At 72.1% G+C, this 225,050-nt stretch carries 209 protein-coding genes and 2 pseudogenes (1 of these 211 only partly in view); 114 read left to right on the forward strand and 97 right to left on the reverse strand.

All coding sequences use genetic code 11. The features are described from left to right. Positions 1-156: 156 nt before the first annotated feature. From ACH4K4_RS11275 to afsQ1, 5 genes are all read right to left on the reverse strand, one after another. Complete coding sequence (locus ACH4K4_RS11275; RefSeq protein ID WP_398166505.1) at positions 157-363, reverse strand: PspC domain-containing protein; 207 nt, start codon at positions 361-363, stop codon at positions 157-159. A 50-nt stretch (positions 364-413) separates the two neighbouring features. After that, positions 414-926, reverse strand: coding sequence for a VanZ family protein (locus ACH4K4_RS11280; protein ID WP_398166507.1), 513 nt, complete (start codon positions 924-926; stop codon positions 414-416). Between the two features lie 103 nt (positions 927-1,029). Further along, positions 1,030-1,683 (reverse strand): hypothetical protein, encoded by a 654-nt coding sequence (locus tag ACH4K4_RS11285; protein WP_398166509.1) that lies wholly within the window; start codon positions 1,681-1,683, stop codon positions 1,030-1,032. Next, entirely contained in the window at positions 1,680-3,338 is a 1,659-nt protein-coding gene (locus tag ACH4K4_RS11290; protein WP_398166511.1) for an ATP-binding protein, read from the reverse strand. Before ACH4K4_RS11290 ends, ACH4K4_RS11285 begins: the two co-directional genes overlap by 4 nt. Next, positions 3,335-4,012: a two-component system response regulator AfsQ1 gene (afsQ1, locus tag ACH4K4_RS11295; RefSeq protein WP_398166513.1), complete on the reverse strand. Its 678-nt coding sequence runs from the start codon at positions 4,010-4,012 to the stop codon at positions 3,335-3,337. Before afsQ1 ends, ACH4K4_RS11290 begins: the two co-directional genes overlap by 4 nt. A 186-nt stretch (positions 4,013-4,198) precedes the next feature. Here afsQ1 and ACH4K4_RS11300 point away from each other — a divergent pair, with 186 nt between their 5' ends. After that, positions 4,199-4,996, forward strand: a complete 798-nt coding sequence (locus ACH4K4_RS11300; RefSeq protein WP_398166515.1) for a SigE family RNA polymerase sigma factor — start codon at positions 4,199-4,201, stop codon at positions 4,994-4,996. Positions 4,997-5,110: 114 nt separating this feature from the next. On the opposite strand, the gene ACH4K4_RS11305 is transcribed toward ACH4K4_RS11300, so the two are convergent. Further along, a complete protein-coding gene (locus tag ACH4K4_RS11305; RefSeq protein ID WP_398166517.1) occupies positions 5,111-5,794 on the reverse strand; it encodes a uridine kinase in 684 nt (227 codons plus the stop codon). Positions 5,795-5,982: 188 nt separating this feature from the next. Between ACH4K4_RS11305 and ACH4K4_RS11310 the strand changes: the two genes are divergently transcribed. Beyond that, a complete protein-coding gene (locus tag ACH4K4_RS11310; RefSeq protein ID WP_398166519.1) occupies positions 5,983-6,327 on the forward strand; it encodes a hypothetical protein in 345 nt (114 codons plus the stop codon). Between the two features lie 115 nt (positions 6,328-6,442). On the opposite strand, the gene ACH4K4_RS11315 is transcribed toward ACH4K4_RS11310, so the two are convergent. Genes ACH4K4_RS11315 through deoC form a run of 3 tightly spaced genes read right to left on the reverse strand, consistent with a single transcriptional unit; the run spans position 6,443 to position 9,750 of the window. Beyond that, positions 6,443-7,321, reverse strand: a complete 879-nt coding sequence (locus ACH4K4_RS11315; RefSeq protein ID WP_398166521.1) for an aldehyde dehydrogenase family protein — start codon at positions 7,319-7,321, stop codon at positions 6,443-6,445. After that, positions 7,314-8,750, reverse strand: coding sequence for an aldehyde dehydrogenase family protein (locus ACH4K4_RS11320; RefSeq protein WP_398166523.1), 1,437 nt, complete (start codon positions 8,748-8,750; stop codon positions 7,314-7,316). Before ACH4K4_RS11320 ends, ACH4K4_RS11315 begins: the two co-directional genes overlap by 8 nt. A gap of 4 nt (positions 8,751-8,754) precedes the next feature. Continuing rightward, on the reverse strand, positions 8,755-9,750 hold the full coding sequence (deoC, locus tag ACH4K4_RS11325; RefSeq protein WP_398167174.1) for a deoxyribose-phosphate aldolase: 996 nt from the start codon (positions 9,748-9,750) through the stop codon (positions 8,755-8,757). A gap of 451 nt (positions 9,751-10,201) precedes the next feature. Between deoC and ACH4K4_RS11330 the strand changes: the two genes are divergently transcribed. The 3 genes from ACH4K4_RS11330 to ACH4K4_RS11340 all read left to right on the forward strand — a co-directional run bounded on the left by ACH4K4_RS11330 (position 10,202) and on the right by ACH4K4_RS11340 (position 12,658). Further along, positions 10,202-11,302 carry a hypothetical protein gene (locus ACH4K4_RS11330; protein ID WP_398166525.1) on the forward strand — a complete coding sequence of 367 codons (1,101 nt, stop codon included), beginning with the start codon at positions 10,202-10,204 and terminating at the stop codon, positions 11,300-11,302. Then, on the forward strand, positions 11,299-11,946 hold the full coding sequence (locus tag ACH4K4_RS11335; protein WP_398166526.1) for a class F sortase: 648 nt from the start codon (positions 11,299-11,301) through the stop codon (positions 11,944-11,946). Before ACH4K4_RS11330 ends, ACH4K4_RS11335 begins: the two co-directional genes overlap by 4 nt. Before the next feature lie 79 nt (positions 11,947-12,025). Beyond that, positions 12,026-12,658 carry a PH domain-containing protein gene (locus ACH4K4_RS11340; protein WP_398166528.1) on the forward strand — a complete coding sequence of 211 codons (633 nt, stop codon included), beginning with the start codon at positions 12,026-12,028 and terminating at the stop codon, positions 12,656-12,658. A 24-nt stretch (positions 12,659-12,682) separates the two neighbouring features. Here the strand turns inward: ACH4K4_RS11340 and ACH4K4_RS11345 are convergent, their stop codons facing one another. The 4 genes from ACH4K4_RS11345 to ACH4K4_RS11360 all read right to left on the reverse strand — a co-directional run bounded on the left by ACH4K4_RS11345 (position 12,683) and on the right by ACH4K4_RS11360 (position 17,440). Continuing rightward, on the reverse strand, positions 12,683-13,912 hold the full coding sequence (locus ACH4K4_RS11345) for a hypothetical protein (RefSeq protein ID WP_398166530.1): 1,230 nt from the start codon (positions 13,910-13,912) through the stop codon (positions 12,683-12,685). A gap of 197 nt (positions 13,913-14,109) precedes the next feature. Next, complete coding sequence (locus ACH4K4_RS11350; RefSeq protein ID WP_398166531.1) at positions 14,110-15,783, reverse strand: phospho-sugar mutase; 1,674 nt, start codon at positions 15,781-15,783, stop codon at positions 14,110-14,112. Positions 15,784-16,011: 228 nt separating this feature from the next. Beyond that, positions 16,012-16,833: a purine-nucleoside phosphorylase gene (locus ACH4K4_RS11355; protein WP_360136723.1), complete on the reverse strand. Its 822-nt coding sequence runs from the start codon at positions 16,831-16,833 to the stop codon at positions 16,012-16,014. 169 nt (positions 16,834-17,002) lie between these two features. After that, complete coding sequence (locus ACH4K4_RS11360; protein ID WP_360136724.1) at positions 17,003-17,440, reverse strand: gamma-glutamylcyclotransferase; 438 nt, start codon at positions 17,438-17,440, stop codon at positions 17,003-17,005. Between the two features lie 96 nt (positions 17,441-17,536). Here ACH4K4_RS11360 and ACH4K4_RS11365 point away from each other — a divergent pair, with 96 nt between their 5' ends. Together ACH4K4_RS11365 and ACH4K4_RS11370 are read left to right on the forward strand one after the other, a co-directional pair. Further along, positions 17,537-18,982 (forward strand): NAD(P)H-quinone dehydrogenase, encoded by a 1,446-nt coding sequence (locus ACH4K4_RS11365; protein WP_360136725.1) that lies wholly within the window; start codon positions 17,537-17,539, stop codon positions 18,980-18,982. Between the two features lie 223 nt (positions 18,983-19,205). After that, complete coding sequence (locus tag ACH4K4_RS11370) at positions 19,206-20,186, forward strand: DeoR/GlpR family DNA-binding transcription regulator (protein WP_360136726.1); 981 nt, start codon at positions 19,206-19,208, stop codon at positions 20,184-20,186. A gap of 53 nt (positions 20,187-20,239) precedes the next feature. Here the strand turns inward: ACH4K4_RS11370 and ACH4K4_RS11375 are convergent, their stop codons facing one another. After that, the gene (locus ACH4K4_RS11375) at positions 20,240-20,797 is read right to left on the reverse strand and encodes a TetR/AcrR family transcriptional regulator (RefSeq protein WP_398166532.1); all 558 of its coding nucleotides are present in this window, start codon (positions 20,795-20,797) and stop codon (positions 20,240-20,242) included. 334 nt (positions 20,798-21,131) lie between these two features. On the opposite strand from ACH4K4_RS11375, the gene ACH4K4_RS11380 reads away from it, so the two are divergent. Beyond that, a complete protein-coding gene (locus ACH4K4_RS11380) occupies positions 21,132-22,313 on the forward strand; it encodes an alpha/beta hydrolase (RefSeq protein WP_398166534.1) in 1,182 nt (393 codons plus the stop codon). A 48-nt stretch (positions 22,314-22,361) separates the two neighbouring features. On the opposite strand, the gene ACH4K4_RS11385 is transcribed toward ACH4K4_RS11380, so the two are convergent. Further along, positions 22,362-24,131 carry an acetyl/propionyl/methylcrotonyl-CoA carboxylase subunit alpha gene (locus ACH4K4_RS11385; RefSeq protein WP_398166535.1) on the reverse strand — a complete coding sequence of 590 codons (1,770 nt, stop codon included), beginning with the start codon at positions 24,129-24,131 and terminating at the stop codon, positions 22,362-22,364. Positions 24,132-24,533: 402 nt separating this feature from the next. On the opposite strand from ACH4K4_RS11385, the gene ACH4K4_RS11390 reads away from it, so the two are divergent. Then, on the forward strand, positions 24,534-24,998 hold the full coding sequence (locus ACH4K4_RS11390; protein ID WP_398166537.1) for a hypothetical protein: 465 nt from the start codon (positions 24,534-24,536) through the stop codon (positions 24,996-24,998). A gap of 49 nt (positions 24,999-25,047) precedes the next feature. On the opposite strand, the gene ACH4K4_RS11395 is transcribed toward ACH4K4_RS11390, so the two are convergent. Continuing rightward, positions 25,048-25,779 (reverse strand): IclR family transcriptional regulator, encoded by a 732-nt coding sequence (locus ACH4K4_RS11395; RefSeq protein ID WP_398166539.1) that lies wholly within the window; start codon positions 25,777-25,779, stop codon positions 25,048-25,050. Between the two features lie 235 nt (positions 25,780-26,014). Between ACH4K4_RS11395 and ACH4K4_RS11400 the strand changes: the two genes are divergently transcribed. Together ACH4K4_RS11400 and ACH4K4_RS11405 are read left to right on the forward strand one after the other, a co-directional pair. Further along, complete coding sequence (locus ACH4K4_RS11400) at positions 26,015-26,857, forward strand: helix-turn-helix domain-containing protein (protein WP_398166540.1); 843 nt, start codon at positions 26,015-26,017, stop codon at positions 26,855-26,857. A 224-nt stretch (positions 26,858-27,081) separates the two neighbouring features. Beyond that, the gene (locus tag ACH4K4_RS11405) at positions 27,082-27,291 is read left to right on the forward strand and encodes a DUF2180 family protein (RefSeq protein WP_398166542.1); all 210 of its coding nucleotides are present in this window, start codon (positions 27,082-27,084) and stop codon (positions 27,289-27,291) included. Positions 27,292-27,296: 5 nt separating this feature from the next. Here ACH4K4_RS11405 and ACH4K4_RS11410 read toward each other — a convergent pair whose 3' ends face one another. The 4 genes from ACH4K4_RS11410 to ACH4K4_RS11425 form a co-directional block, all read right to left on the reverse strand. Next, a complete protein-coding gene (locus ACH4K4_RS11410; RefSeq protein WP_398166544.1) occupies positions 27,297-27,581 on the reverse strand; it encodes an antibiotic biosynthesis monooxygenase in 285 nt (94 codons plus the stop codon). Then, positions 27,578-28,111 (reverse strand): TetR/AcrR family transcriptional regulator, encoded by a 534-nt coding sequence (locus tag ACH4K4_RS11415; protein WP_398166546.1) that lies wholly within the window; start codon positions 28,109-28,111, stop codon positions 27,578-27,580. The genes ACH4K4_RS11410 and ACH4K4_RS11415 overlap by 4 nt, the downstream gene beginning before the upstream one ends. After that, positions 28,102-28,722 (reverse strand): Maf family protein, encoded by a 621-nt coding sequence (locus ACH4K4_RS11420; protein ID WP_398166548.1) that lies wholly within the window; start codon positions 28,720-28,722, stop codon positions 28,102-28,104. The genes ACH4K4_RS11415 and ACH4K4_RS11420 overlap by 10 nt, the downstream gene beginning before the upstream one ends. 64 nt (positions 28,723-28,786) lie before the next feature. Next, positions 28,787-30,256, reverse strand: a complete 1,470-nt coding sequence (locus tag ACH4K4_RS11425; RefSeq protein ID WP_398166549.1) for a peptidoglycan D,D-transpeptidase FtsI family protein — start codon at positions 30,254-30,256, stop codon at positions 28,787-28,789. A 323-nt stretch (positions 30,257-30,579) separates the two neighbouring features. Between ACH4K4_RS11425 and ACH4K4_RS11430 the strand changes: the two genes are divergently transcribed. After that, positions 30,580-30,999 carry a DUF3995 domain-containing protein gene (locus ACH4K4_RS11430; RefSeq protein WP_398166550.1) on the forward strand — a complete coding sequence of 140 codons (420 nt, stop codon included), beginning with the start codon at positions 30,580-30,582 and terminating at the stop codon, positions 30,997-30,999. Between the two features lie 42 nt (positions 31,000-31,041). Here ACH4K4_RS11430 and mmpB read toward each other — a convergent pair whose 3' ends face one another. From mmpB to ACH4K4_RS11445, 3 genes are all read right to left on the reverse strand, one after another. After that, positions 31,042-31,173: a morphogenic membrane protein MmpB gene (gene mmpB / locus ACH4K4_RS11435; RefSeq protein WP_003981923.1), complete on the reverse strand. Its 132-nt coding sequence runs from the start codon at positions 31,171-31,173 to the stop codon at positions 31,042-31,044. Positions 31,174-31,259: 86 nt separating this feature from the next. Continuing rightward, entirely contained in the window at positions 31,260-31,478 is a 219-nt protein-coding gene (locus ACH4K4_RS11440) for an acyl-CoA carboxylase subunit epsilon (protein WP_398166552.1), read from the reverse strand. 18 nt (positions 31,479-31,496) lie between these two features. Further along, positions 31,497-33,086 carry an acyl-CoA carboxylase subunit beta gene (locus ACH4K4_RS11445; protein WP_398166553.1) on the reverse strand — a complete coding sequence of 530 codons (1,590 nt, stop codon included), beginning with the start codon at positions 33,084-33,086 and terminating at the stop codon, positions 31,497-31,499. A gap of 130 nt (positions 33,087-33,216) precedes the next feature. On the opposite strand from ACH4K4_RS11445, the gene ACH4K4_RS11450 reads away from it, so the two are divergent. The 5 genes from ACH4K4_RS11450 (at position 33,217) to hutH (ending at position 39,637) form a co-directional block, all read left to right on the forward strand. After that, on the forward strand, positions 33,217-34,164 hold the full coding sequence (locus ACH4K4_RS11450; protein ID WP_398166555.1) for a biotin--[acetyl-CoA-carboxylase] ligase: 948 nt from the start codon (positions 33,217-33,219) through the stop codon (positions 34,162-34,164). A 375-nt stretch (positions 34,165-34,539) separates the two neighbouring features. Continuing rightward, complete coding sequence (locus tag ACH4K4_RS11455; protein WP_398166556.1) at positions 34,540-35,748, forward strand: adenylate/guanylate cyclase domain-containing protein; 1,209 nt, start codon at positions 34,540-34,542, stop codon at positions 35,746-35,748. Positions 35,749-35,831: 83 nt separating this feature from the next. After that, entirely contained in the window at positions 35,832-36,626 is a 795-nt protein-coding gene (locus ACH4K4_RS11460) for an enoyl-CoA hydratase/isomerase family protein (RefSeq protein WP_398166557.1), read from the forward strand. A 265-nt stretch (positions 36,627-36,891) separates the two neighbouring features. Next, entirely contained in the window at positions 36,892-38,031 is a 1,140-nt protein-coding gene (locus ACH4K4_RS11465; RefSeq protein WP_398166559.1) for a GGDEF domain-containing protein, read from the forward strand. A gap of 61 nt (positions 38,032-38,092) precedes the next feature. Further along, a complete protein-coding gene (gene hutH, locus ACH4K4_RS11470; protein WP_398166561.1) occupies positions 38,093-39,637 on the forward strand; it encodes a histidine ammonia-lyase in 1,545 nt (514 codons plus the stop codon). Positions 39,638-39,732: 95 nt separating this feature from the next. Here the strand turns inward: hutH and ACH4K4_RS11475 are convergent, their stop codons facing one another. Then, entirely contained in the window at positions 39,733-40,053 is a 321-nt protein-coding gene (locus ACH4K4_RS11475; RefSeq protein ID WP_398167176.1) for a hypothetical protein, read from the reverse strand. Positions 40,054-40,168: 115 nt separating this feature from the next. Between ACH4K4_RS11475 and ACH4K4_RS11480 the strand changes: the two genes are divergently transcribed. The 3 genes from ACH4K4_RS11480 (at position 40,169) to ACH4K4_RS11490 (ending at position 43,367) form a co-directional block, all read left to right on the forward strand. Continuing rightward, entirely contained in the window at positions 40,169-40,570 is a 402-nt protein-coding gene (locus tag ACH4K4_RS11480; RefSeq protein ID WP_398166562.1) for a hypothetical protein, read from the forward strand. Positions 40,571-40,765: 195 nt separating this feature from the next. Next, complete coding sequence (locus ACH4K4_RS11485; protein WP_398166563.1) at positions 40,766-42,025, forward strand: Ig-like domain-containing protein; 1,260 nt, start codon at positions 40,766-40,768, stop codon at positions 42,023-42,025. A 73-nt stretch (positions 42,026-42,098) separates the two neighbouring features. Next, on the forward strand, positions 42,099-43,367 hold the full coding sequence (locus tag ACH4K4_RS11490) for a DUF2786 domain-containing protein (RefSeq protein WP_398166565.1): 1,269 nt from the start codon (positions 42,099-42,101) through the stop codon (positions 43,365-43,367). A gap of 18 nt (positions 43,368-43,385) precedes the next feature. Here ACH4K4_RS11490 and msrA read toward each other — a convergent pair whose 3' ends face one another. After that, entirely contained in the window at positions 43,386-44,045 is a 660-nt protein-coding gene (msrA, locus tag ACH4K4_RS11495) for a peptide-methionine (S)-S-oxide reductase MsrA (RefSeq protein WP_398166566.1), read from the reverse strand. A 124-nt stretch (positions 44,046-44,169) separates the two neighbouring features. Beyond that, on the reverse strand, positions 44,170-45,276 hold the full coding sequence (locus ACH4K4_RS11500; RefSeq protein WP_398166567.1) for a hypothetical protein: 1,107 nt from the start codon (positions 45,274-45,276) through the stop codon (positions 44,170-44,172). Between the two features lie 138 nt (positions 45,277-45,414). Between ACH4K4_RS11500 and ACH4K4_RS11505 the strand changes: the two genes are divergently transcribed. After that, on the forward strand, positions 45,415-46,575 hold the full coding sequence (locus ACH4K4_RS11505; RefSeq protein WP_398166569.1) for a cystathionine gamma-synthase: 1,161 nt from the start codon (positions 45,415-45,417) through the stop codon (positions 46,573-46,575). 24 nt (positions 46,576-46,599) lie between these two features. On the opposite strand, the gene ACH4K4_RS11510 is transcribed toward ACH4K4_RS11505, so the two are convergent. The 3 genes from ACH4K4_RS11510 to ACH4K4_RS11520 form a co-directional block, all read right to left on the reverse strand. After that, positions 46,600-46,851, reverse strand: a complete 252-nt coding sequence (locus tag ACH4K4_RS11510; RefSeq protein ID WP_398166570.1) for a hypothetical protein — start codon at positions 46,849-46,851, stop codon at positions 46,600-46,602. Next, the gene (locus tag ACH4K4_RS11515) at positions 46,848-47,357 is read right to left on the reverse strand and encodes a sigma factor-like helix-turn-helix DNA-binding protein (protein ID WP_398166572.1); all 510 of its coding nucleotides are present in this window, start codon (positions 47,355-47,357) and stop codon (positions 46,848-46,850) included. The genes ACH4K4_RS11510 and ACH4K4_RS11515 overlap by 4 nt, the downstream gene beginning before the upstream one ends. Before the next feature lie 148 nt (positions 47,358-47,505). Beyond that, positions 47,506-48,006, reverse strand: a complete 501-nt coding sequence (locus ACH4K4_RS11520) for a MarR family winged helix-turn-helix transcriptional regulator (RefSeq protein WP_398166574.1) — start codon at positions 48,004-48,006, stop codon at positions 47,506-47,508. A 156-nt stretch (positions 48,007-48,162) separates the two neighbouring features. On the opposite strand from ACH4K4_RS11520, the gene ilvA reads away from it, so the two are divergent. From ilvA to ACH4K4_RS11535, 3 genes are all read left to right on the forward strand, one after another. Next, positions 48,163-49,569 carry a threonine ammonia-lyase gene (gene ilvA / locus ACH4K4_RS11525; protein ID WP_398166576.1) on the forward strand — a complete coding sequence of 469 codons (1,407 nt, stop codon included), beginning with the start codon at positions 48,163-48,165 and terminating at the stop codon, positions 49,567-49,569. A gap of 214 nt (positions 49,570-49,783) precedes the next feature. Then, positions 49,784-50,848 (forward strand): ATP-binding cassette domain-containing protein, encoded by a 1,065-nt coding sequence (locus ACH4K4_RS11530; RefSeq protein ID WP_398166578.1) that lies wholly within the window; start codon positions 49,784-49,786, stop codon positions 50,846-50,848. After that, the gene (locus ACH4K4_RS11535) at positions 50,845-51,705 is read left to right on the forward strand and encodes an ABC transporter permease (protein WP_398166579.1); all 861 of its coding nucleotides are present in this window, start codon (positions 50,845-50,847) and stop codon (positions 51,703-51,705) included. The genes ACH4K4_RS11530 and ACH4K4_RS11535 overlap by 4 nt, the downstream gene beginning before the upstream one ends. Positions 51,706-51,811: 106 nt before the next feature. Here the strand turns inward: ACH4K4_RS11535 and greA are convergent, their stop codons facing one another. Further along, on the reverse strand, positions 51,812-52,309 hold the full coding sequence (greA, locus tag ACH4K4_RS11540; RefSeq protein ID WP_398166580.1) for a transcription elongation factor GreA: 498 nt from the start codon (positions 52,307-52,309) through the stop codon (positions 51,812-51,814). A 222-nt stretch (positions 52,310-52,531) separates the two neighbouring features. Then, positions 52,532-52,939 carry a DUF4307 domain-containing protein gene (locus ACH4K4_RS11545; protein ID WP_398166582.1) on the reverse strand — a complete coding sequence of 136 codons (408 nt, stop codon included), beginning with the start codon at positions 52,937-52,939 and terminating at the stop codon, positions 52,532-52,534. Positions 52,940-53,033: 94 nt separating this feature from the next. On the opposite strand from ACH4K4_RS11545, the gene mca reads away from it, so the two are divergent. Together mca and ACH4K4_RS11555 are read left to right on the forward strand one after the other, a co-directional pair. Further along, the gene (mca, locus tag ACH4K4_RS11550) at positions 53,034-53,906 is read left to right on the forward strand and encodes a mycothiol conjugate amidase Mca (RefSeq protein WP_398166584.1); all 873 of its coding nucleotides are present in this window, start codon (positions 53,034-53,036) and stop codon (positions 53,904-53,906) included. Between the two features lie 4 nt (positions 53,907-53,910). Further along, positions 53,911-54,195 (forward strand): hypothetical protein, encoded by a 285-nt coding sequence (locus ACH4K4_RS11555; RefSeq protein WP_398166585.1) that lies wholly within the window; start codon positions 53,911-53,913, stop codon positions 54,193-54,195. 59 nt (positions 54,196-54,254) lie between these two features. Here the strand turns inward: ACH4K4_RS11555 and ACH4K4_RS11560 are convergent, their stop codons facing one another. Beyond that, positions 54,255-57,542 carry a tetratricopeptide repeat protein gene (locus ACH4K4_RS11560; RefSeq protein WP_398166587.1) on the reverse strand — a complete coding sequence of 1,096 codons (3,288 nt, stop codon included), beginning with the start codon at positions 57,540-57,542 and terminating at the stop codon, positions 54,255-54,257. 233 nt (positions 57,543-57,775) lie between these two features. Between ACH4K4_RS11560 and ACH4K4_RS11565 the strand changes: the two genes are divergently transcribed. The 3 genes from ACH4K4_RS11565 (at position 57,776) to ACH4K4_RS11575 (ending at position 61,550) form a co-directional block, all read left to right on the forward strand. Next, a complete protein-coding gene (locus ACH4K4_RS11565; RefSeq protein ID WP_398166588.1) occupies positions 57,776-59,815 on the forward strand; it encodes a thioredoxin domain-containing protein in 2,040 nt (679 codons plus the stop codon). Positions 59,816-59,906: 91 nt separating this feature from the next. Further along, positions 59,907-60,932, forward strand: coding sequence for an MDR family NADP-dependent oxidoreductase (locus tag ACH4K4_RS11570; RefSeq protein ID WP_398166589.1), 1,026 nt, complete (start codon positions 59,907-59,909; stop codon positions 60,930-60,932). Between the two features lie 150 nt (positions 60,933-61,082). Further along, positions 61,083-61,550 (forward strand): MerR family transcriptional regulator, encoded by a 468-nt coding sequence (locus ACH4K4_RS11575; RefSeq protein ID WP_398166591.1) that lies wholly within the window; start codon positions 61,083-61,085, stop codon positions 61,548-61,550. 33 nt (positions 61,551-61,583) lie between these two features. On the opposite strand, the gene ACH4K4_RS11580 is transcribed toward ACH4K4_RS11575, so the two are convergent. Both ACH4K4_RS11580 and ACH4K4_RS11585 read right to left on the reverse strand, forming a co-directional pair. Continuing rightward, positions 61,584-62,216, reverse strand: coding sequence for a TetR family transcriptional regulator (locus tag ACH4K4_RS11580; protein ID WP_398166593.1), 633 nt, complete (start codon positions 62,214-62,216; stop codon positions 61,584-61,586). Between the two features lie 467 nt (positions 62,217-62,683). Further along, positions 62,684-63,412 (reverse strand): hemolysin III family protein, encoded by a 729-nt coding sequence (locus ACH4K4_RS11585; RefSeq protein WP_398166594.1) that lies wholly within the window; start codon positions 63,410-63,412, stop codon positions 62,684-62,686. A 238-nt stretch (positions 63,413-63,650) separates the two neighbouring features. Here ACH4K4_RS11585 and ACH4K4_RS11590 point away from each other — a divergent pair, with 238 nt between their 5' ends. Further along, positions 63,651-65,474 (forward strand): phosphoenolpyruvate carboxykinase (GTP), encoded by a 1,824-nt coding sequence (locus ACH4K4_RS11590; RefSeq protein ID WP_398166595.1) that lies wholly within the window; start codon positions 63,651-63,653, stop codon positions 65,472-65,474. Positions 65,475-65,624: 150 nt separating this feature from the next. Here the strand turns inward: ACH4K4_RS11590 and ACH4K4_RS11595 are convergent, their stop codons facing one another. Together ACH4K4_RS11595 and ACH4K4_RS11600 are read right to left on the reverse strand one after the other, a co-directional pair. Next, positions 65,625-66,032: a hypothetical protein gene (locus tag ACH4K4_RS11595; RefSeq protein ID WP_398166597.1), complete on the reverse strand. Its 408-nt coding sequence runs from the start codon at positions 66,030-66,032 to the stop codon at positions 65,625-65,627. Between the two features lie 104 nt (positions 66,033-66,136). Beyond that, positions 66,137-67,348 (reverse strand): pyridoxal phosphate-dependent aminotransferase, encoded by a 1,212-nt coding sequence (locus tag ACH4K4_RS11600; protein ID WP_398166598.1) that lies wholly within the window; start codon positions 67,346-67,348, stop codon positions 66,137-66,139. A gap of 203 nt (positions 67,349-67,551) precedes the next feature. On the opposite strand from ACH4K4_RS11600, the gene ACH4K4_RS11605 reads away from it, so the two are divergent. Beyond that, entirely contained in the window at positions 67,552-69,369 is a 1,818-nt protein-coding gene (locus ACH4K4_RS11605) for a P-loop NTPase fold protein (protein WP_398166599.1), read from the forward strand. On the opposite strand, the gene ACH4K4_RS11610 is transcribed toward ACH4K4_RS11605, so the two are convergent. Both ACH4K4_RS11610 and ACH4K4_RS11615 read right to left on the reverse strand, forming a co-directional pair. Then, positions 69,305-70,921 carry an amidohydrolase family protein gene (locus tag ACH4K4_RS11610; protein ID WP_398166601.1) on the reverse strand — a complete coding sequence of 539 codons (1,617 nt, stop codon included), beginning with the start codon at positions 70,919-70,921 and terminating at the stop codon, positions 69,305-69,307. The two genes, ACH4K4_RS11605 and ACH4K4_RS11610, sit on opposite strands and share 65 nt — an antisense overlap. Before the next feature lie 105 nt (positions 70,922-71,026). Next, on the reverse strand, positions 71,027-72,307 hold the full coding sequence (locus ACH4K4_RS11615; RefSeq protein ID WP_398166602.1) for an amino acid deaminase: 1,281 nt from the start codon (positions 72,305-72,307) through the stop codon (positions 71,027-71,029). A gap of 155 nt (positions 72,308-72,462) precedes the next feature. Here ACH4K4_RS11615 and ACH4K4_RS11620 point away from each other — a divergent pair, with 155 nt between their 5' ends. The 4 genes from ACH4K4_RS11620 to ACH4K4_RS11635 all read left to right on the forward strand — a co-directional run bounded on the left by ACH4K4_RS11620 (position 72,463) and on the right by ACH4K4_RS11635 (position 76,458). Continuing rightward, positions 72,463-73,626, forward strand: a complete 1,164-nt coding sequence (locus ACH4K4_RS11620; RefSeq protein WP_398166603.1) for a sugar kinase — start codon at positions 72,463-72,465, stop codon at positions 73,624-73,626. Beyond that, positions 73,623-74,390, forward strand: coding sequence for an IclR family transcriptional regulator (locus ACH4K4_RS11625; RefSeq protein WP_398166604.1), 768 nt, complete (start codon positions 73,623-73,625; stop codon positions 74,388-74,390). Before ACH4K4_RS11620 ends, ACH4K4_RS11625 begins: the two co-directional genes overlap by 4 nt. 2 nt (positions 74,391-74,392) lie before the next feature. After that, positions 74,393-74,803, forward strand: a complete 411-nt coding sequence (locus tag ACH4K4_RS11630; protein WP_398166606.1) for a RidA family protein — start codon at positions 74,393-74,395, stop codon at positions 74,801-74,803. A 125-nt stretch (positions 74,804-74,928) separates the two neighbouring features. Next, on the forward strand, positions 74,929-76,458 hold the full coding sequence (locus ACH4K4_RS11635) for a GntP family permease (protein ID WP_398166607.1): 1,530 nt from the start codon (positions 74,929-74,931) through the stop codon (positions 76,456-76,458). 7 nt (positions 76,459-76,465) lie between these two features. On the opposite strand, the gene ACH4K4_RS11640 is transcribed toward ACH4K4_RS11635, so the two are convergent. After that, positions 76,466-77,212, reverse strand: coding sequence for an aminoglycoside phosphotransferase family protein (locus ACH4K4_RS11640; RefSeq protein ID WP_398166609.1), 747 nt, complete (start codon positions 77,210-77,212; stop codon positions 76,466-76,468). A gap of 186 nt (positions 77,213-77,398) precedes the next feature. Beyond that, positions 77,399-78,748 (reverse strand): M14 family metallopeptidase, encoded by a 1,350-nt coding sequence (locus ACH4K4_RS11645; protein WP_398166611.1) that lies wholly within the window; start codon positions 78,746-78,748, stop codon positions 77,399-77,401. 202 nt (positions 78,749-78,950) lie between these two features. On the opposite strand from ACH4K4_RS11645, the gene ACH4K4_RS11650 reads away from it, so the two are divergent. From ACH4K4_RS11650 to ACH4K4_RS11720, 15 genes are all read left to right on the forward strand, one after another. Continuing rightward, positions 78,951-79,865 carry a serine protease gene (locus tag ACH4K4_RS11650; RefSeq protein WP_398166613.1) on the forward strand — a complete coding sequence of 305 codons (915 nt, stop codon included), beginning with the start codon at positions 78,951-78,953 and terminating at the stop codon, positions 79,863-79,865. A 272-nt stretch (positions 79,866-80,137) separates the two neighbouring features. Next, positions 80,138-81,172 (forward strand): hypothetical protein, encoded by a 1,035-nt coding sequence (locus ACH4K4_RS11655; RefSeq protein ID WP_398166614.1) that lies wholly within the window; start codon positions 80,138-80,140, stop codon positions 81,170-81,172. A gap of 94 nt (positions 81,173-81,266) precedes the next feature. Continuing rightward, on the forward strand, positions 81,267-81,989 hold the full coding sequence (cpaB, locus tag ACH4K4_RS11660) for a Flp pilus assembly protein CpaB (RefSeq protein ID WP_398166616.1): 723 nt from the start codon (positions 81,267-81,269) through the stop codon (positions 81,987-81,989). A gap of 13 nt (positions 81,990-82,002) precedes the next feature. After that, a complete protein-coding gene (locus ACH4K4_RS11665) occupies positions 82,003-83,349 on the forward strand; it encodes a CpaE family protein (RefSeq protein WP_398166617.1) in 1,347 nt (448 codons plus the stop codon). A gap of 3 nt (positions 83,350-83,352) precedes the next feature. Beyond that, positions 83,353-83,745, forward strand: a complete 393-nt coding sequence (locus ACH4K4_RS11670; protein ID WP_398166618.1) for a TadE/TadG family type IV pilus assembly protein — start codon at positions 83,353-83,355, stop codon at positions 83,743-83,745. Further along, on the forward strand, positions 83,742-84,173 hold the full coding sequence (locus ACH4K4_RS11675) for a TadE/TadG family type IV pilus assembly protein (RefSeq protein WP_398166620.1): 432 nt from the start codon (positions 83,742-83,744) through the stop codon (positions 84,171-84,173). Before ACH4K4_RS11670 ends, ACH4K4_RS11675 begins: the two co-directional genes overlap by 4 nt. Then, entirely contained in the window at positions 84,170-85,507 is a 1,338-nt protein-coding gene (locus tag ACH4K4_RS11680) for a CpaF family protein (RefSeq protein ID WP_398166621.1), read from the forward strand. The genes ACH4K4_RS11675 and ACH4K4_RS11680 overlap by 4 nt, the downstream gene beginning before the upstream one ends. A 21-nt stretch (positions 85,508-85,528) precedes the next feature. Continuing rightward, positions 85,529-86,473, forward strand: a complete 945-nt coding sequence (locus tag ACH4K4_RS11685) for a type II secretion system F family protein (protein ID WP_398166623.1) — start codon at positions 85,529-85,531, stop codon at positions 86,471-86,473. Positions 86,474-86,518: 45 nt separating this feature from the next. After that, positions 86,519-87,421: a DUF5936 domain-containing protein gene (locus ACH4K4_RS11690; RefSeq protein WP_398166625.1), complete on the forward strand. Its 903-nt coding sequence runs from the start codon at positions 86,519-86,521 to the stop codon at positions 87,419-87,421. A gap of 492 nt (positions 87,422-87,913) precedes the next feature. After that, positions 87,914-88,078: a hypothetical protein gene (locus ACH4K4_RS11695; RefSeq protein WP_398166627.1), complete on the forward strand. Its 165-nt coding sequence runs from the start codon at positions 87,914-87,916 to the stop codon at positions 88,076-88,078. A gap of 5 nt (positions 88,079-88,083) precedes the next feature. Next, entirely contained in the window at positions 88,084-88,746 is a 663-nt protein-coding gene (locus ACH4K4_RS11700) for a pilus assembly protein TadG-related protein (RefSeq protein WP_398166629.1), read from the forward strand. Positions 88,747-88,778: 32 nt separating this feature from the next. After that, on the forward strand, positions 88,779-89,360 hold the full coding sequence (locus ACH4K4_RS11705) for a hypothetical protein (RefSeq protein WP_398166630.1): 582 nt from the start codon (positions 88,779-88,781) through the stop codon (positions 89,358-89,360). A gap of 4 nt (positions 89,361-89,364) precedes the next feature. Further along, positions 89,365-89,997: an OmpA family protein gene (locus ACH4K4_RS11710; protein WP_398166631.1), complete on the forward strand. Its 633-nt coding sequence runs from the start codon at positions 89,365-89,367 to the stop codon at positions 89,995-89,997. A gap of 64 nt (positions 89,998-90,061) precedes the next feature. After that, positions 90,062-90,643: a TetR/AcrR family transcriptional regulator gene (locus ACH4K4_RS11715; RefSeq protein WP_398166633.1), complete on the forward strand. Its 582-nt coding sequence runs from the start codon at positions 90,062-90,064 to the stop codon at positions 90,641-90,643. A 111-nt stretch (positions 90,644-90,754) separates the two neighbouring features. Beyond that, positions 90,755-92,050, forward strand: a complete 1,296-nt coding sequence (locus tag ACH4K4_RS11720; protein WP_398166635.1) for a Cmx/CmrA family chloramphenicol efflux MFS transporter — start codon at positions 90,755-90,757, stop codon at positions 92,048-92,050. Positions 92,051-92,402: 352 nt separating this feature from the next. On the opposite strand, the gene ACH4K4_RS11725 is transcribed toward ACH4K4_RS11720, so the two are convergent. Next, positions 92,403-92,810 (reverse strand): DUF192 domain-containing protein, encoded by a 408-nt coding sequence (locus ACH4K4_RS11725; RefSeq protein WP_398166637.1) that lies wholly within the window; start codon positions 92,808-92,810, stop codon positions 92,403-92,405. Positions 92,811-92,842: 32 nt separating this feature from the next. Here ACH4K4_RS11725 and ACH4K4_RS11730 point away from each other — a divergent pair, with 32 nt between their 5' ends. After that, positions 92,843-93,598: a prepilin peptidase gene (locus ACH4K4_RS11730; protein WP_398166639.1), complete on the forward strand. Its 756-nt coding sequence runs from the start codon at positions 92,843-92,845 to the stop codon at positions 93,596-93,598. A 151-nt stretch (positions 93,599-93,749) separates the two neighbouring features. Here the strand turns inward: ACH4K4_RS11730 and ACH4K4_RS11735 are convergent, their stop codons facing one another. Beyond that, positions 93,750-93,962, reverse strand: a complete 213-nt coding sequence (locus tag ACH4K4_RS11735; protein ID WP_398167211.1) for a hypothetical protein — start codon at positions 93,960-93,962, stop codon at positions 93,750-93,752. A gap of 86 nt (positions 93,963-94,048) precedes the next feature. After that, positions 94,049-94,553: pseudogene (locus ACH4K4_RS11740) on the reverse strand (aldo/keto reductase); the annotation flags it as partial. A gap of 123 nt (positions 94,554-94,676) precedes the next feature. Between ACH4K4_RS11740 and ACH4K4_RS11745 the strand changes: the two are divergent. The 4 genes from ACH4K4_RS11745 (at position 94,677) to ACH4K4_RS11760 (ending at position 99,890) form a co-directional block, all read left to right on the forward strand. Further along, entirely contained in the window at positions 94,677-95,474 is a 798-nt protein-coding gene (locus tag ACH4K4_RS11745) for an isoprenyl transferase (protein WP_360127542.1), read from the forward strand. Positions 95,475-95,844: 370 nt separating this feature from the next. After that, a complete protein-coding gene (locus tag ACH4K4_RS11750; protein WP_398166641.1) occupies positions 95,845-97,167 on the forward strand; it encodes a PhoH family protein in 1,323 nt (440 codons plus the stop codon). 405 nt (positions 97,168-97,572) lie between these two features. Continuing rightward, positions 97,573-98,274, forward strand: coding sequence for a transglycosylase SLT domain-containing protein (locus tag ACH4K4_RS11755; protein WP_398166642.1), 702 nt, complete (start codon positions 97,573-97,575; stop codon positions 98,272-98,274). Positions 98,275-98,423: 149 nt separating this feature from the next. Next, complete coding sequence (locus ACH4K4_RS11760) at positions 98,424-99,890, forward strand: AI-2E family transporter (protein ID WP_398166643.1); 1,467 nt, start codon at positions 98,424-98,426, stop codon at positions 99,888-99,890. Positions 99,891-99,938: 48 nt separating this feature from the next. Here ACH4K4_RS11760 and ACH4K4_RS11765 read toward each other — a convergent pair whose 3' ends face one another. The 3 genes from ACH4K4_RS11765 to ACH4K4_RS11775 form a co-directional block, all read right to left on the reverse strand. After that, positions 99,939-101,654, reverse strand: a complete 1,716-nt coding sequence (locus ACH4K4_RS11765) for an alpha/beta hydrolase (protein WP_398166645.1) — start codon at positions 101,652-101,654, stop codon at positions 99,939-99,941. Positions 101,655-101,743: 89 nt separating this feature from the next. Then, complete coding sequence (locus ACH4K4_RS11770; RefSeq protein ID WP_398166647.1) at positions 101,744-102,277, reverse strand: alkyl hydroperoxide reductase; 534 nt, start codon at positions 102,275-102,277, stop codon at positions 101,744-101,746. 35 nt (positions 102,278-102,312) lie between these two features. Beyond that, the gene (locus ACH4K4_RS11775; RefSeq protein WP_398166648.1) at positions 102,313-102,867 is read right to left on the reverse strand and encodes a peroxiredoxin; all 555 of its coding nucleotides are present in this window, start codon (positions 102,865-102,867) and stop codon (positions 102,313-102,315) included. A 325-nt stretch (positions 102,868-103,192) separates the two neighbouring features. Here ACH4K4_RS11775 and ACH4K4_RS11780 point away from each other — a divergent pair, with 325 nt between their 5' ends. Both ACH4K4_RS11780 and ACH4K4_RS11785 read left to right on the forward strand, forming a co-directional pair. After that, on the forward strand, positions 103,193-103,540 hold the full coding sequence (locus tag ACH4K4_RS11780; protein WP_398166650.1) for an Lsr2 family protein: 348 nt from the start codon (positions 103,193-103,195) through the stop codon (positions 103,538-103,540). Positions 103,541-104,094: 554 nt separating this feature from the next. Next, positions 104,095-105,051 (forward strand): LysR substrate-binding domain-containing protein, encoded by a 957-nt coding sequence (locus ACH4K4_RS11785; RefSeq protein ID WP_398166652.1) that lies wholly within the window; start codon positions 104,095-104,097, stop codon positions 105,049-105,051. 26 nt (positions 105,052-105,077) lie between these two features. Here ACH4K4_RS11785 and ACH4K4_RS11790 read toward each other — a convergent pair whose 3' ends face one another. The 8 genes from ACH4K4_RS11790 to ACH4K4_RS11825 form a co-directional block, all read right to left on the reverse strand. Continuing rightward, positions 105,078-107,450: an FtsX-like permease family protein gene (locus ACH4K4_RS11790; protein ID WP_398166654.1), complete on the reverse strand. Its 2,373-nt coding sequence runs from the start codon at positions 107,448-107,450 to the stop codon at positions 105,078-105,080. Positions 107,451-107,458: 8 nt separating this feature from the next. After that, positions 107,459-109,903: an FtsX-like permease family protein gene (locus ACH4K4_RS11795; protein ID WP_398166656.1), complete on the reverse strand. Its 2,445-nt coding sequence runs from the start codon at positions 109,901-109,903 to the stop codon at positions 107,459-107,461. Between the two features lie 55 nt (positions 109,904-109,958). Then, positions 109,959-110,648: an ABC transporter ATP-binding protein gene (locus tag ACH4K4_RS11800; protein ID WP_398166657.1), complete on the reverse strand. Its 690-nt coding sequence runs from the start codon at positions 110,646-110,648 to the stop codon at positions 109,959-109,961. Then, positions 110,645-111,169: a PadR family transcriptional regulator gene (locus tag ACH4K4_RS11805; RefSeq protein ID WP_398166659.1), complete on the reverse strand. Its 525-nt coding sequence runs from the start codon at positions 111,167-111,169 to the stop codon at positions 110,645-110,647. Before ACH4K4_RS11805 ends, ACH4K4_RS11800 begins: the two co-directional genes overlap by 4 nt. Before the next feature lie 107 nt (positions 111,170-111,276). Then, on the reverse strand, positions 111,277-113,691 hold the full coding sequence (locus ACH4K4_RS11810; RefSeq protein ID WP_398166661.1) for an ABC transporter permease: 2,415 nt from the start codon (positions 113,689-113,691) through the stop codon (positions 111,277-111,279). Further along, on the reverse strand, positions 113,688-114,374 hold the full coding sequence (locus tag ACH4K4_RS11815) for an ABC transporter ATP-binding protein (RefSeq protein WP_398166663.1): 687 nt from the start codon (positions 114,372-114,374) through the stop codon (positions 113,688-113,690). Before ACH4K4_RS11815 ends, ACH4K4_RS11810 begins: the two co-directional genes overlap by 4 nt. 227 nt (positions 114,375-114,601) lie before the next feature. Then, complete coding sequence (locus ACH4K4_RS11820) at positions 114,602-114,910, reverse strand: hypothetical protein (protein WP_398029611.1); 309 nt, start codon at positions 114,908-114,910, stop codon at positions 114,602-114,604. Continuing rightward, positions 114,907-115,884: an SPFH domain-containing protein gene (locus ACH4K4_RS11825; protein ID WP_398166665.1), complete on the reverse strand. Its 978-nt coding sequence runs from the start codon at positions 115,882-115,884 to the stop codon at positions 114,907-114,909. The genes ACH4K4_RS11820 and ACH4K4_RS11825 overlap by 4 nt, the downstream gene beginning before the upstream one ends. Positions 115,885-116,152: 268 nt before the next feature. Between ACH4K4_RS11825 and ACH4K4_RS11830 the strand changes: the two genes are divergently transcribed. Next, positions 116,153-118,399, forward strand: coding sequence for a transglycosylase domain-containing protein (locus ACH4K4_RS11830; RefSeq protein WP_398166666.1), 2,247 nt, complete (start codon positions 116,153-116,155; stop codon positions 118,397-118,399). 107 nt (positions 118,400-118,506) lie between these two features. On the opposite strand, the gene ACH4K4_RS11835 is transcribed toward ACH4K4_RS11830, so the two are convergent. From ACH4K4_RS11835 to ACH4K4_RS11860, 6 genes are all read right to left on the reverse strand, one after another. Continuing rightward, positions 118,507-119,970, reverse strand: a complete 1,464-nt coding sequence (locus ACH4K4_RS11835; protein WP_398166668.1) for a catalase — start codon at positions 119,968-119,970, stop codon at positions 118,507-118,509. A gap of 180 nt (positions 119,971-120,150) precedes the next feature. Then, complete coding sequence (locus ACH4K4_RS11840) at positions 120,151-122,391, reverse strand: SpoIIE family protein phosphatase (RefSeq protein ID WP_398166670.1); 2,241 nt, start codon at positions 122,389-122,391, stop codon at positions 120,151-120,153. 47 nt (positions 122,392-122,438) lie between these two features. Beyond that, positions 122,439-123,122, reverse strand: coding sequence for a class I SAM-dependent DNA methyltransferase (locus ACH4K4_RS11845; RefSeq protein WP_398166671.1), 684 nt, complete (start codon positions 123,120-123,122; stop codon positions 122,439-122,441). 237 nt (positions 123,123-123,359) lie between these two features. Then, entirely contained in the window at positions 123,360-124,073 is a 714-nt protein-coding gene (locus ACH4K4_RS11850) for a DUF402 domain-containing protein (protein WP_398166672.1), read from the reverse strand. A 56-nt stretch (positions 124,074-124,129) separates the two neighbouring features. Beyond that, complete coding sequence (locus ACH4K4_RS11855; protein ID WP_398166674.1) at positions 124,130-125,542, reverse strand: class II fumarate hydratase; 1,413 nt, start codon at positions 125,540-125,542, stop codon at positions 124,130-124,132. A 59-nt stretch (positions 125,543-125,601) separates the two neighbouring features. Beyond that, positions 125,602-127,296 (reverse strand): fumarate hydratase, encoded by a 1,695-nt coding sequence (locus ACH4K4_RS11860; RefSeq protein WP_398166676.1) that lies wholly within the window; start codon positions 127,294-127,296, stop codon positions 125,602-125,604. 170 nt (positions 127,297-127,466) lie between these two features. On the opposite strand from ACH4K4_RS11860, the gene ACH4K4_RS11865 reads away from it, so the two are divergent. Beyond that, on the forward strand, positions 127,467-128,210 hold the full coding sequence (locus ACH4K4_RS11865) for a DUF1707 domain-containing protein (RefSeq protein ID WP_398166677.1): 744 nt from the start codon (positions 127,467-127,469) through the stop codon (positions 128,208-128,210). A 202-nt stretch (positions 128,211-128,412) separates the two neighbouring features. Beyond that, positions 128,413-128,772 (forward strand): WhiB family transcriptional regulator, encoded by a 360-nt coding sequence (locus tag ACH4K4_RS11870; protein WP_398166679.1) that lies wholly within the window; start codon positions 128,413-128,415, stop codon positions 128,770-128,772. Between the two features lie 126 nt (positions 128,773-128,898). Here ACH4K4_RS11870 and glpX read toward each other — a convergent pair whose 3' ends face one another. Next, entirely contained in the window at positions 128,899-129,930 is a 1,032-nt protein-coding gene (gene glpX, locus ACH4K4_RS11875; protein ID WP_398166681.1) for a class II fructose-bisphosphatase, read from the reverse strand. Positions 129,931-130,141: 211 nt separating this feature from the next. Between glpX and ACH4K4_RS11880 the strand changes: the two genes are divergently transcribed. Beyond that, a complete protein-coding gene (locus tag ACH4K4_RS11880; protein ID WP_398167177.1) occupies positions 130,142-130,678 on the forward strand; it encodes a DUF4245 domain-containing protein in 537 nt (178 codons plus the stop codon). Between the two features lie 165 nt (positions 130,679-130,843). Here the strand turns inward: ACH4K4_RS11880 and ACH4K4_RS11885 are convergent, their stop codons facing one another. The 4 genes from ACH4K4_RS11885 to ACH4K4_RS11900 form a co-directional block, all read right to left on the reverse strand. Beyond that, positions 130,844-131,437, reverse strand: a complete 594-nt coding sequence (locus ACH4K4_RS11885) for a malonic semialdehyde reductase (protein WP_398166682.1) — start codon at positions 131,435-131,437, stop codon at positions 130,844-130,846. A 144-nt stretch (positions 131,438-131,581) separates the two neighbouring features. After that, a complete protein-coding gene (locus ACH4K4_RS11890; RefSeq protein WP_398166683.1) occupies positions 131,582-131,860 on the reverse strand; it encodes an exodeoxyribonuclease VII small subunit in 279 nt (92 codons plus the stop codon). Positions 131,861-131,870: 10 nt separating this feature from the next. Continuing rightward, entirely contained in the window at positions 131,871-133,106 is a 1,236-nt protein-coding gene (xseA, locus tag ACH4K4_RS11895) for an exodeoxyribonuclease VII large subunit (protein WP_398166685.1), read from the reverse strand. A 72-nt stretch (positions 133,107-133,178) separates the two neighbouring features. Further along, positions 133,179-134,603: an APC family permease gene (locus tag ACH4K4_RS11900; protein ID WP_398166686.1), complete on the reverse strand. Its 1,425-nt coding sequence runs from the start codon at positions 134,601-134,603 to the stop codon at positions 133,179-133,181. Between the two features lie 221 nt (positions 134,604-134,824). Between ACH4K4_RS11900 and ACH4K4_RS11905 the strand changes: the two genes are divergently transcribed. Further along, the gene (locus ACH4K4_RS11905) at positions 134,825-135,868 is read left to right on the forward strand and encodes a 4-hydroxy-3-methylbut-2-enyl diphosphate reductase (protein WP_398166688.1); all 1,044 of its coding nucleotides are present in this window, start codon (positions 134,825-134,827) and stop codon (positions 135,866-135,868) included. Between the two features lie 89 nt (positions 135,869-135,957). Then, a complete protein-coding gene (ppgK, locus tag ACH4K4_RS11910) occupies positions 135,958-136,821 on the forward strand; it encodes a polyphosphate--glucose phosphotransferase (RefSeq protein ID WP_398166690.1) in 864 nt (287 codons plus the stop codon). Here ppgK and ACH4K4_RS11915 read toward each other — a convergent pair. Continuing rightward, complete coding sequence (locus ACH4K4_RS11915; RefSeq protein ID WP_398166692.1) at positions 136,787-137,455, reverse strand: DUF6542 domain-containing protein; 669 nt, start codon at positions 137,453-137,455, stop codon at positions 136,787-136,789. The genes ppgK and ACH4K4_RS11915 overlap by 35 nt on opposite strands. Positions 137,456-138,012: 557 nt before the next feature. On the opposite strand from ACH4K4_RS11915, the gene ychF reads away from it, so the two are divergent. After that, complete coding sequence (gene ychF, locus ACH4K4_RS11920; protein WP_398166694.1) at positions 138,013-139,101, forward strand: redox-regulated ATPase YchF; 1,089 nt, start codon at positions 138,013-138,015, stop codon at positions 139,099-139,101. Positions 139,102-139,235: 134 nt separating this feature from the next. On the opposite strand, the gene ACH4K4_RS11925 is transcribed toward ychF, so the two are convergent. From ACH4K4_RS11925 to ACH4K4_RS11935, 3 genes and pseudogenes are all read right to left on the reverse strand, one after another. Then, positions 139,236-139,499 (reverse strand): type II toxin-antitoxin system RelE/ParE family toxin, encoded by a 264-nt coding sequence (locus ACH4K4_RS11925; protein WP_398166695.1) that lies wholly within the window; start codon positions 139,497-139,499, stop codon positions 139,236-139,238. Continuing rightward, positions 139,492-139,761 carry a type II toxin-antitoxin system Phd/YefM family antitoxin gene (locus tag ACH4K4_RS11930; protein WP_398166696.1) on the reverse strand — a complete coding sequence of 90 codons (270 nt, stop codon included), beginning with the start codon at positions 139,759-139,761 and terminating at the stop codon, positions 139,492-139,494. The genes ACH4K4_RS11925 and ACH4K4_RS11930 overlap by 8 nt, the downstream gene beginning before the upstream one ends. A 126-nt stretch (positions 139,762-139,887) precedes the next feature. Further along, positions 139,888-140,338 (reverse strand): annotated as a pseudogene (locus ACH4K4_RS11935) (Uma2 family endonuclease). Positions 140,339-140,448: 110 nt separating this feature from the next. Here ACH4K4_RS11935 and ACH4K4_RS11940 point away from each other — a divergent pair. Then, positions 140,449-141,429 carry an alpha/beta fold hydrolase gene (locus tag ACH4K4_RS11940; RefSeq protein ID WP_398166697.1) on the forward strand — a complete coding sequence of 327 codons (981 nt, stop codon included), beginning with the start codon at positions 140,449-140,451 and terminating at the stop codon, positions 141,427-141,429. Here ACH4K4_RS11940 and ACH4K4_RS11945 read toward each other — a convergent pair. Continuing rightward, complete coding sequence (locus ACH4K4_RS11945; protein WP_398167179.1) at positions 141,417-142,139, reverse strand: PIG-L deacetylase family protein; 723 nt, start codon at positions 142,137-142,139, stop codon at positions 141,417-141,419. The genes ACH4K4_RS11940 and ACH4K4_RS11945 overlap by 13 nt on opposite strands. Positions 142,140-142,454: 315 nt before the next feature. On the opposite strand from ACH4K4_RS11945, the gene ACH4K4_RS11950 reads away from it, so the two are divergent. From ACH4K4_RS11950 to ACH4K4_RS11975, 6 genes are all read left to right on the forward strand, one after another. Beyond that, the gene (locus tag ACH4K4_RS11950) at positions 142,455-143,207 is read left to right on the forward strand and encodes a GntR family transcriptional regulator (protein WP_360127658.1); all 753 of its coding nucleotides are present in this window, start codon (positions 142,455-142,457) and stop codon (positions 143,205-143,207) included. A gap of 325 nt (positions 143,208-143,532) precedes the next feature. Beyond that, positions 143,533-145,215, forward strand: coding sequence for an APC family permease (locus tag ACH4K4_RS11955; RefSeq protein WP_398166699.1), 1,683 nt, complete (start codon positions 143,533-143,535; stop codon positions 145,213-145,215). Between the two features lie 261 nt (positions 145,216-145,476). Continuing rightward, positions 145,477-145,656, forward strand: a complete 180-nt coding sequence (locus ACH4K4_RS11960; RefSeq protein ID WP_398166700.1) for an SPOR domain-containing protein — start codon at positions 145,477-145,479, stop codon at positions 145,654-145,656. A gap of 40 nt (positions 145,657-145,696) precedes the next feature. Further along, on the forward strand, positions 145,697-146,113 hold the full coding sequence (locus tag ACH4K4_RS11965; protein ID WP_398166702.1) for a (deoxy)nucleoside triphosphate pyrophosphohydrolase: 417 nt from the start codon (positions 145,697-145,699) through the stop codon (positions 146,111-146,113). A 359-nt stretch (positions 146,114-146,472) separates the two neighbouring features. Next, complete coding sequence (locus ACH4K4_RS11970) at positions 146,473-146,862, forward strand: ATP-binding protein (RefSeq protein WP_398167180.1); 390 nt, start codon at positions 146,473-146,475, stop codon at positions 146,860-146,862. A gap of 161 nt (positions 146,863-147,023) precedes the next feature. Beyond that, the gene (locus ACH4K4_RS11975) at positions 147,024-149,807 is read left to right on the forward strand and encodes a SpoIIE family protein phosphatase (protein ID WP_398167181.1); all 2,784 of its coding nucleotides are present in this window, start codon (positions 147,024-147,026) and stop codon (positions 149,805-149,807) included. 62 nt (positions 149,808-149,869) lie between these two features. Here the strand turns inward: ACH4K4_RS11975 and ACH4K4_RS11980 are convergent, their stop codons facing one another. From ACH4K4_RS11980 to ACH4K4_RS11995, 4 genes are all read right to left on the reverse strand, one after another. After that, positions 149,870-150,658 carry a succinate dehydrogenase/fumarate reductase iron-sulfur subunit gene (locus tag ACH4K4_RS11980; RefSeq protein ID WP_398166703.1) on the reverse strand — a complete coding sequence of 263 codons (789 nt, stop codon included), beginning with the start codon at positions 150,656-150,658 and terminating at the stop codon, positions 149,870-149,872. Then, complete coding sequence (locus ACH4K4_RS11985; protein ID WP_398166705.1) at positions 150,655-152,637, reverse strand: fumarate reductase/succinate dehydrogenase flavoprotein subunit; 1,983 nt, start codon at positions 152,635-152,637, stop codon at positions 150,655-150,657. Before ACH4K4_RS11985 ends, ACH4K4_RS11980 begins: the two co-directional genes overlap by 4 nt. A gap of 15 nt (positions 152,638-152,652) precedes the next feature. Further along, positions 152,653-153,513: a hypothetical protein gene (locus ACH4K4_RS11990; RefSeq protein WP_398166707.1), complete on the reverse strand. Its 861-nt coding sequence runs from the start codon at positions 153,511-153,513 to the stop codon at positions 152,653-152,655. 61 nt (positions 153,514-153,574) lie between these two features. Further along, positions 153,575-153,919 carry a hypothetical protein gene (locus tag ACH4K4_RS11995; protein WP_398166708.1) on the reverse strand — a complete coding sequence of 115 codons (345 nt, stop codon included), beginning with the start codon at positions 153,917-153,919 and terminating at the stop codon, positions 153,575-153,577. 480 nt (positions 153,920-154,399) lie between these two features. Between ACH4K4_RS11995 and ACH4K4_RS12000 the strand changes: the two genes are divergently transcribed. From ACH4K4_RS12000 to ACH4K4_RS12065, 14 genes are all read left to right on the forward strand, one after another. Then, entirely contained in the window at positions 154,400-156,805 is a 2,406-nt protein-coding gene (locus ACH4K4_RS12000; RefSeq protein WP_398166710.1) for an ABC transporter substrate-binding protein, read from the forward strand. Between the two features lie 292 nt (positions 156,806-157,097). After that, positions 157,098-159,002 carry a translational GTPase TypA gene (gene typA, locus ACH4K4_RS12005; protein WP_398166712.1) on the forward strand — a complete coding sequence of 635 codons (1,905 nt, stop codon included), beginning with the start codon at positions 157,098-157,100 and terminating at the stop codon, positions 159,000-159,002. Between the two features lie 353 nt (positions 159,003-159,355). Then, on the forward strand, positions 159,356-159,919 hold the full coding sequence (locus ACH4K4_RS12010; RefSeq protein ID WP_398166714.1) for a hypothetical protein: 564 nt from the start codon (positions 159,356-159,358) through the stop codon (positions 159,917-159,919). Between the two features lie 427 nt (positions 159,920-160,346). Further along, positions 160,347-161,975, forward strand: coding sequence for an ABC transporter substrate-binding protein (locus ACH4K4_RS12015; RefSeq protein ID WP_398166716.1), 1,629 nt, complete (start codon positions 160,347-160,349; stop codon positions 161,973-161,975). A 122-nt stretch (positions 161,976-162,097) separates the two neighbouring features. Beyond that, positions 162,098-163,021 (forward strand): ABC transporter permease, encoded by a 924-nt coding sequence (locus tag ACH4K4_RS12020; RefSeq protein WP_398166717.1) that lies wholly within the window; start codon positions 162,098-162,100, stop codon positions 163,019-163,021. Beyond that, positions 163,014-163,940: an ABC transporter permease gene (locus tag ACH4K4_RS12025; protein WP_398166718.1), complete on the forward strand. Its 927-nt coding sequence runs from the start codon at positions 163,014-163,016 to the stop codon at positions 163,938-163,940. The genes ACH4K4_RS12020 and ACH4K4_RS12025 overlap by 8 nt, the downstream gene beginning before the upstream one ends. A gap of 11 nt (positions 163,941-163,951) precedes the next feature. Continuing rightward, positions 163,952-164,989, forward strand: coding sequence for an ABC transporter ATP-binding protein (locus ACH4K4_RS12030; RefSeq protein WP_398166720.1), 1,038 nt, complete (start codon positions 163,952-163,954; stop codon positions 164,987-164,989). Next, positions 164,982-166,034: an ABC transporter ATP-binding protein gene (locus tag ACH4K4_RS12035; RefSeq protein WP_398166721.1), complete on the forward strand. Its 1,053-nt coding sequence runs from the start codon at positions 164,982-164,984 to the stop codon at positions 166,032-166,034. Before ACH4K4_RS12030 ends, ACH4K4_RS12035 begins: the two co-directional genes overlap by 8 nt. Positions 166,035-166,223: 189 nt before the next feature. Beyond that, positions 166,224-166,889, forward strand: coding sequence for a hypothetical protein (locus ACH4K4_RS12040; RefSeq protein WP_398166723.1), 666 nt, complete (start codon positions 166,224-166,226; stop codon positions 166,887-166,889). Positions 166,890-167,067: 178 nt separating this feature from the next. Next, positions 167,068-168,690, forward strand: coding sequence for an ABC transporter substrate-binding protein (locus ACH4K4_RS12045; protein WP_398166724.1), 1,623 nt, complete (start codon positions 167,068-167,070; stop codon positions 168,688-168,690). 16 nt (positions 168,691-168,706) lie between these two features. After that, a complete protein-coding gene (locus tag ACH4K4_RS12050; RefSeq protein ID WP_398166725.1) occupies positions 168,707-169,630 on the forward strand; it encodes an ABC transporter permease in 924 nt (307 codons plus the stop codon). Beyond that, positions 169,623-170,564, forward strand: coding sequence for an ABC transporter permease (locus ACH4K4_RS12055; protein WP_398166726.1), 942 nt, complete (start codon positions 169,623-169,625; stop codon positions 170,562-170,564). The genes ACH4K4_RS12050 and ACH4K4_RS12055 overlap by 8 nt, the downstream gene beginning before the upstream one ends. An 11-nt stretch (positions 170,565-170,575) precedes the next feature. Continuing rightward, on the forward strand, positions 170,576-171,622 hold the full coding sequence (locus ACH4K4_RS12060; RefSeq protein WP_398166728.1) for an ABC transporter ATP-binding protein: 1,047 nt from the start codon (positions 170,576-170,578) through the stop codon (positions 171,620-171,622). After that, positions 171,612-172,664, forward strand: a complete 1,053-nt coding sequence (locus tag ACH4K4_RS12065; protein ID WP_398166729.1) for an ABC transporter ATP-binding protein — start codon at positions 171,612-171,614, stop codon at positions 172,662-172,664. The genes ACH4K4_RS12060 and ACH4K4_RS12065 overlap by 11 nt, the downstream gene beginning before the upstream one ends. A 2-nt stretch (positions 172,665-172,666) precedes the next feature. Here the strand turns inward: ACH4K4_RS12065 and ACH4K4_RS12070 are convergent, their stop codons facing one another. The 6 genes from ACH4K4_RS12070 to ACH4K4_RS12095 all read right to left on the reverse strand — a co-directional run bounded on the left by ACH4K4_RS12070 (position 172,667) and on the right by ACH4K4_RS12095 (position 180,149). After that, positions 172,667-173,671: a phospholipase gene (locus tag ACH4K4_RS12070; protein WP_398166731.1), complete on the reverse strand. Its 1,005-nt coding sequence runs from the start codon at positions 173,669-173,671 to the stop codon at positions 172,667-172,669. A 213-nt stretch (positions 173,672-173,884) separates the two neighbouring features. Further along, positions 173,885-175,039 carry an ABC transporter ATP-binding protein gene (locus ACH4K4_RS12075; RefSeq protein WP_398166733.1) on the reverse strand — a complete coding sequence of 385 codons (1,155 nt, stop codon included), beginning with the start codon at positions 175,037-175,039 and terminating at the stop codon, positions 173,885-173,887. A gap of 10 nt (positions 175,040-175,049) precedes the next feature. After that, positions 175,050-176,111 (reverse strand): ABC transporter ATP-binding protein, encoded by a 1,062-nt coding sequence (locus ACH4K4_RS12080; protein WP_398166734.1) that lies wholly within the window; start codon positions 176,109-176,111, stop codon positions 175,050-175,052. 9 nt (positions 176,112-176,120) lie between these two features. Then, positions 176,121-177,098: an ABC transporter permease gene (locus tag ACH4K4_RS12085; RefSeq protein WP_398166736.1), complete on the reverse strand. Its 978-nt coding sequence runs from the start codon at positions 177,096-177,098 to the stop codon at positions 176,121-176,123. Between the two features lie 127 nt (positions 177,099-177,225). Beyond that, on the reverse strand, positions 177,226-179,028 hold the full coding sequence (locus ACH4K4_RS12090; RefSeq protein ID WP_398166737.1) for an ABC transporter substrate-binding protein: 1,803 nt from the start codon (positions 179,026-179,028) through the stop codon (positions 177,226-177,228). A gap of 89 nt (positions 179,029-179,117) precedes the next feature. Further along, positions 179,118-180,149 carry an ABC transporter permease gene (locus ACH4K4_RS12095; RefSeq protein WP_398166739.1) on the reverse strand — a complete coding sequence of 344 codons (1,032 nt, stop codon included), beginning with the start codon at positions 180,147-180,149 and terminating at the stop codon, positions 179,118-179,120. Positions 180,150-180,595: 446 nt separating this feature from the next. On the opposite strand from ACH4K4_RS12095, the gene ACH4K4_RS12100 reads away from it, so the two are divergent. Continuing rightward, positions 180,596-181,582, forward strand: coding sequence for a hypothetical protein (locus ACH4K4_RS12100; protein WP_398166741.1), 987 nt, complete (start codon positions 180,596-180,598; stop codon positions 181,580-181,582). 4 nt (positions 181,583-181,586) lie between these two features. Here the strand turns inward: ACH4K4_RS12100 and ACH4K4_RS12105 are convergent, their stop codons facing one another. Beyond that, the gene (locus tag ACH4K4_RS12105; protein ID WP_398166743.1) at positions 181,587-183,752 is read right to left on the reverse strand and encodes a prolyl oligopeptidase family serine peptidase; all 2,166 of its coding nucleotides are present in this window, start codon (positions 183,750-183,752) and stop codon (positions 181,587-181,589) included. A gap of 232 nt (positions 183,753-183,984) precedes the next feature. Between ACH4K4_RS12105 and ACH4K4_RS12110 the strand changes: the two genes are divergently transcribed. The 10 genes from ACH4K4_RS12110 to ACH4K4_RS12155 all read left to right on the forward strand — a co-directional run bounded on the left by ACH4K4_RS12110 (position 183,985) and on the right by ACH4K4_RS12155 (position 193,372). Next, entirely contained in the window at positions 183,985-184,179 is a 195-nt protein-coding gene (locus tag ACH4K4_RS12110) for a hypothetical protein (RefSeq protein ID WP_398166744.1), read from the forward strand. A gap of 128 nt (positions 184,180-184,307) precedes the next feature. Continuing rightward, positions 184,308-185,246 (forward strand): N-acetyl-1-D-myo-inositol-2-amino-2-deoxy-alpha-D-glucopyranoside deacetylase, encoded by a 939-nt coding sequence (gene mshB / locus ACH4K4_RS12115; RefSeq protein WP_398166746.1) that lies wholly within the window; start codon positions 184,308-184,310, stop codon positions 185,244-185,246. Then, entirely contained in the window at positions 185,243-185,755 is a 513-nt protein-coding gene (locus tag ACH4K4_RS12120) for a DUF6113 family protein (RefSeq protein WP_398166748.1), read from the forward strand. Before mshB ends, ACH4K4_RS12120 begins: the two co-directional genes overlap by 4 nt. 164 nt (positions 185,756-185,919) lie before the next feature. Continuing rightward, the gene (locus ACH4K4_RS12125) at positions 185,920-188,013 is read left to right on the forward strand and encodes a hypothetical protein (RefSeq protein WP_398166749.1); all 2,094 of its coding nucleotides are present in this window, start codon (positions 185,920-185,922) and stop codon (positions 188,011-188,013) included. Between the two features lie 185 nt (positions 188,014-188,198). Continuing rightward, the gene (locus ACH4K4_RS12130) at positions 188,199-189,158 is read left to right on the forward strand and encodes an ABC transporter ATP-binding protein (protein ID WP_398166750.1); all 960 of its coding nucleotides are present in this window, start codon (positions 188,199-188,201) and stop codon (positions 189,156-189,158) included. Next, complete coding sequence (locus ACH4K4_RS12135; protein ID WP_398166752.1) at positions 189,155-189,892, forward strand: ABC transporter permease; 738 nt, start codon at positions 189,155-189,157, stop codon at positions 189,890-189,892. Before ACH4K4_RS12130 ends, ACH4K4_RS12135 begins: the two co-directional genes overlap by 4 nt. Next, positions 189,889-191,109, forward strand: a complete 1,221-nt coding sequence (locus ACH4K4_RS12140) for a sensor histidine kinase (RefSeq protein ID WP_398166753.1) — start codon at positions 189,889-189,891, stop codon at positions 191,107-191,109. The genes ACH4K4_RS12135 and ACH4K4_RS12140 overlap by 4 nt, the downstream gene beginning before the upstream one ends. Before the next feature lie 112 nt (positions 191,110-191,221). Continuing rightward, complete coding sequence (locus ACH4K4_RS12145) at positions 191,222-191,413, forward strand: hypothetical protein (RefSeq protein WP_398166754.1); 192 nt, start codon at positions 191,222-191,224, stop codon at positions 191,411-191,413. Positions 191,414-191,473: 60 nt separating this feature from the next. Beyond that, on the forward strand, positions 191,474-192,112 hold the full coding sequence (locus ACH4K4_RS12150) for a response regulator (RefSeq protein ID WP_398166755.1): 639 nt from the start codon (positions 191,474-191,476) through the stop codon (positions 192,110-192,112). Positions 192,113-192,220: 108 nt separating this feature from the next. Further along, positions 192,221-193,372 carry a PP2C family protein-serine/threonine phosphatase gene (locus ACH4K4_RS12155; RefSeq protein WP_398166756.1) on the forward strand — a complete coding sequence of 384 codons (1,152 nt, stop codon included), beginning with the start codon at positions 192,221-192,223 and terminating at the stop codon, positions 193,370-193,372. Here ACH4K4_RS12155 and ACH4K4_RS12160 read toward each other — a convergent pair. After that, the gene (locus ACH4K4_RS12160; RefSeq protein ID WP_398166757.1) at positions 193,339-194,199 is read right to left on the reverse strand and encodes a tetratricopeptide repeat protein; all 861 of its coding nucleotides are present in this window, start codon (positions 194,197-194,199) and stop codon (positions 193,339-193,341) included. The genes ACH4K4_RS12155 and ACH4K4_RS12160 overlap by 34 nt on opposite strands. Positions 194,200-194,216: 17 nt before the next feature. After that, on the reverse strand, positions 194,217-195,227 hold the full coding sequence (locus ACH4K4_RS12165) for a GNAT family N-acetyltransferase (protein ID WP_398166758.1): 1,011 nt from the start codon (positions 195,225-195,227) through the stop codon (positions 194,217-194,219). Positions 195,228-195,366: 139 nt separating this feature from the next. Here ACH4K4_RS12165 and fdxA point away from each other — a divergent pair, with 139 nt between their 5' ends. Beyond that, the gene (gene fdxA, locus ACH4K4_RS12170; RefSeq protein WP_018089397.1) at positions 195,367-195,687 is read left to right on the forward strand and encodes a ferredoxin; all 321 of its coding nucleotides are present in this window, start codon (positions 195,367-195,369) and stop codon (positions 195,685-195,687) included. Between the two features lie 132 nt (positions 195,688-195,819). Then, positions 195,820-196,917 carry a succinyldiaminopimelate transaminase gene (gene dapC, locus ACH4K4_RS12175; protein WP_398166759.1) on the forward strand — a complete coding sequence of 366 codons (1,098 nt, stop codon included), beginning with the start codon at positions 195,820-195,822 and terminating at the stop codon, positions 196,915-196,917. 98 nt (positions 196,918-197,015) lie between these two features. Here the strand turns inward: dapC and ACH4K4_RS12180 are convergent, their stop codons facing one another. Both ACH4K4_RS12180 and ACH4K4_RS12185 read right to left on the reverse strand, forming a co-directional pair. After that, on the reverse strand, positions 197,016-197,585 hold the full coding sequence (locus tag ACH4K4_RS12180; RefSeq protein WP_398166760.1) for an ATP-binding protein: 570 nt from the start codon (positions 197,583-197,585) through the stop codon (positions 197,016-197,018). 430 nt (positions 197,586-198,015) lie between these two features. Further along, positions 198,016-199,026, reverse strand: coding sequence for a heavy metal transporter (locus tag ACH4K4_RS12185; RefSeq protein ID WP_398166761.1), 1,011 nt, complete (start codon positions 199,024-199,026; stop codon positions 198,016-198,018). Positions 199,027-199,067: 41 nt separating this feature from the next. On the opposite strand from ACH4K4_RS12185, the gene dapE reads away from it, so the two are divergent. Then, positions 199,068-200,159, forward strand: a complete 1,092-nt coding sequence (gene dapE / locus ACH4K4_RS12190; protein ID WP_398166762.1) for a succinyl-diaminopimelate desuccinylase — start codon at positions 199,068-199,070, stop codon at positions 200,157-200,159. A gap of 110 nt (positions 200,160-200,269) precedes the next feature. Next, positions 200,270-201,022 (forward strand): TIGR00730 family Rossman fold protein, encoded by a 753-nt coding sequence (locus ACH4K4_RS12195; protein WP_360127791.1) that lies wholly within the window; start codon positions 200,270-200,272, stop codon positions 201,020-201,022. A gap of 6 nt (positions 201,023-201,028) precedes the next feature. Here ACH4K4_RS12195 and folP read toward each other — a convergent pair whose 3' ends face one another. After that, entirely contained in the window at positions 201,029-201,889 is an 861-nt protein-coding gene (folP, locus tag ACH4K4_RS12200; RefSeq protein WP_398166763.1) for a dihydropteroate synthase, read from the reverse strand. Between the two features lie 90 nt (positions 201,890-201,979). Between folP and ACH4K4_RS12205 the strand changes: the two genes are divergently transcribed. Both ACH4K4_RS12205 and ACH4K4_RS12210 read left to right on the forward strand, forming a co-directional pair. Then, the gene (locus ACH4K4_RS12205; protein WP_398166764.1) at positions 201,980-202,465 is read left to right on the forward strand and encodes a DivIVA domain-containing protein; all 486 of its coding nucleotides are present in this window, start codon (positions 201,980-201,982) and stop codon (positions 202,463-202,465) included. Further along, complete coding sequence (locus ACH4K4_RS12210; RefSeq protein WP_398166765.1) at positions 202,462-203,070, forward strand: DNA-3-methyladenine glycosylase I; 609 nt, start codon at positions 202,462-202,464, stop codon at positions 203,068-203,070. Before ACH4K4_RS12205 ends, ACH4K4_RS12210 begins: the two co-directional genes overlap by 4 nt. Positions 203,071-203,135: 65 nt before the next feature. Here the strand turns inward: ACH4K4_RS12210 and ACH4K4_RS12215 are convergent, their stop codons facing one another. Beyond that, positions 203,136-203,936, reverse strand: a complete 801-nt coding sequence (locus ACH4K4_RS12215) for an enoyl-CoA hydratase/isomerase family protein (protein WP_398166767.1) — start codon at positions 203,934-203,936, stop codon at positions 203,136-203,138. A 315-nt stretch (positions 203,937-204,251) separates the two neighbouring features. On the opposite strand from ACH4K4_RS12215, the gene ACH4K4_RS12220 reads away from it, so the two are divergent. After that, the gene (locus ACH4K4_RS12220) at positions 204,252-204,419 is read left to right on the forward strand and encodes a DUF3117 domain-containing protein (protein ID WP_003985072.1); all 168 of its coding nucleotides are present in this window, start codon (positions 204,252-204,254) and stop codon (positions 204,417-204,419) included. A gap of 173 nt (positions 204,420-204,592) precedes the next feature. Here ACH4K4_RS12220 and ACH4K4_RS12225 read toward each other — a convergent pair whose 3' ends face one another. Further along, positions 204,593-205,276, reverse strand: coding sequence for an O-methyltransferase (locus tag ACH4K4_RS12225; protein WP_360127807.1), 684 nt, complete (start codon positions 205,274-205,276; stop codon positions 204,593-204,595). A gap of 165 nt (positions 205,277-205,441) precedes the next feature. Between ACH4K4_RS12225 and sigE the strand changes: the two genes are divergently transcribed. From sigE to ACH4K4_RS12250, 5 genes are all read left to right on the forward strand, one after another. Next, positions 205,442-206,242, forward strand: coding sequence for an RNA polymerase sigma factor SigE (gene sigE / locus ACH4K4_RS12230; protein WP_398167183.1), 801 nt, complete (start codon positions 205,442-205,444; stop codon positions 206,240-206,242). After that, the gene (locus ACH4K4_RS12235) at positions 206,239-207,228 is read left to right on the forward strand and encodes a zf-HC2 domain-containing protein (protein WP_398166768.1); all 990 of its coding nucleotides are present in this window, start codon (positions 206,239-206,241) and stop codon (positions 207,226-207,228) included. The genes sigE and ACH4K4_RS12235 overlap by 4 nt, the downstream gene beginning before the upstream one ends. Positions 207,229-207,355: 127 nt before the next feature. Continuing rightward, positions 207,356-209,287 carry a trypsin-like peptidase domain-containing protein gene (locus ACH4K4_RS12240; protein WP_398166769.1) on the forward strand — a complete coding sequence of 644 codons (1,932 nt, stop codon included), beginning with the start codon at positions 207,356-207,358 and terminating at the stop codon, positions 209,285-209,287. 155 nt (positions 209,288-209,442) lie between these two features. Continuing rightward, complete coding sequence (locus ACH4K4_RS12245) at positions 209,443-209,928, forward strand: sec-independent translocase (RefSeq protein WP_398166770.1); 486 nt, start codon at positions 209,443-209,445, stop codon at positions 209,926-209,928. A gap of 127 nt (positions 209,929-210,055) precedes the next feature. Further along, positions 210,056-210,757, forward strand: a complete 702-nt coding sequence (locus ACH4K4_RS12250) for a hypothetical protein (RefSeq protein ID WP_398166771.1) — start codon at positions 210,056-210,058, stop codon at positions 210,755-210,757. Positions 210,758-210,879: 122 nt separating this feature from the next. Here the strand turns inward: ACH4K4_RS12250 and ACH4K4_RS12255 are convergent, their stop codons facing one another. The 3 genes from ACH4K4_RS12255 to ACH4K4_RS12265 form a co-directional block, all read right to left on the reverse strand. Continuing rightward, a complete protein-coding gene (locus ACH4K4_RS12255) occupies positions 210,880-212,040 on the reverse strand; it encodes an Mrp/NBP35 family ATP-binding protein (RefSeq protein WP_398166772.1) in 1,161 nt (386 codons plus the stop codon). Positions 212,041-212,296: 256 nt separating this feature from the next. After that, positions 212,297-212,887, reverse strand: coding sequence for a DUF1003 domain-containing protein (locus ACH4K4_RS12260; protein WP_398166773.1), 591 nt, complete (start codon positions 212,885-212,887; stop codon positions 212,297-212,299). Beyond that, positions 212,877-214,175, reverse strand: coding sequence for a magnesium transporter MgtE N-terminal domain-containing protein (locus ACH4K4_RS12265; RefSeq protein ID WP_398166774.1), 1,299 nt, complete (start codon positions 214,173-214,175; stop codon positions 212,877-212,879). The genes ACH4K4_RS12260 and ACH4K4_RS12265 overlap by 11 nt, the downstream gene beginning before the upstream one ends. Positions 214,176-214,558: 383 nt before the next feature. Here ACH4K4_RS12265 and ACH4K4_RS12270 point away from each other — a divergent pair, with 383 nt between their 5' ends. After that, complete coding sequence (locus ACH4K4_RS12270; RefSeq protein WP_398167185.1) at positions 214,559-215,251, forward strand: hypothetical protein; 693 nt, start codon at positions 214,559-214,561, stop codon at positions 215,249-215,251. Between the two features lie 48 nt (positions 215,252-215,299). On the opposite strand, the gene ACH4K4_RS12275 is transcribed toward ACH4K4_RS12270, so the two are convergent. Both ACH4K4_RS12275 and ACH4K4_RS12280 read right to left on the reverse strand, forming a co-directional pair. Next, positions 215,300-215,863, reverse strand: coding sequence for a hypothetical protein (locus ACH4K4_RS12275; protein ID WP_398166775.1), 564 nt, complete (start codon positions 215,861-215,863; stop codon positions 215,300-215,302). 47 nt (positions 215,864-215,910) lie between these two features. After that, positions 215,911-217,047, reverse strand: a complete 1,137-nt coding sequence (locus ACH4K4_RS12280; RefSeq protein ID WP_398166776.1) for a magnesium and cobalt transport protein CorA — start codon at positions 217,045-217,047, stop codon at positions 215,911-215,913. A gap of 509 nt (positions 217,048-217,556) precedes the next feature. Between ACH4K4_RS12280 and ACH4K4_RS12285 the strand changes: the two genes are divergently transcribed. Continuing rightward, positions 217,557-218,153, forward strand: a complete 597-nt coding sequence (locus tag ACH4K4_RS12285) for a suppressor of fused domain protein (RefSeq protein WP_398166777.1) — start codon at positions 217,557-217,559, stop codon at positions 218,151-218,153. 32 nt (positions 218,154-218,185) lie between these two features. Here the strand turns inward: ACH4K4_RS12285 and ACH4K4_RS12290 are convergent, their stop codons facing one another. Then, complete coding sequence (locus tag ACH4K4_RS12290) at positions 218,186-219,496, reverse strand: MFS transporter (protein ID WP_398166779.1); 1,311 nt, start codon at positions 219,494-219,496, stop codon at positions 218,186-218,188. A 211-nt stretch (positions 219,497-219,707) separates the two neighbouring features. On the opposite strand from ACH4K4_RS12290, the gene ACH4K4_RS12295 reads away from it, so the two are divergent. The 3 genes from ACH4K4_RS12295 to ACH4K4_RS12305 all read left to right on the forward strand — a co-directional run bounded on the left by ACH4K4_RS12295 (position 219,708) and on the right by ACH4K4_RS12305 (position 222,150). Beyond that, a complete protein-coding gene (locus tag ACH4K4_RS12295; protein ID WP_360127845.1) occupies positions 219,708-220,346 on the forward strand; it encodes a DUF6758 family protein in 639 nt (212 codons plus the stop codon). A 112-nt stretch (positions 220,347-220,458) separates the two neighbouring features. After that, positions 220,459-221,313: a PHP domain-containing protein gene (locus tag ACH4K4_RS12300; protein WP_398166780.1), complete on the forward strand. Its 855-nt coding sequence runs from the start codon at positions 220,459-220,461 to the stop codon at positions 221,311-221,313. Between the two features lie 231 nt (positions 221,314-221,544). Then, positions 221,545-222,150 carry a MarC family protein gene (locus ACH4K4_RS12305; RefSeq protein WP_360127848.1) on the forward strand — a complete coding sequence of 202 codons (606 nt, stop codon included), beginning with the start codon at positions 221,545-221,547 and terminating at the stop codon, positions 222,148-222,150. 126 nt (positions 222,151-222,276) lie between these two features. Here ACH4K4_RS12305 and ACH4K4_RS12310 read toward each other — a convergent pair whose 3' ends face one another. Then, positions 222,277-222,429, reverse strand: a complete 153-nt coding sequence (locus ACH4K4_RS12310) for a hypothetical protein (protein WP_199810363.1) — start codon at positions 222,427-222,429, stop codon at positions 222,277-222,279. Positions 222,430-222,642: 213 nt separating this feature from the next. On the opposite strand from ACH4K4_RS12310, the gene ACH4K4_RS12315 reads away from it, so the two are divergent. Then, positions 222,643-223,587, forward strand: a complete 945-nt coding sequence (locus tag ACH4K4_RS12315; RefSeq protein ID WP_398166782.1) for an NYN domain-containing protein — start codon at positions 222,643-222,645, stop codon at positions 223,585-223,587. A 79-nt stretch (positions 223,588-223,666) separates the two neighbouring features. Here ACH4K4_RS12315 and ACH4K4_RS12320 read toward each other — a convergent pair whose 3' ends face one another. After that, on the reverse strand, positions 223,667-224,524 hold the full coding sequence (locus ACH4K4_RS12320) for an alpha/beta fold hydrolase (protein ID WP_398166784.1): 858 nt from the start codon (positions 224,522-224,524) through the stop codon (positions 223,667-223,669). Positions 224,525-224,627: 103 nt separating this feature from the next. Further along, positions 224,628-225,050, reverse strand: the 3' end of a protein-coding gene (locus tag ACH4K4_RS12325; protein WP_398166785.1) for a DEAD/DEAH box helicase. It continues 1,965 nt past the right edge of the window; only the last 423 of its 2,388 coding nucleotides appear in the window; the start codon falls outside the window, past its right edge — the gene reads right to left on this strand; it ends in the stop codon at positions 224,628-224,630.

The following is a 225,050-nucleotide window of genomic DNA, read 5'->3' on the forward strand; positions in this document are numbered from 1 at the left end:
GGGCGCCCTCCCCCCGGCGCCGCCCCGCGGCAGAGCCGGGGCGGCGGGGCGGGGGCCCGGGCGGGCCCCGGGCCCGCCCCCCGCGTCCGGGCGGGGCCACGGCCATGTGCGCGGGCACGGGCGTCGGCGTGGACGCCCGCGCGCGGCGGTCGGTGGTTACCAGGCGTTGCGGCTCGCGTTGTCCTCCGACGGGAGGAAGATCCACAGGCCCAGGTAGATCAGGAACTGCGGGCCGGGAAGCAGGCAGGAGAGAAGGAAGATCACGCGCATCGTGGCGGGCGTGGTGCCGAAGCGCCGCGCCAGACCCGCGCACACTCCGGCGATCATCCTGTTGTTGCGGGGACGGACCAGTGCGGCGGCCATGGCTCTCGACTCCTTGTCGACTGTGGTGCGGGGCTGTCTGCCCCGATGTCTCAAAGGTAGGTCCGGGAGCCCGACAGGGCGTCGGCCTGCGGTGCGATACCGACCCTGGTGATCGTGGGGGTCGGCCGGGCGGGGGCGTCCTCCTTGCGGCGGAGCCGGGACCGGACCCCGGGTACGACCAGCAGGTGCGCGAGTGCGACTCCGGCGGTGTTCAGTATCGCCATGTCCACATCGGGCACCCGGCCGGGCACCGCGGTCTGCAGCAGCTCGATGGCCAGCGCGACCATCGCGCCGGCGAAGACCGTACGGGCCATGGAGCCCAGCGGAGAAACGTTCAGGCGCCCGGCTGCCATGGGCAGCAGGAAGCCCAGCGGCGCCAGCAGCAGTACCGCGCCCCCGAGGCTCTGCACGGCCTCCCACGGCCCGTGCGCCAGCTCGGCACGGATCGTCGCCAGCGGCCGGAAGTTGGCGGCGGGCACCCAGGGAACCGTACGGGGGCGCAGCATCAGCCAGCCGACGATCAGCAGATGCGCCACGAGGAGGACGGCTCCCGCGGCGCGCATACGGAGGGCGGCGTTTCCGCCGCGGCCATGACGCTGCACACTGCCCAGGACGCGCCGGGCGGCAGCCGCGGTTCCGCCGGCGGTACACCGCCCTGCCGACCGGCTACTCCCGCGGTACGGGACTGCCCCACCCCGTGCTCTGCGCGCTCTCCGGATGGGCGCGTACCTCCGCCGTGCAGGCGTACCGCAGCGGGTGGCTGTCACCGGGGCCGCCCAGCACCGCGGCGTCCGTGCCGCCCAGCGCCGCGCTCCCGCCGAACGTGCACACGATCTGGGCGAGCGCGAAGGACGGCAGGTCCTCAGGCCGCGTGCTCAGCCGCAGCGTCCCCTCGGGGTCGCCCGCGCGCGGCGCGGACACCTCCAGGTCCTCGGGCACCGACGTACTGAATCCGGCCTCCTCCTCGGCGGTACCCGGCTGCTCCTGGAGCTCGTCCAGCAGGTCGCCGGCCACCTGGAGGCGGTCGGCGGGACGCTGCTTGGGCACCGTCACGGTCCGGTCCACCGTCGCCAGCGCCGAACTGCACACCAGATACACCTTGACCGGGGCACCGTCGGGCACGGCCGGGGCCGCGGGGCCCGGGACCTTGCAGCTCACCCTGGAGGGCGCGCTCCCGGCGTCGACCGGCACGGACGTGCCGCGGATGCCGCAGCCCGCGAGGGCCGGCGCGAGGGCGGCCAGGGCCGCGGCCGCCAGCGCGGCGGCCCGGCGCCGGAGCCGGACCCGGGAGCCGAGGGGGGTACGGGCGCGCCGGGTCACCGGCCGTCACCGCCTTCCGTGCCGCGGGGCTCCGCGCCCCCTTCGGGACCGGCGTCCTCGTCCGCGTCCCCGTTCCCGCTGCCGGTGCGGGCCGGGTCCGAGGTGCCCACCGGCAGACGCAGGGTGAAGACCGCGCCGCCCTCGGGCGAGTTCGCGGCCGTGATCTCACCGCCGTGGATGTGCGCGTTCTCCAGCGCGATCGACAGGCCCAGGCCGCTGCCCTCGGACCGCGGCCGGGACGCGCTCGCCTTGTAGAAACGGTCGAACACGTGCGGCAGGACCTCCTGGGGGATGCCGGGGCCGTGGTCCCGCACCCGGATCAGCAGGTCCTCGCCGTCCGCCGTGGTCTCGGTGTGCACCGACACCCGTACCGGCGAGCCGCCGTGCTTGAGCGCGTTGCCGATGAGGTTGGCCAGGATGACGTCCAGGCGGCGCGGGTCCAGCCGGGCCACGATGCCGCGCTCGGCGTCCAGTTCGACCGCGTCCAGCCAGGCCCGCGCGTCGATGCACGCGGTCACCTGGTCCGCGACGTCCACGTCGTCCTGGACCAGCCGCGCCGTCCCCGCGTCGAAGCGGGTGACCTCCATCAGGTTCTCCACCAGGTCGTTCAGCCGCCGGGTCTCGCTGACCACCAGCTTCACCGCGGGCGCGATCATCGGGTCGAGGGAGTCCTCCTCTTCCTCCAGCACCTCGGTGACGGCCGTGATCGCCGTCAGCGGCGTCCGCAGCTCGTGCGACATGTCGGCCACGAAGCGCCGGGAGGACGCCTCGCGGCCGCTCAGCTCCTCGACCCGCTGCTCCAGGCGTTCGGCGGTGCGGTTGAAGGTGCGCGACAGGTCGGCGAGTTCGTCGGTGCCGGTCACCCGCAGCCGGGTGTCCAGCCGCCCTTCGCCCAGCTGCCGGGCCGCGTGCCCCAGCCGCTGTACGGGCCGCAGCACCGTGGTCGCGGCGGCCTGCGCCAGCAGCGCGGAGCCGACCAGCGCCAGTGCGGTGGCGATACCCAGCGACCAGGCCAGCGAGTTGAGGTCCTGCCGCTCGGTGGCCAGCGACTTGAGCATGTAGCCGGTCGGGCCGCCGCCGTTCATGCGGGCTCCGGCGACGAGGTACGGGGTGTCCTGTAGCTCCTTGCGCTGCCAGTACATGTGGTACGGGACGCGGTTGCCGTCGTCGACGGCACGCTTCTCGTTGACCGCCTTCTGCAGGGCCTTGGGCACGGTGCCCAGCGTGAACAGCTCCGTGTCGGTGGACGCCACGCACTGCTTGCCGTCGCTGCCCTGCGCGACCAGCAGCACCGCGTAGTTCTGCGGGCCGCCCGCCATCTGGCGCGCGGCGTCCTGCAGCTCCGCGCACCGCGGGCGCAGCGGCAGGGAACGGGTGCTGTCCTCCAGCGATTTGCGGAAGTCGTTGAGCGCGGAGTTCTGGGTGCGGTCCAGCACGGTGTTGCGGTTGAGCCAGTACGCGATGCCGGAGGCGGAGACCGCGGCGGTCAGCGCGACCAGCGCGAAGACCACGACGAGCCGCAGCCGCAGGCTGGTCCAGCGCAGCAGCCCGAGGGCCCGCACGCACCGCCGGAGGAAGGACGGCCGCTCCGGCGCGCCCTCGCCGCCGCCGGCCGCTTCGGCATCCGTACGGCTCTCGGGAGAACGCTCCGTCACTGCGGCGTGTCCAGCCGGTAGCCGACACCGCGGACCGTACGGATCAGGGTCGGCGAGGACGGGACGTCCTCCACCTTCGCGCGCAGCCGCTGCACGCACGCGTCCACCAGCCGCGAGTCGCCGAGGTAGTCGTGCTCCCACACCAGGCGCAGCAGCTGCTGGCGGGAGAGGGCCTGCCCGGGGCGGCGGCTCAGCTCCAGCAGCAAGCGCAGCTCGGTGGGTGTCAGTTGCAGGTCCTCACCGTTCTTCGTGACCGTCATCGCCGAGCGGTCGATCACCAGCGAACCGAAGGTCGCCGCATCGTTGGACTCGCGCTCCCCGCGCCGCAGCACGGCCCGGATACGGGCGTCCAGGACCCGGCCCTGCACCGGCTTGACCACGTAGTCGTCGGCGCCGGACTCCAGCCCGACCACCACGTCGATGTCGTCGTTGCGCGCGGTCAGCAGGATGATGGGCAGTTGGTCCGTACGCCTGATCCGCCGGCACACCTCGAAACCGTCGATGCCCGGCAGCATCACGTCCAGCACGATCAGGTCCGGGCGCTGCTCGCGCAGCAGCTTCAGGCCGTCCTCGCCCGTCGCCGCGGCCACCACACGGTGACCCTGGCGCGACAGGGAGAGTTCGAGGGCCGTGCGGATGGCGTCGTCGTCCTCGATCAGCAACAGGAAAGGCACACCGGCCATTCTGGCCCATGGCGGACCGCGACTTCGACTCGCGCGGTGTCCGCGCGGTGCCCGCACCCCGGCCCGCCCGCTGTGACAGGGCTGTGACAGACGGCAGACAGCGTCATGAAACTGCTTCGGCAGAGTTTCCCCCATCACGAACCGAAGCCAGCAGGGTCTACCGACGGGGGGCGCGCGATGAACACACTGCACAGCACCACTACCAGCGCAGTCATCACGCGTCTGCACGATGTCGGCCGGGCCGCCGAGAAGTCCGGTGCCGTGGGCGGGCGGGGGTGCGCTCGCGGCACCGGGCGTCATCGCATTCCTTACATGATCGCGATCGACGCGATGACGCAGCGCGACGGGGGACGCGGAACCAACGGGGGAAACGGTGGTTCCGACGGGGGAGCGGCGTACAGGGAAGGCACGGGGGAACGGCACTCCACGTCGAAGGCGGAGGGTACGGGGGACGCCGCCGCGGCGTTCACCGCCTACGTCCAGGAGCGCCGCGCTTCCCTGTACGCCACCGCCTACCACCTGACCGGTGACCGCTTCGAGGCCGAGGACCTGCTGCAGAGCGCGCTGTTCTCGACCTACCGGGCGTGGGACCGGATCAGTGACAAGGCGGCGCTGGGCGGCTACCTGCGCCGCACGATGACCAACCTGCACATCAGCGCGTGGCGCCGCCGCAAGCTGAACGAGTACCCGACCGAGGAGCTGCCGGAGACGGCCGGCGACGCGGACGCGATGCGCGGTACGGAGCTGCGCGCCGTGCTGTGGCAGGCGCTGGCCCGGCTGCCCGAGACGCAGCGCACGATGCTCGTGCTGCGCTACTACGAGGGCCGCACGGACCCGGAGATCGCGGACATTCTCAACATCAGTGTCGGCACGGTGAAGTCCAGCATCTGGCGCTCCCTGCGCCGGCTGCGCGAGGACGAGGTCCTCAGCTTCGGCCGTGACGAGCAGGAGTCCTTCGGCGAGCTGGTGGCCTGAGGGGCGGGGAAGACGGGGGCCGAGGGGGGACCCGGGGGGAACGGGGAACACGGGGGGAACGAGGAGCGGATTCGGCCGGCCGGGGGGTGCGGCGCGAATCCGCTCCTTCGCCGTTCAGGAGCGGAGTTCCGCGGGGCCGGCGGTGGCCGCGGCGGGCCGCGGGGGCCGGGCGGCCGCGTCGGCCGGGGTCCGTGCGGCGGCTATCCGCGCCAGCGCCTCCGGTTTGGCGCACGGGAACGCGCCCAGGGCGGTGTGCCGCTCGACGAGCGCTCGCTCGGCACGCAGCAGCCGCAGGCCGCGGCGCAGCAGATACAGGGCCGGCTTGCGGCCCTCGCGCAGGTCGCGGGCGAGCCTGCGCCGGAACGTCGTGGTGGGACGGCCGCGCAGGCACAGCGCGTCGGCCAGCAGGCCCGCGGCCCGGCAGCGCGCGACGATGTCCGCCGCGAAGATGCCCTCGGCGATGAACAGCCCGGTGTCGCCCCGGTCCAGCACCGTTTCGCCGGTCCGCGCGCTGGTGGCGATGTCGTACACCGGCACGGCGGTGCGCCCCGTACGGCACAGCGCCTCGATCGCGGCGACGGCGGCACCCGCGTCCCACGACAGCGGTGAGTCCCAGTCGGCGCCGCCGCCGTCGGGCAGCTGTGGCAGCGTCGGGTCCGTGCCCTCCTTGTAGAAGTCGTCGAGGTTGAGGACGGGCAGGCCGGTGCGGGCGGCGAGGGACGACTTGCCGGAGCCGGAGGGACCGGTCAGCAGGACGACCCGGGCGGCGGGCGGCCGGGCGGGGGAGTGCGGGCTCACGGGGAGCCATTGTCGCGCATTGGGCCGTGCGGGTTACCCGGAGCGCGCTCGCTGGAACGCCCGAGCCGCCTCAACTACGCTTCGTAATCGTTCGATTACACAATGATTAGCCTTGCGATGCAACAGGTAGGTGGCACATGGCCTTTCACGCACGACCCAGGCGCCGGCGCCGCGTACCCCGCGGTCTGGTGCGCGCCGGGCTGGCGTTCACGGCGGCCGGTGCGGCGTTCGCGGTGTCCGGTGCGGCGCCGGCGGGCGCGGCGTCCGCCCACGAACTCGACATCAAGGCGGCCGGCAAGGCACTGGGCGGTGCGCTGCTGCACTCCATGGCGGGCGGCGTCGGGCCGGTCAAGAGCCTCAAGCTGGACCCGCTGGCCGGCACCACCGCCGATCCGCTGACCAACAAGGTCGGTACGCAGATCGCCGACTTCAAGCCGCTGACCACAGGCGTGGTGACGGACCCGATCGCGGGCGGGGGCGCGTTGGGGGACATGCCGGTCACGGAGAAGGTCATGGGCCTGCTGCCCGGTTGAGGGCGCCGGCGGGTACGCGGCGGAACGCGGTCCGCCCGCCCTCGTGGACGGACGAGGGCGGGCGGCGGCGGGTACGCGCGGGCGCGGACGCTCGCGGACCGGGGTTCCGGGGGGATCAGACCCCCATCGGGTGCCAGACCGTCTTGGTCTCCAGGAAGGCCAGCAGCCGTTCCGTGCCGGGGTCGGCGGCCCAGTCGGCGGCGCCGTCCACAGCCTGTGGGCGCAGTACGCGCTTGAGGTTGTCGGCCGCGGCCGTCTCCAGCGCCTTGACCAGCTCCGCGTCGGCCGCGGCGCCCGCCAGGTCGATGGCGTTGACGTCCTGGTGCGCGGCCAGCGGCCCGCCCAGCTCGTTGACGCGCCCGGACAGGATGTTGACCACACCGCCGGGCAGGTCGGAGGTGGCCAGCACCTCGCCCAGCGACAGCGCCGGCAGCGGGGACTTCTCGCTCGTGACGACCACGACCGTGTTGCCGGTGACGATCGCCGGGGCGATCACCGACACCAGGCCGAGGAACGACGACTCCTGCGGCGCCAGCACGGCCACCACGCCGGTCGGCTCCGGCGAGGACAGGTTGAAGTACGGCCCGGCGACCGGGTTCGCGGAGCCCGCGATCTGGGCGACCTTGTCGGACCAGCCCGCGTACCAGACCCAGCGGTCGATCGCCGCGTCCACCTGCGCAGCGGACTTGGCCTTCGACAGACCCTCGGCGTCGGCGACCTCCGCGGCGAACTGCTCGCGGCGGCCCTCCAGCATCTCCGCGACGCGGTAGAGGATCTGGCCGCGGTTGTACGCGGTCGCGCCGGACCAGCCGCCGAACGCCTTGCGGGCCGCGACGACCGCGTCCCGGGCGTCCTTGCGGGACGACAGGGGCGCGTTGGCGAGCCACTTGCCCTTTGCGTCGGTCACCTCGTACACCCGCCCGCTCTCGGACCGGGGGAACTTGCCCCCGACGTACAGCTTGTAGGTCTTGAGCACGCTCAAACGATCAGACATTGAGGTACGCCTCCAGACCGTGCCGGCCGCCCTCGCGGCCGAAGCCCGACTCCTTGTAACCGCCGAACGGCGAGGCCGGGTCGAACTTGTTGAACGTGTTGGACCAGACGATGCCCGCCCGGAGCTTGCTCGCCATCCACAGGATGCGCGAGCCCTTCTCCGTCCAGACGCCCGCCGACAGGCCGTAGGGGGTGTTGTTGGCCTTGGCGACCGCCTCTTCCGGCGTACGGAAGGTGAGCACCGACAGTACCGGCCCGAAGATCTCCTCCTGGGCGATGCGGTGGGCCTGGGTGACGCCGGTGAACAGCGTCGGCGCGAACCAGTAGCCCGCGTCGGGCAGCTCGCAGGCCGGGGCCCAGCGCTCGGCGCCCTCGGACTCGCCCGCGTCGGCCAGCGCCTTGATACGGGCCAGCTGCTCGGCGGAGTTGATGGCGCCGATGTCGGTGTTCTTGTCCAGCGGGTCGCCGACGCGCAGCGTGCTCATCCGCCGCTTGAGCGCGTCCAGCAGCTCGTCCTGCACGGACTCCTGCACCAGCAGGCGAGAGCCCGCGCAGCACACGTGGCCCTGGTTGAAGAAGATGCCGTTGACGATGCCCTCGACGGCCTGGTCGATCGGCGCGTCGTCGAAGACGATGTTCGCGGCCTTGCCGCCCAGCTCCAGGGTGAGCTTCTTGTCCGTACCGGCGACGGTACGGGCGATGGCCTTGCCGACCTCGGTCGAGCCGGTGAAGGCGACCTTGTTCACGTCCGGGTGCGCGACCAGCTCGGCGCCGGTCGAGCCGTCACCGGTCAGGATGTTGACGACGCCCTTCGGCAGGCCCGCCTGGCGGCAGATGTCCGCGAAGAACAGCGCGGACAGCGGCGTGGTCTCGGCGGGCTTGAGGACGACGGTGTTGCCGCAGGCCAGCGCCGGGGCGATCTTCCACGCCAGCATCAGCAGCGGGAAGTTCCACGGGATGACCTGGCCGGCCACGCCCAGCGGCTTCGGGTCGGCGCCGTAGCCCGCGTGGCCCAGCTTGTCGGCCCAGCCCGCGTAGTAGAAGAAGTGCGCGGCGACCAGCGGCAGGTCCGAGTCGCGGGACTCGCGGATCGGCTTGCCGTTGTCCAGCGACTCCAGCACGGCCAGCTCGCGGGAGCGCTCCTGGATGATCCGCGCGATGCGGAAGAGGTACTTGGCGCGCTCGGCGCCGGGCAGCGCCGACCACTTCTCGAACGCCTTGCGGGCGGCCTTGACGGCGCGGTCCACGTCGTCGGAGCCGGCCTGCGCGACCTCGGAGAGGACCTCCTCGTTCGCGGGCGAGACGGTCTTGAAGACCTTGCCGTCGGCGGCCTCGGTGAACTCGCCGTCGACGAACAGGCCGTAGGACGGCGCGATGTCGACGACGGCGCGCGACTCGGGCGCCGGTGCGTATTCGAATGCTGAGCTCATCGGTTCAGTCCACCGTGACGTAGTCGGGGCCGGAGTAGCGGCCGGTGCTGAGCTTCTGGCGCTGCATCAGCAGGTCGTTGAGGAGGCTGGAGGCGCCGAAGCGGAACCAGTCCGCGGTCAGCCACTGATCGCCCAGCGTCTCGTTGACCATGACCAGGTACTTCAGCGCGTCCTTGGTCGTACGGATGCCGCCGGCCGGCTTCACACCGACCTGTACCCCGGTCGCCGCGTGGAAGTCGCGGACGGCCTCCAGCATCAGCAGGGTCACCGGCGGGGTGGCGTTGACCGCGACCTTGCCGGTCGAGGTCTTGATGAAGTCGGCGCCCGCGAGCATCGCGAGCCAGGAGACCCGGCGCACGTTGTCGTACGTCTGGAGCTCGCCGGTCTCGAAGATCACCTTCAGGTGCGCGTACGAGCCGTCCTCGCGGCGGCACGCCTCCTTGACCTGCTTGATCTCCTCGAAGACGGACATGTACCGGCCGGACAGGAACGCGCCCCGGTCGATCACCATGTCGATCTCGTCGGCGCCGGCCGCGACCGCGTCACGGGTGTCGGCCAGCTTGACCGGCAGCGCGGCCCGCCCCGCCGGGAAGGCGGTGGCGACGGAGGCGACGTGGATGCCGGAACCGGCCAGCGCTTCCTTGGCCGTCGCCACCATGTCGGGGTAGACGCAGATCGCGGCGACCTTGGGGGTGGTGCCGTCGGTGGGGTCCGGGTGGATCCCCTTGGCGCACAGGGCCCGGACCTTGCCCGGGGTGTCCGCTCCTTCGAGCGTCGTCAGGTCGATCATCGTGATGGCGAGATCGATGGCGTACGCCTTCGCCGTGGTCTTGATCGAGCGGGTGCCGAGGGTCGCGGCGCGGGCCTGGAGGCCGACCGCGTCGACACCCGGGAGGCCGTGCAGGAAGCGGCGCAGCGCACCGTCGGAAGCGGTCACGTCCGCCATCGACGCCAGACGCCCCGCGGCTTCCTTGCCGTATGCGGGAACAGTGGTGGGCATGGTCACGAGGGGAGCATATCTACGCGCGTAGCTGCATGTCACCCCCCTGTGCCGAGGGGATGGCGCGGCGGCGCGGACAATTCCGCTTTTTGTGACGATGTCCGCTGATGCCGGGCGTACGCCTTCCCGCGTCGCGGCCGTTACGCAACGGGGGGCCAAGCAGTCAAAAGCCGTCCGTACGCCGAAGTCACCTGGGTCATCAGGCAGTTCAAGCGGCCCGCCGGCCCCCGGCGGGCCGCTTTCCGCAGGCGCGGGCGGGACTCTGTAACAGGCGCCTCCGGGAGTGATGGACTTCTGTGAGGTGGCCGTTACACAACCACGGACGGCCTGTCACGGTCGTCACCTACCTTTTTAAATGCCGCACCGCACCGCAGCACCTTCTGGCCCCACCCGTAGAGGACGGCGGATGTGGTCTCGTCGCCGAACGGCCGACCATCAACAGGGGTTTCCCATGACCGTACTGACCGCACGCCGCCGCACGCTGCGCACCGCCGTCGCGTCCGCCGCGCTGGGCGCCGCCCTCCTCGGCTCCGCCTCCGGTGCCTTCGCCGCCACACCCGCCACCGCGGCGACGGCCGCCGCGAAGCCCGCCTCCGCCGGCGCCGACCGCTACGCGGGACAGCCGGTCTACATCGGCAACGGCATGGTGGCCGTGCTGCGCAACGTGCGTTCGGCGGGCGGCCCCGAGGCGTGGATCCGCTACGTCGGGCCGCAGTGGAAGCCCGGCAGCTGGTACCTGGTCCGGGTGCTCGACGTCCTCGACCGCGGCCACCCGTCCGCGCAGGTCAAGGGCCTGTCCCTGCGCCTGTCCGGCGCCTGGGGCACGTCGCCGAAGCTGCACGTCAACGGGGGCAAGGGCGGGGCGAAGACCTATGCGCTGCCGAAGTCCGGCGCGCCGGCCACCGGCGGCAAGGAGGCCGGCAAGAGCGGCCAGGGCGGCAAGGGCGGCACCGGACAGGCCGCCCGCAAGCCCGGCGGCACCGGCTCCGACGGCCGCAAGAGCTGCGCCGTCTCCCGCCGCGTGGCCATCGGCGGCGGCACCCTGGCGGTCATGACCAACAGCTCCAAGGGGCCCAAGGTGACGTTCGAGGACGGTCCGGGCAACGCGGTGCCGGGCGTCTCCCTCGACCGTACGCACCCGACCCTGGCCCGCTTCGGTGCGAAGATCGTCGATCCGTACAGCGCCCGCCCCACCTTCCGCTTCACGATGCAGGGCGGCAGCTACCCGGCCGGTCACGCCAATTTCCCCACGATGCCCAAGGGCTGCGCCCTGGTCGCGAAGCCCGGCAAGTCTGCCGGTGTCCCGGGCGGCACGCGCACCGCCAAGGCGGCCGACAGCAAGGGCGCGGCCGCCGCAGGCTCGCAGGCCGCGCCGACCGCCACCCAGACCAAGGTGCTGCCCAAGGGCGCGGTGGCCGCCGGCTACGACGGCGCCGAGGCGCCGGACAACACCCCGCTGTTCGCCGCGGGCGGCGCGCTCGCCGCCGCCGGTGCCGCGGGCGTCGCCTTCGCGGTGCGCCGCCGCCGTCAGTCCGAGGGAGCGCGGGCTTGAGCCGTCCCACGGGGGGACACCGGGCGGGCGGCCCGCTGACGGCGGCCTGTCTGCTCCTGCTCGCGATGGGCGGCGCCCTGGTCACCTGGGGCCTCCTGCGCGGCGGTGCGTCCTTTGACGCGGCGCCGCCCGTCCACGTGGCGGACACGAGCGCCCCCACCGAGAGCCCGCGCGCCACGACGGCCGCACTGCCCGCGGCCGAGCCCGTACGCGTCCGCATACCGGCCGCCGGGGTGAACACCGGGCCCGTCCTGGGCCTGGGGCTGGCCGCCGACGGCACGGTCGAGGTGCCGTCCGTGGCCCAGGCGGGCCGGATCGGCTGGTACGACAAGGGCGTCACCCCGGGCGAGACCGGCCCCGCCGTCCTGATCGGCCACTACGACACCGCCGAGGGACCGGCCGTACTGAAGGACGTCGGCCGCATCGGGGTCGGCGACAAGATCTACGTCGACCGGGCGGACGGCCGGACCGCGGTCTTCGCCGTGCGGGAGCTCCAGCAGGTGGACAAGAAGGCGTTCCCCACCCAGCGGGTCTACGGGGACACCGACCGGCCCGAACTGCGCCTGGTGACCTGCGGCGGCGACCTGGTCGGCGGCCACCGGCCGGACAACATCGTGGTCTACGCCGATCTGGTGGCGGCCTGAGGCACGGCCGGGCGGCGGGCGTACGAATGATGCCGTAACGCAATGTCCGGCATCCGGACGCTCAGGCACAATCGGCAGCATGACGAGCCCGGAACAGTCCTCCCCGCAGCAGCAGTACGCGGACCGCAGCTACCGCTCGCCCGCCGCCCTCGTCGGCGGGGTGCTGCTGCTCGTGCTCGCCGCCTGGCTGGGCGGCGACGCGCTGGTGCGCGGCGCGGCGCACACCAAGCTGCTGGCGGTGGCCGGGCTGCTGTTCGCGGTGCCGCTGGTGACCGCCTTCACGCTGCGCCCGCTGGTGCGCGCGGGCGCGGACCGGCTGGTGGTGCGCAACCCGTTCCGTACGATCACGCTGCCGTGGGCGGCGGTCGAGGACCTGCGGGCGTCGTTCTCCAGCGAGGTCTTCACGACGGACGGCACGAAGTACCAGCTCTGGTCGATCCCCGTGTCGCTGCGGCAGCGCAAGAAGGCCAACCGGCAGGCGGCCCGCGCCGCCGGACGCCCGGACCACCACGACCCGCACCAGGGTCCGGCCCCGGCGGCGCCACCGCCGCGCGCCACCGCCGACCGGGCCCTCGACGAACTGCGGGAGCTGCGCGAGCGCGGCGCCAAGCGGGACGGCGCGCAGGGCACGCCGGTGGTGAAGTGGGCGTACGAGGTGGTCGTGCCGTGCGTGGTGGGCGCGGTGGCGCTGGCGGTGCTCGTCGCGGTGTAGCCGGGACGCCGGCACCGGCGTGCGTCACGGCGGCCCGCGGTACACCAGCGTCATGTACGCGCCGAAGTACGCCGAGCCCAGTGCGGCGGCCGACAGCGACAGCACGGCGACGCGGCGGTGCGCGCGGGCGATGGCCAGGGCCAGGGGGAGCAGCAGCGGGAAGCCGGGGAGCAGGAAGCGCGCGCGGGGGAAGTAGACACCGCCGCTGCCCAGGACGATCAGCAGCAGGGCCCCGCTGAAGACCAGGAGCGGCAGCGGCTGACGGTCGAACAGGCACAGCAGGAAGAGCGCGGCCGACGCGATCAGCACCAGCGACACCACCACCAGGAAGAGCTGCGGGTGCGACGGGTACATCAGAGTGTCGCGCATCGTGCGCAGCGTCTGCTTGCCACCGTCCCACTGGTTGTCCCACTGCCGCTGGACCGCGAAGTAGCCGTCGGCGCGCCCCAGCCGCAGGCCCACCCAGCCGACGTACACGAGCCAGCCCAGCGGCGCGAGCACCGCGCCGAGGACGATCCGGCGCACCCGGCCGCGGTCCGGGGCCGTGGGTATGGGGACGGGCGCGGTACGGCTCAGGCGCCACAAGGCCACGACGGAGCTGGCGCAGACCGCTGCGACGAGGGCCAGGCCGGTGGGCCGGGTGAGCCCGGCGAGCAGGCAGAGCGCGCCGGCCGTGACCCAGCGGTCGGTCAGTACGGCGTACAGCGACCAGGCCACCAGCGCGGTGAACAGCGACTCCGTGTAGCCCATCCACTGGATGGCGGCGACCGGCGTGGCGCCCCACAGGACGGCCAGTACGGTGCCCACCCGCCGCCCGTACAGCCGCTCGCCCACCGCGAAGATCCCCCAGGCGGCCAGCAGCGAGCAGCCGGCCGCGACGACCAGCCCGACCGACGCGCGGGAGCCGGGCGTCACCCCCGCGACGGCCTTGACCAGGACCGGGAACAGCGGGAAGAAGGCCAGGTTGCTCTCGTTGAAGCCGCTCTCGTCGAACGTGTCCGCGTAGCCGTGGTCGGCGATGCCCAGGTACCAGCGGGAATCCCACCGGTTGGCCAGCAGCGGCCACAGGCCGCGGTGCTGGAGGTGCGCCCATTTCAGCAGGACGAGGGTGCCCAGCAGCCGTACGGCGGTGTAGCCGAGCAGGGCCGGTCCGGCGCGGCGCAGCAGGCTCGGGGCCGGCCGCGCGGCGGGGCCCGGGGGAGCGGAGACCGCCGGTGCGGTGGTGGCGGCCGTACGGGACGCGCTCGGGAACACTGCGGCAACTCCCGGGCAGGCTGGGCAGCTTGTCGGACCAGACCAGGGTGTCCCGGAGCGCGCGTGCGCGCGGGGGCGTGCTGCGACAGGTGCAGTACGACTGTCACCCGTACGTGAAGGTCACCCGTACGAGAAGCGGGCCCCGGCACCCTCAGGTCCCGGGGCCCGCTCCGCGCGGGCGGCTCACGCCGGGCGCATCAGATGCCGGCCGCCGCCGACAGGTCCGCCTTGATCGCGCCGAGCACCGCGTCGGCCTTGGCGCGCGCGGCGGCCGGCCCGCCGGCGTCCGCGACCGGCACCACGACCTCCAGATAGCACTTCAGCTTGGGCTCGGTACCGCTGGGCCTGACCACCACCCGGCCGCCCTCGACGCCGTCCCGCTCCGAACCCGCGAGGTAGTAGCGCAGGCCGTCGGTGGGCGGCAGCGTGTCCGTCCCCCGGGAGAGGTCGTCGGAGGACGACACGGCCAGGCCCGCCAGGGCGGCCGGCGGCTGCTCGCGGAGCCGCCGCATGGCCGAGGCGATCAGCGAGAGGTCCTCGACGCGGACCGACAGCTGGTCGGTGGCGTGCAGGCCGAACTCCAGGGCCAGGTCGTCCAGCAGGTCCGTCAGCGTGCGGCCGGACTGCTTCAGCTCGGCGGCCAGCTCGGTGATCAGCAGGGCCGCGGTGATGCCGTCCTTGTCCCGCACGCCCTCGGGGTCGACGCAGTAGCCCAGCGCCTCTTCGTACGCGTACCGCAGGCCGTCCACGCGGGCCAGCCACTTGAAGCCGGTCAGCGTCTCCTCGTACGGGAGCGAGGCCCCGGCGGCGATCCGCGACATCAGCGAGGACGACACGATCGTGGTCGCGAAGGTGCCGGACGCCTGCTTGCCGACCAGGTGCGCGGCCAGCAGCGCGCCGACCTCGTCACCGCGCAGCATGCGCCAGCCTGCCTCGGTACCGGGGGCCGGTACGGCGACGGCGCAGCGGTCCGCGTCCGGGTCGTTGGCGATGACGATGTCCGGTCCGACGGTGCGCGCCGTCGCGAAGGACAGGTCCATCGCGCCCGGCTCCTCCGGGTTGGGGAAGGCCACGGTCGGGAAGTCCGGGTCCGGCTCCGCCTGCTCGGCGACCACGGTCGGCGCCGGGAAGCCGGCCCGCGCGAAGGCGGCGACCAGCACGTCGCGGCCGACGCCGTGCATCGGCGTGTAGACCACCTGCGTGTCGCGCGGCGAGCCGGGCGTGAGCACCGCGTCCGTACGCTCCAGGTACGCCTGGAGCACGTCCTCGCCCAGCACCTCCCAGCCGTCCTCCGGCCGCGGCACGTCGTCCAGCGACGCCACCGCCGCGATCCGCTCCGCGATCAGCCCGTCGGCGGGCGGCACGATCTGCGAACCGTCCCCCAAGTAGACCTTGTAGCCGTTGTCGCGCGGCGGGTTGTGGCTCGCGGTGACCTCGACGCCGGCGACGGCGCCCAGGTGGCGTATGGCGAAGGCCAGGACCGGGGTGGGCAGCGGGCGCGGCAGCACCGCGGCGCGCAGCCCCGCGCCCACCATCACGGCCGCGGTGTCCCGCGCGAAGTCGGCGCTCTTGTACCGCGCGTCGTACCCGATGACGACCAGGCCCCCGGCCTGGCCCTGGTCCTTGAGGTACGCCGTGAGCCCGGCCGCCGCCCGGATGACGACGGCACGGTTCATCCGCATCGGGCCCGCGCCCAGCTCACCGCGCAGCCCGGCGGTGCCGAACTGCAGCGTGCCCGCGAACCGGGCCGCCAACTCGTCGGCGTCCTCGGCGTCGATGAGCTTGGCCAGCTCTTCGCGGGTCTCCGGGTCGGGGTCCTCGGCCAGCCATGCCTTCGCCCGGCTGATCAGCTCCGCGGAATCGGTTGCCACGTGATGCTCCTGCCTGTGGTTGCGGTGGTGGGGGGGGAAGCGCCCGGCGCTCTCAACGCTTACCCACTCCGCGCGATGGTTCGACCGGCGTACGCGCGGGCGCCGGCCACGCACGCCGCGCCGGGCCGCCGGGGGACTGCCCCGGCCGGCCCGGCCCGTTCCGCAGGGGACGCACCGGCGCGCCCCGTACGGCTCCCTACAGCTACAGCTACGGTGCTACGGCCGCGCTCAGAGCTTGCCGAGCACCTGGGCGAGCAGGCTGCCCATGCGGGTCGCGGAGTCGCGCCCGGCCTGGAGCACCTCTTCGTGGTTGAGCGGCTCGCCGGTCATGCCCGCGGCCAGGTTGGTCACCAGCGAGAGCCCGAGCACCTCGGCGCCGGCCTCGCGGGCGGCGATCGCCTCCAGCACGGTGGACATGCCGACCAGGTCCGCGCCCATGGTGCGCAGCATCTTGATCTCGGCGGGGGTCTCGTAGTGCGGGCCGGGGAGCTGGGCGTACACGCCCTCCTCCAGCGTCGCGTCGACCTCCTTGCACAGCGCGCGCAGCCGCTGCGAGTACAGGTCGGTCAGGTCGACGAAGCGGGCGCCGACGATCGGGGAGGTGGCGGTCAGGTTCAGGTGGTCGCTGATGAGGACCGGCTGGCCGGGGCTCATGCCGTCGCGCAGACCGCCGCACCCGTTGGTGAGCACCACGGTCTTGCAGCCGGCGGCGACGGCGGTCCGCACGCCGTGCGCCACGGGGGCGACACCGCGGCCCTCGTAGTAGTGCGTACGGCCCAGGAAGACCAGGGCCCGCTTCTCGCCGATCTTGTACGAGCGGATCTTGCCGCCGTGGCCCTCGACGGCGGGGGCCGGGAAGCCGGGCAGCTCGGTGACCGGGAATTCGTGCTCGGGCGCGCCCAGGGCCTCGGCGGCCGGAGCCCAGCCGGAGCCCATCACCAGGGCGACGTCGTGGGTCTCGGCGCCGGTCAGCTCGCGCAGGCGGGCGGCGGCGTCAGCGGCGGCACCCTGCGGGTCGCGCGCGATGTCCGGGGTAACAGATGCGTTCACGCGGACGAGGGTAGCCGGTAATTGCCTACGCGCGTAGATGTCGCAGCCGACGGGGCCGCCGGGATCTTTTCGTACGAATGACCGAGGCGGGGGCCCGCCGCCGGGACGCGGGCCCGTGGCGGCCCTTCGGCCCACGGGGCCGACGGGCGCGGAACCGGGCGCCGGCCGGTCAGCAAGGCCGCTTGCGGAGCTCCATCACATAGTCGTGCGGCGCGCCCGCCGACTCGGCCGCGTCGGCGATCTCGCCCAGGTAGCGGGCGGCGGGCAGGCCGCCCTCGTAGCCGTTGAGGACGTACAGCCAGGCCGCCTCGTCGCCTTCGAGGGTGTGGACGCGTACCCGCATCCGGCGGTAGATGTCCATGCCGACGCCCTCCCAGCGGTCCATGGACTCCTCGTCCATGGGCGCGATGTCGTAGAGGGCGACGAAGACCTGGGAGCGGGGGGCCTCGACGATCGTCGGCAGCGCTCCCTCCCAGCCCATCTGTTCTCCGCCGAAGGTGAGCCGCCAGCCGTTGAGCCAGCCGGTGCCGCGCAGCGGCGAGTGCGGAGCGCGGCGGGTCATCAGCCGCGCGTCGAGGTTGCCGGCGTACGCGGCGTAGAGCGACATGGTTCCGAGGGTACGGGAGGTCAGGGTGTGTGCTCGTGGTACGCGAGGTTCGAACGGCGGCCCCCGGGGGGTAACCCGGCGCGGGCGTGCGGGACAATGGAGTACGTGACTCGGATCGTGATCATCGGTGGCGGACCCGGCGGATACGAGGCGGCCCTGGTGGGCGCCTCTCTCGGCGCGGAGGTGACCGTCGTCGACTGCGACGGACTGGGCGGGGCGTCGGTGCTGACCGACTGCGTCCCGTCCAAGACCCTCATCGCGACGGCCGAGGTGATGACCACCTTCGACTCCTCGTACGACGAACTCGGCATCATCGTCGAGGACGACACCCCGCCGGTCGACCGGCCCGCGCGGGTCGTCGGGGTGGACCTCGGCAAGGTCAACCGCCGGGTCAAGCGCCTCGCGCTCGCCCAGTCGCATGACATCACCGCCTCCGTCACCCGTGCGGGTGGCCGGGTGCTGCGCGGCCGCGGCCGCCTGGAGCCGGGGCAGTCGCCGGACGGTTCTCGCACGGTGACGGTCACCGCGGCGGACGGCACCGAGGAGACGCTGACCGCGGACGCGGTGCTCGTCGCGACCGGCGCGCACCCGCGCGAGATCCCGGACGCGCAGCCGGACGGCGAGCGCATCCTGAACTGGACGCAGGTCTACGACCTCGACGAGCTGCCGGAAGAGCTGATCGTGGTCGGCTCCGGCGTCACCGGCGCCGAGTTCGCGGGCGCCTACCAGGCGCTCGGCTCCCGCGTCACCCTCGTCTCCTCCCGTGACCGCGTGCTCCCGGGCGAGGACCCGGACGCCGCCGCCGTCCTGGAGGACGTCTTCCGCCGCCGCGGCATGAACGTGATGGCGCGCTCGCGGGCCGCCTCCGCCAAGCGAGTGGGGGACCGCGTCGAGGTCACCCTGTCGGACGGCCGTACGATCACCGGTTCGCACTGCCTGATGGCGGTGGGCTCCATTCCGAACACCGCGGGCATCGGGCTCGAAGAGGCCGGCGTACGGCTGAAGGAGTCCGGCCACATCTGGACGGACAAGGTCTCGCGCACCTCGGCCCCCGGCGTGTACGCGGCCGGCGACTGCACCGGCGTCTTCGCGCTGGCCTCGGTCGCCGCGATGCAGGGCCGCATCGCGATGTACCACTTCCTGGGCGACGCGGTGACGCCGCTCAACCTCAAGACCGTCTCCGCGAACGTCTTCACGGACCCGGAGATCGCGACCGTCGGCTACAGCCAGGCGGACGTGGACGCGGGCCGCATAGACGCCCGGGTCGTCAAGCTGCCGCTGCTGCGCAACCCGCGCGCGAAGATGCAGGGCATCCGCGACGGCTTCGTGAAGCTGTTCTGCCGGCCCGGCACGGGCATCGTGGTCGGCGGTGTGGTGGTCTCGCCGCGCGCCAGCGAGCTGATCCACCCGATCTCGATCGCGGTGGACAACAACCTGACGGTGGAGCAGATCGCCAGCGCGTTCACGGTCTACCCGTCGCTGTCGGGCTCGATCGCCGAGGTGGCGCGGCAGCTGCACACGCGGAAGGGCGCCGGCGAGTAGGCCGGACGGCTGAATCGCCGGGGAGCGGGCGGTCCGCTTCGCGTACCGCTTGTCCGATCGTCCGACGGTGCGGGGCGCCCGGGGCCGCCGTTTCCTGGCGGTCCTGTGCCGCTGAGTGACCGGCCACCGGCATATACCACGTGCGAGGGTCGGGAACGAACAACTTCCGTTATTTGGTGCAACCTGCTGAAAGCAGACGGTCGTTGGCGTTACTGTCAGTTTCGTGTTCGCTGCAGAACGTCGCCAACTGATCCTCGAAATGGTGCGCGCTAACGGAGCGGTGTCGCTCCGTGAGCTCGCCCGCGTCGTCCAGACCTCCGAAGTAACCGTACGGCGGGACGTGCGGGCGCTGGAGGCAGAAGGACTGCTCGACCGCCGGCACGGCGGTGCGGTTCTGCCGGGCGGGTTCGCCCGGGAGTCCGGCTTCCCACAGAAATCCCATCTAGCGACCGCGGAGAAGACGGCCATCGCCGATCTCGCCGCCGGCTTCGTCGAAGAAGGCGAGGCCATCGTGGTCGGCGCCGGTACCACCACGCAGGAGCTGGCCCGCCGGCTCGCTCGGGTGCCCGGTCTGACCGTGGTCACCAACTCCCTCCTGGTCGCCCAGGCGTTGGCCCACGCCAACCGTGTCGAGGTCGTGATGACCGGCGGCACCCTGCGCGGCTCGAACTACGCGCTGGTCGGCAGCGGTGCCGAGCAGTCCCTCCAGGGGCTGCGGGTCTCCCGCGCCTTCCTGTCGGGCAGCGGCCTGACCGCCGAGCGCGGCCTGTCCACGTCCAACATGCTCTCCGCGAGCGTGGACCGGGCGCTGGTGCAGGCGGCGGCGGAGGTCGTGGTGCTGGCCGACCACACCAAGCTCGGTACGGACACCATGTTCCAGACCGTGCCCACCGACGTCATCACCCGCCTGGTGACCGACGAGCCGCCGGGCCACGACGACCGGGCCGCCACCGAGCTGCAGGCCCTGGCCGACCAGGGCGTGCAGATCGCGGTGGCGGGCGGGTCGGGCGCCGGATCGGGACCGCCCGGGGCGGAGGTGATGGCGGCCGACCGCCGGGGCCCACGCAGGGACGTGCCGCTGCCGGGACAGCGGCGCAACCTGGCACCGGGCGGCGGCGGTTCGGGACCGCAGCTGCGGACGGCGACGCCGCTGGCGGAGCCGCCGGGCGGCCGGGTCGCCGACCTGGCGCCGCGCCGCCGCTGAGCGGAGGCCGGCGCTCCTGCCAGGGCGCGCCGGCACCGCGAGTCCGGACGGGCTCAGGCCCGCTGCTCGGCCCGCAGTCCCGTCAGCGTCAGCGTGAGCAGCCGGTCGGCCAGGTGCGGATCGTCCGGTGACTCCTCCACGGCCAGGGCGATGCCGTTGGTCAGCTGCATCAGATCGTTGATGTTCACATCGGGGCGTACGGCGCCGGCTTCCTGCGCGCGGGCGAGCAGTTCGCCGCCCGCCTCGCGCATCGGGACGCTGCACCGCGACAGCCCCGAACTGGCGTCGCCGGGCGCGGCCATCAGCGCCCGCGACAGCCCGCGGTAGGTGCTCGCGTGCGCGATGATCGCCCGCAGCCACTCCACCAGCGCCGCGCACGGCTGCGGAGCGTCCCCCAGCTCCCTGGCGTGCGCCAGCAGCGCGTCCACCTCCCCCTGGAACACGGCGCCCATCAGAGCCGTCCGGTTCGGGAAGTGCCGGTAGAGCGTGCCGATCCCCACGCCCGCGCGCCGCGCGATGTCCTCCAGCGAGGTGTCGGTGCCGTGGTCCGTGAAGGCCGTGCGGGCCACCGCGAGCAGCCGCTCGTAGTTGCGGCGCGCGTCGGCACGCATGGGTCGTACGGATTCCTGCCCTGCCGTCTCGGTCACCATCGCCGTCCTCGCCGTCCTCCCTGAGCGCGGCCCCTGGACCGGACCGGTGTCCCCAGGATGCCACTGCCCCCACCGCACAAGCCTTCGGACGGCTGCCGCGCCCTGCCCCGGTGCGCGGCGCCGGGCGCCGGGTGGACGCGAGGCGGCCCGCAGGTGTCGGGGAGGGAAGGGAGCGTGGGCGCCTTGGGGAACAAGTGCGCAAGGTGGCAACGGGACGCGGCCGGGGGGCATCAAACCTGGCGCAATGAGGTCTTTAGGGGCCGTCGGAACGTGTGCCGGAACACCTGGGGAAGCAATGGAACTGACCAGCAGACCGCTGCTGTACACGACGATCGCGGTCGCCGTGGTGTGTGTGGGGCTCACGCTCTGGCAGTGGCCGCGCTTCGCCAAGCGCGGACCGCTGGCCTGGCTGGGCCGTATCGGGTCCATCGTCGCCACGCAGCTGTCGATCGTCGCCGCGCTGGGCCTCGTCGTGAACGCCAACTTCCAGTTCTACGGTTCCTGGCACGAACTGCTCGGCCTGTACGACGACGCCCCCGGCGCGGTCGCCAAGTGGGGCGACGGGGGAGCGGGCCCGGCCGGCGACCCGTCGAAGGGTCTCGTGCAGCCCGCCGGCCCCGAAGGGCTGGACAAGGTGCACGGCATTCCGCAGGGCCCGCCGGAGAAGGCGGGCCGGGTGGAGTCCGTACGGATCGTCGGCAAGCGCACCAAGGCCGTGGACCCGGCGTACGTCTACCTGCCGCCGCAGTACTTCCAGAAGCAGTACCAGCGCCAGCGCTTCCCCGTCGTCGTCGCGATCAGCGGCTACCCCGGCGGCCACTTCCTGCTGGGGCAGCACCTGCGGCTGCCGCAGACGGCCGGCGAGCTGATCGCGCAGCAGAAGATGCAGCCCACCGTCATCGTCATGCTGCGGCCGACCATCGCGCCGCCGCGCGACACCCAGTGCGTGGACGTGCCGGGCGGCCCCCAGGCCGAGACGTTCTTCGCGGCCGACCTGCCCGACGCGCTGAAGTCGCACTACCGGGTCGGGCACGACCCGGGCGGCTGGGGTGTGCTCGGCTACTCGTCGGGCGGCAGCTGCGCCCTCCAGCTGACCATGCGCCACCCTCGTACGTACACGTCGGCGGCGGCCCTCTCGCCGGACTACAAGGTCACCAGCGACCCCACCACCGGCAACCTCTTCGGCGACGACAAGGACCGCGGCAAGCGCAAGCAGGAGCACGACCTGATGTGGCGCCTGGCGCACCTGCCGGCCCCGCAGGTGTCGGTGTTGATCGGCACCAGCCGGGAGGGCGAGAAGAACTACCCGGCGGCGAAGGAGTTCCTGAGTGCCGTCAAGCCGCCGATGAAGGCCGAGTCGATCATCCTGGACCAGGGCAGCCACAACTTCGCGACCTGGCGGCGCGAACTGCCCGCCGCACTCCAGTGGATGAGCAGGCAGCTGACGTTCCCGCAGGACGTGGTGGGCAACTCCTGATACGAGCGGCGGGGCCGGGCACACCGCCCGGCCCCGCCCTTGCCCGTCTCAGTCCTTGATTTCGCAGATGGCGGCGCCGGAGGAGAGGGAGGCGCCGAGTTCGGCGGTCAGGTTTTTGATGGTGCCGGAGCGGTGGGCGTTGAGCGGTTGTTCCATTTTCATGGCTTCCAGGACGACGACGAGGTCGCCTTCGGCGACCTGCTGGCCTTCCTCGACGGCGATCTTGACGATGGTGCCCTGCATGGGGGAGGCGAGGGTGTCGCCGGAGGCGGCGGAGCCGGACTTCTTGGCGGCCTTGCGCTTGGGCTTGGCGCCGCCGGCGACCGCGGCGCGGGCCAGCGGCATGCCGAGCGAGGCGGGCAGGGAGACTTCCAGGCGTTTGCCGCCGACCTCGACGACGACCGTCTCGCGGGTGTCGGCTTGGGCTTCGTCGGTGCCGGGTGCGGTGAACGGCTGGATGTCGTTGGCGAACTCCGTCTCGATCCAGCGGGTGTGCACGGTGAACGGGTCGGTGGAGCCGGTCAGTTCGGGGGCGAAGGCGGGGTCTTGGACGACGGTGCGGTGGAAGGGCAGGGCGGTGGCCATGCCGTCGACGGTGAATTCGCCCAGGGCGCGGGCGGCGCGCTGGAGGGCCTGTTGGCGGGTGGCGCCGGTGACGATGAGCTTGGCCAGCAGCGAGTCCCAGGCGGGGCCGATGACGCTGCCGGCTTCCACGCCGGCGTCCAGGCGCACGCCGGGGCCGGTGGGGGCGTCGAAGGTGGTGACGGTGCCGGGGGCGGGCAGGAAGTTGCGGCCGGGGTCTTCGCCGTTGATGCGGAATTCGAAGGAGTGGCCGCGGACCGGCGGGTCGTCGTAGCCGAGTGCTTCGCCGTCGGCGATGCGGAACATCTCGCGGACCAGGTCCAGGCCGGTGACCTCTTCGGTGACCGGGTGTTCGACCTGCAGGCGGGTGTTGACTTCCAGGAAGGAGATGGTGCCGTCCTGGCCGACCAGGAATTCGCAGGTGCCGGCGCCCTGGTAGCCGGCCTCCTTGAGGATGGCCTTGGAGGCGCGGTAGAGCTCGGCGTTCTGCTCTTCGGTCAGGAACGGGGCGGGGGCCTCCTCCACCAGCTTTTGGTGGCGGCGCTGGAGCGAGCAGTCGCGGGTGGAGACGACGACGACGTTGCCGTGCTGGTCGGCCAGGCACTGGGTTTCCACGTGCCGGGGGCGATCCAGGTAGCGCTCGACGAAGCATTCGCCGCGGCCGAAGGCGGCGACGGCCTCGCGGACGGCGGAGTCGTAGAGCTCGGGGACCTCCTCGAGGGTGCGGGCGACCTTCAGGCCGCGGCCGCCGCCGCCGAAGGCGGCCTTGATGGCGATGGGCAGGCCGTGCTCCCGGGCGAAGGCGACGACCTCCTCGGCGCCGGAGACCGGGTCGGGGGTGCCGGCGACCAGGGGGGCGCCGGCGCGTTGGGCGATGTGGCGGGCGGCGACCTTGTCCCCGAGGTCGCGGATGGCCTGGGGCGGGGGGCCGATCCAGGTCAGCCCGGCGTCGATGACGGCCTGGGCGAACTCGGCGTTTTCGGAGAGGAAGCCGTAGCCGGGGTGGACGGCGTCGGCGCCCGCGTCGGCGGCGGCGGCCAGGACCTTGGCGATGTCCAGGTAGCTGGTGGCCGGGGTGTCACCGCCCAGCGCGTAGGCCTCGTCCGCCGCGCGCACGTGCAGGGCGTCCCGGTCGGGATCGGCGTAGACGGCTACGCTCCCGATTCCGGCATCCCGGCAAGCACGGGCCACGCGGACAGCGATTTCGCCTCGGTTGGCGATGAGCACCTTGCGCACGATCGGTTCCTCCTTGGCGCTTCGCCGCATCAAAATTTTGGACGTCGCGAGTTTAGGGACTGGCGACACCGCGTGCCGACCCGTTCCCGGTAGTGAGCTTGCCCACACGGAGCGTGTGCCCGGTGCGGTCGCGGGACCGAAGTCCCCCGGTATCCCAGGGTAGGCCCGTATTCCCGGGCCTGGGCAGTGATCAAGATGTGGGCAAGGTCTCGCCCGGCGGACGATCATCGTTCCCCGGTTTCTTTGTGGAGTCCCTACGAATGGGCGAAGGAATCTTTGCCCGTGCGTGCGGCTCCCGCTCCGGTTGTTACCCGGCGCTGGGCCCTTGAAGAGCGGGGGGTACTCCGGGGTAACGTGCGCGATGTCTTCTGTACTCGCGGTAACAGCGGCACGGGGAAGTGGGTGGGCGAGGTGGCTGCGCGCAGACCGGTGGCGTGGACGGCGGCGGTGGTGCTGGTCGCGGAGGCGCTCGGCGTCCTCTTCCTCAACTGGGTGCTGAGCATCGTCGTGGACAAGCAGCAGATGTCCATGGCGGGGATCGACCCCGGCGCGATGTCCGCCGGCGCCTGGATCCTCGGCGCGGTCTTCGCCCTCTACCTGCTGTGCTGCGCCGTGCTCCTGGCCCGCACCGGCCTGCGCGACCGCGCGCCGGGCACGTTCGGGCGCGTCCTGCTCGTCACCTGCGCGGTGGTGCACGCCGTCCTCGGCGCCTTCGCCGTCGGGCTGGTCGGCTGGGGGGCGTTCGCCGCGGCGATGGCCGTCCTCGCGCTGCTGGTGCTGACGCTGCTGGCGTACGGGACGGCGTACGGCGGGAACGGTGCCGGTGCCGGGACGCCGGCTACAGCTCCGGCTCGCCCCACGACCTGACGGCCACCGCCGGGTTGGCGTATCCCAACCCGGTCACGACCGCCCGCCCTCAGGCCAGCGCCGCCACCTCGCGCCGCAGCGCCTCGGTGAGCGGGGCGCGCAGCCGCGCGAAGTCCTCCAGGGGCAGCGCGGCCGACACGGCGGTCAGGGCGGTGGCCGGGGTACCGGGCCCGCCGGGCCGTACCGGCACCGGAATGGCGACGCAGGCCATCCCGGACGCCGCCTCCTCCTTCTCCACGGCGATCCCGTCCCGGCGGACCCGGCGCAGTTCGCGCTCCAGCCGTTCGGGCGTGGTGATGGTGCGCGCGGTCCGCGCCCGCAGGTCGCCGGCGGCCAGGTACCGGCGCCGGGCGGCGGCCGGGAGGGCGGCCAGCAGGGCGCGGCCGTGCGCCGTGGCGTGCGCGGCGGTGTCCTGGCCGACGGAGAAGGCGGAGCCGGGGCCGGCGGCGCCGTCCACCACGGCGATCTCGCCGTCCCGGTACGTGCTGAAGAAGACGTCGGCGCCGGACGACCGGCGCAGCCGCACCAGCGCCTCGTGCACCCGCTCGTCGATCCGCAACTGCCGCTGGAAGGCGTGGTGCAGGGCCGGGACGCGGTAGCCGAGGGTGTAGCCGGCCGCCGTACGGGCCAGGTGGCCGCGTTCGGTCAGGGTGCCGAGCAGGTCGTAGACCGTGGACAGCCCGCAGTCCAGCTGCCGGGCCAGCGCCTTGGCCGTCACCGGGCCCGCCGCCCCGGCGACCGCGTCGAGCAGGTCCAGGGCACGGTCGACGGACTGCGGCATGGCGGTCTCCCTCCGGGGCGGGTGCGGGGCGTGGGTACGCGGGCGGGCGGCGTGCGCGTACGGCCTTCCAGCCTCGCACAGCCGGAGCGGGGCCTTCCGCGGAAGTACGCTGTTGCGGGGCCCGGCGGAATGCCGGCCCGGCGCCGGCGGCGGAAGAAAAGCAAAAGCGGAAATGCAAGGAAGTACGGGTTCCGTGGCGAACACGCCGCGGCCCGCGGTATCGAAGGTGAGAGCGATGGACCGGCGGGCCGAACTACGGGAATTCCTCCGTTCGCGGCGGGCACGCGTACGCCCCGAGGACGCGGGCATCGCGTCCGGCACCGGATTCAGCGGCCGCCGCCGCGTCCCGGGCCTGCGCCGCGAGGAGCTCGCCCAGCTCTCCGGAGTCAGCGTCGACTACTACGTACGCCTCGAACAGGGCCGCGGGGGCAACGCCTCCGCCGAGGTGCTGGACGCCATCGCGCACGTCCTGCGGCTGGACGCGCACGAGCGAGCGCACTTGTACGCGCTCGTGCGCGGCGACGAGCACCGGCACGAGGAAGCGGGCGGGCGGGACCAGGAGGTGCGGCCCGGCGTGCGCCGCCTCCTGGAGACCTTCGAGTGCGCGCCCGCCTACGTGGTCGGCCGCCGCCAGGAGGTGCTGGCCTGGAACGAGCCGGCCCGCGTCCTGATCGCCGACTTCCCCGCCCTCGCGCCCGAGGAGCGCAACCTAGCCCGGCTCACCTTCCTGGACCGGTCGGCCCGCCGGCGGTACGTCCACTGGCAGCAGAAGGCCGACGACACGGTGGCGTTCCTGCGGCTGGACACCGGGCGGCACCCGGACGACCCGAAGCTGGCCGCGCTGATCGCCGAACTCACCGAGCACAGCGAGGACTTCCGGCGCCTGTGGTCGGACCACAACGTCCGCGACAAGACGTACGGGAGGAAGCCGCTCCACCACCCGCTGGCCGGCGCCCTCGACCTGTCCTTCGAGACGCTGCGGCTGCCCGACGAACCGGACCAGGCGGTGGTGGTCTACCTGGCCGAGCCCGGCTCGGAAACGGACCGGAAACTGCGCCGGCTGGCCGCCGGGGACTGAGGGCCCGCGCCCGTTCCCCGTCCGGGAATCCCCGGGTGGTAACGCCATTCCCAGGAATGCGGTTCCCGGGAGAAAGCGGGCCTGGCCGGCTCCGGAATTCCGCGGCACGGTGAAGGCCGCGCCCGTACGTGGAAATCCCGGGAATGTACGGAGGGCGAACACGGTTGACCTGAGACGACCATCCATTGCCCCCTACGGGAACAAGTTCACCAGGAGTAGTTGAAATGCAGTGCTTCGACTGTGCGGAACTCGGCAGCGAGACCGCCGCACTGGCCGTCTGCGCGGACTGCGGAGCGGCGGCGTGCGGCGCGCACGCCGCCGCCGTACCGCGCACGGTCCACCGCACGGCGGGCCTGGGCCGCAGCACGGCCCACTCGGCGGGCCGCCGCCTGCTGTGCACGCACTGCCGCCACGCCGCGACGGCGGCCGCCTGACCTTCTCAGGGCGCCACCAGGCGCACGACCTCGCGCGGGCGCGCTTCCCGCTCGTCGTAGCCGGTGTCCAGCCCGGCCGCCTGCACGGCGGCGAGCGACGCGGCCTGCGCGTCCTCGGACTCCCACTGCACGACCGACACCACCGCGTCGCCGTCCGGCGCCAGCCAGCAGTCCGCCGACAGGCACCCCGGCGAGCGCCGGAACTCCTCGGCGACGCGGTGGACGCGCGCGACGAACTCCTCGCGGTGCGCGGCGTGCGGGTAGTGGTGTGCCACCATGCCGACCTTCATGACGTACTCCTTCGCGTGGTCCGGTGGTGTGCCATGCGGTTCGCGGGGCCGTCGGGCGCGGCGGTGAGCCCGAGGGCGCCGGCGGCGGCCGCGGCCACCAGCGACTCGTCGTGCGGTGCCTGGCCGGCCAGCGCGATCGACGTGCCCTCGATCGCGCCGACGAAGGCGAGCGCGACGGCGCCGACGGGCGGCCCCTCGGGGTTCGAGCCCGCCGCGCGCCCGGCTGCGACGAGGCCGGCGCAGCGCTCGACGAGCATCCGGTAGCCCTTCTCGACCTCGCGGCCCACCGGGTGGTCCTGCCCGGCGAACTCCAGCCGCAGGGCCATCGCCACCCGGGCGAAGTCGCGCCGGCAGTAGACGGCGTGGCCGCGCGCCAGGGTGAGCAGCGCCGCGAGCGGGTCCGGCTCCTGTTCGACGAGCCGCCCGACCTCCTGCCGCCAGGTGTCCAGGATCCACGCGCTGACGGCCAGGGCCAGGTCCTGCTTGCCCGTGAACTGGTGGTAGAGCGCCCCGCGGGCCCTCACGTCCACAGATCGGTGATCGCCACGTCCAGGTCGGCCAGCAGACGGCGCAGCAGCGGCAGGGACAGGCCGATGACGTTGCCGGGGTCGCCGTCGATGCCGTCGATGAACGGCGCGGAACGGCCGTCGAGAGTGAAGGCGCCCGCGACGTACAGCGGCTCGCCCGAGGCGACGTACGCGGCGATCTCCGCGTCGCTGGGCTCGCCGAAGCGCACGGTGGTGGAGGCGGTGGCCGACACCCGGCGGCCCCCGTGCGCCGTGTCGATCACGCAGTGGCCGGTCCGCAGGACGCCGGAGCGGCCGCGCATCGACTTCCAGCGGGCGGCGGCGTCCTCCGCGTCGGCGGGCTTGCCCAGGGCCCGGCCGTCCAGCTCCAGCACCGAGTCGCAGCCGATGACGAGGGCGCCGGCGGCCTCGGGGCGCGCGGCCACCACGTCCGCCTTCGCCTCGGCGAGCACCCGGGCCAGCTCGCCGGGGGAATCCGCGGTGATCGCGTCCTCGTCCACGCCGCTGACGACGACCTCGGGCGCGAGCCCGGCCTGGCGCAGCAGGCCGAGCCGGGCGGGGGACTGGGAGGCGAGGACGAGACGGCGGGCGGCGGTGCCGGGCTGAACGGTCATGCCCGTCATCGTACGGAGCGGGGCGGGCGCCGTCCGACGCCCGCCCCGCTCCGCTCGCGACCGCTCACTTGCTGAGCACGGCCTCCATGACCTTCTTCGCGATCGGGCCGCCCAGCTTGCCGCCGGCGATCTCCTTGCGCGGGATGTCCATGTCGGAGGGGTCGACGAAGACCGCGACCGCGACCGGCGAGCCGTCGCCCTGCTTGGCGTACGAGACGAACCAGGCGTACGGGCGCTCGTCGTCGACGTTCACGCCGTGCTGGGCGGTGCCGGTCTTGGCGCCGACCTTCACGCCGTCGATCAGCGCCTTCTTCGCGGTGCCGTTCTCCGCGGTGTTCTCCATCATCTCCTGCACCTTCTTCGCGGTGCTCTCGGAGACGGCCTGGCTCAGCTCCTTGGGCTCGAACTTCTCCAGCGTCGACAGGTCGGGCCCGCGCGTCTCCTCGACCATGTACGGCTGCATGACCTTGCCGTTGTTGGCGAGCCCGGCGACGACCATGGCCATCTGGAGCGGCGTGGCGGTCAGGCTGCCCTGGCCCATGCCGGTCAGCGCGGTCTGCGGCTTGTCCAGCTTCTTCGGGTAGCCGCTGGGGGCGGTGCGCACGGGGGTGAAGATCTTCTGGTTGAAGCCGAACTTCTCCGCCGTCTCGCGCATCTTGTCCGTGCCGAGCCGGTTCGCCGCCTCCAGGTAGGTGTTGTTGCAGGACCACTGCATGCCGACCTTGAGGGACGCGTTCTCGCAGGGCGCGGTGGGGATGTCGTTACGTACCTTGGTGGCCGTGTTCGGGAGGGTGTACGGGACCTTGGCCTGCACCGGGGTGTCGATGTCCGGAACCATGCCGTGCTCCAGGGCCGCGGCGGCGGTGAGGATCTTGAACGTGGAGCCGGGCGGGTAGATCTCCAGGGACGCCCGGTTGTTCATCGGCTTGGACTTGTCCTTGCTCAGGGCGACGAACCTGTCGCCCTCCTTGATGGAGTTGCCCGCGAAGACCGACGGGTCGTAGGACGGCGTGCTCGCCATCGCGAGGATCTTGCCGCTGCGCGGGTCGAGAGCGACCACCGCGCCCTTGGCCTTGAGGTCGGTGAGCCCCTTGTAGGCGGCCCGCTGCGCCTTCTCGTCGATCGTCGTCAGCACGTCGCCGCCGCGCGGCTTCTCGCCGGTCAGGATGTCCTTGGCGCGCTTGAGGAAGAGCTTGTCGTCCTTGCCGCTGAGGATGTCCTTGTAGACGCCCTCCAGGAACGTGCTGCCCTGGGACTGCGAGGCGTAGCCGGTGATCGGCGCGTACATCGGGCCGTCCGTGTAGACCCGCTTGTACTTGAAGTCGCCGGGCGTCTCGACCGACCCGGTGATCGGCTTGCCGCCGACGATGATGTTGCCGCGCGGATAGGAGAACGCCTCGATCTTCACCCGCCGGTTGTTCTCGTCGTTCGCCAGCGAGTCCGCCTGCACGAACTGGATCCAGGTGGCCCGCATCAGCAGCGCCAGCACCAGCACCCCGCAGAAGACGGCTATGTGCCTCAGTGGCCTGTTCATCGCTCTCCACTTCCCTCGCCGGACGGCCGGTGCCGCGCGGACCGGCCGCACTGGCGCCCGAATTGCGGCCTTCAGGGGTAAAGGATGTCCCAAGTGGGAGCGGCGGTTGCAGTCGGGGTGTGTGAGCTGGTCCTCTTTGTCTGTTCTCGTTGCGGACATGTCCTGTGATGTCCGCCGCGGGAGCTGTTTGTGCCGGGTCTCCCGCCGCCGGGCACCAGGCGCGGGCGAGCCACCCCAACTGCCGACCCTGCAAGCGCAGTTGCCATACTGGGGCCCGTTCCCATACGGGTGACGAGGGGGAGGCGTTGGGTATGGTCCGCACTGTGGTGCCTGTGGGGTTGGCGGTTGTCCTCGCGGCAATCGGCGTGCTGCACTTCGTCTGGGCTTTCTCGACCTGGCCGATGAAGGATGCGGTGACGTTCACCAAGACGATCGGCGGCAGCGACGACGGTGTGATGCCGTCGGCACCGAGCACGGTTCTCGTGGGTCTGGCACTGGTCGGCGGCGCCGTGCTCACCCTCATGGTCAACGAGTCCGTCCCGGCGATCGGCCCGGACTGGCTCCGGCTGGTGGGTATGTACGGCCTGGCCGTGGTGCTGCTCGCCCGTGGCCTGGGCGGGTACTTCATGAACTCCGGAGCCGCCGTCGAGTTCCAGCGGTTGAACAGCTTCCTGTACTCGCCGCTGTGCGTGGCGCTCGGCGTTCTGGGCGGCGTGGTCGCGGTGGCCGCGAGCAAGCGCTGAGACGCCGCGGGCGCGATGCCGCGAGGATCCTGACCCGGCCGTTCAGGCCCCGCCGACCAGCATGACCATCAGCACCACCGCGGCGACGGCCAGCACGATGCCCATCCGGCGGAGCATCGCCTGTACCTGGCGCAGCTCCTCGGGAGGCTCATCGGGCGGATCGGACCACAGCATCCTTCGATCCTGCGCCGGGAACGCCGACGGCGCCTGAGTACGCGTACTCAAGCGCCGTCGGGTGATGCGCCCTAGGCGGTCCGGCCTCAGCGCGGCCAGTAGCTCGTGCGCCAGGCCCGCGGGCCCGGGTGGGGCAGCCGGCGGCCGGGGACCGTGAACGCGGGGTCGGCCCATTCGTCCGTACGGTCCGTGCCGGGCGCGGCGGCGTCGGCGGCAGCGGCGGCGGCCGCCGCGCGGGTCCGGACCACCGCCAGTGCGGCGGCCAGCTCCTCGGGTGTGGGGTTGCCCCGAACGACCTTGATCATGGTCAACCGACCTCCGTCCTACAGCGGGATGTTGCCGTGCTTCTTCGGGGGCAGCGACTCGCGCTTGTTGCGCAGCGTGCGCAGCCCGCGGACGATGTGCCGGCGGGTCTCCGACGGCATGATCACCGCGTCCACGTAGCCGCGCTCGGCCGCCACGTACGGGTTGAGCAGGGCGTCCTCGTACTCCTGGATCAGCTCCTGGCGGCGGGCGTCCTGCGCGGCCCGGTCGTCGATCGCGGCGAGCGTGCGGCGGTGCAGGATGTTGACCGCGCCCTGCGCGCCCATGACGGCGATCTGCGCCGTCGGCCAGGCCAGGTTCAGGTCCGCGCCCAGGTGCTTGGAGCCCATGACGTCGTACGCGCCGCCGAACGCCTTGCGGGTGATGACGGTGATCAGCGGAACCGTCGCCTCCGCGTATGCGTAGATCAGCTTGGCGCCGCGCCGGATGATGCCGTCCCATTCCTGGTCCGTACCCGGCAGGAAGCCCGGTACGTCCACGAACGTCAGCACCGGCACGTTGAACGCGTCGCAGGTACGCACGAACCGCGCGGCCTTCTCGCTCGCGTTGATGTCCAGCGTGCCCGCGAACTGCATCGGCTGGTTGGCGACGATACCGACCGCGTGCCCCTCGACCCGCCCGAAGCCGGTGACCATGTTCGGCGCGAACAGGGCCTGCGTCTCCAGGAACTCGCCGTCGTCGAGAACGTGCTCGATGGCGGTGTGCATGTCGTAGGGCTGGTTCGCCGAGTCCGGGATCAGCGTGTCCAGCTCGCGGTCGTAGTCCGAGGTCTCCAGGTCCGCCTCCTCGGGGAAGGCGGGCGGCTCGGAGAGGTTGTTGGACGGCAGGTAGGACAGCAGCGCCTTGACGTACTCGATGGCGTCCTTCTCGTCGCCCGCCATGTGGTGCGCGACGCCCGAGGTGGTGTTGTGCGTACGGGCGCCGCCCAGCTCCTCGAAGCCCACGTCCTCGCCGGTGACGGTCTTGATGACGTCGGGCCCGGTGATGAACATGTGCGAGGTCTGGTCGACCATGACCGTGAAGTCGGTGATGGCGGGCGAGTAGACCGCGCCGCCCGCGCACGGGCCGACGATCAGCGAGATCTGCGGGACCACGCCGGAGGCGTGCACATTGCGGCGGAAGATCTCCGCGAACAGGCCGAGGGCGGCGACCCCCTCCTGGATGCGGGCTCCGCCACCGTCGTTGATGCCCACGATCGGGCAGCCGTTCTTCAGGGCGAAGTCCATGACCTTGACGATCTTCTCGCCGTAGACCTCGCCCAGCGAACCGCCGAAGATGGTGAAGTCCTGCGAGTACACGCAGATCGGGCGGCCGTCGACGGTGCCGTAACCGGTGACGACACCGTCGCCGTACGGCCGGTTCTTCTCCAGCCCGAAGTTGGTCGAGCGGTGCCGCGCGAACTCGTCGAGCTCGACGAACGATCCCTCGTCGAGCAGCAGCTCCACGCGCTCACGCGCCGTCAGCTTGCCCTTTGCGTGCTGCTTTTCCACGGCCCGCGCCGAGCCGGCGTGGGTGGCTTCCTCGATCCTGCGCTGGAGATCGGCCAGTTTGCCCGCGGTCGTGGTGATGTGTGCTTCCGGCTCGGACATCGGGATGCGGCTCCTGCTCGTCCTGGACTGGTGCTCGTACGAGGGTGGTACGGGGTTGGCTACCGCTTCGTAGCGTATCGGCGGGACTGCTCAGCGGCACTGCGTCGTTGACCACACCTAGGCTGGGGTTATGACGCCTCAACCACCGGAAAACCAGGACAAAGACCGCCCGGGCGGCGACGACGGCGACGCCCCGCGCGCCGGAACGGGCTCGGGAGCGGGCCCGGGAGCGGGCACCCCGGGGCGCTGGTCCGACCTGGAGCGCCCGCCGCTGAACGCGACGGCGCTGCGGCGCGCCCTGCTGCGGCCCGGCTCGCTGTGGACGTCCGTCGACGTCGTGGCCGCGACCGGCTCGACCAACACCGACCTCGCCGGGCGGGCCGCCGCCGGCCTGGCCGAGGGCGCGGTGCTCGTCGCCGAGGAGCAGTCGGCCGGACGCGGCCGGCTGGACCGCCGGTGGTCGGCGCCGCCGCGCTCGGGCCTCTTCTTCTCCTTCCACCTCAAGCCGCGCGTACCGGTCGAGCGCTGGGGCTGGCTGCCGCTGCTCGCGGGCGTGGCGACGGCCAGCGCGGTGGCCCGTACCGCCGGTGTGGACGCCGCTCTGAAGTGGCCGAACGACCTGCTGGTCACCGTCGGTGACGAGGAGCGCAAGGCGGGCGGCATCCTCGCGGAACGCGCCGGGGACGGCGTGGTCGTCGGCATCGGGCTCAACGTCTCGCTGCGCGCCGGGGAACTGCCCGTGCCGGGGGCCGGCTCGCTCGCCCTGGCCGGGGCGCCGGTCACCGACCGGGACCCGCTGCTGCGGGCCGTGCTGCGCTCGGTCGAGGACTGGTACGGGCAGTGGACCGCGGCGGACGGCGACGCGGCGGCCTGCCGCCTCCAGGACGCGTACGCGGCGGGGTGCGCCACGCTGGGCCGGTCCGTACGGGCCGTACTGCCCGGGGACCGGGAGCTGCGCGGCGAGGCGGTGGCCGTCGACGGGGACGGGCGGCTGGTGCTGGCCACGGACGAGGGCATGCAGCGCCCGGTCGACGCGGGCGACATCGTGCACCTGCGGCCCGCGGCGGAACAGGGGTAGCCGCGGCTCGGGCGCGGGCCGGCGATGGCCCGCGTCCAACTGCCGTCCAACCGCCGGTCGCGCCGGCCCCGCCCGGTTCGTACGGTGGCGGGGACCGCGCGGCGGCCGGCCGGCGGGGTGTGCCCGTCTTCCGCTGCCGCCTCTCCGCTCGCCCGCGTTCGCCTTCGTGCCCGCATAGCGGTCAAGAACGATCAGATGCTGGTCAAGAAAGCGCGGGAGCAATCGCACTTATGTGGCGATCGGGGCGATAGCGACGGGGTGTGAGAGTGAGCCAGAGCACACCTGCCGTATCGTTGGGGCGGCCCGCCGCGGAGCGGGCAACGAGCGAGCAGTGATCGGAAGGGCAGTGCGCACGGAACGGACAGGGAGCGGGCGGTGACCGCCGACGACTCGGGCGCCGTCCCGCGCGAAGCGGACATCGCCCCTCGTGAAACGGGGGCCGGTCCGCACGAGGGGGCCACCGCGCGCGCGGCCGGCGCGGCCGAACACCCCGACGGCGAACGCACCGGCGCCGCCGACGGCGGACACGGCGACAGCGACGACGACACCATCGCCATCCGCCTGGAACAGCTGATCCTCGGCTCCGACCGCCGCTACACCCCCTTCCAGGCGGCCCGCAGCGCCGGCGTCTCCATGGAACTGGCCTCCCGCTTCTGGCGCGCCATGGGATTCGCGGACATCGGCCAGGTCAAGGCGCTGACCGAGGCCGACGTACTGGCGCTGCGCCGGCTGGCGGGCCTGGTCGAGGCCGGTCTGCTCAGCGAGGCCATGGCGGTCCAGGTGGCCCGCTCCACCGGCCAGACCACCGCCCGGCTCGCCGACTGGCAGATCGACTCGTTCCTGGAAGGCCTGACCGAGCCCCAGGACTCCGGCCTGACCCGTACGGAGATCACCTACCCCCTCGTCGAACTCCTCCTCCCCGAACTGGAGGAGTTCCTCGTCTACGTCTGGCGCCGCCAGCTCGCCGCCGCCACCGGCCGCGTCGTACAGGCCCAGGACGACGCGGAAATGGTCGACCGGCGCCTGGCGGTGGGCTTCGCCGACCTCGTCGGCTTCACCCGGCTCACCCGCCGCCTGGAGGAAGAGGAACTGGGCGAACTGGTCGAGGCGTTCGAAACCACCGCCGCCGACCTGGTCGCCGCACACGGCGGCCGGCTCATCAAGACACTCGGCGACGAAGTCCTGTTCGCCGCCGACGACGCGGGAACGGCAGCCGAGATCGGACTCCGCCTCATCGAAACCATGGCGAACGACGAAACGATGCCCGAACTGCGCGTAGGCATCGCCTTCGGCACGGTCACGACACGCATGGGCGACGTCTTCGGCACCACCGTGAACCTCGCCAGCCGGCTCACGTCGATAGCGCCGAAGGACACGGTGCTCGTGGACGAGGCGTTCGCGGAGGAACTGGGGCGCACCGGCGAGGCACCGGTCTCCGAAGCCGACGCGAAGGCCGCCGCCGCGGCGGCCGAGGACGGCGCGGCGCCACCGCCCGCCTACCGGTTCGCCCTCCAGCCGATGTGGCAGCGGCCGGTCCGAGGGCTGGGCGTCGTCGAACCCTGGCTGCTGAGCCGGCGCACCTGACCCGCGTCGCGTCCTGCCCCGTTCCGGCCCGCCCCCTCCCTGGTTAGAGTGACGGAACGATCGTTAACCAGGGAGGGCGCTGCATGGACACGCAACGGTTCGGGGACTTCGTCGGCGTACACCGACACGGCCACGTGGCCGAACTGCGGCTCGACCGGCCCAAGGCCATGAACGCCGTGTCCACGGCCATGGCCGACAGCATCGGCGCCGCGTGCGCCGCGCTCGCCACCGACCGGGACGTCCGCGTCACCGTGCTCACCTCCACCCACGAACGCGCCTTCTGCGTGGGAGCCGACCTGAAGGAACGCAACTCCTTCAGCGACGCCGACCTGATGCGACAGCGACCGCAGGCGCGGGCCGCCTACACCGGCGTCCTGGACCTGCCGATGCCCACCATCGCGGCCGTACACGGCTTCGCGCTCGGCGGCGGCTACGAACTCGCACTGGCGTGCGACCTGATCGTCGCCGACCGTACGGCGGTGGTCGGCCTGCCCGAGGTGTCCGTCGGCGTCATCCCCGGAGGCGGCGGCACGCAGCTGCTGCCCCGCCGGGTGGGGGCGGCGCGCGCGGCGGAGCTGATCTTCACGGGGCGGCGGGTGGAGGCGGCGGAGGCACACGCGTCCGGCCTCGTCGACCAGCTGGTGCCCGAGGGCCAGGACATCACGGAAGCGCTGGCGCTGGCCTCGCGCATCGCGGCCAACTCTCCGGTGGGCCTCCGCGCCGCGAAGCGAGCCTTGCGGCTCGGGCATGGACTGGACCTGCGCACCGGCCTGGAGGTCGAGGACGGCGCTTGGCGCAGCGTGGCGTTCTCGGGGGACCGGGCGGAGGGCGTAGCCGCATTCAACGAAAAGCGGAAGCCGGTGTGGCCGGGGGAGTAAGGGTTCGCGCGGTGCGCGCTGGCGCGCGGTTTCGCGCTGGCGCGCGTTTTGCGCGTTTGGGCCGGTGTGGGGGTCCCCCCGGCCGAAGGCTGGGGGAGAGATACCCCCTACGCGGCCCCGACCCCAACGAAACCAGCGCAACCCCGCGCGGACAACACAAACCGCGCGCAAAGCACGCATCCGTTCCTACGCTGGAGTGACACGTAGTGTCCAACGTGACGGAATGTGATTGCGAGGTCCGGTGACGGACAACAGGCTTCGGGCCGTGGTGGCACTGGCACAAGCGCTGGCCGCCGCCCACACCCCGGGTGACTCGGTGCGGGCCGCCGCGGAGGGGACGCGGGTGGCCCTGGGGGGCTCCTTCGCGGCGATCTCGACGTGGGAGCGGGAGCGGGGCCGGCTGAAGGTGCTGGTCAACGTCGGGGAACTGGCCGAGGGAGAGGTGGAGTTCCCCGAAGGGGAGTCGTACCCGGTGCACGAGTTCCCGGAGATCGCCGGGGATGGCCAGCCCAGCGCCTGGGTCGAGACCGCCGACGGCGGGCCGGAGCCGGACGAAGGGCCGTGCAACCGACCGTACAACCGGTCGTTCGGCCAGCCGTACGACCGACCGTACAACCACCAGCGCGTGGCCGCGCTGCGCCGCCGCGGCCGGGGCTGCTGCGTGGTCGCGCCGATCGTGCTGCACGGGCGCGCGTGGGGTGAGCTGTATGTGGCCAGAGCGGCCGGGGAGCCGGTCTTCACGCGGGCGGACGCGGAGTTCGCGACCGTGCTGGCCGCGGTCACGGCGGCCGGGATCGCGCAGACGGAGCGGCTGGCGGAGGCGCGCCGGCTGGCGTTCACGGACGCGTTGACGGGGCTGGCGAACCGCCGCGCGGTGGACATGCGGCTCGACGAGGCGCTGGAGCGGCACCGGCGGGACGGTGCGGTGGTGAGCCTGGTGGTGTGTGATCTCAACGGGTTGAAGCGGGTGAACGACTCGTGCGGGCACGCGGTCGGCGACCGTCTGCTGGAACGGTTCGGTTCGGTGCTCTCGCTGTGCGGCGCCATACTGCCGGGGGCTCTGGCCGCGCGTCTCGGCGGGGACGAGTTCTGCCTGCTCACGGTGGGTCCGTCGGCTGACGAGGTGGCCAAGGTGGCCGCGGAACTGTGTGCGCGGGCCAATGAATTGGAGCTGGGCGAGGGCGTCGCCGTGGGTGTCGCCTCGACCGGTGACCCGATCGGCCCCGTACGGTCGGCCCGGCGCCTGTTCCGGCTGGCGGACGCCGCGCAGTACCGGGCGAAGGGCGCGGGCTCGCGCGGCCCCGTGGTCGCGGGCCGGGACGGTGGCGCGGACGACCCGGTGGTGCGTCTGGCGGATGCCCCGGAGCGGGCCTCGTCGACGGAGCGCCGCCGGTTCCGGCGTTGATCCGGCTGCGTAACGGCCATCGTGGTGACATCCTGGGATTCAGTCTCTAGGGTGCCTGAATATGGATATGCACACTGTGGTGCTGGGGACGTCCGGCACGACCGCACAGGACGTCATCGCCGTCGCCCGCGGCGCCGCCCGTATCGAGCTGTCCGAGGAGGCCACCGCCGCCGTCGCCGCCGCCCGCGCGGTCATCGACGACCTCGCGGCCAAGCCGGACCCGGTGTACGGCGTCTCCACGGGCTTCGGCGCCCTGGCCGTACGGCACATCAGCCCGGACCTGCGGGCCCAGCTCCAGCGCAACATCGTGCGCTCGCACGCCGCCGGCATGGGGCCGCGGGTGGAGCGCGAGGTGGTGCGCGCGCTGATGTTCCTGCGCCTGAAGACGCTGGCCTCCGGGCATACGGGGGTCCGGCCGCTGGTCGTCGGCACGATGGCGGAGATTCTCAACGCGGGGATCACCCCGGTCGTCCACGAGTACGGCTCGCTGGGCTGCTCCGGCGACCTCGCGCCGCTGTCGCACTGCGCGCTGACGCTCATGGGGGAGGGCGAGGCGGAGGGCCCGGACGGCGTCGTGCGGCCGGCCGGCGAGCTGCTCGCCGAGCACGGCATCGCGCCGGTCGAGCTGCGGGAGAAGGAGGGCCTGGCCCTCCTGAACGGGACCGACGGCATGCTCGGCATGCTGATCATGGCCTGTGCCGATCTGGCCCGCCTGTTCACCACCGCGGACATCACCGCGGCCCTCTCCCTGGAGGCGCTGCTCGGTACGGAGAAGGTGCTCGCGCCCGAGCTGCACGCCATCCGCCCGCACCCGGGCCAGGCCGCCTCGGCCGCGAACATGCTCAAGGTGCTGGCCGGTTCGGGACTCACCGGGCACCACCAGGACGACGCGCCGCGGGTGCAGGACGCGTACTCCGTGCGCTGTGCCCCGCAGGTCGCGGGCGCCGGCCGGGACACCCTGGACCACGCGCGGCTGGTGGCGGGCCGGGAGCTGGCCGCCGCCGTGGACAACCCGGTGGTCCTCGCGGACGGCCGGGTCGAGTCGAACGGCAACTTCCACGGCGCGCCGGTCGCCTACGTCCTGGACTTCCTCGCGGTCGCGGTGGCCGACCTCGCCTCGATCGCGGAGCGCCGTACGGACCGGCTGCTGGACAAGAACCGCTCGCACGGCCTGCCCGCCTTCCTGGCCGGCGACCCGGGCGTCGACTCGGGCCTGATGATCGCCCAGTACACGCAGGCGGCGCTGGTCAGCGAGATGAAGCGGCTGGCCGCGCCCGCTTCGGTGGACTCCATCCCGTCCTCCGCCATGCAGGAGGACCACGTCTCGATGGGCTGGTCGGCGGCGCGCAAGCTGCGTACCGCGGTGGACAACCTGGCCCGGGTGCTCGCCGTCGAGCTGTACGCGGCGACGCGGGCGGTGGAGATGCGCGAGGGCCTGACGCCGGCGCCGGCCACCCGCGCGGTGCTGGACGCCGTACGGGCCGCCGGCATCCAGGGGCCGGGCGGGGACCGATTCCTCGCGCCGGACTTGGAGGCGGCGTACGGCTTCGTGCGCGACGGCCGGCTGATCGAGACGGTCGAGAAGGTCACGGGCGCCCTGGCCTGAGGGCCTGGCCTGCGTTTTCGGCGGGGCGGGCGCGGGGCCCGCTCCGCCGGGCGAACTCGAAGATCACTTCTTCTTCGGCAGGTCGGACCGGTGCTCTAGATCCCGGCGCCGCGAGTACGGCGTACGGAGAAGCCGACCAGTCCGGCGCCGACGCCGAGGAACGCCGCGCCGCCGACGACGTACGGCGTGGTGTCGAAGCTGCCGGTGTCGGCGAGCAGCGTCTCCTGCGCCTGTTGCGTCCGGCCTGTCTGCTGCGCGCTGTGCGGCTGCGTCTGCGGGTTCTGATGGGCCGTCCGGGGGGCGTGCGGCGTCCGTTCGCCGTGTTCGACGGTGGCGTTCGCGGACGGTACGAACCACAGGGCGAGCAGTACCGATCCCGCGGCTGCGGCGGTCAGCAGTGGTCGACGTGCGGTCACGGGCACGGAAACGATCCCCCTTGTGGGCTCGGTGAATTGACCGTTGAAAACAGATGTTAGTGACAGCCGCGGGTCGCGGGGAAGTCAGGACCCGGTGGTGCTTACGCTCCCAGACATGAGCAATGACGAGACATCACGGTTTGTCCGGCTCCATGTCGAACTGGTCATGGAGGTCGCGGACCCTGACCGGCTGACCGGTGCGGCACTCGACCACATCAACGGTGACCCGTCCCTACCCGCCGAGGAGCGCGGGCATGCGCAGGAAACGGTCCAGAGCGATCCGGCGGAGGCGCTGGCGTACCTCGTGGATCCCTTCGACCTGGTCGAGGGGGTGCCCGGCGTGGAGCTGACGCAGGCGTCGTGGAGCAGTGAGGAGATCGAGTACGACGCCGACGCGGAGTGGGTCCTCGGGCACGACGCGGAGGACGACGGCTTCCCGGAGGACGACGACGCCGAGGCGGAGGCGGGCGCCGAGGGGGACGCGCGCGACCGGGACGGGGTGCGGGTCCGCTTCTGAGGCGCACGGCTACCGGGGCGCACGGCCGCCGCGCGGCTCCCGGACGACGCCCGCCGCCGTCCGGGAGCCGCGTGGCGTTTCCCACACGCGCCTTGGGTGTGGAACGGACGAAACGGAACAGACGTTCCTGAGGTGTCGCCCGGCGGTCTGCGGAGCGGCGCCCGGCTCGGGGGTTTCGGGTTCGGCAGCAAGGCAATGGAGAATCGTGTGACAACGGACAGCAAGCGTCGCAAGGGGCTGATAGCCACCGCCGCGCTGCTCGGGGGTGTGCTGACACTCGGGGCGTGCGGTGGCGGTGACGGCGGCGACGGAAGCGGCCACGACAACACGAAGAACGTCGACGAGGCGGCGGCGAAGGACGCCTCGGAAGCCAAAATCAAGATCGAACCGAAGAACGGCTCGGCCGACGCGGGCATCAACAGCACCGCCAAGGTCACCGTCGAGGGCGGCAAGCTCACCGACGTCAAGATAACCGCCGGCGAGGACAAGAAGCCGGTCGAGGGCACGCTCGCGGCGGACGGCTCCTCCTGGAAGCCGAAGAAGCAGCTGGAGCGCTCGACCAAGTACACGATCACCGCCCACGCCGCCGACGCCGAGGGCCGCAAGGCGGTGGAGAACTCGACCTTCACCACGGTCTCCCCGAAGAACAGCTTCATAGGCAACTACACGCCGGAGGACGGCTCGACCGTCGGCGTGGGCATGCCGGTGTCGGTCAACTTCGACAAGCCGGTGAAGAACAAGAAGGACGTACAGGCCGCGATCAAGGTGGCCTCCAGCAGCAACCAGGAGGTCGTCGGCCACTGGTTCGGCGACCAGCGCCTGGACTTCCGGCCGAAGGACTACTGGAAGCCCAACTCCAAGATCACCATGGATCTGAAGCTGGACGGCGTCGAGGCCGCGCCCGGCGTCAAGGGCGTCCAGAACAAGACGGTGAACTTCCAGATCGGCCGCTCGCAGGTCAGCACCGTCGACGCGAAGACCCACACGATGACCGTGGTCCGCGACGGCAAGACGATCAAGACCATCCCGATCTCCGCGGGCAGCAAGGACCACCCCACCTACAACGGCAAGATGGTGGTCTCGGAGAAGTACAAGCAGACCCGGATGGACGGCTCCACGGTCGGCTTCACCAACAACGACGGCAAGGGCGAGTACGACATCCCCGACGTGCCGCACGCCATGCGCCTGTCCAGCTCCGGCACGTTCCTGCACGGCAACTACTGGGGCAAGGGCATCTTCGGCAACGCCAACACCAGCCACGGCTGCATCGGCCTGGAGGACGTGAAGGGCGCCGGCGACCCGGGCACGGACGGCGCCTGGTTCTACGAGAACTCGCTGATCGGCGACGTCGTCCACATGGTCAACTCCCCGGACAAGACCATCAAGCCGGACAACGGCCTCAACGGCTGGAACATGGGCTGGAACGAGTGGGTCGCGGGCAGCGCCGTGAAGTAGCGCACCCCTGACCCTCCGAGGGCGGGCCCCCGCCGGTGCGCCGGCGGGGGCCCGCCCTCCGTATCGTGACCACGTGAGCAAGCGCAAGGACGGACAGCGGCAGCAGGGCCGGACCGCCGCCGGAGAACTGGTCGGCACGGTACTCGGCAGCGTCCGGTACGCCCAGGACGGGGCTCCCGCGGAGGACGCCCTTGAGGCCGGCGCCTCGATGCTGGCAGCGGCGCCCGCGGGCCCGGAGGCCGTCAGCGCCGCGCTGCTGGCCGCGGCGGAGGACGCCGTACGCCGCTGTTGGCAGGGCGGCTGGCAGCCCGCTGACCTGGAACGGATCATGCGGCGGGAGACGGGCGGCGGCCCGCGTACCGCTGTCGTCGTGGACGCGATGGCCGCCGAAGCGCGGCGTACGGGACGCGCGGCGCAGTCCGGCCGCGGCGCGCGCTGGACGGCCCAGCTGCGTGCCCTCGAAGCCGAGGTCTGGTGGGCCTCCGATACCGGCTACCTGGAGGAGCTGGCGCGCCGCCTCCGTACGTCGCGCTTCGAAGCCACCTACGACCTCCTGGCAGCACTGCGCGTCCTGGGGCGGCTGCCCCGCATCACGCCCCTGCCGGCCGCCCGGTCCGTACGCGCGAACCCACCCGCCGACTCGCGGGCACTGGGCCGCATCCGGGGGCTGCTGGCCAAGGCCGAGGCCACGGACTACCCGGAGGAGGCGGAGGCGCTGTCGGCCAAGGCCCAGGAGCTGATGGCCCGGCACAGCATCGACGAAGCGCTGCTCGACCACGCCGGCGACGGCGGCAGCGCGGGCCACGGCCGGGCCGCGGGCCCCTCGGCCATCCGCATCGGCATCGAGGGCCCGTACGAGCAGGCGAAGGCGCTGCTGCTCGACGCCGTCGCCGCCGCCAACCGCTGCCAGGCGGTCTGGTCCGGCGACGTGGGCTTCTCCACGCTCGTCGGCTTCGAAGCCGACCTGGAGTCCGCCGAACTCCTCTACACGTCGCTGCTCCTCCAGGCCACCACCGCCATGCACCGCGCGGGCGACGAGCACCACAGCCGCGGCCGGTCCCGCCGCACCCGCGACTTCCGGCAGACGTTCCTCGTCGCGTACGCCGACCGCATCCGCGCCCGGCTGGCGGCAGCCACCGACGAAGCCACCACCGAGGCCGCGGACAGCGCCCCGGACCTCCTGCCGGTACTGGCCGCCCGCGAGGTCGCGGTGGCGGAGACCACCGGCGAACTGTTCCCGGACACCGCCGCCGTACGCATGCGAGGCATACGCGACGCCGCAGGCTGGGAACAGGGCGCAGCCGCAGCCGACCGCGCCCACCTCAACCAACGAGACGCGTAGGCGCCCGGCCCCGGCCGCCTACGCCTTCGCCACCCCCACCGGGCACGAAACCCCCGTGCCTCCGATCCCGCAGTAACCCGCCGGGTTCTTGTCCAGGTACTGCTGGTGGTAGCCCTCGGCCGGGTAGAAGGGGCGGTCGGTGGCGGGGAGGATTTCGGTGGTGATGGTGCCGTGGCCGGAGGCGGTGAGGACCGTCTGGTAGGCGGTGCGGGAGGCTTCGGCGGCTTCTTGGTCGGCGGGGGAGTGGGTGTAGATCGCGGAGCGGTACTGGGTGCCGGTGTCGTTGCCCTGGCGGAAGCCCTGGGTGGGGTCGTGGGACTCCCAGAAGAGCTTCAGGAGGCCGGCGTAGGAGACCCGCGCGGGGTCGTAGACGACGCGGACCGCTTCGGTGTGGCCGGTGAGGCCGCTGCACACCTCTTCGTAGGTGGGGTTCGGGGTGTGGCCGCCCTGGTAGCCGGCCAAGGTCGTCCAGACGCCTTCGGTCTGCCAGAACTTGCGTTCGGCGCCCCAGAAGCAGCCCAGGCCGAAGTCGGCGATGCGGAGGTGGGCGGGGTAGGGGCCGAGGAGCGGGTTGCCGAGGACCGTGTGGCGGTCGGGGACGGTGAAGTCGCGCTCGGGACGGCCCTTCAGGGCCTCCTCGGGGGTGGGGAGCGCGTTCTTGAAGCGGTTGAACAGCATGTGATCAGGCTCCGGGGTGAGGAGGGACGTCGGGGCGGCCTTCAGGGGCGGCCTCTGGAGGCGGCCTCTCACGGGAACGTTCCAGGGGCGGGGGGCATTCCGGGGGAGGCAGGAGCCCCGGTGCCTACGGCTGCGGGCGGAAGTCGGCCGACGTGCCGCCGCCCCGTTCCCAACCGGCGACAGCCAGGGCACGGTACGCGGCGTACTCGGCGGCGGGGCTGCTGCCGTACGACCAGGGGACCGCGCCGACGTGGCCGTCGACCAGACGAAGCTGCTCCAGCGCCTCCGCGTAGCGCTCGGCGCGGACGAGGAACCAGATGAGCAGGTGCCGGACGTGCGGGGCCATGGGGTGGTCGGCGGGGGCCTCGCGCAGCGCGAAGTGCGCGCCCTCTATGGCGCGTTCGACGACCGCGCTCTGGTACAGGCCGCGGACCATGTTGGCCTCGGGCATGTGGTCGTAGACGGCGAAGAGGGGGAGGGCCGGGAGCAGGCTCTTGGCGGGGGCGGCAGCGGCGGCACTCTCGGTGAAGGCGACGGCCTCCTCCTTGGAGCCGTGCCACTTCTGCGACCAGTAGGGCAGGGCGGCGAGGTGGGCGCCCATGTGGTGCGGGGCGCGCTGGGAGACCTTCGACCACAGGGCTTCGTAGTCGGCGCGACGGTCGCCGAGGCCGCGGGCGACGGCCAGTTCCGTGATGTACGGGACGGGGCTGCCGGGTGCCAGCAGGGCCGCCTCGTGGCAGACCGTGCGGGCCTCCTCCAGGATCATGCGGAAGTCCTGCGAGCCGGGGTCGCGGAGTGCCTGGAGGACGAGGAACTGGGCGTGCGTCTGGGCGCCGCCCGGGTCCTTGGGCGCCTCCGAGCGCCATGTACGCAGCCAGATGCCGCCCTGCCCCGGCCGCTCCGCCAGCTCGAACGCGGCGGCCCCGGCGAGCGTCTGCACGCGCTGCCAGCGGCGCTCCCAGTCCTCGCCGGTGGCGCTGAGCAGTTGGGCGGCCGGGCGCCAGTCGTGGGTGCGCCGGATCTCGTCGAGGGCCTCCTCCAGCTCCTGGTCGGGCCCTGGCAGCCGTACGTCCAGCTCGTGGGCCGGTACGAATCCGTAGCCCGCCATCGGGTCGGCGGCCACCACCAGCCCTTGCCGGGCCTGCTGAGCGGCCTGCCTGCGCCGTATCCAGGGCAGCAGCACGAGACCGCCGAGGGCGGCAGCGGCGAAGAGAACCAGCAGAGCGTCCATGTGGTGAGTCTCGGATTCCGGTCGTGGGAGGGAGGCGGGCTGTGGGTGGGGCGCGAATGTGTCTTGTATGTATCCACTATCCAGCGAAGCAGAAAGTTCCGAAAAGTTCGCGGGTGTGGACGACTACCCTCGGCAGGCATGAGCGATCAGCGCGAACAGCGCCACCAGAATTTCGAGACCCTCGCCATTCACGCAGGTCAGGAGCCCGACGAGGCGACCGGCGCGGTGGTGACGCCCATCTACCAGGTGTCCACCTACAAGCAGGACGGCGTGGGCGGCCTGCGCGGCGGCTACGAGTACAGCCGCAGCGCCAACCCGACCCGTACCGCCCTGGAAGAGAACCTGGCCGCCCTCGACGGCGGCAGCCGCGGCCTGGCCTTCGCCTCCGGGCTCGCGGCCGAGGACTGCCTGCTGCGGACCCTTCTGGTCCCCGGTGACCACGTGGTCATTCCCAACGACGCGTACGGCGGCACGTTCCGCCTCATCTCGAAGGTCGTCGAGCGGTGGGGGGTGGAGTGGTCCGTCGCCGACACCTCCGATCCGCAGGCAGTACGGGACGCCCTGCGCCCCCGTACGAAGGCGATCTGGGTGGAGACGCCCAGCAACCCGCTGCTCGGCATCACGGACATCTCCGCGCTCGCGGCCGTCGCGCGCGACGCCGGGGTCCGCCTGGTCGTCGACAACACCTTCGCGAGCCCCTACCTCCAGCAGCCGCTCGCCCTCGGCGCGGACGTCGTGGTCTACTCCACGACCAAGTACATGGGCGGCCACTCGGACGTGGTCGGCGGCGCGCTCGTCGTCAACGACGCCGAGCTGGGCGACGAACTGGCCTACCACCAGAACGCGATGGGCGCGGTCGCCGGCCCCTTCGACGCGTGGCTGGTGATGCGCGGCCTGAAGACGCTGGCCGTACGGATGGACCGGCACAGCGCCAACGCGGCCCGGATCGCCGAGCTGCTCGCCTCGCACGACAAGGTGACGCAGGTCTACTACCCGGGCCTGGAGACGCACCCCGGCCACGAGGTCGCCGCCAAGCAGATGCGTTCCTTCGGCGGCATGGTGTCCTTCCGCGTCGCGGGCGGCGAGCAGGCCGCGGTGGAGGTCTGCAACCGTGCGCGGCTGTTCACCCTCGGCGAGTCGCTGGGCGGCGTGGAGTCGCTGATCGAGCACCCGGGGCGGATGACGCACGCCTCGACGGCGGGGTCGCTGCTGGAGGTGCCGAACGACCTCGTACGGCTGTCGGTCGGCATCGAGGCGATCGACGACCTGGTGGCGGACCTCACCCAGGCGCTCGGTTAGGAGCGCGCCGTGGCCGGCCGCGGCTCACCACCCTTCCAGGGGAGGGGTGGTGTGCACCGGCGGCGGCAGCCACGGCTGGTCGACGGCCGCCCAGGTCAGGAGCGCGGCCAGCGCCGCCAGGGCCAGCAGCCACAGCGCGTGGCGGGTCCGGCGCCGGCGGACCAGCAGCCGGCGGCCGCGCTCGGCGGCGCGGAGGGCCAGGTCGGGCGGGACCACCGGGTGCGGCCCGTCCAGCATCCGCCGCACCTCGGCCTCCTTGCGGTCCGGGAGGTTCACGACGCCGCCGCTCCGGTGAGCCCCGTATGCCCGGCGGGCGGCTTGCTGCGCAGCTGCCCCACGGCCCGCAGGCACAGCGCGTGGACGCGTTCGGCGGGCAGGCCCAGCTGTGCCGCGGTCTGTTCCTCGGCCACGCCCTCGCAGAGGCGCAGGACGAGCACCAGCCGCTCCTGTGGTGACAGCCGCTCCAGGAGGCCGCCGGCCGGCGGCCCCGCCCCGGGGAGCAGCGTGCGGGGGAGGCGGTACCGCCAGGAGGCACGTGCGTAGTGGGCGGCCATCTCCTGACGGGCGCGGTCGTACGGGTCCTCGCCGCGCAGCCGCTCCCAGACGGCGTACGTGCGGGCCAGCGCGACCGTGAGCAGCCGTTCGGCGGCGGGCGCGGGGCGGTCGGCGGGCTCCGCGGTCAGGAGCGTGGCGGCATGCAGCAGACGGCCGGCCGCGCCCGCGACGAACGCCTCGAACTCCCGGGCACGACGGCGTTCCTGTGCTGCCCGCCGCTCTCGCACAGCTACATGGCACGGCAGGCCCGGCGCCGGGTCAAGAGGCGGCCGGGAAAAACCGGGCCGCGGGCCCGGGCCCCGGCCCCGCCGAGGTCCGGCAGCGAGGCGGCGGGCAGCCCCGTGGCGGGTCCGGCGGCCTGCCGGGAATCGCTGGTCAGGAGCTGGAAGGCACCGGGGGCAGGGTCGCGGTGACCGTGGACAGGGAGGCGTTGAAGCGGGTCAGGAGCGTGCAGAACGCGTCGCGCTCCTCCTCCGTCCACTCCTCGGTGACCAGCGCCATCAGCGCGCGGCGCGAGGCGCGCACCTCCTCCAGGCGGCCCCGGCCGCGCTCGGAGAGCTGGAGCACGACCGCACGCCCGTCCTCGGGGTGCGAGGCGCGGTTGACCAGGCCCGAGTCGACCAGCGGCGCGACCTGGCGGGTGACGGTGGAGGAGTCGATGCCCATGCCGGCGGCCAGCGCCTTGACACCCATCGGGCCCTCTTTGTCCAGGCGGTTCAGGAGCAGGTAGGCGGCACGGTCCATGGAATTGCGTGCCTGGCCGACGCCGCCGAGCCGGCTCTGTTCGGCGCGGCGGGCGAAAACGGCGACTTGGTGTTGCAGCGCGTCGAGAAGAGCGGGGTCGGTGTGGGTCGTCATGTCCGAAGAGGTGGGCATGGCCGGGAGCTCGCTTCATGGGATGCGTACGGATTGGGGGACAGAGTACGCGGCCCGGGGGCGGACCGTACCGGCGCTGTCCAAAGACGCACCCCCGTGACGCCGGTCCGGTGCCCGGCCGGACCCGCCGCGGTCCGGCCTGTAAGACTGGGCTTCATGGCCGATCACACGCCGCACGAGTCCACTCCTGCCTCCGGTTCCTCTTCTGGTTCCGCTTCCGGTTCCGCCGCCGGTCGGAGGCCCGGGGCGGGGTCGGGCCCGGCCCGCGCGGAGGCGTCCGGCAGGGGCCCGGGAGCGGCGCCGGGTTCCGGTTCCGCCTCCGTTTCCGTACGGCCCGGGGGCGGGGCCGCGGCCGCCCCCGCCGCGCTCACCGTCGAGGACGTACGGGAGGCGCAGAAGATTCTGTCCGGCGTCTCCCGGTCCACCGCCCTGGAGGGGAGCCGGCACCTGTCCGGTTTGCTGGGGGCGCCGGTGCATCTGAAGTGCGAGAACCTGCAGCGCACCGGCTCCTTCAAAATACGTGGCGCGTACGTGCGGATCGCGGGCCTGTCTCCGGAGGAGCGATCAGCCGGCGTGGTCGCCGCCAGCGCCGGCAACCACGCGCAGGGCGTCGCGCTGGCCGCCTCCCTGCTCGGGGTGCGCTCGACGGTGTTCATGCCGGTCGGCGCCCCGCTGCCGAAGGTCGCCGCGACCCGTGAGTACGGCGCCGAGGTCCGGCTGCACGGCCACGTCGTGGACGAGACGCTGGCCGCTGCCCAGGAGTACGCGCGGGAGACCGGCGCGGTCTTCATCCACCCCTTCGACCACCGCGACATCATCGCCGGCCAGGGCACGGTGGGTCTGGAGATCCTCGAACAGTGCCCGGAGGTGCGCACCATCGTGGTGGGCATCGGCGGCGGCGGGCTGGCGGCGGGCATCGCGGTGGCGGTCAAGGCGCTGCGGCCCGACGTACGGATCATCGGGGTGCAGGCGGCGGGCGCGGCCGCGTATCCGCCCTCGCTGGCGGCCGGGCACCCGGTCTCGATCGAGGCGCCGACGACGATGGCGGACGGCATCAAGGTCGGCCGGCCCGGCGACGTCCCGTTCAAGATCATCGGCGATCTCGTGGACGAGGTCCGTACGGTCTCCGAGGACGAGCTGTCCAGCGCTCTGCTGCTCTGCCTGGAGCGGGCGAAGCTGGTCGTGGAGCCGGCGGGGGCGAGCCCGGTGGCGGCGCTGCTGTCGCGGCCCGGGTCCTTCGAGGGGCCGGTGGTCGCGGTGCTGTCCGGGGGGAACGTCGATCCGCTGCTGATGCAGCGCACCCTGCGGCACGGTATGGCCGCCGCGGGGCGTTACCTGTCGCTGCGCCTGCGGCTGACGGACCGGCCGGGAGCCCTCGCGACGCTGCTCGGGGTGATGTCAGTGGTCGACGCTAATGTCCTCGACGTGAGCCATGTGCGGACCGATCCGCGGCTCGGACTCACGGAAGCGGAGGTGGAGTTGCACTTGGAGACGAAGGGCCCGGAGCACTGCACCGAGGTCGGCGCGGCCCTGCGCGAGGCGGGTTACACCGTCATGGGCTGACAGGCGCCCGAGGTACGCGGCCGATGGCGTCGCGGTACGCAAACGCCATCTGACGTATATCGCGATGTATCGCGAGTGCGGTATGGTCCGGGTCGACGCGGAGTGCTGCCGTGCGCGGGCATGCCCTCTTCGGCGGATATGCACCTATTGGGTAAGCGTGTCCGTTAAAAGTAAAATCCTTCCTGGAGTTAACCCATACCTTGGGAGTACCCACATGCCAGGCGCCATTTACGCCGAGGGTCTGGTCAAGACCTTCGGCAAGGTGAGGGCTCTGGACGGCGTCGACCTCGACGTCCCCGAAGGAACCGTCCTCGGACTGCTCGGCCCGAACGGTGCGGGCAAGACCACCGCCGTACGGGTCCTGACGACCCTGCTCAAACCCGACCGGGGCACCGCTGTCGTCGCCGGGATCGACGTCCTCAAGCACCCCGACGAAGTACGCCGGTCCATCGGCCTGTCCGGGCAGTTCGCCGCCGTGGACGAGTACCTGACGGGCCGTGAGAACCTGATGATGGTCGGCCAGCTCTACCAGATGAGCGGGCGCGACGCGAAGGCCAGGGCCGCGGAGCTGCTGGAGCGCTTCCACCTCGCCGACGCCGGCGACCGGCCCGCCAAGACCTACTCCGGCGGCATGCGGCGCCGGCTCGACCTGGCGGCCGCGCTGGTCGTCAGCCCGCCCGTGATGTTCATGGACGAGCCCACCACGGGCCTGGACCCGCGCAACCGCCAGCAGCTGTGGGAGGTCATACAGGAACTGGTCGCGGGCGGCACGACGTTGCTGCTCACCACCCAGTACCTGGAAGAGGCCGACCACCTCGCGCACGACATCTGTGTGGTCGACCACGGCAAGGTCATCGCCCGCGGCACGTCCGACCAGCTCAAGGCCCGTACCGGCGGCGAGCGGGTGGAGGTCGTGGTGCACGCCGCCGAGCACATCGCGACGGCCGACGAGGTGCTGCGCGGCTTCGGCAAGGGTGAGACCAAGGTCGAGGCCCACACGCGCAAGATCACGGTGCCGGTGACGGGCGGCGCCAAGCTGCTCGCCGAGGTCATCCGCGAACTGGACACGCGCGGCGTGGAGATCGACGACATCGGGCTGCGCCGGCCCACCCTGGACGACGTGTTCATCTCGCTCACCGGCCACGCCGCCGAGATGGCGGAGGGCGGCGGCGAGAGCGGCGGGGGAGGCGGTACGGGCGAAGGCGCGGGCGGCAAGGTCCAGCGCGGCGGACGCCGGGCCGCGAAGCGGGCCGCGGACGCCAAGGAGGGAGCCAAGTGAGCACCGTTACGCAAGCCGCCCCGCGCGCCGGGGTGCCGAAGCGGCGCGGCGCGGTCAGCCAGTCCGTCCGGGACTCCCTGGTCGTCGCCAAGCGGAATCTGATCCGCATGCTGCGCATTCCTGAAATGATCATTTTTGGGCTTATTCAGCCCATTATGTTCGTGGTGCTGTTCAGCTACGTCTTCGGCGGATCCATCGCCGTCGGCGGCAGCACCTCGCCCGCCGCGTACCGCGAGTTCCTGATGGCGGGCATCTTCGCGCAGACCGTCACCTTCGCCACGGCGGGAGCGGGCGCGGGCATCGCCGACGACATGCACCGGGGCCTGATCGACCGCTTCCGCTCGCTCCCCATGGCGCGCGGGGCCGTCCTGACCGGCCGTACGCTCGCCGACCTGGTCCAGACGGCGCTGACGCTGGTCGTCCTCGCGGTCGTGGCCTTCATCGTCGGCTGGCGGGCCCACGAGAACATCGCCAAGGTCGTGGCGGGCTTCGCCCTGCTGCTCCTGCTCGGCTACGCGTTCTCCTGGATCGGCGCCCTGATCGGCCTGTCCGTACGGACGCCGGAGGCCGCCACCTCGGGCGGGCTGATCTGGCTCTTCCCGCTGACGTTCATCTCCAACGCCTTCGTGCCGTCGGACAACATGCCGACCTTCCTGCGGCACATCGCGGAGTGGAACCCGTTCAGCGCCACGGTCCAGGCCGCCCGCCAGCTGTTCGGCAACCTGCCGCCGAACTACCAGGCGCCCGACGCCTGGCCGATGCAGCACCCGGTCCTGGCCTCGCTGATCTGGTCCGTCCTCATCATCGTGGCCTTCCGTACGCTCGCGGTGCGCAAGTACCGGTCGGCGACGGCCTGAGGGCCGGCCGGGCCGCGGACGCACGACCGGCCGCGGACGCACGACCGGCCCGGAGCCAGCGGGCTCCGGGCCGGTCGTCGCACTGCTCGGGCGGCGCCGCGGGCGCTCAGCCCGTGTACGGCTTGGCTTCCAGGATCTTCACGGAAGCCTTCTTGCCGTTGGGGAGCTCGTACTCGGCGGTCTCGCCGATCTTCTTGCCGTTCACGCCGCTGCCCAGCGGGGACTGCGGGGAGTAGGTCTCGATGTCCGAGCTCGCGTACTCCCGCGAGGCCAGCAGGAACGTCAGCGTGTCGTCCGGGTCTCCGTCGAACGCGATGGTGACGACCGCGCCGGGGGCCACGACACCAGTGGCGGCGGGAGCCTCGCCGACCTTCGCGGTCTCCAGCAGCTGCTTGAGCTGGCGCATGCGAAGGTCCTGCTTGCCCTGCTCTTCCTTGGCCGCGTGGTACCCGGCGTTCTCCTTCAGGTCACCTTCCTCGCGGGCCGCCGCGATCTTCTCGGTGATCTCGGCGCGTGCGGGACCAGACAGGTACTCCAGCTCGGCCTTGAGCTGGTCATACGCCTCCTGGGTCAGCCAGGTGACGTTGTCGCTGGTCTGGGTCACAGGTGCTCCTCGTCGGTGCTGGGGATAAATCAAACGCCCTACCAGGAAGGCTGCGCCTCCACGGGTGGGCGAAACCACGAGCCTAACAATTCCGGCACAAAACGGGGAAGGGGAATTTCGCTGAGAACGCGTTCGACGGCATCGCCGCCGGTCAGCGCGCCGGGACGCGGCGGCGCCGCGACACACCGGCCCCGCGACACACCGGCCCCCGGCCGGCGCCGGTCAGCCTCCGGAGGACGTGCAGCCGACCAGCACGGCGTTGGTCGCGCGCGCCGTCGTGCGCACGGTGACCTCGATGTCCACCTGCTCCTTGGGCTGGTCGACGGTGACGTCCTTGCGCCCCACCTCGGCGCCGCTGTCGGACTGCGAGCGCAGCGTGCACACACCGGTGTCGTCCTTGCCCTTGACGACTTCCAGGTGCACCTTGACGGCGTGGTCCGAAATCCGGTCCCAGGTGATCACGCGGCCGCTGAGGTCCTGTCCGGAGATGTAGGAGAAGCCGGACCAGCCGACCACGCCCAGCAGCGCCACGCCCAGCACCGCGCCGACGATCTTCAGCTTGCGGTCCGCGCGCTGGTCGGCGGAGCGGCCGTAGCGTCCGTCGGGAACCCCTTGGCGCACCGCCGTCATGATCGTCCTCCTGCCGGGGGCTCCGGAATTAATCGCCCCGCGCTTCGGTCACTATAGGAAACATCTTCTCCGGCCTTTCACTGAGGATCGAGTCTTGACTGAGCAGCTGCGACTGATGGCAGTGCACGCCCATCCCGACGACGAGTCGAGCAAGGGCGCGGCCACCATGGCCAAGTACGTGTCCGAGGGGGTGGACGTGCTGGTCGCCACCTGCACGGGCGGGGAGCGCGGCTCCATCCTCAACCCGAAGCTCCAGGGCGACCCGTACATCGAGGAACACATCCACGAAGTGCGCAAGAAGGAGATGGACGAGGCCCGGGAGATCCTGGGCATCAAGCAGGAATGGCTGGGGTTCGTCGACTCCGGGCTGCCCGAGGGCGACCCGCTGCCGCCGCTGCCCGACGGCTGCTTCGCCCTGCAGGACGTCCAGGCGGCGGCCGAGCCGCTGGTGAAGCTGATCCGCGAGTTCAAGCCGCAGGTCATCACGACCTACGACGAGAACGGCGGCTACCCGCACCCCGACCACATCATGACCCACAAGATCTCGATGGTGGCCTTCGAGGCGGCCGGGGACCCGGAGCAGTACCCGGAGGCCGGCGAGCCCTGGCAGCCGCAGAAGCTCTACTACAACCAGGGCTTCAACCGGCCGCGCACCGTCGCGCTGCACGAGGCGCTGCTGGAGCGCGGCCTGGAGTCGCCGTACGGGGAGTGGCTGGAGCGCTGGAAGGAATTCGAGCGCCGCGAGCGCACGCTGACCACGTACGTGCCGTGCGCCGACTTCTTCGAGATCCGCGACAAGGCGCTGATCGCGCACGCGACGCAGATCGACCCCGACGGCGGCTGGTTCCGGGTGCCGATGGACATCCAGAAGGAGGTCTGGCCGACGGAGGAGTACGAGCTCGCCAAGTCGCTCGTCGACACGTCCCTCCCCGAGGACGACCTCTTCGCGGGCATCCGCAACAATTGAGTCCATGATGAGCGCGACTAGCACCCTCGCCGTGACGCACTTCGTCACCCTTGCCGACAGCTTCGACAAGGACAAGGTGACCCCGGGCGTCCTCGGCTTCATCGTGTTCGCGGTCATCGGCGGCGCCGTATGGCTGCTGATGAAGTCCATGAACAAGCAGATGAAGAAGGTCGACTTCGAGGAGTCGCCCGAGGCGCCCGCCGCCTCCGGCGGCACGGCGGCGAAGGGCACGGCGAAGAGCCAGGCCAAGGGGCAGCCCTCGGGGAAGGCGCAGCCCAAGGCGGGCTGAGCGGCGTCCCCTGACGCCGGGCGGGGTGGGACGGACACCGTCCACCGGCCCGTCCGGCGTCACTGCGACGAGGGTATGGACACGCCCATGACCTCGCGTGCGTGGCGGTTCGGGACCATGCCGAGCCGCCATGCCTCCCACCCCGTTTCCGGCTCGACGCCGCGGTCCAGCAGCAGCGCGAACGTCTCCGCGCAGTCCTCCAGCTTCGAGTCGCGGGTCGCGTGCCGCTCCCGCACGAGCTGCGCCAGCTCCTCCTGCGCCACCGCCGTGCCCACCACCGAACCGCCCGGTGAGGCGAACGGCAGCAGGGTGCAGCGCAGGAAGCGGGCCCAGTCCTCGCCGCGCCGGTCGCCGTAGCCGGCGAATGTCCGCGCCGCCTCGTCGGCCAGCTCCAGCGCCTGCGCCGTCCGGCCGTTCCCGGCGTCGATGATCACCAACTCCAGGCAGGACCACGCCTCGCCGTGCGGGACGCCGATCCGCTGGAAGTCCTTGCGGGCGTCCTGGAGCAGCTGCCGGGCGAAGCCGCTGTTGCGCAGCGAGCCGGTCTGCGCGGCCCGCAGGTCCCGGGTGACCCGCCCGGAGTGGTGCCGGGCGCAGGCGAGGCCGTAGCCGTCCTGCATCCGGCTGAACATCGTCCGGGAACGCTCCAGGTGCCGCAGCGCCGCGTCCAGGTCGCCCTGCTCCTCCAGCGACTGGCCGAGGTAGTACAGCGTCCAGGCCTCGCCGCGGGCGTCCTCGTACCGGCGGTGCAGGGGCAGCGCGTGCCGCAGCTGGTCCACCGCGGGGCCCGGGTCGCCGTCCACCAGCCGCGCACGGGCCAGCTGGGTCGTCGCCCACGCCTCGCCGCGGTCGTCGTGCGTACGGCCGTAGAGGTCCAGTGCCGCCTGGAACGCGCTCTCCGCCTGCGGCACCTCGCCCATCCGCAGGTACACCTGGCCGAGCTGGAAGTGCGCCCACGCCTGGCCGTGCAGGCTCTCGCTCTCGCGGTGCAGCTCCAGGGACTCGCGCAGCAGGTCCAGCGCCACCGCGACCTGCGCGCGGTCACGCTCCACCGCCGCCAGGGCGTGCAGCGTCCAGGCCCGGTCACCGCGCACGTCCGCCTCGGACTGCATCGCGAGGGCCTCGCGCAGCTTGGCCGCGGCCTCCGCCAGATTGCCCTGCTGCTGGAGCGTGATGCCCAGGTCACGCAGGGCGCGCGCGGCCCCCACCGGATGCTGCGCCTCGAAGTACAGGTCCACCACCGAGGCCAGGGTCGTCCGCGCCTTGTCCAGCTCGCCGAGCTGGCGGGCCGCGACGCCGGTGCGCCACTGCACGGACCGGACGAGAAGCCCCTGGTTGGCGGCCTTGGTCAGCTCGCTCAGCTCACCGAGGCGGTACAGGTCGCCGCGCAGCAGGCAGTAGTCGGCCAGCGCGCCCAGCAGGTGGGAGACGGCGGCCTGGTCCACGTCCTGGTCGGCGTGGCGCAGGGCGGCCGTGATGAAGCTGGTCTCGTCGTCCAGCCACTGGAGCGCCGCGTCCAGGGAGGTGAAGCCGTGCGAGCCGAAGCGGTCGGCGCGGGTGGACGTCCGGCCGTCGACCAGGCGGATCACCGAGTCCGCCAGCTCCGCGTAGCCGCGGATCAGCCGCTCCTGGGCGGTGGCGCGCTCGGCCGGGTCCTCCTCGTCCAGCAGGCGGGTGTGCGCGAAGTGGTGCACGAGCGCGTGCAGGCGGTAGCGGTCGCTGCGCACCCGCTCGATCAGCCCCGCGGTGGCCAGCGTGGACAGCTGCCGCTCGGCCTCCGGCTCGGCCACGCCCAGCAGCGCCGCCGCGGCGGCGGCCCCCAGGCTGGCCCGGCCGACCAGCGCGAGCCGGCGCAGCAGCCGCCGGGCCGTCTCCGACTGGTCCGCGTACCGCAGCCACAGCGCCGTCTCGACCGGTGCCGCCCGGTCCGCTGCCGACGGGTGACGCGCGGCGCTCTCCGCCAGGTCGGCGGCGAGCGTGGCGGGCGACCGCGGGCCCAGTGAGGACCCGGCCACCCGCAGGGCCAGCGGCAGCCCGGCGCACAGCTGCGCGATGCGCTCGACGGACCGGTGGTCGTACGGCCCCGTCTCGCCCTGGGACTCGTCGGCCGCGGCCCGCAGCAGCTCCTCCGTGCCCGCCGAGTCCAGCGCCCCGACCGGCAGCTGGTGCACCCACGCCTGGAGGTCGCCGGGCAGCGACATGGGCTCGCGGGTGGTCACCAGCACCAGGCTGTCGGAGCGGTCCGGCACCAGCAGCCGCACCTGCTCCGGATCGGAGGCGTCGTCCAGCAGAACCGTCACGGGCAGGCCCGTCAGGTGTTTGTGGTAGAGCTCCGTGAGCCGTTTGACGTGCTGGTCCAGGGAGGGCCGCTCCCGGAACAGGAGCTGCTCGCGCGGCGCGCCCAGCCGGTTGAGCAGGTGCAGCAGCGCGTCACGGGTCGGCAGCGGCGTTTCGCCCGGTGTGTCGCCGCGCAGGTCCACCACGCACGCGCCGCGGAACTGGTCGCGCAGCTGGTGGGCGGCCCGCACCGCGAGCGCCGTACGCCCCGAGCCGGGCTCGCCGTGCAGCACGACCACCGTGGGCCGGGTTTCGGTGCTGGCGCGGGCCGCGTGCACCCATTGCGCGATCTGCGTGAGGTGCCTGCGCCGCCCGGCGAACGGCTGCTCGGGCTGCGGCAGATGGGCGAAGGACTGCTCCAGCACCGACCGCTGACGGGCCGCCGCGCTGCGGTCCGTGCCGCGCAGCGGCGGCATCCGGGTGGCCCGCGAGGCGGCGGGCTTGCCGGCCGGGCCGCCGCGCGTCGCCGCCGTCAGCATCCGCTGCTGGTCGAGGAACGGCCGGATGCCCCGCACCTCCAACGCCGTCAGCCACTGCAACCGCAGCTGCTCCGGACCGCCCGGCTGGCCGCGCATCCCGGCCTGCCGGTGCGCCGCGGGCCAGTGCCCCGCGGTCAGCTTCACGACCGTCGCCGCGGCGCCCGCGGCGACCACCGCGGCACCCACTCCGAGGGCCGTGCCGGGTCCCGTCCCGTACGCCAGGTCGGTGCCGAAGGCGGCGACCGCCGCGACCAGCGTGGCCACCGCCGGCGTGCTCAGTTCCTTGCGCGTCAGCCGTTCGGACAGCGGCCGGTGCCCGGCCGCCGCCTCGTCCAGCGCGTGCACGTAAGCGCCGTACTCCTCGGCCGCCTTGCCGGCGAGATCGTCCAGCACCGCTTGCGCCCGGGACAGCAGGACGCTGCGGTCCAGGGACCCTCCCGAGCGTCGGACCTCCTCATCGACGGCCCGCGACAGCAGCCCTTCCGCATCCGCCCGGTGGCTGTCGCGCAGCCCGGCCAGTGAGCCCGGCATGCCTTTCCCCCTCCTGCAGTTCCCAGCGTCCCGGCGGCTTCCGGTGCTCCCGGAATTCCCCGGCGTCCCGGCCCGGACCGGCGGCCGGGGCAGCTCGTGCGCCCCGGCCCGCGGTGATCGGCTCCGTACCCACAGTCTTCCGCTTCCGCGCGAATTCCGGCAGGGCTGTGGATAACTCCTCCGCCGCCCCTCCGCTCCCCGCCGCGGCAACCGCGGTGAGAGAGGATGGCCCCATGCCGAACCGCCTGGCTCATGAGACTTCCCCGTATCTGCTCCAGCACGCCGACAACCCGGTCGATTGGTGGCCCTGGTGCCCCGAGGCGTTCGAGGAGGCGCGCCGGCGCGGGGTGCCCGTAATGCTGAGCGTCGGTTACAGCTCGTGCCACTGGTGCCATGTGATGGCCCACGAGAGCTTCGCGGACGAGGCGACCGCGGTGCTGCTCAACGAGCACTTCGTGTCCGTGAAGGTGGACCGCGAGGAGCGGCCCGACGTGGACGCGGTGTACATGGAGGCCGTCCAGGCGGCGACCGGCCAGGGCGGCTGGCCCATGACCGTCTTCCTCACCCCCGACGCCGAACCGTTTTACTTCGGTACGTACTTCCCGCCCGCGCCGCGCCACGGCCTGCCCTCCTTCCCGCAGGTCCTGCAAGGCGTACGCGGCGCCTGGGCCGACCGCCGCGACGAGGTCGGCGAGGTCGCCGGGCGGATCGTCGCCGACCTGTCGGGGCGCTCGCTCTCCGCATCGCTGGCCAAGGGCGACCACGCGCCGCCGGGGCCCGAGGACCTGGCGGCCGCGCTGCTGGCCCTGACCCGGGACTTCGACGCCGTGCACGGCGGGTTCGGCGGCGCCCCCAAGTTCCCGCCGTCCATGGTGCTGGAGTTCCTGCTGCGCCACCACGCCCGTACGGAGTCCGAGGCGGCTCTCCAGATGGCGCAGGCGACCGCCGAGGCGATGGCACGCGGCGGGATCTACGACCAGCTCGGCGGCGGCTTCGCGCGCTACGCGGTGGACGCGACCTGGACCGTGCCGCACTTCGAGAAGATGCTGTACGACAACGCGCTGCTGTGCCGCGCGTACGCGCACCTGTGGCGGGCCACCGGCTCCGACCTCGCCCGGCGCGTCGCCGTCGAGACCGCCGAGTTCATGGTCCGCGAACTCCGCACCGAGCAGGGCGGCTTCGCCTCCGCGCTCGACGCCGACTCCGACGACGGCACCGGCAAGCACGTCGAGGGCGCGTACTACGTATGGACGCCCGAACAGCTGCGCGAGGTCCTCGGTGAGCGGGACGCCGGGCTCGCCGCGCACTACTTCGGCGTGACCGAAGAGGGCACCTTCGAGGAGGGCGCCTCCGTCCTCCAACTGCCCGACACCGACGGCCTGGTGGACGCCGACCGGATCGAGAGCGTCAAGGAACGGCTGCGCGCGGCGCGGGACCGCAGGCCGCGCCCCGGCCGTGACGATAAGGTCGTCGCCGCCTGGAACGGTCTGGCCGTCGCCGCCCTCGCCGAGACCGGCGCCTATTTCGACCGCCCGGACTTCGTGCAGGCCGCCACGGACGCCGCCGACCTGCTCGTGCGCGTCCACATGGACTGGCAGGCGCGGCTGCACCGCACCTCGCGGGACGGTGTGGCCGGCGCCAACTCCGGCGTCCTGGAGGACTACGCGGACGTCGCCGAGGGTTTCCTCGCGCTCGCCTCGGTCACCGGCGAGGGCGTCTGGGCGGAGTTCGCCGGCCTCTTCCTGGACACGGTGCTCGTCCACTTCAGCGCCGAGGACGGCACCCTGTACGACACCGCGGACGACGCGGAACAGCTGATCCGCCGTCCGCAGGACCCGACCGACAACGCCACGCCGTCCGGCTGGACGGCGGCCGCCGGCGCGCTCTTGTCGTACGCCGCGCTGACCGGCAGCGGACCGCACCGGGACGCCGCCGAACGCGCCCTGGGCGTCGTCAAGGCGCTGGGCGGCCGGGCACCGCGCTTCATCGGGTGGGGCCTCGCCGTCACGGAGGCGGCGCTCGACGGGCCGCGCGAGATCGCGGTCGTCGGTCCGGGCGGCGACCCGGCCACCCGGGCGCTGCACCGCGCCGCCCTCCTGGGCACGGCGCCCGGCGCGGTGGTCGCCCTCGGAGAGCCCGGTACGGAGGAGGTGCCGCTCCTGAAGGACCGCCCCCTGGTCGACGGGCGGCCCGCCGCGTACGTCTGCCGCCGCTTCACGTGCGAGCGCCCGGTCACCGGCCCGGAGGAACTGGGCGAGCGGCTGCGGCCCTGAAGGGGAGGCGGGCCGGCCGCCGTCCGCCGGAAGTCCTAGGTCCAGGAGCCGACTTGAACTTCACGCGGGCGTCAAGTTCTAGCGTGGCGGCATGATGAACCGTACCGAGGGCAGCCTGCCCGCCACCCATCGCGAAGTCCGCCTGACCGGCCGGCCCGAGGGACCGCTCACCGACGACCTCTTCGAGGTGGTCGAGGTGCCGGTTCCCCGGCCGGGGCCCGGTCAGGTGCTCGTGCGCAACACGACCATGGCCGTCGCCGCCGTGATGCGCACGCTCATGGACGAGGTCACCAACGTCCCGATGCCGTCCTTCGTGCCCGGCGAGGCGCTGTACGGGTCGGCCATCGGGGAGGTGGCCGAAGCGCCCGGCGGCGAGTACGCCCCCGGCGACCTGGTGGAGCACAACCTCGGCTGGCGGGAGTACGCCCTCGTGGACGCCGCGGCGCTGCAGCGCCGCGACCCGGACCTGCTGCCCGACCCGGCGGCCTATCTCTCCCAGGGGCCGACCGCCTACATGGGCGTCGTGCGGGGCGCCGATGTGCGCCCTGGTGACACGGTGTTCGTGTCCGGCGCGGCCGGCGGCGTGGGGTCGCTGGCCGGCCAGATCGCCCGGCTGCGGGGTGCCGCGCGGGTCATCGGCAGCACGGGATCGCAGCGCAAGGCGGATCACCTGGTCAAGGAACTGGGGTACGACGCGGCCGTGATCCGCGGCGCGGGCCCCATCGAGGAGCAGCTGCGCGAGGCCGCCCCGGACGGCCTCGACGCGGTCTTCGACAACGTGGGCGGCGAGCAGCTGCAGGCGGCCATCGCGCTCGCCAACCGCGGCGCCCGCATCGCGCTGGTCGGCGCGCTGTCCACCCAGCTCGCGGATTCCGGTAGGCACACGACCGAGATCGACACGCTGTCCCTGCTCGCCCGCAGCGTCACCCTGCGCGGGGTCGCGCTCTACGACCACCCCGAAGTGATCGATGAGTGGAACGAGGAGTTCGGGCGCGGCCTGAAGGAGGGCTCGCTCACGTTCCCGCACGCCCGGCTGCACGGCATCGAGGAGGCGCCGCGCGCCCTCCAGGAGCTGATCGCGGGACGGCACCTGGGGGCCGTGCTGGTGGAGTTGTAAGAGCCAGACGCAGGCTCTGAGTCTCCGCCGTACAGACGGTTCGGTCGGCCGGCCCGGTGGTGCGGTGTCCCGGCGACGTACGGTCTGACGCAGGAGTCGACGTACGTACCGGGGCACCGCCTGCCAGGAGCCCCGGCGGGGGAGGACCGGATGCGCATCGGGGACGCCGCGGCTGCCGCGGGCCTGACGGCCAGAGCGCTGCGCTATTACGAGGAGCACGGGCTGGTGACTGCCCGGCGCACGCCGTCGGGGCACCGCGTGTACGCGCCGGAGGACGTACGCCGGCTGCGGATGGTGCGCGAACTCCTCGAAGCCGGGCTGACGGTGGGCGACATCAGGTCGTTCGCGCACCTTCTCGACACGCTGCCGCCCGACGGCGTCCCCGAGGCCCTGTTCACCGGCGACGGGCCGGTGGACGCCGGGGAGAACGGCGCGGAGGACGGCTCGGGGGCGGGCTCCTGCCGCGCGGCGGAAGCGGTGGCCCGCCGCAGGCTGGCCGATCTGGACGCCCGGATCGAGCGGCTGACCCGGCTGCGCGCGCGGCTGGCGCGGCGCCTCGGCGAACCGGCCAGGGAAGCGGGGCGGGTGGCCCCGTACGGCAGTGCCCTCAGGGAGTGAGGCGGGCGGCGGCGCTTCTCGGCTGCGGGGCGCTCAGAGCGTCAGGCCGCGGGCGAGTACGTCCATCGTCCGGCCGATGAGGGTTTCGGGGGCGTCCCGCCGGCCGTCCGCGACCCAGCGCACCAGCGCTTCCTGGAGCGCCGCCAGGATCGCCGTGGCGACCACCCGGATCTCCAGGTCGTCGGCGGGCCTGCCGGTCCGCTCCGCCAGTACGGCGCTGATCATCGCGCTGTCCCGCGCGGTGTTCTCGGCCGTCCGGCCGCGGACCGCCGGCACCTCGCGGACGAGCCGGATGCGCTGGACCAGCTCGGTGCGCTCCTCTGCCGCGAGGCGCCGCAGCGTCTCGACGGCGGCGTGCCGCATCGACTCGACCACCGGCTCGTCGGCGGGCCTGGCCCGCAGCCCCGCCGCCAGCACGGGTGCGTACGCGTCGGTGAGGACGATGTCCTCCTTGGTGGGGAAGTAGCGGAAGACCGTGCTGGGGGAGACGTCGGCGGCCTCGGCGATCCGGTCGACGGGGGTCGCGTCGTACCCCTGTTCCTCGAAGAGCCGGTAGGCGGCCCGGCGGATGGCCCGCCGGGTCTGGAGCTTCTTCCGCTCCCGCAGTCCGGGCTTCTGGGCGCCCGGCTGCGCGGCGGACTTCTGTGCGGAGGCCATGGTCGTCATTGTCCGGCACCGGTGGTCCCCGGCCCGGCCCGGCCCGCGCGGGCGAGGGGCGCCTGCCGCGCCGGGCCCGTACCCCGGCGCGGCAGGCGCCGAGAAACAGGGGATGTTGGGGGGTGAGAACTGTCGCCCCCAGGGGCATTCTTGATGTCTCCTTGTTTGTCAGTGGTGTGTGTAACGCTTTAGCCAGGGCAAGGTCACTGTCAGTGATTCTTGGAGGGGGTGTTGCGCGTATGCGTACCGCAGTCGATGTGTTTGCCGTGTTCGCGGCAGCGGTGTGCGTCGGAGGTTTCCTCGTCGGGGGGACGGCCACGGTGGTGGCGCTGGTCCTGGCCGGGGTGGCCGCCCTGACATGGCAGGTGGCCGCGGCGTCGAGGCCGCGGCCACGGGTGGGCGGGGGAGCGTGGCGCCGACGGGGCAAGGGCGCCGGGTCCCGCGGCCGGGGCGGGTCCCCGGGCGCGGCGGGAGCCTCAGGAATGCGAATAGGCCACCAGTGAGATCCCGACGTAGTGCACGACGAAGGCCGCCAGCGTCAGGGAGTGGAAGACCTCGTGGAAGCCGAACCAGCGCGGTGACGGGTTGGGGCGCTTGATCCCGTAGATGACGCCGCCCGCGCTGTAGAGGACGCCGCCGACGATGACGAGTACGAGGACGGCGATGCCGCCCTTGCGCAGGAAGTCGGGCAGGAAGAAGACGGCCGCCCAGCCCATCGCGATGTAGCAGGGGGTGTAGAGCCAGCGTGGCGCGCCCACCCAGAAGACGCGGAAGGCGATGCCGGCGAGGGCGGCCGCCCAGACGGCCCACAGAAGCGTCTGGCCGCGGGTGCCGGGGACCAGCAGCATGGTCAGCGGGGTGTAGGTGCCCGCGATGATCAGGAAAATATTGGCGTGATCCAGTCGTCGCAGGACGGCGCCCGCGCGCGGGCCCCAATTCCCGCGGTGGTAGAGGGCGCTGATGCCGAAGAGCAGGCAGGCGGAGAGGGTGTAGACGGCGCAGGCGATCCGGCCGCGGGTGCTGTCGGCCAGGGCCGTGAGCACGACACCCGAGACGAGGGCGGCGGGGAACATTCCGGCGTGCAGCCAGCCCCGCAGCTTGGGCTTCAGTGGCGCGGCCAGGCCGGCGACCGTGGATACGGCGTCGGCGGCCGCGCTGGTCACAGGAGAGGTGTGGCTTTCGGCGGCGTCGGGCGCGGAAGTCATGGCGGCAATGCTACCTACGCCACCGTAAGTTACGGATTGATCCGGAAGTGGTGACGGTCACGAGGACCTCCTCTGGACAGATATGGATCGGGGTCGGATGATCATATGAGTGCGGTCGGCACCGGATGAGCGGTCGCGAAGCATCCGGGTCGCAGCCCCCAAGGGGCAGACATCTTCAGCAGCGGGCCCTGCCGGCATGTCGGGCAGCGGTCCGTCCAACCCTCATCTAGGAGCGATCGTGGCGCGCGACAACGCGGCTCCCTCCCCCGTACCGACCACCCACCGGGAACTCGTTTCCTGGGTCGACGAGATCGCAGCCATCACCGAGCCGGACCGTGTCGTGTGGTGCGACGGTTCGGAGGCGGAGTACGAGCGCCTGTGCGAGGAGCTCGTCGCCAAGGGCACCTTCCGGAAGCTGGACCCGATCAAGCGCCCCAACTCCTACTACGCCGCGTCCGACCCCTCGGACGTCGCCCGGGTCGAGGACCGCACCTTCATCTGCTCCGAGAAGGAGGAGGACGCGGGCCCGACCAACCACTGGAAGGCCCCGGCGGAGATGCGCGAGGTCTTCACCGGTGAGCAGGGCATCTTCCGCGGCGCGATGCGCGGCCGGACGATGTACGTCGTCCCGTTCTGCATGGGGCCGCTCGGCTCGCCGCTCTCCGCGCTCGGCGTGGAGATCACCGACTCGGCGTACGTGGCCGTCTCGATGCGCACCATGACCCGGATGGGCCAGGCCGTCCTGGACGAACTGGGCGAGGACGGCTTCTTCGTCAAGGCCGTGCACACCCTCGGCGCCCCGCTGGCCGAGGGCGAGGCCGACGTGCCGTGGCCGTGCAACTCCACGAAGTACATCTCGCACTTCCCCGAGGACCGTGAGATCTGGTCCTACGGCTCCGGCTACGGCGGCAACGCCCTGCTGGGCAAGAAGTGTTACGCGCTGCGCATCGCCTCCGTCATGGCGCGCGACGAGGGCTGGCTCGCCGAGCACATGCTGATCCTCAAGCTCACCCCGCCGCAGGGCGAGCCCAGGTACGTCGCCGCCGCGTTCCCGAGCGCCTGCGGCAAGACCAACCTCGCGATGCTGGAGCCCACGATCTCCGGCTGGACCGTCGAGACCATCGGCGACGACATCGCCTGGATGCGGTTCGGCGAGGACGGCCGGCTGTACGCGATCAACCCCGAGGCCGGTTTCTTCGGCGTCGCGCCCGGCACCGGCGAGCACACCAACGCCAACGCCATGAAGACCATGTGGGGCAACTCGGTCTTCACCAACGTCGCGCTGACCGACGACGGCGACGTGTGGTGGGAGGGCATGACCGAGGAGCTGCCCGCCCACCTGACCGACTGGAAGGGCAACGACTGGACTCCGGAGTCCGGCACCCCGGCGGCCCACCCGAACGCGCGTTTCACCGTCCCGGCGGGCCAGTGCCCGATCATCGCGCCCGAGTGGGAGGACCCCAAGGGCGTGCCGATCTCGGCCATCCTCTTCGGCGGTCGCCGCGCCAGCGCCGTACCGCTGGTGACCGAGTCGCTGACCTGGCAGCACGGCGTCTTCCTCGGCGCGAACGTGGCGAGCGAGAAGACCGCGGCGGCCGAGGGCAAGGTCGGCGAGCTGCGCCGCGACCCGTTCGCCATGCTGCCGTTCTGCGGCTACAACATGGGCGACTACATGGGCCACTGGGTCAAGGTCGGCGCCGGCAAGGACCAGGCGAAGCTGCCGAAGATCTACTACGTCAACTGGTTCCGCAAGGACGAGTCGGGCCGGTTCGTGTGGCCGGGTTTCGGCGAGAACAGCCGGGTGCTCAAGTGGATCGTCGAGCGCCTGGAGGGCAAGGCCGAGGGTGTCGAGACCCCGATCGGCGTGCTGCCGACGAAGGAGGCGCTGGACACCGAGGGCCTCGGCCTGGCCGACGCCGACCTGGACTTCCTGCTCACCGTCGACAAGGACGTGTGGCGCGAGGAGGCGGCGCTGATCCCCGACCACCTGAACACCTTCGGTGACCACACGCCGAAGGAGCTGTGGGACGAGTACCACGCGCTCGTACGCCGCCTGGGGTAGTACGGCGAAACGGTCCGGCGCAGGCCGGACCGCCACGGTCGACGGCCGGGGTCACGTGCACGAACACGTGGCTCCGGCCGTCTTGTTCGCCATTCCCCGGATCGAGCCGAGGCCGTCCCCCGGGATCAGGCCGGGGGCGGGCTCCCCGGATCAGGCCGAGGCCAGCTCCTGCACCGCCGCGTGGGTCTCCATGCGCTCCGCCGCCAGCGCGGCGGCGGCCCGGTCGGACCGCGAGGTGGCGACCGCCAGGGCGCTGCCCGCCAGCATCCGGGCGCGCTGGTGCAGCCGGGGCGCGCGGGACGGGTCGCCGCCGCCGGTCGGCGCGGCACGCAGCGGGTACGCCCCGCCGCGCAGCCGCGTCACCTGGTCGGCGATGCGCTCGGCGGCGTCGTCCAGCGCGGGGTCGGGAACGGCGGCGCGCAGCTCGTCGGTGACGGTGAGCAGCGCGGTCAGGTGGCCGGCGAGCCGGATGTCCAGCTCCTCCGCGCGGGAGCGGTGCGGGACCTCCTGGTCGGCGGCCATGGAGTGGACCGACTTGGTGCGGATCGGTTCGTACATGGGACGGCCTCCTGGCAACACTCAACGGCTAGGAGACCATCCTAGCTTAGACACTGTCTAAAGTTGTGATCCGTACAGGCGTGGCGCCGCCCTCCCGGGCGCGCTCAGTACTGTCCGTAGCCGTCCAGGAACCTGCCGATGCGGGTCACCGCGTCCGTCAGGTCGTCCTTGTTCGGCAGCGTGACCAGCCGGAAGTGGTCCGGCTCGGGCCAGTTGAAGCCCGTGCCGTGCACGATCATGATCTTCTCGGCGCGCAGCAGGTCCAGCACCATCTGCCGGTCGTCCTTGATCTTGTAGACCTTCGGGTCCAGCCGCGGGAAGGCGTACAGCGCGCCCTTCGGCCTGGTGCAGGTGACGCCCGGGATCTGCGTCAGCAGCTCGTACGCGGTGTCCCGCTGCTCCAGCAGCCGGCCGCCCGGCAGCACCAGGTCGTTGATCGACTGACGCCCGCCAAGGGCGGTGGCCACCGCGTGCTGCGCGGGCATGTTCGCGCACAGCCGCATGTTGGCGAGGATCGTCAGGCCCTCGATGTACGAGGCCGCGTGCGCCTTCGGGCCGCAGACCGCCATCCAGCCGCTGCGGTAGCCCGCCACCCGGTAGGACTTCGAGAGCCCGTTGAACGTCAGGGTCAGCAGGTCGGGGGCGAGCGAGGCGAAGGGGGTATGGGTGACGCCGTCGTAGAGGATCTTGTCGTAGATCTCGTCGGCGCAGACGATCAGGTTGTGCCGGCGGGCGATCTCGGCGATGCCGCGCAGCAGCTCATCGTCGTACACCGCGCCCGTCGGGTTGTTCGGGTTGATGACGACGATGGCCTTGGTGCGGTCGGTGACCTTGCGCTCGATGTCGGCGAGGTCCGGCATCCAGTCCGCCTGCTCGTCGCAGCGGTAGTGCACCGCCGTCCCGCCGGACAGCGAGACCGAGGCCGTCCACAGCGGGTAGTCGGGCGCCGGTACGAGGACCTCGTCGCCGTCGTCCAGCAGCGCCTGCATCGACATCTGGATCAGCTCGGAGACGCCGTTGCCCAGGTAGATGTCGTCGACCGACAGCTCGATGCCCTTGGTCTGGTAGTGCTGCATCACCGCGCGCCGGGCGGACAGCAGGCCCTTCGCGTCGCCGTAGCCGTGCGCGGTGCCGACCGAGCGGAGGATGTCCTCCAGGATCTCCGGCGGGCACTCGAAGCCGAAGGCCGCCGGGTTGCCGGTGTTCAGCTTGAGGATGCGGTGCCCCGCTGCTTCGAGCCGCATCGCCTCCTCAAGGACCGGACCCCGGATCTCGTAGCAGACGTTGGCGAGCTTCGTTGACTGGATCACCTGCATGCCAGCCACCTTACGGGCGCGTAACACGGGCTGCCTGGTGTTTTTGTTCACCTTGCGGGGACCGGCGGTGTGGAGTTGCTCACCCGCCGTCACGGCGTGCGGCGCAGCGCGGGCCCGTACGCCCGGCGCACGGAGGGCTCACACCCGCGCGCGCCGCCGGTACGCTCCGGGGCAGTGAGCGGACGATCACGGGGGGCGGCACGGTGACATCGGGGCAACGGCTCGCACTGCTCAACGACGAGCCGGTGGACTCGGCCGGCGCCGACCTGCTGGGAACGGGCCGGGCCGCCCGGCAGCTGGCCGGCCTGCTGGTCGGCTCCCGGTCCTCCACCCCCTTCACGCTCGCCGTCGACGCCGGGTGGGGCATGGGCAAGAGCAGCCTGATGCGCCTGGTGGACGCGGAGCTGACGGCGGCGCCCGAGGTACACACCGTCTGGTACAACGCCTGGACCTCGACCGGCGCGGACGCACTGGAAGGGCTGATCAAGTCGGTCCTGATGCGCTTCGACCGCAGGCTGCTGCGGCGGGCGCTGCACCGGGTGTCCGAACAGCGGGCCCTGCTGCGTGCCCTGCGGGCGCTGGCGACCGTCGCGGCCGGCCCGCTCGGCGCCGCGGGGCTGGTCGACGAGCTGTGGAGCAGCCTGTCGGTCAACTCCCAGGCCCGTAACGAGATGCGCGACGCGATCCGCGACCTGGCCCAGGAGTGGGCCGACAACGCCGCCTACGCGCCGCGCCGGATGCTCGTCGTCTTCATCGACGACCTGGACCGCTGCTCAGAGGAGACGGTGCTCGCGGTGTGCGAGGCGGTCAAGGTCTACCTGGACGTGCCGGGGCTGGCGTTCGTGATCGGCTGCGACCGGTCGGTGATGGGGCCGAGCGGCCTGCTGCGCGATCTGTCACCGGCCGGCACCGCCTTCATGGAGAAGATCTTCCAGACCAGCTACCGCATCCCGGTGGCCGACGGCCGGGGCGTACGGGAGTACATCACGTGGTGCGCGCGCACCGCCGGTATCGAGCGACTCCTCGACGAGCCGCTGGTCGACCTGCTCGCCGAGCGCTCGGCCCGCAACCCGCGCCGCATCAAACGGCTGGTCAACGGCTTCGTCCTGGAAGCCACCCTGAACCCGGTGTGGGCCGACCACCCGCCGGAGGCGGTGCTGCGCACGTTACTGATCCAGTACTTCTACGCCGACTTCTACCGGATGATGACCAGCCCGCCGGGCGCCGACGAGGGCGATGTGATCGCGGACTTCTGTACGTACCGGCGGGTGCGGACGCTGCTGCGGACGGCGGCGCCCGTACCCGAGGCCGAACGGCCCCGGGTCGAAGCCTTCCTGGAGCGGCGCGACGTACCGCGCGATCTGACCGACCCGTCCGCGACGCTGGAACGGCTGGAACGCGAACTGCCCACCGTCTTCCCCGACGTGGTCGCCGACCAGGTGTTCAACTCGCTGCTCGACGGCCTGCTGGAGCTGCCCCGCTCCGGGGAACTGGTCCACAGGCTGCGCGATGGCGCGCCGGCGCTGGTGACCCTGCCGCAGCAGGACCCGGCGTACGGGGCGGGCTGGCCGGGCGGCCCCGGGCTCGGCCGGGTGCCGTCTCTCGCCGGGGCGCTCGCGGGCCGGACGATTCTGTGGGTGGACGACAACCCGGAGAACAACGCGTCGCTGATCGCCTGGTTCCGGCAGGCGGGGGCGACCGTCGAGACCGCCGTGGACTCGCTGGAGGCCGATGCCGCCATCGCCGACCGGCCGCCGTCCCTGGTGATCTCCGACATCGCCCGGGGCACGGACGGCCGGGCCGGTTTCACGCACGTCGCGGCGCTGCGCCGGGAGGAGCGTTACACGGGTCCGGTCGTCTTCTTCGCCGGCCGGGTCACGCCCGCCCGTAAGGACACCGCCAGGGAACTGGGCGCGCTGGGCGTCGCGGACGACGGCGCGGAGCTGGAACGACTGGTCAAGAGCGCGTTCGCCGGACCGCCCGCCCCGCCAGTACGTCCGTACGCCGTCCGTCCTCGATGACGAAGCGGCCGTCGATCAGGACGTGCGGGATGCCCGTCGGCAGGGTGCGCGGCGCGTCGAAGGTGGCCCCGGCGGCGACCGTGTCCGGGTCGAAGAGCACCAGGTCGGCACGGTAGCCCTCGCGGACCAGGCCGCGGTCGGGCAGCCGCAGCCGGGCCGCGGCGCGCGCGGTCAGGTGCGCCACGCACTCCTCCAGCGACAGCACGCCCAGCTCCCGCACGTACGTCCCCAGGTACTTCGGGAACGTGCCGTACGCGCGCGGATGCGGCTTGTTGCCCTGGAGGATGCCGTCGCTGCCGCCGGTGTGCACCGGGTGGCGCATGATCTCGCGGACGTTCTCCTCGTGCCCGACGTGCTGGAGGATCGTCGAGCCGAGCCGGTCCTCGACCAGCAGGCGCCGGGCCGTCGTCCACGGCTCCTCGCCGCGCTCCAGCGCCGAGCGGGCGACCGTCTTGCCGACGTGGTCCTCCAGCGCGGGGTTCGAGACGCCGGAGATCTCGATGGTGTCCCACTCGATCGGCACGCCGTGGCAGCCGTCCGCGCCCTCCACCTCCATGACGTGCCGGATGCGCCCGGCCGCCGCGTCGTCCCGCAGCCGCGCCAGGATCGCGTCGGGCCCGCCCTCGCTCGCCCAGCTCGGCAGCATCGCGACCAGGGTCGTGCAGCCGGGCGTGTACGGGTAGGTGTCCAGGGTGATGTCGGCGCCGGAGGCCAGGGCCCGGTCGAGGAGGGCGAGGAGTTCGGGGGCGCGGCCCTTGTTCACGCCGAAGTTCATGGTGGCGTGGGCGAGGTGCAGGGCGCAGCCCGCCTGGCGGGCGAGGCCGACCATCTCCTCGTACGCCTCCAGCGCGCCCGCGCCGTACGAGCGGTGGTGGGGGCAGTAGTAGCCGCCGTAGCGGGCCACGACCCGGCACAGTTCGGTGAGTTCGGCGTCGTCCGCGTACATGCCGGGGGTGTACGTCAGGCCGGAGGACAGCCCGACGGCGCCCTGCTCCAGGCCCTCCGCGACCAGCTGCCGCATCCGGGCCAGCTCGCCGGGCGTGGCCGCGCGGTCCTCCCAGCCCAGTGCCAGCATCCGCACGGTGCCCTGCGGGACGAGGTACGCCGCGTTGACGGCGATGCCCTGCCCGTCGAAGCCGTGGTCGAGGCGGTCCAGGTACTCGCCGACCGTGCGCCAGACGAAGTCGATGTCCGAGCCGTCCCCGTTCCAGCCGGTGATCTGCGCGCGGACCTCGGCGAGGGTGCGGTCGTCGACCGGCGCGTACGACAGGCCGTCCTGCCCGATCACTTCGAGGGTGACGCCCTGCGCCGCCTTCGCCTCGTGCGACGGGTCGCGCAGCAGTGCCAGGTCGCTGTGCGCGTGCATGTCGATGAAGCCGGGGGAGAGGGCGAGGCCGCCGCCGTCCACGACGCGCGCGGCGCCGGGGCGCGGCCCGGTGTCCGTCTCCCGGCGGATCTCGGCGATCCGGCCGCCGTCGAGGGCGACGTCCGCCCGGTAGGAGGGGGTGCCGGTGCCGTCGATGACGCGTACGTCGCGGACCACGGTGTCCATGACCGAACTGCCTTTCCTGTGAGCCGGGGCGCGCCGCGGCGGTGGCTGCACGACCCCGCGCCGAAGTCTCGCGGCCCGCAAGGGGCCGTGGGGACCTGGGGGCCGTCAGAAGAACGTACGGACGTAGTCCACGACCGTGCCGTCCGCCTCGGCCACCGGGATCAGCTGCCACTTGTCGAACGACGTGCACGGGTGCGACAGCCCCAGGCCGACCCAGTCGCCGACCTCCAGGTCGCCGGAGCGCTCCGTACGGACCCAGGCGTGCTGGTCGGAGAGGCCGGTGACGGTGATCCCGTCGGCGGGCCGCTCGGTGCCGTCCCGCGCGGACCGTACGACCTGGGCCTGCGGCAGGTCGAGGTCGTATGCCGCGTCGCGCTTGCCCGCGTTCAGGAACGCCTGCCCGGGGGACGGGCGCGAGACGACCTGGGCCCAGAGGCGGAAGGCGGGCCGCAGGGCGCCTTCCGCCGGGACGCGGTTGAAGGGGGTCAGCCGGCGGTAGTGGCCGTCGTCGTGGGAGACGTACGCGCCGGAGCGCAGCAGCTTCAGCAGCGGCCTGGACAGCTCGGGCGCCTCGTCGAAGACCTCGGCGACCGCGTCGAACCAGGCGCTGCCGCCCGCGCTGAGCACGATCTCGTCCAGGTCGGCGAAGCGCGCGGACCGGTCGAAGGCCACGGTGAGCGAGAGGAGCCGGCGCAGCCAGGCGGTCACCCGCTCCGGTGTGGCATCGGGCACCTCGCCCTCGTAGCCGGCGATGCCGACCAGCCGCAGGGTGTCCACGCCCGCGACGGCGTCGGCCAGTTCGACGCATTCGGCGTCGGTGCGGACACCGGTACGGGCGCCCTCGCCTGCGGCCAGTTCGATGACCACGTCCAGCGGGCGGGTGGCGCCGGCCGCGCGCAGGGCGGCGTCCATCAGCTCCACGCCGCGCAGCGAGTCGACGTAGCAGATGCAGCGGAAGCCGGGGTCGGCGTCCAGTTCGGCGGCCAGCCAGCGCAGCGCCGCGGCGTCGACGACCTCGTTGGCGAGGAAGATCCGCCGGATGCCGTGGGCGCGGTAGACGCGGGCCTGGTGGGGGACGGCGGCGGTGATGCCCCACGCGCCGCGGGCGAGCTGGCGGGCGAAGAGCTGCGGCGCCATCGAGGTCTTGCCGTGCGGCGCGAAGGCCAGGCCGTGCCGCTCGGTGTACGTCTCCATCAGCGCCAGGTTGTGGTCCAGCGACTCGGCGGACAGCGCGAGGACGGGCGTGGTGAAGCCGCCGGTGAACAGGTTGCGCCGCTCGGCCGCCAGTTCGCCGACGGTACGGCCGGCGGCATCCGGGGGAAGCCCCTTGAAACGGTGGTCGACCCGTTCGTCCGCGAGGGTCTTCGCGTGCCGCTCGGCGGCCATGGGGCCTCCTCGAGAGTCCTTGTTGCACTGCGTGCAACACCCATTGCGCATATCGCTCACTGCTGTCTAACATCCGAGCCATCGCCGGGTCAATGGTGCGTAACACGTCGCGGAACGGCTCAACACAGCCCGTACGCAAAGGAGTGCAGGAGATCGTGACCACGTCCAGCAACGCCGGCACCGGCGGCAGCGACGCCACGGACGGCACCACACCCGCCCGGCCGGGCACCGACGTCGTCTGTCTCGGCGAAACCATGGTCACCTTCATGCCCGCGGGGCCCGGGCGGCTCGCCGACGTCACCACCTTCGAGCGCGGCATCGGCGGCGCCGAGTCCAACGTCGCCTGCGCCCTCGCCCGCACCGGCCACCGCACCCGCTGGGTCTCCCGCGTCGGCGCCGACGGCTTCGGCGACCACATCCGCGACGCCGTCGCCGCCTGCGGCGTGGACGTCACCCACGTCCAGCGCGACCCGGACCGCCCCACCGGCGTCTACTTCCGTACGGCCGGGGAACGCGCCACCGGTACGGAAACGGGCGCCGGCGAGGCCGAGGTGGCCTACTACCGCGCCGGATCCGCCGCCTCCGCCATGTCCCCCGAACTGCTGGACGACCACGCCCTGCGCGACACCCGCGTACTCCACCTCAGCGGCATCACCGCGGCCCTCTCCGACAGCTGCCTCGACGTGCTGCGCGTCCTCACCGCCCCCGCCCCCGGGCGCCCCCTCGTCTCCTTCGACGTCAACTACCGCGTCGGGCTGTGGCGCGACCGCACCGCACGCGGCCCCGGGCTCCTCCTCGACCTCGCCCGCCGCTGCGACCTGGTCTTCGTCGGCGAGGACGAGGCCGCGGCCGCCTGGGACCTGCACGGCACCGCCGCCATCCGCGCCGCCCTGCCCGAACCCGCCGTCCTCGTCGTCAAGCAGGGCGGCGACGGCGCCACCGTCCACGCCCGCCGGGCGGACGGCACCGACACGCTCACCAGCGCCCCCGCCCTCGCGGTCGACGTCGTCGCGCCCGTCGGCGCCGGCGACGCCTTCGCCGCCGGATTCCTCTCCGCCACCCTCCGCGACCTGCCCGTGTTCGAACGCATCCGGCACGGTCACCTCATGGCCGCCGCCTCCCTCACCGTCCCCGGCGACCTCGGCACACCCCCGTCCCGCGGCCTCGCCGACCGCCTTGCGCGCCTGGACCCCGCCGCCTGGGGGAGACTGCGACTCGGCCCCGGCTGGACGACCCACGGTGACGCACCCGACAACCCCAGCAGCGACACCGGCAGCCACGGGGTGCACAACGCACGGGTGGAGGTCCGTACACCATGAGTCAGACAGTCGATCGCGCACTGAGCATCCTGCCGCTGCTGGCGGAAGGCCCCGCCAACCTGGAGCAGGTGGCCGGCCGCCTCGACGTGCACAAGTCCACCGCCCTGCGGCTGCTGCGCACGCTCCACGAGCACGGCATGGTCTACCGCCAGAGCGACCAGCGCTACCGCCTCGGCGCCCGGCTCTTCGCGCTGGCCCAGCAGGCCGTGGAGAACCTGGACGTGCGCGAGATCGCCCACCCGCACCTGACGAAGCTCAACGAGAAGTGCGGGCACACCGTGCACCTCGCGGTGTACGAGGAGAACGAGGTCCTCTACATCGACAAGGTCGAGAGCCGCTACCCGGTACGGATGTACTCGCGCATCGGCAAACCGGTCGCCATCACCGTCGCGGCCGTCGCCAAACTGCTCCTCGCCGACCTGCCCGAGCCCGAGCGCCGCACGCTCGCCGAGAAGCTCGACTACCCCCTCTACACGCCCCGTTCGACACCCAACGCGCAGGCCTTCCTGGCCGAGCTGGCCAAGGTGCGCGAACAGGGCTGGGCCACCGACCTCGGCGGCCACGAGGAGTCCATCAACTGCGTCGGGGCCCCCATCCGCGGCGCGGACGGCCGGCTCGTCGCCGCCATGTCGGTCTCCGCGCCGAATGTCGTCGTCACCGCCGAGGAACTCCTCACCCTGCTCCCGCTGGTACGCCGCACCGCGGACGACATCAGCCGGGAGTACTCCGGCAACACCCCGCAGAAAGACATGAAGGAAGCCTGACCATGACCGAGAAGACCGCCCTCACCCCGGCCACCCACACCACCCCGCCCGCCAAGTTCTCCCACGGCGTGAAGAAGGGCAACATCCTCCAGGTCGCCGGCCAGGTCGGCTTCCTGCCCGCCGTCGAGGGCCAGGCCCCCACCCCGGCCGGCCCCACCCTGCGCGAACAGACCCTCCAGACCTTCGCCAACGTCAAGGCGATTCTGGAGGAAGGCGGCGCGACCTGGGACGACGTCATGATGATGCGCGTCTACCTCACCGACACCGACCACTTCGCCGAGATGAACGAGATCTACAACGCCTACTTCGAGGCCGAGGGCCTCAAGGAGGTGCCGGCCGCCCGTACGACCGTGTACGTCGGCCTCCCCAAGGGCCTGCTCATCGAGATCGACGCCCTCGCGGTGCTGGGCTGACCGGGACATCCCCTTGCCGTTACCGCCGCTGAACCCGCCGCACGGCACGGCGCCCCGTACGCCCGGGGCGCCGTGCCGCGGTCCCCCCTGCCTGGAACTTCCCTGTCCGACAACGGAGTCGTCACATGATCCACGCTGCCCTCGCCGCTGCCGCGGCCCCCGCCGCACCACCGGCGCCACCCCACACCGGCGGCCTGCTCGCCCTCATACCGGGCACCCCCGGCCTCCTCACGGTCGCCGCCCTCGGCATCCTCCTGCTCCTCTTCCTCATCATCAAAGTCCGCCTCCAGCCCTTCGTGGCGCTACTGGGCGTCTCCATAGCCGTAGGCCTGGCAGCCGGCCTCTCCGTAACCGAACTCTTCGGCACGGTCCAGAAGTCGTCCCTCCCCTCCCTCATTGAGAGCGGCATGGGCGGCATCCTCGGACACGTCGCCATCATCATCGGCCTGGGCACCATGCTCGGCGCGATCCTCGAAGTCTCCGGCGGCGCGGAAGTACTGAGCGCGCGCCTGCTGGGCGTCTTCGGCGAACGCCGCGCCCCCCTCGCCATGGGCCTCACCGGCCTCATCTTCGGCATCCCGGTCTTCTTCGACGTGGGCATCTTCGTCCTGGCGCCCATCGTCTACGCAGCAGCCAAAATCCCCCAAGCACCCGACAAGCTTGGTGCAGGGGGGACCCCCACCGGCAAATCCATCCTCCTCTACTGCATGCCCTTGCTCGCCGGCCTCTCCATGACCCACGCCTTCCTCCCGCCGCACCCCGGCCCGGTCGCCGCGGCAGGTCTCTTCAAGGTGGACCTCGGCTGGATCATCCTCATGGGCGTCGTCTGCGGCATCCCCGCCGTCCTCGCCGCCTGGGGCTACGCCGCGTGGATCGGCAAGCGGATCTTCGTCCCCGTACCGCAGGACATGGTCGAGGCCGCGGAGGAGGCCCGCGCCGCGGTGACCGCCGAACAGGCGGCGGCAGGCGTACAACCCCACGAGAAACCAGTCGCCCTGGGCACCGTCCTCACCATTATCGGCACCCCCCTCGTCCTCATCCTCCTCGCCACCTTCTCCTCCGTCGCCCTCTCTCCCTCCACTCTCCGCTCCGTCGTCGAATTCTTCGGCAACCCCTTCGTGGCCCTGACCATCGCCCTGCTCCTGGCCTACTACCTCCTCGGCATCCGCCGCGGCTGGTCCCGCAAGTCCCTGGAGACCGTCTCCACCGCGTCCCTCAAGCCGGTCGGCAACATCCTGCTGGTGGTGGGCGCGGGCGGCATCTTCGGCGCCGTCCTCAAGGGCAGCGGCGTCGCCGACGCCCTCTCCGACACCTTCCACGACGTCGGCCTGCCCGTGATCCTGCTCGCCTGGCTGGTCTCCGTCGTCCTGCGCGTCGCCCAGGGCTCGGCCACGGTCGCCATCGTCACCACGGCAGGCATCGTCCTCCCCCTGGTGGACGGCCGGCACCTCTCCCAGCCCCACCTGGCCCTGATCATCACGGCCATCTCGGCCGGCTCGATCTTCGCCTCCCACGTCAACGACGGCGGCTTCTGGATGGTCGCCAAGTACTTCGGCATCTCCGAACGCGACACGCTGAAGTCGTGGACGGTGCTGGAGACGGTGCTGTCGGTGGTGGGGTTCGCGGTGGCGGCGGTGGTGAGCCTGGTGGTCTGACGGCCCCTCACATACGGGACCTCAGTACGTCGACCTCACAGCCCGGCGCGAACGGGTCGAAGCCGTGCTCGACCAGCCAGCGAACCCCCAGCAGACTTCGCAACGACCACCACGCGCGGATCACGTCGCGGTCGACGTCGGAGCCGTAGCCGGCGACGACGTCACCGAGGTGCTTCTCGTGTCCGAGCGTCAAGGTGGCGAGGTCGAACAGGGCATCACCCCGGCCCGCTTCGGACCAGTCGATGATGCCGGTGATCTCGCCGCCGTCGGCGAACACGTGAGCGATCTGCAGGTCGCCGTGCGTGAACGCCGGAGTCCACGGCCGGAGCGCGGTCTCGGCGACCTGGCGGTTGCGGGTGACCAGGCCGGTGGGCAGGACGCCGTTCGCCACGAGCCACTCGCACTCGCCGTCGAGCTCCGCCGCCAACTCGTCCAGGCCCCGGCCGCCCCGGCCGGGCCAGGGCGGCAACGGCGCGTGGTGCAACTTCGCGATGGCGGCGCCCGCCGCGGCCCACGCCGCAGGGGACGCGGTCGACGGCTCGCCGAGGCGGCCGAGCGCCGTCCCCCGGACCGCGGCGATCGCCAGCACGGGCGGCTTGCGCCACAGGACCTCCGGGGTCGGTACCGGCGCCAGGGCCATCGCCTCGACCTCGACGTCGATGCGTGCCTGATCGGTGTCCACCTTCAGGAACACGTCGCCGACGCGCAGGGTCGCCCGCTCGGAATGGGCGACGACGACTTCGACTTCATCCATGGGCGACGAGTATCCCGGGGGTGATCGCCGGTGTCGCCGGGTTTATCGCGCGTGGGGAACCGTGGCGCCGCGCGCGTTTGACCAGCCCTTTCATGGCCACCTGGGCATGTCATTCGCCAACTCACCGGGGCACGCGGGCGACCGGGGCCCGCGTCGTGGCGGGCCCCGGCCGCGAGGGCGCTCACCTCACCCGGTCTTGCAGTACTGCGCCTCCTTGCCGATCGAGCGGTACATGCAGTCGCTGTTCTCCAAGAGCCGGAGGACGGCGTCGCGGTTGCGGGAGGTCTCGCGCTGGATCACCGAGTCGCGGGGGTAGAAGCCGCCCTGGCCGGCGGAGGACGGGTACATCTCGAAGGTGTAGCCGAAGATCTTCTGGTCGCCCCAGAGCCAGTCGTCGATGGAGCCGTCCGTGATGTAGAGGTCGCTGGACTGCTCGGGGGTGTAGCCGTTGCTGGCGGCCATGGACCTGCCGACGGCGGCGAAGGCGTCGCGGTCGTCCTGGGTCATGCCGGGGGCGGTGTCGTTGTAGGTGTAGCCGTAGGGCCACAGGACCAGCTCGCTGTACGTGTGGAAGTCGATGGCGGTCTTGATCTGCTGCTTGCCGCCGACGACGCGGCCGCGCACGAAGTCGGAGACGACCTTGACCTCGGGGGCCGAGGCCGGGGACGGGCCGCGGTAGGTCTCGGAGCCGGTGCTGCCCGAGGAGCCGCCGCAGCAGCCCCACTTGAAGTCCCAGTTGCGGTTGAGGTCGGTGCCGACGTTGGCGGAGCCGGCGTTGGGCTGGCGGTTCTTGCGCCAGCTGCGGAAGGAGCCGGTGGCGATGTCGTACGCGCCGCCGTCCGGGTTCACGTCCGGGATGACCCAGATCTCGCGGGAGTCGAGCATCTTGGTGACGCGCGGGTCGCTGCCGTACTTGGACGTGTAGTCGTTGAGCAGGTAGAGGGCCATCTCCACGGTGAGGTGTTCGCGCGCGTGCTGGTGGGCGGTGAAGAGGACCTCGGGCTCGTTCTCGTCCTGGGCCACGTTCTTGCTGAGCTTGAGGGCGAGGATGTCCCGGCCCTGGTAGGTCTTGCCGATGACCTGCTTGCTCAGGATGGCGGGGTATTTGGCCACCAGGCCGTTGATCTCGGCCGTGGCCTCGGCGTAGTTGTGGTAGTTGCCGTAGCCGGAGGGGAAGTCCTTGACGCGGTCGCCGGTGCCCGACGGGGGCGCGGGCAGGGCCCGCAGCCGGTAGCCGAGCTTGCGTACGAGGGCGGCCTGGGCGGTGTCCGCGGTGATGACGACGGTGCGGCCGTGCACCTCGTCGATGGACACGCCCGTCGAGGCGAGGGCGCTGCGCTGGGCGGCGGTGGCGGGTCCGGTGATCTCGTACTGACGCGGTGTCGCGGTGTCCGCGGCCGCGGTGCCGACGGCGGCCTGCTGCGGGATGTGCTGTCGAGGGGAGTCCTCGGCCCGGGCGGCGAGGGGTGCGGCCAGGGCGAGGGAGACGAGCGCGGTGAGGACGGTGGTCCGTCTGCCGCGTGAGCGTGGTCGCATGCGGTCTCCTCCGTGGGGGTGTGAGGCGAGCGACGGCGACAGCGTTGTGCGTTGGCATGGCTCGGTCAATGGCTCGCGGTGACGGAAACCCGCCAACTTTTCCCCGGTTCCCGCAACATCGTTGCCACCCGCCCCTCCCGCACCAACAATGCGCACGACAAGTCCGGCGCAGCCCGGACTCATACCTTGAGGGGACCCCCACATGAACAGACCTCTCGCCGGCGCCCTGGCCACGGCCGTCCTGGGCGCCACCGCGCTGGCCGGCGCCGCCGGCACGGCCGCCGCGGCCACCACGCCGGACGCGGCCCCGGATGCGGCCCGGACCGCGGCGGTGACCGGCGGCGCGCTCATAGCCGGTTCCCAGGCGCCCAAGGCCAAGGCCAAGGCCGTGAACTTCGCCGGTACGGTGGCGCTCAGCAACTGCTCGGGCTCGATCGTCCGGATGCCCACTTCGACCGACAACGACCCGGCGCTGGTCATGTCCAACGGGCACTGCCTGGAGTCCGGCATGCCCGACCCGGGCGAGGTCGTCGTCGACCGGCCCTCCAGCCGCAGCTTCACCGTGCTCAGCGCCTCGGCGGGCAACCTCGGCACGGTCCGCGCCACCAAGGTCGCGTACGCCACCATGACCGACACCGACGTGTCGTTCTACGAACTCTCCTCCACCTACGCCCAGATCAAGCAGCGCTACGGCATCAAGGCGCTGGACATCGCCACCACCCACCCGGCCAAGGGCTCCGCGATCACCGTCGTGTCCGGGTACTGGAAGAAGACCTACTCCTGCAACGTCGACGGGTTCGTCCCGCAGTTGAAGGAGGGCGGATACGTGATGAAGGATTCGGTCCGCTACACCGCCGCGTGCAAGACGATCGGCGGTACGTCCGGCTCGCCGGTGATCGACGTCGCCTCCGGCAAGGTCGCCGCCATCAACAACACGGGCAACGAGAGCGGCGGACGCTGCACGATGAACAACCCGTGCGAGATCGACGAGAACGGCAAGGTCACGGTCCGCAAGGGCATCAACTACGCGCAGCAGATCTACACGATCCCCAAGTGCTTCGGTACCGGCAACAAGCTGGACCTGGGGCGGGCCGGGTGCGTGCTGCCCAAGCCGTGACGCCTCGCCGGGCCCGGTGACCCGCCGGGTGTGAGGGGGCCGCGCGCCGGCGCGCGGCCCCCGGCGGGCCGGAGCCCGCGCGGAATCCGGCGTTCCGCGGACGCGGCGGTGGCGTGCGCCGGTCCGGAAGGGAAAGGAGATGCCAAGGCGTACGCCCAGTACCCCAGAACGTGTTCTCCGGGGCGTAACTCGCCGATATGGTGCTGAGCCAACAGCAGTGCCGACAGCGCCAACAGTGCCGACAGCGCCAGCAGCGCAGTGGGAGACGCGACGTGCCGACCGCGATTGCAGTCACCAGCGCCGATCTCGCGCTGCCCGCCACCGACCGGCAGACCCCGGCCGCCGTGGTCGTGCAAGCCCCGCACGCCCAGCCGCTGGACGACGCGCTCACCGAACTGGGCGCGGTACTGGAGCACCACGGCCACCTCGTCGCGCTGTACTCCACCGCGTGCCCGCCCGACCACGTCCGGCGGCTGCACACCCTGCGCGCGGTCCTGGAGAGCGACCGCTTCGCGATCCTGCCGATGGACCTGCCGCCGCTGGGCCTGGCCGTACTCGCCCACCAGCTGCGGCAGTTGTCCCTGTGCGACTTCAGCCCGGGGCTGCTGGCCTGCGCCGCCCGACTGCTCTCCCACTACGTGCACGCGGGCGCCCTGCTGGGCAGCGTGGCGCGGTTGGACCGGGTCGATACGGACCTGCGCAACCACCTGCGTTCGTGGATGCCCGGCACGCACTTCGCGGTGCTCGCCAACCCGGAGCCACAGCTCGTCCGCCTCGACCGGCACGCCGAGCGGGCCGCCCGCTGCGGTCTGCGGGCGCCCGGCTTCGCCACCCGCCTCGCGCGGGCCGGCGGCCGGCTGCCCGGCGAGTGGGTCGAGAGCGTCCTCGCGCCGTCCTGGCAGGTGCAGGGGGCGTACGAGGTACCGCTGCCCGCCGAGTCGGCGGCGTGGTGGGGCACGCACAAACTCGTCGAGTTCGCGGCGGCCATCCCGGACCTCTCGGTGCTCTACCAGCTCGTGGCGTCCGTACGGAGAGAGGAGTGCCGCTGGTGCGGTCTCGAACTCATCGGCGACCGGTGCGCGTTCTGCGCCGCCCCGTCGGCCGCCGCGGCGCCGGGCGCCGCGGACGGCACGGGCGGCGGACGCCGGCCGAACGGGGCCGCGCGGTCCCGCACCGCGGCGGCACCGGCCGCGGCCGACGCCTCGCCGGCCTCCTCCCTGCTGCGGCGCCGCGGCCTGGCGCCGGTGTCACCGGGTGGTGTACCAGGGCCGGAACCGGGGCCGCGCCCCGCGGTACGGGTGCGCTGAGACCGCACGCACCGGCCCCTCCGGGAGCACGCGCCCGCCCGCGACCGTACCGCCCGGCCCCCGCCCGCCCCGTCCCCATCGAGGTCCCGCACCCATGAACTCTCGCCAGCGCCGCGGAGTGATACTGCTGCTCCTGTCGGTCCTCTGTGCGCTCGGCGCGTTCGTCGGCGTGCTGTCCGTGATCCGCAACGTGGAGTCCAAGGTCGGCCCCGAGCGCACCGCGTACCGGCTGAAGGCGGACGTGGCGGCCTACCAGGCGCTCGATCCGGGGCAGTTCGAGAAGGTGGCGATGCCCGAGCGGTGGCTGCCGCCCACCGCCGTCACCGACCTGGCCGCGGTCCGCGGGAAGATCGCCGTGACGCCGCTGCACAAGGGCTCGCTCCTCCAGGACGACATGGTCGTCGACCGCCCGGCGCTCAAGCCGGGGCAGCAGGAGATCGCCATCATGATCGACGCGGCCACCGGCGTGGCCGGGAAGATCAACCCCGGGGCGCGGGTGAACATCTACGCCACCTTCGAGGGCAAGCGGCCCCAGGACAAGCCCGTCTCCAAGGTCATCGTGGCCAACGCCCAGGTCATCGACCGGGGCAAGCTGACGCCGCTGGAGAACAAGGACCCCGGCGACACCCGTTCCCCCAGTGCCCGCCGCGGCGCCGAAGCCGTGCCGATCACCTTCGCGCTCAGCACCCAGGACGCCCAGCGCGTCGCCTACGCGGAGTCCTTCGCCGCGCACGTACGGCTCGCCCTCGTCGCCCCCGGCACCGAGGCCGCCATCCCGCCCGGCGAGCGCACCTACACCCTCGACGGCGACAACTGACCCGGAGGCACAGGTGACCATCCGCATCCTCGCGGCCGTCGGCGAGCCCGACGCGGCACGCGCCGTGTCCTCGCTGCTCAGCCAGTTGCCGGGCGCCGAGCCCGCGCCGCCGGTCGCCGACTCCACCGCCCTGGTCAACGCCCTCGACCAGGCCGCGGCCCGGGGCGCCGCCGGTTCAGCGGAACCGGCGGGGCCGCCGTCCGCCGCCGTCGACGAACTCCCGGAGGTCGTCCTCGTCCACGAGCGCATCGGTCCGGTGCCCGCGCTGGAGCTGATCCGCGACATCGCGCAGCGTTTCCCCGCCGTCGGCGTCGTCCTGATCACCACCGACGCGGGGCCCGCCCTGTTCGCCGCGGCGATGGACGCGGGCGCGCGCGGCATCGTGGGGCTGCCGCTCGGCTACGACGAACTGGCGGCCCGGGTGCAGGCCGCGGCCCAGTGGGCGTCGGGTGTACGGGTGCACCTCGGTGGCGGGCACGAGACGGCAGCAGGGCCGGCCGGCACGCTCGTCACCGTCACCGGAGCCAAGGGCGGCGTCGGCACCACGGTCACCGCCGTGCAGCTGGCGCTCGCCGCGCGCGCGGCCGGGCGCAGCGTCGCGCTGGTCGACATGGACCTCCAGTCCGGCGACGTGGCCTCCTACCTGGACGTGCAGTTCCGCCGTTCGATCGTGGACCTCGCGGGCATCCGGGACATCTCCGTACGCGTCCTCCAGGACGCCGTGCACGCCCACCACACCGGCCTCGGCCTGCTGCTGGCGCCGGAGGAGGGGGAGCGCGGCGAGGAGGTCGACGACCGCGCCGCCCGTACGGTGCTGGCCGCGCTGCGCTCCCGCTACGAGCTGGTGGTGGTCGACTGCGGCGCCCAGATGCAGTCGGCCAACGCCGCCGCCGTCGAACTCTCGGACATCGCCCTGCTGGTGACGACGCCGGACGTGGTGTGCGTACGGGCCGCCAAGCGGCTCGTTCGGCTCTGGGACCGGCTCCGGATCCGCAAGGCGGAGGACACCACGACCGTCGTCAACCGCCTCACCCGTCATACCGAGATCCAGCCACCGCTGGTCGAGAAGGCCACCGGCACCCGGACCGCCCGGACGCCCGTTCCCGCCGGTTTCAAGGAACTCCAGCCGTACGTCGACGCCGGCCGGATGCAGGACCTGGACGCCCGGTCGGCGGTCCGGCAGGCGCTGTGGGCGCTGGCGGGCGAACTGGGCCTGGTCGACGCGCCGGCCGGGCGGCAGGGGCGCGGCAGCCACCGCGCGCGGACCTCGCTGTCCGTGCGCCGGCGCAAGGCGCTGACGGCCGGTCCCGCAGGGGAGCAGGACAGGTTCGGGCCGCCCGGCGCCTACGAGGAGGGCTGAGGGGTGCGGGGGAGGGCCGGGCGGCCGGGGCCCGCCGACGACCGCGGCCAGGTCTCCGTCGAACTCCTCGGCCTGGCGCCGCTGATCCTGGCCACCCTCGTTCTGGTCTGGCAGTTCGTGCTGGTCGGCTACACGTACACGCTCGCCGCCCACTCGGCGGACAAGGGCGCGCGGGCGGGCACCGCGGCCGAGACGGACGGTCCGGGGGCGTGCATGGCGGCAGCCAAGGAAGACCTGCCCGGCGCGTGGCAGGGCGGCGCCGAGATCTCGTGCGGCGCCGAGGGCGGCCTGTGGAAGGCGCGGGTCGGACTCAGGGTGCCGGTGCTCTTCCCTGGCGCGGGGGACTTCCCGTGGACCGTCAAGGGCACGGCGGGCGCGGCCGAGGAGGGATCGTGAAGGAGACGGGAACGATACGGGCCCGGCCGGGCAGAAGGCCGCGCTCCCGGCGCGACGACCGCGGCCAGGTGTCCATCGAATTCATCGGCTTCCTGCCGATCCTGCTGCTGGTCGCCCTCGCCGTGGTGCAGCTCGGCCTGGCCGCGTACGCCGTCCAGCAGGCCGGTACGGGGGCGCGCGCGGCGGCCCGTACGGCCACCCTGGACGAGGCCGACCGGAAGACGACCCCGGTGGCGGCGGGCAAGGCGGCCATGAGCGACTGGGCCGCCGCGGGCGCCAAGGTCGTGGCGACCGAGGGCGGCGACGAGGTCCAGGCCACCGCCACCGTCAAGATCCCCGTGCTGCTGCCCGGCATCGGCGACCTGCACGTCACCCGCAGCGCCACCATGGCCCTGCCCGCCGACCCCGGAGGAACGACCGCCCCATGAGCCTCAAAGCCCGCATCGTCGCGCCGGAGGCCCCGCCGACGGCCCGCGGGGACGGCCGTCTCGTCGCCGTGTACCGCGCCAAGCTGCTCGAAGAGATCGACCTCGCCGAGATGTCCGCGCTGGCCGCCGCCGAGCGCCGCACCCGCCTGGAACGCGTCCTCGGCCACATCATCAGCCGCGAGGGCCCGGTCCTGTCCACCGCCGAGCGCGCCCAGCTCATCCGCCGCGTGGTGGACGAGGCGCTCGGCCTCGGCGTCCTGGAACCGCTCCTCGAAGACGCCTCCGTCACCGAGATCATGGTCAACGGGCCCGACCAGGTGTACGTGGAACGCCACGGCCGGGTGGAGCTGGTCCCCGTCCGGTTCGCCTCGCACGAGCAGCTCATGCAGACGATCGAACGCATCGTCTCCACCGTCAACCGCCGCGTGGACGAGTCCAATCCGATGGTCGACGCGCGGCTGCCCTCCGGGGAGCGCGTCAACGTCATCATCCCGCCGCTCGCCCTGAACGGCGCCACCCTCACCATCCGCCGCTTCCCGCGCGCGTACACGCTGCCCGAACTGATCGGCATGGGCACGCTCGACGACCAGATGGTGATGCTGCTGGCCGGGCTCGTCCGGGCCAAGTTCAACATCGTCGTCTCCGGCCCCACCGGCGCCGGCAAGACCACCCTCCTCAACGCCCTCTCCGGCCTCATCCCCGAGGGCGAGCGCATCATCACCGTCGAGGACGCCGCCGAACTCCAGCTCCAGCAGACCCATGTGATCCGCCTGGAGTCCCGGCCCCCGAACGTGGAGGGCGCCGGCCGCATCACCATCCGCGACCTCGTACGCAACTCCCTGCGCATGCGCCCCGACCGCATCATCGTCGGCGAGGTGCGCGGCGGCGAGACCCTGGACATGCTCCAGGCGATGTCCACCGGCCACGACGGCTCGCTGGCCACCGTGCACGCCAACAGCGCCGAGGACGCCCTGATGCGCCTCCAGACGCTCGCCTCCATGTCCGACGTCAAAATCCCCTTCGAGGCGCTGCGCGACCAGATCAACAGCGCCGTCGACTGCATCGTCCAGATCAGCCGGCACGCCGACGGCTCCCGCCGCATCGGCGAGATCGCCATCCTCGACTCGCACGGCCACGCCGGCTACCGCCTCGCCACCGTCTGCCGCTTCGAGGCCGAACCGAGCGGCGCCGACCGGACCGTACGCGGCCGCTTCGGCTACTTCCCGCTGCCGCGCCGGGTCGCCGAACGCCTCTACCTGGCCGACGAACCCGTACCCCCCGCCTTCGGCGTCGCGGCCACCGCCGACCGGCTCGCCACCCGAGAAGCCTCGTAACCGGAGGACGGACCCCCGCCCATGCCCCTGGACAGCCTCACCCTCCTCACCCTCGGCACCGCCCTGCTCTGCGCGGTGCTGGCCGTCGCGGGCCTGCGGATGTACGCGACCGGGCGCGAGCGGCACCAGGCCCTCGCCGACCGGCTCTCCGACGACCACGGACTGCCCCGCGCGGGCCACGGCCGCCGCTTCCCCGCCCTCGACCGGCGGCTGCGCGCCACCCGCCTGGGCCGCGGCCTCGCCCTGCGGCTGGCCGCCACCGGCCTGAACGTCACCCCCGGCGAGTTCTTCGTCTGCCTGCTCGCCGTGGTCGCCGGGCTCTGGGCCGCCGCGCACGCGATCCTGGCGCCGTTCTTCGGGCCCATCGCCGCGGTGGCCGCCGTCTGGGGCGCGTACACCTTCCTCAACTGGCAGCGGCAGAAACGTATCGAGAGGTTCATCAACCAGCTTCCCGAACTCTCCCGCATCCTCGCCAACGCCACCCAGGCGGGGCTGGCCCTGCGCACGGCCCTGGCCATGGCGGCGGAGGAGCTGGAAGCGCCGGCCGGCGAGGAACTCGCCAAGGTCTCCGACAAGCTGGCCGTCGGCCACTCCCTCGACGACGCCCTCGACGAACTCGCCGCCCGGCTGCCCTCGCGCGAACTCGTCGTCCTCGTCACCACCCTGGTCCTGTCCCACCGCGCGGGCGGCACCGTCGTCGGCTCGCTGCGCAACCTCACCAGGACCCTTGAGGAGCGCAAGGAGACCCGCCGCGAGGTCCGCACCCAGCTCTCCCAGGTCGTCGTCACGGCGTACGTCGTCCCGTTCCTCGGCCTCGGCACCCTCCTGCTGATGAACCGCATCGCGCCCGGCGCCATCGACCGGATGACCGCCACGTTCCTCGGCCAGGCCGCCGTGGTCGCGGCGTTCGCCCTGTATGCCGTCGGCTTCTTCGTCATCCGCCGCATCTCCAAGATCGACGTCTGACGGCCCCGCCGCGCCCCCCGCCACCCCACCCGAAGGCACCCACCCATGGGAATCGGACCGACCGGACTCCTCCTCGCCCTCACGCTCGCCCTCTCCGTCACGGGCATCTGCTACGGCATCGCCCTCTACCGCCGCGAGGCCAGGCTGCCGCCGGACATCGCCGTCGCCCTGGAGGTCGGCTCGTCCCGCACCACCGCCGTCGGCTCGGCGGTGGACCGGGCGGGCATGCGCTACGCACCGCTCGTCCTACGCCTGATGGGGGAGAAGCGGGTGGCCAAGGTGCGCAGGCGCATCGATCTGGCCGGAAACCCCGGCGGCCTGACCGTGGACCGCTACGCCGCCCGCCGCGCGGTCTACGGCTTCCTCGGTTTCGGTGGCGCTTTCGTCATGCTGCTGCGCTCCCAACTCCTGCTCGCCCTCCTCCTGGTCGCCTTCGGGCTCTTCTGGAACGAGGTCGGCATCTGGGCCGCCATTCGCCAACGCAAGGACACGATCGAACGCACACTGCCCGATTTCCTCGACGTGCTGGCCGTCGTGGTCAGCGCCGGGCTGGGCTTCCGGCAGGCACTGGACCGGGTGGCCGACAAGTACGAAGGGCCCTGGGCGGACGAGCTGCGGATCACCCTGCGCCAGATGGACATGGGCGTCAGCCGCCGCCAGGCCTTCGAGGAGCTGCGCAGGCGCAACGACTCCGACCAGGTGGCCCAGTTCGTCACCGCGCTCCAGCAGGGCGAGGAGCTCGGCTCCCCGATCGTCGACACGCTCATCCAGATCGCCGACGACATGCGCCGCACCGACGCCCAGAACGCCCGCCGCCGGGCCGCCCGCGCCGTGCCGAAGGCGACCGTGGTCGTCACCACGTTCATGGTCCCCGCCACGATGATCCTCCTGGTCGCGGGCTTCTTCCTCGGGTCGGGCACCAACTTCGGCTCGCTGATGGGCGACTGACGTGCGCCCCGTCCGCCGCCCGGCGGCTCCCCGCCTCCGTGCGCCCCTTGCGCACCCGGAATCGGCCCCTGTTGGCCCAACACCCTTCGCGTACGCAACGGGATGTGGCACAGTCGGCATCCGTGCAGTCCCCGGCCCCGGCCGCTCCGCCGGGCACACCGGGACGGGTGGACGACAGCGCTGCCGACGAGGACGGGGCGGGGGTGGGACGGATGCCGTCGGTCGGATCAGGCGTTCCGGGTGAGCCGGATGTGCGGGGCGAGTCGTGTGATGCACCTGGTGCGAATGAGGCGCCGTTAGTGCCGAGTGGCAAAAAAGCCTCTCCGAGGCTTCAACCCGCCCGCACGGGAAAGGAATGGGGGCGGTTGCCCTGTTCCGGGACGGGTGTTCCGGCGTACTTTTCTCGTGTCGCGAGCGTGCGCATGCGGGGCGACGGCACGGGGGGAGACCATCCGGACCGGAGCGGCCCGGCCGCCCATGGAGGGGAACACGATGGCGAAGCGGTTTACGGGAGACGACCGGGGCCAGACCTCGATCGAGTACCTGGGCATCATCGCCGTGGTCGTGGCGATCGTCCTGGTTCTGTCGACCACGGACTTCGGCAGCCAGATCGCGACGGCCATTTCCAACAAGATCTCCGATGTCGTGAACATCTAGCCCCGGTGCCTCCCCCGCGGGCGCGGGACGCCGGGCAGGCGTTCCCCTTCTACATCGTGGCCGTGGCGGCGCTGCTCTTCCTCGCTTTCGCGTTCTTCGCGGTCGGGCAGGCGGCGGCGACGCGCAACTCCGCGCAGACCGCGGCGGACGCCGCCGCCCTCGCCGCCGGCCAGAAGTACCGCGACCAGCTGACCGAGAAGCTCCTCGGCGCGATCCGTACGGGCGCGCCCTGGGAGGACTTCCTCGGCGCCCGCGGAGTGCCCGGTGACGAGGCGTGCCAGAACGCGCAGTGGTTCGCGGGCCGCAACGACGCCGACGTGCGGTGCACCCCCGGCTCATACCCGACGTCCTTCGCCGTGCGGGCCGACACCCGTAAGACGGTGGGCCGTTCGGTCATCCCGGGCACCGAGAACACCCACGCGTCCGCCGAGGCCAGGGCGGTGGTCGCGCCGCGCTGCACCGCCGGGCCCGCACGGCCGCCGGAGCCCGGGGACGACTCCGCCCCCGGCCAGGGCGACGGCGACGGGCCGCCCGCCGGGGACCCGCCTGCCGGGGACCCGCCCGTCGACCTCGACTGCGAGGACGGCGTGGACTGGACGATCGACCCCGCCGACCCGCGCGGACTGCCCGAAGCCGCCGACCTGTTCTCCGTACGCCTTGCCGAATGACCAGCCGACGACGAGCAGAGGGAATCGCATCCATGAGTACTGGGCGCCCTTCGAAGGCCACCAGGAGAGTGGCCGCCGCGGTGATCGCCGCCGGCCTGGCTCTCGTCGTGAGCGGCTGCGGCGGTGACGACGGCGGCGGCAAGGACCGGGGCGCCAAGCCTCCGGCACGCGCCACCACCCCCAAGGACAGCGGGCACGGCACCCCGGCCGCCGACGCCACGCGCACCATCGGCGAGATGAAGGGGCCGGACGGGGTGGTCGTCACCCTGCACTCCGCGGTCCGCGACTCCGGGGGCTTCGTCACGCTCAGCGGTACGGTGACCAACAAGGGCACCAAGATCTTCAACGCGATCAACTGGCGCTCCAACGAGACCGGCATGCGCTCGCGTTCCTCGGTCTCCGGTGCCACCCTCGTCGACAAGGCCGGCAAGAAGCGCTACCTGGTCCTGCGGGACACCGAGGGCGAATGCCTGTGCACGACCGGGCTGAGCGGCCTGAAACCGGGCGAGAGCCGGCCGCTGTTCGCACAGTTCCCGGCGCCGCCGGAGAAGGTGACCGAGGTCGACTTCCAGCTGCCGACCATGCCGCCCGTCTCCGTCACGATCTCGGACTGACCCCATGACCACCACGCCCGGGACCACGACCCGTACGGCACGGGCCGCCGCCGTCGCCGCGGCCGCCACCCTCCTCCTCGCCCTCACCACGGGCGCGCCCGCCGCCCGGGCCGCCGACCCGCCCGGCGTGGCCGAGGACACCGCCGCACCGGTCGAGATCGACCCGCGCGACCCCGACCTCCGCATGGTCCAGGGCGCGACCCTCGCCCCCGCCAAGGTGCTCAACATCAAGTCCATCGTCGAGACCGACGACGGCTCCGAGCGGCGGCAGGACACCAACTCCAACGTGACCTTCGCCCTCCAGGCCGAGGTCCTCTTCGGCAAGGACAGCGCCGAGCTGACGCCCGACGCGCTGTCGCGTATCGGGGCCATCGCCGCCGAGGTCAAGAAGCAGCAGGCCAAGAGCCTGCGCGTGTTCGGCTTCACCGACGACCTGGGCTCCGCCGCGCACGGCCTGGTGCTGTCCAAGGACCGCGCCAACGCCGTCCAGCGCGAACTGGCCAAGGGCCTCGACTCCACGGTCACGTTCCAGATCCGCGGCTACGGCGAGCAGTACCCGATCGCCGACAACGCCACCGAGGACGGCCGCAAGAAGAACCGGCGCGTCGAGGTGAGCTTCCCGCGCACGGGAACGTAGGCGCCCGACGATCCGGCGAACCCCGTATTGGACCGTTCGATCCAATACCGCTAGTGTCATCCCCATGGCCCGACCCAGGAAGTTCGACGAGGAGCGGGCGGTCGACGCCGCGATGAACGCGTTCCGGGCCGCCGGCTACGAAGCCACGTCCACGCAGGACCTGTGCGAGGCGACCGGTCTCGGCCGCAGCAGTATCTACAACACGTTCAAGAGCAAGCACGACCTCTTCGAGCGGGCGCTGGACCGCTACATGACGGAACGGAACGGTGAGCTGTTCGCGCTGCTGGAGAGCGACCTGCCGGTGCGGGAGAAGATCCGTACGCACCTCCGGCGGGTCGTCGACGAGGAGTGCGGCGACGACAGCGGCCGGCGTGGCTGCCTGGTCGTGAACACCGCCGTAGAGGTGGCGGCCCGCGACGAAGAGGTCGCGGGCGAGCTGGCGCGGGACTACCGGCTGCGGCTGGAGGCGATCCGCGCCGCGATCGCTTCCGGGCAGCGGGACGGTGACATCGACGCGGACAAGGACGCGCGCGCTCTCGCCCACCTGGTCATCGCCGCCGTCGGCGGCCTGCGCGTCTCGGCGCGCTGCGGGGCCGATCGCAAGGCGCTCGAAGGGGTCTTGGAGGGCTTCATGGCGGCGCTCTGACGTCGCAATTCCACTTGCAACGCAGGGGCTGACCCCCTGCCTTCTTTTTGCCTTTGTTTTGGACTGACCAATACATAACCCGGCCGACCCATCCCCAGGAGTACGCAAGCCATGCCCATAGCCGTCTACCTCCTCGGACTGGGGATCTTCGCCCAGGGAACCTCCGAGTTCATGCTCGCGGGACTGCTGCCCAACGTGGCCGCCGACCTCGGCGTCTCCATCCCCGACGCCGGACTGCTGGTGTCCGCCTTCGCCATCGGCATGGTGGTCGGCGCGCCCGTCCTCGCCATCGGCACCCTGCGCCTGCCGCGCCGGACCTCACTGGTCGCCTTCCAGCTCGTCTTCGTGGCGGGACACGTGGTCGGCGCGCTCGCCCCGGGGTACGGGGTGCTGTTCGCGACGCGGGTCGTCAGCGCCTTCGCGTACGCGGGCTTCTGGGCGGTGGCCGCCGCGACGGCGGTGAGCCTGGTGTCCCCCGACGCCAAGGGCAAGGCGCTGTCCGTTGTCGGCACCGGCCTCACGCTCGCGACGATCGTGGGCGTACCGGCCGGCACGGTACTGAGCCAGCACGCGGGGTGGCGCGCGGCCTTCTGGGGCGTGGTCGCCCTGACCGCCGCCAGCCTCGTGGCCCTCCTGGCCGCCCTGCCCGCCGGACGCCCCGACCACGGCGAACTCCCCTCCGTACGCGGCGAGCTCCGGGCCATGGCCCGGCCCGCCCTATGGGTCTCCTACCTCCTCACCACGCTGAGCTTCGGCGCCGCCATCGTCACGTTCAGCTACCTCGCACCGCTGCTGACCGAAGTGAGCGGTCTGCCGTCCGGGCTGGTACCGGCCGTACTCGCGCTGTACGGCGTCGGCGGGCTGCTCGGCATGACCCTCGGCGGACGCACCGCCGACCGCCACCCGCTCCGCACCCTCTTCCTCGGCATCGGCGGCCTGGCCGCCGCCTCCGCCCTGCTCGCCCTCACGGCCGGGAACCTGGCCGCGACCACCGCACTCGTCTTCGCCCTCGGACTGACCGGCTACGTCACCAACCCGGTCGTCCAGTCCCGGGTGTTCACGCTCGCCCCGGGCGCACCCACCCTGGCCCCCGCGGTCAACACCTCCGCCTTCAACGTCGGCATCACCCTCACGCCGATGCTGGGCGGCCTGACCATCGACGCGGGCTTCGGCTACACGTCGGTGGCCTGGGTGGGCGCCGCGGTCGGCGTGGCCGCACTGGGCGCGACGCTGTGGGCGGCCCTGGCCGAGCGCCGTACGAAGTCCCGTACGAAGCCCGGCGCGGCGACGGCCCGAACGCCGGACGCTCTGACGGCGGCCGACAGCAGTGAACGGGCGCCGAGTTGCGGAAGCCGCGCGAACAAGCGGGGCCGCCGACGCGCGAGGGCAGCCCAGCCGCATCGCTGAGCCGGCGGAACTTCCGCACATCGCCGTAGGGGGGTGGAGTGGCGCGGTCATGCGCGTGTTGACGGGTCGGGGCGGTGATTCCGGGGCCGGCGGCCGGGCGTGCCGACTGGAAGGGGTAATTGCGCGCCACAGGTGAGCACGTTGGCGCCGGAAGATAGTACATATGGGGGTATGTGCCCTATGGTCGTTTTCGCACCGCTCACCCGCGATCAGCTGGAAGCGCATCGCGTGGGCCTGCCTGCCTGCTCCTGCCCTGGGAGAGGCCGGCCCGCGGCAGGGAGACGAGCCACCAGCTGATGCGGCGTGCCCGGCGGTGCCGAGCTGTGGACCGGGAGGGCGAGCGGACGGGCGGTCAGCGGGTGTCGATCGTGACGCGGACGCCGGCGCGCAGCCCCCAGCGGGCCATGGCGCCGGCCTCCGCCTCCAGCACGTGCCGGGAGCGCGGGCGCGGGAGTCCGAGCCGCCCCGGCCGCATGGTGCGTACGGCCAGTACGGTGAGGTCCCGGCCGAGATAGGCGACGTCGAGCGCGAACCGCATGCCGAAGGTGTGCACCCCGCTCGCCGGGCTGAGCAGCAGCGCGCCGTCGATGCCCGCACGCCCCAGGAGGCCGCGGGAGCGCGCCCGGTAGGACGCGGCGATCTCCACGGGGACCGACGCCATCGCCGCCGTCCCGTCGGCGGCGTCTTCCGAGGTGGTCGTTTCTCCGGCGTCAAACTGCACGAAGCGGAGCGTTCCTGATCCGTTCTGCCAGCAGGCCATGGGGAGCGTTTTATCAGCCTAGGGTCGGCCGTGTGCCTGTGATGCTGATGATTCTCGCCGCGGCGTACGGCGGCGCGGCGGGGCTGCTCGTGCCGCGCCCCGCCCACCGGCTGGCCGTGGAGCCGGGGGAGGCGTGGCGCGCCGACTGTCCTGGCGGGCATCCGGTCACCGGGCCCGCGCGGGGCTGGCTGGGGCCGGGGCGCTGCCGTACCTGTGGCCCGTACGGGCCGAGGCCGGTGGTGACCGCCCTGGTCAGCGCGCTGGCCTGCGCCGTGCTCGCCGCCGCGACCGGGGCGCGCCCCGAGTTGGCCGTCTGGCTGGCGGCGGTTCCCGTGGCGGTCCTGCTCGCCGTCGTCGACTGGCGGGTGCGGCGCCTGCCCGATGTCCTGACCCTGCCGCTGGCGGCCGGTGCCGTGCTTCTGCTGGGACTCGCCGCGCCGTCCGCGCGGGCGGCGGGTTCGTGGGGTGGTGCACTGCTCGGGGGGTTGGCGCTCGGCGGTTTCTATTACGTCCTCTATCTGATCAATCCGGCAGGAATGGGGCTCGGTGACGTCAAGCTGGCGATCGGTCTCGGCGTTCCTCTCGGGTGGTACGGCTGGGCCATTCTGATCACTGGCGCGTTCGCGGGGTTGCTGCTCGGCTCGCTCTACGGATGCGCCCTGCTGCTGCGCCGCTCCGTACGCGCCGAGGGCCGCGATGATGGGCTCAAACAGGCCATGCCGTACGGGCCATTCATGATCATCGGAGTGTTTCTCGGGGTGCTCCTGGGAGCCGCGGCGGCGCCTTGATCAAAAAACTGCCGGCGCCGTTCCGGGCGAAGATGCACTGAGCACCCCCTCGATGGGGTTATGGTGGAAACCCCCCCTCGGGCCGGTCCGTATCCCCCCCACGGACCGGCCCGCTTTTTTGTGCCCGCGTCCGGATCTCGCCATGATCACTTCAGGCGGGGTTGCGCACACAGAACGTACGAACATCTCTACGGAACGTGCGGGCCGTTCCCTGGAGGCGCCGCGGACCGAACAGAATCAGCCGCGCTTGGGCCCGGATGTTGACACCATCGGTCGTCTTCGCGAATTCCTCGATCTCGGACGATTCCTCATCCGTGATCTGCGGAGCGCCCATCGCCGCGATGTCCGCCTCCAGTTGCGCCATGCCGCTCGCGCCCCGATCGGCGCCGATGCCATCCGCTCGTCCCGCAGGGCCCACAACGGTGCCGGCCGGGCCGGGGGTGCCCGCGGCGCGCCCATCGACTCTTCCGGCGGGGTGCCGGGATCGAATCGGTGCGAATAGCAGATGTCGACGTAATCGACGCCCATCCGCTTCAGGGGCGCATCCGGTGACGAGATCAGGTATTTCCGTTAACCCCATTCCCGTACGGCCGGGGGCGCATGAGATATCCGGCCTTCGCGGAGAGGATGATCTCGTCGCGGTAGGGCCGGAAGTCCCGAAAGAAGATCTTTCCGTAGTCCGGTTCGGCCGAACCGGGCGGCGGCCCCCGTAGTTGCTCGCCAGGTCGGCGGGACCCCCGGACGGAGTTCACCGAAGTCCTCGGGAGACGGTGACGCCCAGGTCGAAGGCGCGGCGCAGGATCGCCCACCGGGACTCCGAGGTGCGGTTGTCGCCGGAGTTGTGCCACAGTCCCCGTGCGGCGGCGGGAAGTCCGGGTCCGCTGGGGCCGGTGCGGCGGTACTCCACCGAGTCGTAGCGCGTTTCCGCCGCATTGCGGGGAGAGGCGCCGGTCATGGTCATCTCCCTATCACGGAGTTGTGACACACCTGATTGGGTCGCCGGGACATCCGCGACGTAAAGTTGCCGACTTGAGGCGACGGGGGCGACCGCCATTTGCACGGAGGGGCTGGACCACACATGCTGCGATCTTCCGGGGTGCGTATCCCGTACCCGCCTGCGTTGCGCAACCTCGTCTACCGGCTCTACGCCCGCCGGGTCGAAGGCCGCCTCGACCATGCCCAGGTCCCCAAGCACATCGGCGTCATCCTCGACGGCAACCGCCGCTGGGCGCGGGCCGACGGCCGCACCACGGTGCAGGGCCACCAGGCCGGCGCCGACAAGATCACCGAGCTGCTGGGCTGGTGCGAGGAGACCGACGTCGAGGTCGTCACGCTGTGGCTGCTGTCGACCGACAACCTCGACCGGCCCGAGAAGGAACTGACCCCGCTGCTGGGGATCATCGAGAACACCGTGCGCGGCCTGGCCGCCGACGGCCGCTGGCGGGTGCACCACGTCGGCAACCGCGACCTGCTGCCCGCCGGCACCCAGCGGGTGCTGAAGGAGGCCGAGGAGGCCACCACCGACCACACCGGTGTACTGGTGAACGTCGCCGTCGGCTACGGCGGCCGGCAGGAGATCGCGGACGCGGTGCGCTCGCTGCTGCTGGAGCACGCCGAGCGCGGCACCTCCTTCGAGGAACTCGCCGACGTCGTCGACATCGACCTCATCTCCGAGCACCTCTACACCCGCGGCCAGCCGGACCCGGACCTGGTGATCCGCACCAGCGGCGAGCAGCGGCTGTCGGGCTTCATGCTCTGGCAGAGCGCCCACTCGGAGTACTACTTCTGCGAGGTCTTCTGGCCCGCCTTCCGCAAGGTCGACTTCCTGCGCGCCCTGCGCGACTACGCTGCCCGCCACCGGCGTTACGGCTTTTAGGCCACCCGGCCGGCCCCTCCCGGCACGGGATCACACTCGCGCCAAATCCGTAACCAAGCGTTCACCGACCGTGCGTCATATGCCATTGCATGGGTGTGCTCGTTCGCGGGAATATCCCTTCCAGGTCGGTATCCGGCAGGACCAGTCATCGGATGCCGTATCTCAGCGGACGGCACGGGGCCGTCCGCCCGGGAGGCCCTTTGCGCATCACGGACGACCGTGCGGACAGCACGGACGACGCGGAGGGCCGGCGCTCGGCCCGTGCATCGTGGCCCGAGCCCGGCCCCGTCGCCCGCCGCCTGACGGCGCGGCGGCTCCACTTCCGCGACGCCGTCGCACCCCGACCTCATCCGAGGGGGTACGTCCACCCGTGGTGAACAGCAAGCAGCGCCGTGAGAACGGCCGGCGCACCTATGTCCTCGACACCAGCGTGCTGCTGGCGGACCCAGGCTCCATGTCCCGCTTCGACGAGCACGAGGTCGTGCTGCCGGTCGTCGTGGTCACCGAACTGGAGGCCAAGAGGCATCATCCGGAACTCGGCTACTTCGCCCGGCAGGCGCTGCGCCTGCTCGACGAGTACAGGGTGCGGTACGGGCGGCTGGACGCCCCGATCCCCATCGGGGAGCTGGGCGGAACCCTCAGGGTCGAGCTGAACCACGCCGACCCCGGCGTGCTGCCGGCCGGCTTCCGCCTGGGCGACAACGACTCGCGGATCCTCGCGGTGGCCCGCAACCTCCAGGCGGAGGGCTACGACGTCACGGTCGTCTCCAAGGACCTGCCGCTGCGCATCAAGGCGTCGGCGGTGGGCCTGCTGGCGGAGGAGTACCGCGCCGAACTGGCCATCACCGACTCCGGCTGGACGGGCATGGCGGAGCTGGGCGCCACCGCCGAGCAGATCGACGGCCTCTTCGCCGAGGAGAGCGTCTTCCTCCCGGAGGCCGCCGGACTGCCCGTGCACACCGGGCTGGTGCTCCAGTCCGAGCGGGGCAAGGCACTCGGGCGGGTCACGGCCGACGGCAGCGTACGGCTGGTGCGCGGCGACCGGGAGGTCTTCGGCATCCACGGGCGCAGCGCCGAGCAGCGCATCGCGCTCGACCTGCTGCTCGACCCGGAGGTCGGCATCGTCTCGATGGGCGGGCGGGCCGGTACGGGCAAGTCGGCGCTGGCGCTCTGCGCGGGCCTGGAAGCGGTGCTGGAGCGGCGCCAGCACCGCAAGGTGATGGTCTTCCGGCCGCTGTACGCGGTCGGCGGTCAGGAGCTGGGCTATCTGCCGGGCACCGAGGCCGAGAAGATGAGCCCGTGGGCCCAGGCCGTCTTCGACACGCTGTCGGCGGTGACCACCTCGGAGGTCATCGAAGAGGTGGTGGGCCGCGGCATGCTGGAGGTGATGCCGCTGACCCACATCCGCGGCCGGTCGCTGCACGACGCGTTCGTCATCGTCGACGAGGCCCAATCGCTGGAGCGCAACGTACTGCTGACGGTGCTGTCCAGGATCGGCGCGAACTCGCGTGTCGTGCTGACCCACGACGTCGCACAGCGCGACAATCTGCGGGTCGGCCGGTACGACGGCGTGGTCGCGGTCGTCGAGAAGCTCAAGGGCCACCCGCTGTTCGCGCACGTCACCCTCACCCGTTCGGAGCGGTCGCCGATCGCGGCGCTGGTGACCGAAATGCTGGAGGACGGCCGGATCTGACCCCATGTGGAATGCGGCGCCGTCCGGCAGGGGCGCAGGAGCTTAGCCGGGCGGCGCCGCGTTGCGCGGGCATTTCCGCAAATCCCCTGCTGCAAACGGGGTGTGAGCTTTCACACGCAACGATGAATTGATTCCGCGCGTCCGGTTCGGGCAGAGTCTGGGTCCTGTCAGGCCCCGCATACGGCACACCAGCACCCCCAGCGGTGCGGAACCCCGAGAACTGCATAGCGTCGCCGTATGCCGCCCGAGCACCACGCGGACCCCGAGGGGGACGTACCGGGCCAGTGCCTCCCGTGACCAGCCGTCCCCACCGCTCAATCGGGGCCGGAACAAGGGGAGACCAGCGCCAGGGGCACGATTGCGTCCGCGAGGTCACCTATGCGGACGATGCTGGAAGGAATGCGTGTGAGCCGGATTTCGGTCCGGGGATTCGCCGTGGCCTCCGCCACCGCGGTCACCACCGTCGGCGCCGTTGTCGGTGTCGCGTCAGGTCAGGAGCAGGGCTCGGTCGCCCACACCGAGGCCGCCGCGGCCGACGCGACGATCGCCGACATACCTGCGGGCCAGCAGGCCCAGGTGCAGACGGCCTCCCTGACGCGACAGGCGGACGAGGCATCCACCCAGGCGGACGCCGCCGCGCTGAAGTCCGCGCAGGAGTCGGCCCGCAAGGCCGCCGCCCAGGACGCGCAGGACAAGAAGGACGCGGCCGACAAGAAGGCCAAGGCCGAGCAGGACGCCAAGGAGCGCGAGAAGGAGAAGGAAGCCTCCCGCTCCGCCGCGCGTGACGCGAGCAGCTTCACCGCCAAGGCGTCGTACTCGATAGCCGAGACGCAGGCGATCGCCCGGCAGATGCTGCCGGCCGACCAGTTCCAGTGCTTCAGCAACATCGTGGACCACGAGTCCGGCTGGAACTACCGCGCCACCAACGCCTCCTCCGGCGCCTACGGCCTCGTCCAGGCGCTGCCCGGCACCAAGATGGCCTCCGCGGGCTCCGACTGGCGGACCAACCCGGCCACCCAGATCAAATGGGGGCTGAACTACATGAACAGCCGCTACAACAGCCCCTGCGGCGCCTGGTCCTTCTGGCAGAACAACCACTGGTACTAGAACGCGTGGGCGGAACACCGCGTAAGGTGGTCCGCCTCTCCGCTTCGTACGCGAAACCCCCGGCCGCGACGGCGTCGGGGGTTTTGTGCGTCCCGCACCGGTAACGTCGTCCTGACAGCACCGGGGGCGGGAGGGGAAGAGGAAGCGACATGTCCAGATTGCCTCAGTGGGTCGGTGGCCTCGGCGCCGGTCTGACGCGCCTCGCGCAGCGGCTGGAGGACCAGCGCCGGCGCGCGGAGGCCATGGAGGTCCCCCCTGGAGGGGGCCCGTCGGACTCCTTGGGGGAAGCGGAGGGCCACCCGGAAGAGCTGAGGCCCGCCGGGCACGCGGCCGGGGAGCGGACGCCGCCCAAGGACGTGTACGGGCCGGCCGGCGGCGCGGGGGCCGCCGGTCCGGGTACCGCGCAGGAAGCGCAGCAGCGGCAGCCGGACTCGGTCCCGGCCCCGCCGACGTACGCGCCCGCCGTCGCGCCACGGCCCGACCCGGTGGCCGCCGTGCCGTGGGGCGTGCGGGTCGCCGCCGAAGCGAGCTGGCGGCTGCTCGTGCTGGCCGGGACGATCTGGGTGCTGGCCAAGGCCATCACCTCCATCCAGCTGGTGGTGCTGGCGTTCGTCGCGGCGCTGCTGATCACCGCGCTGCTCCAGCCCACCGTCGCCTGGCTCAAGCGCCGCGGCCTGCCGCGCGGGCTGGCGACGGCCCTGACGTTCATCGCCGGGTTCGTCGTCATGGGCCTGGTGGGCTGGTTCGTCGTATGGCAGGTCCAGGACAACATCGACTCGGTGTCCAGCCGTATCCAGGAAGGCATCACCGAGCTCAAGGGCTGGCTCCTGAAGAGCCCGTTCCATGTGACCGAGGACCAGATCAACAACATCGCCAAGAACCTCCAGGAGGCCGTCGGCGCCAACACGGAGGCGATCACCTCGGCCGGCCTGGAGGGCGTCACGGTCGTCCTGGAGGTGCTCACCGGCATCCTGCTGGCGATGTTCACCACGCTCTTCCTGCTGTACGACGGCCGGCGCATCTGGAACTGGGTGCTCCGGCTCGTGCCGAGCGCGGCGCGCGAGGGCGTGGCGGGCGCCGGGCCACGCGCCTGGCGTACGCTGACCGCCTACGTGCGCGGGACGGTGATAGTGGCACTGATCGACGCCATCTTCATCGGCATCGGCATCTACTTCCTCGACGTGCCGCTTGCCGTGCCGCTCGCCGTCTTCATCTTCCTGTTCGCCTTCATCCCGCTGGTGGGCGCGGTGGTCTCGGGCGCGCTGGCGTGCGTGGTCGCGCTGGTGACGCAGGGCGTCTTCGCGTCGCTGATGGTGCTCGCGGTGGTGCTGGCGGTGCAGCAGATCGAGGGCCACATCCTCCAGCCCTTCATCCTGGGCCGCGCGGTACGGGTCCACCCGCTCGCCGTCATCCTGTCGGTGGCCGCGGGCGGGCTGATCGCCGGCATCGGCGGCGCGGTGGTCGCGGTGCCGCTGGTGGCGGTCACCAACACCGTCGTCGGCTATCTGCGCTCGTACTCCAGGGAACAGGCCCTCAGGATGACGCCGCCCCCGCACGGCGCCACGGCCCTCGACGTCGCGCCGACCCAGCCGCCGGGCACCGAACCGCTGAAGTAACGGTCCGCCGGAGTAACGGTCCGGCACGCCGGGAAGGCGCGCGGCGCTTCAGTACGGCGCGTCCTTCCCGGCCTCGTACGCCCGCAGCCGGGCGGTGTCCCGGCCGGTCCAGCCCGGCGGCGGGACGACCGCCGCCCAGCCGTCCACCGCGCCGGTTCCGTACCGGTGCCCGTGCGGCGGCGGCGCGCCGAAGGAGACCGCCAGATCGACGGTGGTCTGCCAGAAGGTGATGACCGGCAAGAAGTGCATCTCGTCGGTGACGTCCGGGCCGAGCGGCCGGTCCAGCCAGGCGGGCCGGTGGAAGAGCAGGTCGGGGGACCACCAGACCACGGGGTCCGAGGCGTTCTGGAGGTAGACCACCCGGGGGTGCTCCCACGGGCCGTCCGGGCGCTTGAGGTCGCGGTGCGGGTACTGCGCGAAGCGGACGTGCCGCCCGTGGTCGTACACCGGCCGCCACACCGGGCTGCCGGGATCGCGCCCGGCGGTCACCTGGTTCCAGACGGGGCTGACGTTGGGCGGCCCGGCCAGCAGCGCGCCGTCCACCTTGCCGAGCATGTCGTCCAGCCCGTCGAAGCCCGCCTCGGTCGCGTACGTGCCGAGGCTCTCGCCGCCGACCACCAGCTTGGGCCGGTCGCCGGCGGGCAGCGTCGACCACTTGGCGTACACCGCGTCGAACACCGCGCGGGCGTCCCGCGCCGCCTTCTCCTTGTCGACGAGGAAGGAGATCCAGGACGGCAGGTACGAGTACTGGGTGGCGACGATCGCGGAGTCGCCGCCGTACATGTACTCCAGCGGCTCCGGCATCCGCGGGTCCACCCAGCCGCTGCCCGTCGTGCCGATCAGCGCCAGCACCTTGCGGTCAAAGCCGCCGGTGCGCTCCAGTTCCTGTACGGCGAGGTCGGCGGTGCGCCGGAAATGTGCGCCGCCGTCCTCCTGTTCGCCGACGTACACGCGCACCGGGTCCTTGGCGGGGCGGCCGGTGAAGGCGGCGATGTCCTGTTTGCGGGGCACCGAGCCGACGAAGTTGCGGCCCTCGGCGCCCAGTTCTTCCCAGTCGACGACGGAGGTGGGGCCGCCGGAGACGTACGCGGAGGGCGGCCGGGTGATGCCGTCGGCGGTGCTCAGGTTGGCGGCCTTGGAGATCCGGTCGACGATGTCGATGAAGCCGCGTTCGTACAGGACGTCCTTGGAACCGACGGCGACCAGGAGGGCGGTCAGCGTCACGCCGATCGCGTACGCGGCCGGGCGCGGCACCCAGCGGCCGAAGAACCGGGCGAGCCGGCGGGCCAGCAGGCGTACGCAGCGGGCGAGGAGCACGAACAGCGCGCAGACCGCCACCGCGAGCAGGATGATCACCGGCGTGTGCCAGACCAGGGAGGGCTCGACCTCCTGGAGGCGGCGCAGGCGGCGCTGCGCGTGGGCGCTCCAGGAGACGGCCGCCGTGGACAGCGCGATGCCGAGGACGTGGAAGGCCAGCCAGCAGCGGGCGCGGGTGCGTTCGGTGGGGCGGCGCCGGCACAGCGCGCGGAAGAGGCTGCTCGCCGCGGCTCCGGCGGCGTAGCCGATGGCGGCGGTGATGCCGCCGACCAGGCCTTGGAGGTACCAGGGGCGGGGGAGCAGCGACGGGGTGAGGGAGAGCCAGAAGAAGAGCGCCGCGACGCAGCTCGCGGTGAGGTCGGGCCAGCGCCGGACGAGCCAGGAGGGGTCGGGGGCGTCCCGGTACGGGTGCTTGAGCCACCGGACGAGAAGGTGCAGCGCGGACATTTGCCCCATTATGCGCAAAGCCCCGCGGACTCGTGGTCCGCGGGGCTCTGTCGTTCCGGCCGGGCGCCCGCCGGGCGCCTCCGGTTCACCTATTCGGCGAGGACGGCCTCGGCGTCGAGGGTGGCGCCGACGGCCTGGAGCACGGAAGCGATCTTGATGGCCTCAAGGATCGTCTCGCGGTCCACGCCCGCCTTGCGCAGCACCTGCTCGTGCGAGTCCAGGCACATGCCGCAGCCGTTGATGGCCGAGACGGCCAGCGACCACAGCTCGAAGTCGACCTTCTCCACGCCCGGGTTGCCGATGACGTTCATCCGCAGGCCGGCGCGCATCGTGCCGTACTCCGGGTCCGACAGCAGGTGCCGGGTCCGGTAGAACACGTTGTTCATCGCCATGATGGCGGCGGCGGACTTGGCCGCGGCGTACGCCTCGTCGGAGAGGTTGGCCTTGGCCTCCGGCTCCAGCTCGCGCAGCACCTTCGGCGAGCGCGAGGCGATCGCGCAGGCCAGGACGGTGCCCCACAGCTGCTGCTTGGGCAGCTCGCTGTTGCCGATCACCGAACCGAGGTTCAGCTTCAGGTCCTTGGCGAAGTCCGGAACGGCGGACTTCAGTTCATCGAGAGCCATGACGGATCTCCTTCCGGTTCGCTGCTAGCCGCGCTTCACTCGCCCGAGAGCAGCGCGACCGGGTCGAGGGTCTCCTCGCCCTTGCTCCAGTTGCAGGGGCACAGCTCGTCGGTCTGCAGCGCGTCGAGGACCCGCAGGACCTCCTTGGGGTTACGGCCGACGGAACCGGCGGTCACCATGGTGAACTGGATCTCGTTGTTCTGGTCGACGATGAAGACGGCACGCTGCGCGAAGCCGTCCTCGCCCTCGATGCCGAGCGCGCGCATCAGCTCGTGCTTGGAGTCGGCCATCATCGGGAAGGGCAGGTCGGTCAGGTCCGGGTGGTCCTTGCGCCAGGCGTGGTGCACGAACTCGGAGTCACCGGAGAAGCCGAGGATCTGGGCGTCGCGGTCGGCGAACTCGTCGTTCAGCTTGCCGAAGGCGGCGATCTCCGTGGGGCAGACGAAGGTGAAGTCCTTGGGCCAGGCGAAGACGATCTTCCACTTGCCTTCGTAGGTCTTGTGGTTGATCTGCTCGAACTCCTTGCCGCTCTCCAGCGACACGCAGGCGGTCAGATCGAACTCGGGGAACTTGTCACCGACAGTGAGCACAGGCTCTCCTTCGTGTGCCGTAAGTCCGTTACAGGGCTTACGCGAGGGGTTGGACGGGTCCCCACACTGCCACAGGCAACATTGATCAGGGAAATAGCTAGATCAAGCCTCGTTGATCGGTGCTGGCTATCAGTGGTCCGGAGGGCGGCTCCGGTGGGCCGAGTGATCGGGCGGCGGCCGGGGTCGTGCGTAACAATGCCGGATCGGTCGAAAAGGGACACTAAACCAAGAAATCCACCGGCTATCTCCGAAACGATGTTCCCCGGGCCGGGAAGCTCGCCAAAGATTCGACAAATCGCGAGCCGTGAGACGTACAATCACCCGCATGGCACAGAAGATCGTCACTATTTACACGGATGACCTCACCGGTGAAGAATCCGCCGAGGCCGCAACGCACACTCTCGCGGTGGACGGTATTGCCTACGAGGTCGACCTCACTCCGGACAGCTACGACAAGCTGCTGGAGGCCATCGGTCCGTTCCTGAAGGCCGGGCGCCGCACCGGGCGTATCAAGGCGGGCGCCGCCCCGCGCAAGACGGGCGCCGCCGCGTCCGCCGGTTCGGGCGAGACCGCGAAGATCCGCGCCTGGGCCAAGGAGAACGGCTATGAGGTGAACGAGCGCGGCCGTGTGTCGGCCGATATCCGTGAGGCGTACCAGAACGCCAACAAGTAGGCATTGCGGGCGCCGGTCATTGTCGCCGGGGCCGGAACGGCATTCGATGTGTTCCGGCCCGCGGCCCGGCTGACCGTGCAGGTGGCAGCAGGGGTGCCGGGGAAACGGCGTCGACTGCCGCCGTCCGAATTGCGGCCGGTCGCGGCCGTCGAAAATCGGAAACGGCACGTATCCGGAACGGATCGTATACGGAGCGGTGCCGTATCGGAAGCGGTGGGGGAGACGGCTCTGCGGCGCCCCGGCAGAAAGTGGCGGGTGGGACGGCCTGGTGCCGCCCGGGGAATGCGGCGCGGACCCGGAGAATCCGAGCCGGTGCACGTCGCGGCCAATCTCCCGGCGATCGCCGGAAAACGCTCCGCGGGATTCCCTGCCGTGGTAATGCCCGCGCCGCTCTCCCGGCCCGCGCCGGCGGACGCGGGCGCCGAAACCCGCGGGTAACGCGATGCGGCATTCGACGGGCCGGCCGCCCGTACCCGCCACCCGGAAAGTCCGCATTCCGCGGGACGCGCCCGAGCGCCATTAGACTGGATCGCGTTGATCGGAGGTGGCTATCGGTGGCGTCCCCCTCGCACGCCGGGGCCCGGCCGCGGCAGCCCAGCCTGGCGCAGCTGCGTGCCTTCGTCGCCGTGGCCGAACACCTGCACTTCCGTGAGGCGGCGGCCGAGATCGGCATGAGCCAGCCCGCGCTGTCCGGTGCCGTCTCCGCCCTGGAGGAGGCCCTCGGGGTGCAGCTGCTGGAGCGTACGACCCGCAAGGTGCTGCTCTCGCCGGCGGGGGAACGGGTCGCGGCCCGGGCCCGTACCGTCCTGGAGGCGGTCGGTGACCTGCTGGAGGAGGCGGAGGCGGCCCGCGCGCCGTTCACCGGCGTACTGCGGCTCGGCGTGATCCCGACCGTGGCCCCCTATCTGCTGCCGACCGTCCTGCGGCTGGTGCGCGACCGGTACCCGGACCTCGACCTCCAGGTGCACGAGGAGCAGACCGGCTCCCTCCTGGACGGGCTCCAGCAGGGACGGCTGGACCTGCTGCTGCTCGCCGTGCCGCTGGGCGCCCCCACCATCGCCGAACTGCCGCTTTTCGACGAGGACTTCGTGCTGGTCGCGCCCAAGGACCACTGGCTGGGCGGGCGCGGGGACATCCCGCGCGAGGCGCTCAAGGACATGGACCTGCTGCTGCTGGACGAGGGGCACTGCCTGCGCGACCAGGCGCTGGACATCTGCCGGGAGGCGGGCCGCGAGGAGGGCGCGCCGGTGACGACCAGCGCGGCGGGGCTCTCCACCCTGGTGCAGCTGGTCGCGGGCGGCCTGGGAGTGACGCTGCTGCCGCGCACCGCGCTGCGCGTCGAGACCGCGCGCAACGACCAGCTGACGACCGGGTACTTCGCCGACCCGGCGCCGTCGCGGCGGATCGCGCTGGCGATGCGGGCGGGCGCCGCCCGCCAGGCCGAGTTCGAGGAGTTCGCGGCCGCGCTGCGGGAGGCGATGAAGGGCCTGCCGGTACGGATCGCGGAGTAGCAGCCCGTACCGCCTACACGTACCGCCTACTCCGTCCGCAGCCCCTCCGGCCGCATCAGCCGCCACAGCAGCGGCAGGCTGAGCGCGGTCACCGCGAGGATCACCGCGCCGGCCGTGCCGGTGAGGACGGCGATGCCGGTCCAGTCCGGCAGCACCGGGCGGTTGACCAGGTGCAGCAGCAGGACGCCGAGGCCCAGGCCGCAGCCGACCGCCAGGGCCAGGCCGAGTACGACGGGCACGGCGGTCTGCCACAGCACCGACCGGCCGAGCGTGCCGCGCGGTGTTCCGTGGGCGTCGAGGACGGACAGCAGCCGTCCGCGGTCCCGCAGTTGCTCCAGTGCGGAGAGGAGCAGGCCGCCGCCGATGAGGCACAGCACGGCCACCGCACCGGCCTGGAGCGCCGAGCGGACCATGTCGTACAGGCCGGGCGTGCCCCCGGCGCCCCCCGTCGGCAGCACGCCCAGGCGCGGGTCGATCCGCGCCGCCGTATTGCGTACGTACTCGATCGCGTCCGGCCGGTCCGGGTCGAGGTGCACCTCGACCTCGGTGAGCGGGGCCCGCAGCAGCGCGGGGTCCAGGGCGCCGGGCGTGGCGAGGACGTTGGCGCCGTGCAGGGAGAAGAAGCTGTCGCGTGCGGCGACGGTGCGTGCGGTGTCCGGGACCGTCCAGGAGGCGGGGTGCCCGCCGGGCGCCGGGGCGACGGCCAGCCGGGCGCCGGGGGCCGGAAGCGGCGCCGTGTCTTCCGGCATGTCGCCGACCCGGGTCAGGAACACGTCTCCGTCGGCGCACCGGTCGACCCTGGCCATCCGGCGCAGCGCGTCACAGTCGGCGACGGCCAGCCGGTACGGCTCCGGGTCGTACACGCCGTCCGCCCTGTTGGGCCGGGCCGGCACCGGGCCCGCGCCGTCGATCAACGCGCCGTACGCCTCCCGCACGCCGGTGGTCTCCCGCAGCCGGTGGTACGCCTCCGGGGCACGCGACGCGGGCAGCACCCGCTGCCAAGAGGCGACCTGCACCTGGTTGCCGTCGGACGGGCGGTACGGTTCGGGCAGGTCGTTCGTCCCGATACCGGCCAGCAGCAACTGCACCGCGACGGCCCCGGCGACCGCCACGGTGATGCCGCTGACGGAGCGGGCGGCGGCAGTCGTGCTCAACTGGAGGCGCCGCGCGGCGAGCTGCCAGGACGGTACGCCGCCTCCGCCGAACCGGGAGACCGAGGCGTCCAGCAGCCACGGCAGCACCGCAGCGACACCCAGCAGGAGCAGCGAGGTGCCGGCGGCCACCTGGATCCCGGCCCAGGTGCCCACCGTCGTGCCGCGGACCGCCGCCGGCCACAGCAGCGCGGCGCCCGCCGCGGGCGTCAGCAGCCGCCACCACAGGCGGCGCCGCACCACCGGCGCCGACCGGGTCACGCCGAGCGGCTCGACCGTGACCCGGCGCATCGTGAACAGGGCGACGCCGACCGAAACGACCGGAACGGCCAGCACGACCAGGGCGGCCGGCCACGGGTCGGGCACGACGTCGCGGGGAAAGACGCCGAGGCCCAGCACCCGTATCCGGGCCAGCGGGTACCGGGCGGCGAGAAAGAGGACGGCGCCGGCCAGCAGGCCCAGCAGCGACCCGGCCAGCGCCTCGCCGGCCGCGATCCGCCGGGTCGTGGACCGGTCGGTGCCCACCAGCCGCAGCGCCGCCAGCCGCCGGTCCCGGCGCTCACCGCCGAAGCGCACGGCGGCCGCGATGAACACGGCCACCGGGGCGAGCAGCGCGACGGACCCGACGAGGAGCGCCGTCACCAGCTGCGGGTTGGTGGTGAAGGGCGCGTCGACGTCGCGTCCGAAGGAGGCGATCCGTGCCGCTTCGGGGCCGGCGCCGGAGAGCCGGTCCGTCCCCCGGTAGTACGCGAGTTCGCCCGGCCCGGCCAGCCCCTCGTCGCCGATGCGCCCCACGACGCGGACGTCGGCGAAGCGCTCGCGCAGCACCGCGCCGTCCGGGGAGGCCAGCAGGTCGGCGAGGGCTGGTGAGACGACCATCTCGCCGGGCCCCGGCAGGCGCGGTACGCCGGGCGGGAGGGCGGGCCGGTCCCCTTCGGGCTGCACCAGGCGCCCGCGTACGTTCTGTTGGTGGTAGCCGCTGTCGGTCCGGGCGACCAGCACCGTGCGGGCGGAGGCGGGCGAGGTGCGGGTCAGGGTGTCGTCGCGGGCGTGGTCGCGGGCGACGGCGGTGCCGACGGCGTGCGGCACGGCCGCGGCGACCAGCAGTACGGCGACGCCCAGCCCCACTCCCAGCGCGGTCAGGGCCGTACGGATCCAGCCCGCACGGCCGCCGCTGACCGCGAAGCGCGCCCCCATGGCGACGTCGCGGCACCAGCGGCGGACCGGGCGCCGTCGGTGGTCGTACACCTGTCGGTTCACTCCGTTCGCAGGCCGTCCGGCCGCATCATCCGCCACAGCGGCGGGAGGCTGAGCAGGGTCACGAGGAGGACCACCACGCCGCCGGCGCCCGCCATGCCGGCCACCACCGGCCAGTCCACGAACACCGAACTGTCGATCATCCGGAGCAGCAGCGTGCCCAGCGCCAGCCCGCCCGCCACGGCGAGCGCCAGGCCCAGCGCCACCGGGATCGCGGTCTGCCACATGACCGACCAGCCGAGGACGGCGCGCCGGGTGCCGAACGCGTCCAGCGCCGACAGCAGGCGCCGGTGCTCGTACAGCTGCTCGACGGTGGAGACGACCAGGCCCGCGCCGATCAGCAGCAGGGTGATCACGGCGCCGGCGAACAGGCAGGTGCGCAGGCTCTCGTACTGGCCGTCGTGCCGGTTCTCGGCCATCGAGACCACGGCCAGCGTCGGGTCGACGCGCGCGGCGGTGGTGCGGATGTGTTCCAGTGTGTCCGGCTCGTCCGCGTCGTAACCGGCCGTCAGGTGCATCAGCGGGCGGTGGATACGGCCGATGTCCACCGCGGACGGGGTGATCAGGATGCCGTGGACGGCCAGGCCGTCGGTGTCCGCCCTGGCGTGCACGACGCGGGCCGAGGCGGGCAGCGTCCACAGCTGCGGCGGGCGGGCGGGCCCGGTGCCCTCGGGCGGGTCGAGGTTGAGCCGGGCTCCCGGCTTGGCGAAGGGGACATTGGCCAGGTTGTCGGTGAGGAAGACGTCGCCGTCCGCACAGGAGCCGAGGTCGGCCAGCCGGGCCAGTTCGGCGCAGTCGCCGACCGTGACATGGGCGCTGTCCGTCATGCGGAAGTCGCTGCCTTCCATGACACGGCCCCGGTCGCCCGCCGCCGAGACGGACGTCTCGATGGTGCCGCCCGCCCAGCGGACCCCGTCGGTCTCGCGCAGCTGCCGGACCGCGTCACGGGTCTGCCGCCAGCCGTCGGCGCCCCCGGTCATCTCGACCACCGGGCGGCCGGTACGGGCGTAGCTGTCCGCGAAGCCGGCCTGCATGCCGGTGAAGAGCATGTGGACGGCGATGGCCCCGGCGACCGCGACGGTGATGCCGCCGACCGCGCGGGTGGCCGCGCCGCTGTTCAGCTGGAGCCGGCGGGTGGCCAGCTGCCAGGGGACCGGGCCGCCGCGCAGCCGCCGGACCACCGCTTCGACCAGCCACGGCAGCAGCGCGGTGACACCGAGCAGCAGCAGCGTCGCGCCGATCGCGAGCCGGGAGGTGTTGAGCGCGCTGTCCACCCGGTCGCCGTCGCGCGAGACGGTGAGCAGCAGCCCGGCGCCGGCCAGCGGCACCAGCGGGCGCCACCACAGCCGGCGGCGCACGGCCGGCCGGTTGCGGACGACGCCCAGCGGTTCGACGGTCACCCCGCGCTGCGCGAACAGCGTGACCAGGACGGCGGCCGACGGCACCAGTACCGCGATCAGCGTGGCCAGCACCGGGTCGGGGGCGACGTCCGACGGGAAGACGTTGATGTCCCACAGGGTGACGACCGAGGCGAACTGCCGGCCCCCGAGGAAGAACGCGGCGCCGAGCACCAGGCCCGCCAGCGAGCCGAGCAGCACCTCGCCGGCGGCGATCCGGCGGGTCGTACGGATGTCCGTGCCGATCAGGCGCAGCGCGGCGAGCCGGTGGTCGCGGCGTTCGCCGCCGAACCGTACGGAGGTACCGATGAAGACCATGACCGGCGTCAGCAGCGCCACACACGTCATGATCACCAGCACCACCGCGGGGGCCCGCATCGGGCGGTCGACGTACCGCGAACCGAAGTGGTCGATGCGGGAGGCGAGCCGCTCGGTCAGCGTGCCGCTGCCCGCGAGGTAGGTCAGCTCGGCCGGGCCCTGGAGTCCGGCGTCACCGATGGTGCCGACCACGCGGTACGGCAGCCGTTCGCGCAGCGCCTTGCCGCCGGGGGAGTCCAGCAGCTCCTTGAGGCCGGGTGAGACCAGCATGGTGCCGGGTCCGGGGAGCGCGGCGACCCCCGGTGGCTTCGGCGGGTGGGCCCCGTCGGGCCGGACGAGCCTGCCGCGGATGTTCTGGTGGTGGAAGCGGGTGTCGGCGTGGGCGTACAGCAGCGTGTCGTCGGCGGGCCGCGGCTCGTGCTCCTGGCCCAGGTTCTCGCGCGCCTTCTCCCGGCCGTGCCAGGAGTCGAGCAGCGAGGGCACCGAAGCGCCGAGCAGCAGTACGGCGACGCCGAGGCCGACGCCGACGGCGTTCAGCACCGTGCGGATCCAGCCCTCGCGGCCGCCGCCGGCCGCGAAGCGCAGCCCCATGACCAGGTCACGGGCCCAGGCGGCGGGGCCGGTGGGCGGGGAGTGGGGCACGGCCGGGAGCGTGGGCCGGCGGTGACCGCCCGGCGGGGCGCCGCGCCCGGCGCGTCCGCCGTTGGTGCGCGGGCCGAGCAAGGTCATCCGGCGGTGCCGATCGGGGCGCGGGCGGCGGCCGGGCCGGGTGCCGCGGCCGGGCTCATATGAGGCCCGCCAGCATGTCCTTCACCTTGCCGTCGCGGACGACGATCTCGCGGTCGGAGTAGGCGGCGACCCGGGCCTCGTGGGTGACCAGGACGACGGCGGCGTTGGTGTCGCGCGCCGCGTCGGTCAGCAGGCTCATCACGCGTTCGCCGTTGAGGGAGTCGAGGGCGCCGGTGGGTTCGTCGGCGAAGATCACGCGGGGGCGGGCGGCGAGGGCGCGGGCGACCGCGACGCGCTGGCCCTGGCCGCCGGAGACCTCGCCGGGCCGCTTGGCCCCGGTGTCCTCGACCTCCAGGCGCTCCAGCCACTCGCGGGCGTGCCGCTGCGCCTCCTTGCGCTTGACGCCGTTCAGGCGCAGCGGCAGCGCCACGTTCTCCAGGCAGGTCAGTTCGGGGACCAGCTGGCCGAACTGGAAGACGAAGCCGAAGTCGGAGCGGCGCAGGGCGCTGCGCTGCGCGTCGCTCAGCCGCGTCACGTCGTGGTCGCCGTAGCGGACGGTGCCGGAGTCCGGCAGGACGATGCCCGCCAGGCAGTGCAGCAGGGTTGATTTTCCGGAGCCCGAGGGGCCCATGACGGCGACGACCTCGCCGGGGTGGATGGAGAAGTCCACTCCGTCCAGCGCGGAGGTCTGCCCGTACGCCTTGTGCAGTCCCTCGGCGGCCAGCAGCGAGCCCGCGGGCATCACGAGGCGATCACCGAGGCCAGCTTGTCCAGGCGCGCCGCGGTCAGCTCCAGCCAGCGCAGGTCGGCCTCCAGGTGGAACAGGGCGTGGTCGCAGATGAGCTGGTCGGCGAGGTCGCCCTTGCGCTTGCGCTCGGTCAGGCCGCGCATCAGCCGCAGGTGCTCGGTGCGCTGGGTGTCCAGCAGCTCGGCGGCGTCGCGGCCGGTGAGCAGCGCGAGGACCACTTTCGTGTAGAGCGTCGACTGGAGGTACGGCTCGGGCTTCTCGGGCCGGGCCAGCCACTGGGCGACGTCGGTGACGCCGGCGTCCGTGATGGCGTAGCGCTTGCGCTCGGGTCCCGCGCCCGCCTCGACGCCGTCCACCTCGACGAGGCCGTTCTTCAGCAGCCGGGACATGGTCGAGTAGACCTGTCCGTAGTGCAGCGGGCGGTCGTGGCCGAAGTGCTCGTCGAACGCCCGCTTGAGGTCGTAGCCATGGCGGGGGCCGGATTCCAGGAGGCCCAGAAGCGTATGACCGATTGACATGCCGACCACCTTACTTCGTACGTACAGCCACGGTGTATACGCGGAGCACATAGCCCCGCGCCGCTCCCGGGGCCCGCGTGCCGCGGGCCCCGGGAGCGGCTGATGGGTCACTCCGTACGCAGCCCGTCCGCGCGCATCATGCGCCACAGCGGCGGCATGCTGAGCAGCGTGACGAGCAGCACCAGACCGGCGCCGACCAGCGGCAGCGGCCACACCGCCGACCAGTCCATGCCGCTCTGGCCGGTCAGCGTCAGCAGCACCCGGCCGAGCCCGAGGCCGCCGGCGACCGCGAGCGCCAGGCCGAGGGCCATGGGGATGGCGGTCTGCCACAGCACCGACCAGGCGAGCGTGCCGCGCCGGGTGCCGAAGGCCACCAGGACCGACAGCAGACGGCGGCGTTCGCGCAGCTGCTCCAGGGTGGTGACCAGCATGCTGGCGGCGATCAGCACCATGGTCGCGACGGACGCGATCAGCAGGCCGTTGCGCACGCTCGCGAAGCGCGGGTCGGCCTTGGTGTTCGACAGCTGGAAGACGTTGGCCGCCAGGTCGATGCGGGCCGCGGTGTTGCGGGCGTGCTCGGCGGCGTCCGGGACGGCCGGGTCCAGCCGCACCATGGCCTGCGCCATGGGATGGTCCAGCTTCTTGACGTCGACCGCTCCCGGGGTGGCGAACAGGCCGGCGGTCCGGTCGCCGTTCGGGTCGAGCCGGGCGGCGATCTTGGGGATCGTCCGGGGCAGGGTCCACACGCTGGGCTTGCCCTTGATCTTGCCGGCTTCGTCGATTCCGTTGAGGAGCACCCCGGCACCGGGGCGTACGACCTTGGGCAGTTCCTCGTCGACGTAGGAGTCGGGATCCCCGTTCTCGACCTGGAAGACGTCGCCGTCCTTGCACGAGGCGGGGCGGGCGACCTCGCGCAGGGTCTCGCAGCTGCCGACCGTGAGCGAGGCGCTCGGCGGGCGGCCCGCTTCGTTGCGCTCCTTGCCGGCGGAGGAGACCAGCGACCGGACGGTGGCGATGGTGCCGCTGACCCCCTCGGTCCCGCGGAATTCGTCGATCATCTTCTGTGTGGCGGCGCCGTCCCTGGCCGGCAGGATCACCTGGAGTTGCGCACGGGACGCGTCCTGGCCGGTGGCCTTGACGTAGTCGCTGCCGACGGAGGCGAACAGCATCTGAAGCGCGATGGCACCGGCCACGGCGACGGTGATGCCGCTGACCGCGCGGGCCGCGCTGCTGCTGCTCAGCTGGAGCCTGCGGGTGGCCAGCTGCCAGGGGACCGGGCCGCTGTGCAGGCGCGCCACGACCGCTTCCACCAGCCAGGGCAGCAGCATGGTCAGGCCCAGCAGCGTCAGGATCGCGCCGCCGCCGATCTGGAACGCGTTGATGGACCGCGCGTTCTCGTCGATGCGGCCGTACGCCGCCAGCATTCCCAGCCCCACGAGCGGGATCGGCAGCCGCCACCACACCCGGCGCCGGCGCGGGACGGCGCTGCGCACGACGCCCAGCGGCTCGATGGCGATGCCGCGCAGCGCGAAGAGCGTGACGGCGACGGCGGACGCCGGTACGGCCAGCGCGATCAGGACGGCCAGGGCGGGCACCGGTGTCATGTCGGCGGGGAAGGCGTTCAGGCTGTTGATGCCGATCGCGTCGATGAACTGCCGCCCGGTCAGGAACAGCCCGACGCCCACGACCAGTCCGAACAGCGAACCGAGCAGGGCCTCGCCGCCGGCGACCCGGCGCGTCATGCGGTTGTCGGCGCCCACCAGGCGCAGCGCGGCCAGCCGCCGGTCGCGGCGCTCGCCGCCGAAGCGGACGGCGGTGGCGATGAAGATGGACACCGGCATCAGCAGGACGATGCAGCCCACGAGGACGAGCGCCAGCAGGATCGGGTCCATCGGCGGGGTCTCGTCGTGCGTCCCGAAGGAGGCGACGCGGGTGGCGCCGGATTCCGGCGTCAGGCCGGCGCTGCCCGCGTAGTAGTAGTGCTCGTACGGGCCGATCAGGCCCGCGTCACCGATGGTGCCGACCACCCGCCACGGCAGCCGGTCGTGCAGCAGCTTGCCGTCCGGCGACTCCAGCAGCTTCTTCAGTACGGGCGAGACCACCACCTCGCCGGGGCCGGGCATCTTGTCCACGCCGGGCGGCAGCACGGGGTGGTTGCCGTCAGGGCGCAGGAGGACGCCGTCCACGTCCGTTCCGCGGAACTTCGATCCCAGCTTCTGGTACAGGACGGTGCTGTCGGAGGACTTCGCCTGCTTCTCGGAGTACTGGATGTCGCGCGCGTGGCCGCGGTCGGTGCGGTTGGCCAGCAGGTTCGGTACGGAGGAGGCGCCCAGCAGCAGCGCCACGCCGAGGCCGACGCCGATGGCGGTCAGCGCCGTGCGGGTCCAGCCCTCGCGGCCGCTGGCGACGGCGAAGCGCATGCCCATGACGAGGTCGCGGACCCAGGCGGCGAGGCCGGCCGGGGCCTTGGCGGGGGATCCGCCGTGGTCCGTGGCGCCGGGGCGGTGGTCGACGGCGGTCATACGGTGCCCGCCATTTCCCTGGCCTTGCCGTCGCGGACGACGATCTCGCGGTCGGAGTAGGCGGCGACCCGGGCTTCGTGGGTGACCAGGACGACGGCGGCGTTGGTGCTGCGCGCCGCGTCGGTCAGCAGGCTCATCACGCGTTCGCCGTTGAGGGAGTCGAGGGCGCCGGTGGGTTCGTCGGCGAAGATCACGCGGGGGCGGGCGGCGAGGGCGCGGGCGACCGCGACGCGCTGGCCCTGGCCGCCGGAGACCTCGCCGGGCCGCTTGGCCCGGACCTCGCCGACCTCCAGCCGCTCCAGCCACTCCAGTGAGCGCGCCTCGGCCTCCTTGCGCTTGACGCCGTTCAGGCGCAGCGGCAGCGCCACGTTCTCGACGCAGGTCAGTTCGGGGACCAGCTGGCCGAACTGGAAGACGAAGCCGAAGTCGGAGCGGCGCAGGGCGCTGCGCTGCGCGTCGGACATCCGGGTGAGGTCGCGCGAGTCGTAGAGCACGCTGCCGGAGTCCGGGCGGACGATCCCGGCCAGGCAGTGCAGCAGCGTCGATTTGCCGGAGCCCGAGGGGCCCATGACGGCCACGACCTCGCCGGGGTGGATGGAGAACTCCGCGCCGTCGAGCGCGGGGGTCGAGCCGTACGCCTTGTGCAGCGCGCTGGCCCTGAGAAGAGAACCGGCCGGGGTCATACGAGGGCCTCCGATGGTGCGGACAGGTGCCGTCCCGGCAGGGCCGGGGGCGCTGCCGGAGGACGCGTCCGGGGCGTACCGGGTGGGGTTCCCAGCGTGCCCCAGTGGACATGACGGCACTCTACATGGCGTGTATACCTGCGGTGTATACCGGCTCGCGAAACGCCGGGAGCCCCGCCTCGTACCCGGGGCTCCCGGCATCCGGCGCCACGCGCGCGGCCCGGCCACTACGGAGGCTCCGGCTCCCCGGGCTCCGCGGCCTTCGGTGGCCGGCCCCGCCGGGGCAGGGCACCCGCGCCCTTCGGCAGCCGGCCCGCGTCCGCCAGGGCCTTGCGCAGCAGGAATTCGATCTGCGCGTTGGCGCTGCGCAGCTCGTCGTCGGCCCAGCGCGCGAGCGCGTCGTGCACCAGCGGGTCGAGCCGCAGCAGCATCTGCTTGCGCCGCTGCGGCCGCCGCTTGGGCGCCGGGTCCTCGTCCGCCGGTCCGGCGGCCCCGGAAGCGTCCCTGGGCGCTTCCGGGGAGCCGCCCTCGCTCACTGGTAGAGGGATCCGGTGTTCAGTACGGGCTGCGCGGCGCGGTCGCCGCACAGCACCACCATCAGATTGCTCACCATGGCCGCCTTCCGTTCCTCGTCCAGTTCCACGATGTCCTGCTCGCTGATGCGGGCGAGCGCCATCTCGACCATGCCGACCGCGCCCTCGACGATCTGCTGGCGGGCCGCCACGACGGCGCCGGCCTGCTGCCGCTGGAGCATCGCCGAGGCGATCTCCGGCGCGTACGCGAGGTGGCTGAAGCGGGACTCGATGATCCGTACGCCCGCGGCGTGCACCCGGGCGGTCAGCTCGACCGCCAGCTTCTCGGTGATCTCCTCGGCGTTGCCGCGCAGCGACAGGGCGTCCTCGTCGTGCGCGTCGTACGGGTACTCGATCGCGATGTGCCGCACGGCCGCCTCGGTCTGGGTGGCGACGAACTCCAGGAAGTCGTCCACCTCGAAGAGCGCCTGCGCGGTGTCCTCGACCTTCCACACGACGATGGAGGCCAGCTCGATCGGGTTGCCGTAGGCGTCGTTGACCTTCAGGACCGCGGTCTCGTGGTTGCGCACGCGGGTGGAGATCTTGCGGGCGGTGGTGAGCGGGTTGACCCAGCGCAGGCCGTCCTCGCGGATGGTGCCGACATAGCGCCCGAAGAGCTGGATGACCCGGGCCTCGCCGGGGGCGACCATCTTCACCCCGGTCATGCAGAACAGCGAGCCCACCAGCAGCAGGACGCCGACGATGACCAGCGGCACGCCCGCCGCCTTGTTCCCGCCCGAGGCGAGTACGCCACCACCGATGATCATGCCCAGCCCGGCGAACGCGCCGAGGACGGTGAGCAGCAGGCCGAGGCCGCCCGGGATGCTGTGCGCCACCGTCTCGCGTACCCGGGGCTGCGGCATCTCCGGGGCGTCGGCCGCGAGGCCGGCGCCGCCGTTCGTCCCGTCGCCGCCGCCGGCCGGTGTCTGGTCGGTCATGCTCTCTCCCCGTTTCTCGTCGGCCGCCGCCTGGTCGGTGCGGCGGCCGGTGCCGTGTCTTCCTACGTGCTGTCGCCAGCTTATCAAAGTGCTATCACTTTAAGAGCCTTCTCAGGCTGGTACGGCATCCTCCGTGGAACGGTTCCCCCAGGCCGGGTGCTCTTTGTCACGTCGGGAAAAGCCTTGATCGATGAGCATTTGTTGACAGATGCGGTGTTAGCTTCGTGAGCTGAGTATTGGGGGCGGAACGACTGGAGTTGCGGGAGCGATGGGGCGAGCGGACGCGAGGCGAGCGGCTCAGGGGCGTAAACGCCGGGCGAAGTCGAAGGGCAAGAAAGGCGGCATACGCCGCTTCTTCACCTGGAAGAAGCTCCTCGGGGCCTTCCTCGGCGTGTGCCTGCTGGGCATCCTCGGCTTCGTCGGCCTGTACCTGTACGTGGACGTGCCCGACGAGGCCAACGCCGACGCCACCCTCCAGAGCAACGTCTACAAGTACGCCGACGGCTCGATCATGGCCCGCAAGGGCGCGAAGAACCGCGAGATGGTCAAGATCGACCAGGTCCCCGAGCCCGTCCAGCACGCCTTCGTCGCGGCCGAGAACAAGACCTTCTACCAGGACTCGGGCGTCGACATGAAGGGCACCCTGCGCGGCATCCTCAACACCCTCAGGGGCCAGGGCAAGCAGGGCGGCTCCACCATCACCCAGCAGTACGTCAAGAACTACTACCTGAGCCAGGAACAGACGGTCAGCCGCAAGCTGCAGGAGATCGTCATCTCCCTGAAGGTCGACAACAAGCTCGACAAGAAGGACATCCTCGCCGGGTACATGAACACCAGCTACTACGGCCGCGGCGCCTACGGCATCCAGGCCGCCGCCCAGGCGTACTACGGCGTGGACGTGGACAAGCTGACGGTCAGCCAGGGCGCCTACCTGGCCTCCCTGCTCCAGGCGCCGAGCCAGTACGACTGGGCCATCGCCTCCGACGCCGGCAAGAAGCGGGTGCAGGAGCGCTGGGCGTACACCCTCGACAACATGGTCGAGATGAAGTGGCTGAGCGCCGACGACCGGCAGAAGCAGAAGTTCCAGGAGCCCAACAAGCCCAAGCCGCTGCCCGGCGTGGCCGGCCAGATCGGCTACTTCATCAACGCCGCCAACGACGAGCTGATCGCCAAGGGCGTCGACGAGAAGGAGCTGATGGCCGGCGGCTGGAACATCACCCTGGGCATCGACAAGAAGAAGCAGCAGGAACTGGAGAAGGCCGTCAAGCGCAAGCTCACCGACGACCTCGACCCGGCCCGCCGCAAGGTGGACGCGGACGCCCAGCTCGGCGCCGTCTCGGTCGATCCGGGCAACGGGCGCGTGGTGGCCATGTACGGCGGCGCGGGCTACACCAAGCACTACCGCAACAACGCGACCCGCGTGGACTACCAGCCTGCCTCCACCTTCAAGCCGCTGGTCCTCGCCTCGGCCCTGGAGAACCACGCCAAGACCCAGTCCGGCGTCCCGATCACGCCCGACACGGTCTACGACGGCCGCAACCGCCGCCCGGTCGTGGGCAAGAGCGGCCCCGTCGGCTTCGCGCCGCCCAACGAGGACGAGCACTCGTACGGGAAGATCACCGTCCAGCAGGCCACCAACAACTCCGTCAACGCCGTCTTCGCGCAGATGGGCGTGGACGTGGGCCTGGACGAGGTCAAGAAGACCGCCGTCGGCCTGGGCCTGGACGGCAAGATGCCGGTCAAGCCCGCCATGACGCTCGGCACCATGGGCGCCAGCCCGCTCCAGATGGCCGGCGCCTACGCCACCCTCGACAACCACGGCAAGAAGGTCGAGCCGGCCCTCGTCGTCAAGGCCGAGCACGGCTCGCAGGAGACCGAGTTGCCCGACCCCGTCGGCGCCCAGGTGATGACCCGCGGCACCGCCGACACCGTCACCTCCGTGCTGCGCGGCGTGGTCAACGACGGTACGGCCAAGTCCGCGATCGGCAACACCAGCTACCAGGCGGCGGGCAAGACCGGCACCTCCGACGACAACAAGTCGGCCTGGTTCGTCGGCTACACGCCCAAGCTGGTCACCGCGGTCGGCATGTTCGGCGAGGAGGCCAAGGGCGGCAAGCAGGTCACGCTCAAGGGCACCGGCGGCGGCGGTCGCGTCAACGGCGGCGGCTACCCGGCCGAGGTCTGGGCCGCGTACACCGCCGCCGCGATCGGCGACGACTCCGGGGGCAAGTTCGACCTGGACACCGACCTCGGCGCCGGGGTGGCACCGGCCAACACCCCGCAGCCGACCGTCACCCCCTCGCAGACGCCGACCCAGAGCCCGTCGCACTCCCCGTCGCAGACGCCGTCGCACTCCCCGTCGCAAACGCCGTCGCAGACGCCGTCCCAGACGCCGTCGCGTACCCCGTCGCGGACGCCCTCGAAGCCGACGGAGACGCCTCCGGCCAGCCCGACGGCCGACGGTGGCGGCAGCGGCCGCAACAACCGGCCGGGCGGCTTCGACGACTTCGGGTGACGGCCGCCTGACACCGCCGTGCCGTGGCCCCCACCACCTGGTGGGGGCCACGGCCTTTTCGCGTCCGGTCTTTTCGCGTACGGGCGGGCCGCCGGTACGGGCCCGGCTCAGCCGCCGTCGAACCGCGCGGCGATCCGGTCGCCGAGCGCCTTGTCGACGTTGCGCCAGTACTGGAGGGCGCGCAGCAGCACCGGGCGGCTCACGCCCTGCGACAGGTGCCCGACGATGTTGTCCACCAGCCGGCTCCGCGCGGCGTCGTCCAGCACCTGCCGCACCTGGGTGCCGGCCTGGCTCCAGTCGTCGTCGTCGCGGCGCAGCCTGTATGCCTCGCGCACCATCTCGCCCGCCGAGTGCCAGCCCGCCGGGTCGCCGAAGTTGCGCGTGTCGGCCGCCGGGCCGCCGTATGAGTTCGGCGCGTACACCGCCCCCGTGTGCGCCGGTTCGTAGCGCATCGGGCCGTCCTTCGCGTAGGAGCTGACCGTGGCGTGCGGGCGGTTCGGCGGCAGCTGCGCGTAGTTCGGGCCGATGCGGTAGCGGTGGGTGTCCGGGTAGGAGAACAGCCGCCCCAGCAGCATCTTGTCCGGCGAGGGGCCGATGCCCGGCACCATGTTGGACGGCTCGAACGCGGCCTGCTCGATGTGGACGAAGAAGTCCTCCGGGTTGCGGTCCAGCGTCATCCGGCCGACCTCGATGAGCGGGTAGTCGCCGTGCGGCCACACCTTGGTCAGGTCGAACGGGTTGAAACGGTAGTCCGGCGCGTCGTCGAACGGCATGACCTGCACGTACATCGTCCACGTGGGGGCGTCGCCGGCCGCGATGGAATCGTGCAGGTCGCGGCGGTGCAGATCGGCGTCCTCGCCCGCCAGCCGGTCGGCGTCCTCCTGGGTGAGGAAGTCGACGCCCTGGTCGGTCTTGATGTGGTACTTGATCCAGAACCGCTCGCCGCCGCCGTTGACCCACATGTACGTGTGCGAGCCGTAGCCGTTCATGTGACGGTACGTCTTCGGGATGCCGCGGTCGCCCATCAGCCAGGTGACCATGTGGGCCGACTCGGGCGACAGCGTCCAGAAGTCCCACTGCATGTCGTGGTCGCGCAGCCCGCTGTCGGGGCGGCGCTTCTGCGAGCGGATGAAGTCCTGGAACTTGATCGTGTCCCGCACGAAGAAGATCGGCGTGTTGTTGCCGACCAGGTCGTAGTTGCCGAGCTCGGTGTAGAACTTCAGCGCGAAGCCGCGGGGGTCGCGCCAGGTGTCCGGCGAGCCCTGTTCGCCCGCGACCGTCGAGAAGCGGGCCAGCATCTCGGTGCGGCGGCCCGGCTGGAAGAGGTCCGCCTTGGTGAACTGGCTCACGTCGTTGGTCACTTCGAAGAAGCCGTACGCGCCGCTGCCCTTGGCGTGCACCACCCGCTCGGGCACCCGTTCGCGGTTGAACTGGGCCATCTTCTCGATGAGGTAGTGGTCCTGGAGCAGGAGCGGGCCGTCCGGGCCGACGGAGAGCGAGTGCTCGTCGCTCTCGACCGGGATGCCGGCGTTGTTGGTCGTACGCGGGACGTCGTGCGCGGAACTGGTCATGAAGGAGCGCCTCCCGGAGGTGGGGTCGTCAGTCCCTCGTGCACCTCAGAAGTCAACTCCGCCGACGCGGTGTCGGCAACCGTTGGACGCGGTCCAGTTCGGGACGGAGTCCGGGCGCGGCGGGATCGGTTGTGCGCTCCGGCGGTACCCGTGCGCCCGCGCACGCCCGGGGGCGCACCGTTACAGCGCGCCCTCCTGCGCGCCCCCGAACGGCATGGACAGCTCGAACCACACCACCTTCCCCGTGCTCAGGCGCGTCGCGCCCCAGCGCCGGGCCATCCGGTTGACCAGATACAGGCCGCGACCGCCCTCGTCGGACGGGCGCGCCTGACGCAGCCGGGGCAGCTGCGGCACATCGTCGCCGACCTCGCAGCGCAGCACGTCCGTCCGCAGCAGCCGCAGCGTGATCGGCCGCTCCGCGTACCGCACCGCGTTCGTCACCACCTCGCTGACCAGCAGCTCCAACTGGTCGGTCAGCTCCTCCAGGCCCCACCGCGACAGCGCCCTGCGGGCCAAGCGGCGCGCCTGCCCCGCCGTCTGCGCCTTCGGGTCCAGGTACCAGTACGCGACATCGCTCGGCGCGATCCCGTCGAAGCGGGCCGCGAGCAGCGCGATGTCGTCGTCCCGGTCGCCCGGCCCGAGCATGTCCAGCACCTCGTCGCACAGCGGCTCCAGCGGCGGCGGGTTGGGCCCGGTCAGCCGGGCCGTCTCCGTCAGCCGCTCGCGCAGCTGCTCTATCCCGGTCCACACGTCCCGGATACGGGATTCGACCAGGCCGTCCGTGTACAGGACGAGCGTGGCGCCCGCCGGGGCGTCCAGCTCGACCGCCTCGAAGTCCACCCCGCCCACGCCGATCGGCGCGCCCGGCGGCACCCGCAGCACCTCGGCGCGCCCGCCGCGGTGCAGCATCACGGGCGGCGGGTGCCCGGCGTTGGCGACCATGATGCGGTGCGCCACCGGGTCGTAGACCGCGTACAGGCACGTCGCCATCCGGTCGGAGCCGAGCCGCTGCGCCTGCTCGTCGAGGTGGTGCAGCACCTCCTGCGGCGGCAGGTCGAGACCGGCCAGCGTCTGCGCGGTGGTGCGCAGCTGGCCCATGATCGCCGCCGAGGTCATGGAGTGGCCCATGACGTCACCGACCACCAGGGCCACCCGGCTGCCGGGCAGCGGGATCGCGTCGTACCAGTCGCCGCCCACCCGGGCCGTCTCGGCGGCGGGCAGGTAGCGGCTGGCCAGCCGCACGCCGGTGGGCTGCGGCAGCGAGTCCGGCAGCATCGTGCGCTGGAGCGCGTCCGCGATGTACGCCTCGCGCCCGTACAGCACCGCCTTGTCCACGCCCAGCGCGGTGTGCGTCGCCAGCTGCGCCGCCACCAGCAGGTCGTCCGCCTCGAAGGCCGGGCGGTCGGGACGGCGCAGGAACACCGCCGCGCCGATCACCCGGCGGCGGCCGCGCAGCGGCGCCAGGACCACCCGGTGTCCGGTGGGCAGGTGGGTGAGCGGGCCGAGCAGTTCGGGCAGCGCGGCGCGCGCCGCCTGGGCCTCGCCGAACAGCGGCCGTACGCCGCGCAGCACCTCCGCCAGCGGCCCGCCCGGCAGCACCTCGGACAGCTCCGCCGCGCTGCCGCCCATCGCCGGGCTCAGGTCCGGCTGCGCGGGCAGCATCGGCAGGCGGCCGCCGTTGGTGTCCGGCTCCTCGGGGATCCGGTCGGTACGGCGCAGCCGCAGCACCACCGGGCCGGTCGGCCGTTCGTCGCCCACCGGCAGCGGGTCGCGCAGGTACACCAGGATGGCGTCGGCGAACGTCGGCACGGTCGCCCGGCACAGCCCCAGCACGATCTCGTCGAGGTCTATGCCGCGGGCGATCCGCCGGGGCGCGGCGCCGATGAAGCGCAGCCGGTCGCCGCCCGCCTGACGGGCCGCCAGCACCTCGGCGCTCTCGGCCGTCTGCGCGGGGTGCGCCGACCTGGCGGGCGGCGCCTCGCGGCCGCCGGCCCGCTCGGGCTCACCGCCGCGCGCGCCGGACTCCACCGGCACGCCGTACGGGGCGGCGGGCGGCGGTACCACGGGCGGCCCGTCGGTGCGCGAGCGCGGCCGGCCGGCGCCGGGCTCCTCGCCCCGGCCCTCCAGCCCGTCGTCCGGTCCGCCGCCCGCCGGTCCGTGGCCGGCGGCGTGCCGGGGGCCGCCGTCCGCGGCGTACGCAGAATCGTCACCGCGCGGCGCCGCGGCGGACATCTCAGCCGCCCCGGCGGGCCGGGGCGCCGCCGGGCCGCAGCCGGGTGGCGCCGGCTGCCCCGGCGAACTGCGGGGGCCGGCGGCCGTACCGAAGGGCGCCGGCTCGGGCAGACCCCGGTGCGGGGTCGCCGAGGCCGCGGCAGGCGGGGCGGCCTGCCGCGTTTCGTGGGAGGTCGGGTGCTCCGTCACGCGTGGGATTCCATCCGTCCGGGGCTGCGCGCGTGGCGCGCCGCGTCTCAAGCGCGTCGCAGGTGCAGGAAGAGCTGGATCTCGGGTGGTAGGTCCGTACTGGCCGGGGCATACGCATACGAGTCCTCCCCGGTGACTTCGAAGCCCGCGTCGTGCACGACCTGGCGCAAGTCGTCCCGCAGGTAACCCGATACCCGGATCGTGTCACCCAGGAACGGAATCGCGCAGTCGTCCAGATCGGCCTCGACCATGGACAGCGCCAGCAGCCCGCCGGGCCGCAGCAGGGTGTGCAGCGATCGCAGCGCGTACGGGATCTCCCCGCGGGGCAGCATGAGCAGCGAGAAGAAGGCGACGGCCCCGTCGAAGGAGGCGGGACCGCCGAGTCGGCCGTCCCCGAGCGCCGCGACGTCGAGCCGGTGGAACTCGCCCTTCGGCACGTTCTCCCGGGCCAGCCCGACCATCGTGGGGGAGAGGTCGACCCCGACGACCTTGTGGCCCGCTTCCGCCAGCTGACGGGCCGTCGGCACGCCCGTACCGCAGCCGGCGTCCAGCACCCGGGAGCCGGGCGGCAGCCCGGCGGCGAGCCAGGCGCCGGCGGCGAGCTGGCCCTCCTTGTGCGGGAAGACCTCGTCGTACCGGTCGCCGATCGCGTCGAACGCCTCCGCCTGACCCGCCCGGTCCAGGACTAACCGGTTCAGGCCCTCGTATCCGTCGTAGCCTTCAGCGCTCACGACCTCGCCTCTCCTGCGACCGCGGTCAAGTTCCGTGCTCCGGATCGGGAGCCACGTCCGTGCAGTTCCGTGCAGTCTTGAGTTACGCCTGTGCAGTCTTGTGGAGGACGATCCTACGGTTGATCCCCAGGGGCGCATCAAGGGGGCTCACTCGCACGCCGTACCGCGCCCTCACCTGCTGGTCGGCGCGCCGGGGCGGAGACCGGGGCCACCGGCCCGCGCCCCCCGTACGCCGGCTCAGCGGCCGGTGACCGCCCGGTCCCAGTCCTCCGGCAGCCCCGGCACCTCCCACGCCGGGTCCGGCCGCCAGTTCTCCCACCCGGAGGCGAACGGCTCCCCCCACGCCCCGATGTGCGCGACCGCCGCGCGGCCCGCGGCCCGTACGTCGGCGGCCAGCGCGGGCGGCATCAGCCCGTCGCGCTGCGCCTGCGCGAACTCGTCCTCGTCGCGCCACTCCCAATGCCGGTCCGGGTACACGCAGATGTCCAGGAAGTGGTCCTGGGAGTCGATGCCGCCCGCCCAACGGTGACGGGGCTCCTCCAAGTTCACGTACCAGTTCTTGAAGTGCCAGCCGCGCTCCCAGAACAGCCACACCGACCAGGGGTCGCCGGGCCTGGCCAGCTTCAGCACCCCGCTGCCGAACCACTGGTCGCGGGCGGTGCGCCGCGGCTTGGTGTAGCGGGTGGCGAGCGGCTCGCGGTGGACGGGCGTCCCGTCGGCCAGCACCGGCTTGACGCAGGTCGTGCCGGGGGCCATCCACACCGCGAGCAGCTCGTCGGTGTCCTGTACGACGGTCATCGGACGGCAGATGTGGATGCCGTCGCCGGCGTTGTCGCGGTAGCGCCACAGGATCTGGTCACCGGGCGCCCAGCGCACCGGTCCGTCCGCGGCGCTTCGCGTGCCCTTCGCCCCGGCGGCGCCCTTCCTCGTCTCCACCATGTCCGCTGTCATGCGCAGATCTTAGAGGGGCGCCGATGTCCGTGCCGTGACGTATGCCGCACGGTCCGTTACGGATGTGTCATGCGCAGCACGTCCAGCGCCTCGTCCAACTGCCCCTCGGTCAGCAGGCCCTTCTCGACGTACCCGGACTCGACGACCACCTCGCGGATCGTCTTCCGCTCCGCGAGCGACTTCTTGGCGACCTTCGCGGCCTCCTCGTACCCGATGTACTTGTTGAGCGGGGTGACCACGGACGGGGACGACTCCGCGTACTCCCGGGCCCGTTCGGCGTTCGCGGTGATCCCGTCGACCGTACGGTCCGCCAGCAGCCGCGTGACGTTGGCCAGCAGCCGTACCGACTCCAGCACGTTCTTCGCGATGACCGGCAGCATCACGTTCAGCTCGAAGTTGCCGGCCGCGCCGGCCGCGGCCACCGTCGCGTCGTTGCCGGTGACCTGCGCGGCCACCATCAGCACCGCCTCCGGGATCACCGGGTTGACCTTGCCCGGCATGATGGACGAACCCGGCTGGAGGTCGGGCAGGTTGATCTCGGCGAGGCCGGTGCGCGGCCCCGAGGACATCCACCGCAGATCGTTGGCGATCTTCGTCAGGCCGACGCCGATGGTCCGCAGCTGGCCGCTGGTCTCCACCACCGCGTCCCGCGCGCCCTGCGCCTCGAAGTGGTTGCGCGCCTCGGTCAGCGGCAGTCCCGTCGTCCGCGCCACCTCGGCGATCACCGCGGCGGGGAAGCCGGGCGGGGTGTTGATGCCGGTGCCCACCGCCGTGCCGCCCAGTGGCAGTTCGGCCAGCCGCGGCAGCGCGGATCGCAGCCGCTCGACGCCGTAGCGGACCTGCGCCGCGAAGCCGCCGAACTCCTGGCCGAGGGTGACGGGCGTGGCGTCCATCAGATGCGTCCGCCCCGCCTTCACCACTTCGGCGAACTCCGTCTCCTTGCGCTCCAGCGCGCCCGCCAGGTGCTCCAGCGCGGGGATCAGGTCGTGCGTGACGGCCGCGGTCGCCGCGATGTGGATCGAGGAGGGGAAGACGTCGTTGGACGACTGGGAGGCGTTGACGTGGTCGTTGGGGTGCACGTCGCGGCCCAGCCGCTCGGTGGCGAGGGTCGCGATGACCTCGTTGGTGTTCATGTTCGACGACGTACCGGACCCGGTCTGGAAGACGTCGACGGGAAAGTGCTCGTCCCACTTCCCGTCGGCGACCTCCGCCGCGGCCTCCTGGATCGCCCCCGCGACGTCCTCGTCCAGCACACCCAGCTCGGCGTTGGCCTTGGCCGCCGCGGCCTTGATCCGGGCCAGCGCCTCGATGTGCGCCCGCTCCAGCCGCTGCCCGGAGACGGGGAAGTTCTCCACCGCCCGCTGCGTCTGCGCCCGCCACTTGGCACGGGCGGGCACCCGCACCTCGCCCATCGAGTCGTGCTCGGTCCGGTACTCGCCGTTCTCGCCGCTCAGGCCGTTGTCACTCATACCTGTCTCAGTGCCCGGGAACCACCATTCTGTTCCCGGGCACCGACACGTTTCGTCCGTCAGGCGGTACGTACCGGAATGCTCGTGAACGTGGGAGCCGGTGCCGGGTCCTGGAAGAAGTCGTTGCCCTTGTCGTCGACGACGATGAACGCCGGGAAGTCCTCCACCTCGATGCGCCAGACCGCCTCCATGCCCAGCTCCTCGTATTCGAGGACCTCGACCTTCTTGATGCAGTCCTGCGCCAGGCGGGCCGCCGGGCCGCCGATGGAGCCGAGGTAGAAGCCGCCGTGCGCGGCGCACGCGTCGGTGACCTGCTTGGAGCGGTTGCCCTTGGCCAGCATGACCTTCGAGCCGCCCGCCGCCTGGAACTGCTCGACGTAGGCGTCCATCCGGCCGGCCGTGGTCGGGCCGAAGGAGCCGGACGCGTAGCCCTCGGGGGTCTTCGCCGGGCCCGCGTAGTAGACCGGGTGGTTCTTCAGGTACTCCGGCATCCCCTCGCCCGCGTCCAGCCGCTCCTTGATCTTCGCGTGCGCGATGTCGCGGGCGACGACCAGCGTGCCGGTGAGCGAGAGGCGGGTCTTGACCGGGTGCTTGGTCAGCTCGGCCAGGATGTCGTCCATCGGCTGGTTCAGGTCGACGCGTACGGCGTCGAGGTCCGGGCCCGCGCCCTCGGTCAGCTCCGCCTCGGTCGTCTCCGGGAGGAAGCGCGCCGGGTCCTTCTCCAGCTGCTCCAGGAAGACGCCCTCGGCGGTGATCTTCGCCACGGCCTGGCGGTCGGCGGAGCAGGAGACGGCGATGGCGACCGGGCAGGACGCGCCGTGCCGGGGCAGGCGCACCACGCGCACGTCGTGGCAGAAGTACTTGCCGCCGAACTGCGCGCCGATGCCGATCTTCTGCGTCAGCTCGAAGACCTTCTCCTCCAGCTCCTTGTCCCGGAAGCCGTGGCCGGTGGGGGAGCCCTCGGCGGGCAGCTCGTCCAGGTAGTGCGCGGAGGCGTACTTCGCGGTCTTCATCGCGTACTCGGCGCTGGTACCGCCGACGACGATCGCCAGGTGGTACGGCGGGCAGGCGGCCGTGCCCAGCGAGCGGATCTTCTCCTCCAGGAACTTCATCATGCTCGCCTCGTTGAGGACGGCCTTCGTCTCCTGGTAGAGGAAGGACTTGTTGGCGCTGCCGCCGCCCTTGGCCATGAACAGGAACTTGTACGCGTCCCCGTCGGTGGCGTACAGCTCGATCTGGGCCGGCAGGTTGGAGCCGGTGTTCTTCTCGTCCCACATGGTCAGCGGGGCCATCTGCGAGTACCGCAGGTTCAGCTGGGTGTACGCGTCGTAGATGCCGCGGGAGAGGGCCTCCTCGTCACGGCCCTGGGTCAGGACGTGCTGGCCGCGCTTGCCCATGACGATCGCGGTGCCGGTGTCCTGGCACATCGGCAGCACGCCGGCCGCCGCGATGTTCGCGTTCTTCAGGAGGTCCAGGGCCACGAAGCGGTCGTTGGCGGACGCCTCGGGGTCCTCCAGGATGCGGCGCAGCTGGGCGAGGTGGGCCGGGCGCAGGTAGTGCGAGATGTCGTGCATCGCCTCGGCGGCCAGCTTGCGCAGCGCCTCCGGCTCGACCTTGAGGAACGTGCGCCCGTCGGCTTCGAAGGTGCTCACGCCCTCGGAAGTGACCAGGCGGTACGGGGTGTTGTCCTCGCCTACGGGCAGCAGGTCGGTATAGGCGAACTCCGGGCGGGCTGGGCGGGAGACGGGGGGCATCAGGGGTTATTCCTCACTGGGCGGTGGCTTTCGGCTGACATCTGCGGCAGCGCCTGAACAGCGTAGAACCCCCGCCGCCGGTCGCCGCTGTGAGGTAAGGCTCACCAAGGGCCGGCCCGGGGCCGCGCGTCCCCTAGTCGCGATCTATCGCGTTTCGGTACGCTGCCCCCGTGGACGAATCGTCGCTCGCCAAGCGAGCCCAGCAGCCGGTGAATCTGACCAAGCCCGTGGCCGAGGCGGAGCTGAGGGCCTCCGACGCGGACCGGGACCGGATCGCGGAGATCCTGCGCGAGGCGCTGGCGGTCGGGCGGCTGGACGCCGAGGAGCACTCCGAGCGCATCGACCTGGTCTACCGCGCGAAGACGATGGGCGAACTGGAGCCGCTGGTGCGCGATCTGCCGGCGGAGGGCGGTACGCCCCGGCCGCGGCCCGCGCCCGCCGCGTACGACGCCGAGCCGGGCGGCACGCCGCCGGACCAGACGATGGTCGCGATCTTCAGCGCCTCGACCCGCAAGGGCCGCTGGCGGGTACCCGGCCGTATCAACGCCGTCGCGGTCTTCGGCAGTGTGGAGATCGACCTGACCGAGGGGATCTTCCAGCAGCAGCAGGTCCACATCAACGTCACCGCGATCCTCGGCAGCGTGGAGATCCGGGTGCCGGAGAACGTGACGCTGCGCAGCAGCGGTTCCGGCGTGCTCGGCGCCTTCGAGGTCGAGACCAACGACTCGGTCGAGGCCGACGCCCCGGTCGTGATCGTCAACGGCTACGCGGTCCTCGGCAGCGTCGAGGCCAAGCCCAAGCGCGGCAAGTGGCTGCGCGACCTGCGCGACGACCTGCGCGAGGCCCGGCGCGCGTGGCACGAGCACCGCCACGACGAGCGGCGCGGGCGGCTGCACGGCGGATACGGCGACTGAGGCGTCGCGGACGGCGGTGTTCCGGCCGTCCCGGGCCCGAATACGCACTGCTCGGGGACGGTTCGCAACCGTGTGCATAAGCCCGCGCACAGCGGGTAGGGCTGGTGCATCGTCTCTCGTACGGCTGCGGGGTGCGAAAAGTCGTGCGCAGCGAGACGGGCAAGGGTGACTCTTTCGCCGAAGCCGTCGTCAGGAGTAGACCGTGCTGCTACCGCATCAGCCTCTGCAGGACACCGCAGTTGTTCCGCCCCAGCGAGTTCCCTCTCGCGAAGAGGCCGGTCCCTGGCACGCGGAGGCGGTGTGCCGCCGTGACGAAGCGGGACTGTTCTTCGCACCGTCCAAGGAGCCGACCGCCGCACGCTTGGCGCGGGAGGAGGCCGCCAAGCGGGTCTGCGCCCGCTGCCCGGTAGTGATCGAGTGCCGGGAGCACGCCCTGATGCAGCCGGAGCCCTACGGAGTGTGGGGCGGGCTGACCGCCGCCGAGCGCCGGGTCGTCCTGGCCCGCCGCCGGCGCAGGGAAACCGAACTGCAGCGCTCGGCACGGATGCAGGCCGCTGGTTGAGGCCGGCATGTCCGGCACGACAACGGGCCGGGGCCCCGCCGAAGAAGAACGGCGGAGTCCCGGCCCGTGCGTTGAGCGGGTGCGTGCGCCCGCACGCCGGTACGGCGGTGGCGCGTGCGGCCCGCGCTAGCTGGGGCGCTCGAAGTCGACCGAGCTGTACGCGCGCAGCTTGGAGAGCCGGTGCTCGGAGTCGACCCGGCGGATCGTGCCGGACTTGGAGCGCATGACCAGCGACGAGGTGGTCGCGGTCTCGGCGCGGTAGCGCACCCCGCGCAGCAGGTCGCCGTCGGTGATGCCGGTGGCGACGAAGAAGACGTTGTCGCCGCGGACCAGGTCGTCGGTCTGGAGCACCTTGTCCAGGTCGTGCCCGGCGTCGATCGCGCGCTGCCGCTCCTCGTCGTCCTTCGGCCACAGTTTGGCCTGAAGGGTGCCGCCCAGGCACTTGAGGGCGCACGCGGCGATGATGCCCTCCGGCGTACCGCCGATGCCCAGCAGCAGGTCGACGCCGGTGCCCTCGCGGGCCGCCATGATGGCGCCGGCCACGTCGCCGTCGGAGATGAACTTGATCCGCGCCCCGGCCTCCCGGACCTCCTTGGCCAGGCCGTCGTGGCGCGGCCGGTCCAGGATGACGACGGTGACGTCCTCGACGGAGGACTTCTTGGCCTTGGCGATCCGGCGGATGTTGACGCCGACGGGTGCGGTGATGTCGACGAAGTCGGCGGCCTCGGGGCCGGTGGCCAGCTTGTCCATGTAGAAGACCGCGGACGGGTCGAACATGGAGCCGCGCTCGGCGACGGCCATCACGGAGACGGCGTTGGCCATGCCCTTGGCGGTCAGGGTGGTGCCGTCGACCGGGTCCACGGCCACGTCGCACTCGGCGCCGGTGCCGTCACCGACCCGCTCGCCGTTGTAGAGCATCGGGGCGTTGTCCTTCTCGCCCTCCCCGATGACCACGACGCCGTTCATGGAGACGGTGTGGATCAGGGCGCGCATGGCCTTGACGGCGGCTCCGTCGGCACCGTTCTTGTCGCCGCGGCCGACCCACCGGCCCGAGGCCATGGCTCCGGCCTCGGTGACCCGGACGAGTTCCAGAGCGAGGTTGCGGTCGGGAGCCTCGGGGCTGACCTCGAGTTGGGACGGCAGATGATGCTCGGTCATCGAGCGCACCTTTCTGTACGGCGACGGCCGGAATGGCGAGGGTGGCTATGACTTTATCGGTACGTCGCCAAAATGAGCAGCGGACCCCACGCATGAGCGGCGTCAAGGCGCGAACCGGGCGCGTCCGCGTACGGCGGGGCCGGCCCCGCGAAGGGCGGGGGGTGCCTCCCGGCGGAGCCGGGCATGGGGGACGATAGAGGGCGTGGCAGGTATGCGAGGCAAGCAGACGGTTCGGGACATGGTCCTGTCGATGGCGGTGATCGGCGCCCTCGTCGCGGGCATCTATCTCTTCATCCCGCACAACGACAGCAAGACCGCCGAGGTCAACGCGGTCAAGACGGTCGACTACCGCGTCGAGGTCGCGACCGCGCGGCGCGCGGCGCCGTACCCGGTGGCGGCTCCCAAGGGGCTGCCCGAGGGCTGGCGCGCCACCTCCGTCTCGTACAAGGCGAGCAAGGACGGCAAGGGCGGCGCCTGGCACCTGGGCATGCTCGATCCGGAGCAGGAGTACGCGGCGCTGGAGCAGAGCGACGCGCCCGCGAAGAAGTTCGTCCAGGACGTCACGCTGGGCGCGGAGAAGGCCGCGGGCAAGCAGGCCGTCGGCGGCGTGAAGTGGGACCGCTACAAGGGCGAGAAGTACCGGGCCCTGGTGCGCGAGGAGGAGGGCGTCACGACGGTCCTCACGGGCACCGCGCCGTACGGGCGCCTCGCGGAGCTGGCCGCGTCCCTGGAGTCCGAGAAGGGGTAGGCGCCTTCGTCTGGCGCCTTCGCCTGGCGGCGGACCCGCCTGCCGGTCCGTACGACTCCGCAGGCATACGACGAGGCCGCCGCACCCGGGCTGGGTGCGGCGGCCTCGTCGTGCGCTGTCGCGCGGGCTGTGTCCACCAGGGGCGCCCCCGGAGCCCCGGCCGGCTCAGACGGTGGTGACGGCCTCGTCGAAGCCGAGCCGCGGCGAGCGCGGGAAGAAGGCGTCGGCGCCGGGCTTGCCGATGTTGACGACCATGAAGGCCTTCTGCTTGCCGTCGCCGAAGAACTCGTTGTCGATGCCGGCGAAGTCGAAGCCGGTCATCGGGCCGGCCGCCAGGCCGGCGGCGCGGACGCCGACGATGAAGTAGCCGGCCTGCAGCGTCGCGTTCTGGGCGCCGGCGGCCTCGCGGACGGCCAGCTCGGCGAAGTAGGCGTCCTTGATGCCGGGGGCGTGCGGGAACAGCGTCGGCAGCTTCTCGTGGAAGTCGAGGTCCGTGGAGAGGATCACGGTCAGCGGCGCGCTCAGGGTCTTCGGGCCGTTGGCGCCCATCGCGTACTTCACCAGGCGCTCGCGGGCGTCCTCGGAGCGGACCATGGTGATGCGCAGCGGCGACTGGTTGAAGGCGGTGGGGCCGAACTTCACCAGGTCGTAGATGGCCTGTACCTGCTCGTCCGTCACCGGCTCGTCCGTGAAGGAGTTGGCGGTCTGGGCCTCGCGGAAGAGGAGGTCCTGAGCGGCGGTGTCGAGAGCGAGAGACATGAGGGCACCTCGGGGGTCGTGGTTGATCCGTGTTCGGTGTCAACTGTAACCAAGATAGATTAAGTTTCAACTAATACGGGGGAAATGTGACCCGGTTCACAAAGGGGGTGACGTGCCCAGGGGACGCCCGGGGCCGCGCGGCCGCTACTCGGCCGCGTCCTCCTCCGCCAGCGCCGCGTCCAGCCGCGCCCGCGCCCCGTCCAGCCAGCGGCGGCAGACCTTCGCCAGCTCCTCGCCGCGCTCCCAGAGCGCGAGCGACTCCTCCAGCGTGGTCCCGCCGGCCTCCAGGCTGCGGACGACCTCGATCAGCTCGTCCCGGGCCTGTTCGTACCCGAGCGTGGACCCGTCCGGCTGCGCCGCGTCCGCGGTGCCGTCCGCCGTCGTGCCGTCGGCCACCGTGTCGTCCGTCTTCGCCTTCGCCATGCTTCCCACCCTATTCCGGGGCTGTGACATCGGGCCGTGAGCCGGCCACCCTGACCTGGAACTCACCCTCGGCGACCCGGGCCCGCAGCACGTCGTCGTCCGCGACCTCGCCGGGGGAGCGCACGGCCGCCCCGTCCGGCTTCTGGAGCACCGCGTAACCCCGCTCCAAAGTGGCCTTGGGGGAGAGGGCGACCACTCGCGCCAGTGTGTGCGACAGCTCGGAGTCGGCCCGGTCCAGCAGATGCCCCAGCGTGCGCCTGCCGCGCTCCAACAGAGCCGTGACCTGGTCCTCGCGCTCCTCGACCATCCGGTGGGGCCGCTCCATCGAGGGCCGGCTCAGCGCCGCGGCCAGGCCGCGCTCCTCGCGGTCCAGGTAGCCGCCGACCGCGCGCAGCGCCCGCTCCCGCAGCTGCTGGATGCGCGCGAACTCCTCGCCCACGTCCGGCACGACCTTCTTCGCCGCGTCGGTCGGCGTCGAAGCGCGCAGGTCGGCGACCAGGTCCAGCAGCGGCGAGTCCGGTTCGTGCCCGATCGCGGACACGACGGGCGTACGGGCCGCGCCCACGGCCCGTACCAGCTGCTCGTCCGAGAACGGCAGCAGGTCCTCGACGCTGCCGCCGCCGCGCGCCACGATGATCACGTCGACCTCGGGCAGCGCGTCCAGCTCCTTGACCGCCTCGATCACCTGCGGCACCGCGTGCACGCCCTGCACCGGCACGTTGCGCACCTCGAAGCGGACGGCGGGCCAGCGCAGCCGGGCGTTCTCCAGCACGTCCCGCTCGGCGGCGCTGGCCCGGCCGCACACCAGGCCGATCAGCTGCGGCAGGAACGGCAGTCCGCGCTTGCGCTCCGCCCGGAACAGGCCCTCGGCCGCCAGCGACTTCTTCAGCTGCTCCAGCCGCGCCAGCAGCTCGCCGACGCCCACCGGCTTGATCTCGGCGGCCCGCAGCGAGAGCTGGCCGCGCGGCGCGTACCACTCGGGCTTGGCGTGCACGACGACGCGCGCGCCCTCGCTGATCACGTCCGCGACCTTGTCGAAGACCTGGCGGTAGCACGTGACGCTCAGCGAGATGTCGTACGAGGGGTCGCGCAGCGTCAGGAAGACCACACCGGCCCCCGGCCGCCGCGACAGCTGCGTGATCTGCCCCTCGACCCAGACGGCCCCCAACCGGTCGATCCACCCCCCGATGAGCCGCGACACCTCGCCGACCGGGATCGGCGCCTCCGCAGACGTCCTCACACTCATCCCTTGAGCGTATAGCCCGGCACCGACAGCGGCGGGGTACGCGGCTCCGCGCCCGTACGGGCCGCCGCCGCGTCAGCCACCCGCCGCCCCGCCCTTCAGCCCGCCCTTCCGCCGCCCGTACTGCACCGCCAGCACCACCAGCCCCACCACCAACCAGACCGCGCCCACGACCTGCGCGGTCCCGGACGCCTCCACGACGACCGCGACCACCACCGCCAGGCCCAGCACCGGCACCAGGACGTGCCGCAGGAGATTCGGGCGCGCGGCCCGCTTGCGTACCCAGAACCAGCCGATCACCGACGCGTGCAGCAGGCCGAAGGCCGTCAGCGCGCCCACGTTCACGATGGAGGAGAGGTGGTCCAGGCCGTCGTCGCGCCGGGCCGCCCACACCGCCGCGACCAGCGTCACCACCGCGGCGCCCAGCAGCGCCCGCCGCGGCACCCCGCTGCCCGCGTCCACCTTCGACATCGCACCCGGCAGCCGCCGGTCCCGCGCCATCGCGAACAGCAGCCGCCCGGCCGCCGCCTGCCCGGCCAGCGCCGCGAACGCCGCACCGATCGCCTTGCTCGCCGCCACCAGCTTCTGGAGCCACTCGCCGACGGCCGCGTCCGCCGTCGTATAGAAGGCGTCACCCTGCCCGGCGGGCTGCGCCGCCAGCTCGGCCGCCGACATCGGCGCCAGCAGCGCCGCCAGATACGTCTGTACGGCGAACAGCACCCCCGCCACCACCAGGCAGGTCAGCACGGCCCGCGCCACCCGCGCCGATCCCCCCGCCGTCTCCTCCGCGAACGACGCGATCGCATCGAACCCCAGGTACGACAGCACCGCCACCGACACCGCGGCCAGCACCGCGCTCGGGGAGAAGGCCCCCTCGCCGGTCAGCGGCACCGACCAGCCCCGCTGCGCCCCGTCCGCGGCCAGCACCCACAACGCCGCCACCACGAAGACCGCCAGCACCACGAGCTCCATCGCCAGCACCGCGAAGCCGACCACGGCCGCGGCCCGCACCCCCCACAGGTTCAGGAGCGTGGTGACGACCACCGCGAGCGCCGTCCAGACCCACTGGTGCACGGACGGCACCAGCGCGTGCATGGCGATCCCGGAGAAGAGGTACGCGACCGCCGGGATCAGCAGGTAGTCGAGCATCGCCATCCACCCCGCGACGAAACCCGCGCTCTCGCCCAGCCCGACCCGCGCGTACGTGAACACCGAGCCGGCCTGCGGGGCGACCCGCACCATCTGCGCGTACGAATAGGCCGTGAAGGCCATCGCGACCGTCGCCACCACGTAGACGACGGTGATCGCCCCGTGCGACTTGGCCTGGAGCGTGCCGAAGATGCCGACCGGCGCCATCGGGGCGATGAACAGCAGCCCGTAGACGATCAGGTCACGGAAGGACAGCGTGCGCCGCAGCCCGCCGCCGTCCGGCGCTGCGGACGCGCCGGGCGCCCCGGGGGGCGGCGGGGAGGACGGGTTCGGCTCGGACGGTGCGGTCATGACGGACACCTCGGCAGGGGACATACGGGCCGACGATGATCGTCGGCTGCCCTCCAGCTTCGGGCAAGGCCGCGTCAGCGGCGGGATGGACGCGCCAGGAACGGGGCGGGCACCACGCCGACCGGGCGGGCGCGCCCGGCGCACCGCCCTCCGCGCACCCGCGACCGCGGTCACTCCATCGCGCCCCGGCAGATCACGTACCCCGAAGTCGGCCCCGTACGATGGATCGTATGACTGCTGCTACGCCCAGCCCGTCGCCCGCCACCGCCCAGGACGGAGACGTCTCGCGCGGCGAGGACCGCCGCCGGGTCCTGCTCGCCGCCCCCCGCGGCTATTGCGCGGGCGTGGACCGTGCCGTGATCGCCGTCGAGAAAGCCCTGGAGCAGTACGGCGCGCCCGTCTACGTGCGCCACGAGATCGTCCACAACAAGTACGTGGTCAAGACCCTGGAGAAGAAGGGCGCGATCTTCGTCGACGAGACGGCGGAGGTGCCCGAGGGCAACATCGTCATCTTCTCCGCGCACGGTGTCGCCCCGGTCGTCCACGACGAGGCCAAGCGCGGCAAGCTGGCCACCATCGACGCGACCTGCCCGCTGGTCACCAAGGTCCACAAGGAAGCCGTCCGGTACGCCAAGGAGGACTTCGACATCCTCCTGATCGGCCACGAGGGCCACGAAGAGGTCATCGGCACCAGCGGCGAGGCCCCCGACCACATCACCCTGGTCGACGGCCCCGACGACGTGAAGAACGTCGAGGTCCGCGACCCGGACAAGGTCGTCTGGCTCTCCCAGACCACCCTGTCGGTCGACGAGACCATGGAGACGGTCGGCGCCCTCAAGGGCCGCTTCCCCAACCTCCTCTCCCCGCCCAGTGACGACATCTGCTACGCCACCCAGAACCGCCAGATCGCCGTCAAGCAGATGGGCGCCCAGGCCGACCTCGTCATCGTCGTCGGCTCCAAGAACTCCTCGAACTCCGTCCGCCTCGTCGAGGTCGCCCTCGGCGCGGGCGCCGGCGCCGCCCATCTGGTCGACGGCGCCGAGGAGATCGAGGAGAGCTGGCTGGAGGGCGTGCGCACCGTAGGCCTCACCTCCGGCGCCTCCGTCCCCGAGGTGCTGGTCCACGGCGTACTGGACTGGCTCGCCCAGCGCGGCTACGAGGACGTCGAGACGGTCAAGTCCGCCGAGGAGTCCATCACCTTCTCGCTGCCCAAGGAACTCCGTCGCGACCTGCGCGCGGAGGCGAAGACGGCCGCTGAGGACTGAGACCGGGGGCCGAGGCCGGCCCACCGGTCCGGGCGGTGATCTCGGAAGTCGAGGGGTGAACCGGCCCGTCCGCGCCTAGCCTCATAGACATGAAGGTCTTTGGCGTGGACATCGGCGGGTCGGGCATCAAGGGCGCTCCGGTGGACCTGGAGCGCGGTGACCTGGCGGACGAGCGGTTCAAAGTGCTGACCCCGCATCCGGCCACCCCGGACGCGGTCGCGGACCGCGTCCGGCAGGTCGTGGATCATTTCGGCTGGACAGGGCCGGTCGGCGCGACGTTCCCCGGAGTGGTGACCGACGGCGTCACCCGTACGGCAGCCAACGTCGACCCGGGGTGGATCGACCGGAACGCCGCCGCGCTGCTGGCCGGCCGCCTCGGCGGCGACACCGGCGGCTGCCCGGTCACCATCCTGAACGACGCGGACGCGGCGGGCCTGGCCGAGATGCACTTCGGCGCGGGCAGGGACCGTACGGGCACGGTCGTCGTGCTCACCTTCGGAACCGGCATCGGCAGCGCCGTCTTCGCCGACGGCAAGCTGGTCCCCAACACCGAGCTGGGCCACCTGGAACTGCACGGCCACGACGCCGAGAAACGGGCGTCCACCAAGGTCAAGGACGACGAGGACCTGAGCTGGCAGCAGTGGGCGCGCCGCGTGCAGAAATACCTCGCCCACGTGGAGATGCTCTTGTCACCCAGGCTGTTCGTGATCGGCGGCGGCGTCAGCCGCAAGGCGGAGAAGTTCCTGCCGCTGATCGAGGGCGTCAAGGCGGAAATCGTCCCCGCGCAACTGCAGAACAACGCCGGGATCGTGGGTGCCGCCATGGCCGCCCGCGCCGCACTGAAGGACGGCCCCGCGGCCCCGGCGGGCGCGGGCGCCCCGCCGGGCCCCGCGGCCGCGACCGATGCCGACGCGGCCGCTACGTCGCAGGCCGGCTGGCCGGCCGATCCCTGACCTGGCCCGCGGGCTGTCCGGGGCCGCGGTGGTGCGCCCCCTGGCCCAGGCCGGGGCGCTGCCCCGGTCCCGGTCCCTGCTCCAGCCGCTGCCGCGTCCGCTCCTTGCGCGCCGGCGCTCGGCCGCCGGACGCCGGTGACGCCTGTCCCGGCGTACGCCCCCGGGGCGCGCGGCCACCCGCCCGGCGCGCCTGCCGAGCGGCCTGCCGCCGCGCGATGGCCGCCGCCTTGCGGACGACGACGATCAGCGCGCAGACCAGCGTCCCCGTGTAGAGCCAGCCGGCCTGCGTCGCCATCACCGTGAAGACGCCCATCAGCAGCCCGGCGATGCCGCCCGCGTTGTGGCTGATCGGAACGGTGCCGAGGGTGTACGCGATGGGCAGCGCGATCGGGGCGGTGATCAGGTCGTACGGCCGTACCCACAAGCCCGCGCACACGCTCACCAGCACGAAGAAGACCCCGTACACCGTCGGCGCGCCGTCGAACAGCAGCTGGTCGAGGGCGGCGAAGGCGAAGAGCGCGAGGGTGCCGAGCAGGCCGCAGCCCAGCCCGGTGAGCCGCGGCGCGGGAAACCGCGCCGCCGCGGCCGCCAGCGGAGCCAGGGGCCCGCGGCGGCGCGGCCGTACCCGGTACACGGTCGAACTCTCACCGCCGGGCTCATCCGCGCCCGGCGCGCGTGGGGCTCCGGGGGCCCGTGGGGCACCTGGCGCCCGCGGGGCGCCCGGACTCCCCGACGAAACCCGCATACCTCGGGCATCCCGGGCGTCCAAGGCATCTGAAGCGTCCGACGTAACGGCTTCCGCCGGGCGGGGAAACCGTGCGTCCTGGCCCGCTGCCGGACGGACGGTCCGGGGCGGACTGTGCTGGGGGCTGCGCGCTCTGTGTTGCTCCACTCGGCCACGGTAGGCCGCTAAGTGGGATTAATCGGTTACAGGACACGCGTTTTGTCCGACCGGACCAGCCCATTCGGTGGACAAACCACCCCACTCCCATCACACACCGTAACCACCCCTGCCCTCCTACCCCGTTCCCTGCGCTCTTCCCCTCCTCCCCCCGCCACCCGCCCGGCGGTGTCGGCTGCCCCGTAGACTGGGCGACCGGCCCATCGCGGGCCGACGGCCCCACGGGCCGCCCCGGCCCCCCGCGGGCCCGTACGAACCGCCGCCCAGTCCTCTCCCGGGAAGTCGCCACCGTGTCGCTCACGATCGGAATCGTCGGTCTGCCGAATGTCGGCAAGTCGACCATGTTCAACGCCCTGACCAAGAACGACGTGCTGGCGGCCAACTACCCGTTCGCCACCATCGAGCCCAACGTCGGCGTCGTCGGCGTCCCCGACCCGCGCCTGGCCAAGCTGGCCGAGATCTTCGACTCCCAGAAGATCCTCCCGGCCACCGTCGACTTCGTCGACATCGCCGGCATCGTCCGCGGCGCCTCCGAGGGCGAGGGCCTGGGCAACAAGTTCCTCGCGAACATCCGCGAATCCGACGCGATCTGCCAGGTCATCCGCGCCTTCAAGGACGAGAACGTCGTCCACGTCGACGGCAAGGTCTCGCCCAAGGACGACATCGAGACCATCAACACCGAGCTGATCCTCGCCGACCTCCAGACCATCGAGAAGGTCCTGCCGCGCCTCCAGAAGGAGTCGCGCATCAAGAAGGACGTCGCCCCGAAGGTCAAGGCGGTCGAGGAGGCCAAGGCGATCCTGGAGAAGGGCGACGCCCTCTTCTCGCAGGGCATCGTCCAGGGCTCCGAGCGCTCGGAACTCCTCCACGACCTCCACCTCCTCACCACCAAGCCCTTCCTCTACGTCTTCAACGTCGACGAGGACGAGCTGACCGACGAAGACTTCAAGGCCGAACAGCGCGCCCTGGTGGCCCCCGCCGAGGCCATCTTCCTCAACGCCAAGCTGGAAGCCGACCTCGCCGAACTCGACGAGGACGAGGCCCTCGAACTCCTCCAGTCCGTAGGCCAGGAAGATCCCGGCCTCGCCACCCTCGCCCACGTCGGCTTCAACACCCTCGGCCTGCAGACCTACCTCACCGCCGGCCCCAAGGAAACCCGCGCCTGGACCATCAAGAAGGGCGCCACGGCCCCCGAGGCGGCCGGCGTCATCCACACCGACTTCCAAAAGGGCTTCATCAAGGCCGAGGTCATCTCTTTCGAAGACCTGGTCGAGACAGGCTCGGTAGCCGAGGCCCGCGCAGCCGGCAAGGCCCGCATGGAGGGCAAGGACTATGTGATGCAGGACGGGGATGTGGTGGAGTTCCGGTTCAACGTGTGAGCGGATGAAATAACACCACGTCGCTGACTTAGCAAATATGCAGGTCATAAGGGATCGGACTCTCTCGAGTCCGATCCCTTCGTCGTCACCGTGCTGGCTGGGTGCTGGATATTCTGACGTGGGGTCAGCGGCAATCAGGGCTCGTAAACGGTGGACCGGTGTCCCGCGTGAACCACCCAGATCACCAGCTCTCCGTTGTCGATCGAGTAGACGGCGCGGTAGTCGCCCACGCGCAGGCGGCGACGCTCGGGCTGGGATACGAGCGCGGTGGTGTTGAAGCCGAGAGGGTCGGTTTCCAGCTCTGTCAGCTTGGCCAGGATGCGCAGCGCCATGTCGCGAGGGATCTTCCGCAGCTCTGCCTGCGCCTCGGGGCGGAAGACGGTTCGGTACTCACTCACCGCGCGCCAGTGTCTCCCTCATGATCTCCTCGATCGGGATGCCGGGTGCGGGGTTGGCCATGCGCTCGTCGATGATCCGGTTGATCTCGCGCTCTTCCCACTCCTGGTACTTGCGCAGCACCTCGATGGAGACGACGGCGGCGACTTCCTTGCCCCGGCGCGTGATCACCGTGGGTACGTCGTCGCGATCGGCGCGCTCGACGACCTCGGCCAGGTGAGCACGCACATCGCGGATGGACTCTATGGGCATCGGCTGCGTCATGTTCTCAAGCGTACCGAGTGTCCCAGGTGTACACAACGGCTGGAATCCGGAGTGGTCCCTCGCTCGCGCTGGATGACGCGAGTCCGACCCTTCCGACGTTTTCGTGTCGCCGATGGTGTACCGGCTTCAGGCGCTGCGCGGCGGAGCGAGCTTGTCCAGGTCGAGGCTGATTTCAAAGGGCACGGGGCGCCGAAGCGAGCCTCGGAAGATTCCGGCGGGCGCGTAGGCACGGGTCGGTTCGTCCAGCTCGTAGAGACACGACTTCGACGACGAGGCGTACGGCGTCGGGTGGACAGCTGGTGCGGTCGGGATCGTAAGGGAGGGTCGTCAGGAGGAGGTCCGGCTCGGGGCGGTTGCGGGCGTCGAGCCGGATGGTCATCTCCCGCTCGACCTCGAAGCCCGGGGGCGCCTGGGCCATGAGTGTGGTGGTCAGGGCGGTGACCATGCGGCCGTGCCACGACCGCTGCGGGGTCGTCCTGAACGTGAGTGCCCCGTCGATGAGTTCGGTGTGGCGTGGCGCCTCGGGGAGGCGGTCCAAGTCCTCCGCGAACCAGCCTTCCGTGCGGGGCGGTCGCATCCAGTCGGGCGGTGCGGCTGGTATAGGCCCAGCATAGCCCGGGATTTGGGGTGAATTCTTCGTTCGGGGGGATGATCTTGGGATGGGGTGGGGCGGCTTAGCTTGGTGGCATGACTGGTGCTTGTGGCGTTGAGGAATTTCGTGTTTCTGCTCCTGACGGTGTTGAGGTCGCTGTGCGGGACTATGGCGGGGATGGGCCGCCGTTGCTGCTCTTGCATGGGGCTGGGCGGACGTTGGAGGACTGGGCGTTGGTGGGGCCGCTGCTTGCTGGGCGGCATCGGGTGGTGGCGATGGATCTTCGGGCCCATGGGTTGTCGGGTGGTGGGCACGGGACGTGGACGTTTGCGATGGTGGTCGCGGATGTGGCGGCCGTGTTGGAGCGGTGTGGGATTCCGGATGCGGTGGTGGTGGGGCATTCGTTGGGAGGGATGGTTGCGGCGTTGTGTCTGGAAGGGGTGGAGGGGGCTGCGGGGGCGCCGGCTGCTGTGAATCTCGATGGGCATGGGATGGGGCGGCCTGAGCAGTATGTGGGGTTGGAGCGGGGGTATGTGGTGCAGCGGATGAGGGAGGCAAGGGAGTTCGCTGAGGCTGCTATGGGGCGGCCTTTGCCGGGAGGAGGGTTGGAGGGGGTGTTGGCGTACAACGCCACGATGGGGGATGAGTTGGGGGTTGCTGGTGGGTTGTTGGAGGCGGGGGTTCGACGGTCGGTGGGGGAGTCTGAGGATGGGCAGGTCTATTTGCGGCCCGAGCGGGTGGCGGGACTTGGGATGCAGGAGGCGATGGCGGGAATTGATTTGTTTGCGCTTTATCGGCGGGTGCGGCGGCCGCTGATGATTGCGCGGGCATTGCGTCCGAATCCTTCGACGCCTGGGCTGCCGTGGGTGGATGAGCTGATGGCGGCGTACGTGAAGGGGCTGCACGCCGATCTGGACGAGTTGGCGCGTACGCAGCCGTGGGTGGAAGTGGCGGGCGTGGAGGCGACGCACGCGATGCTGCTGGAGCGGCCGCGGGAGGTTGCCGAGCTGGTGGCGGCGTTTGTGGCGCGGGTCGCCGCACCTGGTGGCACCGGTGCCGGGAGTCAGCGGGGATAGAGCTGGAAGAGGGTGGCGGGGGTGCCGCGGTATCGGTCGCCCGCCGCGCGGAGCACGGGTTCGAGGAAGGAGCGGGCGTACGCGGCCGGGTCTTTGCCCGCGTCCTCCAGGCCCGTGATGTACGCGCGGTGTTCGGCGAGGGAGGCGACCGCCTGGTCGATTCCGGGGCCGACCTCCTTGGCGTGTGTCGGGTACGGAGAGCCGGCCACCGCGACCCAGCGGACGCCGTTCCAGGGGGCGAGTCCGAGTTCGGAGGTCAGGTCGGGGAAGATCCAGCGGTTGCCCGCGTCGCCGGCCGCGTCCAGGACGGCGCGGCCCACCACCCGGTGGTCCGGCGTGTTCCAGGCGACTCCGCCCCAGGTGTCGTGGTGGTTGAGGGTGATCAGCAGCTCGGGCCGGTGCCGGCGGACGGCGGCCGACAGGTCGCGGCGCAGGGGCAGCCCGGCCTCGATGACGCCGTCGCGGTGCCGGTCCAGGAATGCCACCGTCCGTACGCCGACCACGGCCGCGCTGGCCCGCTGCTCCGCCTCGCGGACCAGGGCGCACTCCTCGGGGCCGAGCCCGTCGATACCGGCTTCACCGCGCGTGACCAGGAGGTATGTGACCTCGCGCCCGGCGGCCGTCCACTCGGCGACGGCGGCTGCCGCGCCGTATTCGAGGTCGTCGGGGTGGGCGACGACGGCCAGCGCGCGCTGCCAGTCCTCCGGCATGGGGGAGAGGGGGGCGGCGGAGGTGGCGAGGGTGGTGGGGGTGCCGGTGCCGGCGGGGTCGTCGGGCACGGTGTGCTCCTTCCCTTGCCGCTCGGGCGCGGCTCGTGTGGGCGGGCAGCTCGTACAGACTCTCGCACGAAAGGTACGGCACCGCCGGGCGGCCGGGAACAGCCGCCTTCCGACGGCCAAGTTCCATGATCACCAGGCCGGTTGAGCTGGGCTTCATCACATCGAGTGAATTACTGGCCCAGGCTTGCGGTCAACAACACGCGGTTGCCAGGCTGTTGCTGACTGTCAAGCTGTTGGGAGGGGCATGTGCCTTTCGGTGAGCAGCCCGCGTACCTCCGCGTCGCCGGCGACCTGCGCCAGAAGATCGTCGAAGGTGTGCTGCCCCCGCACACCCGCCTCCCCTCCCAGGCTCGTATCCGCGAGGAGTACGGCGTCTCCGACACGGTCGCCTTGGAGGCCCGCAAGGTGCTGATGGCCGAGGGTCTGGTCGAGGGCCGCTCCGGGTCGGGGACGTACGTGCGCGAGCAGCCCGTCCCGCGCCGCATCGCCCGCGCCGGCTACCGCACCGGCGTCGGCGCCACGCCCTTCCGCCAGGAGCAGGCCGACGAGCGGGTCAAGGGCACCTGGGAGTCCAGCAGCGAGCGGGAGGAGGCCGATCCGGCCGTCGCGTCCCGGCTGCGCATCCAGGTGGGGGACCGGGTGATGCGGACGCGCTATCTCTTCCGGGCGGAGGGCGAGCCGTCCATGCTCTCCACGTCCTGGGAGCCGCTGGACCTGACCGGGCGCACGCCCGTGATGCTGCCCGAAGAGGGGCCGCTGGCGGGGCGGGGGGTGGTCGAGCGGATGGCGGCCATCGACGTGATCGTGGACAACGTGGTCGAGGAGGTCGGCGCGCGGCCGGGGCTGGCGGAGGAGGCCATGGCGCTGGGCGGGGTTCCGGGGCATGCGGTGCTGGTCATCTCGCGTACGTACTTCGCGGGCGGCCGCCCGGTGGAGACGGCCGATGTCGTGACGCTCGCCGACCGCCACCGGGTGGCCTACCACTTGCCGGTGCACTAGGGGGAAGGGGCGGAGGGGGGAGGCCCCCGCGCGTGCCCAAGCGGCCCCGTCCTCCCGCGCGCGATGCCCCCATCCGTGACGCGCCTCGTCCGGCTGGCCTTCGGCGGACAAGATCGCACGGTGTGTACTGATGCGTAACCCGCCAGTAGCCACCCTGGATATGCGCCTATGTCTGGATTTGAATGGCCAATTGGTGAGTGGGAAACCTCACACACCCTCAGTGGGGAGGGAGTTTTGACCTCGCTTGGGAATCCGATCTTCCAATTCGCTCTTACGATGGCGAAGTTTGTGCACGGCACGGGGGAAGATCAGGAGACCAAGCACGTTGAGCACGACGCAGACCCAGAGCGCGGAGCAGGGCTCCCACTCGAATTACCGACGGTCCCTCGGGACCATTGCCCTGACCGCCACGGGTCTTGGGTCGATCATCGGTTCCGGCTGGCTCTTCGGGGCCGAGCGGGCCGCCGCCATCGCTGGTCCCGCCGCCATCCTCGCCTGGGTCATCGGCGCGGTCGTCGCGCTCACGATCGCCCTCACGTACACCGAGCTGGGCTCGATGTTCCCCAAGGCGGGCGGCATGGTCCGCTACGGCCAGTACTCGCACGGTTCGCTCGCCGGCTACCTCGCCGCCTGGGCGAACTGGATCGCGATCGTCTCCGTCATACCCGGGGAGGCCACGGCCTCCGTTCAGTACATGAGCTCCTGGGACTTCGGGTGGGCGCAGGCCCTCTACGACGGCAAGGAGCTGACCGGCAGCGGTGTCGCGGTCGCCAGCGTCCTGCTGGTCTTCTACTTCTTCCTGAACTGGTTCGCGATCTCGCTCTTCGCGAAGACCAACACCGCGATCACGATCTTCAAGGTCGTCGTACCGATCCTGACCGCGAGCGCGCTGATGATGGCGCACTTCGACACGAGCAACATCAAGGACCACGGCGGCTTCACGCCCAACGGGTGGAGCGCGGTCTTCTCCGCCGTCGCCCTCTCCGGCATCGTCTGGGCCTACAACGGCTTCCAGTCGCCGCTGAACATGGCCGGTGAGGCCCGTAACCCGGGCAAGTCGCTGCCCAAGGCGGTCGTCTACTCGATCGTGATCGCGCTCGTCATCTACGTAGCGCTCCAGGTCGCCTTCCTGATGGCCGTCCCCGGCGGCAAGCTGGAGTCCGCCGGCGGCTGGGCCCACCTCGGCTACAACTCGCCGCTGGCCGACCTCGCCGTCGCCTGGGGCCTGAACTGGCTGGCGCTGCTGCTGTACGCGGACGCGTTCGTCTCCCCGTCGGGTACGGGCATGATCTACGCGGCCACCACCTCGCGCATGATCCAGGGCGTGCAGGAGAACGGGCACCTGCCCAAGATCTTCGGCCGGGTGGACAAGAAGACCGGTGTACCGCGTCCGGCGCTGGTCCTGAACCTGTTCATCGCCTTCCTCTTCCTCGCGGTCTTCCGCGGCTGGGGCTCGCTTGCCGAGATCGTCTCGGTGGCCACCGTGATCTCGTACATCACCGGGCCGGTCGCGGTGATGTCGCTGCGCCGCCTCGCGCCGGACCTCAAGCGGCCGGTGAAGCTGCGGATCATGCCGGTCATCGCGCCGATCGCGATGGTCTTCGGTTCGCTGGTCCTGTACTGGGGCCGCTGGCCGCTCACCGGCAAGGTCATTCTGATCATGGCCGTCGGCCTGCCGGTCTGGGCCTGGTACGAGCTGCGCAAGCCGTGGGCCGAGCTGAAGCCGCACCTGAAGGCGGGCGCCTGGATGGTGGCGTACCTGCTGGTCATGGCGTGTGTGTCGTACATGGGCGGCACGGAGTTCGGCGGCAAGGGCTACCTGGCGCCGGGCTGGGACATCGTCGTGGTCGCGGTGATCGGCCTGGTCTTCTACTGGTGGGGCGTCCGCAGCTCCTGGCGCAACCCGACGCTGCTGGCGGCCGAGGCGGAGTCGCTGGCGGCGATCGAGGCCGAGAAGGCCGGGGAGCAGGCCGCGTCCGGCGCCAAGTGCGAGGCGGGCACGTCCTGACGGTCGCGCAGGGCATCTTCCGACGGGCGTCGTCGGCGGCAGTGGCCGCCGGCGGCGCCCGTTCGTGTGTGGGCGCGGGGGTGAGCGGGGGCCGTGCGCCGTCCCGCGTCGTGTTCGATGGCCGGTTCGGTATCTCTTTGTGCAAAGGCGTATCCGGTGCGTAAAGGTCGGGCGTAGGCTCGGGCATATGCGGCATGCGGTTTCGGTAACAGGCCAGGAGGGGCGCGCGACGGCGCGCTGGACGGCGGACGGAGGGGCGCGATGACCGACAGTGGCGCGGTGCTGCCCTGGCTCGTCATTCGCCAGGACGAGGGCGGCAATCGCTATCGCGTCGGCCGCTACGCCACCCGCACGGAAGCGGAACAGGTGGCCGACCGGCTCGACACCCGCCGGCACGGGCAGCTGTACGTCGTGGAGCGGGTGGGGCACGCCACCGCCTGACGCGAAAGGGGCGGTGGCGGCGGGACGTAGGCTGCCGCTCATGACGAACGTGCGTGTGGTGGTGGGTGGTGCGGTGCTCGACCGGGGGCGGCTGCTGGCCGCGCGGCGCAGTGCGCCCGCCGCGCTGGCCGGCCGCTGGGAGCTGCCCGGCGGCAAGGCGGAGCCCGGCGAGACGCCCGAGGAGGCGCTCACGCGCGAGCTGCGGGAGGAACTGGGAATCGAGGTCGAGCCGCTGGAACGGATTCCGGGGGAGTGGGCGCCGCGCCCCGGCCTCGTGCTGTGGGTCTGGACGGCCCGCCTGGTGTCCGGCGAGCCGCGGCCCCTCCAGGACCACGACGCGCTGCGCTGGCTGGCGCCGGGCCAGGAGCACGAGGTCGACTGGCTCGACCAGGACCGCCCGGCGGTCGCCGAGGCGATGCGGCGCCTCGGCCCCTCGTACGCGTCCGGGCGCGTCTGAGCCGGCTCCTGCCCCGTACGGGCGCGTCGCCCGGCCGCGTGCCGGTTCCCCCGTACGGGCCGATCATCGGATGGGGCGGGGTCCCTCGTACGGGGCTGCCCGCCGGGGCGGGCGGCGCGCCGGAGAGCCCCGCGGCGTACCAGGCGTACGCTACGGGGTCCCGCCCGCCTCGGTACGCCGTTTGTGCCACAGTGCGCCATTGAGGGCGATATTGAAGCCCTGATACCGGGTATGTGCTGTTTACCCCCTCAAGACGGACAATCCGGAGGGTGTTCGCACCGGGCTGGGAAGTGATCGGCGTGAGCGACAGCGCAGCGGCAGGGGCCCAGGAATCCTCCCCCTACGCGCCCCGGCGCGGTGTGATCTCCGGTTCTCCCATCGCCGAGTGGAGCTTTCCGGCCGAGCCGGGCTCCGCGCGCACCGCCCGTGCCGCGGTGCGCGAGGCCCTCGGGGACTGGGGCCTGGACTCCGCCGCCGACCTCACCGTCCTGCTCGTCAGCGAGCTGGTCACCAACTCGCTGCGCTACGCCAGCGGGCCCATCGGCCTGCGCATGGTCCTCAAGAGCGGGGGCAACCTGCTCGTCGAGGTGTCCGATCCGCTGCCCGATCCGCCGCGGGAGCGGACGGCGACGCCGGAGGACGAGGGCGGCCGTGGGTTGCAGCTGGTGGCGTGCACATCGCTGCGCTGGGGCACCCGGCACGGCAGGACAGGTAAAACAGTGTGGTTCGAGCTGTCTGTGGCGGGTTAGGAGTCTGGTGGCGGCCTGATCGTTGCCGTTTCATTGACATTCTGTGGACGGCCTGCGATCGAGACTGTGCTGTGATCGTGAAGACCGTGTTCCGGATAGCCGCGGTGCTGGATACTCGGCTCGTCCGGTCCGGGCACGATGAGCTGGAGGGGACGGGGCTCGTGAGCGAGAAGTCATCTGGCGGGGCAGGACCCGCGCAGCCGGCCGGGCCGGGTGGTAAGGACGGCCCGGCACGGCCCGCGGGGCCCGACGGCCCGGAAGGCCCGCCGATATGGCAGAGCAGCCCACCCGGCTCCATTTACGACTACATCCGCGTCGCGTCGTTCTCCCTCGGCCCCGACGGGCGCATCGACCGGTGGAGCGAGCGCGCCGCGGAGATGCTCGGCATCCCCGCCAGGGACGCCGTCGGCAAGGACCCCGTGGCCGCGTTCGTGCCGCACGAGCTGCACGACCGGGCGCACCGCACGGTCTCGGAGATCCTGGACGGCCGGGAGTGGACCGGCCTGGTCCCGTACCGCACGCGCGGCGCCAACGGAACCGGCACGCCGGACGCGGACCACGGCCGGCTCGCGGAGATCTACGTGATGCCGTCCGAGACGGCGGCCGGCGAGCGCGCGGCGGTCTGCCTGGTCGTGGACGTCCGCGCGCTGCGGGGCATCGAGACCGACCTGGCGGCCTCCCAGGCCGTTTTCGGCCAATCTCCCATGGGGTTTCTCCTCTTCGGCACGGACCTGCGGATCCGGCGTGTCAACGAGCGCTTCGCGACCGTCTTCGGCGGTCCGGCGGCCAGGTACAGCGGCGGCGGACCGCACGACTTCCTGCCGCGTACCGAGGCGGAACGGCTCAACGCGGCGCTGCGGCGGGTGCTGGACACGGGCGAGCCGGTCGCGGAGATGCAGCTCGTCGGCACGGTTCCGGCGGCCCCGGCCGTTCCCGCGCAGGCCACCGAGTCCCCCTCCCCTGCGGGCTCCGCCTCCGGCCCGACGGAGGCCGACCGCCGCCGCTGGTCCGTCTCCCTGTACCGCCTGCACGGCGCCAGCGGCCGCCCCATCGGCGTCGCCGCGCTGGCCGCCGACGTGACGGGCCGGCGGCGGGCCGAGCGGGAGGCCGCCAGCGCCCGCCGCAACCTGGCGCTGCTCAACGAGGCCGGCGCGCGGATCGGCAACTCCCTCGACCTGGAGACCACCGCCCGCACGCTCCTGGACGTGGCCGTGCCGCAGTTCTGCGACCTGGCCTCCGTGGACCTCTACCAGGGGCTGCTGGCCGGTGACGAGGCGCCGCCGGGCATGGCCGACGGCAGTGCCGAGCTGCGCCGGGTCGCGTTCGCCAGCGCCGTGTCCGACGCGCCGCTGGCCACCACGACCTGTTGCGTACCCGAGGGCGAGGCCGGTCCGGTGGCGGTCGGCGCCGTCCACCGGTACCCGTTCAACTCCCCGTGCGCGGGCGCGCTGCGCACCGCCCAGGCGCAGATCATCCCGGGCCGGGAGAACGAGGAGGGGCCCGAGCTGGGCGCGGTGGTCCACTCGACGCTCGCCGTGCCGATGGTCGCCCGCGACACGGTCGTCGGGCTGGTGCAGTTCTCCCGTACCAAGGGCAGCGAGTCCTTCGGCGAACGCGACACCGCCCTCGCCGTCGAGCTGGCGGCGCGCGCCGCGGTCTGTATCGACAACGCCCGCCTGTACCGCCGGGAGCACGAGCGCGCGCTGATCCTGCAGCGCAGCCTGCTGCCGCCGGGCGACCCCGAGGCGGCGGGCCTGGACATCGCCTGCCGTTACCTGCCGGGGACCACCGCGACCGAGGTCGGCGGCGACTGGTTCGACGTCATCGAGCTGCCCGGCCACCGCACCGCGCTCGTCGTCGGCGACGTGATGGGGCGTGGGCTGCGCGCGGCCGTCGCGATGGGCGAACTGCGTACCGCCGTACGGACCCTGGCGCTGCTCGACATGGAACCGGCCGAGGTGCTCTCCGCGCTCGACGAGATCGCACGCGGGCTCGGCGCGGCCGGCGGCGGCGCCCGGACGACCGCGCGTGCCCCGCGCAGCCGGTCGGCGGGTCCCGCCGGGGCGTCCGCCGACCCCTCCGCCGAGGCGCCGCGCGCGGGTTCCGGCACCGCCGACCTCTCCGAGGTCTACCTCGCCACCTGTGTCTACGCCGTGTACGACCCGATCAGCCGGCGCTGTACGTTCGCCAACGCCGGGCATCTGCCGCCCATCCTGGTCGAGGACGGCGAAGACGCCCTGCTGCTGGACGTACCGCCCGGAATGCCGCTCGGCGTGGGCGGCGAGCCGTTCGAGGAGACCGAGGTCGAACTGCCCGACGGGGCGCTGCTCGCCCTCTACACGGACGGCCTGGTCGAATCCCGCGACCACCCGCTGGACGAGGGCCTGCGCGCCTTCCAGACGGCCCTGTCGGAGGCCGGGCGCCCGCTGGAGGACGTCTGCGACCACGTACTGAACGCGCTGGACACCCGGCACGGCGAGGACGACATCGCGCTGCTGATGGCCCGCGTGCACGGCCTGCCCAAGGACTCGGTCGGCGACTGGAACCTGGCCCCCGAGGCCCGCTCGGTGGCCCGCGCCCGCGAGCTGGCCCGCGACCAGCTCACCGACTGGGGCCTGGAGGCCCTGGTCGACACGACGGAGCTGCTCGTCAGCGAGCTGGTCACCAACGCGCTGCGGCACGGCCACGGCGAGATCCGGCTGCGCCTGCTGCTGGACCGCACCCTGGTGTGCGAGGTCTGGGACGCGGACCTGGCGCAGCCCCGCCGCCGCCGGGCCCGCGACACGGACGAGGGCGGCCGCGGCCTCCAGCTCGTCGGCCTGCTCAGCGCCGGCTGGGGCAGCCGCCGTACCCCCCGCGGCAAAACCGTGTGGTTCGAGCTTCCCCTGCCCGACGGCGACACCGCCATCCCCGACCCGGCGGACGCCTTGCTCAGCCTGTTCTGAGGGGCCTCGGTGCCCGGCCGGGCACCGAGGGCAGTGGCCAGTCGGGCGCCGAGCGGCGGTGGCTAGTCGGTGCCGTTCCGTCGCCTGATCTTGTTACCCAGCCACACCAGCGGGTCGTACTTGCGGTCGGCCGCGCGCTCCTTCAAGGGGATCAGGGCGTTGTCGGTGATCCTGATGTGCTCGGGGCAGACCTCGGTGCAGCACTTGGTGATGTTGCAGTGGCCGAGGCCGTGCTCGTCCTGGGCGGCGCGTTTGCGGTCGAGGCCGGATTCGGGGGCCGCGTCCAGGGGGTGCATGTCCAGCTCCGCGATCCGCATCAGGAAACGGGGGCCGGCGAAGGCGGTCTTGTTCTCCTCGTGGTCGCGGACGACGTGGCAGGTGTCCTGGCACAGGAAGCACTCGATGCACTTGCGGAACTCCTGGGAGCGGCCGACGTCCTCCTGCCGCATCCGGTACTCGCCCGGTCCGAGGCCCGGCGGTGGTACGAAGCTGGGGATCTCGCGGGCCTTGGCGTAGTTGAAGGAGACGTCCGTGACCAGGTCGCGGACGACCGGGAAGGCCCGCATCGGGGTGATGGTGACCGTCTCGTCGCGGGCGAAGACGGACATGCGGGTCATGCACATCAGACGGGGCCGCCCGTTGATCTCCGCACTGCACGAGCCGCACTTGCCCGCCTTGCAGTTCCAGCGGACGGCGAGGTCGGGGGCCTGGGTGGCCTGGAGGCGGTGGACGATGTCGAGGACCACCTCGCCGTCGTTGACCTCGACGCGGAAGTCCTCCAGGCCGCCGCCGTCCGCGTCGCCCCGCCAGACCCTGAAGTGCGCCTTGTAGGCGTCGGACTGCGCGCTCACCGGTTCGTCTCCTCGTCGTCCGCGGTTCCTGGTGCCCCCGCCGCGCCCGCCGCCAGTTCCTCGTCCGTCAGGTACTTCGCCAACTCGTCCCGTTCGAAGAGGCCGAGGAGGTCGGTACGGATGGGCGGGGTCTCGCGGCGGGTGAGGCTGATCTGTCCGACGGCCGGGTCCTGCGGCGGGAGTTCCGCGCCGTTCTCGGCCAGCTCGCAGACCAGGTTGATCCGGCGCCACCGCCGGTCCATCTCCGGGTGGTCGTCCCGGGTGTGCCCGCCGCGGGACTCCCTGCGTTCCAGCGCGGCCCGCGCCACGCACTCGCTGACCAGCAGCATGTTGCGCAGGTCGATGGCCAGGTGCCAGCCCGGGTTGTACTGCCGGTGGCCCTCGACGCCGGCCCGGCGGGCCCGTACCCGCAGGTCGGCGAGGCGCTCCAGGGCCTCTTCCATCTCGCCCTGCTTGCGGATGATGCCGACCAGGTCGTTCATCGCCTGCTGGAGTTCCTGGTGGAGGGTGTACGGGTTCTCGGCGGGGCGTCCCGTGTGGCGGGCGTCGGGCCCCTCGGCGCTGAACGGGCGCAGCGCCTCCGCCTCCGCGGCGTCGAGCTGGAGCGGGTCGGCGGCCGGCCGCCCGCTGGCGCGGGCGTGCTCGGCCGCGTACCGGCCCGCCCGGCGGCCGAAGACCAGCAGGTCGGACAGGGAGTTGCCGCCGAGCCGGTTGGAGCCGTGCATGCCGCCGGCCACCTCGCCCGCGGCGAACAGGCCGGGGACGCCGGTGGCGGCCGCGGTGTCCGGGTCGACCTCCACGCCGCCCATCACGTAGTGGCAGGTCGGCCCGACCTCCATCGGCTCGGCGGTGATGTCCACGTCCGCCAGCTCCTTGAACTGGTGGTGCATGGAGGGCAGCCGCCGCCGGATGACCTCGGCCGGCATACGGGTGGAGACGTCGAGGAAGACACCGCCGTGCGGGGAGCCGCGGCCCGCCTTGACCTCGGCGTTGATGGCGCGCGCGACCTCGTCGCGGGGCAGCAGTTCGGGCGGGCGGCGGTTGTGGTCGGGGTCGTCGTACCAGCGGTCGCCCTCGTCCTCGGACTGGGCGTACTTCTCCTTGAAGACGTCCGGGATGTAGTCGAACATGAAGCGCTTGCCGTCGCTGTTGCGCAGCACGCCGCCGTCGCCGCGGACGGATTCGGTGACCAGGATGCCCTTGACGGAGGGCGGCCAGACCATGCCCGTCGGGTGGAACTGGACGAACTCCATGTTGATCAGCGGGGCCCCGGCGAGCAGCGCGAGCGCGTGCCCGTCACCGGTGTACTCCCAGGAGTTGGACGTCACCTTGAAGGACTTGCCGATGCCGCCGGTCGCCAGGACCACCGAGGGGGCCTGGAGGACGAAGAAGCGGCCGGACTCACGTTCGTAGCAGAAGGCGCCGGCCACCCGGCCCTCGTCCTTGAGCACGCGGGTGACCGTGCACTCCTGGAAGACCTTCAGGCGGGCGTCGTACGCGCCGTGTTCCCGCTCGTCCTCCTGCTGGAGGGAGACGATCTTCTGCTGGAGGGTGCGGATCAGCTCCAGGCCCGTACGGTCGCCGACGTGCGCGAGGCGCGGGTACTCGTGGCCGCCGAAGTTGCGCTGCGAGATCCGGCCGTCGGGGGTGCGGTCGAACAGCGCGCCCCAGGTCTCCAGCTCCCAGACCCGCTCCGGCGCCTCGCGGGCGTGCAGCTCCGCCATCCGCCAGTGATTGAGGAACTTGCCGCCCCGCATGGTGTCGCGGAAGTGCACCTGCCAGTTGTCGCCTTCGTTGACGTTGCCCATGCTGGCCGCGATGCCGCCCTCGGCCATGACCGTGTGGGCCTTGCCGAACAGCGACTTGCAGATCACGGCCGTACGCATGCCCTGTTCACGGGCCTCGATGGCGGCGCGCAGCCCGGCACCGCCCGCGCCCACCACGACAACGTCCCACTCCTGCCGGTCGAGCTGCGTCATCACAAGGCACCCTTCCTAGAAGAAGCGCGGGTCGTCGAAGGCCCCGGTGGCGAGCAGGAAGACGTAGAAGTCGGCGGCGGCCACGCTGATCAGCGAGGCCCAGGCGAGGGCCGCGTGCCGCGCGTTCAGCTTGCCGACCCAGCCCCACAGGCGGTAGCGCACCGGGTGTTGGGAGAAGTGCCGCAACCGGCCGCCGATGATGTGCCGGCAGGAGTGGCAGGAGAGGGTGTACGCCCAGATCAGGATGATGTTGACGAGGAAGACGAGGGTGCCGAGGCCCATGTGGCCCCACGCGTAGTGCGCGTCACGGAAGGTGAGCGCGGTGTCGTAGGTGAGGATGCCCGCGACGAGGACCGCGAAGTAGAAGAAGTAGCGGTGGACGTTCTGCAGGATCAGCGGGAAGCGGGTCTCGCCGGTGTACTTCTTGTGCGGCTCGGCGACCGCGCAGGCCGGCGGGGAGGCCCAGAAGCCGCGGTAGTACGCCTTGCGGTAGTAGTAGCAGGTCAGCCGGAAGCCCAGCGGGAAGATCAGGATCAGCAGGGCGGGGGACAGGCCCCACCAGCTGCCGAACACCTCCCAGTTGGGGCCGCCGCGCATGGGGTGGCAGTTCTCCGCCAGGCACGGCGAGTAGAACGGCGAGACGTACGGTGCCGCGTAGTAGTCCGCGTTCGCGAAGGCCCGCCACGTCGAGTACACGACGAAGGCGAACAGGCCCGCCGCGGTCGTGGCCGGGTACAGCCACCAGCGGTCGGTCCGCAGGTGGCGGGCGGGGATCGCGGCGCGCGAAGGGGCGTGCACGCCGGTGCCGGACGGGCCGGCCGCGCGCTTCGCGGCGCTTGCGTCGGTATGCGGTTGGGGTTCGGTGCCAGTGGCCAACGTCGGTCTCCGTGGACGGCTGTCTGGGGGTGGGACGTGCGGCGTGGGGCGGCGCGCGGGGCTACGGCGCCCGGCGGTCGCGCGCGCCGAGACCCTCGTCCTCCGCGTCGGCCCACAGGGCGGCGTCGTACGGCGCGTCCGGGATGGTCACCATCTCGGGGCCGGGCACGGGGGCGCGGCCGGTACGCGGGGCCGCGCCGGTGCGCGAAGCGGCGGAGGGCAGCCCGCGGGGCGGATCTCCCGCGCCCTCCCGCAGCAGTTGCAGGCTCTCGCGCAGGTGGTCGGTGTCACTGCGCACGCGGCGCATCTCCAGCCCGCCGCCGACCCGTCGCTCCAGTCGTCCCACCGACCGTTCCAGGTCGTCCAAGTGGCGCTGAACTGCCGTCAGATCGTCCTGCAGGGACATGACTTGCCCTCACCTCCGCGGGTGTGGTCGGCGTCATTCCGGCCGGGTCCGGACCCAAGGGCCGGGTGCAGCGGCGTGCGCCTGCGAGTGTCGCGCGTCACAGTCGCGATTGGGAAGGGATCTGCCGCGATTGCGGAACCGGACCGGCGCGTTTCGGCGGGTGTGCGCCGTCGGCCCGTGCCGGGGGACGTGCTTTTGTACGGCGTTTCGTACGTCCGCCGGCGCCGGTCCGTACGCCGTCCCCGGCCGGCGGACCCGCGGGCACGCGGCGCGCCCCCACCGGGACCGGGAGCGGTTCCGGTTGGGCCGGGCGGGTGGCCTTCACGGCGGCGGCCGACGTGTCGCCCGCCCGTACGGGCGGAGGTCGCCTTCAGTGGGGGAGCCATAGATGTGATGAGCCGCAAAGTCGGCCGAACGTGATCCGTGGCCCCGCGGCCCGCCGCGGCGGCGCGGCGCGGGCGAGCCCCGGAGGTAACCGCCATGACCCACCCCGTCAGCTCAGGCCGCGCGGCCTGCCGCGGGCGCCGCTGCGCCGCGCTCGTCGCTGCCGGAGTGCTGCTGCCGCTGCCGGTGCTGACCGGCTGCGGCGGGGGTGACGACTCCGAGGAGGCCGGTCCCGCCTCCCGGGACATCGCCGTCACCGCACGCGACCAGGTGCGCCGGGGCGGCACGCTGCGCTGGGCGGTGGACGCGGCGCCCGCCACCCTGAACGCCTTCCAGGCGAGCGCCGACGCGGCCACCCGGCGCGTCACCGACGCGGTACTGCCCCGGCTGTTCACGCTGGACGAGCGCGGGCGCGCCCAGCGCAACGCGGACTACCTGGACGCCGCCGACGTCACCGAGCGGGAGCCCCGGCAGAAGGTCCTGTACAAGATCAACCCGAAGGCGCGGTGGAGCGACGGACGGCCGGTCGGCGCCGAGGACTTCGTCGCGCAGTGGAAGGCGCTGCGCGGCAAGGACAACGCGTACTGGACCGCGCGCAACGCCGGGTACGACCGCATCGAGAAGGTGGCGCGGGGCGGGAACGCGCACGAGGTCGAGGTGACCTTCACCAAGCCGTACGCCGACTGGACGTCGCTGTTCACGCCGCTGTACCCGAAGAGCGTCACGGGCAGCGCGGACGCCTTCAACGACGGCGCGCGCGAGCAGCTCAAGGCGGTCGCCGGGCCGTTCGCGGTGGCGGGCGGGGACAAGGCGGCCGGCACCGTCACCCTCGTACGCAACCCGAAGTGGTGGGGCGCGCCCGCCAAGCTGGACAAGGTGGTGCTGACGGCGCTGCCGCGCGAGAAGCGGGCCGCGGCGCTGGCCGCCGGGGCCGTGGACCTGGCCGAGGTGGACCCGGCCGACGCGCAGAAGATCGCCGCGGCGCGGAAGCCGGCGGCGTCCGGGTCGGCGAGCGCGGGGTCGCCGGCGGGGTCGCCGGCGGGGTCCCCGGACGCGGGCTCGACCGGCGCCGGTTCGCCGGACGGCGCGTCGCCCGAGGCCGAGCACGTCGAAGGCGCCGAACACGAGGCAGGCGGCTCCCCGGGGCCGCGCGGCGACGACGCGCCGCCGCGCCGCGCGCCCACCACCGAGCGGGACGCGCTGCGCCGCTACACCGTCCGCAAGGCCCTCGAACCCGCCTACACACAGCTCGCCCTGAACGGCAGCACCAGCCCGCTCAACGACGAACGCGTACGCCGCGCGGTGGCCCGCGCCGTCGACCGGCAGAAGCTGGCCGACACCGTCCTCAAGCCGCTCGGCCTGCCGAACCAGCCGCTCGGCAGCCACCTGCTGATGGCGGGCCAGCCCGGATACGAGGACAACAGCGGCGCCCTGGGCGGCCCGGACACCAAGGCCGCGCAGGCGATGCTGGCCGAGGCGGGCTGGCGGGCGCCGGGCGGCGCTCCCGTGCAGTCGCGGCAGCCGGGGCCGCAGCAGGAGCCGGAGAAGAAGGCGGACGCCGGCAAGGGCGCCGCCGGCGACGGCAAGGCGGGCGCCGTGCGCAGGGGCGCCGCACCGGCCGCGCCGCTGTCCTCCGCCGGTGTGCGGTCAGCCGACATCCAGCGGTCCGCGCTGCTGCGGCAGAGCGCCACCCTCTACAAGGACGCGGCCGCGAACCGCCGGGCCGCGGCCGACGCGGACACGGCCTCCCCGGCGTACGCGGACTACCGGCGGTACGAGCAGCTGGCGTCCTACGCGCTGCGCTCCGCCGAGGCGATCGAGGTGGCCCCGGTGCCCGGCAGCCAGGGCGCCGGTGCGGAGCAGGCCGCCGGGGACGGGACGGCCGACGGCAAGCCGGAGCAGCCGGCGGACCCGGCCGCCTGGGTGGACGCCGGCAACGCCGACCCCGCGGCGCGCGGCCCGGCCCCCGCCCTCAAGAAGGACGGCAAGCCGCTCGTCCTGCGCTTCGTGCTCCCGGACGGCGCCGGCTCCGAGCGGCTGCGCGACGTGGCCGGACGGATCTCCGCGATGCTCGCCCGGATCGGTGTGCAGACCGCCGTGCAGAAGGTGCCCGGCAAGAGCTACTTCGAGGACCACATCGCCTCGGGCGACTACGACCTGGCGCTGTACACCTGGCCGGGCTCCGCCTACCCCGCCACCGACGGCCGCCCGATCTACGCCAAGCCGCAGCCGGCGGCGGACGGCAGCCTCACCGTCGAGCAGAACTACACCAGGGTCGGCACCGACCACATCGACCAGCTCTTCGACCAGGCCGCCGCCGAACTGGACGCGGACGCCTCCCGGGAGCTGGTCGAGCGCGCCGACGCCCGCATCTGGGCCGCGGCCGGCTCCGTACCGCTCTACCAGCGCCCCGAGATCGTCGCGGCGCGGAACGATGTGGTCAACGCGGGCGCCTTCGGGTTCGCGACCCCGCGCTTCGCGGACATCGGGTACAAGAGGTGACGTAGCGGGCCGGCCGGGACGGGCGGCCGTCCGTCCCGGCCGGGTGCGCCCGGCGCGGTTACGGGGGGACGGCATCCAGGCGGCCGCGCGGCGAAGGGGGCGTGCGCGCCCGGCGTACGGCGCCTGTTCGAATATGCATCGACGCAGGTCAGGGCCGGTTCGTGCGACCTGGCGCTGCCGAAGCCGCGCCAGCCCCGTACCATGGGGTGAGGCCGTGGCGTCTTCATGCCCGGCAGGCACACGTACCGGACCGTACGTGCCGCCATCCACGATCCGGGAGAAGCGCCGCAGTATGCCCACGCGCCACGACATTCGTAACGTCGCCATCGTCGCTCACGTCGACCACGGCAAGACCACGCTGGTCGACGCCATGCTCAAGCAGGCCGGCTCCTTCGCCGCGCACGCAGCCGAGTCCCTCGACGACCGCATGATGGACTCGAACGACCTGGAGCGTGAGAAGGGCATCACGATCCTGGCCAAGAACACGGCGGTGAAGTACCACCCCAAGGATGGCGGCGACGTCATCACCATCAACATCATCGACACCCCCGGCCACGCCGACTTCGGTGGCGAGGTCGAGCGCGGCCTGTCGATGGTGGACGCGGTCGTGCTGCTGGTGGACGCCTCCGAGGGCCCGCTGCCGCAGACCCGCTTCGTGCTGCGCAAGGCGCTGGACGCGAAGATGCCGGTCATCCTGTGCATCAACAAGACCGACCGCCCGGACTCCCGGATCGCCGAGGTCATCGACGAGACCTACGACCTGTTCCTGGACCTGGACGCGGACGAGGACCAGATCGAGTTCCCGATCGTCTACGCCTGCGCCCGCGACGGCGTCGCCTCGCTGACCAAGCCCGAGGACGGCACGGTCCCGCAGGACAGCACCAACCTGGAGCCCTTCTTCAGCACCCTGCTGGAGACCGTCCCGGCCCCCGAGTACGACGAGTCGGCGCCCCTCCAGGCCCACGTCACCAACCTGGACGCGGACAACTTCCTCGGCCGTATCGCGCTGCTCCGCGTCGAGCAGGGCGAGCTGCGCAAGGGCCAGACCGTGGCGTGGATGAAGCGCGACGGGTCGGTCCAGAGCGTGCGCATCACCGAGCTGATGATGACCGAGGCGCTCACCCGCAAGCCGGCCGAGGTGGCGGGCCCCGGTGACATCTGCGCCGTCGCCGGTATCCCCGACATCATGATCGGCGAGACGCTGGCCGACCCGGAGAACCCGGTCGCGCTGCCGCTGATCACGGTCGACGAGCCCGCGATCTCGATGACCATCGGCACCAACACCTCGCCGCTGGTCGGCCGCGGCGGCACCGGCAAGGGCGCGGACGCCAAGGCCGCGACCAAGGACCGCAAGGTCACCGCCCGCCAGGTCAAGGACCGCCTGGACCGCGAGCTGATCGGTAACGTCTCGCTGCGCGTGCTGGACACCGAGCGCCCCGACGCCTGGGAGGTGCAGGGCCGCGGTGAGCTGGCGCTGGCCATCCTGGTCGAGCAGATGCGCCGCGAGGGCTTCGAGATGACCATCGGCAAGCCGCAGGTGGTCACCAAGGAGGTCGACGGCAAGACCTACGAGCCGGTCGAGCGCATGACGATCGACGTGCCCGAGGAGCACATGGGCGCCGTCACGCAGCTCATGGGCGTCCGCAAGGGCCGGATGGACAACATGTCCAACCACGGCTCGGGCTGGGTCCGCATGGAGTTCGTCGTCCCGTCCCGCGGCCTGATCGGCTTCCGTACGGAGTTCCTGACCAACACCCGCGGCACCGGCATCGCGCACTCCATCCACGAGGGCCACGAGCCCTGGTTCGGCACCCTGACGACCCGCAACAACGGTTCGCTGGTCGCCGACCGGGCCGGCGCGGTCACCGCCTTCGCGATGACCAACCTCCAGGAGCGCGGTGTGCTCTTCACCGAGCCGGGCACCGAGGTGTACGAGGGCATGATCGTCGGTGAGAACTCGCGCTCCGACGACATGGACGTGAACATCACCAAGGAGAAGAAGCTCACCAACATGCGCTCCTCCTCGGCCGACTCGTTCGAGGCGATCGTGCCGCCGCGCAAGCTCTCCCTGGAGCAGTCGCTGGAGTTCTGCCGCGACGACGAGTGCGTCGAGGTCACCCCGGAGGCCGTCCGCATCCGCAAGGTCGTCCTGGACCAGAAGGAGCGCGGCCGCACCGCTTCGCGCGCCAAGCGGTAACACCGCGCCCGGCCCCGAGAGGGCCCGGTCGATTTCATGACGAGGAGCGCCCCGACGGCCGGAAAGCCGTCGGGGCGCTCCTCGCTTTTCCGCAGGCATTTCGCGGTGCTTTTCATTTGAGGTCGCGGCATGTTTTCCGGTTTGCGCGGAAACATCGGGACGAAAGGGCAACAGTCCGTCCCTGCCGCCCCATAGCGGCGCCGGGCGGCGTTGTGGTCTCGTAAAACAGTGATCTGCCGGCCCTTTTTCATTGATCTCCGTCAAGGCGCTCGTCTAGCGTCCTTGGTGACCAAACAGCACGACATCCCGCCCGGGAAACCGGGGCGGGACTGTTTATATGCGGGGAGATTTGTATGCGGCACAGGGGGAAGAAGGCGGCACTCGCGGCGGCGGCGGCGTGCGGCATGGCCGTGGTGATGGGCGCGGAGCCGGCTTCGGCGGCGATCAAGCCCGGCTCCACGGAGACGGCGGCGATGAGCACCCCGAACAACTCGATCACGACCAGCCTCGCGGGAGTCGACCACCGCGGTGGCGAGGGCTGTCTGAAGACCGCGCTCTTCACGGGGCGGGTGACGTGGCACCTGGGCAAGGTCACCAAGAGCAGCATCGAGGTCAAGTCCATTGACGTGAAGTTCCAGGGCCTGCGCGGGGCCGGGATGGGCGGCTACTACCTGGTGGGCGGCGACGGGAAGGCGGCGTGGAAGACGACGTGGCGGCCCGCGCCGTACAAGCCGAGCAAGGAAGACTCGCGGAACTACAAGATCAACAAGACGGTGGCGGCGAGCCCGGGCAAGCCGATGCAGCTGACCCTGCCGTTCACCACGGAACAGGCGCCCAGCGGTGAGCCCGTCAGCTGCTACGGGCAGGGCACCTTCCTGTTCCAGCTGAAGCCGGGCAAGTACACCTCGCACGACTGAGACCGGGCGGCCGGTACGCGTGAGCGAAGTGCCCGCCGGGCCGCGACGGCCCGGCGGGCACATTACTGTGCGTGACCGGCCTCCGGAGGTCGCGACTCCTGGTGGAAGTTGTTCGACCACTGTCCGTATTGAGAACGCCACGCGTCACAACCGGCCTCCGGGAGTCCGTTTTGCGGCTACCTGGACTGATTGATTTGTCCGGATTCCGAACGTACGGCAAACGGATGTGACCAAACCGAGACCCCTTACACGTGGTTTATGGGGCGAACGTGACTGAGACTGGGGTGCATTGAGCTCGGGTCAATGGGTCACGCGCTGTGGGGAGCGCCGACTCACGAGCAGCAGGGGCTGGTCGCTGGCTGTCAGGGGTGTCAGCTGCGGGCGGCTCCTTTCCATGAAGTGAATGGACTCATGAGGAGGCAGTCCCATGCGCGGTGCCAAGAGCGCCATCTGGGTCGCAGGTGCGATAGCCATTGCCATGACGGCAACGGCTTGCGGTGGAAGCAGCGGAAGTTCGGGGGCCAACGCCGGATTCATCCGGGCCAACTGGGGTGACCCGCAGAACCCGCTGGAGCCTGCGAACACCAACGAGGTGCTCGGCGGCAAGGTGCTGGATCAGATCTTCATGAATCTGAAGGAGTACGACCCCAAGACGGGCGAGGCCAAGGACGCGGCCGCCGAGTCCATTGACACCAAGGACGCCCAGAACTTCACGATCAAGATCAAGAAGGGTCTGAAGTTCTCCAACGGCGAGCCGCTCACGGCCAAGTCGTTCGTGGACGCCTGGAATTACGCGGCGCTGGCCACCAACAAGCAGAAGAACGCCTACTTCTTCTCCGACATCGAGGGTTACGACAAGACCTCCCCCGAGGACGGCAAGCCGACCGCCCAGACGCTGTCCGGCCTGAAGGTCGTGGACGACACCACCTTCACCGTCAAGCTCAGCAAGAAGTTCGGCACCTGGCCGGTCCGCCTGGGTTACAAGGCGTTCGCACCGCTGCCCAAGCTGTTCTTCGACAAGCACGAGGAATACCTGAAGAAGCCGGTCGGCAACGGCCCGTACGCCGTGGAGTCGTACGAGCGGGGCAAGCTGATGAAGCTGGTCCCGAACGAGCACTACGCCGGTGTGCACAAGCCGAAGAACAAGGGTGTGCTGCTCCAGGTCTTCACCGACTCCAACGCCGCGTACGCCGCCCTCCAGGCCGGCAACCTCGATGTCGACGACGACATCCCGGCGGAGCAGATCAAGAACGCCAAGAACGACCTCAAGGGCAACTACCTCACCCAGCCCGCGGGTATCTACCAGGCCGTCACCTTCCCGTTCTACAAGCCGGAGTGGAACAAGCCGGGTATGGAGAAGGTCCGCAAGGGCATCTCCATGGCGATCGACCGCAAGAGCATCACGGACAAGATCTACAACGGCACCCGTACGCCCATGGTCGACCTCACCTCCCCGGTGCTCGGCGAGGCCGGCGGTTACGACAAGAACATGTGCGGCGACGTCTGCACCTACAACCCGACCGAGGCCAAGAAGCTCATCGAAGAGGGCGGCGGCATCCCCGGCGGCAAGCTGACCATCAGCTACAACGCCGACAAGGACTCCCACAAGCAGTGGGCGGACGCGGCCTGCAACAGCATCAACGCGGCCCTCGGCAACGACAACACGTGCGTGGGCAACCCCGTCGGCACCTTCGGTGACTTCCGCAACCAGATCACCAAGGGCGAGATGAACGGGCCGTTCCGTGCCGGCTGGCAGATGGACTACCCGCACATCGAGAACTTCCTCACCCCGCTGTACGCGACGGGGGCCAGCTCCAACGACGGCAAGTGGAGCAACAAGGAATTCGACAAGCTGATGGACGAGGCCGCCGCCGAGACGGACATCAAGAAGGCCACCGACATCTACAAGCAGGCCGAGAAGCTCGTCATCCAGGACGCGGTGAACATCCCGCTCTTCTACCAGAACGGCACCGTCGGCTGGTCGGAGAAGGTCTCCGACGTTGCCCTCAACCCCTTCAGCTTCCCCGTCTTCAGCGACATCAAGGTCAAGAGCTGATCCGACGCAGCCGCCCCTGAGCGGGGCGCGCAGAAAATAACCGCTTACGGCGGCAGGGGGCAGTCGGTACCCGCACTCGACGGGTCCGGCTGCTCCCGCGTCGGCGCTTTCCTGGAGGACACATGGGGCGCTACGTCATACGACGACTGCTCCAGATGGTGCCCGTCTTCATCGGCACCACTTTCTTGATCTTCGTCATGGTCTACGCGATCGGCGATCCCATCGCCGCCATGTTCGGAGACCGGACACCGGACCCGGCCACCGCCGCGGCGATCCGGGAGTCCCTGCACCTCAACGACCCGTTGTGGAGCCAGTACCTGCAATACATGGCCGGGATCTTCCAGGGCGACTTCGGTACGTCCTTCAACGGCACCCCGGTCGTGGAACTGATGGGCAACGCCTTCCCGAACACCATCAGACTGACGCTGGTCGCGTTCGTCATCGAGCTGGTGGTCGGCCTGACGCTCGGCGTCATCGCGGGCCTGCGCCGCGGGCGGCTCGTGGACACCGGCGTGCTGGTCTTCACGCTGCTGGTGATCTCGATCCCGACGTTCGTCACCGGATACGTGCTGCAGTACTTCGTCGGCGTGAAGCTCGCCTGGGCCGCCCCCGCGGTCTCCATCGACGCCACCCTGGACGAACTGCTGCTGCCCGGCATCGTGCTGGCGGGTGTCTCGCTGGCCTACGTCTCCCGGCTCACCCGGACCTCGATCGCGGAGAACCTGCGCTCGGACTACATCCGCACCGCCACCGCCAAGGGCCTGCCGCGCCGCCGGGTGGTCACCGTCCACCTGCTGCGCAACTCGCTGATCCCGGTCGTCACCTTCCTCGGCACCGACATCGGCGGCCTGATGGCCGGCGCCGTCGTCACCGAGCGGATCTTCAACATCCAGGGCGTCGGATACCAGCTGTACCAGGGCATCCTGCGGCAGAACTCACCGACCGTGGTGGGCTTCGTGACCATCCTCGTGGTCGTCTTCCTCGCCGCCAACCTGCTCGTCGACCTGCTTTACGCGGTCCTGGACCCGAGGATCCGTTATGCCTGACACCGAGACCTCCGTGCACAGCCAGGCCCCCGTGGCCGCGGCCGAGATCGTCAGCGTGGAGCTGAAGGCGGACAAGCCCCGCAGCCTGTGGGGCGACGCCTGGCGCGACCTGCGGCGCAACCCCGTCTTCTACATCTCAGCCGTGCTGATCCTCTTCCTGGTCGTCGTCTCGATCTGGCCGAGCCTGCTGACCAGCACCAGCCCGTACGCCTGTGACATCACCCGGTCCAAGCAGGGCGCGACCGACGGCCACCCCTTCGGCTTCAACGCCCAGGGCTGCGACGTCTACGCCCGCACCGTCTACGGCGCCCGGGCCTCGGTCGTCGTCGGCGTGTGCACGACCCTGCTCGCCGCCGCGTTCGGCTGCCTGATGGGCGGCCTGGCCGGCTTCTTCGGCGGCTGGTGGGACTCGATCCTCTCCCGGATCGGCGACATCTTCTTCGGCATCCCGATCCTCCTCGGCGGCATCGTCTTCCTGTCCGTCATCAAGGGCGGCTCGATCTTCACCGTGGTGCTGCTGATGGCGATCCTGGGCTGGCCGCAGATCGCCCGTATCGCGCGTGGCTCGGTGATCACCGCCAAGCAGCAGGACTACGTGCAGGCGGCGCGGGCCCTGGGCGCGAGCACCTCGCGCATGCTGCTGCGGCACATCACGCCGAACGCCCTGGCGCCGGTCATCGTCGTGGCGACCATCGCGCTCGGTACCTACGTCTCCCTGGAGGCCACGCTGTCGTTCCTGGGCGTCGGCCTCAAGCCGCCGACGGTCTCCTGGGGCATCGACATCTCCACCGCCGCCACGGACGTGCGCAACGCGCCGCACATGCTGCTCTACCCGGCGGGCGCCCTGAGCATCACCGTTCTGGCGTTCATCATGCTCGGCGACGCGGTGCGCGACGCCCTCGACCCCAAGCTGCGCTGAGGGAGGCGTACGTGACCACGATCTCAAAGACCGCGGACGTTCCCGCGCCGCGGGCCGAGGACAAGAGCGAGGGCAACCTGCTCGAAGTCCGCGACCTGCACGTGGAATTCCATACCCGCGACGGTGTCGTCAAGGCCGTCAACGGCGTCAACTACAGCGTCGCCGCGGGCGAGACCCTGGCGGTGCTCGGCGAGTCCGGCTCCGGCAAGTCCGTGACGGCCCAGGCCATCATGGGCATCCTCGACATGCCGCCGGCCAAGATCCCGCAGGGGGAGATCCTCTTCCGCGGGCAGGACATGCTGAAGATGTCCGGCGAGCAGCGCCGCAAGATCCGCGGCGCCAAGATCGCCATGATCTTCCAGGACGCGCTGTCCTCGCTCAACCCGGTGCTCAGCGTGGGCTACCAGCTCGGCGAGATGTTCCGGGTCCACCAGGGCCTGAGCAAGAAGGACGCCAAGGCCAAGGCCATCGAGCTGATGGACCGGGTGAAGATCCCGGCCGCCGCGAACCGGGTGGGCGACTACCCCCACCAGTTCTCCGGCGGTATGCGCCAGCGCATCATGATCGCCATGGCGCTGGCCCTGGAGCCCGACCTGATCATCGCGGACGAGCCGACGACGGCCCTCGACGTGACCGTCCAGGCGCAGGTCATGGACCTGCTCGCGGACCTCCAGCGCGAGTTCAACATGGGCCTGATCCTGATCACCCACGACCTGGGCGTGGTCGCGGACGTCGCCGACAAGATCGCGGTGATGTACGCGGGCCGGATCGTCGAGCACGCACCCGTGCACGAGCTGTACAAGAACCCCGCGCACCCGTACACGCGCGGCCTGCTCGACTCCATCCCGCGCCTGGACCAGAAGGGCCAGGAGCTGTACGCGATCAAGGGCCTGCCGCCCAACCTGCTCGACATCCCGCCGGGTTGCGCGTTCAACCCGCGCTGCCCGAAGGCGCAGGACGTCTGCCGCGCGGAGGTGCCGCCGCTGCACACCGTCGCCGACGGCCGCGGCAGCGCGTGCCACTTCTGGGAGGAAACGATCAATGGCTGAGCCGAAGAAGGACACGCGGCGCGAGCCCATCCTCGAAGTCCGCAACCTGGTCAAGCACTTCCCGCTCACCCAGGGCATCCTGTTCAAGAAGCAGGTCGGCGCGGTCAAGGCCGTGGACGGCATCTCCTTCGAGCTGTACCAGGGCGAGACGCTCGGCATCGTCGGCGAGTCCGGCTGTGGCAAGTCCACGGTCGCCAAGCTGCTGATGAACCTGGAGCGGGCCACCTCCGGCGAGGTCTTCTACAAGGGCCAGGACATCACCAAGCTGTCCGGGCGCGCGTTGAAGGCCGTACGCCGCAACATCCAGATGGTCTTCCAGGACCCGTACACCTCGCTCAACCCGCGGATGACGGTCGGTGACATCATCGGCGAGCCCTTCGACATCCACCCGGAGGTGGCCCCGAAGGGCGACCGGCGCCGCAAGGTGCAGGACCTGCTGGACGTCGTCGGCCTCAACCCCGAGTACCTCAACCGCTACCCGCACCAGTTCTCCGGCGGCCAGCGCCAGCGCATCGGCATCGCCCGCGGCCTCGCGCTCAACCCGGAGATCATCATCTGCGACGAGCCGGTCTCGGCGCTGGACGTGTCCGTACAGGCGCAGGTCATCAACCTGATGGAGAAGCTCCAGGACGAGTTCAACCTCTCCTACCTCTTCATCGCCCACGACCTGTCGATCGTCCGGCACATCTCGGACCGGGTCGGGGTCATGTACCTCGGCAAGATGGCGGAGATCGGCAGCGACGAGCAGATCTACGACCACCCGACGCACCCGTACACGCAGGCGCTGCTCTCCGCGGTCCCCGTCCCGGACCCCGACGCGCGCGAGGGCCGCGAGCGCATCATCCTGACCGGCGACGTACCGTCCCCGGCCAACCCGCCGTCCGGCTGCCGGTTCCGTACCCGCTGCTGGAAGGCGCAGGACAAGTGCGCCGAGGAGACGCCGCTGCTGGCCGTCCCCGAGCGGTTCGCCGGCACGGACACCCCGGCCGCGCACGACTCCGCCTGCCACTTCGCGGAGGAGAAGGACGTGGTGGGAGCGGCGTAACGGCTCCTTCGCAGCACCGCGCGAGCGCCCGGACCGGACGGTCCGGGCGCTTTCGTTTCGGCGGGCACGTGCCGCACCGGCCGTGGTGCCGTCCCTGGGTGATCCACAGGCGGGGCGGCGGCGGGCGGCGCAGACTGGAGGGGGAAGGGTGTAGCGCTGGGCAGGGTGAGGCCGATGAGGCGCCACGGAATGACAGGTTCCGCCGCGCTGCTCGCGGCAGCGGCGGCGATGGCCGCCTTGAGCGGCTGCGGGCCGTCCGGCGGAGACCGGCCGGGCGGGGCCGGACCGACGGTGACCCATACGCGTACGGTCACCGGGGAACCGGCGCCCGAGTCCTCCGGCAGCGGCACCGGGAAGGGGCCCGGCTCCTCCCCCGGGGAAACCGCCACCGAACGGGATGCCGCCTCCGTCGTCGAGGACTACTACGCCGCCGTCAACGCCCGCGACTACCGCCGCGCCTGGGACCTCGGCGGCAAGAACCTCGGAGGTTCCTACTCGGCGTTCGTGTCGGGCTTCGCGGACACCGCCCACGACACCGTCCGCGTCGTCGGAGTGAGCGGCGGCACGGTGAAGGTGACGCTCGACGCCGAGCAGCGGGACGGGTCGGTGCGGTCCTTCGCCGGTACGTACACGGTCCGGGACGGGATGATCACCGCCGCCGACATACGGGCGGTGCCCGGCCCCTCGCCGAGCGGCGGGAGCGGGACCGGGCCTTCCTATCCGCCCGGTCCGCCGGCCGGCGTACCCGATGTGGACTGCTCCGACCTGCACGGTCCCGTCGACGTGCGCTCTGCGGACCCGCATCGCCTCGACCGGGACGGTGACGGCATCGGGTGCGAGCCGGCCGACAAGTGACACGCCCCCGGGCGGAGGTGCGCGGACGTCCGCAGCCGCCTCGGAAGATCGCTCGTACGGGGGGTTCTGGGACGTGTTGCGGCCGGAAGGCCGGTGGCGGGGCGCGGGAGGTGCCAGGTTGGGGCCGGTAGGCCGGGCGGGTGGGTGCCCGGGGCCGCAGCTCTGAGGAGGCAGCTCGTTGCGCAAAGCCTTGCGCGTCGGTTCGGCGTTCTTCGCGGTCACCGCGGTCGCCCTTGCGGCCGCCGCGTGCGGCGGGGGTGACCAGGACCCCAGTGTCGTACGGGCGTCCTGGGGCGATCCGCAGAACCCGGTGGAGCCGGCCAACACCACCGACGTGCAGGGCGGCAAGGTGATGGACCTGGCGTTCAGAGGGCTCAAGCGGTACAACCCGCGGACCGCCGTTCCCGAGAACATGGTCGCCGAGTCGGTCGAATCCTCCGACGCGCGGAATTTCACCGTGAAGATCAAGCCTGGATGGTCCTTCAGCAACGGTGAGAAACTGACGGCGCGTTCCTTCGTCGATGCCTGGAATTACGGGGCCCTGGTGAGCAACCGGCAGCAGGGTGCGCCTTTCTTCAGTTATGTGGAGGGGTACGAGGAGGTGCACCCGGAGGGGACGGGCGCCAAGCCCACGGCGCGGACGATGCGCGGGCTGCGGGTGCGGGACGAGCTGACCTTCACGGTGCGGCTGAACCAGAAATTCGGCCGGTGGCCCGACATGCTGGGCTACAACGCGTTCCTGCCCCTGCCGCGGTCTTTCTTCACCGATCACGAGGGGTGGCTGGCGAAGCCCGTCGGCAACGGCCCGTATGCCGTGCAGTCGTACGCCAAGGGCGGGATCATGCGGCTGCGGACGTGGCAGGGATATCCCGGCCCGGACAAGGCGAAGAACGGCGGGGTGGACCTACAGGTCTACACGGACAACGACACCGCTTACACCGATTTGATGGCGGGGAACCTGGACCTCGTCGACGACGTGCCGGCCTCGCAGCTCAAACATGTGCACAAGGACCTGGCGGGGCGGTACATCAACCAGCCGGCGGGAATCATCCAGACCCTGTCGTTCCCGATGTACGACGCGCAATGGAACAAGCCCGGGGTGGAAAAGGTCCGGCGGGGCATTTCCATGGCCGTCAACCGGCCGGCGATCACCCGGCAGATCTTCCGGGGCACGCGTACGCCGGCCACCGACTGGACCGCGATGGCGCTGGGGGAGTCCGGCGGCTACCGGGCGGGGCTGTGCGGGACGGCGTGTACGTACGATCCCGCGGCGGCCAGGAAGCTGGTCGCCGAAGGGGGCGGCATTCCGGGCGGCGCGATGAAGGTGACGTACAACGCGGACACCGGGTCGCACAAATTGTGGGTGGACGCGCTGTGCAACAGCGTCAACAAGGCGCTGCGGCGGCATGTGTGCGACGGAAACCCGATGGGGACCTTCGCCGACTACCGCGGCAGGGTCACCGGAAAGAAGATGAGCGGGCCGTACCGGGCCGGCTGGCAGATGGACTATCCGCTCATCCAGACGTTTCTGCAGAGCCAGTATTTCACCGGTGCGTCGTCCAACGACTCGGGCTGGAGCAACAAGGAGTTCGACCGGCTGGTGAGCCGGGCGAACGCGGAGAGCGGGCAGCGGCAGGTGAACGACACCTACCACCAGGCCGAGCGGATTCTCGCCCGGGAGATGCCCGCCATTCCGCTCTGGTACCAGAACGGGAGCGGCGGGTATTCCGACCGGGTGGGGCAGGTCGCCCTGAATCCCTTCAGCGTTCCGGTGTACGACCAGATCACCATCAAGGACTGAGGGCGGGCGGCGGGCCATGGGGCGTTATGTGATCCGGCGGCTGTTGCAGATGGTGCCGGTCTTCGTCGGTGCCACTCTGCTGATTTTCGTGATGGTGTACGCGCTCGGCGACCCGGTCGCCGCGCTGTCCGGCGACCGCGCGCCCGATCCGGCGACCGCCGCGCAGATCCGCCGCGAACTCCATTTGGACCGGCCGCTGTGGCAGCAGTACCTGCTGTACATGGGGCAGATCTTCAGCGGGAATTTCGGCACGACTTTCGATGGCCAGCAGGTCCTGGACAAGATGACCACCGCCTTTCCCGTCACCCTGCGGCTGACCGCCGTCGCCATCGTCGTGGAGATCGTGGCGGGGGTGACGCTCGGCGTGCTCAGCGGGCTGCGGCGGGGGCGGCTGCTGGATTCCGGGGTGCTGGTGCTGACGCTGGTCGTGGTGTCCGTGCCGACGTTCGTCAGCGGGTACGTGCTCCAGTACCTGCTGGGCGTGAAGTGGGCATGGGTGCGCCCCGCGGTCGCGCCGGGCGCTCCCCTGGACGAACTGCTGCTCCCCGGCTGCGTGCTGGCGCTGGTGTCGCTGGCGTACGTCACCCGGCTCACCCGTACGTCGATCGCGGAGAACGCCCGCGCCGACTACGTCCGTACGGCCGTCGCCAAGGGCCTGCCACGGCGGCGGATCGTGGTGCGGCACCTGCTGCGCAACTCGCTCATCCCGGTGGTCACCTTCATCGGCGCCGACGTCGGCACCCTGATGGGCGGCGCGGTGGTCACCGAGCGGATCTTCAACGTGCACGGTGTCGGCTACGAGCTGTACCAGGGCATCGTCCGCCAGAACTCACCGACCGTCGTCGGCTTCGTGACCGTCCTGGTCATCGTCTTCCTGCTGGCGAACCTGGTCGTCGACCTCCTGTACGCCGTGCTCGACCCGAGGATCCGCTATGCCTGAGCCCTTGCCGCCCGAGCGCCCGGAGCCGTTCCCGCCGCCGGGCGCCGACGTGCCGCTGCCGGGCGGCGCGGTGCCGGTGCCCGCCGCCCGTGCCCGCAGCCTGTGGTCGGACGCCTGGCACGACCTGCGCCGCAACCCGGTCTTCGTCGTCTCCGGGCTGCTGATCGTCTTCTTCGTCCTGATCGCCGTCCGGCCGTCCCTGCTGACCGGCACGGACCCGCTCGACTGCGACATCACGCTGTCCCAGGAGGGCTCGCGCGCCGGCCATCCCTTCGGCTTCGACACCCAGGGCTGCGACGTGTTCGCGCGGACGGTGTACGGCGCCCGCGCCTCCGTCACGGTCGGCGTCTGCGCCACGGCGGGGGCGGCGCTGCTCGGCGGTGTGCTGGGCGGCCTGGCCGGGTTCTTCGGCGGTTGGTGGGACGCGCTGCTCTCGCGGGCCGCCGACATGTTCTTCGCCATCCCGATGCTGCTGGGCGGCCTGGTCTTCCTGTCGGTCGTGCCGTCCGGGTCCGTGTGGCCGGTCGTCGGGTTCATCGTGCTGCTGGGCTGGCCGCAGCTGGCGCGCATCGCCCGCGGCTCCGTACTGACCGTCAAACAGGCCGACTTCGTGCAGGCGGCGCGGGCGCTGGGGGCCGGCAACGGCCGCCTGCTGCTGCGGCACCTGGCGCCCAACGCGGTCGCGCCGGTGATCGTCGTGGCGACCATCGCGCTCGGCACGTACATCGCCCTGGAGGCGACGCTGTCCTACCTGGGCGTGGGGCTCAAGCCGCCGACGGTCTCCTGGGGCATCGACATCTCCGAGGCGTCCAAGCAGGTCCGCAACGCGCCGCACATGCTGCTGTGGCCCGCGGGCGCGCTGAGCCTGACGGTGCTCGCGTTCATCATGCTCGGCGACGCGGTACGCGACGCCCTCGACCCCAAGTTGCGCTGAGGAGACGGTGGATGACGGCTGAGGGGACGCGGGAGGCCGGGGCCGGGCCCGCGGGCGGTGGCGCGCTGCTGGAGGTCCGCGACCTGAAGGTGGAGTTCCGTACGCGGGACGGGGTGGCGCACGCGGTCAACGGGGTCGGCTACCGGGTGGACGCGGGCGAGACGCTGGCCGTGCTGGGGGAGTCCGGCTCCGGCAAGTCGGTGACCGCGCAGGCGGTGCTGGGCATCCTCGACACGCCGCCCGGCTATGTCACGGGCGGCGAGATCCTCTTCCGGGGGCGGGACCTGCTGCGGCTGGGCGCCGAGGAGCGGCGCAGGGTGCGGGGCGCGCAGCTGGCGATGATCTTCCAGGACGCGCTGTCGGCGCTCAACCCGGTGCTGACGGTCGGGGCGCAGCTCGGGGAGATGTTCGAGGTGCACAGGGGCGCGTCGCGGAAGGCGGCGCGGGCCCGCGCGGTCGAGCTGATGGACCGGGTGCGCATCCCGGCCGCCCGCAGCCGGGTGGGCGACTATCCGCACCAGTTCAGCGGCGGTATGCGCCAGCGCATCATGATCGCGATGGCGCTGGCCCTGGAGCCGGACCTGATCATCGCGGACGAGCCGACGACGGCCCTCGACGTGACGGTCCAGGCGCAGGTCATGGACCTGCTGGCGGAACTGCGCCGGGAGTACGCCATGGGGTTGGTGCTGATCACCCACGACCTGGGGGTGGTCGCGGACGTCGCCGACCGGATCGCCGTGATGTACGCCGGCCGCATCGTGGAGACCGCCCCCGTCCGCGACCTCTACCGGGCGCCCGCGCACCCGTACACGCGCGGCCTGCTCGACTCCATCCCGCGCCTGGACCAGAAGGGCCGGGAGCTGTACGCGATCAAGGGCCTGCCGCCCAGCCTGACCGCGATCCCGCCGGGCTGCCCCTTCCACCCGCGCTGCCCGAAGGCCCAGGACGTCTGCCGTACGGACCGGCCGCCGCTGTTCGACGTGGCGCCGGGCCGGGCCAGCGCCTGTCACTTCTGGAAGGAGACCGTCAGTGAGCAAGGAGGCGCCCGTGAGCGCTGAGCCGGGCGCCGCCGCGGGGGAGCCGGTCCTCGACGTGCGGGAGCTGGCCAAGCACTATCCGCTGACGCGGGGCGTCGTGCTGCGCAAGCAGGTCGGCGCGGTCAAGGCGGTGGACACCGTCTCCTTCGTCCTGCGCAAAGGGGAGACGCTCGGCATCGTCGGCGAGTCGGGCTGTGGCAAGTCCACGGTTGCCAAGCTGCTGGTCGGGCTGGAGAAGCCGACGGGCGGCCGGATCCTGTACCGGGGCGAGGACGTCACCAAGCTGTCGGGGCGCGCGCTGAAGGCCGTACGGCGCAATATCCAGATGGTCTTCCAGGACCCGTACACCTCCCTGAACCCGCGGATGACGGTCGGCGACATCATCGGCGAGCCGTACGACATCCACCCGGAGGTGGCCCCGAAGGGCGACCGGCGCCGCAAGGTGCAGGAGCTGCTGGACGTCGTCGGCCTCAACCCCGAGTACGTCAACCGCTACCCGCACCAGTTCTCCGGCGGGCAGCGGCAGCGCATCGGCATCGCGCGGGGGCTGGCGCTGCGGCCCGAGGTGATCGTGGCGGACGAGCCGGTCTCGGCGCTGGACGTGTCCGTACAGGCGCAGGTCGTCAACCTGCTGGAGCGGCTGCAGGACGAGTTCGACCTGTCGTACGTCTTCATCGCGCACGACCTGTCGGTCGTGCGGCACATCTCCGACCGGGTCGCGGTGATGTACCTCGGCCGCTTCGCCGAAACCGGCACGGAGGAGGAGATCTACGGGCACCCGACCCACCCGTACACGCAGGCCCTGCTCTCCGCCGTGCCCGTACCCGACCCCGAGGCGCGCGACCGGCGCGAGCGCATCCTGCTGGCGGGGGACGTGCCCTCGCCGGCCGATCCGCCGTCCGGCTGCCGCTTCCGCACCCGGTGCTGGAAGGCGCGGGAGCGCTGCGCGCTGGAGGTGCCGCCGCTGGCCGTGCCGGAAGGGTTCGAGGAGGTGACGGGGCCGGCCCGGCACGCCTCGGCGTGCCACTTCGCGGAGGAACGGCAGGTCGTGCCGGGCGGGTAGCGTCAGCTCCCGAAGGGCACGTCGCTGTTGGTGGCCATGCGGCGGTCGGCCGGGTGCGCGGCGACGTAATCGGTGAGGGAGGCCAGTGCTTCCTTGACGGCGGACTCGCCGGTGCCGCAGCCGCCGCGCCACTTGGACGTGCCGTCCGGGTAGCAGGCGGCCCGCGACCCGTAGATGAGGCCGTCGGCGTCGGCACCGCCGGCCGCATACGGAGCCAGCAGTTTGCCGACGTACTTTCCGTCGCCCTTACCGACCGTCCAGCCGGCCGTCGAGGCGAGTTCCTCCCTGTCCCGGGCTTTCGATCCGGCCCGGAGTTCGGAGGCGATCCTGCGGACGTCGAGCGGGATGCTGAAGAGCCCCTTGTCCATCACACGGTGGTGCTCGGGGATGTGCGAGCCGTGGTCCGCGAACGTCTTCGCCACGTCCTCGGCGTTCCCGCTGAGCCCGACCCCTTCGACCGGCCGCAGGCCGCCGGACGCGACGTCCTTCCAGCCGGTGCCGCCCTCGGTGCCGTAGAACCCGTAGAGCACACGGACGCCCTGCTTCTCGACCGTGCGGCGGGCCAGGTCGCGGAGCGCCGCGACCGAGCAGTGCCGCCACTTCGCGTCATCGCTGCGGCAGTGGTCCGGGTTCTTGATGTCCAGCCACACGAAATTGACGTTCCTGCCCTCGGCGCGCCGCTGGGCGATGCGCTTGAGCATCGTCTCCATCGGGTCACCGGTGCTGGTGAGGGTGCCGTCGTGATCCGCCCACCAGCCCTTCTTCCAGGCGGTGGCGTCGATCTCGACGGCGTTGGCGCCGTGCCGCAGCGCCGTGTCCACGCCGTCGGCGGTCAGTACCCGGTGGGCTATCGCGTAGGTGGGGCGCGGTGCGGCCTGATGCGGTGCGGTCTGATGCGGGGTGGCGGCAGCGCCGGCCGGGGCGCTCGCGCAGAGGAGCGCCAGGGCTCCGGTGGCGGCCAGGAGGGGAACGCGTATGCGGGTCCGGGCCGGAAAACGGTGAGCCATATGTGCCATCTGTCCTTTTGTGGATCCGTTGCCTCCTCGGCTTCGCCCGACCGGAGAACGGGACTTGAGGTGCCGTCACCACCTCCGCGTACGGGAAAAGCCGGAAGCGAGCGCCGCGGCCCGGTGCCGGGCCGCGGCGCCTGCTCCGGTTCGCAGCCTGCCCCGGAAGCCCGATCCGACACCGGGGGATCGCGGGGCCGCGGAGCCGGCCGGTCAGGGAGTTCCGTCGGCCGCCTCCGGCCCGGGTACCGCGTCCTCGATCGCCGCCAGCGCCGGGTCCAGCACGATGTCCGCCTCCCGCGCCGCCGTCGTCGGCTCCTCGGGGAAGTGGCAGGCCGTCAGGTGGCCGGACGTGTTGCCGCTGATCTGCACCAGCGGCGGTTCCTCGGCCGCGCACTTCTCCCGCGCCTTCCAGCAGCGGGTACGGAACCGGCAGCCGGACGGCGGGTCGATCGGCGACGGCACGTCGCCGGCCAGCCGGATGCGCTCGCGGTCCTGCCCCTGTTCCTGCGCCTCCAGCAGCCTGGCCTCGGGCACCGCGGAGAGCAGGGCGTGGGTGTACGGATGGCGCGGCCGCTGGTAGATCGACTCCCGGTCGCCGACCTCGACGATCTTCCCCAGGTACATCACCGCGACCCGCTGGCTGAAGTGCCGCACGATCGCCAGGTCGTGCGCGATGAACAGGAACGCGATGTTCAGCTCCCGCTGCAACTCCTGGAGCAGGTTGACCACTTGGGCCTGGATCGAGACGTCCAGCGCGGAGACCGGCTCGTCCGCCACGATCAGCTTCGGCTCCAGGGCCAGGGCGCGGGCGACGCCGATGCGCTGGCGCTGGCCGCCGGAGAACTCGTGCGGGAAGCGGTTGTAGTGCTCCGGGTTGAGGCCGACGGTCTCCAGCAGCTCGCGCACCCGGTGCTCCCGGCCGCCCGCGGGGTCGATGCCGTTGATCTCCATCGGGCCGCCGACGATCGTGCCGACCGTCTGCCGCGGGTTGAGCGACGAGTACGGGTCCTGGAAGATCATCTGGATCTCGGAGCGGACCGGCGCCAGCTCCTTGCGGCCGGCGTGGGTGATGTCCCGGCCCCGGTAGGTGATCGTGCCGGCGGTCGGCTCCAGCAGCCGGGTCAGCAGCCGCCCGGTCGTGGACTTGCCGCACCCCGACTCGCCGACCAGGCCGAACGTCTCGCCCGCGAGCACGGTCAGGTCGATGCCGTCCACCGCCTGCACCGCGCCGATCCGGCGTTTGAACGGGAACCCGGCCATGATCGGGAAGTGCTTGGTCAGGCCCTTGGCGGTCAGCAGCACCTCGCCGGGCCCGGCGGCGGCCGGACGGGGAGCGGGGACGACGACGTCTTCGGGTGCGTTCATCACGGTGCTCCTAGCCCAGCCGGGGCTTGATCTGCTCGGTGAACAGGGTGTGTTTCTGGTCGGGGCTCAGATGGCAGGCCGCGGAGCGGCCCGGGGCCAGCGTCGGGCGCTCGTCCTGGCAGCGGGTGCCGCCGACCTCGGCGGGGAAGGCGCAGCGCGGGTGGAAGGGGCAGCCGGACGGCGGTTCGAGCAGGCTGGGCGGCGTGCCGGGGATCGGCGTCAGCGGCTCGTCCACGCTCGCCGACAGCCGCGGCATCGAGCCCAGCAGGCCCCAGGTGTACGGGTGTTGCGGCTCGGTGAGGATCTCCTTGACGGTGCCGCGTTCCACGGCCCGCCCCGCGTACATCACCAGCAGTTCGTCGGCGGTGTTGGCGACCACCCCGAGGTCGTGGGTGATCAGGATGATGGCGGAACCGAACTCCTGCTGGAGGTCCTTGAGCAGGTCCAGGATCTGCGCCTGCACGGTCACGTCCAGCGCCGTCGTCGGCTCGTCGGCGATCAGCAGGGACGGGTTGCACACCAGCGCCATGGCGATCATGGCGCGCTGCCGCATGCCGCCGGAGAACTGGTGCGGGTAGTCGTCCACCCGCAGCGAAGGCTGCGGGATGCCCACCTTGGCCAGCATCTCGACGGCGCGCTGCCGGCCCTCGCGCTTGCTCGCGCCGGTGTGCTTGACGAACGGCTCGGCGATCTGGCGGCCCACCGTGTAGTACGGCGACAGCGACGTCAGCGGATCCTGGAAGATCATCGCCATCTTGTTGCCGCGCAGCTTCTCCAGGTCCTTCTCCCGGGCGCCGGTCAGCTCGTCGCCGTCGAGCAGGATCTCGCCCGCGATCTTCGTGTAGTTGGGGCTGTGCAGCCCCAGGATGGCGAGGTTGGTCACCGACTTGCCGGAGCCGGACTCGCCCACGATGCCGAGGGTGCGGCCGCGCTCCAGGTCGAAGGAGAGGTCGTCGACCGCCTTGACGACGCCGTCCTCGGTGGCGAACTGCACGTACAGGTCGCGTACGGAAAGGAAGGGGCCGGACCCGGGCGGGGCCGGAGCGCCCGCGGGCTGGGGGAGTGTGGTCACGGGTCTCTCCTAGGACAGCCGCACGCGCGGGTCGATGAACGCGTAGCAGGCGTCCACCACGATGTTGAAGAGGATGATGAAGGTCGCGGCGAACAGCATCACGCCCATGGTCATGGGCAGGTCGGTGTTCTGCACCGACTTCACGGCGAGGGTGCCCAGGCCCGGCAGCGCGAAGGTGTATTCGGTGATCATGGCGCCGCCGAACAGGGAGCCCAGGTCGATGCCGAAAATGGTGACGATGGGAATGAGGGAGCCGCGCCAGGCGTAACGGAAGAAGACCCTGCGGGACGCCATTCCCTTGGCCCGCGCGGTCCGTACGTGGTCCTCCTGGAGCTGTTCGATCATCGACGAGCGCGCCATGCGCGTGTACTGCGCGGTGAAGATGATGGACAGCACGCACCAGGGAATGATCAGTCCCAGGAACCAGCCCGCCGGGTCCTCGGTGATCGGCACGTATTTCGGCTGGCCGAACCAGCCGAGGTTGTACACGAGCAGCGCGAGCACGATCGGCCCGACGAAATAGATCTGCATCGAGGAGAGCACCAGCGACGCCGAGCTGAAAATCTTGTCGACGATCTTTCCCTGCTTCCAGGCCGCGATCATTCCGGTGCCGACGCCGACCGTCAGGAAGACCGCGGCGGCGCCGACGGTCAGGGAGATGGTGGTCGGGAAACGGTCCACGATCGTGTCCCAGACGGGGTCGCCGTTGGCGAACGAATAGCCGAAGCACGGGGCCGGGCAGGCGCCTTGGGCGAAATCCCGCCCGGTGACGATGCCGGACATGAATTCCCAGTACTGGACCGGAACCGGCTTGTCGAGCCCGAGGTTCTTGTGGATCAGCGCGATGGCGTCGGGCGTGCAGTTCTTTCCGCAGGACAGCAGCGCGGGATCCCGGGGGGCGGCGAAGAAGAGGAAGAACGTGAACGCGCTGATGATCAGCAGGATCACGATCGCGCCGATGGACCGGCGGAAGAGGAAACGCAGCATGGCAGTCGCAGCTCTCGTGGGCAGCCAGAGGGTCGGATGGGCGCCGGGCCCGGTGTGCCCGTCCGCGGGTGACGGGCACACCGGGCGCCGCGGTACACGGCGCGAGGGCGCCGGGGCGCCGGCTCCGCTACTTCTTCACGTACAGCTTGGTCGGGTCCACGGAGCTGATGATGTCGTTGTTGACGACACCGCCGACCTTGGAACCGTGCAGCTGGACCTGCTTGTAGTAGAAGGTCGGCAGCTGCGGCAGGTCCTGCTTGAGGATCTTCTCGCCGAGCGCGAACCAGTCGTGCGCGGCCTTCTTCTGGTCGGTCAGCTGGGAGATCCGGTCGATCTCCTTGTTGACCTCGGGGTTGTTGTAATGCGAGTAGTTCGGCGCGTTGTCCTGGATCTGCCGGCCGTCGTAGACCGGCGGGATCACGGTCAGCGAGCTGGGCCAGTCGGCGCCCCACGCGGAGGGGTAGATGTCGAAGTCGTTGTCGACCTTGCCGATGATGTCGTAGTAGGTGTCCGACGGCAGGTCCTTGTTCTGCACGTCGAAGCCGGCCTTGCGCAGGTTGTCGGCGACCGCGACCGAGTACTTCTGCGGCTCCGGCGCGTTGGTGTACGCGAAGGTCAGCTTCATGCCGACCTTGCCGGCCTCCTTGAGCAGCTGCTTCGCCTTCTCGACGTCGCCCATCGGCTTCTTGAGCTTGCCGTACGGGTCGATGTCCTTGTGGCCGGTGAGCGTCGGGCTGATGTAGCTGCCCGCCAGCTCACCGCCGCCCGGCGTGCCGTAGGCGTCCAGGATGGCCTGGATGGGGATCGCGTGGGCGATGGCCTCGCGGACCTTCTTGTCCTTCAGGCGCTTCATGTTGAAGTTGATGACGCCGACGTAGGGCTGGTAGCCGGAGGTGGAGCGCTTCTTGACGTCCGGTTCGTTGGCCACCTGCTGGAGGCTGGCGGCGTCGACCTGGTTGTTGAAGCTGATGGCCGCCTTGTTGTCGGTGCTGTCGGACATCAGGCGCTGCGTCGAGTCGGGGTAGGAGACGCCGAACTGGATGTCGAACCGGTCGACGTACTGGTGGCGCGTGATGTCCGTCTTCGGATCCCAGTTGGTGTTCCTGACCAGCGACATCCCCTTGCCGGACTTGAACGACCCCTTCTGGATCTTGTACGGGCCCGAGGAGACCGGCGCCTTGTCGTACTTCTCCTTGGTGTCGCCCTTCTCCGGCACGACGGCGTACCCCGCCATGGCCAGCGCGTACGGGAGGTCGCCGACCGGCTTCTTGAAGTGGAAGCGGACGGTGCTGTCGTCCGGTGTCTCCAGCACGCTGTCGGGCAGGTGCTTGCCGCCGTACGGGCCGCCCGGCAGCAGCTTGCGGTACTCGTTGCCCTCGGCGTCGGCCAGCCAGCGCTGCACGTACGTGGGGCCGTTGGAGATGAAGTCGGCGAAGGTTCGCTCGAAGGTGTGCCGTATGTCCTTCGCGGTGATCGGCGAGCCGTCCTCGAACTTCAGGCCCTTCTTCAGGGTGTACGTCCAGGTACGGCCGCCGTCCGTGGACTTGCCGCTGTCCGTCGCCAGGTCGCCGACGACGGTGTACTTGCCCTCGTTGTCCAGGTGGTACGAGGTCAGGCGCCGGAAGATCAGCGTCGACATGGTGCCCTCGTCGCTGACGTAGATCTGCGCCGGGTCCAGGTGGTCGTAGGTGTCGCGCTGGTAGACCTTGATGGTGCCGCCGGACGTCGCGCCGGGCACCGCCTCGGCCGGCCCGGTGGACGCCTTGGCGTCACCGAACGCGATCTGCGCGCGCTGGCTCTCGGCCCCCTTGCGGCCCTCGTCGTCCTGCGCCCCCTTGCCGGCCCCGCTGCTGCAGGCGGTCAGGACCAGTGCCCCCGCGGAGAGCGCCACGACGGTGGCGCGCGTTCTGTGCGTACGGACTGTGCTCATGGTGGTGGATGCACCTGCCTGTCGTAGTTCCGTAGCCGCTGCCTGACGTGTGCGGTGCTGGGGTGGCAGCACCCCCCGTGGAACACGGTTCACCGGGCGCGCTTCGGGTCGAAGGCGTCCCGGACGGAATCCCCCAGGAGGTTGAACGCGACGATGAAGACCACCATCGCGATGCCCGGGAAGAACAGATACGTGATGTCGTTGCGGTAGTAGTCGGCGGCGTTGGCGAACATCCGGCCCCAGTCGGGGGTGGGTTCGACCAGGCCGACGCCGAGGAACGAGAGGCCCGCGATCGAGGTGACGAAGTTGGGCAGCATGTACGTCGTCTGCACCAGGATCGGCGTCATGACGTTCGGCAGCAGCTCGCGCCGGATGATGCGGGCCGGGGAGGCCCCGCTGACCTTGGCGGCGTCGATGAACTCCCGTTCGCGCAGGGACAGGACGGTGCCGCGCAGCAGCCGGGCCAGGCTCATCCAGCCCAGGAACCACAGCACCAGGATCAGGATGAGACAGCGCATCCAGGTCTCCATCGCGTCTTCGGGAGCCACGAAGATCGCGCCGACCACGGGGACGAACGCGACGAAGAAGAGTTGGTTGGGAAAGGCCATCAGCAGGTCGATGATCCGGCCGATGAGGTAGTCGACCCGGCCGCCGAAGTAACCGGCCGCCACGCCCAGCACGATCGCGGTGACGACCGAGACGGCGGTGATGGCGACCGAGAGGTAGAGCGTGGTCCGGATGCCGTAGATCAATTGCATGAAGACGTCGCGGCCGAGGGTGGGTTCGATTCCGAACCAGAACTCGCCGGAGATGCCCCCGTTGGGCTGCGCGGGATATCCGTTGACCAGCAGACCCGGGATGATCTGGCCGTACCGGGTGTACGGATCCTTGCCGTACAGTTTCGAGATCACCGGGGCGAGCAGACCGATCAGGAAGAACGCCAGGACGACTCCGGCACTGATCACGCCGGTGCGGTCCCGTTTGAACCTGAGCCACATCAATTGGCCGGGGGAGCGGCCCACCAGTTCCCCGCTCTTACGGCCCTTTGCTTTCCCCGGACCGCCGGGACCGAGCCCGGCGGGACCGGTCTGGGTTACCGCGGCCTGGGACGGACTTGTCATCGCGAAGTTCCCCCGCACCGAGTTCACTTGCAACAGGAAGCGGAGCTGGATGGCACCGCTGGTTGAGCGGACTTTGGCAAGTGATTTATGGCCCAGTCAAGAGGACGGTGGGCGCTCGCCCGGGGGGTTGGCGCTTCTTGAGCGAAGATTGCGCAGATTGACGCCACGGCGTGCTTGACAGCCGCACCCGGTGTACGGCATGGGTGACATATCGTGCCCAACGTCTTTAACAAGAAGGCAACTTGACCGTCGTCACGCCGATATACGGACGCGCCACGCTCGACAGCGTACGGCCGTGCGGGTGCCGTGAACCGGCCGGGGCGGTCCTGTGGCCACCCCGGCCGGCTCCCGCCCGGCGCGCCGCCCGCCGTCTGCTGCCGCACTGTTGTACCGGTGCGGCGGGTGGAGTAGACCTGTCCGTGCGGGGGCAGGGGGTGGGCCACGTCATGGGGCGGAGAAAGGCTCGCGCGCGCGGTGTCGGCGGATTCGGCGCGCTCATCTGCGTACTGCTCGCGCTGCTGTGTGCCGTATGGATCGCACACGACCTGCTGGTGGCCCGGCGGCCGCTGGACGTCTGGTGGCTGTGGGCGGGGGAGCCGGTGCGGGCGGCGGGCTCCGCGGTCTGGGCGACCACGCTGCTCGACCCGGTGCTGGGGCTCGCCTGCCTCCTCGCGGCGGTGGCGGTGCTGCGCCGCTCGCCCGCCGCGCCGTGCGCGCTGACCGCGGTGGCCCTGGCGACCGTCCTGTTCCGGGCGCCGCAACTGGGCAGCCTCACCACCGACACGCTGTCCGGGCTGGAACCCGGCCTCAAGGAATGGGCGTTGGTCACCTCCGGCGTCGGCCTCGTGGCGAGCGTGCTCCTGCTGATCGCCGCCTCGGCCGGACGCGGCGGCGCCGACCAGCGGCCCGGACGCCTGCGCTTCGTGCCGGCGACGCTGGCCGCGCTGCTGCTGGGGGCCTCGGGACTGGCGCTCGCGGGCTGGCAGGCCTACTGGCTACGGGAGCTGGGCCGGGCGCCGTACTGGGACAGCGTCATCGGGGACGCCGGTGCCTTCCGCTCCCTGCTCCAGCCCCCGGAGAACTGGTACCTGCTCTCCCTCGCCCTGCTGGCCCTGGTGGCGGCCGCCGGGTTGGCCGGACGCCGGGCCTCGGCACGCCCGCTGGGCATGCTGGCGGCGGCCCTGCTGCTCGCGCACGGCCTCGCGGCACTGGCCGCCGGGCAGCACGCGGGGCTGCTCGGCCGGTTCCACGCGCTGGCCACGCGGAGCCAGCTCGACACCGTCACCGTGGCGTTCGCCGCCGTCGCCGGGCTGGTGGCACTGCTGGCGCTGGCCCTCGCCGGCGGCAGGAACGGGCCGCGGGGACCGGCGGACGGGCCGGGGCGGCCGGATTACGCGCCGCCCCCGCCCTCGGACCTGCCGCCCGGCTGGTAGCCCCTCAGCGCACGCCCAGCGAGCGCTTGAGGAAGTCGACCTGGAGCAGGAGCAGGTTCTCGGCCACCTGCTCCTGCGGCGTCATGTGCGTGACGCCCGACAGCGGCAGCACCTCGTGCGGCCGGCCGGCCGCCAGCAGGGCGGAGGAGAGCCGCAGGGTGTGCGCGGCGACCACGTTGTCGTCCGCGAGCCCGTGCACGATCATCATCGGCCGGTGCTGCTCCGCGGCGCCCGTCAGGCCCTCGTCGGTGACCAGCGAGTTGGCCGCGTAGACGGCCGGCTCCTCGTCCGGGTGCCCCAGGTACCGTTCCGTGTAGTGGGTGTCGTACAGCCGCTGGTCGGTGACCGGGGCGCCCACGATGCCCGCGTGGAAGACGTCGGGGCGGCGCAGCACCGCCAGCCCGGCCAGGTAGCCGCCGAAGGACCAGCCCCGGATCGCGACCCGGCCCAGGTCCAGCGGGAAGCTGCCGGCCAGCCCGTGCAGCGCGTCGATCTGGTCCTGGAGGACCACCGCTGCCAGGTCCCGGTGGACGGCCTTCTCCCACTCGGGGGAGCGGCCCGGGGTGCCCCGCCCGTCGGCGGTGATCACCGCGAACCCCTGGTCGGCGAACCACTGCGCGGTCAGGTGGGCGTTGTGCGCGGCCACCACCCGCTGTCCGTGCGGTCCGCCGTACGGGTCCATCAGGACCGGCAGCGGCCCGTCGCCCTCCTCGTAGCCGGTCGGCAGCACCACCGCGCACGGGATCTCCCGCTCGCCCGAAAGGACCAGCCGCGGGCTGGTGGCGAGCACCGGCACCTCGGCGTACGAACCGACCGCGGCGAGCCAGGTCTCGCCGCCGTCCGCCTCCAGGCGCACCACCTCGGTCTGCGCCCCCGGCCGTTCCAGACAGGCGTGCGAGAGCACCGCCACCGCTCCGCCGCGCACCGCGGAGGCCACCGACGGGTACGGGCGCGCACCGACCCGCTCCCAGCCTCCCTGGTCGCCGCTGCCCCGGTACCAGGCGCGGTAGACGCCGATGTCGTGCAGGTCGGCGCCGCTCGCCGAGAACAGGACGTCGTCCTCGCCGATGTCCAGCACCGCGCGTACGTGCAGCGGCGCGGCGGTCAGCGCCCGGTCGCCGACGATGAGCCGGCGCGCCCCGCCCTCGTCCGCGATGCGCACCAGGCGCCCGTCCGGAGTCCAGGCGGGCGACCCGGCGGCCAGTTCGACCCACCGCGGGTCCTCGTCGGCGTGCACGGTGCTGGTCGCACCCGTCTTCGGATCGACCGCCAGGTAGCGCTGCGCGCGCTGGTCGCGGGTCTGGACCAGCAGCAGGGGCGGCCCTGCGGCGGACCAGTGCACCCGCGCGAGGTACGGGTAGCGCTCCTGGTCCCACGTCACGTCCGTGCGCGAACCGTCCAGACCGAGCAGGGCCAGGCCCACCGAGGCGTTGGGGGTGCCGGCCGCCGGGTAGGCGGTCTTCGCCGGCTCGCGGTCCGGGTGGGCGGGGTCGGCGATCCACCAGCGCCGTACGGGTGCGGTGTCGACGCGCGCCGCCAGCACGCGGTCGCTCTCCGGCGACCACCAGAAGCCCCGGTGACGGCCCATCTCCTCGGCCGCGACGAACTCCGCCACGCCCCAGGTGACATCCGGTCCTTCCGGCCCGGCCAGGGAGCGGTCGCCCGGCGCGCCGTCGCCGTCCGCGCCCGCGGCGTCGGCCGGTACGACCCGCAGCGCGCCCTGGGACACGTACGCGACGTGCCGCCCGTCGGGTGACGGCCGGGGGTCGACGACCGGCCCGGGAACGGGCAGTTCGCGAGCGGTGCCGGCGCGCAGCTCGGCGGTGAACAGGCGGCCCGAGAGGGTGAAGGCGGCGAGTTCCACCGCGGCGTCCACGGCGTAGCCCACCACGCCGGACGAGCCCTCGCGGGTCCGTTCGCGGCGCGCCCGCTCCTCGGCGGGCAACTCCTCGTCCGCACCGGCGAGCAGGGCCGCCGGGTCGGCGGCGGCGTACTCCCGCCCCTCGTCAAGATCCAGTACCCACAGCAGGTTCGCCCGGTCGGTGCCGGTGCGGGAGCGGAGGAAGGCGACGCGCGAGCCGTCCGGCGCGACCGCGAAGCCGCGCGGCGAGCCCAGCGAGAACCGCTGGGTACGGGCGTGTTGCCGGGGGAAGGAGAGCTGTCCGGTCATGCGGACGAGCCTACGGGGCACGCGTCCGCCGGGGTCGCGCTTGCGATGATCGCGTGCGCCCCCGTTCTGCTCCCGTGCACCGACATATGCGCGCGCATGGAAAGTTATGATCCCCTCCGCGGAGTGGGTATGGGACAGGAGCGTGACATCCCCATGCCTGCAAGGCCGTCCACCGGGCGGCCTGTGTTGTCCCAACGCTGTCCGGACCGTGCGTACTTGGAGGTGAGCCGCCGTGGCACTCTCGATTTCGGCGGTGGTGCTGCTGGCGATCATCGTCTTCCTGCTCGTCAGGAAGTCCGGACTGAAGACGGGGCATGCGATCGTGTGCATGCTGCTCGGCTTCTATCTGGCCAGCTCGTCCATCGGCCCGACGATCAAGCAGCTGACGACGAATGTCGCGGGCATGCTCGGCGGTATCAAGTTCTGAGGGCGGCGCCCCGCCGCGTCCGAGCCAGGACGCCGGACGGGCGGTGAACGGGGTCCCCGGCCGGGGACGAGCCGGGCGGGCCTGGAGCGGATGCCGGGTCAGGGCCGCCCGGCTCGTACGCTGTCCCCATGACCGACCTCCCCGCCCGCCGACTGCTGCTGGTGCACGCGCACCCGGACGACGAGTCCATCAACAACGGCGCCACCATGGCCAGGTACGCGGACGAAGGCGCCCTCGTCACGCTCGTGACCTGCACCTTCGGTGAAGAAGGGGAGGTGATTCCGCCGGACCTCGCCCACCTCGCGCCCGACCGCGACGACACCCTGGGCCCGTACCGCGTCCGGGAGCTGGCCGCCGCCATGGAGGCGCTCGGCGTCACCGACCACCGCTTCCTGGGCGGGCCTGGCCGCTACCGCGATTCCGGGATGATGGGCGCCCTCCAGAACGACCGGCCGAACGCCTTCTGGCGGGCCGACGTGGACGAGGCCGCCGGGCACCTGGTCGCCGTGGTCCGCGAGGTGCGGCCGCAGGTGCTGGTCACCTACGACGCCGACGGCGGATACGGCCACCCGGACCACATACAGGCGCACCGCGTCGCGATGCGCGCGGCCGACCTCGCCGCCGACCCGGGCTTCCGTCCCGAACTGGGGGCGCCCCACCGGATTCAAAAGATCTACTGGAACCGCAATCCGCGTTCGGTGACCGAGGACGGCTTCGCGCGGCTGCGCGCCGCCGGAGCCTCCTTCCCGGGCGTCGGCGCGGTCGAGGACGTGCCGGGGGTCGTGGACGACGCCGTGGTGACCGCATCGGTCGCCGGCGGCGCGAAGTACGGGGCGGCGAAGGCCGCCGCGATGCGGGCGCACGCCACGCAGATCGCCGTCGAGGGCCCCTTCTTCGCGCTCTCCAACGGCCTGGGGCAGCCGCTGTTCACGACCGAGTACTACCAGCTCGTACGCGGCACGTCCGGCGCCGCCGGCGGGCAGTGTGAGGACGATCTCTTCGCGGGCGTGGCGGACGGCGCGGACACGGGGGAGACGGACGAGAGCGACAAGGAGCGAGCGGTATGAGCGGCCCGAAGAAGCGGACCAGGGCGGGCACCGGCGGGAACAAGCCGAACGCGGGCGCGTCGGCGTCCGCCGCGTCCGCCGCGGCACCCCGGGGCGGCAAGGGCGCTCCCGCCGCGCCGTCCACCGGCCTCGCCGCACCGCTGAGCCCCGCCCGCGCGGCCGCGTACGTCGGGCTGTTCCTGCTCGGCGCCGTCGTGGCCGCGGCGGGCGGGCTCGTCCAGGCCGCGTGGTTCCCCGGCGGGCTGCTGCTGGCGCTGGCGGCGGCGGGCGGCCTCTTCTACGGGGGCGCGACGGCGCTCGGCCGGACGGGTGGCGTACTGGCGCCGGGAGCCGGCTGGCTGGTGACCGTCATCCTGCTCAGTGACACCCGGCCGGAGGGCGACTTCCTCTTCGGCGCCGGGCTGGGCACGTACGTCTTCCTCGTGGGCGGCATCGTGCTCGCTGTGATCTGCGCCACCGGTTCGCAGCTGCGCGCCAACGGGGCGCAAACGGCCCGACTTGGCAAGTAAGCACCGGTCCCAATGATCATTTTCAGTACCGCGCGGCGGTCCGGGCGGGGGGCGTTCTCCGTCTCCCCGGGTACCCGCCGACGGCGGACAGTATGGTGGTGCGCGCCGCCGAGCCGCCCAAGCACCGTACTGACGAGCGGCGGAGCCAACCGGGAGAACCTGCTTTGAGTCGTGAATCTGACAGTTCGTCCTCCGGCGCCCAGGGGCGCGGCGGTGCCGCGTACCCGTCGGGGACGCCGCCGTACGGAACGCCTCGGACCGAGGCGGACGACGCGGCGGCCGGTGCCGCCGCGAAGCCGGAGGAGCCCAAGACCGAGACCACGCTGACGACGCGGATCAAGATCAATATTCCGGGGTCCCGCCCCATCCCGCCGGTCGTCGTGCGCAAGCCCGTCGGTGAGGAGTCCGGGATGAGCGCAGCATCCGGTTCCGGTCCGTCCGGCCCCTCCGGGGCCGACGGCGGTTCCGCCGGTGACGGCCGCGGCGGTGAGCGCACCGGCAGCACGCGCCGCCCCGAGGCGGCCGGCTCCGACGGCGCCAAGAGCGCGCCGGCCGAGAAGACCAGCGACTGGTTCTCGCCCCGCAAGCCGTCCGCCGCGTCCGCCGGTTCCGCGCCCTCCTCCTCGTCGACGACGGCGAACACCCCGGCCCCCACCCCGCAGCAGACTCCGCCCGCCGGCCAGCCGTCGCGCCCCGACCTGCCGTTCTTCTCCGACGCGACGTCCGCGCAGGACGGCAACTCCCCGTTCGACGCGCCCGCGTCGCCGTTCGACGCGCCGGCCGGCCCGTTCGGCGCCCCCGCAGGGCAGGGCGACCGTACCGACCCGTTCGACACGCCCGGCGGCGCGGCCCCCGGCCCCAGCGGTCCCACGACCGGCCCGGCCGCGGGCGACGCGTCGTTCGGCCTGCCGTCCGGTTTCCACACCCCGGGTACGCCGGGCGCGGACGCCGGACCCGGTATGAGCGACGACACGGCGGTGCTGAGGCCGCAGCCCCCGGCCTCGCCGGCCGGACCCGGCGGCGGGCTCGGCGTCACCGGCGGCATCGCGGGCGGCGTACCGGGTGCCGGCAACGGCGGCGCGCCCGGCGGCGAGGACGGCGGCTTCCCCGGCGGCGCTCCCAAGGGGCCGCGTACCGGCGGCGACCAGATCTCCAGCGACACCCTGGTCAGCGGCATCCCGGCGGTCCCCGCCGACGCCGTACCGACGCCCGCGGCCGCCTTCCCGCCCGGACCGGGCGCCGGCCGGGACACCCCGGCCCCGCCGCCGCGCGCCAAGATCCCCGAACCGATCAACCCCAAGAAGAAGGGCCGCAACAAGGTCGTCCTGCTGGGCGTTGCGGTCGTCGTGCTCGCGGGCGTCGCGTACGGCGCCGGGCTGCTCCTCGACCACGCCGACGTGCCCAACGGCACCACGGCGCTGGGCGTGGACATCGGCGGCGACACGAAGGAAGACGCCGTCAGGAAGCTCGACGCGGCGGTCAAGAAGGCCCGTACCGAGCCACTGAAGCTGACCGTGGACGGCAAGGAGCAGACGCTCCTGCCCGCCAAGGCCGGGCTGAACATCGACACCCAGGCGACGGTCCGCGACGCCTCGGGCCGGGACTACAATCCGGTCTCCGTCATCGGCTCGCTGTTCGGCGGCACGCGGACGGCCAAGCCCGCGATGATCACCGACGACGAGAAGCTGGACGTCGCGCTCAAGGCCGTGGCGGGGCCGGCGGACGCCGCCAAGGACGGCGGCATCACCTTCGAGAACGGCAAGGCCGTGCCGCACTACGGCACGCCGTACAAGGCCGTCGACGTCAAGGCGTCCAAGGGCAAGATCGAGAAGGCGTACCTGGACCGGGCCACCACCGGCAAGAACAGTCCGGTGGTGCTGGCCGCCGTCGAGCAGCGGCCGAAGGCCGGCAAGGCGGAGGTCGACCGCGCGATGAAGGAGTTCGCCGAGCCGGCGGTCTCCGGCTGGGTCTACCTCTCCGCCGGCGGCGTCGAGGTGCCCTTCAGCCAGCGGTCCATCGGCGAGCTGCTGTCCTTCAACGCAGGCTCCGACGGCAAGCTCCAGCCGGTCTTCGACCTGGCCAAGCTGGAGGACAAGTACGGCCACGCCTTCGACAACGTCGTGATCGACGGTGGCGCCGGCAAGGTGAAGATGACGCCGCAGCACGCCGCCCAGGCGCTGCGGATGGCGCTCATGAAGCCCGCGCCGCCCGCGCCGCAGAAGCGCGTCGCCAAGGTCGAGGGGGCGACCACCGGCTGAGCGCCGCACCGCCCCGGCAGGAGCCGTGTCCCGTGGCCTCGCGCACGGGACACGGCTCGCCTGCTTTCGCGGTCCGTGACGCCCGACGCGGCGCCCTAGGGGACGTCACCGATGACATCTGTCATCCCGAAGTCACGACAGCCGACACTGCCGGGCGGTACCGCCCCACCGCGAAGCTGGTACCCATGACGAGCACAGCCACCACAACAGACACGGCCGCCGGGCGCCGCGCGGACCCCGCCCCCGTGGTCAGCTTCCGGGGCGTCAGCAAGAACTACGGCGCCGTCCGTGCGGTGGCCGACCTGAGCCTGGAGCTCCACCCGGGCGAGACCGTCGCCCTCCTCGGCCCCAACGGCGCCGGCAAGTCCTCCACCCTCGACCTGCTCCTCGGCCTGCGCAACGCCGACACCGGCTCGGTGTCCCTGTTCGGTACGAGCCCGCAGCAGGCCATCGAGCAGGGCAAGGTCGGCGCCATGCTGCAGAGCGGCGGCCTGATGACCGGCGTCAAGGTCCGCGAACTGGTCCGGCTCGCCGCCGACCTGCACCCGCGCGGCTACCCGGTCGAGAGGATCCTGGAGACGGCCGGGATCGCCGACATCGCCGACCGGATGGTCGACAAGCTCTCCGGCGGCCAGGAGCAGCGGGTGCGCTTCGCGCTCGCCACGGCCGGGGCGAGCGACCTGATCGTGCTGGACGAGCCGACGACCGGCATGGACGTCAGCTCCCGGCAGACGTTCTGGGGCACCATGCGGGCCCAGGCCCAGCAGGGCCGTACCGTGCTGTTCGCCACCCACTACCTCGAAGAGGCCGACGAGATCGCGGACCGCGTGATCGTCCTGCACCGCGGCCGGGTACTGGCCGACGGCACCTCCGCCGAGATCAAGGCCAGGGCCGGCGCCCGCCGTATCGCCTTCGACCTGGACGGGCCGATCGACCGCGAGGCGCTGCGCCGCCTGCCGGCCCTGACCTCCCTGGAAGTCTCCGGACGCACCGTCCGCATCCAGTCCGAGGACGCCGACGCGACGACGCACGCCGTCTACGGGCTGGGCCTGTACCCGCACAACCTGGAAGTGGCCGGACTCGGCCTGGAGCAGGCGTTCATCGCCATCACCGACGCAGCGACCGCCGAGGAGGCGGCACGATGACCACCCTGATCAAGCTGGAGATCGTCCGCGCCCTGCGGAACAAGAAGTTCATGTTCTTCTCGGTGATCTACCCGCCGGTGCTCTACCTGATCATCGCGGGCGGCGCCGACAGCAAGCCGATACCGGGCATGACCCTGGACATGCCCCTGTACTTCATGGTTGCCATGGCGGCGTTCGGCGCGATGACCGCCGTGCTGATCGGCAACAGCGAGGCGATCGCCAAGGAGCGCGAGAAGGGCTGGGTACGGCAGCTGCGGCTGACCGCGCTGCCCGGCCGCGGCTACGTCGCCGCGAAGATGGGCTCCGCCGCGACCATCAGCCTGCCGTCCATCGTGCTCGTCATGCTCGTCGCCGCCGTGGTCAAGGGCGTACGGCTGGAGGCCTGGCAGTGGCTCGCCATCCTCCTGGCCACCTGGCTCGGCAGCTTCGTCTTCGCCGCACTCGGTGTGGCCATCGGCTACCTGGCCAGCGGCGACGCGGTCCGGCCCATCGCGATGATGATCTACTTCGTGCTGGCGTTCCTCGGCGGGCTGTGGATGCCGCTGACGATCCTGCCGCAGTGGGTGCAGAACATCGCCGAGTGGCTGCCGACCCACGCGTACGCCGCGCTCGGCACGGCCATCGAGGGCAGCCACGCCCCGGACGTCAAGGACCTGGCCATCCTCGTCGGCTACCTGGTCGTCTTCGCCGGCGGCGCGGGGTGGCTCTACCGGAAGGACACGCGTACGGCATGAAGCCAGCGGAGACCGAGACCAACCCGGCGCTGATGGGCGTGGCGCCCCGCACCCGCCGCCAGATGCTGACCAAGGTCGTCTGGGTCGTCATCTGGTTCCTGTACCTGGCGGGGCCGATCGGGCAGCTGCTCGACGGCACGATGTCCCCGGCCCACGAGGCGCTGGGCTGGTCCGGTCTCCTGACGTTCGTCGGTGTCTACTTCGTCCTGCTCTTCCGGCACATGATCCACCGAGGGCTGCCGGGCGCCGCGATCCGGGCGGCGGTGGTCCTCCTCGCGGCGCTCGCCGGCCTGCTGGCCTCGGTCCTCGGGGCCAACTGGCTGGTGCTGTTCACGTTCGTGTGCGTCGCGGTGGCCGTCACCCAGCCCATCCGCACGGCACGCTGGGCCATCCCCGCGCTCACCGCCGCCCTCGTGCTGATCGGCCTGCGCTACGAGGACATCCGGGTCTACCTCTTCGCGTACGCCCTGCCCTGCCTGCTCAGCGGGTTCGCGATGGTCGGCGTGCAGCATCTGATCCGTACGACCAAGGAGCTGCGCGAGGCGCGGGAGGAGGTCGCACGGCTCGCCGCCGACGAGGAGCGGCTGCGGCTCGCCCGCGACCTGCACGACCTGCTCGGCCACTCGCTGTCCCTGATCACGCTCAAGAGCGAGCTGGCCGGGCGGATGCTGCCGGACAAGCCCGAGGACGCGGCCCGGCAGGTCGCCGACATCGAACGGGTCGGCCGGCAGGCATTGGTGGACGTCCGCGAGGCCGTCACCGGCTACCGGCGGCCGCGCCTCGCCGTCGAACTGGCCGGGGCGCGCGCCGCGTTGCGCACCGTGTCGATCACGGCCGACATCGACGCCGCGCTGGAACGGGAGCACCAGGGCCTGGCGGCGGACGAGGAAGGCGCGCTCGCGTGGGCGCTGCGGGAGGCCGTCACCAACGTCGTACGGCACAGCGGCGCCGACCGCTGCGAGGTGCTGCTCACCGAGGAGTGGGAGGCCGACGAGCGGCGCTATCTGTGCCTGTCCGTCATCGACGACGGCACCGGGCCGCCGCGCGGCGGCGGACACGACGGCAACGGCCTGAGCGGCCTGCGCGAGCGCCTGGCCCAGGCCGGCGGGCGCCTGGAGACCGGCGCCGCCCCGCGTGGCCGCGGCTTCGCCCTCCGCGCGTATGTGCCCATCGGCGGCCGGCCGGCGACCGGCACGGGCGGGACCGCGGCCGCCTGACCGCGGGCCCGGCGGCTCCGGCGCGCGGACGGCTTCGCCTCCGCTCCCCCCGATGGGGTGGCCCGCCGGGGAACCGGCCGCACCGCCGCCGCGGGCGGCGCACGCTACGGCCATGGCACCCATCGACCCGCGGGCCGTCGTCCGTCCCCTCGCCCCGCCCGGCTGCCCCACCTGCCGGGACCGGCGCGGACTGTGGAAGGACACCAGCGACACGGGCCGGGGCCGGGAGGTCTGGCACTGGTGGTGCTCCGGTTGCCGGCAGACCTTCGAGCCGACGCCCGGGCACAGACGGTTCCACGCCTAGCCCCTCGCCCCGCCACAACCCGCTGACCTGCGCATACCCCGTCCTGGCTAGGGTGGCCGCATGACCGACCCGCAAGGCGAGCAGCCTGTGAAGAATGTGCGCCTCCTCCTCGCCGAGGACCAGTCCATGGTCCGCGAAGCGCTGGCCGCGCTCCTGGGCCTGGAGCCGGACCTGGAGGTCGTGACGCAGGTCGCGCGGGGCGACGAGGTCGTCGGCGCGGCGCGGGCACGGCCCGTGGACGTCGCCCTGCTCGACATCGAGATGCCCGGCATCAGCGGCCTGGACGCCGCCGCCCTGCTGCGGGCCGAGTTCCCCGCGCTGAAGGTCGTCATCCTCACCACCTTCGGGCGGCCCGGCTACCTGCGCCGCGCGATGGAGAGCGGCGCCGACGCCTTCCTGGTCAAGGACGCCCCGGCCGCCCGGTTGGCGGACGCCGTACGCCGGGTGCTGCGCGGCGAGCGGGTCATCGACCCGGCGCTGGCGGCGGCCGCGCTGGCCGACGGGGTGAGCCCGCTGACCGACCGCGAGCGCGATGTGCTGCGCGCCGCGGCGGACGGTTCCACCAACGCCGAGATCGCCCGCGCCCTCACCCTTTCCCAGGGCACGGTGCGCAACTACCTGTCCACCGCGATCCAGAAGACCGGCGCCCGCAACCGCGCCGAAGCCGCCCGCACCGCGGCCGACAAGGGCTGGCTGTAGCCACCGCGGCCCACGGGCCCGCCGCTGTAACGAGCCTCACCCGCGCACCCGGGGCCACCAGGACCTTGGGCCCTGGGCCCGGCGGGGCGGCGGGCGCAGGCTGGAAGGGTGACGACTCTTCGGCGATCTCCCGGGCGCGACCGCCGTGTCGCGCCGCTGCTGATCGTCGCGACCCTGGCCATCACGCTGGCGGACGCCGGTACGGGACCCCAGCTGCACTTCGCCATGTTCATGGGGATCGCGCCGCTGATCGCCGCGCTGCGCTGCTCCTACCGGTGGACCGCGGCGGTCGCCTGCGTGTACGCCCTGTGCCAGGTCTACGTCCACCTCCGGCTGGTGCCGGACTGGGCACTGGCCAGCAAGGTCGTCGGCGTCTTCGGGACGGTGCTGGTCGCCGTCTTCGCGCTGGTGCTGTGCCGGACCCGGCTGGACCGGGAGGCGCTGCACGCCCGCACGAGGATGGTCGCCGACGCCGTGCAGCGGGAGATGCTGCGCGAGCTGCCGCTGACGGCGGGGCCGCTGGAGGCGTACGGGTTCTATGTCTCCGCCCAGGAGGGCGCACGCGTCGGCGGCGACATCTACGAAGCCGTACAGACGCCGCACGGGCTGCGGCTGGTGATCGGCGACGTACAGGGCAAGGGCATGCCCGCGATCGGTGCCGGGCACGAGGTGCTGGCGTCCTTCCGGGAGGCCGCGCACTACAAGGACACCCTCGAAGCCGTCGCCGAACGCATGGAACAGGCGCTGGCCCGCTACAACGTCCGCTCCGCCGAGCGCGGCGGCCAGGAGCGGTTCGTCACCGCGCTGCTGCTGGAGGTGCGCGGCGAAGACCGGGCCAGGGTGCTGTCCTGCGGCCACATCCCGTACTACCTCGTACGCGACGGCCAGGTCACCGAGCGCAGCGACGGCGAGGGCGGCCTGCCGCTGGGCCTCGGCCCGCTGACCGGCGAGCGGCGGCAGAGCGTGGCCGTCGAGCCGGTGGCGGACGACTGGATCGTGCTGTGCACCGACGGCGTGACCGAGGCGCGCGGCGCGGACGGCGCGTTCTACCCGCTGGCCGACCGGCTGGCCCGCTGGACGCACCTGGAGCCGGCCGAGCTGGCGGACACGCTCCGCGCCGACCTGGAGCGGTTCACCGGCGGCGAGCTGAAGGACGACGCGACCGTACTGATCGTGCGCCGCGGCCCGCACGCCGCCGGCGAGCGCGCCGGGGAAGCCCCGGCGGATCAGTTGAGCATCGCGCGCGCCGCTGCCGCCTGACGCCGCACCGCGTCCGCGGCGGCCGCGTCGACCGCCTCCACCACCTTCGCGTACTCCTCCAGCTCGGCCGCGCCGCCCAGAAAGTCACCGCGCTGCACCAGCAGTTGCGCGTGGTCGTGGCGCAGCCGCGCCGGGTGGCTGGGCAGCAGCAGGGACAGTTCGACCGCCCACAGCTGCACGTCGCTGCGCTCCGGCCGGGCGGCTGCCCACGCCCTGATGTTGTTCAGGACGCGCAGCACGATCTCCAGCGGATCGGCCGGCGCGAGCATCTGTTCGGTTAGCGGCGCCCCGGTCGCGCCCGCGACCAGCACCCCCGCGTCCTCGTCGGTGAGCAGCCGCCCGCCGTCGAAGGGATCGGCGAGCACGTGCGCGCCGTACGGGTCGCCGAAGCCGACGACGAAGTGGCCCGGCAGCGCCACCCCGTAGACCGGCGCGCCCGCCCGCCGCGCGACCTCCAGCCACACCACCGACAGCAGGATCGGCAGGCCGCGGCGCCGCCGCAGCACCTCGTGGAGCAGCGACGACTCCAGCCGCCTGTAGTCGGCGGGCGTGCCGCGGAAGCCGAGGCGCGCGCCGAGCAGTTCGGCGACGTTGCGGGCCCAGGGGCGCGGCCCGCCGGAGGGGCCGAACGGCAGCCGGCCGGCGAGCCCGTCCAGTTCGATCTGGGCCGCGTCCACGCCCGCCTCGTCCAGCGCGGGGTCGGCCTCCGCCGCGATCAGCAGGCACAGCCGGGCGAGGTCAGGGCGTTCGTCGCGCGCGGCCTCGGCGAACTGCCGTCGCCGCTCGGCGGACACGTCGTCCCCGTTCGGGTCCGGGTCGGGGTGCATGCGAGGTTCGTACCCGTTCAGCTCGGGCCTCCCTGAGCGGGACGCCAGTGGTGGTAATGGTGGTGGGTGACGAAGCCGAGCCCGTCGTAGAGCGCGCGGGCGCCGTCGTTGTCCGTCTCGACCTGGAGGTACGCGGCGGAGGCGCCCTCGTCGAGCGCCTTGCGGGCCAGCGCCGCCATCACGGCGGAGGCCAGCCCGCGCCGCCGGTGCTCCGCGCCGACCTCGACGGCCGCGAACCCGGCCCAGCGCCCGTCCACCACGCACCGCCCGATCGCGGCCACGCCGCCCGCCTCGTCCGGCACGCTCGCGAACCACACCGAAGGCCCGCCGTGCAGCACCTTGAGCACCTCGGGCCCCGGCCGCGCCGAGCGCCGGTAGCGGCGCAGCCAGCCGTCGTCGACCCGGCGGCCGAGCACCACCCGCGAGACGTCGGCGTCGAGGTCGCCGACGGGCGCCAGCGCGGCGATCCGGGTCTCCGCCGTGACCTCGCGGGTCCAGCCGCGGCCGGCCAGCTCGGCCGCCAGCGCCTCCTGGGTGCCCGGGGCGCCCGTGCTGACCTGGATGTAGACGGGCAGGGAGCGTTCGGCGTACCAGGCGCGGACCCGTCGCAGCGCGGTGTCCAGGGGCAGGCCCGGGTCGCCGAGGGCCGCCACCGAGTTGGCCCGCCGGGTGAACCCGGCGCTCGCCCGCAGCTGCCACTCGCCCAGCCACTCGCTCTCCACCGGCGGCCAGCCGCGGGCCGCCACCCGGTCCAGCTCGGGCGCGCTCGTCGCGGGGGAGCGGCGGCGGGCCGGCGCGGCGGGCACCGCCTTCCCGGCGACCAGGGCCGTCTCGCCGATGCGGACGACCTCTCCGTTCCGGCGTGTGATGCTCAGCACACCGTCGTCCCAGGATGTGAGAACACCAACCGTGTCGGTGAACTTCGCGCCCCCCTGCCCGGCGCCGGTCAAACGCCGGACAGATACCCTTTTGCCCACGTCAGCACGGGTGATGTGGACCTCCAACCGTCCGCCGGTAGTGAATTCCACGGCTCTACCCGCCCCTCTTGTTCGTCTCCTGCCCGGGAACGGAGATACTAGGTGCGGGCATCGACGACGCCGCGCTCCCGCGCGCCCCGCGGCGGAACTGCCAATCGGTCCGCCAGCCCTACCGAGGAGGAACGACAGCGTGACCTACGTCATCGCGCAGCCTTGTGTCGACGTCAAGGACAAGGCATGCATCGAGGAGTGCCCCGTCGACTGCATCTACGAGGGCTCCCGGTCCTTGTACATCCACCCGGACGAATGCGTCGACTGCGGCGCCTGCGAGCCGGTCTGCCCGGTCGAGGCGATCTTCTACGAGGACGACACCCCGGAGGAGTGGAAGGACTACTACAAGGCGAACGTCGAGTTCTTCGACGAGCTCGGTTCGCCCGGTGGTGCCAGCAAGCTGGGCCTGATCGAACGCGACCACCCCTTCATCGCAGCGCTGCCGCCGCAGAACCAGTAAGCGGCCGCATGGCGCCGCCCCGGTCCCGTACGGCCGGCCTCCCCGACGCGTAGTCCGAGGGAGCCGACGCCGCACGGGGCCGAGGTGTTTCCAGCCCTGTGCGGCCAGAGGAACGTGAGGAAAGAGAGCAACGTGGGCACCGTCTCATCCCGTCTTCCGGTCTTCCCCTGGGACCGGCTGGAGCCCTACAAGACCACGGCGGCCGCGTATGCCGACGGCATCGTGGACCTGTCCGTGGGCACTCCGGTCGACCCCGTGCCCGCGCTGGTGCAGAAAGCCCTCACGGCCGCCGCCGACAGCCCCGGCTACCCGACGGTGTGGGGCACCGCCGCGCTGCGCGACGCGATCACCTGCTGGGCCGGGGAGCGCCTGGGCGCCCCCGGACTCGGCCACGCCAACGTGCTGCCGGTCGTCGGCTCCAAGGAACTGGTCGCCTGGCTGCCGACCCAGCTCGGCCTGGGCGCCGGCGACCGCGTCGCGTACCCGCGCCTGGCCTACCCCACCTACGAGGTCGGCGCGCGCCTGGCGGGTGCCGAGCCGGTCGTCTACGACGACCCCTGGGGGCTGGACCCCGCCGGCCTCAAGCTGCTGTGGCTGAACTCGCCGTCCAACCCCACCGGCCGTGTGCTGAGCGCCGACGAGCTGCGCCGCACGGTCGCCTGGGCGCGCGAGCACGGCGTGCTGCTCTTCAGCGACGAGTGCTACATCGAGCTGGGCTGGGAGGCCGACCCGGTCTCCGTCCTGCACCCGGACGTCTGCGGCGGCTCGTACGACGGCATCGTGGCCGTCCACTCGCTGTCCAAGCGCTCCAACCTGGCCGGCTACCGCGCCGCCTTCCTCCTGGGGGACGCGGCGGTCCTCGGCGAGCTGCTCCAGATCCGCAAGCACGGCGGCATGATGATCCCCGCGCCCGTGCAGGCCGCCACGGTCGCGGCGCTCGGCGACACCGAGCACGTCGGCGAGCAGCGCGAGCGCTACGCCCGCCGCCGTACGGCGCTGCGCGAAGCCCTGGAGGCCGCCGGCTTCCGCATCGAGCACAGCGAGGCGTCGCTCTACCTGTGGGCGACGCGGGACGAGTCGTGCTGGGACACCGTCGCCGACCTCGCCAAGCGCGGCATCCTCGTCGCCCCGGGGGACTTCTACGGGACGGCGGGGGAGCGGTTCGTACGGGTCGCCTTCACCGCCACCGACGAGCGCGTGGACGAGGCGGTACGGCGCCTGGCGCAGTAGCCGCGCCCTTCCCGCGCACCCGCGCACACGAAGGCCCGGAGCGGACGCCTGCCGGTAGGCGTCCGCTCCGGGCCTCTCGCGTGGTCGCGGGTCCCGCGTCAGCTGATCGGCAGCCCGTTCGTCGGCAGGAGGTCCGAGGCCAGGCCGCTGCCGTTGACGCCCTCGGCCAGGTTGTCGGTCGACACCGAGTCGGTCAGGCTGTCGGTGGACAGGCCGTCGCCGGGCAGCGCGCCGGTCAGGTCGTCGGTCGGCAGGCCGTCCTCGGTGGCCGTGTGCAGGGTGTCGGTGAGGATGTCCCCCGCACTGTCCGCGGTGTCGCTGGCGGCGTTGCTCGCGGCGTTCTTGGCGGCCGGGGCGGTCTCCCGGAGCGTCTTGCCGGTGGTCTTGCCGGCGGACTTGCCCAGGGCCGGAACGGCCTTCTTGATGATCTTTCCGCCGGACTCGGCGGCGGTCCCGCCGGTCTCACCGGCGAGGTCGCCGGCACCCTGCACCGCGCCGTCGGCGGTGTCGGCGAGGCTCGCGGTGTCCATCGCGGTCAGTCCACCCAAGTCGGAGGAGGTCGGCAGTTCCACGGCGCTCGCGGAGCCTGCCGCGCCGACCACGGGGGCTGCGCCGGCTGCGACCAGCAGCGCGGCTCGGGCGATCCGACGCGAGAGGGGGAGGGACATGGTGCTCCTTTTACGGAGAGGGACTGGTTCTTCGGACAGACGTACCGTGTCCGCCGGGCGGGGCGCGGAGGCTGCCGGGCGGACGACGTGACTACCGCGTCAGGCCCGGGAAGGTTGCGGCACGGCCGGTAAAGAATCAGTGGGGGGTCACATAATCTGCTCCGGAGGAAACCGGGCAAAATGCGCCGTACGCAGGACAGTGCAGAAACGTCACATCCGAGTGTTCGGGCGGGTTCCGCCGCGTTCGGGTGAGCCCGTCGGCGTCAGCTCCGCACCGCCGCGCCGGGTTGACGCCATTAACTCGCCCGAGGGACCCGCCGGACGGCTGCTCGGTGACGTCCGGGGTGACGCCGCCGCGGCCGTACGAGTGACGGCGTGGCGGCCGTACGAAGGCGTCCGCGGCACCCGGGCGACGGCGCCGCGAGCGGATTCACGGCGCGGTGACGATCCGGACGTCCGCGGCGGACGCCCGCGCGGCCGCACCGGTCGCCCGCTGCCAGCCCTTCCCGGAATCGGCCGCCGACCACATCTTCCCGGCATAGGAAATCTGCTCGATGCCCAATGCGCCGGAGTGGGCCATCGCCCAGGTCGCCAGCTCCCAGCCGCGGCGCTCCGCCGCCGCACCCGTCCCGCGCGCGGCCGTACCGCCGGCCTGCCCGGCGCCCGCCGCCGCACCCTCGTCCCCGGCCTCGCCGCCGGGAGCGGACGGCCGCGCGGGCACCGTCAGCACCCGTCCGCCGTCCTGGTCCTTGCCGCCGTCCGGAGCGGCGCCGTCCGTGTGCGGCAGCACGTCTGGGCCGAACTCGCGCACCAGCTTCTCGCGCACCTGCTTCGTGCCGCCCGGGTGCTTCTCGTCCGCCGGGCGGTTCACCGAGCACGTCATCGCGGCCCCGTCGCGCCCGGTGAGGGCGCCGGTCAGCAGCGCCGCGTTCGGCTCGTGCTTGGCGTACGCCTGCGGGTAGCCGCTGCGCTGCACCTTCTGCGCCGCCACCGTCAGCGGCAGCCGCGAGTAGCCCGGCACCTTGACCAGGTGGGTGTAGAACTCCCCGGCCGAGTAGACCGGGTCCATGATCTGCTGCACGGTGCCCCAGTCCTGGGAAGGCCGCTGCTGGAAGAGGCCGACCGAATCGCGGTCGCCGAAGCCGATGTTGCGCAGCCCCGACTCCTGCATGGCGGTCGCCAGCGCGATCGTCACCGCCCGCTCCGGCAGCCCGCGCGAGGAGCCGACGGCCGAGATGGTCGCGGCGTTCGCGGCCTGTTCCGGCGAGATCTCGTACGGCACGCCGCCGTCCGAGGTCCGTACCGAACAGCGCGGCGCACCCGGGCCGCCGGTGACGTACTGCACGAGGAGGTACACGCCCAGCCCGGCGAGCACGGCGAAGGCCGCGCCGATACGCACGAGACGCTTGCGGCGAGCGGGGGCGGTGGGCTGGGAGGACACGCAGCCAACGGTACTGGAGGGCCGCCGGTAGGGTCGGATCCATGGAGCCCGCTACGCAGACCCCCGCACTGGACCTGTCCCGCGACGCGGCCGAGCTCACCGCTCAGCTCGTCGACATCCCCTCCGTCAGCCAGGACGAGAAGGTCCTCGCGGACGCCGTCGAACACGCGCTGCGCGCGCTCCCGCACCTGACGGTGGAGCGCGACGGCAACTGCGTGGTCGCGCGCACGGACCAGGGCCACGCCGAGCGGGTCGTACTGGCCGGCCACCTGGACACCGTGCCGATCGCCGACAACGTGCCCTCGCGGCTCGACGAGGACGGCGTCCTGTGGGGCTGCGGCACCACCGACATGAAGTCCGGCGTCGCGGTACAGCTGCGCATCGCCGCCACCGTCCCCGCGCCCAACCGCGACCTGACCTTCGTCTTCTACGACGCGGAGGAGATCGCCACCGAGTTCAACGGCCTCGGACGGCTGGCCGAGCACCACCCGGACTGGCTGGCGGGCGACTTCGCCGTCCTGCTGGAGCCCTCCGACACCCAGGTCGAGGGCGGCTGCCAGGGCACGCTGCGGGTGCTGCTGCGCACCGAGGGCGAGCGGGCCCACTCGGCGCGCAGCTGGATGGGCAGCAACGCCATCCACGCGGCGGCGCCGATCCTCGCGCGCCTGGCCGCCTACGAGCCGCGGCGCCCCGTCATCGACGGGCTCGAATACCGCGAGGGCCTGAACGCGGTACGGATCGAGGGCGGCGTGGCGGGCAACGTCATCCCCGACGCCTGCACGGTCGCCGTCAACTTCCGTTACGCGCCCGACCGCACCCCCGAGCAGGCGCTCGACCACGTCCGCGAGGTCTTCGCGGACTGCGGCGTCGCCGAACTCGTCGTCGACGACCACTCGCCGGGCGCCCTGCCGGGCCTGTCGCACCCCGCGGCCGTCGCCTTCATGGAGGCGGTCGGCGGCACCGCCAAGCCCAAGTTCGGCTGGACCGACGTCTCGCGCTTCAGCGCGCTGGGCGTGCCCGCCGTCAACTACGGGCCCGGAGACGCGCTGCTGGCCCACAAGAAGGACGAAAGGGTCGCCGTCGACCGCATCCGGCACTGCGAGGAGCGCCTGCGGGCCTGGCTCACGGCGTAACCGCCGGACGCACCTGCCGCGGTTGTCTCCCGGCAGCCGGAATCGGCCTGCCCGCCACCTGCGCCGATCTACCCTTGCCGGACACTGACCGGCAGCGGAGGGAGCACGATATGGCCAGCCCCGAGGAAGAGCGGGCGTGGGAGGAACAGCGGCTGGGGCCCGTGGTGCGCCGGCGCGGACAGGTACAGAAGGGCACCACGGACCAGCGGCTGCTGGACACCGCCGAGGGCGACACCGAATGGGTGCACACCGACCCCTGGCGGGTCATGCGCATCCAGTCGGAGTTCGTGGAGGGCTTCGGCGCCCTGGCCGAACTGCCGAGCGCCATCAGCGTCTTCGGCTCGGCCCGCACCCCCGTCGGCTCCCCCGAGTACGAGACGGGCGTCGCGCTGGGCCAGGCCCTGGTCGAGGCCGGCTTCGCGGTGATCACCGGCGGCGGGCCCGGCGTGATGGAGGCCGCCAACCGCGGCGCCAGGGACGCCAAGGGCGTCTCCGTCGGCCTGGGCATCGAGCTGCCCTTCGAACAGGGCATGAACCCGCACGTCGACATCGGCGTCAACTTCCGCTACTTCTTCGTCCGCAAAACGATGTTCGTGAAGTACGCGCAGGGGTTCGTCGTGCTGCCCGGCGGCATGGGCACCCTCGACGAGCTGTTCGAGGCGCTGACCCTCGTCCAGACGCGGAAGGTGACCCGCTTCCCGATCGTGCTCTTCGGTACGGAGTACTGGGGCGGCCTGGTCGACTGGCTGCGCGACACGGTGGTCGCGCAGGGCAAGGCGTCGGAGCACGACCTGCTGCTCTTCCACGTCACCGACGACGTGGACGAAGCGGTCGCGCTGGTCTCCAAGGAGACCGGGAAGTAGGAAAGCCTAGGCGAGTCCCCGGCGGGCGACCGCCGGGGGCCGGTGGCCCGCGATGGAGGCCACCATGTCCAGGACCTGCCGGGTCTCGGCGACCTCGTGGACGCGGTAGACCTGCGAGCCCAGCCACGCCGACACCGCGGTCGTCGCCAGCGTGCCGAGCAGCCGCTCCTTGACCGGCTTGTCCAGCGTCTCGCCGACGAAGTCCTTGTTGGACAGCGAGACCAGCACCGGCCACCCCGTGCCGGTCATCTCGCCGAGCCGGCGCGTCGCCTCCAGGCTGTGCCGGGTGTTCTTTCCGAAGTCGTGGCCCGGGTCGATCATGATCGCGTCGCGCCGGACGCCCAGCTCCACCGCGCGCTCGGCCAGGCCCAGCGTCACCCGCAGGATGTCCGCCATCACGTCCTCGTACGCCACCCGGTGCGGCCGGGTACGCGGCTCGACGCCGCCCGCGTGGGTGCACACCAGGCCCGCGCCGTAACGGGCCGCGACCTCGGCCAGCTTCGGGTCCACGCCGCCCCACGCGTCGTTGAGCAGGTCGGCGCCGGCCTCGCAGACCGCCTCGCCGACGTCGTGCCGCCAGGTGTCCACGCTGATCACCACGTCCGGGTACCGCTTGCGCACCTCGGCCACGAAGCCGACCGTGCGCCGGGCCTCCTCCTCGGCGCTCACCTCCTCGCCGGGGCCCGCCTTGACCCCGCCGATGTCGATGATCGCGGCGCCCTCCGCGATCGCCTGCTCCACCCGGGCCAGCGCGGGCTCGTCGGTGAAGGTGGCCCCCTGGTCGTAGAAGGAGTCCGGGGTCCTGTTCACGATGGCCATGATCACCGGCTCGTGCTCGGCGAACTCTCGATTCCCCAGCCGCAGCATTCCTTCTCCCTCTCCGTGGTCCGCCAGCGACCCTAACTGTCACACCCGCATGGCACGATCAGTGCAGACGCATAGCTCGGGGAGATGGTCGTGTTCTGGTTCTTGCTGATCGCGATGGTCGTGGTGGTCGCCGCGGTCACCCTCGCCGTGGTCGGCGGCGGGGGCGACGGCGGGCTGGCGGAGGCCGAGCCGGACCGGCTGCACGACCCGCTCCCCGCCGACCGGCCCGTCTCCCGCGCCGACGTGGAGGCGGTGCGCCTGCCGGTGTGCGTGCGCGGCTACCGGATGAACGACGTCGACGACGTGCTGGACCGCCTCGGCGCCGAGCTGGCCGAGCGGGACGCGCGCATCGCCGAGCTGGAGGCGGCCCTCGCGGGCGCGCACGCCGCGGCGATGGGCGGGGCCGGGCTGGTGGACGACGGCGCGGGCGGGGACGAGGGCCGGGCGGAGCGCCCCGAGGGGCCGCCGGGGGAAGGGCCGTCCGTAGCCCCCGCAGGTGACGGGCCGCCGGCGGACCCGACGAAGAAGGAGCGGCCGGTGACCGGCGGCGAGGCGGAAGGGCAGGCGACCTCATGACAGGAGTGGTCACGGCTCCGGACGGGGTGCCGCGCTGCCCGTGGGGCATGGAGTCGGAGAAAATGGCCGACTACCGCACGTACCACGACACGGAATGGGGCCTGCCGGTCCACGGCGACGACGCCCTCTTCGAGCGGATGTGCCTGGAGGCGTTCCAGTCCGGGCTGTCCTGGATCACGATCCTGCGCCGCCGCGAGGGTTTCCGTGCCGCGTTCGCCGGCTTCCGGATCGAGGCGGTCGCCCGCTTCACGGACGCGGACGCCGAGCGGCTGCTCGCCGATGCCCGCATCATCCGCAACCGCGCCAAGATCAGCGCCGTGATCAACAACGCCCGGGTCGCGGCCGAGCTGTCCCCGGGCGAGCTGGACCGGCTGATCTGGTCGTACGCGCCCGAGCGCGGCGGGCGGCGGGCGCCGCGCACCCTGTCCGACGTGGCGCCCGTCACCCCGGAGTCCACGGCCCTGGCCAAGGACCTCAAGAAGCGCGGCTTCCGCTTCGTCGGCCCCACGACGGCGTACGCCACGATGCAGGCGTGCGGCCTGGTGAACGACCATCTGGCGGACTGCCACGTGCGGGACGAGGTGGAGGCGGCGGCGAAGCACTGAAGCGCGGAGCCCGGCGGCCCCGCGCCTGGCCGCTCCGCGCCCCGGCCGCCTCGCACGCCCGCGTCCTAGCGGCCCAGGAACTTCGGCTTCTCCTTCTTCACGAACGCCTCGACCGCGATGTGGTGGTCCTCGGAGGCACCCGCCCGGGTCTGGAGTTCCTCCTCCTTGGCGAGCGTCCCGGCGAGCGAGTGCCCGGCCCCGTAGGCGAGGGATTCCTTGATCGCGGCGTAGGCGGCGGTCGGCCCTTCGGCCAGCGTGCGGGCCACCGCGGCCGCCTCGGCCGCCAGCTCCGCCGCCGGGACGACCTTGTTGGCGATGCCCAGGTCGTACGCCTCCTGGGCGCCGATGCTGCGCGGGAAGAGCAGCAGGTCGGCGGCGCGGCCGTGGCCGACGAGACGGGGCAGGGTCCAGGAGATCCCGGAGTCGGCGGTGAGCGCGACGCCGGCGAAGGACGTGTTGAAGGAGGCGGTGTCGGCGACGACCCGGTAGTCGGCGGCCAGCGCGAAGCCGGCGCCGGCGCCCGCCGCGACCCCGTTGACCCCCGCCACCACCGGCTTGGGCATCCCGGCGAGCGCCGTGACGATGGGGTTGTAGTGCTCCCGCACCGTGCTCATGGTCTGCCCGGAGCCCCGCTCGCGGTCCTCGGCCAGCAGGCCGATGTGCTCCTTGAGGTCCTGGCCCACGCAGAAGGCGCGCCCGGTGGCGGTCAGCAGGACGGCCCGTACGGCCGGATCGGCCGCCGCCTCCCGCAGCGTGTCCCGCAGGGCGGCCTTGGTCTCCGTGTTCATCGCGTTCATGGCGTCGGGGCGGTTGATCGTGATCGTCCCGACGCCGTCGGTCACGTCGTAGAGCACGGTGTCGGCCATGGTGAGGGTCCCCTCCGTCGCGGCTCGCCCTGCCCGGGAGTGGGCAGTCAGCGCTCAGGATGCCGGAGATCATCGGCGCCCGTCATGTGACGTACGTCAAACATCCGGTGCCGGCCGGACGCCGGTGGATGGCGAAGTATCGCAGCCCACTCCCCGAATTGGGTGGTTTTGCGAGAGCGCGTTGCCGAAGGGATGCTCCCCGATGTTGGTCATCGGGTCGTGCGATGCGGGATAATGACCTGGAAGCAATGTGTTCGATGCCGGTGACACCTGGGTTGTCGGCTGCGTGAGCTGGTTTCAGGAAGGGGAACGAGCATGGCGGCCATGAAGCCGCGGACGGGCGACGGCCCGCTCGAGGTGACCAAGGAGGGGCGGGGCATCGTCATGCGCGTTCCGCTCGAAGGCGGCGGTCGACTCGTCGTCGAGCTGACTCCCGACGAGGCCAAGGCCCTGGGCGAGGCCCTGGAGAAGGTCACCGTCTGACAGGGCAGCCGCCCTGATGCTGCGGTTTCCCGGGAGTGATGACCCCTGGACCCCCAGCCGAATACCTGGGCCCCGGTGGGCGCCGCGTGCATGTCGCGCGGCGCCCACCGGGGCCGCATTCGTTCTCGGGCCCGCGCGGTACGCGGGTCCCCCCGGTGCGCGCGCGGCCCTCGTCAGCCGCGCTTGACGGCGCACAGCAGGCCGTCGCCCACCGGCAGCAGGGACGAGACGAGCGCGTCGGTCTCGCGGAGCGTGCGCAGCAGCTCCCGCAGCCGCAGCACCTCGGCGGGCTGCGCCGCGGAGTCGACGGTGCGGCCGTCGGCGAAGACGCCCTCGAAACAGACCAGGCCACCGGGGCGCAGCAGCCGCAACGATTCAGCGAGATAGTCCAGGCACTCCATGCGGTCGCCGTCGCAGAAGACGAGGTCGTAGCCGCCGTCGGCGAGCCGGGGCAGGACGTCCAGGGCGCGCCCCGGGATGAAGCGCGCGCGGTTGCCCGCGAAGCCCGCTTCGCGGAACGCCTGCTTCGCGAACTGCTGCCGCTCGGGTTCCAGGTCGACCGTCGTCAGGACGCCGTCCGGCCGCATGCCGTGCAGGAGGTAGATGCCCGACACTCCCGTGCCGGTGCCTATCTCGGCGACCGCCTTGGCGTCCGCCGTCGCGGCGAGCATGCGCAGCGCGGTCCCGGTGCCCGTGGAGACCGCGCGGATGCCCGCTTCCCGCGCCCGGTCCCGGGACCAGTGCAGGGCGGCGTCGGCCTTGTCGTCGATGGTCCCGGCGCCGTACGCCTCGGCGAATGCCAAGTTCGTCTGCCGGTTGCCGGTAATGGCCCTCTCCTGTCCCCGTAGTTGACGCAACCGTGACTGTATCCGCTGCGTGCGGGAACCCGCAGATGGGACCGGGCGTTGAGGCAAGGCAGGGGGGATGCATCGGTGAAGACCCAGCGAGACGCGTGGGATGACGCGAAGCCAGGCCAAAAGCAGGTCAAATCTGCTTATCCGGAGCTAACGGGCGAGGTGGATATGGTAGGGGCTCTACTGGACACCACCAGAGCCACCAGGGGAGGTGCGGCTGCGGCGGGTGACCGATGGGCGCGCAGGCGCTTCAGGCGGTCGGTCGTCGAGCCGAAATCCGTGACAGACACTGCTGACCGTTCCCGTTCCCACGGCCTTAAGGGTAGGGGAGGGGCCTCCGACACCACCGCGACCGCGACGTTTGCCGCCGAAGCGGACGCGCAGGCGTGGACCCCGCCCAGCTGGGAGGAGATCGTCAGCACGCACAGCGCGCGTGTCTACCGCCTCGCCTACCGCCTCACGGGCAACCAGCACGACGCCGAGGACCTGACGCAGGAGGTGTTCGTCCGCGTCTTCCGCTCGCTGTCGACGTACACCCCCGGCACCTTCGAGGGCTGGCTGCACCGCATCACGACCAACCTCTTCCTGGACATGGTCCGCCGCCGCCAGCGCATCCGCTTCGACGCGCTCGGCGACGACGCGGCCGAGCGGCTCCCCAGCCGTGAGCCCTCCCCCCAGCAGCATTTCAACGACACCCACTTCGACGCCGACGTCCAGCAGGCGCTGGACACCCTCGCGCCCGAGTTCCGCGCCGCCGTGGTGCTCTGCGACATCGAGGGGCTGTCGTACGAGGAGATCGCCGCCACGCTCGGCGTGAAGCTGGGCACGGTCCGCAGCCGCATCCACCGCGGCCGCTCCCACCTGCGCAAGGCGCTCAAGCACCGCTCCCCGGCGGCGCGGGCGGAGGAGCGCGAGCGCGAGCAGCGGACCCTCGCCGCGGTCGCTACCGGGGAGGTCGGAATCGCGTGAGCGGTACAGGCGGTCCGTCCCCCGCCGAGCATCATCTCGGCGACCGCCTCGCGGCTCTGGTCGACGGGGAGTTGGGGCATGACGCGCGCGAGCGGGTGCTCGCGCATCTCGCTACGTGTGGAAAGTGCAAGGCGGAGGCGGACGACCAGCGGCAGCTGAAGAACGTCTTCGCGGAGACGGCGCCGCCCGGCCCCTCGGAAGGGCTGCTGGCACGCCTCCAGGGGCTGCCGGGCGGTGATGCCGACGGCTCGGGAAGTCGGCCGGTCGGCGGCGGGTTCGGCCGGGGCGCGTTCGGCGGTGACTTCGCCGGGGGCGGCGAGTTCGAGGCGCGCGGTGGTTCGTTCCGTTACGTCCCGTCCGGGAGCCATGCCATCGGCGGGGTGCCGCGGCAGCCGCGGCAGCGCGGCTTCCGCATCCACGAGAGCGAGCGGCCCGCGCCGCCGCGCAGGCGCTTCGCCTTCGCGGCGGCCGGCGCGGTCTCGCTGGCGGCGTTCGCGCTCGGCGGCGCGCTGCCGCTGGAGGCCGCGGTCGACACACCGGGCGGCCGCGCCGACGGCACCGGCAGCCAGACGACGCCGCTCGGCACCACCCCCGGGCCCCTCGGCCGGCCGGCCCTGACCCGCGGCGAGGCGCTGCTCGCGACGACCGCCCCGGGCGCCCCCTGGGCGCGTCCGGCGCCGGGCGCGGGCGTGTCCCCGGGCCCCGCCCCGAGCGCGCTGGGCGCCTCGGCGCCCGCCGTGCGCCCCTCCCCGCCGCTGTCCCTGGTCGCCTTCCCGTCCGACGGCCGGTCCGGGCTGCCGGCGCTGACCCTCCAGACGGGTCAGGCCATGCCGTACCACCCCGCGGCGGCACTGCTGACCGGCGCCCGCGTCGTGGGCCCGTACCCGCCGTCCGCCGAGGCCGGGCGCTATCCGGCCGGGTCCGCCGCGCCGCCCGCGCCCGCCTCCCGGGAGGGCCTGACGGCACACCGCCCCGCCCAGCGCTGACCGGGCCCTGCGCGAGGCCGCGCGGACCTGGTTGAATCGCCTCTTGGGCGGCGTCCCCTTGCGGGGCCGCGCCGTTGGCGAGGTGGCGGTGCCCGCCTGACACAGCGGGCGAATCGGTGGGGAGAACATGGACGAGGGCACGGCCGGGCCGAAGCGGAACGGGTGGAGCCGGCCGGACCGGCAGCCCGCGGAGCCGGCGGAGGCGGAGCCCACCGCCGCGCCCGGCCTCCCGGCGCCCGCCGCCGAACGGGACGCGGCGACACGCGAGTTCACGGCGCTGCCCGCCGAGGAGGGCAGCGGGGCGCCGGCTCCCGCGGAGCACGGTGACGCGTCCGGTGCCGCGCCCGCCGCGGGTTCCGGCGCGCCTCCGGCCGCCGAGCCCCGGGTTCCCGCCCCACCGCCCGCGCCGCCCCGGCAGCAGCCGCTGCATCCGCAGGACCCGTACGGCACACCCCCGTACGGCGATCCCGGCCCCTGGGCCCCCGCGCCGCCGGTGCAGCGCCCGATGGCGACCCCGCCGCGGGGCACCGGCGTCCCGCCGCACCAGCCGTACCCGGCCGTCCCGCCGCAGGCCCCCGCGGGCCAGGTGCCGCCGCAGCCCCACGGCGGCCCGGCCCGTACACCGATGCCGCAGCCCGAGCCGCCCGCCCCGCGCGAGGCCCCGCCGGCCGGCCAGGACACCGCCCTGCCCGCCGCCGTGGACGGCCCGCCGCTGCCCGCCGTGCCGCACGACGCGTCCGGCGCCCCGCTGCCCCCAGAGGCGCACGGCGCGCCCTTCCCGGCCCAGCCGCAGCAGGCACCGGCCGGCGCCGAGCCGCAGCCGGGCGCGGCGGCCGCCCACCCGGCCGACGGCCACTGGCAGCAGTACGACCCCTGGCAGGCGCCGCAGCCCGGCACGCCGATGCCGCTCGGCACGCCGCCCCCGCCCCCGCCGAAGCCCCGGCGCGGCGGCCGCGGGAGGCTGGCGGCCGGCGCGGTCGCGCTGGCGCTGCTGGCCGGCGGCGTGGGCGGCGGCGTCGGCGCGTACATCGAGCGCAACGGCGGTCTCGGCGCCATCGAGCTGCCGCAGTCCGGCGGCGACCGGGGCGGCCGCAAGCCGGACAGCGTCGCGGGCATCGCGCAGGCGGCCCTGCCCAGCGTGGTCACCCTGCACGTGCGCGGCAACAGCGAGCAGGGCACCGGTACCGGCTTCGTCCTGGACAAGCAGGGCCACATCCTGACCAACAACCACGTCGTCGAGCCGGCCGGCACCGGCGGCGAGATATCGGTCTCCTTCAGCGGCGGCGAGACGGCCAAGGCCAAGGTCATCGGCCGGGACGGCGGGTACGACCTGGCCGTCGTCAAGGTCGAGGGCGTCTCCGGGCTGCGCCCGCTGGCGCTCGGCGACTCCGACTCCGTACGGGTCGGCGACCCGGTCGTGGCGATCGGCGCCCCGTACGACCTCGCCAACACCGTCACGGCCGGCATCATCAGCGCCAAGCAGCGCCCCATCACGGCGGGCGGCAAGAAGGGCGACGGCAGCGACGTCTCGTACGTGGACGCCCTGCAGACCGACGCCCCGATCAACCCGGGCAACTCCGGCGGCCCGCTCGTCGACTCCCGGGCGCGGGTGATCGGCATCAACAGCGCCATCCGCGCGGCCGGCAGCGGCGGCGACGGCCTGGAGGGCGGCAGCCAGGGCGGCAGCATAGGCCTGGGCTTCGCCATCCCGATCAACCAGGGCAAGTGGGTGGCCGAGGAGCTGATCAACAAGGGCAAGGTCATGCACCCGGTGATCGGCGTCACGCTGGAGATGGAGTACGCGGGCGACGGCGCCCGGGTCAGCGCCAAGAGCAAGGACGGCGGCGCCCCCGTCACCCCCGGCGGGCCGGGCGCCAAGGCGGGCATCGAGCCGCGCGACGTGATCACCAAGGTCGACGGGCAGCCCGTGCACAGCGGCGAGGAGCTGATCGTCAAGGTCCGCAGCCACCGGCCGGGGGACCGGCTCACGCTGACCCTGCGGCGGGACGGCAGGGAACGGACCGCGCAGCTGACGCTCGGCGCCGCCAGCCAGGGGTGATCGTTTGAACGGTGTTGGGGCGGGCGACTCCCGGCGGCCACCCCGGGCCAGGTACCGTGATAGGCGGCCTGGCCCATAGGCCCGACACGTCCCCTTAGACCCCTCTAGACCCCCCTAGGTCCCGGTAGGCCGCGGATTACCCAAGGAGCTGCAAGGTGTTCTTCGACATAGGACCCCTAGAGCTGATCGCGCTCGTGATCCTTGCGGTGCTGATCTTCGGGCCGGACAAGTTGCCCAAGGTGATCTCGGATGTCATGGGATTCGTGCGCAAGGTGCGCGCGTTCTCGGACAGTGCCAAGGAGGACATCCGCAGCGAGCTGGGCCCCGAGTTCAAGGACTTCGAGTTCGAGGACCTCAAGCCCAAGAACTTCGTGCGCAAGCACGTGCTGGAGAACGACCAGTACGGCCTTCAGGAGATCCGTAACGGCTTCGACCTGAAGAAGGAGATGGCCGAGGTCACGGACGCGGTGCACGGCACCGACAGCGCCGCCTCCGCCGACCGGGGGTCCGCGTCCCGGGTGAGCTTCAGCAAGGAGTCGCCCGCCGCGGGCGACTCCGGTTCCACCGCGCCCGACATGTTCCGCAAGGGCGCGAAGCCGTCCGGGGGCGAGCGCCCGCCGTTCGATCCCGATGCCACCTGAACCGTCTTATGCAAGCCTTATGCCCGCTGGTGTTGACCGGGTTGACTATGCTCCCCGTGTCCGGGGTGAGGTCGCCTGAGGGGGGCGGGCCGCCCACGACGCAGGGCAACTAGGAGGCTCCGCGCAGATGGAGACGACGAGTCGGGCAGGAGTGCAGGCGGTTACCGCCGACGCCGGACGGAAGGTCGACGGCTACCTGTCGGCCGCTTTCCCGTGGTACGGACTCGACGACGCGTTCACAGGACCCCGCTGGCTGATGCAGGTCGGCGCGGCCGCGGACGGCACGGTCGAGCACGGTGCGACCGGCCACGGCGAGGAGCCGACCATAAAGGTGGAGACCGCGCCGGACGCGGAGCGCTTCGCGGTCGTGGTCACCGTCGCCAGCCGCCCGGTGCGGCGCAGCGCCGACGGTACGGGGGTCCTGGAGGCCACCTCGACCGCCACGGCGGCCTGGCTGGCCGGTTCCGGCCTGCTCTCGCGCACCTGGCCGACGCAGATGGACCGCACGCTCCGCCAGGACTGGCTGGACCAGCAGACGATGCTCGCCTGGGAGCTGGCGGACGACCTCGGGGGCGAGGGCTGGAGCGCACTGACGCTGCCCGTGGACGGCGTACCGACGCCGTTCCGCTACCGGGAGTCGGAGTACGGCTGGGTGCTGGCCGGTTCGGCCGGTGACGGCCCCGGGAGCGTGCACATCGGCGCGTACGGGCGCGGCATGAGCGCGTACGGCCTGGGCTTCGCGGTGGTCAAGGACATCGCCACCTACGAGGGCGGCGCGCGGTCGGGGGACGCCGACGGCGCGCGGACGGACGGCGTGGCCGCGGACTGAGCCGGTCCGGCGGCCGCGTACCGGGGAGCACACCCGGGGCCACCGCACGGGCCGTACGACGACGAAGGGGCGAGCCCGACGGGCCCGCCCCTCCGCATGTCCCGGCCGCTCGCCGGGCCGCCTCAGAACTTGTTGCGCGGCGTGATGCCCAGCGACATGCCCGACAGGCCGCGCTGCCGGCCGCCCAGCTTGCCCGCGATGGCACGGATCGCCGCGCCGGCCGGGGACTCCGGGTCGGTCAGCACCACCGGCTTGCCCTCGTCGCCGCCCTCGCGCAGCCGTACGTCGATCGGGATGGCGCCCAGCACCGGCACCTGTGTGCCGGTCGTCTTCGTCAGGCCCTCGGCGACCCGCTCGCCGCCGCCGGAGCCGAACACGTCGACCATCTCGTCGCAGTGCGGGCAGGGCAGCCCGGACATGTTCTCCACCACGCCGACGATCTTCTGGTGCGTCTGTACGGCGATGGAGCCGGCCCGCTCGGCGACCTCGGCGGCGGCCTGCTGCGGCGTCGTGACGACCAGGATCTCGGCGTTCGGGACAAGCTGCGCCACCGAGATGGCGATGTCGCCGGTGCCCGGGGGCAGGTCGAGCAGCAGCACGTCCAGGTCGCCCCAGTACACGTCCGCCAGGAACTGCTGGAGCGCGCGGTGCAGCATCGGGCCGCGCCAGACTACCGGGGCGTTGCCCGGGGTGAACATGCCGATGGAGATCACCTTCACGCCGTGGGCCGACGGCGGCATGATCATGTTCTCGACCTGGGTGGGACGGCCGTCGGCGCCCAGCATCCGGGGCACCGAGTGGCCGTAGATGTCGGCGTCCACCACGCCGACCTTCAGGCCGTCCGCCGCCATCGCCGCGGCCAGGTTGACCGTCACCGAGGACTTGCCGACGCCGCCCTTGCCGGAGGCGACCGCGTACACCCGGGTCAGCGAGCCCGGCTTGGCGAACGGCACCTCGCGCTCGGCGGTGCCGCCGCGCAGCGAGGAGGCCAGCTCCTTGCGCTGCTCGTCGCTCATCACGTCCAGCTCGACGGAGACGCCGGTGACGCCTTCGACGCGGCTCACGGCCTCGCGCACGTTCGACGTGATCGTCTCGCGCATCGGGCAGCCGGCGACCGTCAGGTAGACGGCCACCGCGACCGTGCCGTCCGCCGCGATCTGCACCGATTTGACCATGCCCAGTTCGGTGATGGGGCGGTGGATCTCGGGGTCGTTCACCGTGGCGAGCGCGGCGTGGACCGCGTCCTCGCCGGGCGCTGCGCCTTGGGGCGTGTCGGTAGCCATACCGAAATACTACGGCCGCGCGAAGCGCGTCCTGAAGGGGCGGTGGTCGGGTGACGGGAGGGCACTACGGCCGCGCGAAGCGCGTCCTGAAGGGGCGGTGGTCGGGTGACGGGAGGGCACTACGGCCGCGCGAAGCGCGTCCCAAGGGGGCGGTGGTCGGGCGACGGGTGGGCCTACGGGGCCGGTGGGGGTCCTCCGGAAAGGCTGGTGGGCGGTCGTGTTCGTCGCTCCCGGCGCCCGCTGCCCTCCGGCCCGTCTACTCCCTGCGGCGGCTCTCCTGCTCGCTCTCGGCGTCCACCAGCTGACGCAGCTCCAGCTCCTTGATCATGTCCTGGAGTTCGGAGCGGATCCAGTCCCGGGTGGCGACCTCGCCCAGCCCGAGCCGGAGCGCCGCCACCTCCCGGGTCAGGTACTCGGTGTCCGCGATGGCCCGCTCGTTCTGCTTGCGGTCCTGTTCGCGGGTGACCCGGTCCCGGTCGTCCTGCCGGTTCTGGGCCAGCAGGATCAGCGGGGCCGCGTACGACGCCTGGAGCGAGAGCATCAACGTCAGGAAGATGAAGGGGTACTTGTCGAAGCGCAGGTGATCGGGTGCGGAAACGTTCCAGATGATCCACAGCACGATGATCACCGTCATCCAGACGATGAAGCGGCCGGTTCCCAGGAAGCGGGCGATCTTCTCCGACAGCCGCCCGAACGCCTCCGGGTCGTACTCCGGCAGCAGGCTCCGGCGGGGCGCGCGCGGCTGGTCCAGGCGCACCCGGGGGCGCCCGCCGCCCAGGCCGGTCCCGGGAGCGGCGCCCAGCGCCCGCGCGCGCTCCTTCACACCCTCGCGTTCCTCAGCGCCCATCGTCCGGCTCTCCCTCCCTGATTCCTGCCACGCCGGGCGGGCCGTGCATCTCCGCCTCGCGCCAGTCGTCGGGCAGCAGGTGGTCCAGTACGTCGTCCACGGTCACCGCGCCCAGCAGCGAGCCGCTCTCGTCCACCACGGGCGCCGCCACCATGTTGTAGGTGGCCAGATAGCTGGTCACCTCGGTCAGCCCGGTGCCCGGCGGCAGCGGCGGCAGGTCCGTGTCGGCGATGGAACTGACGAGCGTGAACGGGGGGTCGCGCAGCAGCCGCTGGAAGTGCACCAGGCCCAGGTACTTGCCCGTCGGCGTCTCGTCCGGCGGCCGGCACACGTACACCTGCGCCGCCAGCGACGGCGACAGGTCCGGGTCGCGCACCCGGGCCAGCGCGTCCGCGATCGTCGCGTCCGGCCGCAGCACGATCGGCTCGGTCGTCATCAGACCGCCCGCCGTCCGCTCCTCGTACGCCATCAGGCGGCGTACGTCCGCCGCGTCGTCCGGCCGCATCAGACCGAGCAACCGTTCCTTCTCGTCCTCGGGCAGCTCGGAGAGCAGGTCGGCGGCGTCGTCCGGGTCCATCGCCTCCAGGACGTCGGCGGCCCGCTCCTCCTTGAGCTTGCCCATGATCTCGACCCGGTCGTCCTCCGGCAGCTCCTCCAGGACGTCCGCCAGCCGCTCGTCGTCCAGGGCCGCGGCGACCTCGCCGCGCCGCTTCGGCGACAGGTGGTGCAGCGCGCTGGCCAGGTCGGCGGGGCGCAGCTGCTCGAAGGTGGCGAGCAGGCTCTCGGCGCCCTGCCCGTGCTCCGCCAGCGAGAACCCGGTCACCGCCGACCACTCCACGGTCAGCGTCTCCCCCTTGCGCCTGAGCGCTCCCCCCTTCCCCTTCCGCACGAAGACCTTGTCGATCTCCCAGTCGCGGCGGGCCGGCAGCTGCGAGATGCCGATGTCCAGGACGGTGGCCTCTTCGCCGGTCTCCACCAGGCGCACCCGGCGGTCCAGCAGCTCGCCGAGGACCAGGGTCTCCGAGGCGCGCTGCTCGAAGCGCCGCATGTTCACCACGCCGGTGGTGATGACCTGGCCGGACTCCACGCCCGTCACCCGGGTCATCGGCAGGAAGATCCGGCGGCGGCTGACCACCTCGACGACCAGGCCCAGCAGGCGGGGCGGCCGGCCGCCGACCCGCAGCATCGCCACCAGGTCGCGGACCCGGCCCACCTGGTCGCCGTTCGGGTCGAAGACGGCGATGCCCGAGAGGTGGGAGACGAACACGCGGGGAGTGACCACCGCCATGCCGAGTGCCTCGCTTCCGTTGCTGCCGCGCCGTGTCCGGGCCGCCGCGTGGCTCCGCGGCCGCGCCCCTCTTTCCCTGGCGTTACGTGTTGCCGCTTCTCCGCAGGTAAAGCCCTGTTGAGGGCCTTGATCCGAATTCAGGCTAACGTGCGCGGGCCGGGGCCGCCCCGGCGGAAAGGTCCGTACGGTGTCCACCGGGCGCTCCGCCGTACGACGTGCACGGGCCCGGGTACGCTGCCGTACTGCCGTCGAGGTCGTCCGCAGCAGCAGGAGGCAGAGCAGTCGTGACCGCATTCCCCTCGGGAGGCCCCTCGGTGGCCTGCTCCCGCCGCCCGGCCGTGCCGCACCGCAGGCGAGGGGCGCTGCCGGGGGCGGTGTGCGCGGTGCTCGTCGCGGCGCTGGCGGGGTGTGCGGCCGAGGACCCGGACGCCGGTACGAACGGGGTCGGCAAGCTGCCCGCCGACAAGATCCAGGCCAAGGCGCAGGAAGCCGCCCGCGGCGCCGGTACGGTGCGGCTCTCCGGAAACCTCGTCAGCCAGGGCCGGACCTACAAGCTGGACATGCGGCTCGGCAAGGAAGGCGGCCGCGGCGAGCTGTCCACGAAGGCGGCCACCTTCCAGCTGCTGCGGGTCGGTGACGCGCTCTACCTCAAGGCGGACGCCGGCTTCTGGGCCCGCGAGAAGAACGCCAACCCCTCGACGAACGACGAGGGGGCCGCCTCCAAGCTGGTCGGCAAGTACGTGAAGGTGCCGGCCACGGACCCCGTCTACAAGCGCTTCAGCGGCTTTACGGACAAGGACGTACTGCTCGGCAGCCTGCTCGGCCTGCACGGGAAACTGGCCACGGGCGAGCGCGGCACCCTCGGCGGCACCCGCACGATCCGCATAGCCGCAGGCCAGGGCGCGGGCGGCACGCTCGACGTCTCCCTCGAAGGCAAGCCCTACCCGCTGCGGCTCCGCCGCGCGGGCGGCGCGGGGGAGGTACGGCTCGCCGACTGGGGGCAGCCGGTGGAACTGCGGGCGCCGGAGGCGAGCCAGGTCATCGACTACGGCAAGCAGATCACGATCGGCGATTAGCGCGCTGTGAGGCCCAGGCTCCAGGCCTCGCCCCGTCTCCTCCCCGCGTCAGCGGGTGCGCTTGCGGCGGAGGAGCTTGGGGAGGGCGGCGGGGACGGGGTGGCGGGTGGTGGCCGGGGTGGGCAGGGGGGTGGCGGCGTGCGAGGCGTCGCCGAAGTCCGTACGGGCCGGTGCGGGGGCGGTCGGCGCCAGCCGCAGGACGCGGCACTCGCGCGCCCAGCGCCGCGGCATCGTCTCCGCGTCCGGCGCGTTGAGCCGCTTGCCCTTGAGGTCCTCCACGGCGGCCTGCCACGCCTCGCTGTCCGGTGCCAGCTCGGTGACCTCGGCCTGCCAGGCGACCAGCCGGCCGCCCTTGTCCTTGCTGCGCACGGTGACGGTCGCGGTGCCGCCGTCCACGAGGCCGAGGTCGTGCAGCGGCTGCTCGTCGGCGGGCCCGGCGGTCCTGCCGCCATCGGAGCCCGCTCCGACCAGGCACGCGGCGCCGTCGTGCCAGACGTGCCACAGGGCCCGCGCCGGGCCCGTGGTGCCCTGCACCCAGATGAGGCCGGACTTCTTCGTGGCCTCTTCGATGAGCGCTCGGTCCAGCAGCGCCTGCGACACGGTCTCCGTCATGGGATCAGCCTAATGGGCCGTGGGCGGGCAGCCCCGGCCGCCGGGCGTCACAGCCAGCCGTTGCGCTTGAAGCCGCGGTGGATGCCGAAGCAGATGCCGACGGTGACCAGCAGGACGAGCGGGTAGCCGTACTTCCACTTCAGCTCGGGCATGTAGTCGAAGTTCATGCCGTAGATGCCGGCGATCATCGTCGGCACGGCGAAGATCGCCGCCCACGAGGTGATCTTGCGCATGTCCTCGTTCTGCGCCACCGTCGCCTGCGCCAGGTTGGCCTGCAGGATCGAGTTGAGCAGGTCGTCGAAGGAGAGCACCTGCTCGTTGACGCGGGCGAGGTGGTCGGCCACGTCCCGGAAGTACTTCTGGATGTCGGAGTCGACCAGCCGCATCGGCCGCTCGCTCAGCAGCTGCATGGGCCGCAGCAGCGGCGACACCGCGCGCTTGAACTCCAGTACCTCGCGCTTGAGTTGGTAGATCCGCCCGGCGTCGCCGCCCTTGGCCGAGCCCTTGCCGGAGTTCGCGCCCTTGCCGTCCGAGCCGGAGCTGAAGACGTCGATCTCCACCTCGTCGATGTCGTCCTGCACCGCGCCGGCCACCGCGATGTAGCCGTCCACGACCTGGTCGGCGATGGCGTGCAGCACCGCGGACGGGCCCTTGCCCAGCAGCTCGGGGTCGTCCTGGAGGCGGTGGCGCAGGGCGCGCAGCGAGCCCTGGCCGCCGTGCCGGACGGTGACGATGAAGTCCCGGCCGGTGAAGCACATCACCTCGCCGGTCTCCACGACCTCGCTGGTGGCGGTCAGCTCGGCGTGCTCGACGTAGTGGACCGTCTTGAAGACGGTGAACAGGGTGTCGTCGTAGCGCTCCAGCTTCGGGCGCTGGTGGGCGTGGACCGCGTCCTCCACGGCGAGCGGGTGCAGCCCGAACTCCCTTGCGATCTCCGCGAATTCCGCCTCGGTGGGCTCGTGCAGCCCGATCCAGGTGAAGCCCCCCTCGGCCTGGACGCCCGCCATGGCCTGGGACGGGGTGACGTGGCCGCTGACGCGCCGGCCGTCGCGGTAGATCCCGCAGTCCACGATGGCGCTGTTGGCGTGACCGGCCGCGCGGGGGTCGGCTTCGTACTTGTACGGGGAGTCCTCGCGCCGCCGGGACGGGCGGACGGCGGCACGCAGGTCGCGGATCATCGACATGGGCAGGCTCCTTCACGGGCCGGCCGCCAGCTGCGGGCGCGCGGCGTAACGCTGCCCGGAACGAGGACGTACGAGACGGCGCTGGCCGTACGTCCGCAAAGCGGGCGGCGCTCCGTGCGCAGGTCTGACGGCAGTTCGCAGAAAACACGGAAACGAGAGTCGAAGGCGCTCTTCCGTCATCTACTTCCGGCGCAAAGGCACTTCACGGGTTTCGCCGCGGACGGCGGGGGTACGGAAGCCTCTGGATCAAGGGAGTCGCTGCGCGCGCGGGGGGATGACAGGAGAACTGTCGGTACTGCACGGTCGACTTGGATCCACCGCAGCCCCACCTCCTCCGGCCGGTCCCCGCTGGGGGACGACGTCATTCCCTGACCAGACGGCAAGGCTATCAGCCGACAGAACCGATCCGGCGCGCCTTTGCCCGTTCCATACGCACGGTGCCGCGGGCCCGGCGCCGCCGGCCACCGGGCGGCCCCGCCCGGGCCCTGCGCCCGGCCTATGCTCGCGGCATGTCTGACGTTCTTGAGCTGGTCGAAGCCCGCCTGCGCACGACCCTGGGCGAGCCGGACGCGCGCGCCGCCGTCACCTTTCTCGGGACCGACCGTATCGAGGTCCTGCGGTTCGCCGGCGGCGGGCCCGACGGCGACCTCGTGCGATACGTCACCCTCGGAATGTCGGACCGGCCGATGACCGATCCCACGGCGGTGCTGGCCGACCCGGTGCGCGGCCCGCGCGCCGAACTGGTGCTGTCGGTGAAGGCCGGGCGCGCCGACACCGACAAGGTGCTCAGGCCGCTGGCGGTGCTCGCCGCGTCTCCGCAGGTCGAGGGCCTGATCGTGGCGCCGGGGGCGTCGCTGGACGTGGGGGAGCCGCTGTGGCCCGGCGCGCCGTTCACCTCCGTACTGGTCGCGGAGCCCGGCGGGCTGGTCGAGGATTTGGAGCTGGACGACCCGCTGGACCCGGTCCGCTTCCTCCCGCTCCTGCCGATGACGCCCAACGAGGCCGCCTGGAAGCGGGTGCACGGCGCGGAGGCCCTCCGGGAGCGGTGGCTCAAGGGCGGCACGGACCTGCGCGACCCGCTGCGTACGGGCGTGGCGCTGGCGTAGCCGGGCCCCTACGCGGCCGGGGTGAGGGGCCGTCAGCCGGCGAAGGCGGAGACGCCGTCCTCCGTGGCGTGCCGCGGCTCCAGGTCGTGGGCCCGTACGGTCAGCGCCCGGCGCCGTACGGCCACGATGGCCGCGCCGGCCAGCGCCGCGAGGGCGGCGACCACGAACGGGACGTGGACGTCGGTCCACTCCTCGATCTTCGGCGCCAGGAACGGCGCGGCCGCCGCGGCGAACCAGCGCACGAAGTTGTAGCCCGCGCTCGCCACCGGCCGCGGCGCGTCGGAGACGCCGAGCGCCAGCTCCGTGAAGACGGTGTTGTTCAGGCCGATGAAGGCGCCGGACAGGATCGTGCAGACGATGGCCGTGGCGTGGTTGCCGTACCCCAGGACGACGAGGTCGGCGGCGAGCAGCACCAGCGAGCCGCCCAGGACCTTCAGCGACCCGAAGCGCTCCTGGAGGCGCGGCGCGACCAGCACGGAGAAGACGGCGAGCAGCACGCCCCAGGCGAAGAAGACCCCGCCGGACTTGTACGGGCTCATGTCGAGCACGAACGGCGTGAACGCCAGCACCGTGAAGAACGCGTAGTTGTAGAAGAACGCGGAGACGGCGGTGGAGGCCAGGCCGCCGTGGCCGAGGGCCTTGACCGGGTCCAGGACCGACGTCTTGCGGGCCGGCCGGGGCTGTTCCTTGAGGAACGCGGTGATGGCGACGAAGCCGACGGCCATCAGGACGGCGGTGCCGAAGAAGGGGTAGCGCCACTTCATGTCGCCGAGGACCGCGCCGAGCAGCGGCCCGCAGGCCATGCCGAGGCCGAGCGCCGACTCGTACAGCAGGATCGCCGCGGCGCTTCCCGCCCGTCGCCCGCCACCGCCCCGAGCCGAATCGCTTCGCGATGCCCCCATGGGATTCGCCGCGCCCACGATGACGGCGAGCGAGGTGGAGACGAACAGGGCGTTGCCGAGGCCCCAGCCGGCACGGAAGCCGACCAGTTCGCCGACCGACGAGGACGTGCCGGACAGGGCGGCGAAGACCACCACGAGCGCCAGCCCGGCGAGCAGCGTCCTGCGGCCGCCGATCCGGCTGGAGACGAAGCCGGTGACCAGCATCGCGACCGCGGTGATCAGGAAGTAGGAGGTGAACAGCAGGGAGACCTGGCTGTTCGAGGCGTGCAGGCCCTGGGCGATGGAGGGCAGGATCGGGTCGACGAGGCCGATGCCCATGAAGGCGACGACCGAGGCGCCCGTGGTGGCCCAGACGGCCATCGGCTGCCGCAGGATGCTGGTCCCGCCCTCGTCGAACGGATCGTGCCCGGCGCTGTGGCCACTGGTGCCGGCTGCCCGCATACCGCTGTCCCCTTCCTGCTCGGCCGCGTCCGTCGCGCGGCGCCGCGTCCGGCGCGGCCGCCGCTCCCGCGGGAAACGTTGACGTATACACACAATAAGTTAGTTGCCCTAAAGAGTGCAAGCTACAACTAAATGGGGGTCCGGGTGACCGGGGCGCCGGATGGGTGATCGTCCTTGACGCGGCAGCCGGCCAAGAGGACCGTGGGGCTCTATGAGGGGCGAACCCAGTTGCCCGAAGTGCGGTGGCCGGGTGCGGGCGCCCGGTCTCTTTGCCGACTCCTGGCAGTGCGGCGTGCACGGCACCGTGCATCCTCTGCAACCGGTCGTCCCGCCCAGCGTCGAAGCGCTGGCCGTGGTCGTACGCCGTGCCCGGGTTCCCGTGTGGATGCCGTGGCCGCTGCCGGTCGGCTGGCTGTTCACGGGCGTGGCCTGCGCCGGCGACGACCGCAGCGGCGGGCGCGCCACGGCCGTGGCCTGCTCGGGCCCGGGACCGCTCGGCGGGCCGGGGGAGCTGCTGCTGATCGCCGAGGAACTGGGCGTCGGCCTCGGCGCGCGGTACGCGGGCATCGACGGCCCCGACCCGGGCCCGCACATGTGCGTGGACAAGTCGCCGCACGTCAAGGTGCTGGCGGCCGGGCGCCCGACGCCACTGTGGCACGTCGAGGGCGCGCCCGAGGACCGCGCGGTCTTCGCGGGCGAGGCGCGCGGACTGTGGCTGTGGGCGGTGGTCTGGCCGGCCGAGTCGGGACTGCTGCTGTACGACGAACTGGTGCTGACCGACCTGCGGGACGCGGGCGCCGAGGTGGACCTGCTGCCGTGCGGGGCGCTGTCCCCGCGCCTGCTCACCTGAGAGGCGGGGCGGGCCCGGCGGCCCCGCGGGCGCGTGTTCGAGGGGCCGGAGGGCGGCCGGTATCCTTCTGATGTCCCCCTGGCCGGTCCCGCAGCAGTCTGGAGTCAGCGTCGTGCGCATCGATCTGCACACCCACTCCACTGCTTCCGACGGTACGGACACCCCCGCCGAGCTGGTAGGCAACGCTGCCGCTGCCGGGCTGGACGTCGTCGCGCTGACCGACCACGACACCGTGGGCGGCCACGCCGAGGCCAGGGCCGCGCTGCCCGAGGGGCTCACGCTGGTCACCGGCGCCGAGCTGTCCTGCCGCGTCGGCGATGTGAGCATGCACATGCTGGCGTACCTCTTCGACCCCGACGAGCCCGAGCTGGCCCGGGAGCGGGAGCTGGTCCGCGACGACCGGGAGCCGCGGGCCCGCGGCATGGTGGCCAAGCTGCGCGAACTGGGCGTGCCGATCACCTGGGAGCAGGTGGCGCGGATCGCCGGCGACGGCGCCGTGGGACGGCCGCACGTCGCCGCCGCGATGGTGGAACTGGGCGTCGTCGAGACCGTCTCCGACGCCTTCACGCCGCAGTGGCTCGCCAACGACGGCCGGGCCTACGTCGGCAAGCACGAGCTGGACCCCTTCGACGCCGTCCGGCTGGTCAAGGCCGCGGGCGGGGTGACGGTCTTCGCGCACCCGATGGCGGTCAAGCGCGGGCGGACCGTTCCCGAGAGCGTCATCGCCGAGCTGGCGACGGCCGGGCTGGACGGTATCGAGGTGGACCACATGGACCACGACGCCCCGGCGCGGGCGCGCCTGCGCGGCCTCGCCGCCGACCTCGGCCTGCTGGTCACCGGCTCCAGCGACTACCACGGCAGCCGCAAGACCGTCGCGCTCGGTGAGTACACCACCGACCCCGAGATATACGGCGAGATCGTGCGCCGTGCGTTCGGCGCCTTCCCCGTGCCCGGCGCGGGCGGCTGACCCTTCCCGCGCTCCGGCCGGCGGGCATATCTCCCGTCGCGCCTTTCCTCGGCTGCGCACGCCCGCTTCCACACCCGCGTGCGCAGGTCCGTGCGCTGTGCCTCGCCCCGTTCTCCTGACGGCTGCCGGCCCTCCCCCGTGCCACCGCTGTCCCTCGGCACCACTGACTCTTCAGCACCACTACCTCTTCAGTACCACCGCTCTCGTACCACCTCTCGCAAGGCCATCACTGTGTTCGACTTCGCTGTCTTCAGCACCCTCTTCGTCACGCTCTTCGTGATCATGGATCCGCCCGGGATCATCCCGATCTTCCTGGCCCTCAGCTCGGGGCGCCCCGCCAAGGTGCAGCGCAAAATGGCCTGGCAGGCGGCGACCGTCGCCTTCTGCGTCATCGCCGTCTTCGGCCTCTTCGGGGAGCAGATCCTCGGCCGGCTGCACATCACGCCGCCCGCGCTGATGATCGCGGGCGGGCTGCTGCTCCTGCTCGTCGCGCTCAGCCTGCTGACCGGCAAGTCGGAGCAGCCGACGCAGACCAAGGACGTCAACGTGGCGCTGGTCCCGCTGGGCATGCCGCTGCTGGCGGGGCCCGGGGCGATCGTGTCGGTGATCCTCGCGGTGCAGCACGCGGACGGGATCAAGGGCGAGCTGTCGGTGTGGGCGGCGATCGCCGCGATCCACGTGGTGCTCTATCTCGTGATGCGCTTCTCGCTGGTGATCATCAGGGTGATCAAGGACGGCGGTGTGGTGCTGGTGACCAGGCTGGCCGGAATGATGCTCTCCGCGCTCGCGGTGCAGCAGATCATCAACGGCGTCACACAGGTGGTGCGCGGCGGCTGACGGCGTACGGCTCCGCCGTCCGCGGCCGTCCCCGGACGCGCGAAGCGCCCCGCGCGAAGTCTTCGTGCGGGGCGCTCCGTGCGCCGGACATGGCGCGTTACGCGCGCATGAGTGACGCGGTCTGAGTCATCGGGCGGCGGTGTCGGCTGGGCGGATGTAGATGCGCTGGCCGACTGCGGCGGCCTGCTGCACGATCCGGTTGACGGAGGCGGCGTCCACGACGGTGCTGTCCACGGCGGCGCCGTCGACGTCGTCCAGGCGCATGATCTCGAAGCGCATAACGGCTTCTCCCTTCGTCTGATCCTCCTGCGGAGAACTTTTGTGTTGTAGGTGGGGTGCGCGAGGCTTCGCTGCCCTGCGTGCCCAGTGGGTACAACGACATGCTGCCTGCAATCATTCCCTACGCTAAAGAAAATTTTCGGACGTCTAAGTACTGGCGGGTAGTGAGATCGGTTGTGCGCGCAGAGTGACCGGCCGGACAATGAGACCGGTATGAACGACGACGTCCGGCCCACCGGCCCCGCAACCGACCTCGCCGCGGTGCTCGCAGGCATCGAGCGCACCAACGAGCTGCTCACCAGGGTGCTCGCCGAGGTCGCCACCACCCCGTCCACCCACGCCGCCTTCGTCGACGCCGGCTATGTGTACGCCGCCGCCGGGCGGCTGGTCGCCGGAACGGAGGACCGCAAGGCGTTCGACCTGGACGCCGAAGGCCTGATCGAGGCGTTCATCGACAAGGCCCGCACGATCTTCCCGGACAGCCGCCTCCTGCGCGTGTACTGGTACGACGGCGCCCGGCGCCGCATCCACACCATGGAACAGCAGCGCGTCGCCGAACTGCCCGACGTCAAGGTCAGGCTCGGCAACCTGAACGCCAACAACCAGCAGAAGGGCGTCGACTCGCTGATCCGTTCCGACCTGGAGTCACTGGCCCGGCACCGCGCGATCAGCGACGCGGTCCTGATCGGCGGCGACGAGGACCTGGTCTCGGCGGTGGAGGCGGCGCAGGGCTACGGCGCCCGGGTCCACCTGTGGGGCATCGAGGCGGTCGACGGGCGCAACCAGGCCGAGCCGCTGCTGTGGGAGGTCGACAGCCAGCGCACCTTCGACCTGGAGTTCTGCAAGCCGTACGTGACCCGGCGGACCGTCGCGCACGACCACGGGGACCCGGTGGCCGACGCCGCCGGCGGCGTCCAGGCGCCCAGCCGCGACGAGGTGCGCTTCGTCGGCGCGCGGGTCGCGGCCACCTGGCTCGCCGAGCGCGGCGTCCCCTGGGTCACCGAACTGCTGCCCGGCCACCCGTATCTGCCGGGCTCGGTCGACCAGGAACTGCTGACGGCGGCGGAAGGGCTGCTGCGGCACTCCCTCCGCGGGCACGCGGACCTGCGGCGGGCGCTGCGGGACGGCTTCTGGGAGCACGTACAGGCGCGGCGTTAGGGCGTCGCGTTGCGGGTCAGCAGGTCCTTTCGGCGGACGACGGAAAAGAGTCCGAGGAGAGTCCGGCGGGGGAACCGGGTCAGCTCACGCCGTGCCAGAAGGCCGCGAGGGCCGCCGCCGTCTCGGCCGGGCGCTCGGCGTTGGGGGAGTGCTCCGCGCCCTCGACGACCGTACGGCGGGCTCCCAGCCGCTCGGCCATCGCGTCCATCTGCGGCACCGGCCAGGCATAGTCGGTCACGCCCGACACGACGTGCTTGGGCAGCGGTACGGCGGCCAGCTCCGCCACCCGGTCCGGCTCGGCCGTCATCTGCCGTCCGGTGGCGATCAGCTGCTCCGGGACGGTGTTCATCCAGCGCCGGTGGAGGAACGCGCCGGTCTCGGGCGGGGTGGCCGCGTCCTCGGCCTCCGGCGGGTCGAGTTCGCGCATGGCCAGCCACACCGTCTGCATGTCCAGCGACCCGAGGGCGTCGATGAGCGTCCGCACGCGGGCCTGCTGGGACGCGGCGATGGCGGCCGGGCCCGAACTCATGACGGTCAGCGAGCAGAAGGGCACGGGGTCGCGCAGGACGGCTGCGCGGGCGAGGAGGCCGCCGAGGCTGTGCCCCAGAAGGTGTATCCGGCCGGCGTCGAGGGCGCGCGCCTGGGCGAGCACGTCTTGCGCCAACTCGCCCTGCCCGTATGCCGATTCGTCGCGCGGCCCGGGGGACTCGTGCTGCCCCCTGCCGTCCACGGCCACCACTCGGAAACCGGCGGCGGCCAGTGGCTCCAGGAGGGCGATGAAGTCCTCCTTGCTGCCGGTGAACCCCGGTACGAGCAGCGCGGTACCGGCCGGTGCCCCGTCGGGGCGGGCTTCGTGGACGGCGAACTCGCCGCGCGTGGTGACGAGTCGGCGCGCGCGGGCGCACGAGGGCAAGGTGAGAGTGGGCGGCCTGCTCATGGGACGAGGCTATCCGGGGCGCGCGGCACCGACGCGCGCGGGCGCACACGCCGACGGCCCGGCCCCCGCGGTGCGGGAAGCCGGGCCGTCTGCGCGGTCGGTATCAGCCCTCGGCCGGGGCCTTCGCGACGGTCTTCTTCGCGGCGGCCTTGCGGGTGCGGCGGGGCTTGGCCGGGGCCTCCTCGTCCGCGGTGGCGTCGGCGGCCGGGGCGGCCTCGGCCTTCTTGGCGGCGGCCGTCTTGCGCGTGCGACGCGGCTTGGCGGGTGCCTCCTCGGTCGCGACCGGCTCCGTGCTCTCGGCCGTGTCCACCGCGGCTTCCGCCTTTTTGGCGGCCGCGGTCTTGCGGGTACGGCGCGGCTTGGCCGGGGCCTCCTCGTCCGTGGCGGTGTCGGCGGCCGGGGCGGCCTCGGCCTTCTTGGCGGCGGCCGTCTTGCGCGTGCGACGCGGCTTGGCGGGTGCCTCGTCCGTCGCCGGCTCGGCGGCCTCGGCCGTGTCCACGGCGGCTTCCGCCTTCTTGGTGGCGGC

Source organism: Streptomyces sp. NPDC017529 (genome assembly GCF_044329785.1).
Lineage (GTDB): Bacteria > Actinomycetota > Actinomycetes > Streptomycetales > Streptomycetaceae > Streptomyces.

What these genes read in the sequence shown, in the direction of transcription:
- ACH4K4_RS11275 (WP_398166505.1), bottom strand. Translation starts at nt 363, where the DNA reads ATGGCCGCCGCACTGGTCCGTCCCCGCAACAACAGGATGATCGCCGGA.
- ACH4K4_RS11280 (WP_398166507.1), bottom strand. Translation starts at nt 926, where the DNA reads ATGCGCGCCGCGGGAGCCGTCCTCCTCGTGGCGCATCTGCTGATCGTC.
- ACH4K4_RS11300 (WP_398166515.1), top strand. Translation starts at nt 4,199, where the DNA reads ATGAACACACTGCACAGCACCACTACCAGCGCAGTCATCACGCGTCTG.
- ACH4K4_RS11315 (WP_398166521.1), bottom strand. Translation starts at nt 7,321, where the DNA reads ATGTCTGATCGTTTGAGCGTGCTCAAGACCTACAAGCTGTACGTCGGG.
- ACH4K4_RS11320 (WP_398166523.1), bottom strand. Translation starts at nt 8,750, where the DNA reads ATGAGCTCAGCATTCGAATACGCACCGGCGCCCGAGTCGCGCGCCGTC.
- deoC (WP_398167174.1), bottom strand. Translation starts at nt 9,750, where the DNA reads ATGCCCACCACTGTTCCCGCATACGGCAAGGAAGCCGCGGGGCGTCTG.
- ACH4K4_RS11330 (WP_398166525.1), top strand. Translation starts at nt 10,202, where the DNA reads ATGACCGTACTGACCGCACGCCGCCGCACGCTGCGCACCGCCGTCGCG.
- ACH4K4_RS11340 (WP_398166528.1), top strand. Translation starts at nt 12,026, where the DNA reads ATGACGAGCCCGGAACAGTCCTCCCCGCAGCAGCAGTACGCGGACCGC.
- ACH4K4_RS11360 (WP_360136724.1), bottom strand. Translation starts at nt 17,440, where the DNA reads ATGTCGCTCTACGCCGCGTACGCCGGCAACCTCGACGCGCGGCTGATG.
- ACH4K4_RS11365 (WP_360136725.1), top strand. Translation starts at nt 17,537, where the DNA reads ATGGAGTACGTGACTCGGATCGTGATCATCGGTGGCGGACCCGGCGGA.
- ACH4K4_RS11375 (WP_398166532.1), bottom strand. Translation starts at nt 20,797, where the DNA reads ATGCGTGCCGACGCGCGCCGCAACTACGAGCGGCTGCTCGCGGTGGCC.
- ACH4K4_RS11380 (WP_398166534.1), top strand. Translation starts at nt 21,132, where the DNA reads ATGGAACTGACCAGCAGACCGCTGCTGTACACGACGATCGCGGTCGCC.
- ACH4K4_RS11395 (WP_398166539.1), bottom strand. Translation starts at nt 25,779, where the DNA reads ATGCCGCAGTCCGTCGACCGTGCCCTGGACCTGCTCGACGCGGTCGCC.
- ACH4K4_RS11400 (WP_398166540.1), top strand. Translation starts at nt 26,015, where the DNA reads ATGGACCGGCGGGCCGAACTACGGGAATTCCTCCGTTCGCGGCGGGCA.
- ACH4K4_RS11405 (WP_398166542.1), top strand. Translation starts at nt 27,082, where the DNA reads ATGCAGTGCTTCGACTGTGCGGAACTCGGCAGCGAGACCGCCGCACTG.
- ACH4K4_RS11410 (WP_398166544.1), bottom strand. Translation starts at nt 27,581, where the DNA reads ATGAAGGTCGGCATGGTGGCACACCACTACCCGCACGCCGCGCACCGC.
- ACH4K4_RS11420 (WP_398166548.1), bottom strand. Translation starts at nt 28,722, where the DNA reads ATGACCGTTCAGCCCGGCACCGCCGCCCGCCGTCTCGTCCTCGCCTCC.
- ACH4K4_RS11425 (WP_398166549.1), bottom strand. Translation starts at nt 30,256, where the DNA reads ATGAACAGGCCACTGAGGCACATAGCCGTCTTCTGCGGGGTGCTGGTG.
- mmpB (WP_003981923.1), bottom strand. Translation starts at nt 31,173, where the DNA reads ATGCTGTGGTCCGATCCGCCCGATGAGCCTCCCGAGGAGCTGCGCCAG.
- ACH4K4_RS11440 (WP_398166552.1), bottom strand. Translation starts at nt 31,478, where the DNA reads ATGATCAAGGTCGTTCGGGGCAACCCCACACCCGAGGAGCTGGCCGCC.
- ACH4K4_RS11445 (WP_398166553.1), bottom strand. Translation starts at nt 33,086, where the DNA reads ATGTCCGAGCCGGAAGCACACATCACCACGACCGCGGGCAAACTGGCC.
- ACH4K4_RS11450 (WP_398166555.1), top strand. Translation starts at nt 33,217, where the DNA reads ATGACGCCTCAACCACCGGAAAACCAGGACAAAGACCGCCCGGGCGGC.
- ACH4K4_RS11460 (WP_398166557.1), top strand. Translation starts at nt 35,832, where the DNA reads ATGGACACGCAACGGTTCGGGGACTTCGTCGGCGTACACCGACACGGC.
- hutH (WP_398166561.1), top strand. Translation starts at nt 38,093, where the DNA reads ATGGATATGCACACTGTGGTGCTGGGGACGTCCGGCACGACCGCACAG.
- ACH4K4_RS11480 (WP_398166562.1), top strand. Translation starts at nt 40,169, where the DNA reads ATGAGCAATGACGAGACATCACGGTTTGTCCGGCTCCATGTCGAACTG.
- ACH4K4_RS11485 (WP_398166563.1), top strand. Translation starts at nt 40,766, where the DNA reads ATGGAGAATCGTGTGACAACGGACAGCAAGCGTCGCAAGGGGCTGATA.
- msrA (WP_398166566.1), bottom strand. Translation starts at nt 44,045, where the DNA reads ATGCTGTTCAACCGCTTCAAGAACGCGCTCCCCACCCCCGAGGAGGCC.
- ACH4K4_RS11500 (WP_398166567.1), bottom strand. Translation starts at nt 45,276, where the DNA reads ATGGACGCTCTGCTGGTTCTCTTCGCCGCTGCCGCCCTCGGCGGTCTC.
- ACH4K4_RS11505 (WP_398166569.1), top strand. Translation starts at nt 45,415, where the DNA reads ATGAGCGATCAGCGCGAACAGCGCCACCAGAATTTCGAGACCCTCGCC.
- ACH4K4_RS11520 (WP_398166574.1), bottom strand. Translation starts at nt 48,006, where the DNA reads ATGCCCACCTCTTCGGACATGACGACCCACACCGACCCCGCTCTTCTC.
- ilvA (WP_398166576.1), top strand. Translation starts at nt 48,163, where the DNA reads ATGGCCGATCACACGCCGCACGAGTCCACTCCTGCCTCCGGTTCCTCT.
- ACH4K4_RS11530 (WP_398166578.1), top strand. Translation starts at nt 49,784, where the DNA reads ATGCCAGGCGCCATTTACGCCGAGGGTCTGGTCAAGACCTTCGGCAAG.
- ACH4K4_RS11545 (WP_398166582.1), bottom strand. Translation starts at nt 52,939, where the DNA reads ATGACGGCGGTGCGCCAAGGGGTTCCCGACGGACGCTACGGCCGCTCC.
- ACH4K4_RS11555 (WP_398166585.1), top strand. Translation starts at nt 53,911, where the DNA reads ATGATGAGCGCGACTAGCACCCTCGCCGTGACGCACTTCGTCACCCTT.
- ACH4K4_RS11560 (WP_398166587.1), bottom strand. Translation starts at nt 57,542, where the DNA reads ATGCCGGGCTCACTGGCCGGGCTGCGCGACAGCCACCGGGCGGATGCG.
- ACH4K4_RS11565 (WP_398166588.1), top strand. Translation starts at nt 57,776, where the DNA reads ATGCCGAACCGCCTGGCTCATGAGACTTCCCCGTATCTGCTCCAGCAC.
- ACH4K4_RS11570 (WP_398166589.1), top strand. Translation starts at nt 59,907, where the DNA reads ATGATGAACCGTACCGAGGGCAGCCTGCCCGCCACCCATCGCGAAGTC.
- ACH4K4_RS11575 (WP_398166591.1), top strand. Translation starts at nt 61,083, where the DNA reads ATGCGCATCGGGGACGCCGCGGCTGCCGCGGGCCTGACGGCCAGAGCG.
- ACH4K4_RS11580 (WP_398166593.1), bottom strand. Translation starts at nt 62,216, where the DNA reads ATGACGACCATGGCCTCCGCACAGAAGTCCGCCGCGCAGCCGGGCGCC.
- ACH4K4_RS11585 (WP_398166594.1), bottom strand. Translation starts at nt 63,412, where the DNA reads ATGACTTCCGCGCCCGACGCCGCCGAAAGCCACACCTCTCCTGTGACC.
- ACH4K4_RS11595 (WP_398166597.1), bottom strand. Translation starts at nt 66,032, where the DNA reads ATGTACGAACCGATCCGCACCAAGTCGGTCCACTCCATGGCCGCCGAC.
- ACH4K4_RS11600 (WP_398166598.1), bottom strand. Translation starts at nt 67,348, where the DNA reads ATGCAGGTGATCCAGTCAACGAAGCTCGCCAACGTCTGCTACGAGATC.
- ACH4K4_RS11610 (WP_398166601.1), bottom strand. Translation starts at nt 70,921, where the DNA reads ATGGACACCGTGGTCCGCGACGTACGCGTCATCGACGGCACCGGCACC.
- ACH4K4_RS11615 (WP_398166602.1), bottom strand. Translation starts at nt 72,307, where the DNA reads ATGGCCGCCGAGCGGCACGCGAAGACCCTCGCGGACGAACGGGTCGAC.
- ACH4K4_RS11625 (WP_398166604.1), top strand. Translation starts at nt 73,623, where the DNA reads ATGAGTCAGACAGTCGATCGCGCACTGAGCATCCTGCCGCTGCTGGCG.
- ACH4K4_RS11630 (WP_398166606.1), top strand. Translation starts at nt 74,393, where the DNA reads ATGACCGAGAAGACCGCCCTCACCCCGGCCACCCACACCACCCCGCCC.
- ACH4K4_RS11635 (WP_398166607.1), top strand. Translation starts at nt 74,929, where the DNA reads ATGATCCACGCTGCCCTCGCCGCTGCCGCGGCCCCCGCCGCACCACCG.
- ACH4K4_RS11640 (WP_398166609.1), bottom strand. Translation starts at nt 77,212, where the DNA reads ATGGATGAAGTCGAAGTCGTCGTCGCCCATTCCGAGCGGGCGACCCTG.
- ACH4K4_RS11645 (WP_398166611.1), bottom strand. Translation starts at nt 78,748, where the DNA reads ATGCGACCACGCTCACGCGGCAGACGGACCACCGTCCTCACCGCGCTC.
- ACH4K4_RS11650 (WP_398166613.1), top strand. Translation starts at nt 78,951, where the DNA reads ATGAACAGACCTCTCGCCGGCGCCCTGGCCACGGCCGTCCTGGGCGCC.
- cpaB (WP_398166616.1), top strand. Translation starts at nt 81,267, where the DNA reads ATGAACTCTCGCCAGCGCCGCGGAGTGATACTGCTGCTCCTGTCGGTC.
- ACH4K4_RS11680 (WP_398166621.1), top strand. Translation starts at nt 84,170, where the DNA reads ATGAGCCTCAAAGCCCGCATCGTCGCGCCGGAGGCCCCGCCGACGGCC.
- ACH4K4_RS11685 (WP_398166623.1), top strand. Translation starts at nt 85,529, where the DNA reads ATGCCCCTGGACAGCCTCACCCTCCTCACCCTCGGCACCGCCCTGCTC.
- ACH4K4_RS11690 (WP_398166625.1), top strand. Translation starts at nt 86,519, where the DNA reads ATGGGAATCGGACCGACCGGACTCCTCCTCGCCCTCACGCTCGCCCTC.
- ACH4K4_RS11695 (WP_398166627.1), top strand. Translation starts at nt 87,914, where the DNA reads ATGGCGAAGCGGTTTACGGGAGACGACCGGGGCCAGACCTCGATCGAG.
- ACH4K4_RS11705 (WP_398166630.1), top strand. Translation starts at nt 88,779, where the DNA reads ATGAGTACTGGGCGCCCTTCGAAGGCCACCAGGAGAGTGGCCGCCGCG.
- ACH4K4_RS11710 (WP_398166631.1), top strand. Translation starts at nt 89,365, where the DNA reads ATGACCACCACGCCCGGGACCACGACCCGTACGGCACGGGCCGCCGCC.
- ACH4K4_RS11715 (WP_398166633.1), top strand. Translation starts at nt 90,062, where the DNA reads ATGGCCCGACCCAGGAAGTTCGACGAGGAGCGGGCGGTCGACGCCGCG.
- ACH4K4_RS11720 (WP_398166635.1), top strand. Translation starts at nt 90,755, where the DNA reads ATGCCCATAGCCGTCTACCTCCTCGGACTGGGGATCTTCGCCCAGGGA.
- ACH4K4_RS11725 (WP_398166637.1), bottom strand. Translation starts at nt 92,810, where the DNA reads ATGGCCTGCTGGCAGAACGGATCAGGAACGCTCCGCTTCGTGCAGTTT.
- ACH4K4_RS11735 (WP_398167211.1), bottom strand. Translation starts at nt 93,962, where the DNA reads ATGGCGCAACTGGAGGCGGACATCGCGGCGATGGGCGCTCCGCAGATC.
- ACH4K4_RS11745 (WP_360127542.1), top strand. Translation starts at nt 94,677, where the DNA reads ATGCTGCGATCTTCCGGGGTGCGTATCCCGTACCCGCCTGCGTTGCGC.
- ACH4K4_RS11760 (WP_398166643.1), top strand. Translation starts at nt 98,424, where the DNA reads ATGTCCAGATTGCCTCAGTGGGTCGGTGGCCTCGGCGCCGGTCTGACG.
- ACH4K4_RS11765 (WP_398166645.1), bottom strand. Translation starts at nt 101,654, where the DNA reads ATGTCCGCGCTGCACCTTCTCGTCCGGTGGCTCAAGCACCCGTACCGG.
- ACH4K4_RS11770 (WP_398166647.1), bottom strand. Translation starts at nt 102,277, where the DNA reads ATGGCTCTCGATGAACTGAAGTCCGCCGTTCCGGACTTCGCCAAGGAC.
- ACH4K4_RS11780 (WP_398166650.1), top strand. Translation starts at nt 103,193, where the DNA reads ATGGCACAGAAGATCGTCACTATTTACACGGATGACCTCACCGGTGAA.
- ACH4K4_RS11795 (WP_398166656.1), bottom strand. Translation starts at nt 109,903, where the DNA reads ATGACCTTGCTCGGCCCGCGCACCAACGGCGGACGCGCCGGGCGCGGC.
- ACH4K4_RS11805 (WP_398166659.1), bottom strand. Translation starts at nt 111,169, where the DNA reads ATGTCAATCGGTCATACGCTTCTGGGCCTCCTGGAATCCGGCCCCCGC.
- ACH4K4_RS11810 (WP_398166661.1), bottom strand. Translation starts at nt 113,691, where the DNA reads ATGACCGCCGTCGACCACCGCCCCGGCGCCACGGACCACGGCGGATCC.
- ACH4K4_RS11815 (WP_398166663.1), bottom strand. Translation starts at nt 114,374, where the DNA reads ATGACCCCGGCCGGTTCTCTTCTCAGGGCCAGCGCGCTGCACAAGGCG.
- ACH4K4_RS11825 (WP_398166665.1), bottom strand. Translation starts at nt 115,884, where the DNA reads ATGACCGACCAGACACCGGCCGGCGGCGGCGACGGGACGAACGGCGGC.
- ACH4K4_RS11830 (WP_398166666.1), top strand. Translation starts at nt 116,153, where the DNA reads ATGGGGCGAGCGGACGCGAGGCGAGCGGCTCAGGGGCGTAAACGCCGG.
- ACH4K4_RS11835 (WP_398166668.1), bottom strand. Translation starts at nt 119,970, where the DNA reads ATGACCAGTTCCGCGCACGACGTCCCGCGTACGACCAACAACGCCGGC.
- ACH4K4_RS11850 (WP_398166672.1), bottom strand. Translation starts at nt 124,073, where the DNA reads ATGACAGCGGACATGGTGGAGACGAGGAAGGGCGCCGCCGGGGCGAAG.
- ACH4K4_RS11855 (WP_398166674.1), bottom strand. Translation starts at nt 125,542, where the DNA reads ATGAGTGACAACGGCCTGAGCGGCGAGAACGGCGAGTACCGGACCGAG.
- ACH4K4_RS11860 (WP_398166676.1), bottom strand. Translation starts at nt 127,296, where the DNA reads ATGCCCCCCGTCTCCCGCCCAGCCCGCCCGGAGTTCGCCTATACCGAC.
- glpX (WP_398166681.1), bottom strand. Translation starts at nt 129,930, where the DNA reads ATGACCGAGCATCATCTGCCGTCCCAACTCGAGGTCAGCCCCGAGGCT.
- ACH4K4_RS11880 (WP_398167177.1), top strand. Translation starts at nt 130,142, where the DNA reads ATGCGAGGCAAGCAGACGGTTCGGGACATGGTCCTGTCGATGGCGGTG.
- ACH4K4_RS11885 (WP_398166682.1), bottom strand. Translation starts at nt 131,437, where the DNA reads ATGTCTCTCGCTCTCGACACCGCCGCTCAGGACCTCCTCTTCCGCGAG.
- ACH4K4_RS11890 (WP_398166683.1), bottom strand. Translation starts at nt 131,860, where the DNA reads ATGGCGAAGGCGAAGACGGACGACACGGTGGCCGACGGCACGACGGCG.
- xseA (WP_398166685.1), bottom strand. Translation starts at nt 133,106, where the DNA reads ATGAGTGTGAGGACGTCTGCGGAGGCGCCGATCCCGGTCGGCGAGGTG.
- ACH4K4_RS11900 (WP_398166686.1), bottom strand. Translation starts at nt 134,603, where the DNA reads ATGACCGCACCGTCCGAGCCGAACCCGTCCTCCCCGCCGCCCCCCGGG.
- ACH4K4_RS11905 (WP_398166688.1), top strand. Translation starts at nt 134,825, where the DNA reads ATGGATCGTATGACTGCTGCTACGCCCAGCCCGTCGCCCGCCACCGCC.
- ppgK (WP_398166690.1), top strand. Translation starts at nt 135,958, where the DNA reads ATGAAGGTCTTTGGCGTGGACATCGGCGGGTCGGGCATCAAGGGCGCT.
- ACH4K4_RS11930 (WP_398166696.1), bottom strand. Translation starts at nt 139,761, where the DNA reads ATGACGCAGCCGATGCCCATAGAGTCCATCCGCGATGTGCGTGCTCAC.
- ACH4K4_RS11940 (WP_398166697.1), top strand. Translation starts at nt 140,449, where the DNA reads ATGACTGGTGCTTGTGGCGTTGAGGAATTTCGTGTTTCTGCTCCTGAC.
- ACH4K4_RS11945 (WP_398167179.1), bottom strand. Translation starts at nt 142,139, where the DNA reads ATGCCGGAGGACTGGCAGCGCGCGCTGGCCGTCGTCGCCCACCCCGAC.
- ACH4K4_RS11960 (WP_398166700.1), top strand. Translation starts at nt 145,477, where the DNA reads ATGACCGACAGTGGCGCGGTGCTGCCCTGGCTCGTCATTCGCCAGGAC.
- ACH4K4_RS11965 (WP_398166702.1), top strand. Translation starts at nt 145,697, where the DNA reads ATGACGAACGTGCGTGTGGTGGTGGGTGGTGCGGTGCTCGACCGGGGG.
- ACH4K4_RS11985 (WP_398166705.1), bottom strand. Translation starts at nt 152,637, where the DNA reads ATGACGCAGCTCGACCGGCAGGAGTGGGACGTTGTCGTGGTGGGCGCG.
- ACH4K4_RS11995 (WP_398166708.1), bottom strand. Translation starts at nt 153,919, where the DNA reads ATGTCCCTGCAGGACGATCTGACGGCAGTTCAGCGCCACTTGGACGAC.
- ACH4K4_RS12000 (WP_398166710.1), top strand. Translation starts at nt 154,400, where the DNA reads ATGACCCACCCCGTCAGCTCAGGCCGCGCGGCCTGCCGCGGGCGCCGC.
- typA (WP_398166712.1), top strand. Translation starts at nt 157,098, where the DNA reads ATGCCCACGCGCCACGACATTCGTAACGTCGCCATCGTCGCTCACGTC.
- ACH4K4_RS12010 (WP_398166714.1), top strand. Translation starts at nt 159,356, where the DNA reads ATGCGGCACAGGGGGAAGAAGGCGGCACTCGCGGCGGCGGCGGCGTGC.
- ACH4K4_RS12015 (WP_398166716.1), top strand. Translation starts at nt 160,347, where the DNA reads ATGCGCGGTGCCAAGAGCGCCATCTGGGTCGCAGGTGCGATAGCCATT.
- ACH4K4_RS12020 (WP_398166717.1), top strand. Translation starts at nt 162,098, where the DNA reads ATGGGGCGCTACGTCATACGACGACTGCTCCAGATGGTGCCCGTCTTC.
- ACH4K4_RS12025 (WP_398166718.1), top strand. Translation starts at nt 163,014, where the DNA reads ATGCCTGACACCGAGACCTCCGTGCACAGCCAGGCCCCCGTGGCCGCG.
- ACH4K4_RS12035 (WP_398166721.1), top strand. Translation starts at nt 164,982, where the DNA reads ATGGCTGAGCCGAAGAAGGACACGCGGCGCGAGCCCATCCTCGAAGTC.
- ACH4K4_RS12040 (WP_398166723.1), top strand. Translation starts at nt 166,224, where the DNA reads ATGACAGGTTCCGCCGCGCTGCTCGCGGCAGCGGCGGCGATGGCCGCC.
- ACH4K4_RS12050 (WP_398166725.1), top strand. Translation starts at nt 168,707, where the DNA reads ATGGGGCGTTATGTGATCCGGCGGCTGTTGCAGATGGTGCCGGTCTTC.
- ACH4K4_RS12055 (WP_398166726.1), top strand. Translation starts at nt 169,623, where the DNA reads ATGCCTGAGCCCTTGCCGCCCGAGCGCCCGGAGCCGTTCCCGCCGCCG.
- ACH4K4_RS12060 (WP_398166728.1), top strand. Translation starts at nt 170,576, where the DNA reads ATGACGGCTGAGGGGACGCGGGAGGCCGGGGCCGGGCCCGCGGGCGGT.
- ACH4K4_RS12070 (WP_398166731.1), bottom strand. Translation starts at nt 173,671, where the DNA reads ATGGCTCACCGTTTTCCGGCCCGGACCCGCATACGCGTTCCCCTCCTG.
- ACH4K4_RS12075 (WP_398166733.1), bottom strand. Translation starts at nt 175,039, where the DNA reads ATGAACGCACCCGAAGACGTCGTCGTCCCCGCTCCCCGTCCGGCCGCC.
- ACH4K4_RS12085 (WP_398166736.1), bottom strand. Translation starts at nt 177,098, where the DNA reads ATGCTGCGTTTCCTCTTCCGCCGGTCCATCGGCGCGATCGTGATCCTG.
- ACH4K4_RS12090 (WP_398166737.1), bottom strand. Translation starts at nt 179,028, where the DNA reads ATGAGCACAGTCCGTACGCACAGAACGCGCGCCACCGTCGTGGCGCTC.
- ACH4K4_RS12095 (WP_398166739.1), bottom strand. Translation starts at nt 180,149, where the DNA reads ATGACAAGTCCGTCCCAGGCCGCGGTAACCCAGACCGGTCCCGCCGGG.
- ACH4K4_RS12100 (WP_398166741.1), top strand. Translation starts at nt 180,596, where the DNA reads ATGGGGCGGAGAAAGGCTCGCGCGCGCGGTGTCGGCGGATTCGGCGCG.
- ACH4K4_RS12105 (WP_398166743.1), bottom strand. Translation starts at nt 183,752, where the DNA reads ATGACCGGACAGCTCTCCTTCCCCCGGCAACACGCCCGTACCCAGCGG.
- mshB (WP_398166746.1), top strand. Translation starts at nt 184,308, where the DNA reads ATGACCGACCTCCCCGCCCGCCGACTGCTGCTGGTGCACGCGCACCCG.
- ACH4K4_RS12120 (WP_398166748.1), top strand. Translation starts at nt 185,243, where the DNA reads ATGAGCGGCCCGAAGAAGCGGACCAGGGCGGGCACCGGCGGGAACAAG.
- ACH4K4_RS12130 (WP_398166750.1), top strand. Translation starts at nt 188,199, where the DNA reads ATGACGAGCACAGCCACCACAACAGACACGGCCGCCGGGCGCCGCGCG.
- ACH4K4_RS12135 (WP_398166752.1), top strand. Translation starts at nt 189,155, where the DNA reads ATGACCACCCTGATCAAGCTGGAGATCGTCCGCGCCCTGCGGAACAAG.
- ACH4K4_RS12140 (WP_398166753.1), top strand. Translation starts at nt 189,889, where the DNA reads ATGAAGCCAGCGGAGACCGAGACCAACCCGGCGCTGATGGGCGTGGCG.
- ACH4K4_RS12145 (WP_398166754.1), top strand. Translation starts at nt 191,222, where the DNA reads ATGGCACCCATCGACCCGCGGGCCGTCGTCCGTCCCCTCGCCCCGCCC.
- ACH4K4_RS12150 (WP_398166755.1), top strand. Translation starts at nt 191,474, where the DNA reads ATGACCGACCCGCAAGGCGAGCAGCCTGTGAAGAATGTGCGCCTCCTC.
- ACH4K4_RS12160 (WP_398166757.1), bottom strand. Translation starts at nt 194,199, where the DNA reads ATGCACCCCGACCCGGACCCGAACGGGGACGACGTGTCCGCCGAGCGG.
- ACH4K4_RS12180 (WP_398166760.1), bottom strand. Translation starts at nt 197,585, where the DNA reads ATGTCCCTCCCCCTCTCGCGTCGGATCGCCCGAGCCGCGCTGCTGGTC.
- dapE (WP_398166762.1), top strand. Translation starts at nt 199,068, where the DNA reads ATGGAGCCCGCTACGCAGACCCCCGCACTGGACCTGTCCCGCGACGCG.
- ACH4K4_RS12195 (WP_360127791.1), top strand. Translation starts at nt 200,270, where the DNA reads ATGGCCAGCCCCGAGGAAGAGCGGGCGTGGGAGGAACAGCGGCTGGGG.
- folP (WP_398166763.1), bottom strand. Translation starts at nt 201,889, where the DNA reads ATGCTGCGGCTGGGGAATCGAGAGTTCGCCGAGCACGAGCCGGTGATC.
- ACH4K4_RS12210 (WP_398166765.1), top strand. Translation starts at nt 202,462, where the DNA reads ATGACAGGAGTGGTCACGGCTCCGGACGGGGTGCCGCGCTGCCCGTGG.
- ACH4K4_RS12215 (WP_398166767.1), bottom strand. Translation starts at nt 203,936, where the DNA reads ATGGCCGACACCGTGCTCTACGACGTGACCGACGGCGTCGGGACGATC.
- ACH4K4_RS12220 (WP_003985072.1), top strand. Translation starts at nt 204,252, where the DNA reads ATGGCGGCCATGAAGCCGCGGACGGGCGACGGCCCGCTCGAGGTGACC.
- sigE (WP_398167183.1), top strand. Translation starts at nt 205,442, where the DNA reads ATGGTAGGGGCTCTACTGGACACCACCAGAGCCACCAGGGGAGGTGCG.
- ACH4K4_RS12240 (WP_398166769.1), top strand. Translation starts at nt 207,356, where the DNA reads ATGGACGAGGGCACGGCCGGGCCGAAGCGGAACGGGTGGAGCCGGCCG.
- ACH4K4_RS12250 (WP_398166771.1), top strand. Translation starts at nt 210,056, where the DNA reads ATGGAGACGACGAGTCGGGCAGGAGTGCAGGCGGTTACCGCCGACGCC.
- ACH4K4_RS12255 (WP_398166772.1), bottom strand. Translation starts at nt 212,040, where the DNA reads ATGGCTACCGACACGCCCCAAGGCGCAGCGCCCGGCGAGGACGCGGTC.
- ACH4K4_RS12260 (WP_398166773.1), bottom strand. Translation starts at nt 212,887, where the DNA reads ATGGGCGCTGAGGAACGCGAGGGTGTGAAGGAGCGCGCGCGGGCGCTG.
- ACH4K4_RS12265 (WP_398166774.1), bottom strand. Translation starts at nt 214,175, where the DNA reads ATGGCGGTGGTCACTCCCCGCGTGTTCGTCTCCCACCTCTCGGGCATC.
- ACH4K4_RS12275 (WP_398166775.1), bottom strand. Translation starts at nt 215,863, where the DNA reads ATGACGGAGACCGTGTCGCAGGCGCTGCTGGACCGAGCGCTCATCGAA.
- ACH4K4_RS12280 (WP_398166776.1), bottom strand. Translation starts at nt 217,047, where the DNA reads ATGTCGATGATCCGCGACCTGCGTGCCGCCGTCCGCCCGTCCCGGCGG.
- ACH4K4_RS12285 (WP_398166777.1), top strand. Translation starts at nt 217,557, where the DNA reads ATGTCTGACGTTCTTGAGCTGGTCGAAGCCCGCCTGCGCACGACCCTG.
- ACH4K4_RS12290 (WP_398166779.1), bottom strand. Translation starts at nt 219,496, where the DNA reads ATGCGGGCAGCCGGCACCAGTGGCCACAGCGCCGGGCACGATCCGTTC.
- ACH4K4_RS12295 (WP_360127845.1), top strand. Translation starts at nt 219,708, where the DNA reads ATGAGGGGCGAACCCAGTTGCCCGAAGTGCGGTGGCCGGGTGCGGGCG.
- ACH4K4_RS12310 (WP_199810363.1), bottom strand. Translation starts at nt 222,429, where the DNA reads ATGCGCTTCGAGATCATGCGCCTGGACGACGTCGACGGCGCCGCCGTG.
- ACH4K4_RS12315 (WP_398166782.1), top strand. Translation starts at nt 222,643, where the DNA reads ATGAACGACGACGTCCGGCCCACCGGCCCCGCAACCGACCTCGCCGCG.
- ACH4K4_RS12320 (WP_398166784.1), bottom strand. Translation starts at nt 224,524, where the DNA reads ATGAGCAGGCCGCCCACTCTCACCTTGCCCTCGTGCGCCCGCGCGCGC.